The following is a 175,583-nucleotide window of genomic DNA, read 5'->3' on the forward strand; positions in this document are numbered from 1 at the left end:
GCAATTCAAAATGCATTTCAGATATGGCAGTCACAATGTGCTTTAACATTTACTCAAGTATATACGGCTTCCCAAGCGGATATTGTTGTAAAGTGGGCGACTAGAGATCATGGTGATAATTCTCCATTCGATGGCCAAGGAAATGTTTTAGCTCATGGATTCTTTCCTCCACCTGCTGGCGGTTTTTATTCTGGCCATCTTCATTTTGATGATGATGAGAATTGGTCTGTAAATGGTACAGGGATAGATTTGGAAACTGTCGCAATTCATGAAATAGGCCACGTATTAGGATTGGAGCATTCAACATGTCCTGATGCTATTATGTATCCATATTATATTGGAGTTCATAGGGGCTTATCTATGGACGATATAATAGCAATTAAGACATTGTATTCGGATATAAAGGTAACAGGACCTGTTGTCATATGTAATACCGAAGAATATAGTGTAGAGAATGTTCCTGATTACGCAGTAATTCATTGGAGTACAACAAACACAAATTTACAACTCGTAACGGGGCAAGGCAGTGAGATCGCAGAATTCCTGAAGCTAGGAAATGGAGAATGTGGAATTGTCGCGCAGATACAGATGGAGTCGTCAATAATTAGTGATACGCTGATGGTTTGGGCAGGTGTCCCTTCGTCCCCCCAAATACTGTATTGGCCAAGCAAGCTTAATCCTAATTCTATTTATAGTGTTAGTGCAACCCAATCTTGTGAACAGGAAGTTAATCAATACCAGTGGACATTGCAGGGTGGTACTATTATTGGCTCAAGTACGGGTTCTAGCGTTATGTTTAGGACTGGAGGAACTGGTACAGAAGTGCAGCTCTCTGTACGTGCAAAGAATGTTTGCGGGTGGGGAAGTGTATCGTCTAAGGCTGGTAGAGTCAAAGATGGCAATTCCGTAGTCACTGGCACAGGCGATGGGAGAACGATTAATATAACAATGCAAGATCCAGGTCGTTATGAGATTCAGCTATGGAACAAGACGCATTTGCTGCGTAAAGAAATTACTGAATTCCAACAATATACACTGAATATCAATGCGCTCCCCTCAGATATCTATTTTGTCAAAGTACTTAAAGATGGTGAAGTGGTACAACAATCAAAGTTTCTAAAATAATATAAATACGACATCTCATATTGTTTTAGTTGGTGAGCCAAACTGACAGCGCCGATATTTGTGTGGAATATCGGCGCTAAAAGTATTAAAAAGTTACTAGTTAAAAGCTTAGACGCAAGTTCCAGCATCACCAGCGGTCCTTAGTGGTGATGTCGTCAGCCCAGCGGTGGTCTTTGGGGAAGGCTTGGCCGTTCCAGGCCTTCACCTGTGTCCACGGCTCGGCCTCAGCCGTCCAGAAGTCGTGGTCGGCAGGCAGACCGAGCGGCATCAGCGAGAGCGACGTCATGTAGAGCGAGCCGTTGTTGGTGTACCAGTCGGCCGTCTCGGGCTGATGACCGCAGAAACCGATGGTGAGGAAACCACCCTCGTTATAGTTATTCTGGTGGTCGTACATGCGGTGCATCACCTGCGTCAGGGCAGCACGTACCTGTCCGTTGCTCAGTTCCTTAGGCAACTTCTGATACCACGCCATCAGCGCCAGCGGTTGCATGGCAGCCATGCGGTAGGGCGTAGAGCGGCCAATGACGGGGAAGGTGCCTTCGGGCGAGATGAAACGTTCCAGGATGATGCTGAACTTCTGAGCACGTTTCAGGGCGCGGTCGTAGTATTTCTGATACTCCAGACGCGTGTTGGCCTTGGCATCGATCATGTTCTGCAGCGTCTCCAGGTACATGGCATGGAACACGTAGCTGGAGTAGTAGTCGAAGGCAAACACAGGTCCGTCGGCATACCAGCCGTCGCCTACATACCATTCCTCCACCTTGCGGATGGTGGTCATCACGCGGTAGTCGTCGTATTCGCTCAGTCCGGCAGCCTTGGCAATAAAACTCTCAATGATGCTGGAGAAGAGAAACCAGTTGGTATAGGGCGGTTCTATCTTGCGCAACTTCTTGAACTCGCTGATGTAGCGGTCTTTGGTCACCTGGTCCAGTGGCACCCACAGCGCATCGTAGGCACGGATGAACGACTCGGCGATGTAGGCGGCATCCACCAGGTTCTGTCCCGACACGCCCCAGCACAGATAGTCGGGCGACTTGGGGTCCACGCTGTTTTTATACGAAGCCAGCGCCCACTTGCGCAACTGCTGGCGCTGTTGGCTCTCGCGAGTGCTGTCGTCGGGCAGTGCCAGCCAGGGGGCGATGCCTGCCATCAGACGGCCAAAGGTCTCCATATACACCACCTTGCGGTTGCGATTGTCGAACGATGGCGAGAACTCCGTCTGCATGTTCTTCTGCAATGTGCCTTCGGCCATGTTCTTCAGCACGGGCTCTGCCATTCTCTGGGCCTGAAGACACCAGTACTCGCGGTCGCTGACGGGAAGCCTCTTCTTCTCGCGTGCCGCCATAGGTATGACCAGCATGACGGCTGCTAACAGGATAAATAATTTCCTCATTTTATTTGATAGTTTTAGTCTTTATTGCGACAAAGGTACGAAAAAAATCGAAAAAATTTGCAATTGTTTTGTCATTTTAAATAAAAAGTGTATCTTTGCCCCAAACTAAAAACTACATCAACTATTACTCCATCTTAATGATGGTATTTATGAGAACACATAGCATACTACTTTTGCTACTCATGACCTTGGTCATGTCTGCACAAGAGACATACGACCCTCTGCTTTTTGGAGCAAAGGGAGATGGATTGACAGACGACGCTGTCGCACTACAGAAAACCATAGACCGATGCGCTGCCGATGGTGGCGGACGCGTGTTGCTGCGCCGCGGACATACGTTTATGGCTGGACCCGTGCAGCTCAAGTCAAACGTGGAACTATATCTCGAGGCTACCGCCATGCTGATAGCCAATCCCGATGAATCTATCTATCACCTGAGTGCCTTCGGCGAGAACCGGGGCGAGGGTATGCTGTGGCTCTGGGCCGAACATGCCGAGAATATCAGCATCTGCGGCAAGGGCACTATTCATGGCAACGGCATCCGCTTTATGGGTGCCGAACTGGCCGACAGCTACGAGTTGAAACCTCTGGCCAATCAGACTTTCGACCCGCGCCCACACGTGCTGACGCTGACCGACGTTAAGAATCTGACCATTCGCGATGTGACCATCAAGGAAGGCGCCTACTGGACGGTGCATCTTATCGGCTGCGACGGTGCCGTGATCGATGGCATCAACCTGCTGAACAACCTGAAGATTCGCAATGGCGACGGCATCGACCTGGACCACTCGCGCCATGTGCGCATCTCAAACTGCCACATCACCAGCGGCGACGACTGCATCTGCCTGAAAAACCGCAGGGAGTTTGACGCGTATGGCGCCTGCCACGACATCGTGGTGAGCAACTGTGTGATGGCCTCGCGCTCATGCGCGATAAAGATAGGTAGCGAGAATGTAGATTCCATCTACAACGTCTTGTTCACGAACTGCATCATCACGGGCTCTAACCGCGGACTGGGCATCCAGAACCGCGACGAGGGTACGGTGAGCGACGTCAGCTTCTCGAACATTCAGATGGACCTGCAACTGTGGAGCGACGTGTGGTGGGGCAAGGCTGAGCCTATCTACGTGACCAGCTATCCGCGTGCCAACGGCAACCACAAGGACCAGAACTGGCGCTTCCCTAAGGGCGAAACTGAAGGGCGCTGTGGTGCTGTGAGCCGCATCTACTTCAACAACATCACCGCCACCAGCCCCAACGTCTGCTTCGTGGGTGGTGACACAGAAGGGAAAGTGACCGACGTCTATTTCAACAACGTGCGCATCCACCGCACTGAAAAAGACGCATCACTCCTGATAGACAAGCGCCCCTGCAAGGGCGAAGGCTTCATCGCAGTAGATGAGGCAGAATGGGCAACAGACTGCCCCGTGATGACAGAGAATGCTTTTATTAACAAATAATTTTTTCACTAACCCTAAAAAACTAACTTTATGCAAAACGTACAAAAAACATTCAGCCGTGTGCTGATGCTTGCTTTGCTAATGATGGTCAGCACCGTCGCTTGGGCACAGCAGCGCATCACCGGTACTGTACAGGATGGTAAGGGCGAACCTCTTATCGGCGTAAGCGTTGTGGAAACAGGTACCACCAATGGTACGGTGACCGACGCTGATGGTAAGTTTGCGATCTCTGTGAAACAGGGCGCACGCTTGGACATAACCTACATCGGTTACACCAAGAAGACGGTTGCAGCACGCAACGGCATGACTGTTAAACTGGAGGAGGACAACAAGCTGTTGAACGAAGTGGTGGTTGTCGGTTATGGCACCATGCGCCGCAAGGACGTGACCTCGTCGATCACCACCGTGCAGGCCAAAGACCTGAACCAGGGTGTGTTCACCGATCCCGCACAGATGCTGCAGGGTAAGGTGGCAGGTCTGACCGTCACATCTAGCGGTGACCCCAATGGCACTCCTTCAATCACATTGCGCGGTGCCTCGTCACTGCGTGAGGGTGCTGCCATGCAGCCCTACTACGTCATCGACGGTATCCCCGGTGTTGACATCTCGATGGTAGCTCCCGATGATATTGAGAGTATCGACGTGCTGCGCGATGCTTCTGCAACAGCTATCTATGGTTCTAAGGCTGCCAATGGTGTGATCATCATCACCACGAAGAGCGGAAGAGAGGGTAAGACAAATATCACATACAATGCTTATGTAGCTTTGGATAAGGTACTGAAGACTCTTGATATGGCTTCTGCAACCGAACTGCGTAACAGCGGTCTGCTGACACCTGCACAGGATGGCGGTGGTGATACCGACTGGCAGGACGAGGTGCTGCGCACAGGTGTAAGCCATAATCATAACGTAAGTATCAGTGGTGGAAACCAGAAGACCAAGTATATGGCCTCTGTCAACTACATGAATCGTCAGGGTGTGGTTCTCGGCACAGGTATGAACCGTGTGAATGCTCGTACGTTGTTGACCAGTAGCCTGCTGAAGGATCGTTTGGAGATTTCTTTGGGCGTGAATGCTATGCAGGGTAAGTTCAAGGGTGTGCCTATGCGCGTTTCTACTGGTGGCGATGCTGGTATGAGTGTGCTTGATGCCATGAACTATTATTCTCCTACCAACCCCGTTCGCAATGCTGATGGCACATGGTATGAGAGCTATATTGGTTCTGCCAACTATAACCCCCTGTCAATGATCTATGAGGATAGCAATCAGAATGAATGGCGCCGTCTGCAATACATTGCCAAAGGTTCGCTGAAGATTATCGACGGATTGGTATGGCATGCAAACTATTCTTACGACAGTGGTCAGAACACCTATAGCTGGTATGAGTCTCATCAGACTCAGATGAACAAGGGCTTTGATGGTCGTGCCCATCGCGATACTTATCTGCGTCACAACCAGACCTTCGAGACCTATGGTAACTACGATGTAACCTTCAACGATATTCACAAGCTTGGCTTGATGGCTGGTTATTCTTGGGAAGAGCGTGAGGATGGTGATGGCTTTGGTGTTACCGTTAATAACTTCTATAACGATGAGACTAGTTTCTGGAACTTGCGCTATGCTAACAATATCAATGGTATCAACGATGTAACCGGTTCTTCGAAGTCGCAGATTCGTAACATCTCTTTCTATGGTCGTGTGAACTACTCGTTCAACAGCCGCTATATGTTGCAGGCTACAATCCGTCGTGACGGTTCTTCTGTATTCGGTGCTGACCATAAGTGGGGTACCTTCCCCTCAGTATCTGCAGCATGGAATATCACAGAGGAGAAGTTCATGAAGGATCAGAATATCTTCGACCAGTTGAAGCTTCGTCTGGGTTATGGTGTCAGCGGTAATGCTATGGGCTTTGGCGCTTATGACGCTATCACAACCTTTGGTCTGAATGGCAGATCGTTTGAGTACATCCTGCCTGATGGAACTTCTAAGACCATGTATGGCATCTCTGCACAGAACAACGGTAACCCCAAATTGAAGTGGGAGCGTACTGCTATGTTCAACGTAGGTATCGACTTCGCATTCCTGGGTGGCCGCATCAACGGTAGCATTGAATACTATAACAAGAAGACTTCTGACCTGATTTGGAACTACGCTGTTTCTACCAATATTTATCCTTTGGATTGGATTCGTGCTAACGTAGGTGACATTAGTAACAAGGGTATTGAGTTGAACTTGAATGCTACTCCTGTGAAGACGAAGGACTTCCAGTGGCAGACCACGATTAACCTGTCACACAACAAGAATACCGTTGACAAGCTGTCAAACGCTCTGTATTCTGTAGATTATGTTGACGAGGGTAACCCCAACATCGGTGGTATCTCTTCAAATGCTAATACACAGCGTATCATGGAGGGTGAGCCTCTCGGTACATTCTGGACCTATCAGCATGCAGGCTATGACGCCAACGGTAACTCTGTATTCTTTGTTCATGACATTACAAAGCATCAGGATGCTTCTGGCAACATACAGGCTGATACCTATCAGGATGCCAATGGTAACTGGGTAACCTCTAATCCTAAGTATGAGGATAAGACCAAGGTTGGCTGCGCTCAGCCAAAGTTGGTTTATGGTTGGAACAATACACTGAACTATAAGAACTGGAACCTCACAGCCTTCTTCCAGGGTGTGATTGGTAACAAGATCTTGAATGCTACAAAGGCACACTATAGCTTCCAGGGACACCTTGCTGGTGGTAAGAACGTTCTTTCTGAAGTTATTAATGATCCTGTTTGGAAGGCTGATGCTAATGCTCATATTCCCAGCGACAAGTATCTGGAGAATGGTAGCTATCTGCGTTTGTCAAGCCTCTCACTGGGCTACACTTTCAAGAACCTTGATGGTTGGGCACAGAGCGTACAGCTCTATGCTACCTGCAACAACCTGTTGACCATTACTGGTTACGATGGTATCGACCCCGAAGTCAACCTTGGTGGTCTGACTCCTGGTATCGATTATCGTGAGACCTTCTATCCTCACACTCGCTCATTCATGTTTGGTGCTAAGATTAACTTCTAAAAATTACGATTATGACTAAGAATAGCATAAAATATTTCCTCCTTGCTGGTTCCGTTTGCTGTGCAACAAGCTCGGTTTTGACCAGCTGTAGTGACTTGGATGTCACTCCTGAGGCTCAGTTTACAGCCTATCCCGACACTGAGGAGGCAGTTGAGGCTCAGATGGCCAGTGTGTACTACGAACTGCTTGGCACATTGGGTCGTCGATATATGGAAGCTCAAGCGCTGTCAAGCGATGAGTGGATTGGTATTTCCTTTGATGGTGACTATTCTGATGATGGTATCTATGCTCAGAATTCACTGCACAACTTCACCGCTACCAGCGCATGTTTTGACTGGTATAAAAATGTGACTGGTGCTATAGTAGATGCCAACAAGGTTATCTTGAGCATGGGTGGTGAAGAGAATAACGCCACTGCTTCGGCACGTTTCATGCGCGCTTACTTTACTTGGATTCTGGTAGATTGCTTTGGTGATTCTCCAATCCTGGACCGTGTTTTTGCTGAGGGCGAACAAGTGGATCGTGCTCCTCGCGCAGATGTGACTAAATGGATTGAGAGTGAGTTGAAGACAATCATTCCTTTGTTGCCGACAAATGTTGATCTGTCTACCTATGGCAAGCCCACGAAGTATGTTGCAGAGGCTCTATTGGCTAAGTTGTATATCAACTGGCCTGTCTATACTGCCGAGGATGTGACAAAGTATGACGCTGCTGCTTATAGCAACGAACACTTGGATGATGTAGTTGCTCTGGTTGACGATATCGTTGCAAGTGGTAAATTCAGTATCTCAGAAGGCTCGGATGGCTATCGTTCAAAGTTCTGGCCTAACAATGGCGCTCAGATTAAGGACTTTATCTATGCAATGCCTTACGATGCCATCACAGCTCAAGGTTTCCAGTACGCTCGTCCACGCATTTGGCGTCAGGGACGTAATGACGGTCAGGGCGGACCTGGTTACTTCGGTACCGATATCGGCAAATCTACTGGTGGTAACTTCTCTATTACACCTGAGTTCGCTGATCTGCTGATGGCTCTGCCTACTGACGATCGTCAGGAGAATATCCTTGCAGGCAAGATCTATATGTTTGATCCTACGACTTTCGCTAAGACCACTACACCTTATAAATATAATGGTGAGGAGGTTACGCTCGACAAGACTATCCGCCTAAAGTATACTGATGCTGAGAGCAACGCACACTATATTGAGTGGGCTGATGGTATTGCAGATCCTTCAATCTATCCTGTTGATTGCGCTACGCTGAATACTGGTAAGGATGTTAAGGGTTGGAGCCAGGGCTATAAGTCAGTCAAGTACTTCGTAGTTCGTGAGGACTTTATCAACGATCGTAACCAGTCTAATGACTTGCCAATCTTCCGTCTGGCTGATATGCTGTTGCTGAAGGCTGAGGCTATTACTCGTGGCGCTACTGCCACTAAAGGCGAAACTGCACAGAGCCTGCTGAACCAGATTCGTGATTACGTTCATGCTCCTCAATTTAATGGTACTCCTACTTTGGATGATATCTATGATGAGCGTGGTCGTGAGCTGTTCGATGAGAACTGGCGTCGTAACGACATGATTCGTTTCGGTCATTTCGAGGATGAATACGGTTTCCACCGTCATGGCTTCCCAACAGCTCGCTTCGACAAGGAATGTCGTATATTCCCCATTCCGCAGGCTACTCTTGATGTGAACACCAACTGGAAACAGAACGCTGGTTATTAATACCTGGTATTAAACGATAAGAAAAGTGCCGCTATTCGATGGGAATAGTGGCACTTTTCCTTGTGTAAAGTGGCACTTTTCTCTAAGAAAACGATAGGGTTACTTTTCTTGGAAGTGCAAAAACTAAGGCAATAGGTCTCTTTTTCGAAAAAAAAAAGTAACTTTGCCGTAACTTTTCTATTCGTCAGTCGTCTTAATATTATAGAGAGGATGAAAGATATCAGTTTTCGCACCCACGTGTTGCCGCTGAAGAACGAGCTCTTCCGCTTGGCACTTCGCATCACTCTCAACAGGGCTGATGCCGAAGATGTGGTGCAGGAAACCATGATAAAAGTCTGGAACCGACGCGACCGGTGGAACGAGATAGAGTCGATAGAGGCCTTCTGCCTGACGATATGCAGAAATGTGGCACTCGACCACCAAAAGCGGATGGAAAACCAGAACACCTCACTCGAAGACGGGAACCACGACGCACCCGACAACTCGTACGGCGCAAACCCTGAAGAACAAATGGTGCAGCGCAACAGAGTGGAACGCGTCAGACTGCTGATGGAACAGTTGCCCGAGAAACAACGCACCTGCATGCAGCTGCGAGACGTCGAGGGGAAAAGCTATAAAGAGATAGCCACCGTGATGGACATCAGCGAACAGCAGGTGAAGATCAACATCTTCCGCGCCCGTCAAACTATTAAACAGAAATTCATTCAAGAAGAACAATATGGACTATAAGTACATCGAACAGCTGCTGAACCGCTACTTTGAGGCCGAGACAACCTTGAAGGAGGAGCAGATTTTGAAAGCTTTCTTCGAGCAGGACGAGCAGGATCTGCCTGCCGAACTGCGACAATACAGAGAGCTTTTTGTTGCCTTGGAGCCAGAAGAGACTCTGGGCGACGACTTCGACGCACGCATGCTGCAGATGACAGAAGAGTGCGTACAGGTGAAGGCACGTAGCATCAGCCTCGCCGAGCGCATGCGTCCTTTCTTCCGAGCTGCCGCTGTGGTGGCTGTGGTCATCACCATTGCAAGTGCTCTCGACCAGTCGTTCAAAGAGGACAGCACATGGGTCGATGAGTCCGACTTTGCCCAGTATCACGTTTCTGCCAACGATCCGGCCATGGCCGACCTGAAGGTGGATTCGCTGGCCAACGACTCGCTGATGAAGCAGCCCACAGGCTATTTGGAGTAGTACATTTCTATGCTTTCTCTATATAAATAATCATTAAAATTAAAACAATCGGTGAAGCTGTGAAGTTTCACATATTTGAAAGAACAAAGCCATCCAGTCGGGAGCGACGGATGGCTTTTTCTGTAGATAATATGTATGAGACTGCTTATTTCTTCATGCGCAGGAAGAGCTGATACAAGGCGGGCATCAGGATGAAGAGCGAGAAGACAACAGCCAACAGTTCTTTGGTGGGCTGCCCGCCAAAGATGTCTATCAACTTGATATCGGGCGAGGGATAGGCCCTGAACAGCAGGTAAGCGGCCGTGTTGTTCACCCAGTGATAGATGATGCCAGGCAGCAGACTGCCCGTACGCTCGTACATCCAGCCAAGCAGCAGACCGATAAGCAGCGGATGGAGCAACTGGGCAGGGTTCAGATGGGCTGCAGCAAACAGCAGGGCAGAGAACGTGATCATGAGCCAGCGACGCTCGGGCTTCCAGGCGAGCAGCGTGCGGAGCACAGCACCACGGAACACGACTTCCTCTGCAACGGGGGCCAACAGACAAATCACGAAATAGCCACCGGTAGTACTCATCAGCCGGGCTGCCGCTATCTCGGTTTGCTCAATATACTTCTGTATGCTGTCGGGCCATTCCGGCATCAGCTCTTGCAGAAACATGGAAGGGATGATGGCTCCCAACGCTGCAAGGGCACACCAGAAAAGCACACCCACAGGGCGCGACTGCAGGTATTGGCGCGACACCTTGGTCCATCCTGTCCCCATAAACAAAGCTATGCCTATTATAGGGGACAAGGCCATAACTATCATCATACCCATCGTGGGCAATTCTTCTACTTCGTGGCCTATGTAGAGGCTGTAGCCAATAGAGGCAATGGATAAGACGATCAGCTGCAAAACTACATATACCAGGACATAGCCTACAGCCTTCACCCATCCTAAATTGTTTGTCGTCATCATGTGTTTAATATTTCTTTAGTTCGTAATGCGTCTTCCTGCATCTGACGTTTCAGAGCTTCTGCATTCTCGAAGTGCCGCTCATCGCGCAAGCGTTCGATAAAGTCAACCGTCAGCGGCTGACCATAGATGTCGTCAGAGAAGTCAAACAGATGGATCTCGGCCGTGCGTTGCTGTCCGTCGAAGGTAGGACGCATGCCAATATTCATCATGCCAGGATGCTGCGACCAGCATCTCACGGCATAGACACCATTGGCAGGCATCAGCTGCTGAGCATCATCGGTCTGCAAGTTGGCTGTAGGGAAGCCCAAATGGCGACCAATCTGCTCGCCATGAACCACCGTACCCTGAAGCGAGTAAGGACGTCCTAAGAACTTGTTGGCCTCGCTGATACGACCATCATGCAACAGCTGGCGGATGAGCGAAGAGCACACAGTCTGCCCATTGACGGTCAGCGGCTGAGCAGCCAGCACGTCCATCCCGAGTGTCTGACCATAGTGCAGATAGTCTTCGAAGCCCTCGCTGCGGTCATGTCCAAAGCGGTTGTCATAGCCCGTCAGCAGCAGTTTCACACGGAGTGCTTTGTTCAGCACCTCACTCATGAAGGCGAAAGCCGAGAAGGCAGCCATCTGCTTGTTGAATCGCAGCACCACCACCGTGTCGATACCAGTAGCCTTCAGCAGTTTCAGCTTCTCGTGTAGCGGCGTCAACAGCTCGGCCTTCCATTCACCATGCACCACTTGACGCGGATGACGCTCAAAAGTGACCACCATCGTGCGCAACCCCCTACGTGAAGCCTCATCTTTCAGCTGATTTATCAGATACTGGTGACCCTGATGTACACCATCAAAGAAGCCAACAGTAGCAGCATAAGCCCCATCGTTCAGCGACTGATCAGGATAAAAAATCGTTTTCATTATGATGCAAAGGTACGAATAAGCGAGTGAAAAACCAAATATATTTGAGTTTTTCCGAGCGGGAGTACCTTCGAGGCGACAGTCTCAAAGTGCTTAATAAGCGAGTGAAAAAGGTGATAACCTCCAATAATTTACGTCTTTTTACCCAAAATATTTGGATATTTCACAAATAACTCGTACCTTTGCACGCTGTAATTGGACTTGTAGCTCAGTTGGTTAGAGCAACAGACTCATAATCTGGAGGTCCCAGGTTCAAGCCCTGGCTGGTCCACACTGAAAATCAAGCACTTACAAAGATTTTGTAGGTGCTTTTTCTTTTCATAGTGAACATGAGGTGAACATAGAGCTTTTCCTATAAGTACAAAGCATAAATGCCCAAATGAATTACTGATAACAAGTAATCATTCGGCCATTCTTATGTGAATCTTGGAGAAGTGTACAAAAAGAGGCAAAAACACCTTGGAAAAGTGTAATCGCTTCATTTAAATCCCAACGTCGCACGTCGGTACTTGTATGAAAGCCAATAACTCCGCTTCAAGGAATCTGAAAGAAAAGAACGGTCAATCAGTTCTTTTGCTAACGGATGTTCTGCGGCAAAAAAATTCAGTTCTCGTTTTACCAATCGTTCCGACAAGCCAATGCGACGACCAAACTCTTCAAAATCCTTGCGTTCAACCGTCCTTGTGTCTGTCAACTTCATGCCTTCCTTGAATAGTCCTTTATCAAGGGCAAAGATACGAGGCATACTCAAATGCAGACCTGTATTGATGAGGTCGTATGCTGGAGCAAGATGATATTCTCCGTCACCACGGTTGATAAGCGAGAAGTTCTTCAAATGTGCATCATCATTGAGGGTAAGATAGTTGAACACAATGATACGGAAAAACTTCAGAATTTCTACAGGTGCAGCCTTAACATACTTGCGAATGATGTCTGCACATTCCTCATAACTCAGATTACTATACTTGAAATCACTTCCTCCATTGGTGTTTGTCAGTCCCGCAAGAGAGGCAAAATCTTCCTGGCTAAATTTCTGCCCATTAGGACCCACATCAAAACGTCGGCACAGGTAAGCTGCTTCACCGTCACGGAAGAAGCAGATAGAGTTGGCTGCCGTTTCGATTTGATAGACCTGAGAAGCCAACTGCATGGTCAGATGTTCATTGGCAGGACAATACTTGCGGTCAAGCAAGGCGTATGATGATGGTGCTGGCTTCAAAATATATTTTCCACGTTCATTCTCTGCAGGCTTGACTAGCTTATTGTCATCGTTGATTACCAAACTCGCTTTGGGTTGTACTCCAGAAAGTGAGATGCGCCCTACATTCTTCAGATAGGCTTCGTTATCAGCACTATCATTGTTTGGACTATCGAAGTCTAATATAGGGGAGACCTCTTTGCCATCAAACAGTAGTTTGCGTGCAGATGGAGAATAGGTCGTAAAGCCTTTCTGCAAGGTAGATGGGCAAACGCTAAGATCTATCATATCTAAATCGGTTTTATGGTTACTGCTCCAATTGTATCATACTGGGCTGTTGCCAACATAATGCCAAAATCATCGCTTTCATCGATGTGTAACAGCAGTGATTGCATCTGACGGTTGGCACCCTCAGAGAGCATATTAAAGAAATACGGGAAAAGATGGTCTGAGCGATAAGGCTTTGTACGTACAGGCATGGACAAACATACTGGTTCACCATGATAATTCTCATCATAGGTGAATACATATTCCCTGGCATCGATTTCCTGAAGTATCCCTGCTTCTGAATCATGAACGTAAACCTTACATTGTCTCATAGTCCAATTGCTTGATGTCAATATATATTTGAAGCCCTAACGTGTCGAGAATTGTCAGCAGGGTTGTCAACTGCGGATTACCCTCGCCTCGTTCAATTGCGACAACGGTATTTACAGCCACGTTTGCCAAATCAGCCAACGTCTGTTGGTTGATGCCGAGTTTCTTTCTTCTTTCTTTGATGGCATTACCTATTTCTTGCTGCGTCATAATCTCAAAATTGCGATTTAGCGAATACAGTGCTAAGCTTGCTTAAGCAATGCTGAGCGTGAGCAATTTATCCAATATATTGCGATTTCGGTACAAAGTTACCGATAAATCTTTAAATACAGAACGAAAATCGCAATAAAATAGTATTTTAGACTTCAATTTACTCAAAAATTTGCATAATTGGCATACAATCCCAATATAGTGCGATTTTTGATTAACCAAACTTTTTATGTTTTTTCGGTGATTTAAGGCGATTTTATTCGGTTGTTTGTAGGATACTCATTCGGTCATTTGAAACCTCCAGATTGTAGCCTGTTGCTTATGCTGTCCATTATCCCCCAAATTCTGCGTAAACGACATGGGGGTTTATCTCGACTGGCTTAAAATCTCGAAAATTTTATCTAAATTTGTATTATAGAGTCACATTGGCGATTCACCAATGTGACTCGGAAAGTGTTTCGTTTTGGCTGTCACCTATGTCTGAGTATCATAGAAAGAAAGTCAACTTGTTTTTGCGAACGTACAATTTGTACAAATGGTAATTACGGAAAGGGAGAGTCAAAATAGGCACTCCCTCCTTTCTGTTTAATATTTAACTTTCTTTCCATTGACGATATAGATACCTGGCTGAGGCTTTTTGCCATCAATAGTCAAACGGCGTCCGTCAAGTGTATAGACGTCGGTAAATTGTGAGTCCCCTCTTGTAGATACCGTTTGTATCTCGGTCTGGCGATCAACAACATCCTTATTCTGTGAAAGCACGTATGATGGTGTATCGTCAATGCCATTCACCTTCTTTATGCGATAGATGCGAGCATCTTTTGCTGGCACCGTAGCGATAAATTTTCCGTCACTGTTTAACGACACCATTGTTCCAGACCAGAGTTCTTTTATTTCTGCAACATTACTTCTATCAATTCCAATATGGTAGAAGACGTCAATGTTCCAATTGGCGGTGTTTGAATTAAAGAATGAACTTGATTTATAATTCAAACAGGCCACATAAACATACTGCGATGTTTCGTAAACAAAGATATTCTCTGCACCACTTTCACCAGCCCAGTGACCAAAAGCAGGATGAAAAGCACGACAAGTATGCACTGCATGCATCAAGTCCGTATTATTAGCTAAAAAGTTCTGCGCATAGTTTCTGCTTTGTGTTGTATTTGAGTTGCCATAGTTTGTGCCACTGAAATTGTCACCCATCAGGAAAATGCCAGTTACCAATCCAGATGTAAGACGTGCACGTGTCTCTGCTGGACTATAAGCACCATTCTTATCTACCATGACAAGCTGGTCTGGATCTTGCGCATAATAACATTGATCTAACCACCACCCAAAAGAAGTACCATTCAGACAGTACTGAGTATCGCTGATACTGCGAAACACATCACAAGAGATACGACGGCTGTGACCATACTGATGAGGAAAGAGAGGTGCTATACTAAGATCTACATAAAGACCTCCATCGCCCCATAAATCAAGAATCTTCTGCTTGAACCTGTTCATACCTTGATTATATGCCTCCATACCTGTATGCACATTTGTATCATACCAGGAATCGGCTTCAATAGCACCTTGAGAGAGGAAGTCAACCTTTACATAGCCAATGCCATAACTATAAAACTGTTGCAGGCGTTCTTCCATCTTTGCAATGACAGCAGGATGTGTAGGATCAAGACAATAAGCGCCATCAAGCGTCTTATAGTTACCATTTTGTTTGAGACAAACATCGCTGTGTTTGTAAGTACCATAGAAGTTACTATCCAAATCTCCTTCACTTATCCAATCAACCCACGGTCCATAATAAAGCCCTGGAATCATATTATGCTGACGACAATAGTCAAAGACAGCATTACGATCGCTATCAGAAAGGAAATCCCACCAAGAGTCAAGGTCAAATACGACTTGACCATTGGCATCATGAAATCCTCTTGGCATCAGCTCATTGGCAATATACTTGGCGGTGTTAAGTACACAATGGTCTTGATATTCATACTGTAGGTTTGTTTGCAACACTCCCCACGAATTCCATCCTACAGGTTTTGCGCCATTCCACTCCCACCGTGGTTCCACACGTGCACAGGCCCGGCCATAGGTCTCCATGCCAGTGCGCCAGTCATCAAACCATCCCACCATAAAACGGGCCGAGCTCACAGACTGACCGTGCACCATGCCATGTGCCATGCCCTGATCGTGGGTAAAAAAGCTTGTATAGCCAGAACGAAGTTCGAAATAGTCCACTTTATAGTTGTTACTTGCTGTCACCTTGGCACAATTCTTCCACTGATTATGATCTATTGCTCCCATGACAAGGCCCTTACGAGTGGTTCCATTGAAGAGAGCGATGACAGAGTTACTTTCGTGAGTAGTATTCATTGCACGCGATTGGTACTTTACATACTCATCATTATCCCATGGTATCCAAAGCATACGATTCTCACTATTATAGGAACCATTCATAAAAGTTGCTTCGCTACTGGAGCGCAAAGGTAACACATAGTTCGTTTTTATTTCTCGTCCACTTGTATTAGCCACGGTTAGCTGACAGACAAAGTAATCCACATCATTATAGAAGACGAAGTCCTGCACCAGTTGTGAGCCATCGCCACTATAGTTTGGCCAATTAAACGTATAAAGAATACTATATTTCGTTCCCGTACCAAAACTATCTGAGTAGCCATCTGTTCTTGTCAGCGTCCATGCTGCTGCATCTTTCGTTTCTGGCCAATATGCGCCAGAGTTGTCATCGGCAAAATAATAGCCCACAGAGCCATAAACGCCCGTAAAAAGTTGCCTATTATCATACGAAATAGACATCAATTTGGATGTTTCATCAAAGTTGAGGTTCCACCGTCCATGACTGATATTAAATGCGGCTAATCGAATCTGACATGTGACTAGCGTCAAAGTGATTAATAAAAGTTTATTCATTGGTAATTTAGTTAGCATGATTAAATATGGAGGGCATGTTCTAAAAGATTCTGAACATGCCCTCATACGAGAAAAAGAATGTAAGTTATTTAATGATCTTTGTCTTCTGATTATCCTTTTCCACGATGAAGACGCCACGACCAAGGCTATTCACATTTGCGCCCATATAACGACCATTGGCATCGTAAATGCGAGTTACCATTGAATCAGTTGACTTGGTGGTCTGAATTCCATCAGTAACACTTACCTCAGCTTTTGCGAAAGCACTCGTAGTCCAATCGTTCTTCAGTGTCTGTACTCCCACTTCGTACTCACCATCCGGAACACTCATTGTGTATGTCATGGCAGATGGATCTTCGCTACGAAGAGCTACACCAAGAGAATTATAGGTACGCAGAGCACCGGTCTCTAAGTCTGCGGGAATCAACTGACTAATCCAGCCTGTTTCCTTGTTCTTAACATAAAGATTATAGGCAAATCCTGTGTTCAAGTCATCACCAGTCCAGCTGATTGTCAGCTTTCCTCTTTCTTTCTGCTCGGCTTTGACATTTGTGGGAGCTTCAGGATTTTCAATGCCATCAGTAAACTGGCTTTCCCAAATACCAAAATCATACCAATAGTCGCCAATCACGTCAAGTGCACCATCTCCATTGACATCACCGAAGGTCAAATGAGATGTATTGGGATCACCGAAATCAGTATCAAGCGAGAAAGTGCCATCAGTGTTCTGTGTGTGGATGCGAGCACCCCAACCTTTATCCTCGACATCGGTCCATCCATGTGAAAATACGTCAACAAGCCCGTCGTGATTGATATCAACGAGTTTTGCATACGCAGCACTTGCTCCATAAAGGCCATTGCCCTGCTCCACGGAACTGCGGGTGAAGTTGAACTCACCATCGCCATCGTTTAAGTAAACATCGCCTACCTTGGGCATGCCTTCGCCATTCTGCGTGCCGAAGACCACGACATCGAGCCAGCCGTCGTTATTCATGTCTGCCACCTGAATCTCGTTTTCGTAAACGGGCAGGAAGCTCTTGCCCGAGAGATCGACTTCCTGAAAGGTGCCGTCCTGCAGATTCTGATAGATATAGAAAGAGAGGGCCTCGTCGTCGTTGCTCCAACCTGTAGAGATGATGTCGAGCCAGCCATCGCCGTTCAGGTCGCCAAAGGCTATGGCACCGTGGCTCATGGGCTTTGCCTTCATCGTAGGCACCATCTCGCTGCTCTCAATGTCGGCCTCGAACAGGTCAGCGGGCTTCTTGTTTTCGGCAAATGGTATGGGCTTGAAAACATTCATCTGGGTGAAGGTTCCGTCGCCATTGTTGTGGTAGAGTCCAACGAGGCGCTCGCCACACTGTTCATCTTCCTCCATCCACTTGTGATAGCATTGGATGAGCACATCCGTATAACCATCGTGATCGTAATCACCAAAAGCGATACTTGAGTTCGCACGATTACCTAAAGAGTTTGTATTCTCATTCCATCCTTTCGGGAAAGGACAAGGCTGCAATTCAAAAATACCTTCAGCGTTTTGCAACTGTAAAGCCACGAACTGTCCATCATCGCCTACCTTTTGACCACTATACTCCGAGAATTTCCATCCCCATTCGTCCTGGCCATAGACATAAGCATCCAGACGTCCGTCATTATTAGCATCAAAGAAGTGATAACCGCCCCATGTCGTGGGTAAGAGGCCATGGGCCTCTGTACTGGTGCGCGAGCCCTCACCCCAGTGATGCCATGAGCTTGCTACTTCGTGTGCATAATTGCCACCTCCCTGATTAAAGAAGATATTGGCCGTGCATGCCCATGTCAGCGAGAACCAAGAATTGGGGTTTTCTGGATCGCCTTGTACCGCCCACTTGGTGTGGCTATCTACGATTTTTGATTCGTTCTCATCAAGCACGTAGTCACCATTTCCATCCGTTTTAAAGGTCACGTCTCCAGAACCATCTTTATCATTGTCTGGGCGATACTGTCCGCCATAGACGACATCAAGTTTTCCATCACCATTAATATCGGCTAAGGTCACGATGCCACGATGTAATGGCATAAACTTTTCTTGATTTTTTTCTTGCTCTACCTGTTTGAACGACTGTGCCTGTGCAGATAGTGCCACTCCGAGCAAACTTGCAATAAATAATGTAGAGTGTCTCATAAAGATAAAATGTTTTTAGTTATTAAATATAATTGGATTCATTATTCGGCTACAAAATTAACAACAACCGACCATTTTCCTTTAACACATCTGTGGTGAAAGATGAAAGGAATGTGCCTATTTTCTTCATCTGCTGTTTAAATGAAACAAATGTGTTATTTTGCAGCATGTTTTGTCCACCATATCATTATTCCAGCGAGTCAGAAGTCATTCTTCTTTGTGGGAAAACCACGTTGAAAGTATGCGTAACCGCTGTTCTGCAGCCTCAGCATCCGCGTATTTGGCGCTCACCTTCTTTGCCATGAATAAAGGATGGTCTGGTCGGTGATGTGAGATACGTAGCAAATCAAAGAACCTATTTCCTTCGAAACAGCTTTCAGCAGCCATTTCCTCAAGGATTGCACGCTCTACATAATCTACAGAGTCAACGCCAGCAGGAATAACATACTGTGTTTTGTCCCAGCGAATACCTAACCCCAAGCCCCGTGCAGCAGTTCCTACGTTTTGATTGAACTGCGGATCATGGAAGTCTATGTAGGCTGGATAGCGTTGCAGCTCAAGTGTATCCACCCGATGTTGAATGGTGTCATACATGACGCTATTCAAGCCATATTTCAGCACAGCAAATGCAGTTGTAGGGAAGCCTGCGCGATTGATAGCCTCTGCATAACGTAGATAGACAGTAGAAGGACGGAGTAAAGCTAAAGATGTCAGAGAACGATGTTCCAGCACATCAGTTTCACTTCCCGAGAGGTTATTATAGAATTTTGTGATATAAAAAGAAGAATTATCATCAGTTGCCGGTCCGAAGGCATTCCCCACGAATTTACCATTTGACAATTCTGCTACTCCACGCAAGTCACCATAGAAATATCGTGAAATAGCCTGTCCATTATCGGTATGAAAGTGCACACGCCCCTGCATCCAGTCAGTAAACGCTTTGACTGGCAGAAGTGCTGTTGCCCCATCTTCCTTGTCATACCTGACACCATAGGTCAGCTTGTGCAACTGGCTATGAGCCGAGCGCAAACCACTATCAAAGACCTGTCTTGTGATGACATCCGACACATAAGCTCGGCGCTGACCATTATTTAGTTCATGACGAGTTGTTGACTGCCATGTTGTTGCGAAGCTGCTACTTACTGTCAAGTGGCGCTGGCATATCAGATTATAATAGGCAGCTGCTGCCTCCTCATATCTGTTATTATAAAGATATAAGTCGCCAAGAAGCATCGCTGTTGGCAAGAAGAATTCGGAGCTATTCCAACCATCAACACTTCCAAAATCCAATGCACGCGTATTTACGAAAGGTTCCAAATCGTCTATCAGCAAGAGAGACAGAGCATCAAGGTCTGTCTTAGCTTTATCAAGCCATATTCCACTTGACACATCAGTAAGAGGCTGGGTAAAATAATTCACTTCCCCCTGAATAAGGGCCAGTTGCCAATAGGTGTATGCACGTAGTGTTTTCACTTGCGCATATTCTGGCAAGAGAACTTTACTTTGCCCTTCTGTGATCGTGGTATCCATGTGAGCAAGGATATAGTTGCAGTTATTGATGATTGAGTAGAAATCGCGAGACAGGGCATACTGATTTGTTGTAGAGAACTGAAGTCTGTCTATGTCTTGAAGATCCGTATTTGCCACTTGTGCATCAACAGTCATCAAGTCTCCACGCAGTTCACCCATCAACACCACGCGGTCTGCTATATCCTGCAACTGCGCCAGAACACCCATCACCGAGTAAATAGAGTCATTAGCATGATCTATTTGATGATTGGTGTCATATACCACCTGAGGAGAGTCCATATCCATCATGTCCTGACAAGAAGTGAGTGTCATTCCCCAGCAGCCTGCAAGACATATCTGTAATAATCTGTATTTATTGATTTTCATTGTATGAAAAAGATTAAAGATTGAGTTTTATTCCAATATTATAACTTCTTGACTGGGGCATCAGACCCGCATCAACCCCCTGAAGGAGTGAGTGATTGCCATAGCTGAACTCAGGATCTGCGCCCAAGTAACGAGTCAAAGTAAACATATTGTTCAACGAACCCCAGAGTTGTAAGCCCTGTATGAACGATAGTTTGACAGGAACATCATAAGTCAAAGAAAACTGTTTCAGTTTTAAATAAGAAGCATCCTCTATCCAGCGATCGCTAAATCTATTGTTCTGCATCGGGTCACCAAATGTCACACGAGGTATATCTGTCGTCTGCCCATCTGCAGTCCAACGGCGACGCATAGCCTCACTTTGGTTATTAAGAGTTGCTCCACTCTCCAGTTGTTGACGCAGAGCATTATAAGCATCATTACCCAATGAATAAGAAAACAACACATCTACCGAGAGTCTTTTCCATTTCAAGGCAAAGTTAAAAGAGCCATAAATGTCTGGATTCGGATCACCGATAACCGTCATATCCTTTTCGTTGATAATGCCGTCTGGAGTTATATCACTGAAATGAACGTCACCTGCAGCGAAAGGAACAACTTTTCCTGTCTCATCAACAATTGCAAGATGAGCCTGTGAAGCAGCAGCCTGATCAACAAAGACGCCCTCCGTGCGGTAGCCATAGAACAGTCCTATAGGCTTTCCAACACTTGTCAGCAGATTCGCTCCCATCATCTTCGTCATATAGTCACCATCGGTCAGCTTCTTCACCTTGTTTTTATAATGTCCTAAACACAGTCCAGCCGTCAGTTGCCAGTCACGTTTATCAATAACGCGTCCACTTACAGCCATTTCAAAGCCGTCGTTCTGCAATTGACCATCATTTGTCCAATAGTCTTTCAGACCATACTCCTCTTGCAATTGCTTTGTAACCAGCAAGTCATACGTCGTAGCATGAAAATAATCCGCACGCAGAGACAGACGGTTATTCAAAAGACGCATATCCACGCCCAGAGTCATGGTGCCCGTTTGCTCCCACTTGAGTTTTTCATTTCCGATGCTTGCCAGTGCCAATCCTTTTGCCAATCCAGCATAGTTGATTGTCTCAAAATAAGTATGTGTAGCGCCTATCGGCAACTGATCGTTGCCTGTCAGCTCATATCCCAGATGCAACTTCAAGTAGTCAATGCCACTTATATGACGCATAAATCTTTCGTTGGTTACTTGCCATGCGGCATCTACAGAAGGGAACAGCCCCCATCTCACGCCACCAAGTTTCAAGCCTCCATCGGCATCACGTCCGAATCTGCTATTCGTCTCCATCGCTGCACACGCTGTGACCATATATCGATCTCTCAGACTGTATTCCACCTGCGCATACCAACTCATTGAGCGCCAGTCGTCATTTATTCCAAGCGTTGTTCGCAAGGCAGAATTGGTCACTGACAGCGAACGCAAGTTATCACTGCCCGTGTTATATCCCTGACCATAGTCGCCCTCAAAGGTGTTGTTCAAATAGCGGAAGCCTATCTTTGTGCTTAACAAAGAGAACCGAGAATGAAGGATGCTCCAGTCTGCATTCATGCCAAGAGTCATCGTCGAATGGCGTGTCATCAGGCTGGCCACGCTATTGACTGCATCGCCATACCAATCGCCCTGACTATTATACAAATGCACCTCAGGAAGGCCAAAATCTGGTGTAAAAGCGCTCTCTTTGATCTTGTCCCAAGAAAAAGCTGCTACTGCAGACAGGCTGAACCTCTCTCCAAACCTATACGTTGGGGCCAGCGTTGCCGTAAAACGGTAGTTCTTGCTTTTTCCTTCACCATTCTCTACGACGGCCAAGGGATTGCCCATGTTTAGTTCATCAACATCGCTTAGACGATGATAGAGTCTTCCTTGCGTGTCATACTGATATGCATTATATAACGGATTCTTCGTATAAGCCATATAGCGTGGTGAAGTAGCACTAAAGATGCCATCATCAACGAGATTGCGTGTGACCTGCGAGAATGCTATGTCTGCACGAGTTGTGAGTTGCTTCGTCAGATTAATATCACTGTTAAACCGCACATTCAAACGTTCAAAGTCCGTATGGCGTATGTTGCCGTCAGCCCGATTGTATCCTAAAGAGAAGGCATAAAGAGCAACTTCATCACCACCCCGCACAGCTATTCCATAGTTTTGGGTCGATGCCACCCGTGTAATCTCGTGATTCCAGTCCGTATGATTATGGTTAGCCTTGTAATATGAAGTCGTTGGATCATCGTCAAGAAAACGATAACGACTTCCCACTCCACTCCCCATAGATTTGTCCTTAGTCAACAATTCTGAGGCCAAGATACGATAGTCATCAGCATGAAGAAGCGGCAGTACCTTACCACGCTGTTTAATACCTGTTGAGAGGTTCACTTCAATTTCCGTAGCCATGTTATGACTTCGTTTGGTGTTGATCATCACCACACCGCCAGCAGCCTTTGCTCCCCATATCGCCGTACCATTCTTCAGCACCTGAATACTTTCAATATCATCAACAGAAAGGAGTGCCAATGGATTGTTGAAATAGCCCTCATGCAGAGAGCTCATATTCTCTTGCGACTGCCATATCTGTCCATCAACTACGAACAGTGGCTGCGAGGTCATGTTGATGCTATGCAAACCACGAATAAACATAGCACTACCAGCAGCATCCAGCCCACTATGAGCTGCCATGCGCACATCACCCAACAAGGCTCGCCCTGCAGCATCGTCGGCATTCAGCAGCACAGGGCGCATTTTAAGCACAGGCAGCAATCTGACACATATTTCACTACGTCCCAGCAACGGAACAATTTGCGTTTCAAAGCCTGGAGCCTCAACGCGCAACATGCCGTCCAGCTGATCTACCTTTAGTTCGAAGGTGCCATCATCCTCTGTCATTGTCATCGTCTTAGTTCCTACCAATACGACACGCGATCCAGCAAAGGTCTCGTTCGTTGCACTATTTAGCACCCTGCCACGAACCATCGTCTGCGCTACGCATGCAACAGTGATGATAGATATATTTGAAAATAATAAAAGTAAACGCTTCATAGTTTTCTTCATTATGTTTTTAATCTTCTACAGGTTCAAAGATGATACAATCTAAACGGAACGAGCGTGACAGCTCGCCAGAAGAAAATTCTTTTGCTGTGACATTGGTTGCCACCGTAAGCAGTGTTGTCACCGGCAACGAACTTTCATCATGATTCTCTCCCATCATCCAAAGACGGTCTGAAGTATTACTTACGGGTATCACCAAATCTTCAAATGCCAGCATCTTGGTCACAGACGATCCTTCGGTAAGAAGCGATTTCGCATTGTTGCGCTTAGACACCGAGCGTCCGTTTGCATCCTGATAGGTCACCGTGAAGGTCATGCGGGTAGAGTCGGCCTGTTCCGCAGCACCTTCAACGCTGACAGGCAAGAACACCGCATACACATTGTATGTGCCAGCCAGCACTTTAGGTATTTCAAAGATGACCGTTGGGTTGGTCGATGTAGAAATAGGCATCACCTCCACATAACTGTCATGACTGACACCTTCCACCAGCGATGCTGCCGTCACATAACGATTATATACCGATGTCAGCGTATTGTTATAGGTCCTACCATTTTGTTGTTCGGCCTCCACCATGATAGGTTTGTTCCAGGTCTCACGAGCATTGTATTTCAATACCGGGGTCGAAAGAACCGTCCCATTAGATGCATGAACAGCACTGGCACCAATCTTCAATCCACTTGGCACCGTGTCACGGTATATTAGATGTTCCACGATGGCCAGTTTTGTTCTGATGTCTTGCAACGAGTCTGCTACAGCAGCATCTGCATCATACACCTTAAACGAAGGGGCTATACGCTGGTAGGCCTCATCCCAAGCAGTATTTGTAGGCACCACCATTATATATGCAGAGTCTTCTTTCGCAATATGTCCGATTCCATATTGCGGATGCTCAAGCAGTCTGTTATAGTCAACCATCACCGAATCATATACAGGTCGCCCTTCCTCGTCAATATCTATCTCCACGCTTGCATCAGCATTGAAACGCACCTCGTCGTAGGCATGGATGAAGTCATACAGTTTGGAGTATTCTGGGTTTGACTTCAAGTGCTCATAGATATTGTTCACATAGCTCAATGGCGTCGCTAAACGGTGGACCAGTCCATTGCTTGCCTTCAGGTTGCCCTCTTCAATCGCTGTTCCTCCAAAGCTGTCAGCCGTATCAAACTCGAAAAGCTTACCATTCAGCATCTCCACCCCGACAGTGCTGGGCGTTGACGTAGGATAGATACGGCGGGCGATGTGATTAGCCACCATTTTCTGCACGTCATCATCATGCTCAATCTGCGCTGGAGCGAAGACAGTGAATGACTGACTTGATGCCAACAGGTTCCCATAACCAGCTTGTCGCACTTGCTCGGCAAAAGAGGGGGTCTGCTGTTCCAACAGTTGCATGACGGTCTGTCCGTTACCCATCGCTGGCAAATCTTCGTAGTGGTCACTCCATTCTGAGCAAGCCATAAAGGTTGCTGCAATGCCACAACATATCAGACAACGGTATTTATTTTTCATTCTCGTAGTCATATTATTCGTTATTAGTCTTTGTCTTCACTATCTATTAAACTTGTAGGAACATACTCTAGATAGTCAAAGTGGAATTCTCCGAGTTCGCTCTCTATATTCTTCACACGGAAATAATGAGGACCATAGTCCTGGAATGTGAACGTACCCACGATGAAACGCAGAGCACCGATATTCTGTCGCAACGTCTTCTGACCATTGGGAGCATACACCGAGTTGGGACCCTTCATATAGCCGCGGTTGCGCATCATCTTGTCGTTCTCTGCGCCCATATCGGTTGTCTCATCATCACTGACCCAGCCTATCTGAGGTTGCTCGCCCGTATAGTTGAAGGATACGGGAATACCTATGATGTCACCATCAACAAACAATTGTGCGATTCCGCCCCATGAGCGAGCTGTATAGCCCAAGCGTATCTCATAAGTACCAGGAGGCACAGGCAACATACGCACCGTCACATCATACCAGCCACGCACCGAAATCTCGTCAGCCTGGTAATTGGTCCAGTAGTCCGAAGCCCACATGATAAATTTCGAGGCATCATTGAATTTCAAATAATCTCCGCAATAGTCTGGACTCATCGTATAGCCGCCAAAGCCGTCCAGGTTTGTCAGTTTCCACCTTACGTTATTATTGGTGAGCTGAGGTGCTATAGAATAGGCATCAAAACGTATTCGCTTGTTCAGCACGTCGTGTTGCATGATGGCTTCGTCATAGACCAGCATATGAGTGAGCGAGTGAATAAAACCGTTCATACCGTCAATGTTTGAGTGACTTTCGTCAATACCTACAAAAAGACCACTCTTCTGCATGTTCAGGCGGTTGCCTGCCCTGATCTCCAACAGTCGGTTTTCCAACATCGTTTCATAGTATTCATATCGCTTATCCATATAGTAAGAAGAGGTACATGGACCGCTATAGACAAAAGAGTTGGTTGACATTTGACGGTTCAGCAGGTGATAGCTGATAAAACGGTTCAACGCATTACGACGACTGGTTGGATCATCAGCGTCCTCCTGGCCATAGTATTGCTGAGCATACTGCTTCAGTGCCTCTACATCACCAATACCTGCAGTCTGCATCACACTGTTGGGTTCGGCAAATAGCGTATAGCCTAATCTGCGTCGCGTCAGTGGTTTCATCGTATAGCCAAGCACATTTACGAACTCCGTCGTATAGGGATTTTCGTAACTCATGTCATAAGTCTCGCTGATGGAGTCGTTCAGATGTGTCAGTCGCAAGGCCTCAGCAAAAATGCTATATTCCGGCATTTGGTCGAGGATTGCCCCAAGGGTCTCGTCACTGGGTTCCAGTACGTGATCAATGACATGCACAACCCCATTGTGCACCTCATTGTCTGGCCTTGATATGTGGGCCTGCTTGTTCACGACAATCTGGTTTCTGCCTTCATCAGCAACCACATACGAGATGATCATATAGCGGTTATTCATGTTCGAAGTGCCCAGAGCGCCTTCGGTAAAGTCTTTGGTTTTATAGTCAATAGCCGTTGAACGAATGATATGATTATACACTATCTCACGCTTATCCTCATCCGTCAGCTGTGCTATCGAAATGCCATGCGCTGCAAAATAGGTCTGAAAGGCCTCATCTGTCGGAATAAAGGCCGTATAGTGTCCATAGGTTGACAGCAGTGCTTCCTCGCCAGCCTCTTTCACTATTTGTGTGAACACAGAAAACGAGTCTGGTCGATTCTCTATATAGCTGGCTACGGTCTCTCCAGTAAACGTGTAGTAGCTGTCACCAGAGAGCGTGTCACTATCGCAGGATGTCAGACCGAGTCCACCTCCGACTCCCATAAGCGGTGCCGCCATCACTGCCATCTTGATGATGGTTCTTTTTATCTGTTTGATCTGTCTCATCATGATTTCATTTTTTTACGATTATATCCCTTTGACTTAATGACGCTCAATATCACTTGAGGTGGCATAGAAAGGATTCTGTTTCAGCAACCTGTTCACTTTCAGCTCATCCTTATGAATCGGCAAATAGAGCGCATTCAGTGTATTCAAGCGCATGAACACCGTGGCCTGATCCTGACTTTCATATTTTCGCAACAGATAGGTAGAAACAATGTTCTGTAGGTCACCTGTGCGACGGATGCGACGCAAGATGTCATAATAGCGTTTGCCTTCAAACAGAAACTCACGCTGTCGTTCGTCAAATACCAAGTCGCGCATCTGCTCCTGTGTGCCGTAGGCTGAAGGCGACAGCGCCCCTGCGCCCTTTGACGGATTAGCCCGTTCATACGTACGGCTCACCATCTGTAGAGCAGCAGTCAGGTCTCCCTCGCCATTGCGTTCCACGAGTGCTTCTGCCCGCATCAACAACACGTCAGAAAGGCGATAGACAATCCAGTGCTGTGTGTTCTGATTCACCACATAGTCTGCGGCTGCCACCTGTGTACTTGCCGACTCTTTTCGCCATGCCACATATTTTTCAATCGGGACGAAGGCCGACGTGCCACTACCAAAAAAGGCATCCTTATAACGCAGGTCACTATTCTTGTCAAACAAGTGATTGTCTCCATCGTTAAAACCGAGAGCTGACAGACCGTTCACGCTGCTGCGTCCTCCTGTTGTGCCATACATCTCGTTGACCACATAGTTTGGCGTGTACTGGTCAAACTGTAATTCAAAGATACTCTCTGCCGAGTTTCCCGCACCAAAGACCTGCTGATTATAGCGTGCAGAACTCTCCAACTGCAACGGATTGGTTGGCGTCTGCAACACGCGGTCGCACATCTCAATACATTGATCATACTGTCCCAGCCACAGATACATATCAGCCATCAGCGTCCAAAGTGTCTTTTGGGTGACCCGTCCTTTCGTATCGCTTGTCGTCGAATAGACAGCTTTCGCATAGCCGTCGCTGATGGCCTCCAAACCGGCTAGCAACTGACGGAGTATCTCGTCGCCATCGGTCTGTTGCATCTGGAAAGGATGCGTATCATCACTATAGGCCTCGGTCACAAAGGGCACATCACGGAAGGTGCGCACCAGATAGAAATAACAGAGTGCGCGCAGCGTCTTAGCCTCAGCCTCAAAGGCCCTTAGCTCGCCCAGTTTGAAGTTAGGGTCTTGTCTTTGCACCGCCGGGGCCTGCTCCAGCACCATATTACAGTAGTTGATGATGCGATAGACAGGGCCCCACTGCGTATAACCATTGCTTGCGTCAATATTGGCATTGAGCATATACTGCAAGTCACTTCCCAGACTACGTCCCGCCAGCACATTATCCGAGCGCACCTCGCCCCATGCGATGAGGCGCTCCATCACATCGGGTTCCAACATGGCGCGGTAGCAGGCTGCCACGGCGCTCTCCACGTCACTCTTCGACTGCCAGAAGTCATCGCCGACCAACTCTGTCTGCGGTTTGATATCAAAGAAGTCAGAACACGACGTGAACAGCGAAGTGTGAAATGTGAGCAGCGCCACACCGAGCCATAAGCCTGTCGTGCGCTTAGCTGTCAGTATCTCATTACCCATGATTATTTTCGTCAGTTTCATATTCTAGTCTTTCATTATATTCCTAAAGTTAAACCAAACGTAAAGTACTTGGAGCGTGGCGTCTTCGACCAGTCGGCGCAGATGCCTTGTGAGTCATAGCCCACTTCGGGGTCAACACCAGAGTATTTCGACCAAGTCAGTATGTTGTTCAGTGTCAACGAGAGTGAAGCCTGGTTCAAGCCAATCTTCTTAATGGTCTTCTGGTCAAATGAATAATTCACCGTCAACTGTTTCCAGCGCAGGAATGAGCCATCTTCCACAAAGCGATCGCTACCCATCCAGTTACGTCCGTCCTGATAGATGGCACGCGGCATGTCGGTCTTGTCGCCATCCTTGCGCCATCGCCAGTTGACAGACACGCACTGGTTATCATTAGAATACATATTTTCGGCATACATGCGAGAATAGTTTATCACCTTGTTTCCATAACGGAAATTAAAGAAGCAGTTCAGCGACAGTCGTTTGTTGTAGCGCAACGAGAAGCCAAAACCGCCATTCAGTTTGGGGTTGCAGTTGCCTAAGTAAACCACGTCGAGTTCGTCTATTGTGCCATCGCTGTTGATGTCCTCATAGACTGCATCACCGCCACGGAACTTTCTTGCATTGGTGGTGCCGTAGGCATAATACAACGGCACAGGTTGACCACTGCTGAAGACCACCTTTCCCTCTTTGTCTCTGGCCACTGGAGCATTTGGACCACTGATGCCGGGCACTTCCTCCTCGCTCCACTTATCGTATTGATAGACACCATGCGACCGCAAGCCATAAATACTGCCAAACGAGTTATCAATCTGCACTCGACTCAGATAGTTGCCATTGGCATAACTGAACTCTCCGTTATAGGAATCCAGCACATTGGCATTCAGTTCCTTGATCGTATTCTTATAGTTCGACAGGTTTGCGTTGAAGTCGAATGTCCATTTTCCTATACTTATCAAGCTGTTTGTGTTGATATTCAGTTCCCAGCCATCGTTATCCATCGTACCGGCATTGATATAACTCAGCTGGTCAAAACCCGTATGCGACGGCACACGCTGATCGCGGAAAAGCATGTCTGTCGTGCGACGGTGATAGACGTTCAGGTCTGCCGTAAATCGATCCTCAAAGAGTCCAAGATTCAGGCCCACATTGATGCTCGTCGAACGCTCCCACTTCAGGTTTGTCAACTTCAGCGAGGCTGGTTTTATGGTTGGCATGCCATTATAATTGTTGCCACCAGTACTCCACGATCCATTGTAGCGTGCAAAGTGCAGGTATTCACGATCGGGCATATTACCCGTCACGCCCCATCCTGCACGGAGCGAGAACTCCGAGAGCCAATTCTCCATAGACTTCATGAACTTCTCGTCGGAAATGATCCACTTTCCCGACAATGAAGGAAAGGCACCCCAACGATTGTTTGAACCGAAACGCGACGAGCCATCCCATCGGATCGTAGCATCCACGATGTAGCGTCCCTGATAAGCGTAGTGCATACGTCCCAGGATTGCCATCGACCGCCATTGACCTTTATCTGAGTTCAGTTCTGACAGATTTCCGCCGGCAGCAGCATCCGTGATGTGTTCCGAAGGCACACCATAGGTTACGAAGCGCTGATTTTGCGATGCGCCGCTGGTCATCTGCCAGGAGCCATAGAGCATCAGGGAGTGGTTCTCGCCCAGATTGGGCATCCACGTCACGTTTTGGTCGGTCATGATGGAGAGCCCCTCGTTCTCCTGTTTCTCACTGCGGTTGACTTGTTCGTCTAACCAATGGCGAGCGACCAGCTCCTTAGGCAGGAACCGATTGATCTTATAGTTCTCTATATCGAAGGTCACATAGCCATTATACCGCAAGCGCTGCTTGTCGGTAGGTTCAATAAAGTCGTATTGGATGCGCAGTGTCGGGATGATACGCATATTCTTCTGCACGTTCTGTGCCAGATGCGCCACGGCAACGGGATTATAGAGATCCTTCTGCGACGAGTCGAGGTTTGATGAAGGAAGAATATGATAGAACGCGTCCGTATCGTGCCCGTCATAATCTTGTCGGTAGATGCCCACATTGGGTAGCTTTCGATAGGCCACGTCCAGCAATCCTATGTTCGATCCCGTAGCAGGGTAATACTGCTCATAGTTGCGATCATTGTTGGTGTAGGTCATGGAGAAATCGCTCGTGAACTTCAGTCGGTCGCTGACCTGATACTCCAGGTTCATACGCGTTGAGAAACGGTCCATCTGTTGTTCTATCACCGTACCGGTCTGATTGTAGTAGCCCAATGATGCGCGGAACTTGGCTTTCTGTCCGCCACCGCTGATTGAGAGAGAGTGATCATGAGTCCAGCCCATCTGTGTCACCTCCTTCACCCAGTTGGTATTGTTGTTGAACTGTTCATACTCAGAGAAGTTCTGGTCATAGTTGAATTCTGGGATATTGCTTTCGCGTTCATCCTGATTGCGGTTGAAGTAGGCCTGCTTCATCAGCATGGTGTAGTCATCGCCATTAAGCATCTTCATGCCTTCAGGTTGCCAGTTGCCACTCAAACGGTAGCTATAGGTCACACGTGTTGGTCCGGTGACACCCTTTTTCGTTCTGATAGAGATGATGCCATTGGCACCTCGCGCTCCCCAGATGGCACAAGCGGCACCATCTTTCAGCACCGTGATATCTTCGATATCTTCTGGTGAGATGTTCAGCAGCGTGGCAAACTGATCGTTCGAGGCGGTATTATAGTCGAACGAGGCATCTATCTGACTTTCAAACGGTATGTCGTTAAGCAGAATAAGCGGCTCTGAGTTTGAGTTGATAGAGGTGGTACCTCGCACACGTAGTGAGGAGCCACTGCCCAGGTCGCCTGAGTTTGCCACGATGTCAAGACCGGCTATTCGTCCTTGCAGGGCATCATCGACCGATGCCACCGACATGCCCTCAAACGTCTTCATCGAGATGGTTTGTTGGGCACCGCTCAGTTCGCGCACTGGCACGTTAAAACCATCAGCGCCAGTACGGCGACGGCCTTTCACATGCACTTCGGCAATCGTCTGGCTGTCGTCCTTCAGCACCACGTCAAAGCGGCGCCTATCCTTGATTGGCAGCGTCTGCGGCTTACAACCGATATAGGTGATCTTCAAGGTGTTGTCGGTGTTCTTCACCTGCAACGAGAAATGACCATTGAAGTCGGTCACGGTCGAACTGACGATACGTCCACCCTTATCTTGCTCTACCACTGTCGCACCAATACATTCTCCATCTGGAGCCGTGACCTGACCTGTTATCATGGTTTGAGCCAGCACGGATGCGCCACAAAACAATAATGAAATGATTAATAATACAAAACGTCTCATAGGATTATTCTGGGATTAAGGCATGGTCAATAAGATGAATCACAGATTGTGACGAGCTGACAATTTGTGTTGCCGAGCGATAGTCACTGTTGTTCACAATCATGTCGCGACTCTGCAGGTTATAGAGTCCACTGGTCTTTACCACATGGGCTTTGTTTCCCTGACTGTCGGTAAACGTCAGGTTCTGGCCGTTGCCGCTGATGACCATCTTCTGGAAGCGCCCACTGTTACTGCGTGCAGCCGTCTCGAAGGTCAGCGAAGAGAAGGGCTTGCTATCCACGAAGGTGGCGTTGTCCACGAAGTGATAACGCAGAAAGCGCATCAGCCTGACAGCCCATTCACGTTGAATCTTGTTGTCGGTCTGTGCCATAATCTCATCCCAGCTATGCAGGGAGGGGTCTGAGGCAAAGGCTGCCTCAATGGCATCATTGGTAGGAACCAACACCGTGTATTGGAAGTTGCCAAACATCGAGACCACATTGCCAAGACCACTTGACTGGCTCGTTCGGTTCAACGTGAAGATGCTCTTGATCTCCGCGTCTTTCTCGAAAAGACGAAACACCATGTCATTGCCGTTCAGCAATTCAAAAAAGCGAGAGAACTCGGCATGGGCCTGCATGTTCGTATAGACCGAATTGACAGGGTCTTGCAGCACCCGGTCGATGACAAGACAACGCCCGTTGTCCAAGTCATAGCGTCCCACCTGATGTGCTTCTGCCACCTGCTGTTCTGCGTCACCGCCACCCATGGCGGTCATCTGTTCGCCTGCACCATTAACACGAATGGTCGAGCCGCCCTTTGACTGATAGAAATGCTGTGTGCCGTCATCCACATAGCCACTCATGCGACCTTCGTCGTCTTTCATGCCAACGATGATATGGCGGTCGCAGATGTCATAGAGACGATTGCGCAACAGGCCCACTTCGTCGATGGTATATTGGAAGTCGCCCTTGGTCCCATCTTCGTTGACAGCATAGACGTCGGCCGTGACTGGCTGGTCTTTGGTCTCGTCATAACGGAAGGCCCATATCTGCCGCTGGCTCTTTCCTTTGGCCCACGACACGGGGTCGCGATAGTTCTGCAGTGCCTCATCCGTAGGCACCAGAAGATTGTACATGTTTTCCATAGAGCGCAGATACAGATAGAACTTCATCTCGTGGTCCTGCAGTGCCCAGTTCATGATACGCGTGTTCTGATTGGTCATCACTGGGGCATACACACTCTGATAGTCAATAGGCGGATACACCTTGTTGGTGACATAGACAATACCATTGCCTGCCACATAGGTAGCCACAATGTCACCCTTATCCACATGCATGGCAAACGAAGCCTCATCGTTCATGGTGGACCATTGCGAAGGCAGACTGGTCATGAACGACTTCTTCTGGTGGTTCTTGATGAAGAGGGCCACCAGCGGTGTCGGCACCTGTTCCCAGGTGCCATAGGCATCTTTCAGATAGGCCCCTTTTCCTCCGTTGAGGTAGTTCTGCATCGCTTCATCGGTAGGCACGAACATCACACCCATGTCCTGCATAGACTGATAGGTGTTCTGCGAGGGGTCTATATATAGGAGACCGTAATTGGTCATGTCGTTGCCCTCTGGGTCGGTTGGCTGCGACTCGGTGAAGTAGCGCTTCACAAAGACGCTGTCGCTGATCACAGGATGGGCCGCATCATGCCCGTCATACAGTTGGTGAACGGCTTCGGTTATCGCTCCATTGTAATAGGGTGCCGAGAAGCGCTCCATCAACTGCGAGAACAACCGTGTCTGACTGTTTCGGTTGATGACCTGACTCATCGGACTGCTGGGCGTCAGCACATCACTCACAACATGCACATAGCCGTTCTTACAGGTGATGTCTTTTTCCACCACTTGTGAACCGTTCACATAGACATCCGAGCCACGATAAGCCTGACCTAAAATCAGCGAGAGGTCTTCTTCGGGGATCTTATTTACTAAGGTGTGCTGCGGTGTGAAATGCACCATGTAGGTGTCTCCTTGATCTGCCAGACGGATACCTGTCTGCTGATATTTCTGCCAATAGGGTGCTGCCAGCTGACGGTCGTCACGACACATCTGTATGCTGTCCAGATAGCTATACTGAGTAGCCCGGCGCAGGGCTGTTCCCTCACCGCTCTGACTCTCTGTGTCGCCGGTGTTGGCCAGCATATAGGTCAGATAGGCCATATTAATGGTACTTGCGCCCAGCAGGCTGCGCTTCTGTGCGGCTGTCAGCTGTTCGTAGGACGTCACCCCCCATGGATTATCACCGGCAAAAAAGCGTGTCCATGCTTCATCACGTGCGGGGAAAACGGTTTTTGAGCCTGTCAGACTAAGTACCTGCTTATAGTCCAGGTCATCGATCAACCGCAGGTAGGTCGTGAAATCGCCTTGCTGCTGCAAGTAGTCATAGATGCTTGCACCCAGAAAGTCGGGTTCACGTCTCTCATACTCATAGTCATCTGAGCATGATGTCAGTCCGCCAGTCAAGGTCAATAGCCCGATAAAGGATATCGACCAGCGTAGCGGAACAAGGTGTTTTTGTTTCATAAGTAATTTTATAGATTGCTTTAATTTTGATGCAAAGGTAAATAATAATAAATATAAGCAAGCCATCAATCACACCAGAAAATGATACGTTTGTCGCAATTACCACCACATTGATACGTTTCTGCCATTTTGTGCATCCCCATGATATTGCATATTACAGGACTATATCGTACTTTTGCACCATATTAATAACTAAATTGCAAAATGATGATAACGAGATTATTTTTTTCTTTGCTTTTTGCTGCCTTGTTCTGCTCAAATGCAACGGCCGGCAACAAGCCTCTGAAACTGACCTACGATGCCCCCTCTGAGCAATGGATGGGGGCACTGCCCCTCGGCAATGGCCGACTGGGGGCCATGGTCTATGGTGGCATGAACCAGGAAACCATCGCCCTGAACGAGGTGACACTTTGGTCTGGACAGCCAGACCCCGATGCCAACAATCTGTGTGGTCCGGAGAAGCTCCGCGAGATGCGCGAGGCTTTCCTCAGTGGCGACTATCGCCGTGGCAACGACCTGGGCTGGCAGAACCTGTGCGGACATGGCAAGTCGTTTGGCACGCATCTGCCATTTGGCGACCTTGTCATCACTGAAGATACTGAAGACAAGACGGTGACCGACTACTCGCGCTGTCTGTCTCTCAACGATGCGGTGGCTACCGTCAACTATCAACGGGGCGATGTCCGCTTCACGCACGAGTATTTCACGTCTAATCCGGCTCAGACATTGGTGGTGCGCTATAGTGCCAGCAAGTCTCACGCCATCAACGTGGCTATTGGCATGAACATGCTGCGCTACAGCACCATCGATGCTTCTTGCTTATCACAGGAAGTGGGACGGCTCGACATCACAGGCGACGCGCGCTTCGACAAGAACGGTGAGGGCGGCGTGCGCTTTCGGGGCATTGTCAGGGTGCAGGCTGAAGGCGGCAGTGTCAAGGCTGAAGGCAACCGCCTCATCGTCAGTGGGGCCAACACGCTGACGCTTATCACAGATATTCGCACCGACTTCCAGAACACCAACTACCGCCAACAGTGCTTGCAGACCGTAACGGCTGCCTCACGGCAGTCATACCGCCAACTGAAGACGGCTCACGCGAACGACTTCCGTCGGCTGTTTGACCGCATGAGCCTGAGCCTCACCACTTCACAGATGGAAGAGGGAGCGGCTGGCGAGACCACACTTGCGCTTTTCAAGGCGGCACGAAAGGGACAGCCGAACCCGGCTTTCGATGCAATCTTCTTCCAGTATGGACGCTATATGCAGATCAGCTCTTCGCGTGAGAACTCGCCTCTGCCGTCTAATCTGCAGGGTATCTGGAACGACAACCTGGCCTGCAACATGCCCTGGACCTGCGACTACCACCTGGACATCAACATCCAACAGAACTATTGGAGCACGAACATTGCCAATCTGGCCGAATGCAACACGCCTCTCTTCACCTATCTGGGACTGCTGGCCAAATATGGCAGCGCGACGGCTCAGAAGATGTATGGCTGTCGGGGATGGGTGGCACACACAATTAATAATGTATGGGGCGACACGGCTCCTGGCAACTCATGCTCATGGGCCATGAACGTGACGGCGGGTGCATGGCTTGCCACCCATCTGTGGACACACTATGAATACACGCAAGACCGTGAATATCTTCGCGAGGTGGGCTACCCCCTGCTGAAAGAGACGGCCCAGTTCTTCATGGACTACATGATAGAGGATCCCAAGACTGGCTATCTGCTCAGCGGTCCCAGCATCTCGCCCGAGAATGGTTTCCGCGGCGATGATGGTCGCGGCTATTCGCTCTCGATGATGCCTACGCTGGATCGCGCCACCATCTATGAGATTTATCATGCCTGCATCGAGTCGAGCAAGATTCTCCATGTCGATGCCGATTTCCGTGCGCGCCTGGAGCGTGACATCAAGAAACTGCCGCCCTATCGGGTGCGCAAGAATGGCGAACTGGCAGAATGGCTGCTCGACGTGGGGCGCGACGATCCCTCGCATCGCCACGGTTCGCACCTGCACTCGCTCTATCCCTACGGACACATCACCCCTGAAGGCACACCTGAACTGGCACGTGGCTGCGAGACGTTCTTGAAAAATCAGACCTCGCATCCCAACTGGGAGGACACGGAGTGGACTCGCGGCAACAACATTTGTTTCTATGCGCGCCTGCACAACGGTGAGAAGGCTTATGAGAGTCTGATGGGACTCTACACGGGTTTTATGCGCGAAAACCTGATGACGGTATCGCCTGCCGGCATTGCCGGTGCCGAGAGCGACATCTTCTCGTTTGATGCCACCGAGGCTGCGGTTGCAGGCATGTGCGAAATGCTGTTGCAGAGTCATCACGGCATGCTCGACTTCCTGCCTGCCCTGCCTCCGACATGGTCTTCAGGCAGTGTGCATGGCATCTGTGCACGTGGCGGCATAGAGGCCGACATTGACTGGAAAGAGGGCAAGGTCACAAAGGCTATCCTTCGTTCTAAGAGCGACCAGACTGTCAAGGTGCGCATCAACGGTGTGACGACGACGGTTCGCCTGAAAGCGAACAGCCATACAAAACTGAAGATATAACAAGTAGATGCACATGAAAAAGCTCTATGTAACCTTCCTGTCGGCACTGTTTCTATGCGTGCCGACAATGGCCGAGACGGTTCTGCGCCCGCTACACGACGGATGGCGCTTCCGTCAGGGGAACAGCGATATCTGGCATCCGGCACAAGTGCCGGGCAACACGCATCTCGACCTGATGCGGGAGCGTATCATCGACGACCCGTTCTTTCGACAGAACGAGCGTTCGGTGCAGTGGGTCGATAAGGAAGACTGGATGTACGAGACGCACTTCCAGCCATCTGCCGAGGAACTGGCAGCCACCCATCAGACGCTGGTCTTCAAGGGGCTCGACACCTATGCCGATGTCTATCTGAACCATCAGCGCATCCTGGTGGCGGACAATATGCACCGCGAATGGCGGTGCAACGTAGAAGGCATCATGAAAGAGGGCGACAACCTGCTGGAGGTCTTCTTCCATAGTCCGGTGAAGGTCAACGTGCCCAAGTTTGATGCACTGCCTTATCGCCACAACACGGGTCCCGACCACTCGCAGATGGGGGGACTCTTCGACAAGACCATCTCGCCCTTTGCTCGCACGGCGGGCTTTGAATATGGCTGGGACTGGGGCCCCCGACTGGTCACCTTTGGCATCTGGCGCCCTGTGCTGCTCGAGACGTGGAGCGACATGCGCATCGCCGACGTGTGGTACATACAGAAAGACGTGAACAAGGCGCGCGCCCAACTGCGCACCGTCGTTGAGGTGGAGACCGACGAGCCCGTGACAGCTGCCACGCTCACCATCACTGCCGACGGCAAGCCCGCCACCACGAAGACCGTGGCCCTTGAAAAGGGACACAACACCATCACCCTTGACTACACGCTGAAGAATCCTCGCCTTTGGTGGACCAACGGCTTAGGTGAGCCTTATCTGACGACGATGAAACTAAGACTCACCCCCGCCCCCTCTCTGCTCAGAGAGGGAAGTGGTCACTCTCAAAGCAACAATCGCGATAAAAAGCTATCTACTCCCCTCTCTGAGCAGAGAGGGGCTGGGGGTGAGTCTTCCACCCTCCTTGGCATCCGCAGCCTGCGCCTCCACAACGATAAGGACCAGTACGGACATAACCTCTATTTTGAACTGAACGGCGAACCGCTCTATGCAAAGGGTAGCAACATGATACCCAACGACAACTTCCTCAGTCGTGTCACCGACAGCATCTACCGTCAGGTGGTGGCCGATGCGGCAGCCGTCAACATGAACATCATTCGTGTGTGGGGCGGCGGCATCTACGAGGACGACAGTTTTTACAGATACTGCGATGAAATGGGCATTTTAGTGTGGCAAGACTTCATGTTTGCCTGTCAGACCTACGAGGTTGACTCGGCCTTCTTAGCCAACATCAAGGAGGAGGCTATCTACAACGTGCGCCGTCTGCGCAACCATGCCTGCATGGCTGTCTATGCCGGCAACAACGAAGAACAGGATGTGTGGTTCGGCTGGGGTGGCAAAAAGCGCTATTTCGAAGAACTGGGACAGGCAGACCGTGTCTGGAAGATGCAACACAGCATCTTCTATGAGGTGCTGCCCGAGGTGGTGCGACAGTATGGTGGCGGCATTGCCTACCGACCTTCGTCGCCCTGGGCTTTTGAAGACACGCCGAGCGATGGCATCAACGGCGATGATCACTACTGGGGGGTGTGGCATGGTGGTGACCCCATCGAGGCCTACTTCGACCACCATGTGCGCTTTCAGTCGGAATATGGTTTCCAGTCATTCCCGGAATATGAGAGCGTGCTGCTCTACAACCCCGACCCTCGCGACCACAATATCTATAGCGAAGTGATGATGGCGCATCAGAATGCCGGCACCTATGCCAACCACCGCATCGAGGAGTATATGAGTCGCGATTATCGAGTGCCTACCGACTTCAAACGTTTTCTTTACGTGGGACAGGTTCTGCAGGCCGATGCTGTGAAGATGGGCATGGAGGCTTTCCGCCGCGACCGTCCCTTCTGCATGGGCAGCATCGTATGGCAGCTCAACGACTGCTGGCCGGTAGCTTCATGGAGCAGCCGTGACTACTACGGCCGTTGGAAAGCGCTGCACTACGTGACACGCAAGGCTTACGACGACATTCTCGTCAGTCCCCGCGTAAAAAGCGAAGACGCTAAAACACAAGAAAGCAAACAAGTCGCGGCCCTTCCAGGACAGGAAGACACAGGTGTAAAACAATCGCAAGATGTTGCCTTGTCCAAGAAGGTGTTAGAACTGAAACTCGTCAACGACCGCCGTACTTCTGCCCGTGGCACGCTTTGCATCCAGACCATGACCATCGACGGACGTGTGGCCTATGAAAAGAAACAGACCATCACCCTGCCCAAGAATACGGCCATCGACATCGTCACCCTGCCCGTCCAGGACATCCTTGGAGGCGAACAACCCGAAAACGTGTTCTTCTACATCACCTATCACACTGGCAACAAGACCTACTACAACATCGCATACCCTGTCCGCCAAAAAGAGATGCACTATCGCAAACCTCTGCTCACGACAAACGTCAGCGACGCTGCAGACGGCTTCAACGTCAGCGTCAGCACAGACATCTTCGCCCGTGCCGTGTTCCTTAAGACTAAAGGTATCAAGGATGTGTTTGCCGACAACTACTACGACCTGCTTCCTGGACAGACACGTACAATACATGTGCGCACATCAAAGTCGCGTACGCAGTTCCTGCGCGAACTTGAAATAATGACCTTAGGCGACGACTACGAACCATAAAGCTGCATAGACCTCTAAATAGAATAGCGTTAAAAAAAACGCCCGTTTCATCGGTGAAACGGGCGTTTTTTGCGATAAAAGCACCGGTTTAAATCGATGAAACCGACACTTTTTGACCACAATAGTGGCCGAATCGCCATGCAATACTTAAGGTTTTAAAGACATTCTAGACTCTAGAAAAGACATTTCTAGGGGCTAGAATGGAGTGATCTAGCCCCTAGAACCGACACATCTAGCCCCTAGAATGGAGTAATCTAGGGGCTAGACGCGATGCAAAAGTGGCACTTTAACAACACGAAAGTGTCACTATTGGGCATGAATAGCGGCACAATTGGGCATGAATAGCGACAATATTGGGCATGAATAGTAACGAAACAAGCGCACCATTCGGCAGATACAAAAGCACAAAACAGCAATTACCTTCCAGAGACGCAGAGGGAGTTGAAGGCTATCTACTCCCCTCCATACAGGGAGGGGCCGGGGGTGGGTCTCCCATTTCCTCCCCCTTGGGGAGGTCAGGAGGGGGTCAAAAATATGGCGGCACCTAACTTCATGGTATTGAAGCCGATGCCGCCGAAGAATTGGTTAAGGAAAATCAACAGAATGTAATCTCTACATACATGCTAAGACGATTGTGAACAGGGCAACGAGATATGCACCGTAGAGCAAAATCCACATGCTCTCCTTCTCAATGATCAATCGCATGCGTTGATAGCGCAAATTAGTCTTTTCCATGGTTATTCCGATTTTTAAAGGTCTATATCTCCGCTAAAGCAGTAATTGCCTTGCACAATATTAATATAATAATAGCCCGTGATGTAGGCGGGGATCACCACCTTGGTGCTGCCCTGAGCCACATAAATGGTGTACTCCAGTTCCTCGTCCTCATTGAGCAACTCAATCTGGCCTTCTGACAAAGGTGCACTGAAGTTCAGTGTGTGTCCATCGACGGTGACCACTGGGATGACTGGCTTGGCAGGAGCCTTGCGAATAGGCTTCTTAACTAATGTAGGATTAACGATCTGATGTGCGTACAGATTTAAAACATAGACTGAAGACACCTGGGCACTGGCAACAAGCAGCCCAGCGAACAACAGTGAACTTAAAACTGAAATAATCTTTTTCATTTCTTTACTCTATAGGTTTAAGTGATGCATGTGATTTTAGTCGATGCAAAGATACGAAAACATTCGAAAAAGAAATATCAAAAAAGAGCTTTTTTCTATAAGTCAAAAGAAGTCAAAACGGCCAATAAGTCAACACAGAAAACTGACAATCAGCGACTTACAAAAATAATAAGTCAAAAGAAGTCAAAGGGGTCTGGAAGCCCGAAAAAGCTCTCTTTTGAGTCCATGAGCGCCTTTTACGCCAAACAATTTCATGTTGGCGCGGGCCTTTGCCTTGGTGATGGTTTGGGAGATGGAGCCTGTGAGATGAACAATCGTGATGTCATCGAAACCCAGCAATACCAGGATGCAGACATGCAACTCAAGAGGCGACAGTTTCTTTTCTTCGACCAACAGGCGGTGCATGTCGGGCATCTCCTTGGCAAACTGCATCACCAAGGCACGCCAATGTGACTCGCGAGGCAAGAATGATTCCGTCTTGAAGGCTTGCTTCTGGCGGAAAATCTTGACGATTGTGCTTTCGCTGAAAGTATCCAGACTGTTTTTAGCCTTGGGCAGACCAATGAAATCTTCCAGTCGCTCGATGGTTTGGCGCAGTTCTTTCTCTTTCTTCTCCTTGTCGGCAATCAGTTTCTCGTAGTCACGATTGTTGAGCGTCAGCAACTCATCCTGCACGGTTTGATACTCCTTTCTGGCGTCTGAAAGCGACTTTGACAGGGCGTCTATCTCTTCTTGCTTTTTCTTCTTGTAGCTCAGATACAACTTGTAGGTCAGTGCAAAGCCCAAAACCACAGTAAACAGAATGCCAACGCTCCAAATGCGGGCATTGCGAGCATTGCGAGCCTCCTGCTCTGCCAGCTTCTGACTGCGGCTATAGTTATACATGGACGACATCTGATGGATGGCGTCTATCTGCATTTGTTTGTGTATAGTATCCAATGCTTGTTCATATAAGAAACCATAATGCATCACAGAGTCCATATTACTTTTCCTGCGATAAATGGCCATCAGACCTTTATAAACATCGGGCGAAAAGCATGAATTGATCGCCCGGCGAAAGTCTTTCTCAGCAGCATTTACTTGACCAACAGCCAATTTATAGGCTCCACGTATATAATAATAACTCTCACGTCCTGTCTCGATATTGCCTTGCGCATCAAACAACCCCGACTCGCGTTCGAAAATATCTATGACCCGTCGCGCCTCTGCCAGCTGTCCACGCTCAATATAAATGAACACCGATGCCACCAAGGCATCGGCAGCCTCACGGTCTTCGCCTAGTTGCTTTAATGAGTTGTAAGTTTCATTGATGATAGCTAACACGCTGTCTTTCTCACCAAGTTGGTAATAAGGTGTCATCAATTGCTGTTTAGCAATGATATATTCTTTCTCTGTATCGGTCTTTCGGATATAGTCGATATAATGACGGAGCGCCCATATCTCATCGCGGGGAAGGTTTTGTTTTCCATAAATCAGAGACATCTGCCCATAAACAGGAATAAGCACACTGTAGTCGCAATCGGCGCTCAGCGTATCGGCACTCTCAATGGCGTCGTAGAAGGCTTGCAGCGCCTGTGGTGCCTCGCCCATATCGCTATAAACGCGCCCCAACAGATAGTAAGCCAGCATGCGCTCGTTGCTGGTGCCATGGAAGCTGTAGTAGTCGGCCACCTCCTTGGCGATGGAGTCGGACGTGAAGAGCACGTCTGCCTTGTTTTGAGCCTTCAGCTTCACCAACTCATAGCACATCCTATCGCCTCTCTGCCAGCGCGGTACCTTGTCCTCGCAGGCCTTCAACATGGCCAACGCCGAATCGGGATGCTCGTCGGCCATCTGACTGATGGCCTCCAGCTCGTTCATGGTCTTTTGGTTGTGGCACCCGGCAACAGCCAGTAATGCCAAGGCTATATATGCCAGAAAAAAGGGCTTCTTTTTCTGAAAAACAATCTTCATAAATGGTTCTACTCGGTTTCTATGACTAAGATTCGGATTGCAAAGATACAACGAAAAGTCGGAAAAACAAAATAAAAGGCTCGTCACTGCCTCAAAAAGGCGTCAGAAATTGGCCGAAAACAGAAAACTTTCTTATGCTTTTCTGTTTTTGTGCAAATGCCGCAGCTCAGGCACTCGGAAAGAATATTTTGACACAATCGCCTGATATTGTTACTAAAAGAAAGACAAGAAAAAGAGAAAAAACGATGCAAAATGGCACGAAAAAGGACTGTTTGTGCATAAATAATGTAAAGAGATGGTTAAACATTGTAAAAATGACAATCATTGTTTTATTCCTATTTATTTTTTCAGTAATTTTGCATCCAAATGAATTTGCTACAAAACTTAAGGTTTAAGTGCAACGATTAGTCAACCATCTAAAAATAGAAATTTTCGTTATGTTTGTGCTTCTCGGCCATGTGCACGGATGGGCTGAGAATATAGACACATTGCGGTATAGACAACTGCCGGGCTACCCCTTTGTCTATGTCTCGGATGCCTATGTCAGCACACCGCCCGCCATCAGCGACTCGCTGTTCGACATGGTGGCGCGTGGTCTTCGATTCAAGGTGAACCGCACGGAACTGCTGGAAGACGATCCGTTCATTGCGCTCTACAACGACAGTCTGGTGCCTCTGCTCAAAGAGAAGAACCTGGTGTTGCGTCAGGTGTTTGTGAAGGGTGCCGCATCGCCAGAGGGTCCTTACTGGAACAACATCCGCTTGAGTCGCGAGCGCACCAGGCGGTTGATAGAGTTTCTGAAAAGCAACCTCGACCAGCCCATCGGCAACTGCACCACCGATGCGAAGTGCGTGACCGAGGACTATGCCTACCTGGTGAAGCTGATGGAGCTGGCCGGCGACGAGGAATACGAGCAGGTGAAAGCCATCTGGGACCGCAGCAAGGGCGATGAGCACCAGTGCAAGCGCGAGCTGATGGCACTGAACGACGGCAAGACCTGGAACCGACTGCTCGAGGTGTACTACCCCACCCTGCGCCAGAGCCGCGTGGTGTTGTGGTTCACGGTGAACCCCGACCGCATGCCCATGAGAGCCTGTCAGATAACGGCGGAGGCTGCCCTGCCCATGGTGACGCCACTGCCCGAACAGCTGAACCTGATGCCGGCATCTGCCAAGACCTATAGGCGCCGACACCTGATTGCTGCCAGAACAAACCTGCTGCACGATTTTGCCTACGTCCCGCAGTTTGGCTTCGCACCCAGCGGCAACATCCAACTGGAGTACTACCCCCTGACGGGACACTACACCTATAATGCTGGCTTTACGTTTTCCAACCATCGCCACTGGGAGAACCACAAGTTCATGCAGGTGCGCGACGTGCAGTTGGAGCTGCGCCGCTACTTCAAGGGCGGTGGCGCCTTTCTGGGCACCTACCTGGGCGCCTATGCACAAGGCACGGTCTATGGCATCGGCTTCAGCCAGACCAAAGGTTGGGAAGGCGAAGGCGGTGGTGCCGGACTGACACTGGGCCACACCTGCCGACTGAACAAGAAAGGCAGCCTGCGACTGGAGCTGAGCCTCAGCATGGGGGCCTTCATCACCCGCTACGACCCCTACGTATGGGGCAATCCCATCAACGGCACGATAGACGGACTCTACTACTACAACTATCGTGGCAGCACCAGCCAGTTTAAGAAGCGCAACCACAGATTCATGTGGTTTGGACCCACCAATGCCGGACTGCACCTGACCTACGACATTATCTACAGGAAGAAAAAGGAGGTGACAAGATGACGCGCGTACATTTATATAATATCATCATCTCAACGGTAATGATGGGCTTGAGCTCGTGCATCGAGCCTCCGCTGCACCTGCCCGGTCAGAACCTGGACTTCGTGATGCCACAGGTGGAGACGGAGATGGACGTGGTGTGGGACGTGGATGTGGATCTGGAGACCAACTGGTACTACGGATGGGACCTGAAAGACGACTCCATCTGGGGATATATCGGCTACGAGCGACCCTCGAGCTACGAGGTGCACCGCTACTATAAGGGCGACGACCCCAACGCCAAGCACACCAACGACGAGGCTTTCTCGATTCGCGGCAACAGGTTCCGCCGCTACTTCCAGTTTGGCTACTACGACATGCTGTTCTATAGCGACATCGACTCGAAAGACGGTACGCAGGTGCTGGTGATGCACGAGGAACTGGACTCGGTGATAGCCACCACCACAGGCACACGCGGCATCTCGCGAAGCATCCTGGACCGCAGCCGTGCCAACGACACCGATGGATCCAGCGCCATCGGACTGCTGAACCAGCCAGAAATCTTCTTCGGTGCCTATCCCGAGAACATCTATATCTCGCACGACCTGGCCGACTATGAGTACGACCCCGTGGAGAATGTGTATATCAAGCACCTGGAGACCAAACTGCGTCCGCTGGTGTATATCTATCTGGTGCAGTTCATCCTCTACAACAACGAGGATGGCAAGATCATGGGCATCAACGGCAATGCGGCACTCTCGTCGATGGCCAGCTCGACCAACGTGAACACGGGCCACACGGGCAACAAGCCTGCGGTGATCTATTTCAACACCCGCATGAAGAAGGGACTGACGGTGAAGGGACGCAAGAGCGACGTGATTGGCGGCAAGCTGACCACCTTTGGACTTTGTGACAACGAGCCCTACACACGGTCGGGCGCCAGATATGTGGGTTCGCGCGCTGCGCTGCGCAACTTCCTGTACTATGACCTGATATGGAAAGACGGACAGGTGAAGACCTACGAGTTTGACGTCACCGAGCAATGCCGCGCACAGGCACATGGCGGTATCCTGACGGTGTGGATAGACTGCGACAAACTGACGCCACCCGACCCTGTAAACAAAGGCACCGGCAGTCTGTTTATACCTACGGTAGAGGACTACAACGAGGTGTTCTGGGAAATTGAGATATAAGGAGCCTCCCCTAAAAGCCTCCCCTAACCCCTCCAAAAGGAGGGAAATATAGAAAGAACTAAGATTATTCACTTTTTTATTAATTAAAACCATTAAAATGAAAAAATTAGCATTCCTGGCAGTAGCCGCTGTTGCACTTGCAAGCTGCAGCAGCGATGATCTGGTTGACCGATCAGCTGCCGAAAACGAAGCCCCCATCGCTTTCAGCGTGGAGAAGAAGAACATGACTCGTGCTGCACAGAACCTGGAGGACCTTGGCCACTACAACTTCGGCGTGTGGGCTTACAAGTATGGCACAGGCCTGAGCACTCAACTGGTGATGGACAACTATCTGGTAGGTTACTCAGATGGTGCAGGTAAGGGTTACAGCAACGCAAACGCCACCACATGGGCAAGTACCATTGGCACAGACGCTGACCACAAGTCACCTTGGTTCTATGAGTATCTGGGTACTGCCGAATACACAAACACAGACAACACGAAGGGTTACCTTGCTACTCAGACTGACTACATGTCGGCCAATGCCAACCAGTACCTGCGCTACTGGGACCTGAAATACACCAACACCAACTTCTACGCATACGCTCCATATCGTGCTACAGGCGTTAGCTTCGATGAGAGCACTAAGAAAATCACTGTAGCAAACGGTGCTCAGAAGGCTGGCTACGATAATCCCTCACTGCAGGAGTTCATGTATGCTGGCACTCAGGCCACCAATGCAGACCTGAAGGACGTGAAGCTGAACTTCAAGCACCTGGGCGCACAAGTAAACCTGCGTTTCTACGAGGATGTTCGCGGCTACAGAGTGGAGATCATCGATGTGACCGACCCTAACACCGGCATTCAGGCAACTCCTGCAACCACAGATGGCACGACCTACACCAAGGCTGACTATTACACCACCTGTGGTGCAACCATCGACTTCAGCACTGTTGGCAATCCCACTGCCAACGTTGACCACAGCACCGCTTCAAAGACTCAGGACAACCTGAAGTTCGTGATTCCAGCCGGAACTGAAGACGGACTGACTTCATTCACCTCAAAGCTTAGCACAAACTACAATGTGATTCCCGAAGCAGTAGCAACCGGCAACACACAGAACTATGCTAAGTCTTCTACCATTTATTATCCCGTAGCTCAGCCCACTACCAGCGAGGTTGGTTTCACCTTCCACGTGTCATACAAGCTGATTGCTGAGGACAATGGCGAGGAGATCACTGTTCACAACGCCCGTGTCTATGTGCCTGCCAAGAATGGTTCAGACTTCATCGCTGCTTGGCAGCCTAACACCAAGTACACCTATACTTTCAAGATTACTAAGGATTCTAAGGGTACAACCAATCCTGATGATACCACTATTGATATCACCAACCCCGATGTACCTGCTACTCCTACCGTATATCCTATCGTATTCGACGGTGCTACTGTTGAGGATTACACAGCAAAATCTAATGATAGCAATTTCTAATCATAAGATAAACAAAACACTAAGCTGGTGGACTGGCGCACTCCTGTTGTGCGCCAGCCTCACCGCTTGTTCTTCTGACTCTACTTTTCTGGATGAGGATGCAGACGACGGACGCGTGCCCATGCAGTTCAGTCAGGCAGTGATGAGTGCTCCGGTGATGAAAGCACCGGCACGACGTGCGGCTGCCAGCAACTACCTGACACAGGGCTTCTTGGTGAGCAGCTGGAAAGGCTTTGCCACCGCCAAGCAATCGCTCATCATGGATCGGTATGAGGTGAAGTACAAGACCGACGCATGGGCCAACCTGTCGAAATGGGACTATGTTGGCTCTAAGACCGAAGGCTACTACAAAACACAGATTGAGCGCTATTGGGATGCCTCGGCTTTCCCCTACCGCTTCTATGCCATCAGCCCCTGTCCTGCTCAGGACGACATTGCCAACTTCACACTGGATGCCAGCACGTTGGAGATACCCGCCACCACCGCATACGTCTATCAGACCTGCAACAATGGTGTGCTGACTACAGGTGCCGAGCCTTACATGCCGGCACAGGTGGCTTGCAACGATGGCTCTAACACCAAAGACGTGGACCTGCTGAACGGCAGCACGTTTATCAGCAAAGACCGCACAGAGAATGGCGCTACCACCAAGTACGACCGCTACGTGGCGCTGCCTTTCCACCACCTGACGTCGAAGGTGCGCTTTGCCATCTACAACAACTACGGCAAGGAGACACCTGCCAACTTCTACTTATATAATATAAAGGTGAAAGTTGTTTCCGACAACTTCATCACCAAGGGCTACGGCTACACCGCCGACCTCGCCAACAGCGACATGCTGCACGGCACCTTCACCACCACAACGAAGGCCGCCAACGACAACGAAAGACTGCTGCTGCAGACCAACGACAACAAGCAGGGCGACCTAAACAAGGCCATCGACCGCGAGCACGCCTACTACTGCGAATGCAAGGACGGCATGCTGCAAATACCACAAACGGGAGTGAAGATGACCATCTCGTTTGACGTCTATGGCTTGGACTACAAGAGCGACTTCACCAGTGCCGATGGTCACATCGCCTACGACAAAGCGAGCAAGACCATTCACTACACCGACATCGACATCAAAGATGACAAGAAGAATATCGACGCCTTCGACTGGGAGGCGAACAACATATATACGTACGTTCTGAAAGTGAGCGAGTTCTATCCGCTGACCATCGACTTCAGCGCAGAGCTGACGCCCTGGACGAATGTCTATGGCAACATCGAGACCAACCTCGAGCAATAGATCAATCACAGAATTATAACAAGAAAAAAATAATAGCCAAAATGAAAAATCTCTTTTTCCCGCTGGTAGCCGCTACTGCACTGGTAGCCTCAGCATGTTCAAACAGTTTGGAGGACGATGCATCTGTCATCGACCCAAGTAACAAAACCGCTATCTCATTCGTAGGCGAAGACAACGCAGCCGTGACACGTGCTGGCTTTGCCGGCAACACGATGATTGCTATGCACATCCGCAGTAAGAAAGATGACAGCAATATTCGCGAAACACGCACTTGGGCCACAGCAGAAAAGGATGCAACCGGTAGTGTGGACTCTTACTCAAAAATTGAAGCGCCCAGCGACGAGAATATCCGCTACTGGGATGACGCTTATGGTCGCGCTGCCAATCTCTCTGTGTTTGCGGTAGCAGTCCCCGAGAACACGAACCCCAAGAACAACGGCAAGACGCTGGTGAACCTGCTTGATGGCAACAACACTTGGAGTGCAGGTGCTCTTTCTGAAGCTATCGAATGGACTGTTTCTGCAGACCAGAGCGTTGCTGATGTGATTGCCAATGAGGACCTGACCTATAGTAATAATATCAGTGCAACAGGTTTGGGGGGCGCTAAGGCTTATAACTACACAAGCAGTGAATATGATGTAGTAAAAGACGGTTGTCTGCAGTTCCGTCTGAAGGACACCAACATGCAGGACGGTCCTGGTAAGTTCGACCAGGGTAACCTGAAGTTCAACCACGCCCTGAGCCGCATCACCGTCAACCTGAAGAAAGGTGAGGGTTATACTTCTGCTCCTTTTATCTTTGCCTCAGGCACCAATGTTAAGATCCTGAATGTACCGACACAAGGTCAACTGGACATTGAGAATGGTTCATGGTCTGCCGTTACTTCTGGAGACATCGAGAAGATGGCCACGACAGAACTCGCAGCGAATGCCGTTTACACTCTGCAGGCTCAGATGTTGCCTGGCTACACTTTCAATGAGGGTAGCGACGTCAACGTGCTGGAATTTATTATTGATGACAACAAGTATTTCATCACTCAGGATATGATGCTCGATGCACTGAACATGGGACAGGGCACTTCCGAGACTTCGCTCACAATGGCTCAGGGCAAGAACTATGTGTTTACCATCACTGTGGGTAAAAGTAAGATTATCAATGTGACGGCAACTCTGGAGCCTTGGACTGATGTGACGGCTGCCAATAAGGACATGGACAACTCGCACATCGAACTGAGCCTCTTTAAAAACGATAATGGTACTCCTGCTGACAACTTCGACCTCTATCGCTTGAACGACGAGTCTGCACAGATTAACACTGGCACCAGCACAGCCAAGAACTGGATGGGCGACTATACAGACAAGGCTGGCCTCACTCAGAGTGGTGCTGTATGGACAACAGACTGGTTCTTCGAGAACAACAAGTCATTCTATCACTTCCGTACCGTCAACAAGGGGACTGAGATTAAGGGGACTGCTGATGATACTGTTGATGACTACTTCGAGGTGACCTCTGGTGCTCAGACAACTCACGATTATCACTGGGGTGCTCCCTTCCTCACCAGCACAACCAGTCCTATTCAGTATAGCACCACCGACGGTTATGCAGCCACGCTGAGCCCTGCTATCGGTGCTACCAACTCTACCATCAACATGACAGAGCTGCACATGATGAGTAACATCAACGTGGTGCTGCGTACGACGAAAACTTCAAATGCTGTTGCTCTTGAAGACAACGGAGGCCAGTGCGAAGTATCGCTCACCTATTTCTATGCTAACGGTCAGGTGAAGATGGGCAACGGCCTGGTAACGCCTACTGGCAACCTGACGGCAAGTGCTGCCTTCACCGCTCCAACTGCTGGTATTGACGAGTCTGATACTACCTATAAGAAGACTGGTGCCTTCACATTTGCTGTTGTTCCTCAAGCGCTGACACGTGCTACCGGCGACAACCTCTATGTTGGCATCACCATCAAGACACCAGACAACAACCAGTACTACGTGGTTAAGTCGCTGAGCGATATCATCGCAACAGCTAACGGCGGCAGCCAGAACCAGTCTAAAGACGATAAGGTTGCTTTCTGGTATCCAAACCACAGCTATACCTACACCTTCACACTGACGAAGGCAGGTATCAGCAATGTGACTTGCACCGTGGAAAAATGGGTTGACGTAACTGCTGATAACAAGGATATTTCTCTGGAGGACTAATTCTCTGTCATGGCAGGAAAGAAAATCATATATGCATGCATGACCTCGTTGGTACTGGCAGTCGCTGCCTGTACCAACGAGGATGTGGATACTTCACTCAACCGCTATGCCGACGGCGCTATTGACCTCAGCGTGGGCGTTGAAGCCACACCCGCAAGACATGCCATGACTCGTGCCGGAGGAACGACACCGTCGTACTATGCCATGAAGGCTGGTACGCAGGTGCGACTGAAGGTGGACGGCCGATGGAAGGGCAAGACCCCCGAAGCCATCAGCCAAAAGACCACCTGCACGACCATCGCTGCAGAGAGCGGCTCGGCCATCAACGCCCTGTCGTTCACAGAGGGCGAGATGCTCTATTGGGACGACTATGGAACGGGCGATCCTGACAATAAGACTAACACAGACCAAGGGCTGAATGTGCTGGGCGTAGCTGTTGATGGCAAAGATACCGCCCCCACCATTGCAAACGACAGCCAGTGGGAAAGCCTGCCCTGGGATGTGGTGACCGATGGCGAGGACGTGCTGAGCGGCGACATCATCGTGTCTAACAACCTCACTGCCTATCAATTTCAAGAGCGCGACGATGACGAGGCGAAGAAGATGATCTTCCAACATCCGCTGAGCAAGATCACCATCAACCTGACTGCTGCCGACGGCTTTACGAAAGGAACAGTCGGCAAAACCAGCTATAAGTTTGAGAAAGACCCCACGGTGACGCTGACCAATGCCACCACCCTGGCTGGCATCAGCGATGCTTCCAACGACTATGCGCTGACTAAAGGAACGGTGAGCATTACGAATGCCAGCGCTTTAAGCGACGGTTCGAAGGCAACGGTTATTGCTGGAACAACCAGCACCACGGATGCCGACGTCACTGTGATTAAGCAGGCCGTGGTCTATCCGGACACTCAGCTGGGCGCAGATAATGATGCCGTGATTGCCATCGTAAATGCCGACGACAACATCTACTATATCAGAGCGAAAGAGATACACGATGCCATCGACAACATTGGTGGACATACGGACTACAAGACGTTGGCTGGCTATAACTACATCATCAATATCACCATCAAGAAGACAGGCATCACGCTGACGGCTTCGGTAACGAAGTGGGTGGATGTCGATTCTGAAGAGGTGCATCCTGAAATCAACATGACCACCAAGGTGGGCAGCGACAGTCATGATGAACTTCCCGCTGGTTTCAACGGTTTCGACCTTTGGCTGAACGACCACGACATTGCCAAGGACTATACCAATGTGGCCACACCGACGGTGAACACAGCCGGCGAAGTGGTGTTCGCTCATACGCTGTATTGGGTTCACCACTACCAGCACCTGCATTTCCGTGGTATCTATCCCACAAACACTGTGGTCAAAGAGGATGCCACCGACCAACACCAGTATGTGGAGGTGGCCAATGGTGCCTACGATGCAACGACATTCCCCAGCAATTTCGTGATGGGCATGCCAGAGATTGCAGAGAACACACCATGCGGAAACCCCGACCATGCCAATGTCATGATGGACCAAGAAGGCATCTGCGCCCGCAAGGCTGCTATTAACCTGAACTTCCGTTATATGATGAGTCAGGTGGAGGTGATGCTGAAATCGAGCGATGTCAGCGACGACAACTATGTGGACCTGACCAATGCCGAGGTAGAACTGGTGAACATCGGCACCGAAGGACATATCCTGTTGAGCGACCGCTCTGCCGTGGTTACAAAGTATGCAGATGAGGAAAGCCTCTACAGCATCGACAGCAAACACTATCACGCCATCATCGTGCCACAACTGCTGGAGAACGCTGCAAAAGGAAAGGTGAAGTTCAAGATTACGGTCTATAGCGATGCCACAAAGACCAAGAAAGATGTCTATTATGCCGAGGTGGCTCCCATCAAGGTCAAGGTGGCTGGCTCTTCAGATGCAGCCGCTCCTACGGACGCCTGGAAGGCTGGCACCCACTATGTTTACGACCTGAAGATCACAAAGACAGAGGTGTCGGCAACGGCATCGCTGACGGACTGGCAGACCGTGGAAGCAGAAGAGAATGTATGGTTCTAATCATATAAGCTATTAATAAATGACTATCAAGAAATCAATCATACTCGCACTATCAGCACTGACCATGGCAGGATGCACCAACGACGATGATGCTTCGCAGACACAGGAGCGTTTGCCCCTGACGTTCGAGACCTCGTTATCGGGCAACCGCCAAGTGACACGTGCCGTGGGCAATCAGTTTGAAGCTACCGACGAGTTGCTGTGCTATGTGCGCCATATCATCGACGGCGAAACAGACCCTGTGCAGAGCAAGTTGGTGACCATCATCAACAACGAGCCCACCGAGAAATTGTATTGGGATGACTTCAGCGAATCGACTGCCGACGGGGCAAAGGACCTACGTACTCCCGGTCATGGCCTGCAGTCGTTCTATGGCTATTGCTATAATGGCGGCACCCCCTCAATACCACTTGACGAGACAAACGGTGTTCTTGACTGGACCACTGCCGCTGACCAAACCGCTGAGGGCACTGTGAAAGCCAACGACCTGTTATGGTCCGACCGTCAGAGTATGATTACCTATGACCATGTCAAAGATGCTCGTGGCACGTTGACGATTCCGTTTACACACGCCATGAGTAAGTTCACCATCGTCGTGATAGCCGACGAAGGCTTTCAGACCGACGCGCTGGATGCCACCACGGTAACACTGAACCGCATGAACCAGAAAGGTACCTTCACGGCGCCGACATCTTCTGTTGTCACCGAAGGAACGACAACAGTGAAGATGTATGCTCATGCAACATCAACAACGGCAGAGGGGAAACCACTTCGTACCTACGAAGCCATTGTAGTGCCAAAGGCTGACCTCAGCCAAGGACAAGCGTTGGCGACGATTCAAGATGCAGATGGTAATGACTACCAGATCAACATCAACCAAGATATGCTGGCAGGCTGGGCTACTGGCATTGATCATGACTTGAGCATGAGCGGTGTCAACTATAAACTCACCGTGACACTGAACAAGCAAGCCATCAGCCTGGTGGCAACGCTGGCCGACTGGACTGACGTAAGTGCTTCGGCTGTCGGTCAAATCAACTTCACGGCAGACGTGAAGAGCATTGACAAGACCAATGCCGCCAGCCTGAAGAGCGGCGACTCGTTCTCACTATGGCGTTCTATCGACAATACCGACTTTGGTTCGATTGCCACCACGGCAACCTACAACGATGGCAAGTTTGTCAACACGCCGGCTATCTACTGGGCCAACGGCTCTACCAACTACTACTTCCGCGCCTTGGCCCAGAAGACCAGCAGTAACACACTGGATGCCGTCGCCACCACCCATGCGAATCAAGGCACCGACTTGCTTTGGGCAACCACCGCAGCCCACCAAGGAACAGAGGCTGACGGCACCACCATCCATCAATATGACGAAGGCGATGCCATCAATCCCCGCACGGGTAGCGTGCCTCTGATTTTCAAGCATGCCATGAGCAATGTGGCAGTAACACTGACGACCAGCAGCGATGCTTCTGCCGTTGACCTGACAGATGCAAAGGTGACAATAACAAACTTGAAAGACGAGGGTACGGTCAACCTGACAACAGGGGTGGTCACTGCAGGTAGTCATCAGACAGACATTCTCGTGGATGGTGCAACCATCATGGTCCCTCAAGACATCACGGATGCTTCAAGACTGGTCATCACCCTACAGGATGGAACCACCTACTCGCTGCAGATGAACCGTTGTGAGGATGACGCACAACAGGTTGTCGGCAACTGGCAAGGCGGTCATCAGTACACCTATTCCATCACGCTGAAAAAAGAAGAAATCAAGTTCCGCGCTCTGATTCAAGACTGGAGCGAGATGACTGGCAGTGGACACGCCACTCTGGATTGGGACTGAGAAGTGAGAGGTGAGAAAGGAGAAGGGAGAAGGGAGAAGCGTGATTAGTCTTTCCAAGTGAGAAGTGAATAATTAATATAAGGTGAAGAATTGGTTTAAACTATATATATTCGTGGCTCTGCTGATGGGAGCTTGTACTGAGGCTGACATCGACATTGACGATAGCAGACAACAGCAGAAGGAACAGATGCCTGTACTTTTCTCTGTCGGCAGCACGGACGCTGATGTAACACGTGCGGCCGCTTCGGCTTCCTTTATGCCGAAGGATAGCCGCTTTGTGTGTTCGATGTTCTTCCATGCAGGTGCCAACGACGACAACGACACGGAGTTCTACTCTGAGACAAAAGAGCTGATGGAAGATGTCAACATGACAACGACATGGATGAAGATTAACAACACTGTCGGCAACGCCGTCTATTGGAACAGCGCCTACCAAGACGCTGTCAAGACAGACAGCTATGGCTTCGATGAGGCAGCCAAATGCTTCTATTGGCAGAACCGACTGAATCATGTCTTCCTGGCACTTACAGACAATCACCAACTGAACTCAGACAACGGACTGACGGGAACACTGAAGCTGTTTCCCGATGTGACAACACAATACAAAGGTCAGTATATGATGGCCTACGACCTTACCCGCGGCAACAAGACCGCCATGACACAGCAGCCCGATCCCATTCAGGCTGTAGAGACAGCACAGCCATCAGGTGCTACGCCCGAAGCCAACCGCGTAAAACTGTTCTTCAAACATCAGTTCTCACAGATACAAGTCAACCTGAAGAACTCACAAGACGCCTCTGTCACCATCGATCCCACACAGATTATGAGCGTAGAACTGCTGGGTGTGGCCGAGACGGGCTACGTAGCCTACTGCATAGAGCCAGACGGCACTGTCCCTGCCACGACATCTGCACCCATCGTGATTGACGATGCGAAATATGCTGCCACCAAAAAAGACAACCCCTTTGGTTCTTCTTTCAACATGTTCCAACGTTCAACGACAGCAGCCGGCTACCTGAAATCATTCGAAGCTATTGCATTTGGCACCCTGGAAGGCATCCGTATCACATGGAAAGAATCGTCAGACGACGATGCCATCCTGCACGTTGCCACCTTCAAAGGTCTGGATGCCAATCATAAGAATTTGGAGAGCGGCAAGAAATACATCTATAATATGGAGTTGCGTCGAAGCCTGATTGCACAAATCAATGCCGAGATTGCCGAGTGGGAAACAGACAAGAGCATCTATGATGCAGATGCTACCATCCAAAACAACGATTAAGAGACATATGAATATCAACCGCCTATATAGCCTGTCACACATGCTTCTCATGGCAAGTCTTGTCATCTCGCTGACAAGTTGCAGTGAGTGGTTAGACGACATCTTCTCTGACAGTTCAGCCGGGCAAGAGGAAGTGCTGTTTACCACCGCCATACCAAATACCACCACGACCCGTTCTGCGAAGTCCGACTACGAGACGGCCATGGGTGCCTATCAGCCCGTGAACGAAGCCTACGAGTTTACTATTGGCATGTATGCAGCAGATGGCACCCTCATTGGCACCAGCATCTATCAGCCTGTCGCCAACGATGCCATCGGAACACTGACCACGAAGAAAAGCGAAACGCCCTTATATTGGCCCAGCACGACGGAGGCTTATGGCTTTAAAGCAACGGCTGGCACGGAAACACTGTCAGACAACCAGTCGAAGAAGGAAGAATGGCTGGCGCAGGATCGTCTGGAGGGCTTTGGCTACATTCAGAAATGGGAGGGCGATGAAGACAGTGGCACCCCCATTGATCAACTGGATGCCCTTAACTATCACAGCGCCAAGGAGTGGCGAAAGCTCAACAGCGAAGTGAAATTAATGAAAGATGATGATGACTACAAGAAGATACCACTCTATCTGCAGCATCAGCGCTCACTGATCACCATCATCCTGAAAGCCGATGAAGGCGTGAGCAGAAAGGCGCTAAACTTCAACAATGCCGAAAATGACCTCAGCGCAAAGATCTTCTCTTACGATACCGATGTCTTAGAGATTACGCCACTGGCAGGAGAAGAGTTTATCGACTATGATGAAGACAAGAACGGGGCTGCCGAGGCACATGTCAGCACCACACGCTATGATGCTATTGTTGAGCCCCACGACTACAGCGAACAGCCGGCTACCGACCTGATCACCAAGATATCGCTTTCCGGTCAGCACTATTCGTTCTATGCCGGTAATGATTCCGATTTTGAGAACAATAAAGACAGCTATAAACTGGAGGCAGGCAAACACCTCATCATCACTGTAACGCTGAGCCGTAACAGTCGCAAGGTGATGATGACAGCTTATATCGAAGACTGGACCGAAGATGTCACCAACACCATCTGCGATGACTATGGTAATGCTGGCGACCCGATCATGATTGAGAACCGTCAGGAACTGATCGACTTCCTCAGCAGCGAGTCGCAGAACAAGCCTGGCAACATTGCCCTTGTCACCAACGATATCAATCTGGAAGACTGGTCAACAGCCTACGACCTGCGTTGCACACTGAACCTGGGCGGTTGCACATTGTTGAGCAACTACCGTTTCCTGAACGAGATGAACGATGCAGCGAGTCTGCTGAATGGAACGATCCAGATAGGTGCTGTCGTTGATGCTGCGATTGCCACGACCAACGGTGGAACCATTGAAGATGTCAAGGTGACTACGAAGAATGGTAGCGACGTCTATGCCACCGTGGCTGGTGCTGTGGTCCAAAACACAGGCACCATCTCCCGTTGCCGTTCATCCCTGAGGGTGACGGGCACCACCGCAGAGTATGTCGGTGGCATTGCAGCCACATCAACATCGACCGACCGACAGGTAGCCATCATCGACGCATGCATGGTGACCAACCGCGTGAGCGGTGGCTCTTATGGCGGTGGTATCGTAGGTCTGGCCAGCGGCAACATCACCAACAACACCTTTGAATATGGCATCACACTGTTGCAAGACAAGCAGACCCATAAGAATATCGTTGGTGCGAAGGATGCCGATCACAGCTTCACGGCCGCAAACAACGCATGGCCTACCACTGACGAAGACCTTGGCTTAGAGAACACCGCTGGCAACCGCTATGACGGCATCATCGACAGTGGCGACGAACTGAAGGAATCGACCAAATATGCCTATAACAGCGTAGGCAAGCGCTATCGTTTGGCACAGGACTTCACCGTGACAGAGACCACAGGTAATGTGACCTACGAACTGGATGGCAACAATAAGCAGATCTCCACAGAAGCCATGATTTTCAATGCCATCACCGGACAAGTACACGACCTGACCGTCTTCGTATCAAAGAGTCTGGCTACCGTGCCTGACAAAGACAATGCTCTCGATGCCATTGCCCCCTTAGCCTTTGAGCTTCACGGCGAGAGCGCAACCATCGAACACGTGAAGGTCAAGATGGCCGATGGCACCAAGATACAAGCCTCCAACCCTGCCGGCATGGTCGTATGGCTTTGGGGTGGAGCCACCATCAACAACTGTGAGACAAAGGTGAACCTCTTTGCCGATGTGGAAACCGACATCACACAGGGGCGTAAGTTTGCCGGCGGACTGGTGTCAACCGTGTCTCAGGGCACCATCACCCAGTGCATCCTGCACTCTGGCAGCACCTTCGCAGGTACCACCTCGACCATTATCTATTATGGTGGCATCGTCGGTGGCATCGAACTCAAGGAAGGCTCTAATGAAACGCCCGCGCTCACCCTCACCGACTGCACCAGCTTTGCGACGATGGCTAAGGACTCCCACCACGGTGGAATCCTCGGCAATGCCCTGCAGGCAACCGTGCTGGCCACCAAAGACTGTCAAGGCAACTGGTGGTCGTCCGACTGTAATGGCGTAGGCACCTACACAGGCTACAGCATCGAGGCTGCCATCGGCAAGCGCAATGCGTTGACTCCTACGGAGGAGAATGAAGAATGAAGAATGAAGAATTGAGAATGAAAGCAACCTACATATATATATTGATGGCTCTCGCCATGTTGTCGGCTTGTACGCAAGACGAAGACCTTGCCACCGTCGATGACAGCAACATCATCCACGTGGGTGGCGTCAGCACCGAGGGAATGATGACAACCGCAGTGGTGACACGTGCTGCCACATCTGTTCCGGCAGAACAAGAGGATTGGTTGGCAGCCATGCTGAAACAAGGCATGGACATAACCTATCTCACCCAGACAGCCCAGCAGAAAGCGCAACTGAAGTTGCTGACCGACGGCGAAGGAAACATCCTGAAGTCGGATGGCGGTTTCACCGTATATAGTCTGAATGCCTATAACACCGACCAGGAGCTGACAGCCATCCCCGCCAAATGGCTGAACAACGGCGTTCACACCTTCCAGGGTGTCTATGTCCCCGAGGGACTGAAGGACCAACAGGGCACCCAAACCCATGAAGACCTGTCGCACTACACCGCCGTGCCACCGATGGCCGACATCTCTGCCACTGTGGGTCGCATCACCATTCCGCTGCAGCACCGTCTGGCGCGTGTAGAGGCTTATGTGCTGATAGAACCCGGTATGGGTGCCACGCTGAAGGGCTATGACACCGAGAATATTCAGAACAACGAAAACGTAGAGAATACCAAATTGCGCTTCTGCAACGTGAAGACATTGGATTACGTCAACGCACAGGGGCAGCCCGTGTGGAAGACTGAACGCAAAGCCATCCCCCACTTCATGGGTGAAGAAGAGGTGATTCTCTATAAGAACAAATCAACCGGCGAACTGGTCTTCCCGACCGATGAAGGATGGGCCGAGGCCCATGCCGACTATACGGCTAACCGCACCGGCAGTAAGTACACCGCTACAAACTATGGCAAGTGTCCTTACTACGACCTCATCGTGCGCCCCACCTATACCATGCGTACCGAGGGCTCCAATGTCATGTATGATGAAGCAAACCCCACGGCGGCAGAGTCCAACAACATCGACTTTGAACTCACGTTGGACAACGACCTGGAATACGAGAAGTCCTTTTCCTTCGATCTGAATGCCAACGACGAGACGGTGGTCTATTTGCGAGTCAGTCCCGAGCGCATCGACTATAACAGCGCAGGCTCGCGCCTGTGGAAGGAAAGCAGCTATGATGACCACTACTATGGCGTGAACAACCAGAACGGCAACAATCTGTCGGTGGCTGGCTCCAGTTGGCAGCGAGCCTATACCAACAGCACGTTGAACACAGGCGTCACCGACGGTCACCTGTATGATGCCGACAGCGAAGATCCTGAAGCGCAGTATGTCTCTGACGAGAAATGGATAGAGATGTTCTTCCAAGCCTGCGAGGGCGGCCTGCACCATGGCGACTACTTCATTCTGAGCCACGACATTACCATCCCAGCCTCAGCCATCCCGACAGACTTTGTGTTTACCGGTCATCTCGACGGCATGGACCACACCATCACCATCGAAGGCGACTACCTGTTGACTGGCCTGAATGGCACCTACACCACCGCCCAGGAGACCGACAAGAACGCTGCCTGGGAGGCCAACGTCCATCTGGAAGGCCATACCTGGGTTCCCACCGCAGGCTGGCGCTCCGAAGTAGTCAACACCATCATTGCCGGTGGCCGTCTGTTGAAGCAGGATGCCGTCGTAACGGGCTATGTCAACAATTGTAAAGACCTGACGGGCACTGTGACCTACCATCCCGCCACCATTCCAACCTATTAAGCGATGAAGATCAACCATATCATATATCTACTGGCAGCATTTCTGGTGGCTGCCTGTGCCGATGACGATGAGCAACTGCTCACCGAGCAGCAACAGTCAATGATAGGCCATGCTGTCAACTTCAGCACATCGATGGCCGACCCCTTTGTCACGCGAACCACCTACCGACACGACGGCTCATTCAACGAGGGCGACCAGATGCGCATCTTCCGTCAGTATGCCGACGCCACTGGCTCATCCTTTCTTTCCGACGGCGAAATCTTCCGCACCTACTATCAGAAAGTGAACTATGCCGCAGGCACATCTGTTTCGCTCGATGCCGACTGGCTTCCCATGGCAGGCAAGCTGAAGTCCGATGCCCTCGGAAGCACTGCCGTCCAGAGTGCAGGCGACTCGCTGACTTGGGAAAACGGAAAGATTGTCCGTTTCCGTGCTTGGGGGCGCAGCAATCTGGCTGGTGCACTGAATGCCGGTACCAAGGGCAGTTACTATCCCGACTATACCATCTCTGACTGGGTCACCGTGTCGGGTCCCACCAAGAGCATCCCGCTCACCATGCGCCATGTCACCTGTCGCATCGGTCTGACTTGCAAAGCCGGCAATGAGTTTGGCAGTGCCACTATCTGCACAGACTGGCAGGACTATAAGCGTCAGGACAATGCCGACACACAGGCCCATGACGAGGCAGAAAGCAGCAAGACCGACGAACAGGCTCAAGCAGAGCTGGCTCAGGTCATGGCTGTCTATAACAAAATGTGCATGCCTGCCGGTGTTGACGACCAGACTTTCCTGTTGACCACCATGACTCAGGCACTCTACAACGGCACCACGACCGACTTCAAGAACTTAGAGAAATACACCGAGGCCGACGGTATCGTGAAGATTGGCACCAAGAGTGCCGAAGCGATTGCCGACGAGGTGCAGCACCCCGTGTTCAATGGCAACGACGGTCGCTTGTATATGATGTCCATCCCCATGGACATGAGCAGCACCAATGCCGGCCAGGAGCTGGTATTGCCTGCCTGCACCCGTTTCAAGGTGTGGCTCTACGATGTGAACGATGGCGACCGCCCGACCACAACGGGGCATACGGGCAGCGAGAGCAACTACCACATCTTTGCCCTCAGCGACATTAAGAATAGCAAGGGAGAAGCCATCTTTGCCAACGGTCTGACGCTAAAGGCAGGCTATAGCTACCTGTTCAGCGTAGGCTATCACTACGACAAGCTGACCATTACGCCTGCCGATGCCTTCTCGTGGGACGAGCAGGACCTGGGTACAGACCAAGCTGCTAACGAGGCTGTGGCGCAAGACAACCTCGACTTCAGCTGGTGGACCAGTGCCTATGTCAAGGCAGCCAAAGAGGCTCTTTCCGGTGGTGACTTCCTGCCTGAGTTCAGCATTGCCAACCAAACGCAGTTCATCACCTTTATCAGGCTCGTCAACGGTACTGCTGCCCGCAAGATGACGGGACTGACCCGCGGCGAGGTGCGTGGAACAGACGCCGACGGCTTCGACACCTACTGGTGGATCTCTGACAGCGAGACCGACGAGAACGGACAACCCAAGCAATACACCAAAGAGGAAGCCGAGGCAGAGGGCTATGTCTTCTACCCTCACTTCTATCCGACGGTTTCTACGCAGGTAGCGCATGTGATTGAAGACTATGTGAAGGGACCCATGGATTTCTATGACACAGACTTTGGCAACCGTTATAAGGTGAACCTGACACAAGACCTCGACTTCTTCGACTGGCTACTGCCCAGCATCGGTGAAGACAGTCAAAAGCCTTTCCGCGGCAACTTCCTCGGACATGGTCATACGCTCAGCAACTTATATATGCAGCATGGCTATCTCTTTGACCACGTGATGGATGGTGCCATCAGCAATCTGAAGATTGAGAGCACGCATGCCACCAGTCTGCTCAACAGTGCTGTGGCAAGTGGCACCACGGGCTGGGGCTGCTATATTGCAGGCATCTCGATGCTATGCCCCAGCATGGGCAACGCCATCGCCACCAGTCTGAGTGGTGCCAGCTCGGTGGTGGGCTGCATCCACGTGGGCAACGCCAGCGGAGCACTGGTAGGCTCGGCCAGCGACCTCACCATGCTGGGTTGCATGGAGGCTGCTGCCGGCATCCCGTCAGGCACTGGTGCTTTGTTGGGTAGCTATGGCGCTGGAGCCAAGTCAAACTTCTTTGCGCCTCAGTCGAAGAGCAACCTGACGTGGGGGACGTTCATGTGCAACTACTATGACACTGAGAAATCGCCCAATACCAATGCGGTGGGCAGCACGGCCGATGCCTACATGCCTCAGCAATACATACGCGGCGGCAAGTCGCACATCCTAAAGGCTAAGAACGACTACCTGCTTGGTTCTAGCGAAGACTACAGTAAGCTGAATGCCAACATGAAGCTGGAGATCTATGGATTGGCGCCATGGAAGGCGATGAACTATGCCATCGCAAAGTACAATGCGTCTAAGCTCGGCAAGGATTATCCCTGTCAGATGCAATACAAGGCATCGGAAGTTGGCTACGCTCACCTTTATCCTCTGCTGATAAATGGTGCACCTGCCATGGATGGCAGTGCGAATCCTTTGGTGCAGAACAACTGATGAAGTGAGAAGTGAGAGGTGAGAAGTGTAATTAGATTATGAGATATTGAAGGTTATGATGGAAATATATAAAAGACTTCGTTTCTTCATTTCTTCGTGTTCAGTCATGCTTTTGATGGCTGGCTGCACGGCTGAAGAGGGTGCGGAGGATGCGCTGCAGGGATCCCTGACGATTACAACGGCTGTTGAGAACTTCGAGGGCGAGACGATGACTCGCACTAACTTTGCGGGTGATGCCTTTGAAAATGGCGATAAGATCAAACTGAAGGTGATCTGCCCTTTCTCTGCACACACTGAGTTTGGCGAGACGACCTATGGCAATAGCTTCGATGCTTTCTGGTTGTTGAAATGGGACGCCGACAAGTGGAGCACTCTGACCGCCAAAGATGGCTACGACATCAATGGCGACTACAGTCCATCGGCTTCGCCCGACATCTACGCTCGCTATGAGGCGCAACAGACACCCTATGTCTATACAGCACAGACCTGGAGCGAGGAACAGATCTTTATTGCCGGTAGCGGCACGCGTGTAGAACAGTACAGCAACGTGTTTCATGCCAACCAGACGAAAGCTGCCGACTATAAGGCCTGCGACTTGATGTGGGCACAGACCATCCAGCAGACTGGTGCCTACAATGTGCACCTGAGCTTCAGGCATGTGATGGCTGCCCTGCTGGTCAACATCGATGCCGATGCCAGCCTCAACATCTCCGATGATGCGGTGCTCACCCTCGAAGACATGCCCGACATTGACCAATGCGAGGTGATCGTTGGCGACTACTATGCCGCCCAGAGCAAGGTGAACTCCAACAACTATGGCTATAAGAGCAAGCACACCTGCGAGGTGGCAGACAATGGCAAGGTGATTGGTGTGGCTGTGGTGGACGACAGTCAGGCTAAAGCCTATACCAAGTCGTTGGACAACATCGGGCAGACAACCACCTATACGGCCTATCATGCGGGCAGCAAGACCTACCGACTGATTGTTCCTCCCTGCACGCTGACCAACAAAGCCACCTTCTGGCTGCGCGACGGCGAGAAACGCTATAGCATGCAACTGAGCCAGACCACGTTCGAGGGTGGCAAGCTCTATCACGTAACAATGAAACTATGATGAAAGTATATCAGCTATTCTTCCTCGTTGCCATGATGGGCTTGGCGGCTTGCAGCAATGAGGACGACAACATCATGCCTGCCGATGCCATGGAGATGGTGGGCATCCAGGCAACGATAGACGGCGAACAGCCCAGCCGACGTGCTGCAAGCACTCCGACGACAACGGTGGGACGCACAGAGTTTGTGAGCGACGACCGCATCGTGTTCACCTGTATCAAGCGAACACAATCACCATTAGACGCCTTCACCTACAGCGACATCCGCTATTACTTCACCGACAAGAAGAACTGGAAGCGCACCGAGGGTAACCTGCCAGAGAAGATCTACTGGACCGACGGTTCCTCGCCACACACCTTCATAGGCTATAGTCTGCCCTCACAGGACTTCTACTGGGCGGATGGCGGCGACAACACCTATTCTGGTGAACTCGGCTATCAGCAGACAGAGATTGACTATACCGCCGGCAACGAGGAACTGAAGAAGGAAGACCTGCTGCTGACCCACAACACAAAGACGGTGGCAGAGACCGGCGGCCTGTCAACAAAGGTCACCTTCACACATGCCATGAGCAACGTGCGCGTGGTGGTCAACATCAAGAATTTTGCATCCAGCGCCAGTGCGGTTGACACCAAGGTGAGTGTCAGCGACATGGTGTTGCTCGACCAGCCCGCCAAGTTCAAATGGGGCATTCTCAGCAGTAAGGTGCAGGTGCTCGACTTCAACGATGCGCAGCAAACCACCAAGAATCTTAAGCTCTGGTGCCCCGTGACCGATGGCGAGGGAACAGGACAGAACAAGACCTTCACCTTCTACGGTCTGACCACGCCTCAGAACGAGACCTACCACAGCATCAACGGCAACGAGCGGCCATTGTCCTTCTCGTTTACGGTGACCTACCCCAACCCCATGAACCCCAGCGAGACACTGACGAAGACCTATACCGGCGCCTTCAGTCAACTGGTACACTTCAACCCAGGCATGTGTACGACCATCAACATCTCGCTCAACCACAAGGACGAACAGATCTTCACGGACGTGCAGTACTACGACTGGAACTTCGTGGCAACGCCCGACCTGGGCGAGCTTCGCAAGAAGTCAACGTTTCTCGACATCAACAGCAACGTCACCATCCATACCGATGCACAGGCCACCATCTATGATGCCACATGGCTCTATCAGGACGGCACACTGCTGAGGGACATCTATGGCAACGACGGAACCAAGGCCATGCCCTACCGCATCTCGACGGCATCACAGCTACTGTCGTTTGCCAAGGAAGTCAAGGCCGGCATGACGTTCCAAGACAAGTATATCCGTCTGGATGCCGACATCACCATGCAGTCCAGCTCTGCCAAGACCAACCTGGAGGACACCACCTCCACGCAGTCGGCAGTGAAATGGATAGGCATTGGCACCGCCGACCATCCCTTCGAAGGGACATTCCTGGGGGGCGACCGCTTCATCAACCGCCTGTATGATGCACCGCTGTTTGCCTGTCTGGGCAGTCGGGCACGCGTAGAACAACTTCAGATTACCACCATCGGTAGCATTGCGGGGGGCGGCGCACTGGCCGAGACCAACGAGGGCAGCATTGGCGGTTGCAAGGTCATCGACGATGTGGAGACCAACGGTGGTGCGCTGGTGGGCACCAACCATGGCGTCATCTATGCCTGCTATCACACAGGCGACACCAAGGGCACGGCAGGACTGGTCGATACAAACACGGGCAAGGTCGTTGGCTGCTATCAGGCTGGCGAGGTGACAGGTGGCACCGCCTTCAGCATGGTCAACACCAACCACGGCACCATCGCTTGTCCGATGCCCAGCTCGCTCTACGACATTCAGCAGCAGAGCTTCGCCGATCAGCTGAACAACAGCCTGGACGACTGGTATGCTGCGCATGCCGACCAGACGAAGTTCTACTATGTGCACACAGCAGCCAGCTGGCCCACCATTCAGAAGCAATAAGTTTGGTTACACATTATTAGCGTTTGTTAACTTGGGCAGTTCGCCAAAATAGCGTACCTTTGCACGCAGTTTCACCTCCGCCACAAAAAAAGCGGGTGACGAGGCAGTAAGTAATAAGGCAACCATTTGTATTATATTCAGGATAAAAACCATTAAACATGTACCAAACAAAATTTAGTGCGGCAGATCTTCATGCGGCATTTGTGAACGATAGGAACAGAGCCTACAAGGTGTTTTTCAACGAACAGATAGAAGTGACCGGCCAGATTTCCTATATTGGTCCCGACCGTTACGACCGTCCATCCATCGAGATGGGAGGCAACCACTACAATGGCTCACAGGTGGTCTTCATCTTCGCTTCTGGCTACGACAAGAACGTCAACGTGGAGAAAAGCCAGAACGTCACCATCTCAGGCGAATGTCGCGGCGCCCTTCAGAACGGTACCGTGGTGATCGAGAACTGCAAAATCTTGTAGTCTGCAAGACATATTCCATTGGAAAGATGTGATGAACATGCCCCACATGCTCATCACATCTTTTTTTGTTGGCACTCTAAACCGACAAAAGCAGTCCTTTCGACGAGCAACAGCGGCACTCTGACCATACAATAGTGGCACTTTGATCATGCTATAGTGGCACTCTTGAACTGTATCCAGCCCTTAGAAAGGGTGATTCCAGCCCCTGACAATGGTAAATCCAGCCCTTAGAACGTGCGATTCCAGCCCCCAGAAATGCCATTTCCAGCCCCTGGAATCCACATCAAAGCTTAACAATGGCATGCCGAAAGTCATGGTATTGCGGTCTGACAGCGGTGGTTTTGCCCCGTCATTTCGGCTATTTTCTTAACTTTTCTCAAAAGCTTTGGTAGTCTCGTGCAAAAGACTTAACTTTGTAGCATCTAAAACTAAATAGTAATGATTAAAAACCTTGACATGAGAAAATTATTCGTATTCTCTGCAATTTTTGCATCTACCTGCATGGTGTCCATTGCAGCAATGGCACAACGACTGACGTCTTTTGTTGATCCCTATATCGGCTCGGGCGGCCACGGCCACGTGTTCGTGGGTGCCAACGTGCCCTTTGGCATGGTACAACTGGGTCCCACCGAGAAATCGCGCGGCTGGGACTGGACGTCGGGCTATCACTATAGCGACTCTATCATCGTGGGCTTTGCCCACCTGCACCTCAGCGGCACGGGCTGTGGCGACCTGGGCGACCTGGCTTTGCTGCCTGTCAACAACGTGCAGCAGCGCGACATCCACTTCAAGCACAACCAGGAGACGGTGGCTCCAGGCTACTACCGCCTGAAGACCAGCGACGTAGATGTGGAGCTGACCAGCACCAAGCGTGTGGGCATGCACCGCTATACGTTCAGCGGCAAGAACGGTCTGCTGCGCATAGACCTGAACGAGGGCATCGGCGACGAGCTGACAGCTGCTGACCTGCGTCAGGTGGACGACTGCACGCTGGAGGGCTATCGCAAGTCGCGCGGCTGGGCTCCACGTCAGGAGGTGTACTTCACCATCACGTTCAATGCGCCCGTCCGTCTGTGGGAGCCTCGTCCCGGTGAAGGCATCGTGGACCTGAAAGACACCAGCCGTCCTGTGCTGGTCAAGGTGGCCCTGTCGCCCGTGAGCAGCGAGAAGGCACGTCAGAACATGATGGCCGAGCTGCCCGGTTGGGACTTCGACCAGGTGCGCCGCGATGCCGATGCTGCCTGGGAGCGCGAGCTGAGCCGCGTAAACATTGAGACCAGCAATGCTCAAGACAAGAAGATTTTCTATACGTCGATGTATCACCTCATGGTGGCTCCCTCGGAGTTCTGCGATGTCGATCGTCAGTATCGCGGCAGCGATGGTCGGGTGTATGATGGTGACTTCACCAACTACACCACCCTCTCGCTCTGGGACACCTATCGTGCCTTCCACCCCCTGATGACGCTCATCTATCCCGAGTTGCAGGCCGACTATGCCGAGACATTCATCAAGATCTTCGAGCAGCAAGGACGCCTGCCCATCTGGCACCTGTGGGGCTCAGAGACCGACTGCATGGTGGGCTCTTCGGCCGTGCCCGTGCTGGCAGACCTGGCGCTGAAGGGCTTCGTGCGCAATCCCGAGCAGGCCTTCAATGCCATGAAAGTCTCGCAGTTGCAAGACGTGCGCTCGCTGGGACTGCTGAAGCAATATGGCTATATCCCCTATGACAAGGAGCCTGCCAACGAGACCGTGGCCAAGGCTCTGGAGTACTGTCTGGACGAAGACGGACTGGCACGTCTGGCCAAGAAGCTGGGTCACGAGGACGACTACCGCTACTTCTTCGACCGCAGTCGCTCGTACAAGAAATATTTCGACCGCGACATTCAGTTCATGCGCGCGCTGGGCAGCAACGGACAGTTCCGCCCGGAGTTCGACCCCATCAAGGTGATTCATCGTGCCGACGACTATACCGAGGGCAATGCTTGGCAGTACACTTGGCTGGTGCCCCACGATGTGCATGGACTCATCAGCCTCTTCGGCGGCGAGAAGCAGTTCATCAAGAAGCTCGACGAGTTCTTCGTGACCGAAGGTGACATGGGGCCCGAGGCCTCGCCCGACATCAGCGGCTTCATTGGCCAGTATGCCCATGGCAACGAGCCCAGCCACCACATCATCTACCTCTACAACTACGCCGGTCAGCCCTGGAAGGCTGCCCCCAAACTGCGCTATGTGATGCGCAAGCTCTATCATGCAGAGCCCGACGGACTTTGCGGCAACGAGGACGTCGGTCAGATGTCGGCCTGGTACATCCTGTCGTCACTCGGCCTCTATCAGGTGGAGCCCAGCGGTGGCCGCTTCATCATGGGCACCCCGCTGTTTGCCAAGGCCCAAGTGAACGTGGGCAACGGCAAGACGCTGCAAATCACGGCACGCAACCTGAGCGACAAGAACATCTACGTACAGGGTGTGCGCCTCAACGGCAAGAAATACACCAAGACCTACGTGGACTTCGACGTGCTGCGCCAGGGTGGCACCCTCGAGTTCCTGATGGGTCCACGACCCTCGAAATGGGGCACAGCCGTTGCCGACCGCCCATGACCTGAATTGTTTTTGAATCCCAACTTAACACGCATTGAAGCATGAACCGACTACTTATCCTATCAGTTGCCTGCCTGTTGGCAGTCTCTGCAACAGCCCAACAGGCATTGGGCATGCGCCCCAACGTGAAATCGCCCGTTGTGAACAACGACGGCAGCGTGACATTCAACTTCTACGACCCCACGGCTCAGGAGGTGAGCGTGACAGGCGACTTCGAAGAGATTCACTGGAAGACACTGCCCATGACAAAGCAGGAGAACGGTGTGTGGACCGTCACCACTAAGACACTGAACCCCGAACTCTACTCCTACAGCTTCAGCGTAGATGGACAGCGCATCGTGGATCCTGCCAACAGCTATGTGAACCGCGACATCTCGACACTGAGCAACTTCCTGATTGTGACAAAGAGCGACAGCGACAAAGGACATCTCTACCAGGTGAACGACGTGCCTCACGGAACCTTGGCACGCGTGTGGTACGACAGTCCGACGCTGGGACAACAGCGCCGCATGACCATCTATCTGCCGGCTGCCTACGACGGCAAGAAGCGCTTCCCCGTGATGTATCTGCTACACGGACATGGGGGCGACGAGACGGCCTGGGGCGACCTGGGGCGCACCTCGCAGATCATGGACAACCTGATAGCCGAAGGTAAGTGCGTGCCCATGATTGTGGTGATGCCGAACGGCAACCCCACCTGCAATGCGGCACCCGGCTGGTGGCACGAGGGACTGTACACGCCCGATGGCAACGCCTTCAACGAGCGTGGCGCCAAGGCATCGATGGAAGAGAGTTTCATGGACATCGTGAACTTCGTGGACCGTCACTACAAGACCATCCGCAAGCGCTCGGCACGTGCCGTGACCGGTCTGTCGATGGGCGGCGGCCACACGTTCAACATAGCCCGTCTCTATCCCGAGACGTTCGACTACTACGGCTTGCAGTCGGCTGCCGCCCGCATGAACCACCATGGCGACAAGCTGGACAGCGAGATGGCTCGACTCTTTGCCTCGAAGCCCAAGCTCTACTGGATAGCCATCGGCAAGGAGGATTTCCTCTTCCAGATGAACAGCGACCTGCGCCGCTATCTGGATGCCCACAAGTATCCCTACGAATACTACGAGAACGATGGTGGACACATCTGGCGCAACTGGCGCATCTACCTGACGCTCTTTGCACAGAAGATTTTCAAATAAGACATGAAGAGGGGACTTCCGCAGTGGAAGTCCCCTCTTCATGTCTTGTTTTCGTTGTTCCCGACTATCGGTTCAGTCTGACAAACACAGGATAGTGGTCTGACGGCAATCTCTTGGTGTACTTGCTGAAGTCTATCTCCTGAGGAGCATGCGCCCCTTTCTGCTTCGTCTGCGATGCCTCGTTGGGCGTCCAGTAGGCGTTGGTCAGCACGCCATAGCGCTCGACGCTGAATGAGGGCGACACAAAGACATGGTCAATGCGACTGTCGGTCTTCAGCTCGGGGTCGAAGGCATTGAAAGTGCCGTTCTCGGCAAAGCGCCAGGCGGCATGTTCGTAGCTGTCCTTCAGGATGCCAGAGGAGGTGAAGATGGTGTAAATCTCGTTGGTCTGGTCCACGTTGAAGTCGCCCGTCAGGATGACTGGCTCACCCTTGGCAATGTCGCGGATGCGGCTCACCACCAGCTTGGCGCCCTCACGGCGTGCCACGATGCCCACATGATCCATGTGGAGGTTGAAGAAGAAGAAGGTCTTCTTGCTCACCTGATCCTTGAACTTGCCCCATGTGCAGATGCGCGTACAGGCAGCATCCCATCCCAGGCCGGGCTTCTCGGGGGTCTCAGACAACCAGAAGTCGCCATGATCCAACACCTTCAGTCGCTGCTTGTCGAAGAAGATGCACTCATGCTCGCCACCACTCTTTCCATCCTCGCGTCCCACACCGATATAGTCGTAGTCGGGCAGTTGAGCCAGCATATCGTCCAACTGTGAGCGCAGCACCTCCTGTGTGCCGAAGATGTCGGGATGCTCGAAATTCAGCTGACCACAAATCACCGGACAACGCTGCACCCAGCCATTGCCCTGACGGGCATCACCGTCGTTCTGGTTGCGAATGTTGTAGCTGCCCACATACAACTGCTGAGCCACTGCGCCAGTGACGGCCAGCAGGAATGTCACCAAGACCAGCAAACGGCCTATTGCAAACCCTCCTGAAAGGAGAAACTTGCCGGGAATCATCTTTTTTGTTTCCATTTTTACTTCCTATTATAATGATCTTTCAGATAATGTTTAATCTGCCTATTTCTGCTTGAGGTATTCGAAGCCGATACGACAACGCAGACAGTCCTTGCGGTCGCAATACTCCTTCTTGAGTTGAATGAGCGCCTGCGACTCGCCAGCGGTGGTCACCTCCAGACCGCACTCCTTCCACATGGTGATGATGTGGTTGCGCTCAGCACCCAACTGTTCCAGAATGTCAAAGGCACGGTCGCACAGCTCCTCCTTCTGACGGTGGCGGCCCACGGCAAAGAGCATGGGCACAGCCGTATTGATGATGAGCAGATTCATAGACGACACAGACACGTGCTTGGCGCTCTTCGTACTCTCTGACCCAAAGGTGTAGTGCGTCTCCCAGTAAGGTGTGACGTGCGTGGCCAGCAACTGTCGCAACTGTTCCACCGACTCACACTCGAGCAGGGCGCTCAGGCCTGCCCGTCGCTCGTAGTAGAGGTTGGCCAACTGCGAGATGCGCACATGAGGGAAGTTCTGCGGACGCAGGCGCAGGAAGCGCCATGCCGAAGGGTTCATCGGTGTCAGCGAGAACTTATGTGCCAGATAGGTGTATTCGTTTTTCAGCTTGTCGAAATAGCCCTCCTGCAGCGCCGTTTCGTGGTAGCGCGTAGGAATAGTATCAAGGCTCAGCAGTCCAGCTTGCCCCATGAAGATGGCTTCAATCTGGAAGAGGTCGTCGCGATGTTTTCCCACGGCATTCAACGGCACGTATTGTGCCCACTGCTCGAAAGCTTCGCCATTGATGCCGAAACCGAAGTTGCGTGCCAGCGTCGTGAAATAGGCGTCTTCCCACGACCCATTGCAGTGCTCCACACGCTGGGCGATGGCCTGTGTCTTCTGTTCTAATCGCTCGGTCTGTAAGGCAGCCATCCAGGAATGGACGGTGAGACGGCTCAAGTCGGGAATGATGCGATAACACGGGGGATACATGTCGGTGGCCAGCAGTTGGCGATAGCCGGTGACCACAGACTCGGGCACCGTGATGACCAGCTGTGGGAGCCAGAGCCCACTCTCGGTTTGCACCTCGCGGTCGGCTTCTGCCACCACGTGCAGCACCACATTGTTGTAGTGGGCATCATGATCGTGTCCGTGCAGATACCAATCGCTGGAACGCTGGTGTATCTCCACATTGCCGACCCACAGCGTGTCATCTATCTTCACCTTGGCATTGAAGAAGTCGGGGCCCGCATGATGGTTGTGCAACCCCACGTCAATCACCTCGACAAGACGTCCGTCGGTGGTTCGTAGCTCTTTCAGGGGCAACAGCTTGTGTTTCCAAGTGTAGTGCAACAGTCGTTCCATGGATGATTTTTAGTTTTTGTGGTGCAAAGGTATAAATAATTCTTAATTATGTCCTTAATTCGTAGATTTTTTTTATCTTTGCACCCGTATTAATACAAATTATTATATGAAGATTGCTTTGATAGGCTACGGCAAGATGGGTAAAATGATTGAAGAAATAGCCATCAGCCGAGGCCATGAAATTGTGAGTGTCATCGACATTCAAAATCAACAGGACTTTGACAGTGAGGCCTTCGCATCAGCGGATGTGGCCATCGAGTTTACGAACCCCACCGCAGCCTTTGGCAACTACCAAAAAGCATGGAGCAAAGGCGTAAAAGTGGTGAGCGGCTCAACAGGTTGGATGAAAGAGCACGGCGACGAGGTGAGAAGCGCCTGCGAGAACGGCAAGACGCTGTTCTGGGCCTCTAACTTCTCGATTGGCGTTGCCATCTTCTCGGCCGTCAACCGATATCTGGCTAAGATTATGAACCAGTTCCCACAGTACGACGTGGAACTGGAAGAGACGCACCATGTGCATAAGCTGGACCATCCCAGCGGAACAGCCATCACCCTGGGTGAGGAAATCGTTGAAGCCCTCGACCGCAAGGAGGCATGGGCTGAAGACACCACAGACCCTAAGTTGCTCAGAATAGACCATATCCGTCGCGGCGAGGTGCCTGGCATCCATACCATTCGTTACGACAGCGATGCCGACATGATCAGCATCACACACGATGCACACTCGCGTCGCGGTTTTGCGCTGGGAGCAGTGCTGGCTGCAGAATACACCAAAGAACACACGGGACTGCTGACCATCAGCGACATGTTTAAATTCTAACGCATGGAAAAAAGAGAAAAGAAAAAACTGAATATGAAGGTGCAGTGGACCAAGTTCGTGATTGTCATGATCTTGTGGTTACTGTTTCTCTATTGGCTGGAATCATGGCTGGGCCTCATCGTAGTGCCCTTCATCTATGATGCCTATATCTCAAAGAAAATCAACTGGCAGTGGTGGAAGGATGCCGAAGGCCCCACAAGGTTTGTCATGTCGTGGGTCGATGCCATCGTCTTTGCGCTGGTGGCCGTCTATTTCATCAACCAGTTCTTCTTTCAAAACTACGTCATCCCCTCTTCTTCACTGGAGAAGTCGCTGCTGACAGGCGACTACCTGTTTGTGTCGAAGGTGAGCTATGGTCCACGCATACCGGAAACGCCACTCACAGTGCCCCTGACGCAGCACACACTGCCCATCGGCAACATGAAGTCGTACGTGGAGTGGCCCCACTGGGACTACCGCCGCGTGAAGGGCCTCGGCAACGTGGAGCTGAACGACATCGTGGTGTTCAACTACCCCGCTGGCGACACCATCTGTGCATTCATGCAGACGGAATACTATCACTTGTGCTATGGCTACGGTCACGGCATCTATGAGCAACTGCACCCAGATGCCGTGAGCATCGACTCTCTGTCAAAGGCCGACCAGCTGAAACGCTTCGAGGAGATCTACTACCTGGGCAGCCAGTACATTCGCCAGAACCATGCTTCGTTTGGCGATATTGACACACGTCCCACCGACCGTCGCGAGAACTACGTCAAGCGCTGCGTGGGACTGCCCGGACAGACTCTGCAGATTGTAGATAAGGTGATCTATCTGGACGGCAAGCCCAACAAGGAGCCCGACAATGCGCAGTTCCAGTATGACGTACAATTCGTGGAGCACGCCAAACTGACCGACGAACTGCTGAAGGAACTACATATCACGATAGAAGACCTGAACCTGACATCGGCAGACCGTGGTTCGCTGAACAGCAACGGCTACGTGCAACTGCTCTATTCGCACGTTATCATGCCAATGACTAAGGCCACCTACGAGGAGCTGAAGAAGCGCAAAGACCTGGTGGTCAGCATCACGCCGGTGAGAGGCGGAGACACCTGGGACATCTACCCACAGAACGGCAACTACCACTGGACACGCGACAACTACGGACCGGTGTGGATTCCTAAGAAGGGGGAGACCATCGACCTGACGCTCGACAACATTGCCATCTACGAACGACCCATCAAGATCTACGAGAAGAACGACCTGCAGATTCGTGACGGCAAGATCTTCATCAACGGCGAGGAGACCAAGCGCTACACCTTTAAGATGGACTACTACTGGATGATGGGCGACAACCGTCATAACTCAGCAGACTCGCGCTACTGGGGCTTTGTGCCCGAGGATCATATTGTGGGCAAGCCCATCTTCATCTGGTGGTCGAAAGATCCTGACCGAGGACTCATCTCGGGCATACGCTGGAACCGACTGTTCCGAATGGTTGATAATATCAAATAAAAATATAGTGTGAGTAGAAGGAATCTGGTTCGTTTCCTATTGGCGCTTGCAGTTGCCTTTGTCCTGATGCTGGTCTTCAGGACCACTGGCGTTACGATGTGCACCATAGAAGGAGACGGACTGGAACCTACGCTCATGAATGGCGACCATGTGTTGGTGAACCGCTGGAGCTACGGTCTTCGCATTGGAGGAACAGACAAGCTGTTCAGCTATGGTAGATTAGGCCGACAGGACGTGAAGCGAGGTGACCTGATTGCCTTTGAAGACCCATCGGACTCTATCAACAGGCGAATGCTCATCTGCCGCTGTAAGGCTTTGCCCGGCGACACCGTCAGCACAGAAGAGGGAATGGTGGTGGTGCCAAGTCTGAAAGACTGTGCAGACCGCGACTACTACTGGGTGGAGTCGCTGCATAGCGGAAACGCGAAAGATGCCCCCACACAGGGATTCATTGCCGAGGAATACATCATCGGACGCGTCTGCATGGTTGTCTATAGTCGCGACACCGAAGAGCCTGTGCACAGAGGATGGCGCTATTACAGAATGTTTATTCCACTATGAGAAAGGCACTTTTGGCTACAACTTATTTCGGACCGGTACAATGGTATCAGAAGCTGAACCGCTACGACGAGGTTGAAATCGAACAGCATGAGTCGTTTCAGAAGCAGACCTACCGCAACCGCTGCATGATTGCCACGACTCAGGGGGTCCAGGCATTGTCCTTTCCTGTGGAACACGACGCCGACGACCGCATCTCCAACATGCGACTGAGCGACCACGGCAACTGGCGACATGTGCACTGGCAGGCTATTGCATCGGCCTATGGCGACTCGCCATTCTTTGAATACTATGAAGATGACATCAGACCGTTTTTCTTTGAGAGAAACTGGGAACGCCTGATAGACTATAACGAAGCCATCGCACAGACCATGTGCGAACTGCTAGACATCCATCCCGCAGTACGTCGCACGGAGCAATATGCGGCCAACAGCGACGCGGATGATTTCCGCGAGGTGATACGCCCCAAACGACCACTGCCAGATGCTGACTTTAAGGCAAAGCCCTACTATCAGGTCTTTCGGGAGAAACATGGTTTCCTGCCGAACCTGAGCATCTTGGACCTGCTGTTCAATATGGGACCGGAGTCGATATTCTACTTGTAACAATAAAAACATCAAACTATATGAAAACGAGCCTACTAACTTCCTTTCTGACACTTCTTTGTGTCTCTGCATCGTGGGCACAGCCCCGACAGGAAATCAATCTGCAAGACAACTGGCAATTCTCGCACGACGGCACGACATGGGAAACCGTCAGCGTGCCGCACGACTGGGCTATCAGCGGACCCTTTGACAAGAAATGGGACCTGCAGGTGGTAGCCATTGAACAGAATGGCGAGAAAGAGGCTACAGAGAAAAGCGGACGCAGCGGGGCGTTGCCTTGGATTGGCGAGGGCCACTACCGCCGTACGTTTACGATTCCAAAAGATTTCAAGGGACATGCCGAACTGCTGTTCGACGGCGCAATGGCCGAACCGAAGATGACCGTCAACGGGCAGCAGGCTGGCTATTGGCCCTATGGCTATAACGCGTTTCGTGTGGATATCACGAAACTGATTACACCGGGCGAAAACCAACTGGCGGTGGACCTTCAGAACATGGAGGAGAGCTCGCGCTGGTATCCCGGTGCCGGCATCTATCGGCCGGTGACCCTGATTCTCACGCCGCAACAGGCGCGCATTGATGACTGGGGCATCACCACCAAGACAGAGTTGCACGCCATGAAAACGAAAAACGGGCACGACGTGACGAAGTTTACGGTCGAGGTGCCTGTGGCTGACGGTCAACTGCCTGTCACGATGGAGCTCATTGCGCCCAACGGAGAAGACCATACATTTGTGAGTCCTGCACCTATGCGCAAGGGTACATCAACGGCAGTGGGCACCTTCATGATTCCCAACGCCAAGCTGTGGACTCCCGAGACGCCCGACCTCTATACACTACGCATCACGCTCTTCGATGGTAAGGGCAAGCCCAACGTGTATGATGACTTCGGCAAGGTCATCGACCAGAAAACCATGAAGGTGGGACTGCGCACAGTCAAAGTGTCGAAAGAGGGCGGCTTCCAGCTGAATGGCGTGACACGCAAGCTGAAAGGTGTCTGTCTGCACCACGACCTGGGACCACTCGGTGCTGCGGTCAACAAGGCGGCGCTGATACGTCAAATTAAGATGATGAAGGAGATGGGCTGCGACGCCATCCGTACAGCCCACAACATGCCGAGTCAGATGCAGATGAACGTGTGCGACTCGCTGGGTATGATGGTGATGGCCGAGAGCTTCGACATGTGGATTTATCCTAAGTGTAAGAACGGCTATGCCCGTTTCTTTAAGGAGTGGGCCGACCGCGACATTGAGAATCTGGTGCGTGCCAACCGCAACCACCCCAGCATCGTGATGTGGAGCATTGGCAACGAGATACCCGAGCAGTGGTCGAAGGAAGGCACGGAGATAGCTGCTCATCTGCAGAACCTGTGTCACCGCTTAGACGCCACACGTCCTGTCACACAAGGCATGGATCGTGCAGAATCAGCGCTTGGTAGCGGTTTCGCTCAGGTCATGGATGTACCTGGCTTCAACTATCGTGTGCATAAGTACAATAACAACATCAAACTGCTGCCACAGGGCTTTTTGTTGGGTTCCGAAACAGCATCAACAGTTTCGTCGCGCGGCGTGTATAAGTTTCCTGTGGTGCCTCAGGCTGCCGACAGCCGAGAGGGAAAGGCGTTCCATCAGGACGGGCAATGCTCTTCGTACGACGTTGAATGGTGCTCATGGAGTAACTTGCCCGACGACGACTGGGTGTGGCAGGACGATAAAGACTGGGTCATCGGTGAGTTCGTATGGACGGGTTTCGACTACCTGGGTGAACCAACGCCCTATGATGAGTACTGGCCCAGCCGCAGCAGCTACTTCGGCATCTGCGACTTAGCAGGACTGCCCAAAGACCGTTATTTCCTGTATCGCTCGCACTGGCGCAACGATGCGCACACCATCCATTTGTTGCCACACTGGACATGGGGCAAGGAGCGCATCGGACAGACGACGCCCGTCTATTGCTATACCGACTACAACGAAGCAGAGCTCTTTGTGAACGGCAAGAGTCAGGGACGCATCAAAAAGAATACAAAGGAGCGCCTGGACCGCTATCGCCTGCGCTGGAACAACGTGAAATACGAGCCTGGCAAAGTGAAAGTGGTGGTCTATGACGAACAGGGAAATGTGGCTGGAGAACAGACCGTCAAGACAGCCGGTAAGCCCGCTATGCTGCAAGCTGACGTATGGACACAGAACGGCAATAACACGCTGAAAGCCAACGCCAACGACCTGGCATATATCACCCTGACACTCACCGACAAAGATGGCAACCTGATTCCCGACGCCACTGACCAACTGACCTTCGAGGTGGCAGGTGCTGGTACATTTAAGGCCGTCTGCAATGGTGATGCCACCTCGCTGGAATCGTTCACCGCTCCAACCATGAAACTCTTTGCCGGTCAACTGGTTGTAGTCGTACAAGCAGGCAAAACAAAAGGTCAGATTGCACTTACGGTCAAAGACCAGCAGCGCAAGCTGACCAAGAGAATCGTCATCCCCGTTATCTAATAAAAAACCCCTCCTGCTCGGGAGGGGTCAGGGCTGAGTTTTATAATTTCTCTCCATAACAAAGGTCACCGCAGTCACCGAAGCCTGGAACGATGTATTTCTGCTCGTTCATGCCTGGGTCGATGGCGGCGCACCAGAGTGAGGTGTCCTCGGGCAGGTTGCTCTTCAGCATCTCAACACCTTCGGGCGTGCCAATCACACAGGCAATATGCACACTGGCGGGCTTGCCGGTCTTCAGCAAGGCCTGATAGGCAGCCACCATCGAACCTCCGGTGGCCAACATGGGGTCAACGATGATGAGCGTCTTGCCCTTGACCGATGGCGAAGCCAGATACTCGGTATGTACGCCCACCTCGGTATGCTCACGGTTGGTGTACATACGATAGGCAGAAACAAACGCATTTGATGCGTGGTCGAACACCTTGAGGAAGCCTTCGTGGAAGGGCAGTCCGGCACGCAGAACGGTGGCCAGAACGACCTCGTCTTTGATCAGGGGAATATCGATAGTTCCTAAAGGTGTGGTAACCGTTTTTGATTTATAGGTTAACGATTTAGAAATCTCGTAAGCCATCATTTCGCCAATGCGCTCAATATTATTGCGAAACAGCAAACGATTCTTCTGATAGCTCTTGTCGCGAATTTCAGCCATGAAATGATTCATGACAGAATTCTGTTCACTGAAATTAATGATGTTCATAGTGTAAGCTTTAAAATTGAGAGCAAAGGTACAAAACCCATTTTAATTTTGTAAACTCTGCGTGCCAAAAAAGCAACGAAACACTTTATTTTTTGATACTTTAACCAAAAAAAGGTTTGTGCGCGCACAAATTAATAGCAATTCCCAAGTAGCAATTCTGATTTTATTAGTAACTTTGCACCCGTAACAAGAATCACACATAGTAATTTTTAAATATTCAAAAAGTAAAATGGCAAAGTTAGATTTAACGCAGTATGGCATCACCGGTTCTACCGTGATTGCTCACAATCCTTCGTATGAGACTCTGTTTGCAGAGGAGACTAAGGCTGAGTTGACTGGCTATGACAAGGGTCAGAACACTGAGCTGAACGCTGTTAACGTGATGACTGGTATCTATACCGGCCGTTCACCTAAGGACAAGTACATTGTTTGCGACGCACAGAGCAAAGACAAGGTATGGTGGACTTCTGAGGAGTACAAGAACGACAACCACCCCATGAGCGAGGACGTATGGGCAAAGGTTAAGGAGATTGCCGTTAAGGAGCTCTGCAACAAGAATCTGTATGTAGTTGACGCATTCTGCGGTGCTAACGAGGGTACTCGTCTGGCCGTTCGCTTCATCGTTGAAGTTGCTTGGCAGGCACACTTCGTTACAAACATGTTCATTCAGCCTACCGCTGAGGAGCTGGAGAACTTTGAGCCTAACTTCGTAATCTATAACGCTTCTAAGGCAAAGGTTGAGAACTACAAGGAGCTGGGTCTGAACTCAGAGACTTGCGTTGCCTTCAACACAACAAGCCGCGAGCAGGTCATCATCAACACATGGTACGGTGGTGAGATGAAGAAGGGTATGTTCTCTATGCAGAACTACTACCTCCCCCTGCAGGGTATCGCTTCTATGCACTGCTCTGCCAACACCGACATGGAGGGTAAGAACACCGCTATCTTCTTCGGTCTGTCTGGTACAGGTAAGACCACTCTGTCAACCGATCCTAAGCGTCTGCTGATTGGTGACGACGAGCACGGATGGGACGACGAGGGCGTCTTCAACCTCGAGGGCGGTTGCTACGCTAAGGTTATCAACCTGAGCAAGGAGAACGAGCCCGACATCTACGGTGCTATCAAGCGTAACGCTCTGCTGGAGAACGTAACCGTTGACGCAGAGGGTAAGATCGACTTCGCTGACAAGAGCGTAACCGAGAACACTCGTGTAAGCTATCCTATCGACCACATCGAGAAGATCGCTCAGAAGGTTAATGGTAAGAGTGCAGGTCCTGACGCTAAGAACGTGATCTTCCTGTCAGCTGACGCATTCGGCGTACTGCCCCCAGTATCTATCCTGACTCCTGAGCAGACCAAGTACTACTTCCTGTCTGGTTTCACAGCTAAGCTGGCTGGTACAGAGCGTGGCATCACCGAGCCTACTCCTACATTCTCTGCTTGCTTCGGTCAGGCATTCCTCGAGCTGCACCCCACAAAGTACGCTGAGGAGCTGGTTAAGAAGATGGAGAAGAGCGGTGCTAAGGCATACCTCGTCAACACTGGTTGGAACGGTACCGGCAAGCGTATCTCTATCCCCGACACACGTGGTATCATCGACGCTATTCTGGATGGCAGCATCCTGAAGGCTCCCACCAAGAAGATTCCTTTCTTCGATTTCGAGGTTCCAACAGAGTTGCCTAACGTAAATTCTGGTATCCTTGATCCCCGCGACACTTATGCTTCTGCATCTGAGTGGGAGGAGAAGGCTAAGGATCTGGCTGCACGCTTCATCAAGAACTTCAAGAAGTATGAAGGCAATGAGGCTGGTAAGGCACTTGTTGCTGCTGGTCCAAAGCTCTAAAATTGGAGCGAAACTGCGCCTCAAAGGCGTAAGTTTTGGGCTGAAAATTGAAAGATTTGTTAAATCCTTCACAATAGAAGAGGTAAGGCTTTGCTTTACCTCTTTTTTTTGTATCTTTGCACAACCAAAACCTTTAAAACCCTTATCATGAAGAAGAGTTGCAGTTTCATCCTGCCACTGATGAACATTTTCCCCTCTCGCCGACTGTGCCTCGCAGGTACTGCTCTAATTTTATTACTCTCGGCTTGCAACAACCCCACTACCCCCTTTGCTGCTGACACCACGGTTGATTCCATATGGGCCGATTCTGCTTATCAAAGAGCAAAAAAAGCTGAATTCTACTATAACAACAATCTACGAGACTCCTTGTTCGTACAAGTAAAAGAAGACATGGAGTTCGACAAAGAACATAAACAATGGGATTGGTACTACTATTCATGGATGCTACTGGTCAACAAATGCACCTTTGGTGGTGATGTCAAACGCGCACTGGAAGAGGCAAACCTCATGCATACTGATGCAACAAAACGCAACAATGCGTATGGATTGGCTTTGGCCAAATACACAACAGCATTAGTCTATGCCTGCCAGGAGAACTACGAAGAAGCAACCATTGGATTTAAAGAGGCTTTAAGACGCTATCCTAAGGATTGTGATCCATCTGTGCTCTTTGTCATTTACTACTACTACAGCAGCACGCTGGAGGAAAAGAATGATCAGGAAAGCAATGAGGAAGTGCTTTCTCTCTGGAAAGCTGCACTCGATAAAACTTTCCAAGAAAGCGATAAGTACGATGATACCAAAGCATTATGGCTCTATCAGTATTACAAAGCACTTTTTGGATACCACTTTTCACAAAAGGATCTTGTTCAGGCTACAGCAGACCTCGACTCAATGCAATACTATGTAGAACATAGCGGCAACACTGTTTATGGCGTGACATACCTCACTGGTTCGCGTTCAAAACTAGCATTAGCATCGAAAGACTACGCTAAGGCCATTAGCTATAATAATAAAGAATATATAGAAAGCAAGAAACTGGGCCCCACCATCTATATTAAGGCAGTAGAACGGCGTGCTGAGATTCTGGAAGCCATGGGTAAATATCGTGAGGCTCTGATGTTGAGGAACGAATTCGAACGTCTTAAAGACTCACTGAACCAGGTTGACAGCCAACACGAACTGAACGAGATGACAAAACGCTATGAACTTGACGAACTACGTTCGCAACAAGAGAAGGAAAAAGGAGAACTCAAGCAGCGGCAGATGAACTTCATCGTGGCTTTTGCCATTATCCTCCTCATCATTTTATTTATAGTCAGCATCATCCGACATCGCTCAAGACTACGCCTTGCTCAAGAACACCAGAAATTAATAGATGCCTATAAACAACTGACCATCGCCAACGAGAGGGCCGAAGAGTCGTCAAAGATGAAGACCATGTTCATCAAACAGATGTCGCACGAGATTCGAACACCACTGAATATTCTATCCGGCTTTACTCAGGTCTTAACGGCACCCGATGTGGAACTAGACAACGAGACGCGTGCAGAAGTGAATGAACGTATTACAAAAAACACCGCCCGCATCACCGAACTGGTTAATAAGATGCTGGAACTCAGTGACGCCAGCAGCACATCGGTCATCGAAAAGAAGGACAACATATCTGTTGAACAAATAATCATTAGCGCCATTGAGGCGGTAGGAATGTCATCGTATAAGATGATTGACTTTCAATCAGAGATTACACCCAAGGCAAGCAATGTTACATTGCTTACGAACTACGACCAGTCTGTGCGGGCACTATCGCTGATTCTTGATAACGCGCGCAAATTTCTACAAAAACCTACAGGCGAAGCCAATGGTCAGTCTATGGGCAAGATACGCTTGATGGTGCGACTTGAAAAAGACAAAAACATAGTATTCTCCGTTGAAGACTCTGGCATCGGCGTGCCACCCTCAGAAGCAGAACATATCTTTGAAGAATTCGTTCAGTTGGATTCGTTTTACGAAGGTATGGGAATCGGCCTCACAGTGGCACGAAGTATAACACGACGATTGGGAGGCGACATCGTTCTTGACACCACCTTCAGGAGGGGTGCACGATTCATTATGACACTCCCTTTGAGTTAAAAAGTATTGTTTTCCGGCCCCAAAGTCTTTATTTATTTAAAATCGTGTTATAAATGCGTTAAGAAATGTGTATTTATGATACAACTGAAAGAAATTCTTTGTAACTTTGCACTCGTAGTCGAGATGACTATACACGTTATTCATTAGGTTAGTAGTTAATAGATTTAAGGTAAAGATTATGTTATTAGATTTTCCGACGGCCTTGTAAGTTTAACCAATTGGCGACTTACATCCGTTGAAAGGAGCGCGGGGTGAGTGATTCATACCGCGCTCTTTTTATGTTTATTTTGAAAGAAGATAGCGCATAAAAACCTAAAACAACTTAAAATAGGACAAAGAATGATATTTTTTCATTAATAATAAGGTGAAAAAGTTCGCTAATTGAGGAATTGTTTTTACCTTTGCACCTAAATTGTTTAAACAATAAAAAATGAAAAGAGTTTTTAGGAACCTTGGCGTACTGCTGATGGCATCCATCATGCTAACCTCATGCTTGGGCGACGGTGATACGGAAGAAACAACCCTATATAGCGATGTGGCCATCACATCCTTCACATTGGGGACGCTGAATAGAGACACCCATACCACCTCGTCAACGACAGGCAATGATACAATCATCAGGACCACGTTGACTGGCTCTGACTATAAAATGACCATCGACCAGTTGGGACATCAGATATTCAATCAGACTCCTCTACCCCAAGGCACAGATATCAAGCATGTCATTTGCACAGTGACCTCAAAGAACAACGGATGGCTGACACTGAAATCTATGACAAGCGATTCCTTGTCATGGTATAGTTCTTCGGACTCTATCGACTTCTCTCAGCCACGCACATTCCGTGTCTTTGCCGTTGACAACTCGGGCTATCGTGACTACACCGTAAAACTGAATGTCAATACTACCGAAGGGTCGGAATTCGGGTGGACGAAAGAAAAGGATGATGCTGCCCTCGCTGGCTGGACAGCTAAGAAATTGGTTCCTTTCGCTGACACCATAAGACTAGTTGACGAGGGCGTGGTGATGAGAGCTGGTAAGGGCTATCGTATCAACGGTCAGGGCTATGTGGAATCATCAGAAGACTTAGAGAGCTGGTCTTTGGCTGATGGTGTCGTTTACAGCAATCCCAACCTCAAGCAACTGTTGGGAGCTAGCAGCAAAGAACTCTATGCACTGGGCAATGACGGTCTTTTGAAAGTCTCTGCCGATGCTTACGGAAAAGACTGGGCCAACGAGACACTTGACGACAAAGCCTCACTGCTGCCTGCCGACAATATCGCTATAACTAGCTGGCCCTACGCATCGGCCAACAACACCGACTATGTACTCATGGTTGGCAACGCTTCGTTTGCCGACGGCCAGACATCTGTATGGCGCAAGCTGAGCTGCTACGACGCAGAAGCCGACAACAAGTGGGTATTCATGGGGCTAGACGATAGCAACCGCTACACACTGCCCGCCCAAGATCATCTGTCGCTGACCTGCTACAACGGTCATGTACTGGCCCTTGGCGATGCCAAGACCATCTACGAGAGTCGAGATCAAGGCATCACATGGCGTGAAGTGTCCGGCTATCAGCTGCCCACCTCTGTTCAAGGCACACAATTTAGCATGACCACCGACTCGCAAGGACGCCTTTGGATACTCACCAACAGTGGTCAACTGTGGAAAGGCAGTAAGAAGTAGAACCAAAGAAGACAGGGCTTTTGACAATGCGATTCCTTATCCTCACAACATGCCTGCTGCTAAGCGTTCTTGAAACAAGAGCACAGGATGAGCCTGAATACCGCATGGAAATTGGTGCCGGAGCAGGTTTCCAGAGCTATGTGGGCGATTTGGACGCTAACCTGCTGAGAGGACAAAGTCCGTTGGCTGGATTGGTCGCAAAATACAAGCCGAACCCTCGCACTGCATGGGCCGCCAACCTTCGCTTTGGCAAATTGGAAGGCTCGTCAGCACATATTGAGACCACCTACCCTTTGTTGGAAGGTCAAGCATGGAAGTTTAACACGAAAACAGTGGACCTTGATGTCTCTTTCGAATACAACTTCTGGCCCTACGGCACAGGACAAGAATACCACGGTGCACGTCCCTTTACGCCATTTATTGCACTGGGTATGGGTCTCACCTTTGCCAATGCCGACGTTTCTGGACTTGAGGCTTTCAAGCGTTCCTCAGCTGGTTTCCAGATGCCTTTTGGCATAGGCATCAAATATAAGGTTGCCAATCGTCTGAACCTTTCAGCAGAATGGCTGATGCACTTCACAGGCACCGACAAGCTCGACGGACTGGCAGACCCTTACGGCATCAAGAGCAGCGGACTTTTCAAAAACACCGATTGCTACAGCACCTTGCAGTTATCACTTACCTACGACCTATGGACGAAGTGTAAGACCTGCATGAATGACGACGATTAATAATGAAACAATAATAAGCATTATGGAATATGCATTAGATATGACGCGCATCCCCCAGCACATTGCCATCATCATGGACGGCAATGGTCGGTGGGCCATGGAACGTGGCAAGGAGCGCACCTATGGTCATCAGGCCGGAGTGGAAACCGTGCGCCGCATCACCAAGGAATGCGTACGATTGGGCGTGAAATACCTCACGCTATACACCTTCTCTACAGAAAACTGGAATCGCCCAACCGATGAGGTAGCCGCCCTCATGGGACTGGTACTAACCTCTCTTGAGGACGAAATCTTCATGAAGAACAACGTACGTTTCCGCGTGATAGGCGACCGTAGCCGTATTTCTGCCGAAGTCAACAAGAAACTCGATGAGACAGAACAACATACTGCTCATAATAGCGCCATGACCATGGTCGTAGCACTCAGCTACTCATCAAAACTTGAGATTGCAAAAGCGACTCAGAGCATAGCACAGCAGGTTAAGGACGGTTTGCTTCATGTTGACGATATCAACGAGACAACTATCTCTCAAAACCTATGGACCAACTTCATGCCCGATCCAGACCTGCTGATTCGTACTGGCGGCGAGCTGCGCATATCCAACTATCTATTGTGGCAGATAGCCTATTCCGAGCTGTATTTCTGCGATACCTATTGGCCAGCCTTTATGGAACAAGACCTACAGAAGGCTATCTGTAGCTATCAGCAGCGTCAGCGTCGTTTTGGCAAGACCGAAGCACAGGTTGAGGATGAGAAGAATGAAAAGTGAACAGAAAAAGATGAATAACAAGATAATATATAATATGGTGAAGACTGGTATGAAGAAGACGAGACTCATAATCTGCACAACTGTTCTCCTTCTGCAGGCATCACTATTCTCTTTAAGCGCACAGAACACCATTGTCAATCCCGACATCTCTTATGCGGGAACACCACGCCAGTGCACCATCGGGGGCATCAGGACTGAAGGTGTGGAAGGCTACGAGGATTATGTGCTCATCAACTTATCAGGTCTCTCCGTTGGTCAACAAATCGAAGTACCAGGTGCTGAGATTACTGAAGGCGTGAAACGCTACTGGAAGCACGGACTGTTCTCAAAGGTGTCTATCACCGCCGACTCTATCGTTGACTCACGTGTCTATCTCTGCATCCATTTGGCTTTACGCCCTCGCATCTCTGCCATTAACTATACTGGCGTAAAAAAGAGCGAGCGCGAAGACCTTGAGTCGAAACTTGGCATGGCAAAAGGCATGAGTTTAACCAAGAACCTTATTGACCGTGCAAAGATTCTAGCCAAGAAGTATTTCGACGACAAAGGTTATAAGAATGCAGAGATTGAGATATCACAACATGACGACGTGACTGGCAAGAATCAGGTTGTACTGGATGTAAACATCGACAAGAAAGATAAGATGAAGATACGTCACCTTATCTTAGATGGTAACAAGCAACTCTCTGACAGTAAGATTAAAGGTAGCTTGTTCAGAAAAGGTGCCTTTGGCAAGATTCATGAAGCAGGCAAATTGTCGTCTTTCCTGAAATCAAAGAAGTTCACCCCCGAACGCTACCAAGAGGCCAAAGAGAAACTCATTGAACGCTATAACGAGCTGGGCTTCCGCGATGCTACCATCGAGGAGGACTCTATCTGGAACAACGACGAGAAACACCTTAACATCTACCTAAAGATCGACGAAGGACAGAAATACTACCTCCGTAACATCTCATGGGTTGGTAACACCGTGGTAAACACCGACTACCTTGATGCTGTTCTTGGCATGAAGAAGGGTGACGTGTACAACCAGAAACTGATGGACAAGCGCCTGAAAACCGATGATGACGCCGTTGGCAACTACTATTACAATAATGGTTACGTATTCTCCAGCGTTGACCCAACGGAAATCAATATCGTTGAAGACTCTATCGATATTGAAATACGTATCCACGAGGATCGTCAGGCACATCTGAGCCATGTGCGCATCTTTGGTAACGACCGCCTCTACGAAGAAGTCGTACGTCGTGAGTTGCGCACCAAGCCCGGTGACTTATTTAACAAAGAGGCTTTGACACGTTCCTACCGCGATATTGCCTCTATGGGTTACTTTGACGCCGAGGCTATCGACCCGAAGGTGGAACCCAACTACGAAGACGGCACAGTAGATATCAACTGGAATCTGGAGCAGAAGTCTAACGACCAGCTGGAGCTCTCACTGGGTTGGGGACAGACAGGTATCATCGGCCGCGTAGGTATTAAGTTCAACAACTTCTCGCTGCGCAACCTTTTGGGAAAGAACAAACTGCACCGCGGCATCCTGCCTGCAGGCGACGGCGAACAGATCGGCCTCAGCTTCCAGACCAACGGTCGCTACTATAGTTCACTGAGCGGTAACTACTCTACAGGTTGGTTTGGCGGCAAGCGTCCTAACGCCTTTAACATTGGTGCCTACTACTCTAAGCAGAGCGACGTGTCGAGCAACTACTATAACCAGTCGTGGATGAACAGCTATATGTACTCATCTTATGGTTACGGCATGTATAATGGTGGCTACTACAACAACTACGAGAGTTTCCTTGACGACGACAAATACGTGAAACTGTTCGGACTGTCTGTAGGATGGGGTAAGCGTCTGCGCTGGCCCGATGACTACTTCCAGTTCTCGGCCACCCTGGCCTATCAGCGCTATATGCTGAAAGACTGGCGTTATTTCCTCATTTCTAATGGTAACTCAAACAACCTCAACCTGTCTTTGGCACTCACACGAACATCGACAGACAACCCCCTGTTCCCACGTCATGGTTCAGAGTTCTCGCTTAGCGTAACTCTCACCCCACCCTGGTCACTCTTTGACGGCAAGGACTACAAGAACCTGGCTCTGGCATCAACTTACGAGCATGACCAGGAACGCTACCAGGCCGAACAGCAGGAGAAATACCGTTGGGTTGAGTATCATAAGTGGAAGTTCAAGAGCCGCACGTTTACTGCCCTCACCGGTGGTCAGAAGTGCTTCGTGCTGATGACCCGCGTAGAGTTCGGTTTGCTGGGAGCCTACAACCAGCACAAGAAGTCACCTTTCGAGACTTTCTATGTGGGTGGCGACGGTATGAGTGGATACAGCACCAGCTATGCTGAGGAGACTATCGGCCTTCGCGGTTACGAGAATGGTTCTCTCTCTTATTCTGCCAACGTAAAAGCTGGAACAACTGGTGGATATGGTTACTATGATGCCTATGCCTACGACCGCTTCACTCTGGAACTTCGCTATCCCTTCATGCTAGGCAACACGACCATCTATGGTCTCACCTTCCTCGAGGGTGGTAATGCCTGGGCCAACACCCGCAGTTTCAATCCCTTCGACATGAAGCGTTCTGCCGGTATCGGCGTACGCATCTACTTGCCTATGGTTGGTTTGATGGGTATCGACTGGGCCTATGGTTTCGACAAGGTGTACAATGGCTCTGGATGGAACAAGGGCGGCAGCCAGTTCCACTTCATCTTAGGACAAGAATTTTAAGTGAAGAGAAACGTGAAGAGTAACGAATCTGCTTCTGCACTCTTACACAACGCTCTTCTTAACTATAAAAAGAAAGGAAAGATATGGAAAAGAAATTAATGGTAAGACGAATCATGACATTAGTCATGCTAATGGTTCTTCACGCTTCATTCTTCGCTCTTCACTCAATGGCACAGAAGTTTGCCTTGGTAGATATGGACTATATCTTCAAGAACATCCCCGCCTATGAGCGAGCCAACGAGCAACTCTCACAGGTGTCAAAGAAATGGCAAGCCGAAGTTGACGCTCTGACAACCGAAGCACAGACCATGTACAAGAACTACCAGAACGAGGTGGTATTTCTCTCAAAAGAACAAAAGAAGGCAAAGCAGGATGCCATCATGGAAAAAGAGAAGCAGGCTGCCGACTTAAAGAAGAAATATTTCGGTCCCGAGGGCGAGTTGTTTAAAAAACGCACCGCACTCATGACCCCCATACAAGACGAGGTCTATAACGCCATCAAGGACGTGGCCGACTTCCGTGGCTACCAGTTAGTTCTTGACCGTGCCAGCGACACAGGCATCATCTTCGGTTCGCCAAAGATAGACATCAGCGAAGAGGTGCTCAAGAAGTTGGGTTACTCTTATTAATATATGTTGTTTTTGCAATACCGATAGGTTAGCATATCAGCAACTACAGGAAACGACACTATTAAAAATAACAAAATCATAACAACAATGAAAAAGATTATTCTTTGCGCTATTTGCGCCATTTGCAGCTTCACTGCTGCATCAGCACAGAGTGCTCCTAAGTTCGGCCACGTAAACACCCAGGAGATTATCCAGGCCATGCCCGAGTTTACTGCAGCCCGCACTGAGATCGAGAAACTCACACAGCAGTACGAGGCCGACCTCAAGTCTATGCAGGAAGAACTGCAGAAGAAGGCAGAAGCCTTCGAGAAGGAAGAGGCTACTCTGCCCGAGAACATCAAGACCCGTCGCAACCAAGAGTTGCAGGACCTCTACCAGCGCATACAGCAGACCTACCAGGACAACCAGCAGGCTCTTGGCAAGGCTCAGCAGGAGAAGATGCAGGGCATCCAGACCAAGGTGCTCGATGCCATCAAGGCCGTTGGTCAGGAGGGTGGCTATGTTTACATCATGGACACCACAGCCGGCATTCCCTTCATCAGCACCACACTTTCAACCGATGTAACTGCTTCTGTCAAAGCTAAGCTGGGTCTGAAATAATGAAGAAATACCTATTATTAATCATGATGATGGTGTCGCTGCCTCTTCTGGCTCAGGAGAGTAGCGACACCACCATCGTTACCCCGCGTCATCCCGTCATCTGTATTGGCTATCTGAGCTACGACGACGCTCTTACGACCATGCCCGAGTACGAAGGTGTGCAACAGCAGATGAAGGACCTTCGTGCGGCTTACGAAGCCGAGATGAAACGCGTAGAGAAAGAGTTCAACACTAAGTATGAGGCATTCCTCGACGGACAGAAGGACTTCCCACGCACCATTCTCTTGAAGCGACAGACCGAACTGCAGGAACTTCTGGAGCGCAATATCCAGTTCAAGAAGCAAGGACGCGAAGATATTCAAAAGGCCGAACGCGATGCGATGGCACCACTAAAGCTCAAACTGAAAGAGGCTATTGCCAAGGTGGCACAAGAACAAGGACTGGCCCTCGTGGTGAATACCGACTCAAATGCCTGTCCTTTCATCGAACCCCAGATGGCCGTTGACATCACCCTCGACGTCAAGGAACTACTGAATCAAACCAAATGAAGCTTCCCTCCACAGCCGGTCCCATCGGCATCTTCGATAGCGGATATGGCGGACTGACCATCCTGCATGGCATTCGTCAACTGCTGCCCGACTACGACTACCTGTATCTCGGCGATAATGCCCGTGCACCCTATGGTCCACGTTCTTTCGACGTGGTCTATGAGTTCACCAGACAGGCTGTGTTGCGACTTTTCGAGATGGGCTGCCACTTGGTCGTCCTGGGGTGCAACACCGCCTCAGCGAAGGCGCTACGCACCATCCAGCAGGTCGATCTGCCACAGTGGGATTCCAACCGTCGTGTGCTGGGCGTCATCCGTCCCACAGCCGAAGTCATTGGTTCGCTCACCCATAGCCGTCATGTAGGCGTGCTGGCCACCGAAGGCACCATCAAGAGCGAGAGCTATAACTTAGAAATCCACAAGCTGCATCCAGACATCACCGTCTCGGGTGTGGCTTGTCCTTTTTGGGTACCACTGGTAGAGTATAACGAGGCCGACAGTCCCGGTGCCGACTATTTCGTCAAGAAGCGCATCGACCAAATCATGCGCCTCGACCCAGAGATAGACACCATCATCCTCGGCTGCACGCACTACCCGTTGCTGATGCCCAAGATACTGAAGTATCTGCCCTCAGGCGTCCGCGTCGTTCCACAAGGTGAGTATGTGGCCGACAGCCTGAAGCACTATCTGCAGCGCCATGCCGACCTAGACAGCCTCTGTTCGAAAGGCGCCACAGTCCACTATCTCACCACCGAGAATCCCCAGAAGTTCAAGGAGCAAGCGCAAATCTTCCTCCACGAACCCGTAGAGGTGGAAAACATCACCCTTGGCTGAGAATTCTTTATCGGATAACAACTAACCAATAATAACGACACATTTAATGAAGAAAAATCTATGGATGCTTACCGCCATCCTGACAACCTGCGGTAGTTTGTTTTTTACTTCGTGTTCAGACGATAACACCACAACCGTTCCCGATGTCATAGAACAGCAACTGCAACAGATGACCCTTCGCGAGAAGATTGGTCAGATGTTCATGACCCGCATCGAGTCGCTCGACACCACCATCCACACCCATGACTATGCGCCCATAAAGACACAAGAGGTCAATCAGACTATGACCAACGTCAATGCCGATTATCCCGTTGGTGGCATCATCCTCTATGCTCACAACATCAACGACGAGACACAGCTGACACATTTCGTTTCACAGATACGCAGCTTTAAGGGAGCACCTATGCTCTGCATCGACGAGGAAGGCGGTCGCGTGGCACGCATCGGTAACAACCCCAACTTCAACGTTGACAAGATACAGCCCATGGGCACCATCGGAGCCACAGGCGACCCACAGCAGGCTTACAACGCTGCCAACTACATTGGTACTTATCTGTACCGCTATGGCTTCGACGTTGACTTTGCACCCGTTGCCGACGTCAACACCAACCCCGACAATATCGTCATTGGTGCCCGTGCTTTCAGCGACGACCCCGAAGTGGCCGCCACAATGGTTGTCAGTTATCTGCAGGGACTGAAAGACGCAGGCATCACCGGATGTATCAAGCACTTCCCCGGTCATGGCGACACCAAAGCCGACACGCACTATGGCTACGCCCAGTCACTGAAGACCTGGGACGAGATTAGCAACTGCGAGATGATACCCTTCCGTGCAGGTATCAACTGGGGCTGTCAGCTCATCATGACTGCTCATATCTCACTGCCCAACGTATCAGGAGCCGACATGCCCTCTACCCTTTCCAGCTACATTCTGCAAGACAAGCTTCGTAAGGAGATGGGCTATAAGAACGTCATCGTTGCCGACGCCATGGAGATGGGAGCCATCACTCAACAGTACAACAACGTAGAAGCCACGCTGCTGGGCATACAGGCAGGCCTTGACATCATCCTCAACCCCTACAACCTTGTAGAGGCCTTCGATGCCGTTGTCGATGCCGTCAACAAGGGCACCATCAGCGAAGCGCGCATCGACGAGAGCGTGCGACGCATCCTGAAGCTGAAGCAGAGCCTGCGTCAGCCCACCAGCAAGAAATAAGCATTCGTACATCGGCTCAGTAGAAATTTAGTAGGCTCAATTGCAATTGCGTAGGTTTCGCGATGCTCCCAGAGTCTTGAATTGGCATTTCCAGAGTCTGAAGAGGGCCGTTTTTAAAGTCTAAAAGCACGTATTCTAAAGTCTAGAAGAGGCATTTCTGAAGTCTAAAACCGAAGCTTTCATTTCTGGTCTAGCCCCTGGATGCTCTACATCCAGCCCTTAGAACAACCGCATCCAGGGGCTAAAACGACCCGTTCCAGGGGCTGGATGCGCCACATCTAGGGGCTGGGCGGACATCAAAAGTAAAGCTATGACAACGCAAAAGCGAAACTATAACAAGACGAAAACAGCACTATGACAGTGCGAAACCGTTCCTATTCCGACCAAGAACAACGCCACCACGACCCTCCCTCTGGAGGGCTGGGCTGGGGTTCCTTTTGGAGGATCGACGAAAGGCAGGCCCTACGATTAATGTTCCTTGATATAATCCGTAGGACTCTTTCCAGTAAACTTCTTGAACTTCTTTGAGAAATAGTTAGGGTCAGAGAATCCGCTGCGATAAGCCGTCTCCGACACTTTATAGCCTTCGTCCATCAATCGGCAGGCATACTGTATGCGCTTGTGGTTGATATACTCACTGATAGACATATTGAAAAGACTCTTCATCTTAACATGAAGCAGCGTGCGACTGACGTTCATCTCGGAGGTGATATCAGCCACACAAAGGTCACCGTTGCAGATATTCTGATCTATATAGGCATTGATGCGCACAATAAACTCCTGGTCCAGCTTGTTCAGATGCGGCACTTCCTTCTCCTCTTCAACGGGCGTCTTGAGCAAAGCATCCTGACGAGCCTTCAAGAGCTGAATCATATTGTTCACCTGAAGGTCGAGTGCCTGCGGATCGAAAGGCTTTGGAATATAAGCCTCAGCACCACTCTGATAGCCCTCAATAAAGTCCTGCTGCTGATTCTTAGCCGTCAGCAGGATGACGGGAATGTGCGAGGTGGCCACATCGCTCTTCAACCGATGGCACATCTCTATACCATCCATGCGTGGCATCATCACATCGCTGATAATCAGCATCACGTCGTTTGACTGTGCCATCTTCAAGCCCTCATCGCCATCACGCGCTGTGAAAACGCGGAAATGAGGCGAGAGATAGTCGGCCAAGAACAGCCGCAACTCATCGTTGTCCTCCACAATGAGGATGGCATTCTTCTTTTCCTCACCATCTTCGGTCTGTTCTGTGGCAGGAAAGAACGACGTGGTAACCTTAGCAATATGATAGTCGTCGATAGATGCGAGCGTCTTAGCATCGCCAACCAGACTCTTCTCGTCGAAAGCACGTCTGTCCACATTCACCCATACCTGAAAGTCGGAGCCCCTGTTTACCTCGCTTTCCAAACCAATGAAACCCTTATGAATCTCCACCAGGCGCTTCACCAGCGAAAGTCCGATACCCCATCCCGTTGTACCAACAGAGACACCGCGAGGCGTCTGATAGAACCGATTGAAGATGTTCTGCTGCTCTTCCTTCACAATGCCTATACCATTGTCTATCACCTCAAAGAACAGGTAGTTAAAGATATCGCCCTCGCGATTCTTTATCGCAGCATTAACGATCACCTCGCCACCGTTCTTCGTATATTTAAAGGCATTAGTCAGGAGGTTGTTTAAGATACGCTCTACATAGAACGGCGAGAACCACACCTCCTCGCCATTATCCTCACAGCGCACATAGAAGGCGATGCTCTTCTCGCGTGCCACATCCTGGAAGGCAGCTGTCACACGGTGGATGAACGCCAGCGGGTCACCTTTCTGCAAATAAAAGGGGAAGTTGTCGCTTTCCACCTTGTTAAAGGTCACCAGCTCGTTGATAAGTTCCTCCATCTTCCCCGTGTTATGAATGGCCATATCCAGATGCTTGCGTTCATCCTCAGGAATGTTTTCACGGTGAATGCTTTTCAAGGGGGCGACAATCAGCGAAAGCGGGGTCTTCAGTTCGTGAGACACCGTCGTAAAGAAGCTCGACTTCGCCTTGTCCAATTCCTCTATCTTCTCTTTCTCCATCAGCGCCATCCTTGTCTGGTTGCGCGCCTCCATACGGTGTGTGTACTGCCGTTGTATGTAGCCCACGATGAGTACCAGTATGATGAGATAAAAGACGTAAGCCCATTTAGAGCGATAGAAGGGTGGCTTCACAACAATCTGTAGCACCGTCTCCGGACACTGATCCCAGTTCTCACTGCTATTGTTTGCCCTGAGATGCAGCACATAAGTGCCAGGAGCCAGATTATAAGCCGTAAAACGATGCTCGTTGCCAGCCTCCTGCCACGTCTCATGAATACCCTCCACCCATATCTGATAGTTGATGCTACTGTTATTGGCAGGGATGATAACACCATAGTCAATGGCAAAAGAGCGACTTTGCTCATAGGAAAGCGTTACTTTACTCGTCGCATTCAGTTCCTTTACCAACGGCGAATCGTTCATGCCCGCATCCACCAGCTTTCCGTTGATGGTCAACTGCTTGAGGAACACCTTATAAGCCACCTTACCGCCGTCCAGTTTCTTCGGATTGAAACAGACCAGTCCATCGACTGTTCCAAAGTAAAGGGTACCATTAGAACAGCAAAGAGAAGAAGAGAAATTAAACTGATTCGTGGGTAATCCGTTCTCTGTTGTAAACCGCGTCAGCGCCCGTGTCCTGGAATCATAGCGGAACAGGCCACGGCTGGTGCTAATCCATATGTTCCCATAGCTATCGCCAATGATGCTGCAAACGGTGCATTGCTGTAGCGTTGGTTCGCCTTCAATCTGATAGAACTTACCCGTTTTCGGATGGAACGTCTGCAGTCCGTTGTTGTTTGTGCCCAACCAAACGACACCGTCTTTAGCCACATAGATACTCGTCACGTAGTTGTCTTTCAACCCTTCCTTAGATGAAGATGCTTTCCATGCCTTCACCTTGCCCGTCTTGCCATCAATACGAAAGAATCCATTGGAGGTTGTTCCCGCCCAGATATTATTCGCATCATCGGCTGTCAGCGTATAGACAAAATGGTTATCCAGAAAGTCATGTCCTATCTTCAAGAACGAGTCCGACTTGTCATCATACCTGCGTAGTCCCTGTGTCGTAGCCACCCACAGTTGTCCGTCTCGCTGCTTGGCAAAGCTGAACACGCTGTTTGACGTAAATCCAGGAACCAGCTCATAACGTTTCTTCGCTTTGCTGTTCAGATTATACCTGAACAAGCTATTGCGGAAGGTACCTATCCACATGTCGCCCGTATGCTCGTCGTAATAAAGGCTATGGATGTTCGTGCCTATCTCAGGAATGGCTGTAAAGGGATGTAGCACCCTCTTCTGCATGTCCAAGATGTTCAGTCCGCCATCTTCCGTAGCAATCCAAATCATACTCTGTCCCACCTCGGCCATCATGCGTGCCACCTTACCACGCAGGTTGTATGGTTCCTTGCCAGGCACAATCCATTGGAAGGTGCTATTGTTTTGCAGCAACAGGTCAACGCCACCGAAATAGGTACCTATCCAAGCGTTATTATCACGATCGAAGATGATGTCGTAGATGGCATTGTCAGAAAGCAAATCCTTGTTCGACAAGTCCTGTCGGATGATGTCTATCTGTCCGTCCTGTCGGATAATGGTGATGCCTTGCTCCGTTCCCAACCATATATTGTGCGAGGCATCCTCACGTATCACCCGGACCGTGCCGTCCGACAGCACCTGCGGCTCATATATCTTCATCTGCCGGCTCTTGAGGTCGATGACCTCCACACCTTTTCCATTACGTCCTATCCACAAGCGATTACTCGTGTCGAAGAACAAAGGACATATACCATCAGCTCCCGTCAGGAAGTCGTAGTATTCCGATGGCAGATGCTCTATGCGCTTCATGTCTTTATCATAATAGTAGATGGAATTGTTGGTGGCCACGAATACCCGTCCTCTTCTGTCGGCAGCCACAGCAAGATTGAAGCCCTCACCTATCGATGGTATCGCATTGAAACGGTCGTTCTCCTCATCATAGACATATACATCGGCTCCGGCTGCAATGATACGCCCGGATGTTGTCTCCGTGATACAAGGCACCTGTCGGTCTGGGTAGTCGTAGTTCACGAAGTCGTTCGTCGTATTGCGATATCGACTGATACCCTCTTCCGTACCTATCCACAGACGGTGCTTACTGTCAATAAAAAGATCCTTGATGAAATTATGGCGCAGAGAATGAGGGTTGCCATCATCGTGGAAATAGGTTCGCATGCCGTAGCCGTCGTAACGTGCCAGACCATTACGTGTGCCAAACCAAATATAGCCATTGCCATCCTGAGCAATAGCCTCAACCTGCTGGTGCGGCAGGCCTTTCTGACTGGAGATGTGCTGGAAACGAATACCGTCAGCCCGTATGACCATTGCCAGAAGGAGCAATGGGCATAACAGGAGTAACCGGAGTTCGTTTCTTCTCGTCATCATTTCATCATCACTTTATGTGTGCTCGTAGAACCATCAGCATGCTGCTGACGCACAATGACAGGTGCTCCCCTCTTACGAAGAAGAGGGAAGCTATTGTCATTCGTTTGTTTTATTAATCGTCCTTGAAGGTCGTAGATACCGACCTTGTTGGTCTTGTTGCTTACCTTCGTATCTTGAACGGCTGATGCGTCATGAGGTTGCAGATAGAAGTCCATCCACGACCACGACTCGTCGCGCTTGGCATCAGGCAGCATCTCGTAGTTCAATGTCGCATTGTCGGTACTGCGATTCTGCAACATTACATTCACACGCATGTGTGTGCCATTGGGACGTGTTTCCTTAGAGAATCCTAAACGTTCCCAGGGAATGGCCGCCTCAACAATATAATAACGGTTGGTGCCGCCACGCTTGTAATTCACGCCAAGCGTATCTGCACTCATGGCATTCCATTGCCACGAACTGGTGCCATTGCCTTTAGCCACTCGCATCTTCCCATTGGCCATAAATTGGAAGCGGAATGTTCCTTCTGAAATAATTTGGTCAGAAGAACTATTCTTGGTATCAATGAACAACGTGACACCATCGCCATTAGAGCCACTTGAAACCTGATCGGTGTCTGACACGCGCGAAGTGAAATAGAGCGAATCCTCATCATAGGCAAAGTCGCCTGTGAAACGCATGCCGTTCTGCATACCAAGTATCATCTGTGTAGCCGTAGCACCATAATAGCCCTCGTTGCGCGTTTGCACACCATCAATCATCGTTTTGGCAAACGGGGCCTGCAACATTCTTACGGCATAGCCTTTCTCCATATAGACACCGCCACCCACCAAGTTTCCTACAGCCACGACGACACCTGTATCAATCACGCTGACGGAGTTCCACATATAGTCCTCGTTGGCACTGGTCTTGAAAGGATTGCTCATAGCCTTGAAACTCTGCGCCTTTTCATCACCCACATAGACCATCATTTCGTATTTCCCGTTGTAATGAGTCTGGTGCGACAAGACCGTCTCGCCCCAAGGCAACTTTCGGATATAGGGAGCACCACCCTTGACCTGTGCGGCCACATAATCGCGGTTGATGGCCTGCCAACGGTTTATCGAAGGATAAGGCACAAAGCGCTTCCAGTTGTCCTTGACAGCACAGACAGCTATTGTTGGAATGAAGTCGCCAACGCCCGGCCATCCTGGATTCTCAAAACAGAGAGCAATACTGTCGTTATCCAGAATGACAGCCGACGGCATTCCGTCGCGACTACCAGAATGGTAGGCCACAGTCTTTGGTGCCGTCCATGTAGCCCCCTTATCATAAGAGCGACAGATGGCTATGCGCTGGTCATCATTACTGGTATAGGGAGTCTCGTCTGCAAAGTAAAGATGCACCTCTCCATCGGGCATTTCCAGGAAAGCCGGCTCCCAACAACCGTCCCTGAAGTCATAGTTTCCGTCAAACACTGCGATATCGTCGCTCCAAGTCTTTCCGTTGTCGATGCTTCGCTTCAGGTGAATACCAAATAGGCGATCGGCAGAATAAGGAGCCGAAGGTCGAGGGTTATAGGCAACAAGGATGGTGCCGTCGCTCAACTGAATCAGATCGGGCGCACACTCAGGGATGTTCCCGTTCATCACTATCTTAGTAGGAGCGGTCCACGTATTGCCCTTGTTGCTGCTAAAGGCTATATCAATGCCTTTGTTCTCACAAACAGCCATCAGCCTACCGTCCTGCAGCTCTATCATTCGCGGATAGCCGCCACTGGAAAAAATCTGTTTCTTGGTAGCCGTATCCCAGAAGATACGAGAACCTGTATAGGGAGCCTTACTACCTGCATACACACCTTGCAGACAGAAAAGTATCACGAGAAAAAATGAGAATATCTGTTTCATTGTTCAAAGGATTTCAAAAGTAATAATAGATGTTGCTTTCACACGACTGTTCTCTGGCGCTGTTGTTACAAGGGTATAGATGCCCTCCTGTGTTAAGTCGATGGTAGCGCCAGATGGTATCTCTCTCCCATTAATATAAAACTTCTCATTGTCTTTTATATTGTGTAAGAGGGTGACATTTCTCTTGTCCGTCCCCTCAGGAAGCGCAAACTGATAAGTCAGTGCATCCTGATTGAAAGCATTACGAACCAACACGCCGTCAACACCATTCAGTGAGATAGAAGTAAACTCCGGATAGATAAGTGTATAGAGTTTATAATCGCGCACAGAGCCAAAGTCTGATTCCACCTTGATGCTATGCGTCTTGGTCAAGTCATAATAGGTCTTGGCTGCCCAAAGCACATCGTCAACATAGATTTTCGATGAGTCTGACTCTATATCGAAACTCAGTCGCTGCTTTTCGGCTTTCAGCGCCACCTCTCGATTGTTATACACCTGCTTGGAAGGAAGGCGAAGCACCCAGTCGCTACTCTCTTCCAGCAACTCTGCATAATAGACATTGGGGGTGATGCTGGAGTAAACCCTGTCGATGGTTGTCACATCATCCTTCACCACGACGTCAAAAGCTATTGTGTCACTGCTCAGACTGCCACCCATATAGGTATCGTAAGTGGAAGCTACCACCACCACATGAAACTCTCCAGGCACACTATACGAATAGGAGAAATGTCCTTTGTTCATTGCAAAACCGGTATCTCCTGCCTTACGATTGACATAGCTGTGTCCCTCATCACCAGGCCACACCACAACTTGGTCGGCTACGCCCGTAAAGGAAATCTGTGCACTTTGATTGATTTCCAGTTCCGTCTCACTGATTGTGGCACTGGCAACGGGTGTGCGAGCACTCTCGTTTTCGTCAGAGCATGCCACCAAAAGGAGACCCATCATTATAATAGCAAATATTTTCTTCATGTTCGCTTATGTTTCTATTTATTAATAGCCATAATTCTGTTTCACCACACCATTCGACACATCGACCTCCGTCTGAGGGATAGGCATCAGCTCATGCACACCTTCACGGAAGTAAGCACCACGACGAGTAGCACGATACTGAGCAAAGTTGTGAAGAGTCTTGGCTGCAATTCCCTGACGAACCAGGTCGAAATAACGGTCCCATTCGAAGGCAAACTCCATGCGACGCTCGCTCCATATCTGATCGCGAATGTAACCATAGCCACCAGCCACATAAAGTTTCGTAGAACTATTAAGCGTGTTAACTTGTGCCTTACACTTGTTCAGGTTGGCAAGCGCCTCCTCACGATGACCACTCTCATTCAGTGCCTCGGCATACATCAGCACTACATCGGCATAGCGCAAGATGCGACGGTTTTTGCCATTGTCGCCAGCATACTTTGGCTTATCCTTCTTGGGCGTGTACCATTTCAGTGACACATAGTTACCCTCACCACCTTGCCATATCTCTCCATCGAAGGTCTGTCCTTGGTGATGGATGGTGAAATCCTTTCTGACGTCAGTGTCAAAGATATTACTCAGCAACTGATCGGTGGCATACATCTTCACCTGACCAACATTGAAAAACTCCAATCCCTGTCCTTCGTTGGTGTCACCACTTGTACCATCAGCACTTTCCTTGAAGTTTACCTCCCATATAGAGCCTTTGCTGAACTCGCCGTCGTTATAGAACTGGTAAAGATACGATAGTTTGTCACCATTATGAAGAGCATTACCGTAGTAATCCTTATACTCCAAAGAATAGACATTGTTCATGGTAGGCAAGGTCGTAGTAGGACTCTCATACTCACTCGTGTTCTGTGTTCCGTTCTGTATCAGCGAAACAGGCTTGAACCAGAGACGCTCACGCAGGGTTTCCCAGTCTTCCTTACCATCGTATTTCAACATCTGTGCAAAGGTCATTGTGGCATTATCAACCATGTACTGTCCCAGTTCCACCATTTCATTCCATTTCTCGGAAGGCACGCCTGGCTTCGCCTCATACATCAGCACTTTCATCAGCAGGGCGATGGCAGCACCACGAGTCACTTTACCCAGATCAGAAGAACTGGTATAGACATTCGGTAACATGATAGCAGCTTCACGCAAGTCTTTCTCTACATAAGCATAGCACTCCTCCAAGGTAGAGCGAGGCACAACCAGTGAGTCTACACTTTCCTGCTCAGGACGAATGGGCACACCGCCAAAGGTCTTAATCAGATTAAAATAATAGTATGCACGCAAGAACTTCGCCTGACCATAGATCCAGCGCACCTGATTATAGGTAGACAACTGGTCGTTGGTGATGCGTACTCTGTGGATGTTATAGATTACTTGGTTGGCACGATGAATACCTTTATAGTTCACGCGCCAGCGCTGCAGAATCCATGTGTTCGATGTATTGAAACGGAAGTTCACCAACTGTCCCATCTGTGATGACAGTCCTTCATCAGTACCAAACACATTGTCGCCCATTGCCTCTCCGAAACGCCATTCCTGGTCGTTGTATTCATCCGACTGCAACTCATCATAGACAGCATCAAGAGCACTTTGCATCTTATATTGCGTATTGTAATAGTTCTCATCGGTAGCATTGCCCAGCACATCCTTATCCAGGAAGTCATCACAGGCTGTCAGCGAGAAAGCTATCGCAAAAACAGATATTTTATAAAAAAGTTTGTTCATAGTTGTTCAAATCAATTATTATAAACCCAGTTTGACTCCAAAAGTGAACGAACGGGCCTGAGGATAGTTACCTTGGTCAACACCCATGCTGAGGTTGTTGGTTTCCGTACCTGATACCTTACCTACTTCAGGGTCGAAGCCGTCATAGCCGGTAATAGTAAACAGGTTGTAGGCTGTCAATGACAAAGACAGAGAGTTGATCTTCAAGCGTGACAGCACACTCTGAGGTACGGTATAAGTAAGCTGTACCTGCTTCACACGCAAGTAATCGCCATCCTTAATAAAGAAATCACTGGCACGGAAGTTACGTGGTGTGTCATTGTTCGACAGGTCAGGAACGTTTGTATTTGTATTCAAGGGGAAGTATGTACGAGCCTGTCCCTCGAGTTGTCCTGACCAGTGACGTGAACGGATATCGGCATATACATTGCCCTCTGCAGCATTATAGAGATAGTAGTCTGTGACATTGAAAATCTTATTGCCAGTCTGACCCTGCATGAAGATACTCAGGTCGAGGTTCTTATAGCCCACAGACACGGGAATACCAAACACGAAATCAGGTAAAGGAGAACCCAAGAACGTACGGTCCTCGGCCGTGATACGATTGTCACCATTGAGGTCTTTGAAACGGAAGTCGCCAGGCATTGTCGTCTGTTCAAAGTCGTTCTTGCCCACCTCATACTGAGCACTCTCTTTCACCTCTTCGAAAGTCTGGAAGATACCATCGGTTACGTAGCCATAAAAGCTACCGATTGGTTGTCCGACAGCCGTCTTGGTGACATAGTCCACGATGCTACCCTCTGAAAGGTAAGACCCCCAAATAGGCTCATTTCCTGTTCCAAGACTGGTCACCTTGTTCTTTATCCATGAGAGATTAAAGCCAATCTCATAGTGCCAGTCGCGCGCAATATGGTCACGCCATTTGACATCGAACTCCCATCCATAGTTCTTGACTGCACCGGCATTCGTCATAGGACTGCTGTCCAGTCCGGCAGAACTAACAGTAGGCACTCGCAAGAGCATATCGGTAGTCTTACGGTTAAAGTATTCCGCAGTCAACATCAGACGATTGCTCCACAACGAGATGTCGATACCAATGTTCCAACTCTCATTCTTCTCCCACTTAATGCCGTCATTACCAAGTACTGTAGCTGTGGCACCTTCATAGACAGTGGCATTTCCCAAACCGTAGGGATAGTTATATCCTGAAGTAAGATAGGTATAGCGAGACAGTTCATCAATACGGTTGTTACCCAAGAGACCCCAACCTACACGGAACTTGGCATTAGACAGCCAGCTCTTGAAAGACTCCATGAACTTCTCATTGGAGAACTTCCATCCCAAAGAGACCGATGGGAACACGCCCCAACGATTACTCTTTGAGAACATGGAAGAACCGTCGGCACGCACATTGGCTTGGAAAAGATACGTATCATTAAGGCTGTAGTTAACTCGTCCGATATAACCAATAGAGGTCCATTCACGATCCAAGCCATAGGCCTTATCACCAGTATAGGCACCCGACAGATAACGGAACGCCTCTTCGTTACTGGGAGTGCCAGAACGATAGCCTTCCTGCCAACTGTACTTATAGCCTTCAGCTGTCTGACCTGCCAGAACTGTGATACTATGGTGCTTATCCTGCCACATGAAAGTAAGCAGGTTATTGATTTCCCATTTATTAGTATTGCCTTGTTTCTTGTAAACAGTTGACAGAGAAGTAGGCATTACAAAATCCTCATCAAGTCCGAAGACCTCTGAATAATCATCATCAACGCGACGTATGGTATAGTATGACGCTTTAAACTGATAATCGAAATACTTCAGGAACTTAGCATCCAATGAAAGATTCAAGTCCAGACGGTCATTATGCATCTGGTTGTTATATTGATCCAGCTTAGCAATAGGGTTTGCACTATACCAGTAGCCCACATTATTATACAGATATTCCATTGGCGACTCGTAAAGCGCTTGCTTCAAAATACCAGAAGAGCCTTCTGGCACTCCATTACGACGCTCATTGGTATAAGCCATATTACCCTGCATGGTGAGCCATGAGGCCAACTTAGTAGTGATGTTCAGACGACTATTGAAACGATTGTAGTCTGACGTCTTCACAATACCATTCTCTTTATAGTAGCTGCTGCTGGCCAGGAACTGTGTCTTCTCAGAACCACCGCTCACACTGACACCATGCTGCATCTTAAAGCCCGTACGCGTCACGGCATCCCACCAGTTGCCTGCTGAGTTATGGTGCAGCGTATCGAGGATAGCATATTTCGCAGGATCGTAGCTATAAGAGCCATCCGCGTTCTTCGTCATGAACAACTGTCCATCGGCAGAATAGGTTGAAGAGCCATTGACGTAGTCCATCATCAGCGCATAGTTGTCGGCGTCCATCACATCAATTGTCTTCCAGGGGTTCGACACACCCATATAACCATCATAGACAATGGATACCTTACCCTCCTTACCGCGTTTCGTGGTAATGGCCACAACGCCGTTAGCGGCACGCGAGCCGTAAACGGCACTTGAGGCAGCATCCTTAAACACTTCCACGTTTTCGATATCATTGGGGTTCAGATAGTCAATATTATCTACAATGAAGCCATCGACCACATACAGAGGGTCGGCATCGTTGATAGTTCCTGTTCCACGAATCTTGATGGTGGTACCACCGCCAGGTGCACCAGAGTTCTGTACGATGTTCACACCAGCAGCACGTCCCTGCAAAGCCTGCAGCGTTGAAGATACTGGCGTGTTATTGATGTCCTTACCAGCAATAGAACTGATAGAACCGGTTATGTCACTTTTCTTCTGCACACCATAGCCGATAACCACCAATTCATCGAGTGTATTGGTATCAGAATGCAGTGTGACATTCATTTTCTGCTTTCCATTAACAGCCACTGACTGCGTCTTATAGCCTACATAAGAGAAGACCAAAGTACTACCGGCAGATACTGAGATTGAGAAATTTCCGTCAAAATCGGTGACGGTTCCGTTCGTCGTACCCTTTTCCTTGACCGTTACACCAATCAAGGGCTCACGGGTGTCGTCGACCACCGTTCCCGTGACGTTCATTTTCTGTGCGAAGCCGAAGCTCGCACAGAAAACAAACAGGGAAACAAGTAAGCAACGTGTGAATGCTTGTTTCAACATACTAACCTAAACAATATTTATTTTATAGAACGATATGCTTTTTGTTACCAATGATATAGATGCCCTTCTTCAGACCCTTTGCGGCCTCTTTTGCATCAATATCACGACGCAGCTGTGTACCATTGATGTCGTACACATTGACCATCTTGTTCTGAGCCTTGTCACTTGCAATGCTCTCAATAGCGTCGATAACGCTACCGAAGTCGGGTTCCATATAGCCTTTGTCGCTCTGACCGTCCCAGTTCAGCTTGGTATATTCGTCAGCATAGAGGCGGTTGTTGGCACCACATACATAAAGAATAGTACCATTCAAGTTGCGCAGAGTGTTCACATTGTCACCAGTCGTTGTGATAGTAGGAACAACAACAGGCTCGTCAGCAAGGTCATCTAGACGATATAGTCCGCTACCCAAGCCCTGATCCACATTGTTTGCTTCGTTCATCCAGTAGAGAGAACCACCTGCTACGATAGGCTCTTTCACCCAGTTGCAGAGAGTACCAGGGAACTTTGTCTCAGTCTGGCGAGTAATGGTCTCACCATCGAATATCAGCATCTCACCACCATGCTGTGCAGGCTCTGCGTTAGCATCGAAACCATCAGCACCACAGAATACGTACTTATCCTGGAAGATACAACCTGGATCGGGAAAAGAGTTGTGGTCCTGCGAGGGATTCAACGTGAAGTAGTCGAATACCTGATAGTCACCCTTCTCCAAGTTAGAGCCTACAAGCTCAAAGCCAGTTGAAGAGCTCCATCCACGGAACCAGATGCGGTCTTTGTAAACCTCCCAGCCTTCGCCAAAGACGCCAGGACCAACTCCCAGACCATTGTTGGGATCAACGGCAGGATTGGCATCATAAACCTGATAGGTGCCAGCCTCTGTACCATCAGAAGCCCACAATTCGTTTCCGCTCTCCATGGTCCATGCCTTGAAGAAGAGCTTACCATTCTTATAGTTCTCCATACAGTCAATGGCAGAATCACGAGTGTAACCATCGCCCTTATCTGTGTTAGGCTCAGTATTGATGTCCTTCACCAGATAAGTACCTGCCTCAGTACCGTCAGTCACCCACAGCTCTGTGCCATAGTGACCATCGATATCGTCGGCCTTGAAGAACACACGGCGACCTACGCGTACAAATGCAGAGTGCTGGTTGGTATTCTCCTTACCAGGGTTGTCCACCTTCACCTGCTTCAGGAACTTAGTTCCTTCTGCCGTTCCGTCGGTGATCCACAACCAGTATTGTGCCCCATTGTCGGGATCATATTCTGCACTCTCATCACTGATGGCTGCAAAGACAGCCTGTGTCTCGTTGATCTGATAGATAGCCTGAGGATTGCCGTCGCCCATCTCGTAGGTCTGAGCAATCAGTTTTGTACCAGCTTCAGTACCATCTGATACCCACAACTGACGTCCCTCATTATCTGTATAGGCCGAGAACAGCACCTTCTCACCTAAGCGGCATAGCCATGCAGGCGAAGAAGAACCGCTACCAGGCAGAATGTCTGCCACCATCTTCGTGCCAGCCTTTGTGCCATCGGTCATCCACAGTTCCGTACCGTGTTCTTCATCGGTAGCAGCGAAATAAGCTTTGTAGCCGTTAGCCTCACTACCTGCAATAATAAGGTTCTTCTCCTTCACGGTTCTACGTTCGGGGTTGATGTCGGTGGTCACTCCATTAGGAAGCAGGTCAATCACATTGTCCGACTGAGCCATTGCACTACCCATGGTCAGTGCCAAGACTGTTGAGAGTAAAAGTTTCTTTTTCATAAAAGTAATAAATTGATTAAAGTAAGTAAAGTATAAATGATTGGTAAAATTTTCGATGGCAAAGGTCTACAAAAACACAAACAGATAAGGGTAAGAATGTGCTTTTTACAAGGTACAGATGTTCAGAAGTGCCGTTTTTAGACAAAAATACCTGTTCCCAGCACAAGAACAGGTATTTTTTTATATGATTTATGTAGAAGGATTATCGCATAATCTTTCTTACTGCTCCATTGGCATAGCGCACAATGGCGATATTGCCAAGGGTGTAGAGAATGGTGTAGGTGCCTTTTGGCGCAGACGAGACTGGCGTGGTGATGGCGCTGGGCGCATCACGCTTCATAAAGCTGAAACTGGCCAGCCCGTCGGTCACCGCCATGTTGTAGATGGGCTTCGACATCAGTTTCTGGCCACCAATACAAGGATTGATGGTCACCGAGGCCGGTGCGCTGCTGTTGGTCAGCGAGTCGTTCTCGTTGTAAGGATAGCCCCAATTTTCAATAGACCAGAGCGACATGTATTGTGGTGGTGCAGGCACCGTGTTATTGGCAGCGATGATATAAAGGTTCTTCTTGTAGTAAGGCTTATTAGGCTCGGTGAAACGTTTCCAGTTCTCATCGTAGTTCACATGGAAGATGATGATGCCACTGCCCGGCAAAGGTTCGTCCCATGCCACTGGCTGACGGTTCTCCACCACGTAGAACTCATCACGATGGGCATCGTTGCGAATGATGTAGGCCTCAGGATTGGTGGCCAGAGGTTTCATTCCCGTAATGCTCACGGGTCCCGTTAGTTCTGTAGGTGTGATCCACCCCACCATCATACGCTCGAACGCTGAGTAGCCACAAGGTCGGAATCCACCCTCGTTGTAGTTGCCCGAATCCATCAGGTCCCACTGTCCCACAAAAGATGCCGATGCCGTACTAGAATAGATGTCAGGCAGTCCCAGACAGTGGCTGAATTCATGGCAGATAGTACCAAAGACGCCATAGGTCTTCGAGCTGCTCAGTTCCTGCACGCAGCAGTAGCTGTCCACCTTTCGTTGCCCATTGCCCGTTCCCACGACGATGGGCTGGCAGTTTTCACGATCGCTGAGCCAACCCTGGTGTGGCCATATCGTGTTTGCGTCACCCCCCGCGTTCATGCCTTTGCCAGCATAGACGATGAGCAGTTGGTTCACCTCGCCATCATGATTCCAGTCGTATGGCGTCCAGTCTATCTGTCGTTGTTCTAGAATATTCACCACATCCTGCACCAAGTATTTCGAGTTTTCATCATCTTTCTCCGTACTACGGTATTTGATACGCGATTCACTGAGCGTGATATACTGCAGGTCAAACTGCAAGTTCAGCTGTCCATAGCTCTGGTCGCGGAAATAGTCGTGTACCGATCCGTAGAAAGGAGCCTCGTTGAAGTTCTCTTCATTGAATATGCGGTTCCACATCCTGACGGTTCTCGTCTCGGTCGTCTGTGCAGTCTCTGCATCGTCTTCCTTACTGAAAGACTGATCTGCGAAGGCCACCAGCACCACTAACTGCCGACGATTACCCAGGTATTGTTCTGCCGTGGCAGCATCTGTAGCTGCACGATGGAGCACCTTTTCATTCTTCACATGTTGTCCAGAGCGACACATACGGCGCTGCATGGGCTGGTAGTCTTCGGCCATCAGCGTGACCGAAGCGAGTGCTATCAACAGGAATAGTAGTCTTTTTCGTTGTTTCATAATGAGCGGTTTGTCTCTTTTCTATTTTGAGGCCAGCGCGCGTCGGCTTTGCAGCAGCACGCTGAGCAGTATCAATACGATACCGATGTAGAACGAGAAGTTAATCTCGCGACCTTCGCCAAAGATAAAGAAGGCCAATGCGATTGTATAACAAGGTTCCAGATTGTAGGTCAGGTTCACCGTGAAGGCCGACAGGCGCTTCAGTGCCTGAATCTGCAACAGATACATACCCACCGTGCAGAACAGCGCATGACAGAGCATGAACCACAGGTTATGACCTTCGGGCAGCACCACCACCGGCTGCTGACTGGGGAAAAACAGCAGATAGACCGGTATGATGGCCGATACCAGCACCAGCCCGCCCGACATCTGATACATCAGCACCGTACGGCTACGCACACCCACGCTCACCTTCTTATTGCAGATGGCATAGAGCGCACATACTGCCGACGAGACCACGCCAATGCTGATGCCATAGCGATAGCGGGCATCGAGCGAGAAGATGCACAGCACGCCAGCCACGGTGATGAGCGAGAACAGCAGCTCGGTCCACGACAGTCGGCGACGATAGATCATTGGTTCAAAAAGCGCGGTAAAGAAACCTATCAGCGAGAAACAGATTACACCGATAGACACGTTCGAGGCCTTGATGCTGCCATAGAACAACATCCAGTGCAGTCCCAACAAGGCACCACAACCACACAGTTGCAGAAACTTGCGCCAGCCCACACGAGGCAGACCAGTGAAGACGAGCAATATCAGACTGGTGAAAAGCATGCGATACCAGACGATGTCCACCTCGTTCAGCGTGATCAGTCGCCCAAACAGCCCCGTAAAACCGGCCAGCAGCACGCTCAGGTGCAACTGCACAAATCCTTGTCGCGTCTCATTCATAGTGCAAAGTTACGCTTTTTTATCAGAAAAAGAATGCTTTGTTCACAGAAAAGCTACACTTTGCGCCAGGAAAAGTGCCTATCAGTCTTTCTTTGGGATGCGCTTTGAGAGTCCGATGGCACCTGTAGGACACACCAGTCGGCAGAGGTGACAGCCCACGCACTTTGTACCTACGATATGCGGCTGGCGCGTGGACCTGTCGAACGTGATTGCCTGATGGCCGCCATCGCTGCACGACAGCTGACAGCGACCGCAACCGATGCAGCGCTCGCGGTCTATCTTGGGAAACACCACCGTGTCGCGGTCCATGTCGGAAGGCTTCACCACACTGCCCAGCAACTCGCCCACACAGTCGGCCAGTCGTGTCACGCCGCGGCGCACCATCTCGTGCTGCATGCCCAGCACCAGGTCGTCGATGATGCGGTAGCCATATTCCATCACTGCTGTACATACCTGCACGTTGGTGCATCCCAGCTGTATATATTCCAACGCGTCGCGCCAGGTCTCGATGCCACCAATGCCACTATACTCCACACCCTTGATGATGGGGTTCGAAGCCATGTCGGCAATAAATCGCAGGGCAATGGGCTTCACGGCCCGTCCTGAATAGCCCGAGATGGCATACTTATCGCTGACCTTCACCTCCCGACTGAGCGTGATGCTCTTGATGGTGTTGATGGCCGAGATAGCATTAGCCCCGGCAAAGTAGGCGCCCATGGCGGGCTCGTTGATATTAGTGATGTTGGGTGTCATCTTCGGGATGACGGGAATCTTCACTGTTCGCTTCACATAAGCCGTATAGAAAGTCACCAGCTCGGTATTCTGCCCCACGTCGCTGCCCATGCCCGCCAGTCGCATCTGCGGACACGAGAAGTTCAGTTCCACGGCATCTACGCCAGCCTCCTCGGCCATGTGTGCCAGTTCTATCCATTCCTCTTCGGTCTGTCCCATAATCGAGGCCACAATCATCTTCGTGGGGAATTGCTGCTTCAGGCGGTGCAGGATGTCGAAGTCCATGTCCACGGGGTTCTCGCTGAGCTGCTCCATGTTACGGAAGCCCGCAAAAGGTTTGCCCACGGCATCGAAGCGAGGCGACACCTCCCTAATCTCCTGCATACAGATGGTCTTATAGAACACGCCCGCCCACCCTGCTTCCAGGGCGCGCGCAACCATCTCGTAGTTGGTACACACGGCCGACGAGGCCAGGAAGAAGGGGTTCTCGCAGTGGAAACCGCAGAAGTCTATCTCGAGCGACGGCAGTGCTGCTTTTGCCGGCTGTGGCACGGCAGCCAACAGCTCTCGGATGCGTATCGGACGGTCGTAGTGGATACAGGCCTGTTCGGCGCGCTCCAGGTCGGCCTCGCTGCATGCTGCCACCCATTGGCCGGCAATATCGGCATTGTCAAAACGTATGGCACGGATGGCCCTGGCGGGGTCGCCCGTACCGCAAGCCTGCGTACACGGTGCGTCCTGACAGAACAGACAGCGTGCGGCTTCTTCCCGGATGTTCATTTGTCGTTTCATGATTCACTTAGGTTTTTAGTTAATGTTGCAAAGATAATGTTTTTCTCTGTATCGCCAACGTTTTTCGTAAAAAAAAGTTATCTTTGCATCACAATTTACTTAAGGAATGAAGCAACCTGTACTGCACAATTATCATATGGGCGAAGGTGTCACTGCCTTCAGCACCACACGCCAAGGGGGCTATAGCGAGGGGCGCTATGGCGAGTTCAACATCAATCGCTACTGCGGCGACAGCGAGGAGGCCATCAGGCAGAACCGCGAGGCACTGTGCCAACTGCTGAACATCGACGATGCCCACCTGCTGATGCCTCATCAGGTGCACCTCACAGAGATTGCCGTGGTGGGTGATGATCTAAGTATTGATTTAGAGGGCTACGATGCTTTGATGACCAACGTGGCGGGGGTGTGCATCGGTGTGAGCACGGCCGACTGTATTCCCGTGCTGCTCTACGACCCTCGTCAGCGGGCTGTCTGCGCCATTCATGCTGGTTGGCGTGGCACGGTGAAGCGAATCACCGAGAAGGCTGTGGCACGTATGACGGCCGTCTATGGCACACGTCCCGAAGATATCGTGGCACAGATAGGTCCGGGCATCCATCAAGACAGCTTTGAGGTGGGCGACGAAGTTTATGATGCCTTTGCTCACGAGGGATTCAACATGCCCGCCATCAGCAGAAAATACCCAGTAAAAGATTCTTCATCTAAAAAAGATTCTTCATTCTTCACTCCTCATTCTTCATTTTATAAGTGGCACATCGACCTGCCGCAGTGCAACCGTCTGCAACTCGTAGCTGCCGGCGTACTGCCACAGCAAATAGCCGTTTCGCCTATCTGTACCTTCGAACAGAGCGACACCTTTTTCTCTGCCCGCAGGCTGGGCATTCATTCTGGCCGCATCTTCACGGCCATCATGCTGTAGGTCTCAGCCCAAGAAGAACAGGCTGACGCCGATCACCGAGATGAAGGCACCCAGCACGGCACGCCACGTGATGCGCTCGTGGAACAACCAGCGCGAGGGCAACAGAATGATGATGGGGGTGGTGGCCATCAGCGTAGAGGCAATGCCGGCAGCGGTATATTGCACCGCCATCAGCGAAAAGCCGACACCGATAAAGGGACCAAAAAGCGTGGTGGCCATCGCAATGGCAATGCCCTTGCGGTCGCGCACCGACTCACGGAAATGCTTGGTTTCACCGCGCAAGAACAGCAGCACGCTGAAACCTATGATGCCCGCAATGCAACGATAGAAGTTGGCACTGAAAGGCACCAACCACTCGGGCATGCCGGGATCCATCTGATAATGATCCATACCTATCTTGCTCAACACCAGTCCGATGCCCTGACACATGGCGGCGCCAATGGCAAAGAGCACGCCGTTCAGGGGCAGCTTCAGCGAGAAGCGGTGATGCTCGCCGCGACCCAGCACCGAAGTGCCGATACCCACCAGCGTAATCAGCATGGCAACGATGCTCATCATCGTCATCTTCTGACCCAGCGTGATCCACGCCATCAGGGCTGCCGACACGGGCGCCAGCGTCATAAACAGCTGACCAAAGCGCGAACCGATGATGATGTAGCACTGAAACAGACAGAAGTCGCCTATCACATAGCCCACCAGACCAGACAACAGCATCCAGCCGGCAGCCTCGGCACTGGCACCCGCAGGCACGATACTGCCCGTCGTGGCATAGAACAGCACTAACGAAAACAGCAGCGCCAATGCCATGCGCATCACGTTCAGTGTCAGGTTGCCCAGTCGTTTCGAACCAAACTCACTCAGTAGTGCTGTAGCCGTCCACGAGAATGCTACACCAATAGAAATCAATTCGCCTATATAAGCCATTGTTATCCCTTGATTGTTTTTGTTTATGGGTTACAAAGAAATGCTGCACTTCCTGTGCGGCACCTTTTTTTTCGTGCGCAAAAGTACGAATAATTTCTGAATAAATACTATATAAACAGGAAAAAGTTGTATCTTTGCAACTAAACTAAAAACTTCTATCACCATGGATATCAACTACATGATTAGCAAGGCCAAGGTTTACTTCAACCTGATGCCCGACAAAGACGACGAACAAGGTATCATCGATCAGATCAGCAGCGGCGTGTCGTTTCGCGGCGCCAACCTGTGGGTGCTCATCTTTGCCATCTTCATAGCTTCACTGGGACTCAACGTCAACTCCACGGCTGTCATCATCGGCGCCATGCTCATATCGCCACTCATGGGACCTATCATCGGCATGGGACTGGCCGTGGGCATCAACGATCTGGAATTGCTCAAGCGGGCTGCCAAGAACTTCAGCGTGGCAACGGGCATCAGCGTGCTCACCGCCACCATCTATTTCATCATCACACCGCTGGGCGATGCCCAGTCTGAGCTGTTGGCACGCACCTCACCCACGCTCTACGATGTGCTCATCGCCTTCTGCGGCGGTGCGGCTGGCATCATCGCGCTCTGCACGCGCGGCAAGGGCAACGTCATCCCGGGCGTTGCCATCGCCACGGCACTGATGCCGCCATTGTGTACGGCGGGCTACGGACTGGCCACAGGCCACTTCCTCTATTTCCTGGGCGCCTTCTACCTGTTCTTCATCAACACCGTGTTCATTGCGCTGGCCACCTATTGCGGCGTACGCCTGATGCACTTCCAGCGCCACGAGTTTGCCTCGGCCGACCTGGCCATCAAGGCGCGGCGCCTCATCATGGGCATCGTCGTGGTGACGATGCTGCCTGCCACGGTAGTCACCGTGTTCATCGTGCGTCGCAGCATCTTCGAGAACAACGTGCGTAAGTTTGTCAAGACCGAGCTGACGCAGCCAGGCACACAGATCATCTCGTCTGATGTTGAGAAAGACAGCATGCAACTGCGCATCGTGGCGGTGGGTCGCGAGATTACAGATGTCATGCAGGCCAGTGCTGAGCGCCACATGGAGCTCTACGGCATGAAGGGCTATCAGCTGCGCATCATTCAGGGCGTACAGACCGACAGCATCCTGACGCTGAACAACCGGCTGTCAAGTATCAACACCACGCGTGAGGCCGACCGTCAGCAACTGCTGGAGCTATCGGCCAAGAACACCACGCTGACCAACCGGTTAGAGGGTTACACGCGCTATGAGAGCATGTCGGCGGCACTGCGCCCCGAACTGAAAGTGCTGTTCCCACAGGTGTCCGCCATCGGCTTGGCGCCCATGGCTGAGTCGGTAGCCGACAGCGCCCGTCAGGCGCACTTCGTCATGGCGCTGGTCACCACACCCGCCAGCCATCGCCTGTCTGTCAGCGAGCGCCAGATGCTGCACGACTGGCTGCAGGCGCGCATCATTGCCGACAGTATCCTGGTGGTAGAGAAGTGAATGTTCGCCATTCAGACTCCGCGCATCAAAAAAGAGTAGATGCTGTACCAAGGAACAAGTGCCTGCCCCACCTTAGTTTATTTGCTTTAATACAACTGCTTTACCATAGGTATTGCTGACGGTGCGCAAGAATTCAACAAATTGAGGATAGAGCGACTTGTCGTAAGTCCCTGACCTCATCCAACCTTTTCCACATTTCGTTTTGACCCTCTTAAAAAATAGTTTTTGACTGACATTACAGCATTTAGAGCCTGGTAAAACCGCCTATCATTATTCCGTGCTACATTCTTTTTCTCTGTCACCGCGATTCTGGCTAATCATCCGCTAGAAACTTTAAAGGAATATTTACAACTTCAAATGGGAATCTTTCTTTGTCGGGAATCCACTTAATATCATTCACTAAGATTTCTTTTAATTTCGTCACTAACTTCTTTACATTATCACAATTATTATGGTCATTGTTTCTTACGACGACCTTTATTGTATTACCATGACTATCTATTTGGCAGTTTACTGTCAACGAAACCGTTTTCTCTATCATCCTGGTTATTCCGTTTAATTCCGATGATAAATAAGAGAATAAGCTATCACGCCCATTTGGAAAAGGAAAACCTCTTTCGCTAGATAAATCTTTCTTCATAGATATCTTTGGCGTACTATTTTTATGCATTCGATCAATCTTGTTTTTCAATGACGGAGGCAAATTATATAAAACCCCATCATATAAAATATGATAAGGATCCATGCAAGCAGACATTAAGACAAATCCTTGCGAATACAAGTATAATTTGCATCTCACATCTAACGTCTTCGCATGGGACTCTTTTAGACTATAGAATTCTTTAACGATGTCTGAAATTACAGCACTATCAGAAATATGGTATTCCTCATAAGAAATTTCATTTTCAAAATCTCTACATGTCACGTTCGCTGGAGTTTCTAAATGCCAAGGAGCATGTTTAACCACTATACTATCTATTTTAAAAGTATTTACACTGTAGATATGAAGTATAATTACGTTCATCAATAAAAAAAAAGTAAAATATCTTTTATTCATTTTGTTCTCATAGGATAAATTATAATTTCAAGTTCTTTCTCAACAGGAGTGTTAGATGTACTATTTTTCATTAAGTCTCACCAAGGCTACTTTTCTCATCTTTAACCGATTCATATCTAAGCCTATTTCGTTTCCAAAAGATTTATTATCAAAAGAATATTTATAATCTGAAGGTATTCCATAGATTTTTATTAATGCATCAGAAGCTAATTCCATACTATCAAGACAATTGTAATAACCAGACCTGCATCGCAATAAATACAAAACCTCTGGCAAGTTTTCCAAATTGTAATCTTCCATGTCACAAAGACAATTCAAATCACCGATACATAATCCTTCATCCTTCCACTCTACATACATACGAGCTTCACAAGTCTGATTCTTAGGCATCTGTCTTGTAATGGAACATAAAAACGAGCTAATGCTATCAAATTCCTCGGCAGAACACTCCAACGTTTCATACACGCCAAGGTTTTCCGCAATTTTTGCCATAGATTTACATGTTGTCTTTACATTCGTTTCGTAAACGTAAGGATAGTACGATACAAATATAGTATCATTGTCCTTCGTTTCCTTCTCGCATATAGCTGAGCAAGAGGTAAGACATATAATAGTATATACAAACAAAAAACTCTCTTTATATTTCATCGTCATTACTGTTATAATGGTTTTATTGATATGGAATTACGGGTATCAAGTACCTTTTGTTCTTAATGACACTTTATGTATAACTGCAATAAAAACGACAGCAATATAATACGATAAATATACAAGAACTAGCCCAAATACAGAGTCAACATTGAAAAGACCAATCCATGTATTATCACACAAAGAATCTGCAATCATCAATAGTGATGGAATAATCGTATACGTCAAACATAACCATAGATTATCTATTATACTCGACAATATCTTCATCTTATAAATAATTAGAACCATGCATATACTTAAAGGTCCCCATATGAACACCTGACAAAAGGCAAAAAGATATAGGCCAAACACTAATCCATCAGAGTCAAAATTATTGAGACTCGTACCTAAAACAAAAACTGCTGCAAGCAGACAATCAACTACATATGATATTAGAAGATTTCTACATTGACGTCTTTTTACACATTTCTTCATAATAATCTTTTATTGCTTTTTTCTGTTCATCTGATGTCCATGGTTTTGCCTTTGAATCAAAACCAGTTTTTACACCTGGGATTTTTTCTCGTATTTCTTCTATAATCTCTTCTGAAACACCAGATTTTAAAAGAATCGTTGAGCTACTCGAATTACAATTTCCTTGAATATCATTTGTTGGCAATATATCATACCTAATTCCATTCTCATTACCATAGGAATTAATGGTATTAACCACAGAATTATCGAATTCTTCACTTGTCATACCTTCTGGAATAGGAACTTCGATCTTTGCCTTGCAATTAACCTTGTCTTTACCTTTATAAATATCTATATCTTGTTGATAGTGACATTCCGATAAACGATTAAAACTTAAAAAAGGATTGCTTTTCTCTGGTCCATAAGCAGCATACCTAACTATTTTCCCAGAAGAATTTTCAACTGTAATGAACGTGTGTGTCGGGAGTCCTCCAAGTTTCATAAGTTTATTACTTGTAGGTAATGTCGTAGCATAGAGGTAAACTTTCTTCCCATCTGGATCGATGTATATAACCGGATTATTCGCACAATACGCATACGGACTGATGTGATAGTACTTCTCGCAGAGGGGATCCATCGTTGTGAAACGACCGAGAAGAGGGTCGTACCAACGGGCGCCATAGTCATACCAGTTCAGCCCGTGCATCATATCAAACTCCTTGCCTATAAACAGGCGGTGGTGAGTGCCTGTCTTGCCTTTGCGTATCACACCACCATAAGGATAGTAATCTGTCACGAATGGTGAGGAAGTATCCGACCTCACAGCCATGCGCACATTTCCTTGATAGTCCTTCAGGTCGAAATAGTAGGACGAAGCACTCGTGCTGCCCGACAAAGACACCTCACCACAGTCCAACGTCAGATACCACTGACTGCTGTCCGAAGAAAGGTACTTCCGAATATGGACATAGTTCTCAGACGATGTCTGTGCTGTCAACACTGACACCATCAACAGATGCAACAACAGAAGGAAAAGTCGTTTATTCATGCGATTCTAGTCTATAATGGTAAGGCGTAAAAAAGTCGAAAATAGTCATTGGGCAGGGTTTCGCATCTTGTTTCTGGTTAAGATTAATAATAATTTGTCTGACTGCAAAGATACATCATTTTCCTAAACCATGATACTTTTCTCTATATTTTTTTACAGAAAAGAGCCAATGTGCCAAGAGACTCCAGACACGACACTACAACCACAATAGCCGCACGTCGATATTATTCACAGGTTCAAATAGAAAACATAGTAACTGTGATTTACCTTTACCATTTTAGTCTTTCAAACTTTTCTCTATTTTCATCATTGGGCATATATTTCCGAGTATTAGCATCAACGCAGACAGAATTAATTATTCCTTTACTTAAATCACTCAACTCACAGACAAACTGAGGATGATCAAGAAAGTCGGTAATAATCAGTTTTCCGTCTTCAATGACCAAATGCCGGACGTTCTTATTAAAGAAGACATCGTCAGGATAAGTTTGATAAATATAGCCTTCGTTAATAAAATGATTCTTTCCATCAAACAAAGACATCCTTAACCTATAGTCGTACGACGTGAGTACATGTTCTAATACGACTTTTACGCCATATCCTTTCAAAGTCTTTTTTTTGAATAACCGCTCATTTTTATAATTATTATTTCTTAATTCTTGATGAAGATTAAGGAAGGATTCAATAGGTATATCATGGCTAATAGAGGCTAGTTTGTAACCTCTTTCTAATAAAGAAAGATAATATTCAAAACGTTCCACTTCTGTTGACATATTTAAATACTTTTCGATTTCCTCATTACTGACATGAATATTTACTGATAACGATGAAACGGACTTCTCCTTCACAAGACTCTCATCTTTTGTAATATTACAAAAAAGCATATTATATGGGCCATCTGTTGGAAGATGCAACTTTCTAATACGTAAAGAAAGATAATTCGAAACAAACCACGTGTTATAGTTGAATTTATTATCAAATTCATCACCAAATCCTGAACCAAATCCAGAATTTCCTGCCCATAATATTATATATCTGTAATTCATTATTGCTATGGTCTTTTATGTTTCTCTGGATCTAATTGATCCCTATACTTATTAGCACGTTCTTTTTCGTAATCCAGAATACGGGTTCGTGACCCTTCACCAGCAGGCTCATGATGGGTTATTTCTGATTTATAAGTGCCATCACCTGATTCCTTATTCCATTTCTTAACTTGAGTTTCAGCTCGAACTGACTTCCCATTTTTTATCTGTCCACCACTAATTCCTGTTTTAATTACCTTATTAGTTTTTGTATTTATAATGTCATATGCATGCTGGGCCTTTGTACTTGCTTTTGAATTTCCATGTACTGCAAAGGTACTATTTATTCTGATAAATCGTATCATTTTGGGGCATAATGTGCATGAAGACCCCACTCCGACCCTCCTCCGAAAGGGAAATTCCACCCCGACCCTCCCAAGGGAGGGAGACATTCTGCTCTTTCATATTTGGCTTCTGAAGCCTTACTCCACAGTATATATTTACATGGCCGTAGGCGGTTTTCTTGTTTTTTTCGATGATGTTGTTGTAGCCGACAGGCTGTTTGATGGTTGTGCTACAGAAAAGGGAAGCTTGCTTGCCTTTGATGGAGTACAAACAACGAACAGATGAGCTTGCAGCTCATCGACAACAATATCAGCGGGTTTCTTACGGTTTTTGTTCTCCCAACAAGGAATTCTTTAAAAAGCCACAGAGCCTTAGAAAAAGTGGCGGTTTGACGCATGAAAAGTGGCGGTTTGACGACGCAATACTTTTGGTTTGGCATTGCAATAGTTAAGGTTTTACTCCGCATCTAGCCCCTGGAAAGGTCAATTCTATGGGCTGGACGCGGTCTGTATAGCCCCTGGACGCGGTCTGTTCAGGGGCTGAAAACAGGCGTTCCAGGGGCTGGAACAGAAACAAGTGTTTTGGTTTTAGACTTTAGAACCGACCGTTCTATACCTTAGAACTGCCACTCTTGGCCTCCAAAAGGGAGACTATCGGCTGGCCATTCGGCCGAAGTAACAGTCAGTATCTCAGCAGCTGTCGGTCGAACTCCTTGGCGCCACCAGTTTCGCCAAAGAGGCGCTTCAGCAACTTGACACGCATGTTGGTGATGGACTGTGGCGACGCCATGAGCAGACACGCCATCTCGGAAGGCTGGAAATGATGGTATATCAGCAGGCAAAGCGCCTGTTCGCGCACGCCAAGCGGCTTCAGCAGCGAGAGCAGGTCGGGGTTCAACGAGAAGCAGACTTGCTGCAGGGTGCTGATGTCCTCGTCGGCAGCCGGCTGTCCCAGCATGGCCGACTTATGCAGGCGCGCCGTGACCTCCTTCAGCTGGCGCGAGTTGTCGCGCAGTTGGCGCTTCTTCTGCCGCTGCATCTGCACCAGTTCGCGGTGCGTCAGCAGGTAGTACCACGCCATGAGTGCCAATGCCAGGACCACGACGACGAGGGCCGAAAGCAACCAGATGACGGTGCGATACTGATGGCGCTCGCGTTGCTGCTCGTCGTATTGCTTCTGCATGTCGAGGATGGCAGCAGCCTCGTTGTGTTCATAGCGGTCGCGGTAGAGCCGGTTCAGCCGCTGACTGAGGTGCGAGGCCATGCGATGGGCGGCAGGATCCTGCTCTGCCAGCGTGTTGTAGTAGTCTATCAGTTTGGCATAGGCATCCATGCTGATGGCATAGTCGGGCGATTGGAGAACCTGCGACCAGTAGTCGCTGGCCTGCACAGAGTGGCCCTCACGCGCGGCAACATCGCCCAGCAACTTGATGGTCTTGTCGAGATAGGTGATCTGACTTGAGGCATAGAGGCACTCTTTAGCCCGCGTGAGGTTGTTCTGGTGCAGATAGTAGCTGCCCATGTTGGTAAGCATGGTGGCGCGGATGGGTCCATCGACGCTGTCGAGCAGTGGCCGGCAGCGCTCTATGTAGGCCTGCAGCGAGTCGGGCTGGTTCATGGCATCGTAGGTGGTGGCGATGTTGTTCAGCTGTCGGGCCATCCACGACTTGTTGCCCGACTGCCGGGCAGCCTGCAGCGAGCGGTGGTAGTAGTCGAGGGTCAGGGGGTGGTTGTTGGCATTGTCGTTGATGTCGCCCAAGACGGCAAAGAGCTCGTAGTTGAGCGACGGGTCTTCCAGTCGGTCAGCCAGCTCCTCGACCTGCTTCAGCAGTCGGAAGGCCTCGCCATAGCGCTGCTGACCATAGAGCACGATGGCATGCTGCAGACAGGCTCGGGCGCTGCGCTTCTGGTCGCCCTGCTGCTCGTAGTAGTGCTGACTGAGGGCGATGACCGAGTCGGACGAGAACGTCAGTCCGATGCGATGGATGGCCTCGGTGAACACCAAGGCATAGAGTGCCTTGTCGGGCTCAGTGCCGAAGCTGTCGATGTCGAGCCCGTTGAGCAGGCGGATGGCCGAGTCGGGCTGTTGCAGGCAGACGGCTTCGGCCTGCAACAACCGCGGGTTGCGGCTCTGCTCCGGAGAGCAGGCCGCAACGGCTATTGTAATGATAAAAAAGAATAAACTAACTACCCTCATTTCAACTTAAACATGATAGGTATGGTGAACTTGACGCGCACGGGTTCGCCTTTCTGGCGACCAGCCTTCCACTTTGGCATGGCTTTGACCACACGAACAGCCTCCTCGTCGAGCGAGGGGAACACCGAGCGGAACACGGTGACGTTGCTCAGACTACCATCTTTCTCGATGATGAACTTCACCAGCACGCGACCCTCTACCTTCTGCTTCTCGGCATCCTTGGGATACTTCATGTTGTCTCTCATAAAGGTCATCATGCCCTCCATGCCGCCAGGGAACTCTGGCATCTGCTCTACCACGGTAAAGGGATCCTCTTGTTGCGCCTTCTGCGAAACGACGGTTTTCTGTGCCAACAGCGTTGTGACACCGCACAGGGTCATCAGCGCTACAATCATTAATTTTTTCATAATAAATTGTTTTTTTAAATGGTTAAACGATGATAAGTTGTCCGGACTTTCGATTGCAAAAGTAGTAAAAGCCCGCGTTGGCTCCAAAAAATCGATTACATCATTTTACACCACCTGCTTTTTTCTGATTTTCCAACCGATGACAGCGATGAGAATGCTCATCAGCGGACTTATCAGATTGAAGAAACAATAGGGCAGATAGGTGAGCGTGGGCACACCGAGGACGGTGGACTGCGTCATGCCGCAGGTGTTCCAGGGTATCAGAACGGAGGTGACGGTGGCCGAGTCTTCGCAAGAGCGACTCAGCAGACACGACTCGTAGCCCTGCTCGCGGTAGGCCTGCTTGAAGATGTCGGCATTGAGCACGATAGAGATGAACTGGTCGCCAGTGGTGATGTTGAGAAAGATGCCCGTTCCAACGGTAGAGCCGACCAGCGCGGCCCTGCTGCGCACCCAGCGCACAATGACGCGCGTGAGACTGGCAATCATGCCGCTGGCCACCATCGCTGCACCAAAACACATGGCACAGAGGATGAGCCAGATGGTGTTGAGCATGCCGGCCATGCCACCGGTAGAGACGAGCTCATTGAGCGAGGCATTGCCCGTATCGACAGCTGTGGCGCCATAGTAGGTGATGGCCAGACCACGCACCAGTCCGCCGCCTATCTCAGTGAGGATGTGGGGCTGGAGCAGGAGTGCCACCACGCCAGCCATCACCGACGACAGGAAGAGCACGATGAGCGACGGCACACGGCGGGCGATGAGCACACCGGTGAACAAGGGCACCAGCAGCGTCCACAGCGAGATGGAGAACGTGCGTTCAAGGCCTTCGGTGTAGGCGCCTACCTCCAACTGGGCACCCTCGCCAAAGCCGAGACCAGCCACCAAGAAGATGACGATGGTGATGAGAAAGGTGGGCACGGTGGTGAGCATCATGTAGCGGATGTGCGTAAAGAGGTCGGTGCCGGTGCTGGAAGAGGCCAGGATGGTGGTGTCGCTGAGGGGCGACATCTTGTCGCCAAAGTAGGCGCCAGAGATGATGGCACCCGCCGTCCACGGCTCGGAGACGCCCAGGGCATGGCCAATGCCAAGCAGTGCCACACCGATGGTGGCAATGGTGGTCCACGAACTGCCCGACAGGAGCGACACCAAGGCACAGATGACACAGGTGGAGACGAGGAAGAACTGGGGCGACATGACCTGCACACCGTAGTAGATGAGCGTGGGAACGATGCCGCTGATCATCCACGAGCCCGACAGCATGCCGACGCACAGCAGGATGAGTAACGTGATAGACACCTCGCCCAGGGTCTGCTTGATCTGCTGCTCGAAGCGATGCCAGGGCACACGATAGATGCCCATGGAGATGCACACACAGACGGCCATGCCCATCAACAGGGCCACCTGACTGCCCCCACTGAGCGAGTCGCTGCCAAACAGGGTGATGACTACCGATAGAAACGCGATGAGAACAGCCACGGGAATGATGGCTACCAAGGGATGGGGTATCTTTATATGTTCTTCCACCTGACGATGATGATTGATGATTTCAGGGCACAAATATACAAATAATTGCTGGTTTTATTTCTCGTTGCAAGGCATTTTTATTACTTTTGCACCGAAATTACAAGTTAATCATCATAAAAGCGAAACAGATGAAAGAGATTTATTTAGCCGGTGGCTGCTTCTGGGGCACCGAGCATTACTTCAAACAGATAGAAGGTGTGACGAATACGGAGGTGGGCTTTGCCAACGGACAGACAGAGAACCCTACCTATAAGGAGGTATATACGGACCAGACGGGCTATGCCGAAACGGTGCATGTGGTCTATGACGAACAGGTGGTGGGACTGGAGTTCCTGCTGAACATGTTCTTCAAGGCTATCGACCCCACGAGCCTCAACAAACAGGGACACGACGAGGGTACTCGCTATCGCACGGGGGTGTACTACACCTCGGAAGACCAGCTGCCCGTCATCGAGAAGGTGTTTGCCGAACAGCAGGTGCTGCTCTCTGAGCCTATCGCCGTGGAGAAGGTGCCTCTGAAGAACTTCTACACTGCCGAGGAGTATCATCAGGACTATCTGGACAAGAACCCCGATGGCTACTGCCATCTGCCAACCGCGCTGTTTGAGTTTGCGAGGAAGGCAAAGCCTCTCCCCCAACCCCTCTCCAAGTAGAGAGGGGAGTAAATAGACAATAACCCCCTCCCGACCTCCCCAAGGGGGAGGAGAGTAAAAAGAAAAGGAGTGCATAGCGACCTATCTCGTTATGCACTCCTTTTCTTTCCTGACTTTGGGAATTGCCAGCTTTTTTCTGATACCTTGGCATTTGTATATTGATTTTCAGTCATTTGCAAATTTTAGTTGGGTGATTTGGGTGACGCATTCCCGAAGTCAGGAAGAAAAGTCGAGCGCAAAACATATGATTAATGACGTTCTCATCAATGCCGTCATGCCGCAAGACGAACGAATAGTAAAGCTCAACCACATTGCCATTCAGCAAATGCAGGTACTTGAAGGAAATTGTGACAGGAAACCGTTGAAGTAATGAGATATTAAAAACTGCTTCCATACCGCAAAGGTACAGAAGCAGTATTCTAAAGAAAAAAAAGACGAATTTAATTTGCTCTATTATATTCGATGGTAGCACCCATATCTAAAGATTGTGTTGTAAGACGCCTCAAATGCGGTTATTATTTTTTGACGGGCTTTAGGTTGTTGAAGATAAGATGTTTAGGCGCCATCTTTGTTTCATAGGTTCCCCACATACTCTCGTCGGTACCTATTTTCCATTGAATGTCGCGTTCGTATCTGCCGTCCAGGTCGTAGAGCTTAGAGGTGTAGCCTCTGAGGGTGGGATGCGACTCCTTGGACTTTCTCAAGATGTTTTTGCCATTGTTTCCCGATGCATATTGATAGGCACTTCGTAGTTTGCCGTCAGAGAAAAAATTGCAAGAGAGATAGAGCTTCTTAGTCTTGTAGTAATAAGAATTGATGGTGTTCACTACGCCATTGGAATACCAGGTAAATCTATTGATAAAGGTGGGTTTGCCCGACGCATAGACAATTTCCCAAGAGCGTTGGCCTTTCTCATCGACCGCGAATTCCAATTCCGTTTGTTTATTATCCCCAAAGACGCAACGATAAGTATTGTTCTTCTTGTCGTGAATAATACGTGGTTTATAGATGCGAGAATCGCGCTCCTCTTCCGGATTGAAATACAATATCTCGGGATAGTCTGGATACTCACACGGATAGGTGTATTCCTGATAGAAGTTGCTATAGGAGAAATCCTGGGCAAGTGTAAGCGCATCGGAGGGGTTATTGCAGGCATAGACCTTTTCGCGCTGACTATTGGTGAGTTCGAGGCCTTCAAGCCAGTTGCCTTCCCGCGTTGACCCATTGGCAAAAAAAGTCGTACCATCGGTGAAGAATGGACCTGCGAGTTTTGTGGTGAGATTTCCCTCAAACCGGTCTCCATTGGGATATTTATACAGTCCTCGCACAGGAGTCGTCTTTACACTGGTCGTCCCCTTGGCTTCATCTGTTGCTATATCGTGTTTAGCTGTTCCTTCAAAATATCGCCCATCCTCATAGGTCAATTGAACGAAAAAACAATGTTCGTAGTATTTGATAGCGTTCCAATAATTCTCTTCCGAGAGCGTGCCGTTGTCTTTGACAAAGAGCACGGTCTTAGAGCCTCCTTCGTTCTCCTGAGTATACACAATATTTCCGTTAGTCTTTCGGACAGAAATTATATTTGGTCCTGATTTCATTCCCGTCTTCTGCCCCTCTAAAGGAAGAAACTGAACTTTATTTTCGTCAAACATCGACGGTCGAGCGATTCCTCTGAACACAACGCCATCGGGTTGATTTACCGTGATCTTTTTAACATCGCCCATTAGCACCTTAACCATGTCTATGGGGGTGTCACTAACCTTTATGCCAGGAACCTCGACAGACATGACACCAGATTTGCCATCGATATAGGCCATCGGTATAGCACCTGACAACTTCAATATTGCAGGACTATCGCCATGGAAGCATTCAGCATACTTGGCATCTATACAGCTAATCCTCAGTTCGCCCGCCTTTTTATTCTTGTAGTTCATAGAAAAGTCGTCCATATTATGCACATAGAATGTACCATAGACCTTATTGGTGCGGTCTGTGAGATAGCTGAATTTTACGCCATTGACCACCAGGCGACCAGCCTGATAGGATACCTTACCCTCCAACAGAGGTTTAGGTACTAACGAAGAAATGTCGTAAAATTTTGCAACAGTACCTTCTTCCAAGACCCCTTTGGTTATAATGCCCTCAAGGGTGTAGTGATAGTCGTGAAATTCGATGAACTTTGGTTTCTTTGAATTGTTCACTGCAACCTGCTCTTGGTCCTTGAGCCATCTCTCCACCTCGAGTTTGAGGTCGGCAAATCTAACTTGAGACAGTACTGGCAGAGAGAGTCCAAACATCAAGATTGTCAGAAATAAATTTTTCATATTTTTGAAAGCGATTTTATTAATATAATTGACAATGTGGCAGTATAAGTTTGACATTACCTCTCAAACAGGTTTTGTATCCCTACCTGAAGGGACGTAGTAGCTTTTATTTTGCAAAGGTACATATTTTTTTCAAAACCAGTACCCCCAGACTTCATTTTGTTCCTGAAGACGGCGGGAGAATACTGTTTTGTAGTTTCTGACGAGTGCTAGGCTAGAAAAAATGAAGGACAGGCACTTGCTTCACGAAGATGTCTGATAGATGATATTTGATGGAAGGATTTTCTCCTGCTATTATTATAAAACTGTAAAGAACTTAGGTGGTTCAGAAATAATGTGTAAAATTGCAGAAGATATGGCAAACAAAGGAATAAAGTCATTGAACATACTGCACAAGAATTCCTCCGATGGATTAACGAACTGAGTACACGTTTCCGCAGAAGTTAGGTAAAGGCTTCTGTAAAGGTGAATCAGGTGATGCTAAGGTTCTATTGGGAACTGGACAGTTTACAATGGAGCTGCCTTATAATCAACAAAAACTGACCAAAGCCCTCTTCCTTACGGACGAGCAGCGTGCCATGAAGCCTTTACTCGACCTGAAGAAGTATTTTGGGTGACGCATTCCCGAAGTCAGGAGTGCATAGCGACTTATCTCGTTATGCACTCCTTTTCTTTTTAGTATGTTCGTAAAAAAAGTTTGTTCGTTTGTTATTATGTCTTTAAAAAAAAGTTTGTTCGTCTGTTATTATGTCTTTAAAAAAAGTTATTATGTCTTTACCCCCGTTATTATGTCTTTCTCCTCTGTTAGTGTGTCTTGACCTCGATGAATGAGTAGCGCTCGTAGCGAGTGCCATCGGTGGCGGTGAGCACGGCACGCAGGTCGTGGCAACCGATGCCCGAGGGGACTACCTGATAGACATAAGGGGCACGACGGCGCGTTGGCAGTTGGATGCCATCGATATAGAGATCGACATGGTCGATGGTCTTGGTGCGCAGATGGGCACGGACAACAACTTTCAGAGTTTCGCCAGCCGACAGACGGAGCGCCGATGGCTTGATGTATAGCGAGGCCTCTTTCCTCATGGCAGGGAAGGGGCTTCGGGCATTTTCTGCCTCAGGGGTCTGCATGTACTGTCGGAGCCAGGTGAGGGCGGGACGCTCCTGACCATCACGTATCAGACCTGAGTTGCCGTTGTGGGTCCAGGTGCGACCGTAGATATAGCCCCAGAGGGTGATGCCGGCACAGTAGTCTTGCTGCCACATGTAGGGAATCTGCTGCTGGTACTGGGCCAACTGCAGGGAGTCGCTCTCGGTGGCAATGTCATACTCGGTGCAGTACATCGGCATGCGGAGGGCATCGTGGATGTCGGTCATGGCCTGACGAAAGGCATCGAAGGGCATGTCGGTGAGCTCGTGCGACTGACAGCCATAGGCATCGACTGGCGCCCCGGCATCGCGCAGGGTGCGCACCAACTGGATGAACTCGTCTTTCTGCCAGCGGAAGGTGTTGTAGTCGTTATAGATAAGGATGGCGTTGGGCCAACGCTCATGGGCCATCTCGAAGGCACGGATGATCCAATCGACGCCCGTCTGGCCCTCGCCACCCAGGGCGGCACGATAAGGGGCGGGCTGATGGCCAGCCACTGCCTCGTTGACCACATCGATCATGGGCAGGTCGGGATAGCGCTCGTGGATGGCGTCCATCCAGGCTTCGATGGCGTGGCGCTGCTCATCGACAGAGAGCGAGTCCATCCACCGAGGATACTGGGCGCCCCAGAGCAGACAGTGGAACTTGAAGGGAATGCCGTGGGCCCGGCAATACTGATAGGCGCGATCGGTGCCCTGCCAGTCGAACAGGCCGAGGGCTGCCCCCTGCACAGAGCCCCACTTGGATTCGTTCTCGGCGGTGAGCTGATTCCACAAGGAGGCATATTCAAGGCCGTCGGGGTTCACGCGTCCGCTGGTGGTAATGTTGCCCAGGAACTTGTCGGGATTGGCGCTGAGCGGGCCAGAAACAGCCTTTTCGTTGGTTTCACTGGCCGTTTGTGCCATGATGGTTTGAGCACAGACGGCGAAAAGAGTTGTAAAGAGTAGCTTTTTAAGTAGTTTCATAGTGGTTTACGATTTGAATAGTGGCTCTATAGATTTAGTACCTTATCGACACTGCCGGCGGAGAGCAACCGACGGCGGGCCTCATCGTAGGACAGGTGCAGGGAGTCTTGAATCATGCGAGTGCCGCGGTCAATGAGTTTTTCGTTGGTGAGCTGCATCTTCACCATGCGGTTGCCCTCGACGCGCCCAAGGCGCACCATGAGCGAGGTGGAGATCATGTTGAGCACCATCTTCTGGGCGGTGCCGCTCTTCATGCGGCTGGAGCCGGTGACGAACTCGGGCCCCACGATGGTCTCGACGGGATAGGCGGAGACGGCAGCCAGCGGACTGCCGGGATTGCTGGTGATGCAGCCCGTGAGCAGACCGCAAGCACGAGCTTGACGGATGGCACCGATGACATAGGGCGTGGTGCCTGAGGCGGCAATGCCGATCACGGTATCATCGGGCGTGGGCTGATAGGACAAGAGGTCGCTCCATCCTTGTTCGGCCACATCCTCGGCACCCTCGACGGCATGACGCAGGGCGTGGTCGCCACCGGCAATAAGACCGATGACCATAGTGTCGGGCACGCCAAACGTAGGGGGCAGTTCGCTGGCATCGAGCACGCCAAGGCGTCCACTGGTGCCTGCACCGACATAGAAGAGTCTGCCACCACGACGCATGCGCTCCTCGATGGCCACCACGAGGGCCTCAACCTGTGGCAATGCTTTTCTGACCGCCTCGGCCACCGTCAGGTCTTCTTCGTTGATATGCGCCAAGAGCTCGCCCACGGACATCTGTTCCAGGTGGTCGAAGTGTGAAGGCTGTTCGGTAATCTTTTCCTGCTGCTTCATGGATATGACATTTTTCGGCTTGTCTGCTGCCTATATTGTTTTAGTCTTGCAAAACTAAATAAAAATCCCGGATACTTCATCATTATCACTTCTTCTTTCTAATAATTTAACACAGAAGGAGGATCAGACAAAAAGAGCGTAGCACGACTGGTGCTACGCTCTTGGTATAATGAAGGGGGTCGTCTTACAAACCTAATCTTGCGCGAACCAGACTGGAGGCGTCGGGCTGCTGCATACCGGTGAAGTCGGTGAACATCTGCATCAGGTCGCCAGTGTTGCCACGGCTCAGCACCTTACTGCAAAAGTCGAGCCCTGTCTCACGCTTCAACGCGCCACGCTGGGCAAAGACATCGGCAATGTTGACGGCCAGCACCTCGGTCCACAGATAACTGTAGTAGCCGGCGGCATAGCCCCCACCCCACACATGATTGAAGTAGCTGGTAGAATAGCGAGGAGGAATCTGTGTGTCGAGCAAGCCTACCTGACGAAGGGCTTCGGTCTCGAAGGCCATGGCTTTGTCGGCCGTGGGTACATCCTTTGAGGCGAGCATATGCCAGGCAAGATCCACACAGGTGGCGGCCAGGTTCTCGCCCAGTGCGTAGGCGGGCTGGAAGTTGATGCTCTTCAGCATGCGTTCCTTCAGTTCGGCAGGCATGGCTTCGTGGGTCTGGTAGTGGCGGGCATAGTGGTCGAAGACCTCGGGGATAGAGGCAAACGACTCGTTGAACTGCGAGGGCATCTCGACAAAGTCGCGAGCCACGCTGGTGCCGCTCAACATGTGATACTGACAGTCAGAGAGGATGCCATGGAGGGCGTGGCCGAACTCATGGAACATAGTGGTCACCTCGTCCCAGGTCAGCAGTGAGGGCTGACCCTCGGGAGCCTTGGCACTGTTGCAGACGTTGAAGATGATGGGCAGCTGGTTGCGCTGACGGCTCTGCTTCTGGAAGCCATCCATCCAGGCGCCGCCACGCTTGGTGGGACGACGGAAATAGTCGCAATAGAAGAGTGCCTTAGGATTGCCGTCCTTGTCGATAACCTCGAAGACGCGCATGTCGGAATGATAGGTGGGGATGTCGGTGAGCTCCTTGAGGGTGAGACCATAAACAAGGTTGGCAGCATAGAAGACGCCATTGATGAGCACGCTGTCAACATTGAAATAGGGCTTCACCTCGTCTTCGGAGATATTGAGCATCTCTTTCTTCATCTTGGCAGAATAGTAGAAACGGTCGTAGGGCTGCAACTGGAAGTCGGCACCCTGTGTCTTGCGGGCATACGCCTCGATAGCCTTGGTCTCGGCCTGAGCTACCGGTGTGTATTGGGCAATGAGATTCTTGAGGAAAGCATAGACATTGTCGGGGGTCTTTGCCATCGTGCGCTCCAAAGAGTAAGAGGCATAGTTGGGATAGCCCATAATCTCGGCCTGCTCGGCACGCAACTTGGCAATCTCTACGGCAATGGGGAAGGTGTTGTACTGGCCCGTGCCATTGCTGCGATTGACAGATGCCTCATAGACCTTCTTGCGCAACTCGCGGTTGTCGAGGCTGGCCAGAGGAGCCTGCTGGGTGGTGTTGACGATGACGATGGCATAGGGTGCCTTGCCGCCACGGCTCTCGGCATCCTTGGCACACTGAGCGATGTCGGCTTCGCTGAGACCGGCCAGGTCTTCTTTCTTATCGACCCACACCACAGCGTTGTTGGTAGCCTCCTGCAGGAGGTCGCCCCACTGCTGCTGCAGCTCGGAGATGCGCAGGTTGATCTCTTTCATACGGGCCATCTTCTCGTCAGACAACAGGGCTCCACTCAGCACAAAGCCTTTGTATATCTCCTCCAACAGCTTCTGGTCTTCGCCTTGCAGACTGTCGTGCTCGCGGTCATAGACGGCCTTGATGCGCTCGAAAAGTGGCTTGTTGAACGTAATCTCGTTGTCCAGGTCGGTCAGCATGGGCTGTACTTTCTTTTCAGTCTCGCTGATTTCGGGGGTCTTGTCGGCCTCTGTCAGAGCAAAGAACACACGGCTTACGCGGTCGAGCGTGCGTCCGCTTTCCTCAAGAGCGAGGATGGTGTTTTCGAAAGTGGCAGAGTCCTGGTTGTCGATAATCTGCTTGATCTCCTCACGCTTTTGAGCAATAGCCGTCTCAAAAGCAGGCAGATAGTCGGAAGGTTGAATCTTGCTGAAGTCGGGCGCACCATAAGGGAGCGTGCTTTCCTGCAACAGCGGGTTCTCGTGTTTGGCGTTAGAGCAGCTGCTCAGCTGCACCATCGCACTTGACAGCATAGCTGCCGAAATACCGAAGGTCATCAGTTTCTTATTCATGTTTGTTTGTGATAATGGTAGTCTTTGATAGTCTTTGTCACTATTTCGCTGCAAAGGTACGACGATTTACTGAAAAAAAGGAAAAAAGATACCATTTTTATTCACAAATTGAAAACTTCTCAAATTGAAGTTACCATAATAATAATGAGTAGAGGCTACCCTTCGTGCGCTTTACACGACGGGTAGCCTCTATGCTGCGCTGTTGGAAATAACATCCCAACGGATTTACTCCTCGCTCTGCGTGACATCCTCTATCTGCTGGAGAACCTCCTGATAGTGCTTTGTCATTCTCCTGTCGTAAGCAAAACCAAAACCGAAACCTAAGACAACAGAGAAAATAAAGCAGAATACAGTATAGGCTACTGAGGGGTAATGGGCTATGAGATATTCGTTGTAGAAAAACAGGACGAACCACAGGAACAGAAGGGGATAGGAGATGATGTTAAAGATGCGCTCGTACTTTTTCACCTTCAGCACCTTCTTGCGTACCTCCAGCAACGACTGCTCGTACAGATGACTATCGCCTATCAGTCGGAATATCCTGCGGCGATGCCAGGCGTCGTAAAGCAGGCCGACGGTGATGTAGAGCCACATCCACACTGGCTGGTGCATATAATTACAGAATATAAGATAGAACAATGGGATAAAGATGATGTCCAGAATGAAAAGCAAACGATAGTTTCTGACGACAGTAGAAACATTCTTCTTCACCGACTGACGAATCAAAGCGTCGTTCACAATCTCCTGCTGGGCCAGTTTCTGCTTCAGCAGACCCATCTGCTGTCGCATATTCTCAAGTTCAAAATTGTCATTCATAGCGGGTAAGCGTTTTTTAATCGTTAGACATTTGCTTCAGTTGTTCGCGAATGCGATGCAGGCGCACGCTGACGTTCTTGGCCGTGATGCCTACAATCTGACCTATCTCCTCGTAGGGCAGGTTCTCGAGCCACAGCAGTACGATGGCACGATCGAAGGGCTGCAGGCGCGAGATGCGCTTGTGGAGCATATCTACCTGGCGGGTATCCTCGTCGCTGTCCTTGAAAAGATTGATGTCCATCGTAATGTGTACCTCCATCTGCCTGCGTTTCTTCTTTCTGTTTTGCGAGATACAGGTATTCAAGGCGACGCGATAGATCCACGTATTGATGTCGGATCGCTGCTCGAACCCCTTGAAACCTTTCCATAGGTTTACCAGCACCTCTTGAAAGAGGTCTTCCACTTCGTCGGCATCCTGCGAGAACATGTAGCACACGGTATATATCGTGCTGCGATGTTTCTTTACGGTTTGCGCAAACTGTTTTTCTAGATCATTCATTTCTTTGTTTTTTCTGTATTGCTTTACCCTTTAGACGCAGCAAAGTTACAAAAACTACGTGATATCCCTTTTATTTTGCACAAATTTCTCAATAAACCAAATAAGTTGTACTTTGGCACAAATATGTTGTTCTTTTGCACCACGGATGATGGATAGCGCAACCAGTGTCTGCAGCTCAACAAGGTGGCACGCGCCATCTGCGAGGGCAAATAAAAAGCGCTGCAGTTTTTACGCTGCGACGCTATTTTATAATAAATAATGTCTATGACTTAGTCTGCTCAAAAGCCTTGACTAAAAACAGTCCCAGCACAATAGAGATAGTAATATTCTTGTTCATTGATATAGGTTTTTGCTATTGAAATAATATCGCTGAGTGCAGAGATAAGGTTGGGTACAAAGATATGAAACTTCTTCTGATTATCAATGCTGTTAGCCAGAAAAACATAGATGATGAAAGCTGAAGTAGTATTATGGTTCCCATAAATGACGGTCCATATCGACATGACCGTTGGGTTTGAAGTGCACACCTTCTTGTTCCAAGAGCAGGCGCTGACGACTCCAACCAGGAGCGGTACGCCCTTCTCTGTTGACCACGCGATGGCAGGGTAATTGTTCGGCGCCAGGGGTATAGCGAAGTGTGCGCCCCACCATGCGCGAGTGACTGGGCCACCCAGCCCAAGCGGCAATAATGCCATAGGTGGTCACCTGCCCCGAAGGAATCTGACTGACGATATTCAGCACGTCATCACGAAACTGGCGTGCCTCTTCAGGCGTCATTTTGTCTGGATAGTCTTTCATTTCTTTGTTTTTACTGTATTGCTTTACTCTTTAGACGCAGCAAAGATACAAAAACTACGTGATATCCCTTTTATTTTTCAATAAAAAGAGAGCAATCGTAAAAGAAAAAAAAGTACTTTTGTACCTAAAATTATGGATAGGAAGACATTTGAAAGCCGGAAACCTTTCGCGGGAGAGAAGAAAGCCTCAATGCAACGCCGCTGTGTGGACAACGACTACACCGAACGGCGCATGTATATGATTACGATGGTGACGGAAGAACGCAAGCCGCTGTTTGGCAAAGTGGTGGGGCAAAGCGAGGCCGCAGCGCCCGCGCCAGAGGCTCCACACATCGAACTGTCGGCACTTGGTGCTGAGATAGAGAAGATATGGCTCACCATCGGCCACTTTCATCCCGAGGTAAGTGTGAATGCCCTGCAGATGATGCCCGACCATCTGCATGCCGTGCTCTTTGTGAAAGAAAAAATGGAGAAGCCTTTAGGCAAGGTGCTACTGGGCGTGAAGCAGGCCTGCAACCGCGCGTTCCGCGAGATGATGCCGGAGGAATTTGTCGCTGTGGCACAGCGACACGCAGAACAGAGCAGAGACAATGGTCTACTCTTTGCAAAGGGCTTCAACGACCAGATACTGCTGCGCGAGGGCCAGCTGGAGCGCTGGCTTCACTACCTAAAGGACAACCCTCGCCGCCTGCTGATGAAGCACGAGCACCCCGATCTGTTCCGCGTACAGCGAGGACTTACCTTTGCCGGTCTTCAGTTTTCAGCCATTGGCAACCGCTTTCTTCTGGAGCGCCCTCTGAAACTGCAGGTACAATGCTCCAGAAGCATCACAGACGGCGACCTGCTGGCCAAAACAGCCGCCTGTCTGCAAGCAGCCCGTCAAGGAGCCGTGCTTGTATCGCCTGCCATTTCCAAGGGCGAGAAAGCCATCATGCGAGCAGCCTTCGATGAAGGCTTGCCCCTCATCTATCTGCAAGAGAACGGCTTCACAGACCTGGCAAAGCCGGGCGGCAAGCGCATGGAGGCGTGCGCCGGCGGTCAGCTACTCATCCTCGCCCCTTGGGAGCACCACAACGAAAAGCTCACCATCAAGCGCTCCCAATGCCTGCAGCTCAACGAAATGGCCCGCGCCATCTGCGCGGGCCAATAAAGCATAGAGCCTGCCCCCTAAGTAGAGTCTGTCGCTGTGCCACAGCGACAAGCAGAAGAGAGCCGCAAAAGAGATCAAGGGCAGGTAAGCGCCCTATTGATTAATCACCCATACCAGCGGTATATTTAACACTATTTCGCTTTCAACGACCAGCCAGTCTGACTGAAAACCGGGGACGTTTGCTGCGCTGTACTTATATTCGTATTCGAAACCTTCCGGCAATGAGCTTGCCCCATAATGATAATCAATCTGCAGTTCGTACTTTTCGTTATTACTAGCCATGGTAAGTCCCGTCATCTCGTGTTTGGGCAAAGTGCCAAAGTAACCCATATTCGCCAAAACAGAGATGTAGGTTCTATCATGATCCATCAGATAGTCAAACGACATGAAAGGCAACAAGGCTGTCAGCAAATGGTCATTATAATGAAAAACGGTCTCGAAGTATTTCTCACCATCCTGCGTGGCAAGCATGTCTTTCAGGTCGTCACCCTGCCAGTTCAGTCGCTGTACGTACTTCGTTCTCATCACGTTGCCGTCTAATGTACCATAGACCTCATAGCCTGTCAATTTATTGTCAGTATAAGAGTATGCAATACTGTCCCTTAGCCTGTCGTTACGGATATCGAGAGGCATGCTGCCAGAGACTATCTTACCGTCTTTGGTATAGAAAATACAATAGGGCGTAAATCTGGCCACTGGCCCCATTCTCATGAGTCGTCGGTAAAGATTCATGTGGAGGACGATTCTTCCTCGATCATAATGAAACGAAATAGTATCGGATTTTCCAGAGACTGTTGTTCCCCATGTTTTTCTGTACTCTTTCACCCGATGTTGGGCATCATAGTCAAAATGGAAAAGGCTTTCACCGTCTGGAATATCGGGGATGCTATCAATACGCATCGCTACCTTTCCAGGCACGTCGGGCCGAGCTGTTGTATCATCACTATTGCAGCCCGTCAGGACAATGATTATCAAGGATAAATACAAAAATATCTTTTTCATGAATACAAGTATCATTTGTAGTATACAAAAGCACCGCAGAAAATTCCGCGGCGCTTTTATATAATATAAATAATGTCTATTGACTTAGTCAGCCATCTTGGCCTTGATCATCTCGCGGTTCAGGCGAGCGATGTTGGCGATGGTCTCGTTCTTCGGACAAACGGCCTCGCAGGCACGAGTGTTCGTACAGTTACCAAAGCCGAGCTCATCCATCTTGGCAATCATGTTCTTCACACGACGGGCAGCCTCAACGCGACCCTGGGGAAGCAGAGCCAGCTGGCTGACCTTAGATGAAACGAACAACATGGCAGAGCCGTTCTTACAAGCTGCTACGCAAGCACCACAACCGATGCAAGATGCGCAGTCCATAGCCTCGTCGGCATCTTCCTTAGGAATCAGGATGGCGTTGGCGTCCTGAGCCTGACCGGTGCGGATGGTGGTGTAGCCACCTGCCTGGATGATCTTGTCGAAGGCATTACGGTCAACCATACAGTCCTTAATGACAGGGAAGGCAGCTGAGCGCCAAGGCTCAACGGTGATTACGTCACCATCGTTGAAGCGACGCATGTAGAGCTGACAAGTGGTAGCACCGCGTTCGGTCAAACCGTGAGGTGTACCGTTGATGTAGAGCGAGCACATACCGCAGATACCCTCGCGGCAGTCGTGATCGAATACGAAAGGCTCCTTGCCTTCGTTGATGAGTTCTTCGTTCAGAATGTCGAGCATCTCGAGAAACGAGGTGTCATCGGGAATATCATGCATCTCGTGAGTATCGAAGTGACCCGCATCTTTGGGACCATTCTGACGCCAAAATTTAATGGTGAAACTTATATTCTTAGCCATAGTCTTTAATTCTTATAATTACGGGTTTGTACTTTAATTGCCTCATACTTCAGAGGCTCCTTAGAGAGCTCGGGCTCAACACCCTTGCCTTTATACTCCCAGCAGCCCACGTAGAAGTAGTTCTCATCGTCGCGCTTTGCCTCACCTTCCTCGGTCTGGTACTCCTCACGGAAGTGACCACCACAAGACTCGTTACGAGAGAGCGCGTCGAAAGCCACGAGCTGACCCATGGTGAAGAAGTCACGCAGATGGATAGCCTTGTCGAGCTCTACGTTGAGACCTTCCTTGGTGCCAGGTACGAAGAGGTTGGTGTCGAACTCCTTCTCGAGCTCGTGCATCTTCTTCAAGCCTTCCTTCAGACCCTCAGCGGTGCGACCCATACCTACATACTCCCACATGATGTGACCCAGCTCCTTGTGCAGAGAGTCAACAGAGCGCTTACCCTTGATGTTGAGCAGACGAGTCAGCTCAGCGTCAACAGCCTTCTCTGCCTCATCGAATTCAGGACGATCGGTAGAGATCTTGCCCCAGATAGACTGGTCGGCCAGGTAGTTCTGGATGGTGTAAGGCAGTACGAAGTAACCATCGGCCAGACCCTGCATCAGTGCAGAAGCACCCAGACGGTTAGCACCGTGGTCAGAGAAGTTACACTCACCGATAGCGAACAGGCCAGGGATAGTGGTCTGCAGCTCGTAGTCAACCCAGATGCCGCCCATGGTGTAGTGGATAGCAGGATAGATCATCATTGGCTTGTAGTACTTCACGCCATTGATCTCGTTGGCCAGGTCGCCAGGGAATACGTCTGTAATCTCCTCGTACATCTCGAACAGGTTACCATAGCGCTGCATGATGACGTCGAGACCCAGACGGTTGATAGACTCAGAGAAGTCGAGGTAAACAGCCAGACCTGTGTTGTTAACACCGAAGCCCTTGTCGCAACGCTCCTTAGCGGCACGTGAAGCCACATCACGAGGAACGAGGTTACCGAAGGCGGGATAGCGGCGCTCCAGATAGTAGTCGCGGTCTTCCTCGGCAATATCCCAAGGATTGATCTCGCCCTTCTGCAACTTCTTAGCATCCTCAATCTTCTTTGGCACCCAGATACGACCATCGTTACGCAGTGACTCAGACATCAGCGTCAGCTTAGACTGCTTGTCACCATGAACGGGGATACAGGTGGGGTGAATCTGAACGTATGAGGGGTTAGCAAACATTGCGCCCTTACGATAGCACTGGACGGCAGCGGTACAGTTACAACCCATAGCGTTGGTAGAGAGGAAGTAGGTGTTTCCGTAACCACCAGTGGCGATAACTACTGCATTAGCAGAGAAGCGCTCCAGCTTACCGGTTACGAGGTTCTTGGCGATGATACCACGAGCACGGCCGTCAACGATGACCACGTCTTCCATCTCATAACGAGTGTAGAGCTTTACCTTACCAGCATTTATCTGACAGCTCAGTGAAGAGTAAGCACCCAGCAGCAACTGCTGGCCGGTCTGACCCTTGGCGTAGAATGTACGGCTTACCTGAGCACCACCGAACGAACGGTTGGCCAGCATGCCACCATACTCACGAGCGAAGGGAACACCCTGAGCAACGCACTGGTCGATGATGTTGTTTGAAACCTCAGCCAGACGATAAACGTTGGCCTCGCGAGCGCGATAGTCACCGCCCTTCACGGTATCGTAGAACAGACGATAGACAGAGTCACCATCATTCTGATAGCACTTTGCAGCATTGATACCACCCTGTGCGGCGATAGAGTGAGCACGACGTGGAGAGTCCTGGATACACAGGTTGATCACGTTGAAGCCCATCTCACCGAGAGAAGCAGCTGCAGAAGCACCAGCCAAACCGGTACCTACTACGATCACATCGAGCTTCAGCTTGTTCTTGGGGTTAACCAGGCGCTGATGAGCTTTATATTCTTTCCATTTCTCAGGCACTGGACCTGCAGGAATCTTTGAATCTAATACTTTTGCCATAACTATATTGCGTTTTCAAAAAACCATTAAACTAATTTACTGACAGCATGCAGCTACCGTATCACAGCATGCAGCATCGGGACAGCAGTTGAGCGAAGGAGCGCAACCGAAGGCGAAGCCCAGCACCACAACAGTGAAGCCCAGCATCAGCAGAGTGACATAGATGAGACCGATGCACTGCATGCGCTTCTGCCAGATCTTACCACTGAGGCCCAGTGTCTGCATGGCTGACCAGAAGCCGTGAGCCAGGTGGAACCAGATAGCAGCAAACCAAACCAGATAGAGCACTACCAATGGCCAGTGTGAGAAAGTGTCGATGATGAAAGCGAAGCCATCAGCGGGGCTGTGACCGTTGGTGAAACCAGCAATCTCGGCAAACATCATGTTGTACCAGAAGTTCTGCAGGTGAACCAGCAGACCAATCAAGATGATCAGTCCCAGAACGAGCATGTTCTTAGAGGCCCACTCTACCTTACCCGATTTAACGGTAGTAGAAACCTCATAACGGCTGTTACCGCGAGCCTTACGGTTCTGAGCCGTGAGGATAAACGCGAAAACAATGTGAATGACAGCGAGGGCAGCCAGACCCATAGTAGCTACAAGAGCATACCAGTTGGCACCCAGCAATTCGCAAATAGTGTCGTAAGCCTCACCAGAGAAGAGCGCTACGATGTTCATTGCACAGTGGAATGTCAAGAACAGGATGAGCGCAATGCCAGTAATAGACATTACAACCTTTCTACCAATTGATGAATTTAATAACCACATAAAAGATTGAAAATTAATTAATTAATATTGATTTTAGATTTATTGTCAGCAAGACACAGACCTTCACAGGCTAACAAAGATACTCATAATAGAGTACGTATATACGCAATGTGGGTACAAAATTAACTAAAAATAATGAATCTGCAAATCTTTGCTGCAGAAAATTGGGTTATTTATACAAAATAAAAGAATCGGAATTGCAAGGCAAAAGTGCCACAATTCCGATTCTTTTTCTTCGTTTTTTTCCGTCGATATTAATATTCCACGGTCTTGGTATAGGTCTTGCCACCAACAGAGAACGTCAGCTTGACAGACGGCTTATATACGCCGTTCAACCTACTAGTAAGGCTTACCGACACTTGCTGGTTTTTATACAGGTAGCCATTACCGCCACTAAGAGCTACCGGAAGCTCGTTTCCATCTTTATCCACCAGTACAACCGACGTGATATTGATGGTAGAATGATAGTTGTTGGTGATGACGATTGGACACTGAGACGTGACATAACCATCCGTCTTCTCGTATTCGCCCGAACCGCGCTTGACGTTTACCTTATCGGTGGCATCATAGACCTTTACTTCACAATAATCAAAGTAATTAGTGTAGGTGATGCCATCCTTCGTAAAGTCGGGTATGCCTGCATTAATATGAACACTGCCCCTCGCAAGTGCAGTTACAAGCCCCTGCTCACTGACAGAAGCCACCTTCGCATTACTACTGCTCCACTGAATATTTGCGTCATTAAAGGCTTTTGCCTCCAGTGAGACAGAACCGCCGAGCTCCAGTTCCAGGCTCTCTTGCTCCACATAGACATACTTATGCTGTTTGACAGGGAAGGCTATACGCACCTCGTCGTTATAGAGTATAATAGAGTCTATACGTTCGAAGTCGGCACCTCTGAAGACTGGAATCCTCACAAGGTTATAATACAGGTCGTAGCCATCCTTTATCGTCTGATCTACCGAGAACCATGAGCCATTTTTCGTTGTTTTGCTCACGTGATAGCCTGGTGTCAGCGTTTTCACCGGCAGATTAAACTCGCCACCATTCTTTCCGCAGGAGATCACCTTGCGATGGTCACTGAAGTTGATGGTGATATGAGGATTGGTGCGCTGCTTTACAGCCACCTTAGCCATCTCTTCGCCAGCAACGAGGAAACGCAGCGTATCAGCATTCGCTTCATTATTAAAGTTCTCTTTGAACGAGAGGGTTATCTTCTCGGTGGTCTCGTCTATAGGAGTCATGACGCAGTCCACCCACGACGGGCTCTTGATCTGGTACTTCACGTTGCTGACAATGTTGAATTCTTTCGTCTGTTGCTTATAGCTCACCTCCACCTTCTTTACGCTAGGCACCAGCTTCACCTGGAAGTTCTGTTCCACCTTGAAAGAAGTCTTCACCGAGTTCTCATCAATGGTGTTGCCATTGGGCAGATACAGCGTAACGGTGGCCGAGCGCTTAGCCAACGCCGTATTGGTCTGAGCCGTGAAGAATACCTGATTATCCTTCACCACAGCGCTCAGCCAGCGGGCCGTCATCTGGGTCTCGTTATCGATAATCTGACAATGTATGTCCTCCAATTCGCGCGTCAGCGTCAACACGTCGCTGGTCTGGTCATAGTCCAGTTCGCGGTCTTTGATGGTCAGGTTGTCGAAGATATTATCGTGATGCTGCGTCACCCTGAACGACTTCTGGGGTGTGCTCTCGGTGATGGTCGAGCTGCTGACATAGAGCGTCACCATGGCCGAGCGGTCGTGCTTGGTCGTGAGCTTCGACGGTTTCAGCTCTATCTTATTGCCACTGAGAATGACATTCAGCCAGGTAGGCGTCTGCTGAGTGTCTTCGTCCACCAGTTTATACCTCACGCTGGTCAGGTCAACCTTCGTTGTTATCGCATGACTTGACGTATTCCATTCAAGCCCCAGGTTGGCCACTTTCAGACTGTCCAACAGGTTGTTGCCTTTTTGCGTAAACGTGAATCCCGTATGAACGGTCTTGGCATCGATGGTATTGCCATTGGGCAGATAGAGCGTCACACTGGCCGAGCGCTGATACTTAGAGTAGTTGGTCTGCGCCACAAACTCCACATGCTTGCCGTTCACCGTGGCCTGTAGCCAACCAGGTGTCTGGTGGGTGTCGTTGTCCACCAGTTGACAGCGGATGCCTGTCAGTTCGCGAGACAGTTTCAGCGTGTCGTACTTCTCGTCCCAGTTCACGGCTCGATTATTGAACTGCACATCGTCAAAGATGTTGTAATGTTCCTGATTCACCACAAACGACACCTGTTCGGTGTTCTCGTCGATGGTATTACCATTATTGGGCACAAACAGGGTCACCGTGGCCGAGCGGTTATCGACCGAGGTCAACTGCTGTGGTTTAAGAATCAGTTCCTGATGTTCGGCATCGAGTGTCACCTGCAACCATGTTGGTGCACGCTTGGTGTCGTTGTCCACCAGTTTGGTGTGCAACAGCGAGAGGTCCACCGTCTGTTTCAGAGCCCGAACGGTCTCGTTCCAGCTCATGGTCTGGTTCTCGAACCGATGACCATTGAAGATATTGTTGCCCGACTGCTTGAAGGCAAAGCTCGTCTTCACCGTCTTTTCGTCGATGGTGTTGCCATTAGGCAGATAGAGTGTCACCGTAGCGGTGCGGTCGGCCTTCGACATATTCTCTTTTACCGTAAAGAAGACCTGTTTCCCTTTCACCGTGGCCTGCAACCAGGTGGGCGTCTGCTTCGTGTCAACATCTGTCAACTGACAACTGATTCCCGTCAACTCTCGCGTCAGTTTCAGCGTGTCGGCCTTTTCATCCCAACTGACCACACGATCTTTATACATCACACCATCAAAGATGTTATCGTGATTCTGCGTCAGGTAGAAGCTCGTCTGTACGGTCTGCTCCGTCAACGTATTGTCTTTACCCTTCATATACAATGTCACTTTCACCGTGCGATTAGTGTTGGAGGTCAGCGCCACCGACTTGAACAGCACCTTGTTGCCCTCAACCGTAGCCTGTAGCCAGGTGGGTGCTTTCTTGGTCAGCGTGTCCACCACCTGACACAGGATGTTCTGCAACTCATGCGATAGTTTCAGTGTATCGGCAGTTTGGTTCCAGACGATGGTGCGGTCATCATATCGCACCCCGTCAAAAATCCTGTTATGTCCCTGTTCTACGACAAAAGGCAGCGTAATGGTGGTCGTGTCGATAGTTTCACCATGATTAGGATAGAAGAGCATCACCGTAGCCGTACGGTCTTTTTTCAGGTTATAAATCGTCGTCGTCACGGCCACCGAGTCGCCGGCAACGGTTGCCGTACACCATGAGGCTCGCTCCTTGGTGGCGTCGTCTATCACCTGAGCACGCACTCCCGTCAGTTGTCGGTCGGTATGAATCACATAGCGTCCGCCGGCTGCCAGCGACTTCACGGGTTTGATAGTCAGGCTGTCGAGCACAGGGTTATGAGTCTGTCTGACCAGTATCGAAGCCTTCGACAACAACGAGTCGCTGACATACTGGTCGCTGTTGGGCACCAGTCTCACCAGTGCCGCACGGTCATCCTTTGAAGCATACTGTGAAACTGCTATTGTAAGATTCTTGCCGTCGATCATGGCTTTCACCCAGTCCACCTTCTGACCGTCCAAATCATAGATTTCTGTTTTTGTGTTCTTCAGCGTGTTCTTGAATGTCAACGTGGTGTCGCCCTGCTCAAAGCCCATGACCACCTCGTCAACATCCAGTCCGTCGAACATAGAGTTTTTCTTTTGGGTGACATAGAACACCACCGGTTGCTCCTCGTCATTAATCTCCTCGCTCTTCACGTGCAGCGTCACGCAAGCCGTACGATCGCTAACCGTGATATTCTCCATCAGGGTCAGCGCTATTGCCTTCTGATTGATTTTCACATCGAGCCAGTTGGCTGGATATTTGGTCTTGGTGTCAATGACGGTTGCCATCACATCGGTCAGTACGTTGTCAACATTGATAGTCTTCTGCACGCCCGCAGAAGAGAATGTCTGGTTCTCTATATGGAGGCCCTCAAGCGGTGATGGAAAGTCCTCGTGTTCCACACACGACAAAAAGAGTCCCAAAACAACCAACAACGGGAACAATATTTTTTTCATTTCCTCAAAAAGAATTTTAATGTTTTAAAGTGTCAAAAATGATTATTCAATGGGCAAAATTACGGAAAAAGAACGAATTACACAATATTTAAATGACTTTTTATTGAAAAAAAAGCGGATTTGATTGATTTTTTTATCTCATTCATTTTAAACGCATTATCTTTGCACAATGTACTACTAAGTTATAAAAATAATGGTTCTAATGAGAAAAATTCTACTTTATATGGCCGCCATATTGTTGTGGACAACAACGGAGGCACAGACACTGAACGTACAACTGGGCGAGGTTGTCTATCAGATTCCTGCCAGTCAGGCTGGCGATATGGTCTATGAAAACGGACAGACTGTGACCATCATGGGCAAGACCCTTGCACTCAGTGACATCAGCCAGATGTACATAGACAACAGTGTGGTGACCGATAATAGCGTCAGCATCGACTATCAGGGCGAGACCGCCCGTGTGACAGTGGCAGGAAATATTGCTAAACACCTGACTATCAGCACAAACAAGGCGCACGTATCCCTCATACAAAGCGCCACGTTGACCGACGAGATTACCTATACATTGAGTGGCACTTCGACCAACGGCTCATTCTATATGGATGGCGAACTGAAGGCCAGCGTCGTGCTGAACGGTGTCACACTGACCAACCCCGACAGCGCTGCCATCAACATCCGCAACGGCAAGCGCATCAGCATCGAACTGGCCGAGGGCACCACTTCGACACTGGTCGATGGCGTGGGTGGCAGCCAGAAGGCCTGTTTTGCTGTGAAGGGTCACACGGAATTCAAAGGTGCTGGCACCCTGAATATTACTGGTCGCACGGCACACGCCTTTTGGGGCAAGGAGTATGTGCAACTGAAGAAGAGCACTGGCACCATCAACATCCTGGGGGCTGTGGGCGACGGCTTCAATGTGAACCAGTACTTCCAGATGAATGGGGGCACGGTGAACATCAATAACGTGAGCGATGACGGTCTGCAACTGAGCTATAAGACCGACGACGATGATCAGATCATTCCGCTGACAGACGATGAAGACAACACTGGCGAGGTGATCATCAATGCCGGCACACTGAAAATCAGTACCACAGCAGCTGGCGCCAAGTGCATCAAGAGTGAAAACAAGGTGACCGTGCACGATGGCACACTGACACTGAAAGGCAGTGGCGGCATAGACACCAGCGACAGCAGCGACCCGTCTTACACGGCTGGCGTCAAGGCTGAGGACTTCACACAGAACGGTGGTACTGTCGAGATGACCATCAGCGGCGCTGCCGGACGTGGCGTCTCTGCCGACCATATCACCACCAATGGTGGCCTACTGACCATCAACAACAGCGGTGCACCGCAGACGGTGTCCAGCGATGTGAAGTCGGCCAAGGGCCTTAAAGGCGAATACATCGCCCTGAACGCAGGCATCATCACCATCGCCATGACGGGCAATGCCGGTAAAGGCATCGCAGCAGGCAACGGCACCAAGAGCACCAGTGGCGGAGGAGGCTGGTTTGCACCTGCAAGAGCACCGATGATGGCACCTGCAAGAGCACCGATGATGGCACCTGGTGGCAGACCTGGCGGTGGCGGTATGGGCGGTGGCACCACCTACACCAACGTGACTGGAGCCTACACACAAGGAACTGCCGACGGCAACGGCCCCACCCTGACCGTCAGCACCACGGGCAGCGCCTACAGCAGTTCTTCTGCCAAGGCCATTAAGGCTATCTGTGCGGCTGTGATCTACGGCGGCGAGACCACCGTCACCACCAAGACGAATGGTGCCGAAGGACTGGAATCGAAGACCGGCATCACCATCAACGGCGGCAAGCACTATCTGCAATGCTACGACGACTGCATCAACACGTCGGGAAAGATTGTCTTCAATGGTGGCATCACCGTATGCTACTCTAACGGCAACGATGCCGTCGATTCGAATGCGGGCACCACGGGCGCCATCACCATCGGCAATGGCACCTGCTTTGCCTATACGTCGGCAGGCGGCCCAGAGGAAGGCTTTGACTGCGACAACAACTCGTACATCCAGATCACGGGTAACGGCACCTGCATCGGCGCCGGCGGTGCACAGGGTGGCGGCTCCAGCAGCTCGACCATCTCTAACGCAGCCCAGGGCTACACATTCCTCACCAACACCATCAGTTACACCAGCGGTCGCTACTATACCTTGGCAGACAGCAACGACCAGAACCTGGCAACCTTTAGCTTTGCTGCCAACGTCTCCAGTTCGCTGTCGCTGATTACAGCCAAGGGCATGACCTCCAAGGGCAGCTACAACATCAAATACAGCACCACTGCGCCTACCGATGCTGCAACCGTCTTCCACGGACTGTATCTGGGTAGCAGTGCTAAGGGCACAAACAGCGTGACCAGCTTCACGGCCAAGTAAAACAGGATAACATCGTACGAATTGACAAGATGAGGGGTAATACTGCATCAAAGCAGTGTTGCCCCTCTACATTTTTTAAGCATTATTATACATACTAATTGCAGAAGATTTTGTAATTTTGCAAACGAAATATTTCAAGTTACAATGATATTAAATTACGACGTAGTGGTTATCGGCGGCGGACATGCTGGCTGTGAAGCTGCCTGTGCCTCGGCCAATATGGGCGCCAAGACGCTGCTGGTAACGATGGACATGAACAAGATTGCACAGATGTCGTGCAATCCCGCGGTTGGTGGCATCGCTAAGGGACAGATAGTACGAGAGATTGACGCCCTTGGCGGACAGATGGGAATAGTGACCGACCGCTCTACCATTCAATTTCGCATGCTAAACATAGGCAAAGGCCCCGCCGTATGGAGCCCTCGCGCACAATGTGACCGTGGCAAGTTTATCTGGAACTGGCGCACGGTCATCGACCATACGCCCAATCTGGACGTATGGCAGGACCAGGTCTGCGAGCTGATGGCAGAAAAGGGACAGGTCACAGGTGTGAGAACCATCTGGGGAACGGAGATACATGCACGCGCCGTCGTGGTGACTGCAGGCACGTTTCTCAACGGTCTGATGCACATAGGACGTAAGATGGTGGCTGGCGGACGCATCGCCGAACCTGCTGTCAGCGATTTCACCGAGAGCATCACCAAGCACGGCATCCGCTCTGCACGCATGAAAACAGGAACACCTGTCAGGATTGACAAGCGCAGCGTGCATTTCGACGAGCTGGAAGCACAGCCTGGCGACACCAGCTACTACCAGTTCTCGTATATGGGCGAGGCACGCACACTGCAACAGCTGCCTTGCTGGACGGTGAACACGAATGCCAAGGTGCACGAGATTCTGCGCTCTGGACTGAACGACTCCCCTCTCTACAACGGACAAATACAGTCTATCGGACCTCGCTACTGTCCTTCGATAGAAACAAAACTGGTCACCTTCCCTGACCGCGAACAGCACCCGCTGTTTCTGGAACCAGAAGGCGAAGACACCAACGAGATGTATTTGAATGGCTTTTCGTCATCGCTCCCAATGGACGTTCAAATCGAGGCTTTAAGACAGATTCCTGCCTTCCGCGATGTGAAAGTGTATCGCCCAGGCTATGCCATAGAATACGATTTCTTCGACCCTACACAACTAAAACACACGTTGGAATCGAAAAAACTGGATGGACTGTTCTTTGCCGGACAGGTGAACGGAACCACAGGCTATGAGGAAGCTGCCGGACAGGGACTCGTGGCTGGTGTCAATGCAGCGATGAAATGCGATGGACACAACGAATTTGTGATGCACCGCGACGAATCATACATCGGCGTGCTCGTCGATGACCTCGTGACAAAGGGTGTCGATGAACCCTATCGCATGTTTACTTCGCGTGCCGAATATCGCATCTTGCTGCGCCAAGACGATGCCGACGCCCGACTCACCGAACGCTCGTATGCCATGGGACTGGCCAAAAAAGACCGCCTCGACCGATGGGTGGAAAAGAAACTGTTCATCGAAAGAATCGAAGCTTTCTGCAAATCATTCCCCATAAAGGCAAAAGAAATCAACCCCGCATTGGAGAAACTGGGAACCACCCCACTGCAGTTTGGCGTCAAGCTGGAAGATTTGGTGGCTCGCCCACAACTGAACTTCCACAATCTGGCAGAAATCATCCCAGAACTTCACGAATTGATCGAAAGCGCACCCAACCGAAAAGAAGAGATTGCCGAGGCTGCCGAAATACGTATCAAATACAAAGGGTACATCGAACGCGAGAAACTCGTGGCCGACAAAATGCACCGCTTGGAAAATATAAAAATCAAGGGGCACTTCGACTACAACTCCATCCAATCGCTCTCCACCGAATGCCGACAGAAGTTGACCGCCATAGACCCCGACACACTGGCTCAGGCGAGCCGCATTCCAGGCGTCTCACCGAGCGACATCAACGTACTGTTGGTGTTGATGGGACGATAAGTTTCACGTGAAACAAAAGCGTTAAAACATTAATATAACTAACTGAGTATGAACACCAAATTACTGTTGGACAATCTGCGTTGCATACCGGATTTTCCGAAGAAAGGAATTAATTTCCGCGATGTCACCACGCTCTACAAGAACGGCGAGTGCATGAAAGAGATGGTAGAGGACCTCTACGAAATCTACAAAGACAAAGGTATCACGAAGATAGTTGGTATCGAAAGCCGTGGATTCATTCTGGCATCTGCCCTGGCCTATAAGTTGGGGGCTGGCGTTGTACTGGCGAGAAAACCGGGCAAATTGCCCTCTACCACCATCAAGGAATCGTTCTCAAAAGAGTATGGCGTTGATACCGTCGAGATGCACATCGACTCTATCGATGAAAACGACGTTGTTTTAATCCACGACGACCTTTTGGCAACGGGTGGAACAGCGAAAGCAACCTACAAGCTGGTGAAACATTTCAATCCGAAAAAGATTTTCATGAACTTCATTATTGAAATCAAAGATGAAGGTCTTCACGGACGCGATGAATTCGACGGACTTTGTGATGTGACCACTTTGCTGACCATTTAAGCACACATCAATCCCCCAAAGCGCCCTCCCCGACCCTTCAAACGGGAGGGACTTTTTATAAATAAAGAAAGGACAGAAGGGAAATATCGTTTCACGTGAAACAATAGAGCATGACAAAGGAAGAGAACGAGGCACGTTTAGCCTATCTGAAAGGAATCGTATCAAGACTGCCCGAGAAGCCTGGCAGCTATCAATACTACGACAGTGAGGGGACGATTATATACGTTGGCAAGGCAAAGAACCTGAAGTCGCGCGTCTCTTCCTATTTCCATACGGAAGTGGATCGCTTCAAAACAAAAGTGCTGGTGTCTAAGATCCACGACATAAGCTACACGGTGGTCAACACCGAAGAGGACGCATTGCTGCTTGAAAATTCGCTCATCAAGAAGTATAACCCGCGCTATAACGTGTTGTTGAAGGATGGCAAGACCTACCCCAGCATCTGTGTAACGAACGAACCCTTTCCGCGCATCTTTAAGACGCGTACCATCAACAAGAAGTGGGGCACCTATTTCGGTCCTTATTCGCACATAGGTTCGATGAATGCCGTGTTGGAACTGATCAACAAGCTATACCATCCGCGCACCTGTCGTCAGCCGATGACGAAAGAAGGAATTGCCGCCGGTAAATACCAGGTTTGTCTGGAGTATCACATCAAGAACTGCGGAGGGCCATGTATAGCCAAACAAACCTATGAAAACTACCAGCAAAACATCATGCAGGCACGTGAAATACTGAAGGGTAACACCCGCGAAGTGCTGCGTCAGATGCGTGAAAAGATGCAGTTATTGGCAGAAGAACTGCGCTTTGAAGAAGCAGAAGAAATCAAGAAAAAGTACCTGTTGATAGACTCGTTTGTAAGCAAGAGCGAGGTGGTGAGCCACACCATCGACAATGTGGATGTCTTTTCGATCACCAACGACGAGAAGATTGCATACATCAACTATATCCACGTGTCTAACGGCGCTATCAATCAGTCGTTCACATTCGAATTCAAGAAGCGCCTGAACGAGACCAACGAGGAGTTGTTGCAACTTGGAATCATCGAGATGCGCGAGCGATTTAATAGTTCTTCACGTGAGATTGTGGTGCCTTTCGACCCCGAAATGGAGCTAGACGGCGTCACCTTCACCATTCCACAGCGCGGTGATAAAAAGACGTTGCTGGACCTCTCGGAAATGAATGGCAAACAGTATAAGTTTGACCGCCTGAAACAGGCAGAGAAACTGAATCCAGAACAGAAACAGGTGCGCCTAATGAAGGAACTGCAAGAGAAGTTGGCACTGCCCAAGATGCCCTATCAGATAGAGTGTTTCGACAACTCCAACATCTCGGGAACGGACGCCGTGGCTGCGTGCGTGGTGTTCAAATCCATGAAACCCAGCAAGCGAGACTACAAGAAATACAACATTAAAACGGTGGTGGGCCCCGACGATTATGCGTCGATGAAAGAGGTGGTCTATCGCCGTTATAAACGGCTTGTAGAGGAAGAAGAGCCCCTACCCGACCTTATTGTGGCTGACGGCGGAAAAGGTCAGATGGAAGTGATACGTGAAGTGATTCAGGACGAACTGAAACTGGACATCCCTATCGCTGGTTTGGCAAAAGACAATCGCCACCGCACCAATGAGCTACTTTACGGTTTTCCGCCACGCGTGATTGGCTTGAAGACCAACTCAGAACTCTTCCATGTGCTGACTCAACTGCAAGACGAAGTGCACAGATTTGCCATCACGTTCCACCGCGACAAGCGCAGCAAACATGCGCTGCACTCGGAATTGGATGATATCCAGGGCATTGGACCCAAGACGCGTGATGCACTGATTGATCGACTAAAGAGTGTAAAGCGTATTAAAGAGGCTGATATTCAACAACTTACAGATGTCATTGGCGCTTCAAAAGCACAAATCATCTACCATCACTTCCATCAAGAGTAGTTTTACTTCCATCAAGAGTAGTTTTACTTCCGTCAAAGTACGGCTTTGACGCTCAACAAGTGGCACTTTTAGCTCGTCAGAGTGCCACTATGACCAACCAAAAGTGCCACTCTTGGTCTGAATCCAGGGGCTGGATTGAATCATTCCAGGGGCTGAATTACACCGCTCCAGGGGCTAGACTGAACCATTCCAGGGGCTGGATTGAAAGTAAAAGGGTAAGTATTGCTACAAGAAAGCGGAAGTATGATGGTTCAAAACACCCGATATTGCAGCACGATTCGGACACTTTTGCAAAAGAACAGGATTGTAAGGGGAAGGTACTACCGCTCGACAAAAAAAAGAATAAATTCTTTGCTTTTGTTCTCGCTTATTCGTACCTTTGGCTGCGCCGAAGGTACTCACGTTCGGAAAATTGCAAATAAATTTGCATTTTCGCTCACTTAATCGTACCTTTGCAGCATGAGAATTGTAATTCAACGTGTTAGCCACGCCTCAGTGACAATCAACGGGACTGTGAAATCAAGTATCGGTAAGGGATATTTGATTCTGTTGGGCGTCTGCGAAGAAGACACCGAAGAGGATGTTGACTGGCTGGTGCACAAGGTGGTGGGCCTACGCGTTTTCGACGATGAGAACGGGGTGATGAACCGTTCTGTCATGGAGGTAGGCGGCGAAGCACTCGTGGTGAGCCAATTTACGCTGTTTGCAAGCTACAAGAAGGGCAATCGCCCCTCGTGGTTGAGAGCAGCAAGGCACGAGGTCAGCGTGCCGCTCTACGAGCTTTTCTGCAAGAAACTGAGCAACGAGATGGGCAAAGCCTGCGGCACGGGTGAATTTGGCGCCGACATGAAGGTGGAACTGCTGAACGATGGCCCTGTCACTATCTGTATGGATACGAAGAACAAGGAGTGAAGACCTCACCCCGGCCCTCTCCCAAGGAGAGGGAGATAAATATTTATTTATATATGACGATAGAAGAGGCACAGGAGACTGTGGACAAATGGATTAAAACGTATGGCGTGAGGTATTTTGGCGAACTCACCAACATGACGGTGCTGACCGAAGAGGTGGGCGAACTGGCACGCATCATGAGTCGTCGCTATGGCGAACAGTCGTGGAAGGCGTCTGATCCGCGAGCTACCGACAATGGCCGAGAGGCACTGGGCGAAGAGATGGCCGACGTGCTGTGGGTACTGCTGTGCCTGGCCAACCAGACGGGCGTTGACCTGACTGAGGAACTACAGAAGTCTATCGATAAAAAGACAAAAAGAGACGCATCAAGACATATAAATAACCCTAAATTAAAGCATAACGACTATGGAAGAAATGAACAAGATTGAGCAAGTGCTGAACCAGTATAACCTCGACATCACCGACGAGGAAGTACGCGAGGCCGTGAAGACAATCATCGCCGAAAAGGTGCCTCAGAACGATACGCCTGAAGTGAAGAAATTCCTGATGGGAAGCGTGGAACTGACCACACTGAAGACCACCGACAGCGAGACTTCTGTGATGGCTTTCACCGAAAAGGTGAACCAGTTTGACGAGCAGTACCCCGACCTGCCCCACGTGGCTACCATCTGTGTTTATCCTAAGTTTGCCAAGACCGTCAGCGAGACACTCGAGGTAGAGGGCGTCGAGGTGGCATGCGTTTCGGGCAGCTTCCCCAGCAGTCAGTCACTCATCGAGGTGAAGACAGTTGAGACTTCGCTGGCCATCAAGGATGGAGCCACCGAGATAGACATCGTGATGAACGTGGGTGCCTTCCTTGAGGGCGACTACGACACGGTTGTCGATGAGATTCAGCAACAAAAGGAGGCCTGCGGCGAACAAGCCATGAAGGTGATTCTGGAGACAGGTTGTCTGAAGACTGCCAAGAACATCAAGATAGCCTCACTACTGTCGATGTATGGCGGTGGCGACTATATCAAGACTTCTACCGGCAAGCTGGAGCCTGCTGCCACGCCCGAGGCTGCCTATGTGATGTGTCAGGCCATCAAGGAGTACTACGATAAGACTGGCGTACAGATTGGTTTTAAGCCTGCTGGCGGCCTTAACAGCGTGATGGATGCACTGATCTACTACACCATCGTGAAAGAGGTTCTCGGCGAGAAATGGCTCACCAACAAGTGGTTCCGCATGGGCACCAGTCGTCTGGCAAACTTGCTGCTCAGCGAGGTTGTTGGCGAAGATGTGAAATTCTTCTAAGCGCTTTTCAAGCGCTTAAACTGAGAGTTGCGCTTAAACTGAGAACTGAGAGTTGAGAACTGAGAGGTATGATTAGACCTGCTGGTTCTAATTATAATGAGAGGTGAGTAGTACTAATAATACTTCTCACCTCTCACTTTTCACTTATAAGAACCTCTCAGTTCTCAACTCTCAGTTCTCAGTTAAAAGCACCTCTCAGTTAAAGCTCATTTTCTTCTTTGAATGACGTAGTCGAGATAGGCGGTGAGTGCAGTAGCTATCATAGGGTCTTTGACGCACGTGTCAACATACTGCTGCGCCTTGCGATGATAGTCTTCCATGCATCTCTCGGCATATTCTATGCCACCCTGCTGCTTGGTGAACTCCACCAAAACAGCGATTTCATCGCGATTGATAGTGCCCGCCTTCACCTTCTTGGCAAGCGTCATCATCGAGTCGAAAGGCGAATGCTGCAAAGCATAGATAACAGGTAGTGTCAGCTTGCCCTCAGCCATATCGTTGCCGGTGGGCTTTCCTATCTCTTTTGAATCGTAATAATCGAAGATGTCATCGCGAATCTGGAACATGATGCCCAGGTCATGACCAAACTGGCGGGCCTTCTCTACCTCAGCATCGGTGGCTCCGGCAGACAGCGCACCTATCGACGAGCAGGCAGCAAAGAGCACAGCGGTCTTCTGTTCAATCACACGATAATAGACCTCCTCTGAGATTTCCTCGTTCTTGATGTTCTGCAACTGCAAAATCTCACCAGATGCCAGCACCCTACCCAACTCTGCCAGCGTCTCGATGATGCGCTGGTTGTTGGTGTAAGACACCTTCAGCAGTGCGGTGGAAAGGATGAAATCGCCCACCAAGACAGCCGCCTTATTATTATAGGTGGCATTCACAGAGGCCTGTCCTCGACGCTCCTCACTCTCATCCACAACATCATCGTGAACCAACGAAGCAGTGTGCAGCAGCTCTAATCCGATGGCTGAGTTCAGCGTCACACTCGACACACTGCCATAGTTCTTAGCCAACAGCATGAGCAACATGGGGCGCATGCGCTTACCACCACGCTGTTTGATGTGAGAAAGCACCTCGGAAAGTAACGAGTCCTCGTGGCTCAGAGATTGTTCGAAGAGCGTGATAAACTCGTTCAGTTCTGATTCGATTGGTCGTTTGATGAGTGATAGATAGTCCATTATCAATAATTTTGAGACAAAATTAGTGAAAATATCGGAGTAATACCAATTTTTTTAGTAATTTTACCGAAAATTCTAAAATATACATGGAGAAACTGTTTCTTTTAGACGCCTACGCCCTTATCTACAGGTCGTACTACGCATTCATCAAGAATCCACGAATCAACTCGAAGGGGCTGAACACATCGGCTATCATAGGCTTTGTGAACACGCTCCAGGAAGTTATAGAGAAAGAGCAACCCAAATACCTGGGTGTGGCTTTCGACCCCCATGGACTGACCTTCCGCAGCGAGGCTTTCCCCGCCTATAAGGCACAACGCGAGGCCACACCCGAAGACATACGCAAGGCGGTGCCTATCATCAAAGACCTGCTAAAGGCCTACCGCATACCGGTGCTGCAGGTTGATGGTTTCGAGGCAGACGACGTGATCGGCACCTTGGCAAAAAAGGCCGATTCTATCGAAAACATCGAAACCTACATGCTGACACCTGATAAGGACTACGGACAGCTGGTGAGCGAGCGCACCAAGATATTCCGTCCGCGTCATGGTGGAGGCTACGAGGTGATGGGGCCAAAGGAGGTCTGCGAGAAATATGCCATCGAAAAGACCACACAGGTCATCGACCTGCTGGCACTGATGGGCGACTCTGCCGACAACTTCCCTGGTTGTCCGGGCGTGGGCGAGAAGACAGCAGCAAAGATCATTGCCGACTTTGGCAGTGTGGAACAGTTGCTGGCCAGAACCGACGAACTGAAAGGGGCATTGAAGAAAAAAGTGGAAGAACACGTGGACGACATCAAGATGAGCTACTTCCTGGCCACCATCCGCACCGACGTCCCCATCGAACTGAATCTCGACGAACTGCAACTGCAGCAACCCGACGAGGAAAAACTCAGCGAACTGTTCACCGAACTGGAGTTTAAAGCACTGACACAACGAGTTCTTAAAAAAGTTGAAAAGAAGCCAAAATCTAATAATTCGCAGCTTTCTCTCTTTGAAGAATTTGCCACCGACGATGCGGAAACGCCAAAATTTTCGAGTTTTGAGACCATTAAAACGGTGACTCATAATTACGAACTCGTTGAAAATGAGGAAGATTTAAAAAATCTATGTGATTTATTTAGGACAAAACAAATTCTTTGTCTAGACACAGAGACCACTTCGACCTCGGCCATCGACGCCGAATTAGTGGGTTTGAGCTTCGCCGTGACCGAACATGAGGCGTTTTATGTGCCCATTCCACCAAAACGTGAAGAAGCGTTGCGAATTGTTAATATATTCAAACCGCTCTATGAAGACACCTCCATTTTGAAAATAGGACAGAACCTGAAGTACGATTTAGAGGTGTTGCGCAACTATGACATTCATCTCGACGGACCGATGTGGGACACGATGATTGCTCACTACCTCATCCAACCGGAGTTGCATCATAACATGGACTACATGGCAGAGACACTGTTGAACTATCAAACTGTGCACATCGAAGAGCTGATAGGGCCAAAAGGGAAAAACCAACGCTCCATGCGCGAGCTGACTCCTCAGCAAATCTATGAGTATGCCTGCGAGGATGCCGACATCACACTGCAACTGAAAAACAAACTGGAGGTGGAACTGAAACAGCACCACTGCGAGGAACTGTTCTACGAGATAGAGATGCCACTGATGCCGGTACTGGCAGAGATGGAGATGAATGGCGTGTGTCTGGACACAAAATCCCTGCAAGAGACTGCCAAAGCACTGAACGAACGCATGAACACCATAGAGGCACGCATCTACGAACTGGCAGGACAACAGTTTAATATCGCTTCACCTAAACAGGTGGGCGAGATTCTGTTCGATAAACTAAAGATTGTAGAGAAGGCAAAGAAGACCAAGACGGGGCAATACGTGACCAGCGAAGAGGTGCTGCAACAGCTAAAGAATAAACACGAGATTGTGGCTGACATCTTGGAACACAGAGGGTTGAAAAAACTGATAGGCACCTATATCGAGGCTCTGCCAAAACTGATAAACCCACGTACAGGCCACATCCACACATCGTTCAACCAGACGGTGACCGCCACCGGACGCCTCTCTTCGTCGGATCCCAACCTGCAAAACATACCTATCAGAGGCGAAGATGGTAAGGAGATCAGAAAAGCCTTCATACCCGAACCCGGCTGCTTGTTCTTCTCTGCAGACTATAGCCAGATTGAGCTGCGCGTGATGGCACACCTGTCAAAAGACAAACACATGATTGAGGTGTTCCGGAAAGGAAAAGACCTCCATGCGGCCACAGCTGCCAACATTTATAAAAAGCCTATCGAAGAAGTAAGCCGCGACGAGCGAACAAAATCTAAACGTGCTAACTTCGGCATCATCTACGGCATCACCGTGTTTGGACTGGCAGAGCGACTGGACATCCCCCGTGAGGAAGCTAAGATGCTGATTGACGGCTACTTCGACACCTTCCCACAGGTGCATGATTATATGGAGAAATCAAAAGAGGTAGCCCGCGAGAAAGGGTACGTCACTACCCTCTTTGGCAGAAGACGTTATCTGCCCGACATCAACTCACAGAATGCCGTCGTGCGAGGCTTTGCCGAGCGCAATGCCATCAATGCCCCTATCCAGGGAACAGCCGCCGACATCATCAAAGTGGCAATGATTCACATTTTCCAGCGCTTCAAGACAGAAGGCATCAAGAGTAAGATGATACTGCAAGTACACGATGAACTGAACTTCAGCGTGTTTCCTGAAGAGAAAGAGCAAGTGGAACGCATCGTGTTGGAAGAGATGCAGAATGCCATGAGTCTCGATGTGCCACTGGTGGCCGACTCCGGCTTTGGAAAGAACTGGCTGGAAGCACACTAAGAGCATAAAAAAAGGCGCGATCATCAACTGAGGGCGCCTACTAATGAAAAAATAGTAATAATAAAGTATTAAACAGCTGGGATGTTAGCTAAACCTCCCAGAGAACCATGTTGTACGATAGACAACATGTTATTGTTTATGTTATCAATCAGCTCGTTGAGCTGTTGGCACAAAGACGGATTGATACGTTCGGTACGACCATAAATGGTCATTTGACGTTCGGCCTTCTCCAGATGACCATGGTTCCATTCCTCTACAATGCGCCACTCGCCATTCTCGCGGTCGTAGCATTTTCTGCTCCACGTCTTGTGTGGACGTCCATTGTCATCGAGCATCGCGCAAAACTTAAAATTACGCAACAGACCACATACTTCGCCAACAATATGACGTTGGTTGGCAACGAAAGAGAGCTTCGTTGATGACGGTTCATCCTTATCGCTGTTATCCTCAACCTGTTCGAAGTTGACTTTTCCATCGATAAGACCATTGAGGAAATTGACTGTGAGCTTCAGTTTCTTATCGTCGCTCCGATAGAAAAAGGTCCATAAGCCGTTCTTCAAACCATCAACAAAACTACCGCGAACCACACTTCGATGAATGTCGCCTGGACAACGATCAGAGTTCAAGCGAAATTCGAAAGGACCATCTAAGATTCGGGTCTCGTCAGAATCTAAATAATAAGAGTACGATGACTTCCCACCATAATAGGGGCCATCGTATAAGTAGTGCGTTCTTTTATTGGGGCTAAAAAACCGTTTTAGCCTCAATCTCAAATGATTGAACTGATTCATATCCTGTACTAAACTTTGGGTTATGGTTGCTTATACAATCTTTTCAGGGTGCAAAGTTAATACATTTATGCAACTTCTATGCAATAATTCCGTTAGCTTTAATTCTTATTGTAGCACTTTAACAATTATTCGTACCATGACAAAAAAGAATGAATTCTTTGTTTTTGTTCTCGCTTATTCGGCCACCTTTGACTTTCGTCTTAGGTACTGGCGCTCGACAAAAAAAGAATAAAATTCTTTGTTTTTGTTCTCGCTTATTCGTACCTTTGGCTGCGCCGAAGGTACTCTCGTTCGGAAAATTGCAAATAAATTTGCATTTTCGCTCACTTAATCGTACCTTTGCATCCAGAAATAAACGTTTATAGAAAAAAATGGCTTTAAAATGTGGTATTGTGGGACTGCCTAACGTGGGCAAGTCCACACTTTTTAACTGTCTGTCGAGCGCCAAGGCTCAGGCAGCAAATTTCCCTTTCTGTACGATAGAACCCAACGTAGGCGTTATTACCGTACCCGATGAACGACTGAACAAACTGGCAGAACTGGTACACCCAGGACGCATTGTGCCTGCCACCTGCGAGATTGTGGATATCGCCGGACTGGTGAAAGGTGCCTCCAAGGGTGAAGGTCTGGGCAACAAGTTCCTGGGCAACATCCGCGAGACCGATGCCATCATCCACGTGCTGCGCTGTTTTGAAGATGAGAACATCACACACGTTGACGGCTCCATTGATCCGATCCGCGACAAAGAGATTATTGACACCGAACTGCAACTGAAAGATCTGGAGACCATCGACTCGCGACTGGCTAAGACCGAGAAGGCTGCCGCTGCCGGGAATAAGGATGCCAAGGTCGAGGTGACGGTGCTGAGAGCTTATAAAGAGGTGCTGGAGCAGGGAAAGAATGCCCGCATTGTGGAGTTCGACAGCAAAGAGGAACAAGAGTGCGCCCGCAACCTGTTCCTGCTCACGTCAAAGCCCGTGCTCTATGTGTGCAACGTGGGCGAGGCTGATGCCAAGAGCGGCAACGACTACACCAAGAAGATAGAAGCTTTGGCCAAAGAAGAAGGTGCCGAGGCCATGGTGATTGCTGCCAAAACCGAAGAAGACATTGCCGAACTGGAGAGCTACGAGGACAAGCAGATGTTCCTGGAGGAGCTGGGCTTGGAGGAGAGCGGCGTGAACCGACTGATCAAGAAGGCTTATGCCCTGCTGAACCTGGAGACCTTTATCACCGCCGGCGAGATGGAGGTGAAGGCCTGGACCTACAAGAAGGGCTGGAAGGCACCACAGTGTGCCGGTGTCATCCACACCGATTTTGAGAAGGGCTTTATCCGCGCCGAGGTTATCAAGTATGAAGACTACCTGAAATATGGCTCAGAGGCTGCTGTACGCGAGGCTGGCAAGATGGGCGTTGAAGGCAAGGAATACGTGGTACAGGACGGCGATATCATGCACTTCAGATTTAACGTGTAACCACGATTAAGTAGTTTTTTATTTGAAGGAAGAAGTATGATGCGTGATCTTTTATACATTCTCTGGAACCCATCACTCGAAGCTTTCCACTTTGGACCTTTAGCCATTCGCTGGTACTCACTCTGCTGGCTGATTGGTCTGTTGCTGGCCTACTTCATGGTGAGATGGCTATACAAGAACCAGAAGATTGCCGAGGAGAAGTTCGAACCACTGTTCGTCTATTGCTTCCTGGGCATCCTGATCGGTGCCCGACTGGGGCACTGCATCTTCTACCAGCCCGACTACTATCTGACGTCGGTCAAGGGTTTTGTTGAGATGCTTCTGCCCATCCACTTCATGTATGATGGCAGTTGGAAGCTGACAGGCTACGAAGGACTGGCATCACATGGCGGCACGCTGGGATTGATGATTGCCCTTTGGTTGTATGTGAAGCACCACAAGGTGCCCCTGTGGCAGGTGCTCGACAACATCGCCATTGCTACAGGCATCACCGCCTGCTTCATTCGCTTGGGCAACCTGATGAACAGCGAGATTATTGGTAAGGTGACCGATATGCCATGGGCTTTCGTTTTCGAGCGTGTAGATGCCCTACCCCGCCACCCCGGACAGCTCTATGAGGCCATTGCCTATGCCCTACTCTTCCTGTTGATGGTCGTTTTGTATAAGAAGATGCCGCAACGTGTAGGCACAGGTTTCTATTTCGGCCTCTGTCTGACCTACATCTTCACCTTCCGCTTCTTCATAGAATACACCAAAGAGGTGCAGGAAGCCTTTGAGAACTCACTCCCCATCGACATGGGACAGATTCTCTCTATCCCCTTCATCATCATTGGCACGTATTGCATGGTGAAAAGCATTACTAAGTGAGAAGTGAGAGGTGCTTTTAACTGAGAACTGAGAGTTGAGAACTGAGAGGTATTACTAAGTGAGAAGTGAAAAGTGAGAGGTGAGAAGTATTATTAGTACTACTCACCTCTCATTATAATCAGAACCAGCAGGTCTAATCATACCTCTCAGTTCTCAACTCTCAGTTCTCAGTTAAAAGCAGTTCTCAGTTAAAAACTTAATCTCATTTTCCTGAGACTATCTTTTTGATTTCATTGAGCTTGTTGAGCGCCTCGAGCGGCGTCAGGTTGTTGACGTCGAGCCCCAGAATTTCGTCGCGCACCTGACAAAGCACGGGGTCGTCGAGCTGGAAGAAAGACAGTTGCATGCCCTCCCTGCTCTGAGCAATCTCGGCCGTAGGCTTGCCAGCGGCGCCCACCTGTGCGTTCTCGCTCTCCAGCTGTTTCAGTATGACGTTGGCGCGCTTCACGATGCTGCGTGGCATACCGGCAATCTCGGCCACATGAATACCGAAAGAGTGTTCACTGCCGCCACGTTCCAGCTTGCGCAGGAAGATGACCTTGCCATCCACCTCTTTCACACTGACATTATAGTTCTTGATGCGCGAAAAAGTCTTCTCCATCTCGTTCAGCTCGTGATAGTGGGTGGCAAAGAGCGTGCGTGCCTGTGACTTGGGATGTTCGTGCAGATACTCCACAATGGCCCAAGCAATAGAGATGCCGTCGTAGGTTGAGGTGCCACGACCCAACTCGTCGAACAAGACCAGCGAACGCGGCGTGGCATTGTTCAGGATGTTAGAGGCCTCTGTCATCTCGACCATAAAGGTTGATTCGCCCAGTGATATATTGTCGCTAGCACCCACACGGGTGAATATTTTGTCCACCAGACCGATTTTCGCGGCCTCTGCGGGCACAAAACAACCCACTTGGGCCAACAATACTATCAACGCCGTTTGACGCAACAGCGCCGATTTACCGGCCATATTTGGGCCCGTGATGATGACAATCTGCTGTCGTTCCTGGTCCAGGAGTATGTCGTTGGGCACATACTGTTCCTCTACAGGCAGCTGTGTTTCAATCACGGGATGGCGCCCCTGACGGATGTCTATCACGTCGCCATCGTCCACCACCGGACGGATGTAGCGATGCTCTTGCGCCGTCTTGGCAAAGCTGAGCAGACAGTCGATACGTGCCAAGATGGTGGCATTGGTCTGCACCTCTTGGATATAAGCCTGTACGGCCACAATCAGTTCGTTGAAGATGCGAGCCTCGAGCGAGAGAATCTTTTCTTCGGCACCCAGAATCTTCTCTTCGTATTCTTTCAGTTCCTGGGTGATATAGCGCTCGGCCTGAGCCAGCGTCTGCTTGCGCACCCACTCTTGTGGCACACGGTCTTTATACGTATTCCTGACCTCGAGATAATAGCCGAACACATTGTTATAACCTATCTTCAGCGACTGGATGCCTGTCTGTTCAGCCTCGCGGTTCTGTATCTGCAGCAAGTAGTCCTTGCCACTATAGGCAATGTGGCGCAGCTCGTCGAGCTCCTGGTTGACGCCATTGCGCACCACCCCACCCTTCTGCACCAGCTGTGGCGGGTCGCTGACAATCTCGCGCTCTATGCGGTCGCGAATATCGCGGCACTCGTTCATACGTTCACCCAACTGACGAATCACTTGGTTGTCGGCCTGCAGACAAGCCTGCTTGATAGGCTCCACAGCCTGTAGCGCACGCTTCAGCTGCACCATCTCACGAGGAGTCACTCGTCCTACGGCCACCTTCGAGATGATACGCTCCAGGTCGCCCACCTGTTGCAACTGTTCGTCGATCAGCTCGCGGAAGTACGGCTCGCGGAAGAAGTAATCCACGATGTCCAGTCGGCCCTCGATGGCTGCCTTCTCTTTCAGAGGGAACACCAGCCAACGGCGCAACATGCGTCCACCCATCGGCGACACAGTGCGGTCTATCACGTCGAGCAGCGAGCGTCCGCCCTCCTGCATGGTCTGTATGAGCTCCAGCGAACGGATGGTGAACTTGTCCAGTCGTACGTATTTATCCTCTTCGATGCGCGATATCTGCGTGATATGACCTATCTGCGTGTGCTGTGTCTGCTCCAGGTATTGCAGAATGGCACCAGCAGCCACCACGCCGCTGTGCAGATGATCCACGCCAAAACCCTTGAGCGACTTCACCTTGAAATGCTTCAAGAGCTTCTGCATGGCAAACTGCTCGGTAAAGACCCACTCGTCCATCTCGAACGTCACATAGCGCACACCAAAGTAGCGCTCGAAGTCCTGACGTCGGTCGCGGTTGTAGAGCACCTCCTTAGGTTGTATGCTGGCCATCAGCTTCTCTACATAGTCGTAGGTGCCCTCTCCCGTCAGGTATTCGCCCGTAGAGATATCGAGGAAAGCCACGCCACAGGCCGACTTGCCGAAATGCACCGCACACAGGAAGTTGTTCTCCTTGTAGTTCAGCACATTGTCGCTCATAGCCACACCAGGAGTCACCAGCTCGGTGATGCCACGCTTTACCAGTTTCTTGGTGAGCTTAGGATCTTCCAGCTGGTCGCAGATAGCCACGCGCTTGCCGGCACGAATCAGCTTAGGAAGATACGTATCGAGTGCATGATGAGGAAAGCCAGCCATCTCGTCGCCCTTGCCACTATTGCCATTATTGCGCCTGGTCAGTGTGATGCCCAATATCTGTGAGGCCTCCACAGCATCGTCGCAATAAGTCTCGTAGAAGTCGCCACACCTAAAGAGCAGCAGCGCCTCGGGGTGCTGTGCTTTCAGGTCGAAGAACTGTTTCATCATCGGGGTCAGTTCCCCGTCTTTCTTTGCCATTCTTTTACTTTTATTATCGCAAAGCTATGCTTTTAGAATAGTAAAGTGCCACTATTCCACCTGTAAAGCTATGCTTTTCTCGTTGCAAAGTTACGTTTTTTTTCTGTAATAACAAAAAAAGCGAGGCAAAACCCATAGGTTCTTGCCTCGCCGATATAGGTATTATCAACGAATTACTTCACGAAGCACTTCTTGCCGTTGATGATGTACAGACCCTTCTGTACGCTCTTCACGCGCTGACCAGCGAGGTTGTAGATTACCTTCTTAGCACCTTCGTTCTTAATGTTGTTGATACCAGAGGTAGCACCATTGATGCTAACGATGTAGGAGTCTTTCAACTCAGGAGTAGTAACATTATTCTTTACATACTTCTGGAGTGAACCCTGAATAACTACCTCATCACCATCCTTGAGGGCTGTAATGTCGTCTTCACCGAAGTTCTTATTGTTAAAGAACTTACAACGGTAAACTGTCAGAGTGTTAGAACCATTCTTCTCAGCAGCAATAGTGAAAGTGGTATTTCCATAGAGAGAATTATCTTCAGTTTTACGATCGAAGGTAGGATCACCACCCACGACGAAGCCCTTCACCTGATAAGCTGCAGTCGTTGCATTATCATCAAGAGCATTGATGAGCTCCAATGCCTGTGCAACACCAATGAGCTCTACTTTTTGCTCTGTATCACCATTGACAGATACAACATATCCACTTGTAATCTCAGGGATAATCTCAACAGGATTAACGTCGGTCTTCTCATACTTCATCAGATTACCGAACAACACAACAGTATCTCCCTTCTTAAACAGACCTGTAGCAGCGTCCTTATTGCCAAGACCTTTCAAGTTGTAAGCCTTCAGAACATCTGTACCTTCAGCTGTATCAGCAATGGTAAAGGTTGCACTGCTATAGTTGATCTCAACTTCAGAAGTAGCAATACCCTTCACATAGTAAGTGAAATCAGTTGACTTACCCGTTTCAAGACCATTGATAATCTCCAAAGCACGAGCTACGGTGATAGCTGTCTCAGCTGTCTGACCCTCTGTGGGAACTTCAGGAATTATAGCATCGTCGTTGACAGCAATTGACTTAATACGCCAGTGACCAGCACCTTCAGGACGTGTGAACACAACCTCTGAAGCATCACCAGTCCAGTAACCGCCAGCTACATTATAAGTACCTACGTTTACAACATCTTCACTTTCAGGCTTGTTGATACCATCATAAACAATGACAATCTTCTTGATAGTGCCTTCCTTAGCGGCAATCGTCATAGTTCCATTAGCATACAAGCGAATACCAGTACCAACATTATAGTATTTACCGTTATTACCAGCACCACCAAAGGTCACGGTAAAGTCGCTACCATCGAATGGATCAGTATAGGCTACACCATTCTCAAGTCCTAATTCAGAAAACACGATTTTTCCCGCATTAGCATTCATGCCAACCATAGCCAACATGGCTACCAAAAACAAGCGTAATGTTTTAATCATAATTTTTCGTATCGTTTAAAGTTAATATTAAATGAATTTGTATGCAAAAGTAACTTTTTTATTTTAAAACAGCAAGGAATTCAAGCATTTATTTTTATTAAATAATGTGATTTGAAGTCATTTATTTGGAGAAAAGAATTATTCTCAGTAACTTTGCACACTTGAAAACATTAGGAAATAAAAGCAAAACAAAGATATGGAGTACAATTTCAGAGACATTGAGAAAAAATGGCAAAAGCGCTGGGTGGACAATGGCACCTATCGCGTAGTGGAAGATGAGAAAAAGAAGAAATTCTACGTTCTGAACATGTTCCCCTACCCCAGCGGCGCCGGTCTGCACGTCGGTCACCCTCTGGGCTACATCGCCAGCGACATCTATGCACGCTACAAGCGCCTGAAGGGATTCAACGTGCTGAACCCCATGGGATATGATGCCTATGGACTGCCCGCAGAGCAGTATGCCATCCAGACAGGTCAGCACCCCGCCATCACCACCGAACAGAATATCAACCGCTACCGCGAGCAGTTGGATAAGATTGGTTTCTCATTCGACTGGAGTCGCGAGGTACGCACCTGTGACCCAGGCTATTACCACTGGACACAGTGGGCTTTCCAGCGCATGTTCCGCTCCTACTACAGCAACTCCAGCAAGAAGGCTCAGCCCATCATCAAGCTCGTTGAGCATTTCGAACTGATGGGTACCAAGGACTGCAGCGCACAAGGCAGCGAAGAACTCCACTTCACGGCTGCCGAATGGGCAGGCTTCTCAGAAAAGAAGAAGCAGGAGGTACTGATGAACTACCGCATCGCCTATCTGGCCGAGACGATGGTGAACTGGTGTCCCGCACTGGGTACCGTGCTGGCCAACGACGAGGTTATCAACGGTGTCTCTGAACGTGGCGGCTATCCCGTAGAACAGAAAAAGATGCGCCAGTGGTGTCTGCGCGTTTCTGCCTATGCACAGCGTCTGCTCGACGGACTGGACACTATCGACTGGACCGACTCGCTGAAAGAGGCTCAGCGCAACTGGATTGGCCGTAGCGAAGGTACTGAGGTTGAATTCAACGTGGCCGACAGTGACAAGCACTTCACCATCTTCACCACCCGTGCCGACACCATGTTTGGCGTGACCTTCATGGTACTGGCTCCTGAGAGCGACCTGGTAGCTGAACTGACCACTGCCGAGCAGAAAGCGGCTGTCGATGAGTATCTGGCCTACGTGAAGAAGCGCACCGAGCGCGAACGCCAGATGGACCACAGCGTAACGGGTGTCTTCTCTGGTTCTTACGCCATCAACCCCTTCACAGGCGACAAAATTCCTGTGTGGATCTCTGAATACGTACTGGCCGGCTACGGCACAGGCGCCATCATGGCTGTGCCTGCCCACGACTCTCGTGACTATGCCTTTGCCAAGCACTTCAACCTGCCCATCATCCCCGTTATCGAGGGTGCCGACGTCAGCGAGGAGAGCTTCGATGCTAAGGACGGCATCATGTGCAACTCGGCCAGCGACCGATTCTCGCTCAACGGTCTCACCGTCAAAGAGGCCATCGCTGCCACCAAGAAATATGTCACCGAGCAGGGCTTGGGTCGCGTGAAGGTCAACTACCGTCTGCGCGATGCCATCTTCTCGCGTCAGCGCTATTGGGGCGAGCCATTCCCTGTTTACTATAAAGATGACATGCCCTACATGATTCCCAAGGAGTGTCTGCCCCTGGAACTGCCCGAGATTGACGAGTATAAACCCACCGAGACCGGTGAACCCCCATTGGGCCGCGCCCGCCAGTGGGCCTGGAACACAGAGACCAACAGTGTGGTCAATGTTTCCGACATTGACAATAAAACAGTCTTCCCCCTCGAGCTGAACACCATGCCCGGCTTTGCCGGCTCCAGCGCCTACTACCTGCGCTACATGGATCCCCACAACGACAAGGCGCTGACCGACAAGGAGAAAAACGAATACTGGCGCAATGTAGATCTCTATGTGGGAGGTAGCGAGCACGCCACTGGTCACCTCATCTACTCACGCTTCTGGGATAAGTTTCTCTACGACTCAGGCTACACCTGCGAGGACGAGCCTTTCAAGAAGTTGGTGAACCAGGGTATGATTCAGGGACGCTCTAACTTCGTCTATCGTATTGAGGACGAGGGTCAGGACAAGGGTAAGTTCGTGAGCCTGAACCTGCGTAAGAACTTCAAGGAGACCACACCTATCCACGTGGATGTGAACATCGTCAGCGCCGACGTGCTCGACATCGAGGCCTTCAAGGCTTGGCGCCCAGAGTACAACAATGCCGAGTTCATCCTCGAGGATGGCAAATATATCTGCGGCTGGGCAATAGAGAAGATGTCGAAGTCGATGTACAACGTGGTGAACCCCGACATGATTGTAGAGAAGTATGGTGCCGACACGCTACGTCTCTACGAGATGTTCCTCGGTCCTGTAGAGCAGTCGAAGCCTTGGGACACCAATGGTATCGACGGCTGCCACCGCTTCCTGAAGAAGTTCTGGAACCTCTTCCAGAATGGTTTCGAGGGCGAGGCCACTGCCGACAACCTGAAGTCGGTTCATAAGCTCATCAAGAAAGTCAGTCAGGACATCGAGCAATTCTCTTATAACACCGCCATCTCTGCCTTCATGATCTGCACCAACGAGCTGTCGCAGCAGAAATGCAAGAACAAGGAACTGCTCAAGACGCTCGTCATCCTCATTGCGCCTTTCGCACCCCACATGGCCGAAGAGCTTTGGGAGATGTTGGGCGAGCAGGGTAGCGTGTGCGATGCACAGTGGCCCGAATGGAACGAGCAGTACTTGGTGGAGAGCAGCGTGAAGATGGGTGTTGCCTTCAACGGCAAAACACGCTTCGAGATTCAGCTGGCTGCCGATGCCGACAATGCCTCCATCGAGGCAATGGTACGCAACGACGAGCGCACCGCCAAGTATGTGGAAGACAAGCAGATCGTAAAGGTTATCATCGTCCCTAAGCGTATGGTGAACATTGTTATCAAATAAATGACTATCAATCATAGAATCATTATGAAAGAGGTCCAGGATTATGTTGTCATAACCCTTGGCCTCTTTTTGTATGCCTTTGGTTTCACCTTCTTTCTCATGCCCTATGAGATTGTGACTGGAGGCGTATCGGGTATTGCTGCCATCATCGAATATGCCAGTGGTTTCCCAAACCAATACACTTATTTTCTCATCAACCTGGCACTGCTGGTAGTGGCGTTGAAGATCTTGGGATTGAAGTTTCTCATGAAGACCATCTATGCCATCATCGTTCTCACCTTCTTGTTGGGACTGATGAAAGAGCTGGTACCACGCGATGAGACAGGCGAGATGGTGAAGATACTGGGCGAGGGGCAGAACTTCATGTCGCTCATCATCGGCTGTATGATGACAGGTTCAGCGCTAGGCATCGTCTTTCTGAACAACGGCTCTACGGGTGGTTCCGACATCATTGCTGCCTCAGTCAACAAGTACTATAACATGTCGTTGGGCACCGTACTGTTCATTCTCGACTTCATGATTGTGGGCTCCTGTCTGTTCATCCCGCAGTTTGGCGACATACTCAACCGCACCCACATGATTGTCTTCGGCTTCTGTACGATGATGATCGAGAACTTCATGCTCGACTATATCTACAACCGTCGCCGCTCGTCGGTGCAGTTTCTCATCTTCTCGGAAAAATGGCAGGAGATAGCCAACGCTATCGGCACACGCATGGACCATGGCGTCACCATCCTCGACGGTCACGGCTGGTATTCGGGCAAGGAACGCAAGGTGCTGTGTATCCTGGCAAAGAAGAACGAGAGCACCGACATGTTCCGTCTGATCAAGATGATAGACCCCCATGCCTTTGTTTCGCAGAGTGCCGTCATCGGCGTCTTCGGCGAAGGTTTCGATGCCATCAAAGTGAAGACACCTGGCAGCACCTCCATTGATCCTACGGCGCCCAAAACCCCAAAACTGAAAGAATAAAATCAATATGAAGATCGTATTTGCCACCAACAACGAGCATAAGCTCAGCGAGATACGTCAGATTATAGACAATAGGGTAGAGATACTCTCACTGAAGGATATAGGCTGCGATGTGGATATTCCAGAGACTGGCGCCACACTCGAAGCCAACGCCCTGCAAAAGGCGCGCTATGTCTATGACCACTACCACATGAGCTGTTTTGCCGACGACACCGGTCTTGAGGTCGAGGCACTCGACGGTGCACCTGGTGTCTTCAGTGCCCGCTATGCCAACACCAAGAATCCTGAAGCAGAAAGTCACGACAGCGAGGCCAACATGACCCAGCTGCTCAAAGATTTAGCAGAAAATAACAATCGCAAGGCACGATTTCGCACCGTCATTGCGTTAATACTAAAAAAGGATGTCTGTCCCTGTGGCTGCACCAGCATTAAACAGGAATATCAGTTCGAGGGCATCGTCGATGGCGAGATCACCCGTGAGCGGAGTGGGGCAGAGGGCTTTGGCTACGATCCCATTTTCCGTCCCGAAGGCTACGACAAGACCTTTGCCGAACTTGGCATGGAGATCAAAAACACCATCAGCCATCGTGCCCGCGCCACCCAGAAGCTGGCAGACTTTCTGCAAAAGGTATAAGATGAGAAGAATCGTTGTTCTATTACTACTCGCCGTGTGCACACTCGTGTCACTACAGGCACAGGTAGGCTCGTGGCAGGCATATATGGCGTATCACGAACCCCAACAGATTGCGAAAGGTGGCAACAACCTCTATGTGCTGGCGTCCAACAGCTTGTATCACTACAACCTCAACGACCAAAGCATCACCACCTATGACAAGGTGACAGGACTCAGCGATACCTATATCACACATATTGCCTGGAACAACGACGCTCACAAGCTCATCATCATCTATCAGAACTCTAATATTGACCTTCTGGATGCCAATGGTAATATCACCAATATTGCGGCACTCTACAAGAAGTCTATGACCGACGATAAGACCATCGACAGCCTGACCATCGATGGCATCTACGCCTATCTCTATGCCCGCTTTGCCATTATCAAGGTCAACATGCAGCGTGGCGAGATCAGCGACACCTATCGTCCCAACCATCCGCAGTATCCCACCTCATTGCCCGTTCTTAAGACAGACGACTACGACACCTACCTGCCCGTGGTCAAGACCCTCCAACCTGGTGGTCCTAAGTACAACTACTTCTACAACATGCAGTTCATAGGCAATCGACTTTACACCGTGGGTGGCTATTACCTCTCCGGGGCCATGGATCTCCATCGACCAGGGACTGCACAGATATTACAAAACGATGAATGGCAAATTTTAGAAGATAATCTTCAGACTATCACGGGCTATTCATATTTAGACAACAACTGTTTTGCTGTTGACCCCTTTAATGAAAACCATATCTTTGTGGGTGGACGATGTGGATTATATGAGTTTCTGGATGGAAAACTATCAAAGTACTATAACAAAGACAATAGTCCGCTGAAGGGAGCTGTTGACCGAGGAAAACAATTAGGTAATTCCTATATACTCATCAACGGACTCAAGTTTGATAAAAATGGAAGTCTCTGGATACTTAATAGTCAAGCCGACCACGTTAATCTATTAGAACTGACAAAAGAAGGAGAGTGGGTTGATCATTATCAGCAGGAACTGACAAATGAGAACAATATAGGATTAACTGGTCTGTCAAATATGATGATAGATAGTCGCGGCTACCTATGGTTTGTCAATTCTAACTGGGAAAAACCTACTGTATTCTGTTATGACATCTGGCTTGACGGACTTAAATCCTATTATTCTTATTCCGTTAATGGTGAGAACTATTTCACCAATCAGGATGGTGTCAGCTACAACGTGTCTTATATCAATGCCATCAGCGAAGACCGCGACCATAACATTTGGTTGGGCACCGCCAAGGGACTCTTCATGATTGCCAGCGACGAAGTAGGGCAATCGAAAGTCACTTTCCAGCAAATCAAAGTGCCACGTAACGACGGCAGCAACTTTGCCGACTACCTGATGAATGGTGTCAACATCAGCTGTATGGCCATTGACGGCAGCAACCGCAAATGGATTGGTACCAATGGCAATGGTGTCTATCTGATCAGTGCCGACAATATGGAGCAGATACAACACTTCACCACCGAGAATAGCCCTTTGCTCAGCAATAATATCGAGTCGATAGCCATCGACCCCAACAGCGGCAAGGTGTACTTTGGAACCTTCAATGGCCTCTGTTCCTATGTCAGCGATGCCACCGAGCCAGCCGAAGAGATGGAGAAAGACGATGTCTATGCCTATCCCAACCCCGTAGAGCCCGGCTACACGGGTCTTATAACGGTTGTAGGCCTGTCTTTCGATGCCGACGTAAAGATACTCAGCCCCAGCGGCAAACTCGTCTCACAGGGCCGCTCTAACGGTGGCACCTACACCTGGGACGGCTGCGACCTTCATGGCAACCGTGTGGCCAGTGGCGTCTATATGGTGGCTGTGGCCACCAGCGACGGAAAGAGTGGGGTAGTGAGTAAGATAGCTATCGTCAGATAATCAAATAGTTATGCGCCTTTTAGTTTGTTTGTTCCTATCTTGCATAAGTACTTTCTGTTTTTCTCAATCCATAGAAACACTCAGAGAAACAGGTGCACCATTGATCATCATCACCACCACTGATAGTGTGATGCCACAGGCCGATGTGGCACTGCCACCAAATAGCAACTGGCCAAAAACTATTACTAACAACAACTACGTCACTGGCAGCATGATCATGCTGTCAAATAGCGACACTCTCTATGCCTCAGGCCCCTACGTAAAAGATTTATCTGGCATGAAAATAAAAAGAAGAGGCAACAGCACGGGCTTATATCTTGAACAACATCCCTACAAACTGAAACTGACCAAGAAAAAAGATTTACTCTTCAGGAATAATCCGGCAGATGACCATAAAGAATGGCTCCTTCTATCTCTATATACATGGAATACGATGATGACCGAAAAAGAGAGCAACATTATCAATATGACAGGAACCACCATTAGTCAGTGCTTAGAAAAGGAATGGACACCCGAATATATCTTTGTACATCTCATTCTCAACGGACAGTATCAGGGCATGTATTATCTCATGGAAGCGGTGGCAAGAGGTGAAAACAGAATTAACATCAGCAAAGAAGGATTCATCATCGAAGATGACACATTCTTCTGGAACGAGAACATATATACACACACTGATCAGCAACCAGACAACACCGCATGGACCTTTAAATATCCTGACGACAAAGATATTAGCAGCAATGAAATAGATTTCATTAATACCACCATCACCACCTTCGAACAGGCACTTCACAGACAGGAGGATATTTCAACACTCATAGACATAGAATCATGGGCTAAATGGATACTTATCCACGATATCCTTGGCACAGACGATGTCTTGGGTTGCAATAAGTTCTACTCTATCTATAACCAAACAGACAATACCATCATCAAAACTGGACCTATATGGGACTACGACTCTTCTTTCAGAACCAAGATAGGGTGGAGCAACCTGCATCATTACGGCTACTATCAAAAACTTTTCCAGCGCACTGATTTTGTAAATGCCTATCTGCGACTGTGGAATAACATTAAACCATCCCTATATCACAACTATATCAGCCGGATGGAAAAGCTTAGGCAGCGCTTTGAATACATCTTCGATGAGTCAGTGAAACAACATCAAAAAGTATATCCGAATGAAGGCCGAAAGTTCTCATCACAGTATGATGAAATCAACTCGCTCGTGGCTCAACGAATCAATATCTTAACTCAACAAATAAATAACCTGACAAACAGCATTTACGATATTCCACAAAGCCAACAACCTACGTCAATCTACAACCTGAATGGACAACGCGTGCGTAAACCAACCCCAGGTATCTATATACGTAATGGACATAAATATATAGTGAAATAACTATATTGTCAATTCCTTATTATCTCATCAAAGTCGCGCTCTTCGCGGATGATGCGCTTGCGGTTCTCATCATACCGAGGCGACACAACATCACGCTCCGCTCTGTAATAAGGTGTTTTAACGCCCGCTAAGCGCAGCAGGGTGTGTCCGATAGCGTCTGTCATGTAGCGCTTGTCTTGAGCGGCCTGAATGGCCTTAAAATCGTCCTGATGGTGCTCACAATACTTAGGAGTGGCATAAATCCAGAAAGGAATAGAGAATTGCGACTTGATGTCGATAGGATTCCACGTCAAATTTCGTCCAAACACCTGACAGTCGTCATACACACGCTCGCCATGATCTGCCACAAACACGATGAGGGCATCCTTGTCCTTAAACTCATCGATGATGCGTTTGATGACATAGTCGTTATACAGAATGGCATTATCATAGTCGGCCAGTATCTGTAGGTCGGCTTCTTTCAAATCAGGACGGTCATAATCGGTCGCTGTAAAGCGCTGCCAACTCTCGGGATATCGCTCGTGGAAGTCGGCATGCAGTCCCATGAAATGGAATATCCACAGGTTATGCTGCGAGACTTTCTGCTTCAGTCGGCGATAGTCGTTCACCAGCCCGAGGTCGTAAGGATGAATCTCGTCGTTACGATAGTCAAATTGCGTGCTGCTCAGCAAGCGGTCGTTGATAAAAAGGTCCTCAACAAACGAGCTGTAGGATGCCCCACAGTCCATCACAAACTGATTACTGAGAAACGCCACCTGATAACCGGCATTGCGCATCAGCGTGGTGAAAAACGGATACTCATACCACTGTTGTCTGTCGCCCACGCAATACATCGAAAACATGCTCTGGAACGACTCGCATGTGGCGTTCCAACTGCTGATGGCATCACTAAACACTGCCAGTCTGCCAGTCGCCATCAGACTGTCTTGACTGGGTGTGGTAGGCAACTCATAACCATAAAGGTGAGAGTGGTATTTATTATAACTCTCGCCCAATATCAGCACGACATGTGGCGGTGCATCATCACCAAGGGTGGCCTCGCCCTTACCGGCATTCTCATGCAGCACCTCTATCACCTGTTTCATCTGCATGTTCTCTACCACAGCATCCAACAGTCGGTAGATAGGTACATAGAAGCCCGTTCGCGTGTCGTCATCGCCTATTTTCTCTTCTATGTCGATATCCTTCAGTCCCTCGATAATATTATAGTAGAGAATCTTCTTGTTCATGGTGCACGACCAGCCCGATATCAGTAGCAGCAACAGCAGACTGCCGCCTAAGGTTGCGCGTCGGGTCTGCATAAAACGACGGAAAACATGCTTCAGCTTTTCGCGCCAATCACGCTTAATGCCCACACATATATGTGCCGACAACAGCGCCACAATCAGCATCAGTGGCGACCACAACAGACTACGATCTGCATAACTGCCTATCGCCTCGGTGGTCTCGTTCACATTCGACTGCAGAGCCATCTGCAACAGAATGGGTACTATCGGTGAGTTGGTGCGATAGTAGAGCGCCATGTCAACCATGGCCGTCAGGTATAGAATAGGGTAGAGACACCCTTTCAACCCCCATTGCATCCATTTTGGCAGAGCACACAGCAGGGCACTCAGCACATACACGTCGAACAACAATTCAAAGAAGGACCAGAACCGGCTGCAACCGCCCCAGGGTTCAAACAGAATACACACAGCACCCAGCATATACATGAAGAGGAAGAACACCATTTCTTCCTCTACAGGTCTAAGTATATAGCCTAAAAACTTTTTTATAGCCTTCTTATTAACCATTCTTTAGCTCAACGCCAGCATCCTTTCAATGGGCTTCACAGCCTCTTTGGCTATCTCGGGTTCAATCTCTATCTGTGGCCACTCATACTTCAGGGTGTTGTAGATCTTGAGCAGCGTGTTCATCTTCATGTACTGACACTCGTTGCACGAACACTCCAGTCCACTCTCAGTGATCTCTGGTGGTACGGGGATGAACTCCTTGTCAGGACAGGTACGCTGCAGTTCATGCAGAATTCCGGCTTCTGTAGCCACGATAAACTGCTTGGCCTCACTGCTGCCCACATACTTCAGCATGTCGGCCGTAGAACCTTTAATATCGGCCATAGCCAGCACCGGACCCTTACATTCCAGATGTGCCATCACAACGGCATCGGGATATTGTGCCTTCAACTTCACAATGGCTGCTGCCGAGAAACGCTCGTGCACGTGACAACCGCCATTCCACAACAGCATCTTTCTGCCCGTCACCTCGTTGATATAGTTACCCAGGTTATAGTCGGGTCCAAAGATGATCTTAGCGTCCTTAGGCAACTGGTCCACCACCTTCTTGGCATTACCGCTGGTCACCACCACGTCGGTCAGAGCCTTCACGGCAGCCGTGGTGTTCACATAGCTCACCACCTGATAGCCCGGATGTTCCTCCTTGTATTTCTTCAGGTCGTCAGCCTTGCAGCTGTCAGCCAACGAGCATCCGGCATTCAGATCCGGACACAGCACCGTCTTCTCGGGCGACAGAAGTTTGCAGGTCTCAGCCATGAAGTGCACGCCACACATCACCATCATCTTGGCATCGGTCTCTGCGGCCTTGCGTGCCAGTGCCAGCGAATCGCCAACAAAGTCGGCTATGTCTTGTATGTCGCCAATGGTGTAATAGTGTGCCAGTATCACGGCATTTTTTTCCTTGCACAGACGGCGAATCTCTTGTTTCAAATCCGTTCCCTCAGCAACAGCTTCATCTATGAAGCCTTGTTCTGTCCACTCCTTTTTCAACATCTTATAATTATATTCTTTTTTTTCTTTCTTTTATTTAAAAATAGAAATGATAGGTATAATGTGCCGTTGATAAGTTGGTAATTATTTGCCACTTTCCTTGCTCATTTCGTTTTCCCCACGGAATAAACAGTTATACACACCTGCTGTTTGTTGTTTCTATTTGAGAATGAACAATATAGATGTATTATCCACAATTCCGTAATTCGGTGCAAAATTAATAAGTTTAT

At 49.7% G+C, this 175,583-nt stretch carries 116 protein-coding genes, 1 tRNA gene and 1 pseudogene (1 of these 118 cut by a window edge); 61 read left to right on the top strand and 57 right to left on the bottom strand.

Annotation, left to right across the window (positions count from 1 at the left end; all coding sequences use genetic code 11):
- Positions 1-1,125: the 3' portion of a matrixin family metalloprotease gene (locus L6472_RS12990; RefSeq protein ID WP_237805784.1), read on the top strand. The gene continues 210 nt to the left of window position 1, outside the view; only the last 1,125 of its 1,335 coding nucleotides appear in the window; its start codon lies beyond the left edge, outside the window; its stop codon occupies positions 1,123-1,125.
- 127 nt (positions 1,126-1,252) lie between these two features.
- On the opposite strand, the gene L6472_RS12995 is transcribed toward L6472_RS12990, so the two are convergent.
- On the bottom strand, positions 1,253-2,485 hold the full coding sequence (locus L6472_RS12995; protein WP_370640917.1) for a DUF2264 domain-containing protein: 1,233 nt from the start codon (positions 2,483-2,485) through the stop codon (positions 1,253-1,255).
- A gap of 182 nt (positions 2,486-2,667) precedes the next feature.
- On the opposite strand from L6472_RS12995, the gene L6472_RS13000 reads away from it, so the two are divergent.
- From L6472_RS13000 to L6472_RS13020, 5 genes are all read left to right on the top strand, one after another.
- Positions 2,668-3,978, top strand: coding sequence for a glycoside hydrolase family 28 protein (locus L6472_RS13000; RefSeq protein WP_237805788.1), 1,311 nt, complete (start codon positions 2,668-2,670; stop codon positions 3,976-3,978).
- 30 nt (positions 3,979-4,008) lie between these two features.
- Positions 4,009-7,053 (top strand): TonB-dependent receptor, encoded by a 3,045-nt coding sequence (locus L6472_RS13005; RefSeq protein ID WP_237805790.1) that lies wholly within the window; start codon positions 4,009-4,011, stop codon positions 7,051-7,053.
- Positions 7,054-7,064: 11 nt separating this feature from the next.
- Entirely contained in the window at positions 7,065-8,780 is a 1,716-nt protein-coding gene (locus tag L6472_RS13010; RefSeq protein WP_237805792.1) for a RagB/SusD family nutrient uptake outer membrane protein, read from the top strand.
- Between the two features lie 210 nt (positions 8,781-8,990).
- Positions 8,991-9,509, top strand: a complete 519-nt coding sequence (locus tag L6472_RS13015; protein WP_237805794.1) for an RNA polymerase sigma factor — start codon at positions 8,991-8,993, stop codon at positions 9,507-9,509.
- A complete protein-coding gene (locus L6472_RS13020; protein WP_237805796.1) occupies positions 9,499-9,969 on the top strand; it encodes a pyruvate ferredoxin oxidoreductase in 471 nt (156 codons plus the stop codon). Before L6472_RS13015 ends, L6472_RS13020 begins: the two co-directional genes overlap by 11 nt.
- 145 nt (positions 9,970-10,114) lie before the next feature.
- Here the strand turns inward: L6472_RS13020 and L6472_RS13025 are convergent, their stop codons facing one another.
- Both L6472_RS13025 and L6472_RS13030 read right to left on the bottom strand, forming a co-directional pair.
- Complete coding sequence (locus tag L6472_RS13025) at positions 10,115-10,927, bottom strand: CPBP family intramembrane glutamic endopeptidase (RefSeq protein WP_237805797.1); 813 nt, start codon at positions 10,925-10,927, stop codon at positions 10,115-10,117.
- The gene (locus L6472_RS13030) at positions 10,924-11,841 is read right to left on the bottom strand and encodes a bifunctional riboflavin kinase/FAD synthetase (RefSeq protein ID WP_237805799.1); all 918 of its coding nucleotides are present in this window, start codon (positions 11,839-11,841) and stop codon (positions 10,924-10,926) included. The genes L6472_RS13025 and L6472_RS13030 overlap by 4 nt, the downstream gene beginning before the upstream one ends.
- A gap of 197 nt (positions 11,842-12,038) precedes the next feature.
- On the opposite strand from L6472_RS13030, the gene L6472_RS13035 reads away from it, so the two are divergent.
- Positions 12,039-12,112 (top strand) — tRNA-Ile (locus L6472_RS13035).
- Positions 12,113-12,319: 207 nt separating this feature from the next.
- On the opposite strand, the gene L6472_RS13040 is transcribed toward L6472_RS13035, so the two are convergent.
- From L6472_RS13040 to L6472_RS13095, 12 genes are all read right to left on the bottom strand, one after another.
- Positions 12,320-13,327 carry a type II toxin-antitoxin system HipA family toxin gene (locus L6472_RS13040; protein ID WP_237805801.1) on the bottom strand — a complete coding sequence of 336 codons (1,008 nt, stop codon included), beginning with the start codon at positions 13,325-13,327 and terminating at the stop codon, positions 12,320-12,322.
- A gap of 2 nt (positions 13,328-13,329) precedes the next feature.
- A complete protein-coding gene (locus tag L6472_RS13045) occupies positions 13,330-13,638 on the bottom strand; it encodes a HipA N-terminal domain-containing protein (protein ID WP_237805804.1) in 309 nt (102 codons plus the stop codon).
- Positions 13,625-13,846, bottom strand: a complete 222-nt coding sequence (locus tag L6472_RS13050; protein ID WP_237805806.1) for a helix-turn-helix transcriptional regulator — start codon at positions 13,844-13,846, stop codon at positions 13,625-13,627. The genes L6472_RS13045 and L6472_RS13050 overlap by 14 nt, the downstream gene beginning before the upstream one ends.
- Before the next feature lie 585 nt (positions 13,847-14,431).
- Entirely contained in the window at positions 14,432-16,666 is a 2,235-nt protein-coding gene (locus tag L6472_RS13055; protein ID WP_237805808.1) for an alpha-galactosidase, read from the bottom strand.
- Between the two features lie 199 nt (positions 16,667-16,865).
- Entirely contained in the window at positions 16,866-18,941 is a 2,076-nt protein-coding gene (locus tag L6472_RS13060; RefSeq protein ID WP_237805810.1) for a VCBS repeat-containing protein, read from the bottom strand.
- 207 nt (positions 18,942-19,148) lie between these two features.
- Positions 19,149-20,837, bottom strand: a complete 1,689-nt coding sequence (locus L6472_RS13065; RefSeq protein ID WP_237805812.1) for a RagB/SusD family nutrient uptake outer membrane protein — start codon at positions 20,835-20,837, stop codon at positions 19,149-19,151.
- A gap of 13 nt (positions 20,838-20,850) precedes the next feature.
- Positions 20,851-23,907, bottom strand: coding sequence for a SusC/RagA family TonB-linked outer membrane protein (locus tag L6472_RS13070; protein ID WP_237805814.1), 3,057 nt, complete (start codon positions 23,905-23,907; stop codon positions 20,851-20,853).
- A gap of 19 nt (positions 23,908-23,926) precedes the next feature.
- Positions 23,927-25,426 carry a fasciclin domain-containing protein gene (locus tag L6472_RS13075; protein WP_237805816.1) on the bottom strand — a complete coding sequence of 500 codons (1,500 nt, stop codon included), beginning with the start codon at positions 25,424-25,426 and terminating at the stop codon, positions 23,927-23,929.
- 23 nt (positions 25,427-25,449) lie between these two features.
- On the bottom strand, positions 25,450-27,318 hold the full coding sequence (locus tag L6472_RS13080) for a fasciclin domain-containing protein (RefSeq protein WP_237805818.1): 1,869 nt from the start codon (positions 27,316-27,318) through the stop codon (positions 25,450-25,452).
- Positions 27,319-27,351: 33 nt separating this feature from the next.
- Positions 27,352-28,962, bottom strand: coding sequence for a RagB/SusD family nutrient uptake outer membrane protein (locus L6472_RS13085; RefSeq protein WP_237805820.1), 1,611 nt, complete (start codon positions 28,960-28,962; stop codon positions 27,352-27,354).
- A 14-nt stretch (positions 28,963-28,976) separates the two neighbouring features.
- Positions 28,977-32,285 (bottom strand): TonB-dependent receptor, encoded by a 3,309-nt coding sequence (locus L6472_RS13090; protein ID WP_237805822.1) that lies wholly within the window; start codon positions 32,283-32,285, stop codon positions 28,977-28,979.
- A gap of 4 nt (positions 32,286-32,289) precedes the next feature.
- Positions 32,290-34,836, bottom strand: a complete 2,547-nt coding sequence (locus L6472_RS13095) for a fasciclin domain-containing protein (protein WP_237805824.1) — start codon at positions 34,834-34,836, stop codon at positions 32,290-32,292.
- A gap of 204 nt (positions 34,837-35,040) precedes the next feature.
- Here L6472_RS13095 and L6472_RS13100 point away from each other — a divergent pair, with 204 nt between their 5' ends.
- Complete coding sequence (locus L6472_RS13100; RefSeq protein WP_237805826.1) at positions 35,041-37,410, top strand: glycoside hydrolase N-terminal domain-containing protein; 2,370 nt, start codon at positions 35,041-35,043, stop codon at positions 37,408-37,410.
- A gap of 13 nt (positions 37,411-37,423) precedes the next feature.
- Positions 37,424-40,168 carry a glycoside hydrolase family 2 protein gene (locus L6472_RS13105; protein ID WP_237805828.1) on the top strand — a complete coding sequence of 915 codons (2,745 nt, stop codon included), beginning with the start codon at positions 37,424-37,426 and terminating at the stop codon, positions 40,166-40,168.
- Between the two features lie 612 nt (positions 40,169-40,780).
- Here the strand turns inward: L6472_RS13105 and L6472_RS13595 are convergent.
- From L6472_RS13595 to L6472_RS13115, 3 genes are all read right to left on the bottom strand, one after another.
- Positions 40,781-40,903 carry a hypothetical protein gene (locus L6472_RS13595; RefSeq protein ID WP_255777051.1) on the bottom strand — a complete coding sequence of 41 codons (123 nt, stop codon included), beginning with the start codon at positions 40,901-40,903 and terminating at the stop codon, positions 40,781-40,783.
- Positions 40,904-40,917: 14 nt separating this feature from the next.
- On the bottom strand, positions 40,918-41,295 hold the full coding sequence (locus tag L6472_RS13110; RefSeq protein ID WP_237805830.1) for a hypothetical protein: 378 nt from the start codon (positions 41,293-41,295) through the stop codon (positions 40,918-40,920).
- Between the two features lie 183 nt (positions 41,296-41,478).
- Positions 41,479-43,248 carry a lipopolysaccharide assembly protein LapB gene (locus L6472_RS13115; protein WP_237805832.1) on the bottom strand — a complete coding sequence of 590 codons (1,770 nt, stop codon included), beginning with the start codon at positions 43,246-43,248 and terminating at the stop codon, positions 41,479-41,481.
- A 437-nt stretch (positions 43,249-43,685) separates the two neighbouring features.
- On the opposite strand from L6472_RS13115, the gene L6472_RS13120 reads away from it, so the two are divergent.
- From L6472_RS13120 to L6472_RS13195, 16 genes are all read left to right on the top strand, one after another.
- Positions 43,686-45,041 carry a DUF3575 domain-containing protein gene (locus L6472_RS13120; RefSeq protein WP_237805834.1) on the top strand — a complete coding sequence of 452 codons (1,356 nt, stop codon included), beginning with the start codon at positions 43,686-43,688 and terminating at the stop codon, positions 45,039-45,041.
- The gene (locus tag L6472_RS13125) at positions 45,038-46,210 is read left to right on the top strand and encodes a hypothetical protein (RefSeq protein WP_237805836.1); all 1,173 of its coding nucleotides are present in this window, start codon (positions 45,038-45,040) and stop codon (positions 46,208-46,210) included. Before L6472_RS13120 ends, L6472_RS13125 begins: the two co-directional genes overlap by 4 nt.
- 97 nt (positions 46,211-46,307) lie before the next feature.
- Positions 46,308-47,678: a fimbrillin family protein gene (locus L6472_RS13130; protein WP_237805838.1), complete on the top strand. Its 1,371-nt coding sequence runs from the start codon at positions 46,308-46,310 to the stop codon at positions 47,676-47,678.
- The gene (locus tag L6472_RS13135; protein ID WP_237805840.1) at positions 47,662-48,969 is read left to right on the top strand and encodes a fimbrillin family protein; all 1,308 of its coding nucleotides are present in this window, start codon (positions 47,662-47,664) and stop codon (positions 48,967-48,969) included. Before L6472_RS13130 ends, L6472_RS13135 begins: the two co-directional genes overlap by 17 nt.
- A gap of 41 nt (positions 48,970-49,010) precedes the next feature.
- The gene (locus tag L6472_RS13140; RefSeq protein WP_237805842.1) at positions 49,011-51,176 is read left to right on the top strand and encodes a fimbrillin family protein; all 2,166 of its coding nucleotides are present in this window, start codon (positions 49,011-49,013) and stop codon (positions 51,174-51,176) included.
- Positions 51,177-51,185: 9 nt separating this feature from the next.
- Complete coding sequence (locus tag L6472_RS13145) at positions 51,186-53,240, top strand: fimbrillin family protein (protein WP_237805844.1); 2,055 nt, start codon at positions 51,186-51,188, stop codon at positions 53,238-53,240.
- Between the two features lie 19 nt (positions 53,241-53,259).
- Entirely contained in the window at positions 53,260-55,089 is a 1,830-nt protein-coding gene (locus tag L6472_RS13150; protein ID WP_237805846.1) for a fimbrillin family protein, read from the top strand.
- A gap of 82 nt (positions 55,090-55,171) precedes the next feature.
- Positions 55,172-56,371, top strand: coding sequence for a fimbrillin family protein (locus L6472_RS13155; RefSeq protein WP_237805848.1), 1,200 nt, complete (start codon positions 55,172-55,174; stop codon positions 56,369-56,371).
- A gap of 7 nt (positions 56,372-56,378) precedes the next feature.
- Entirely contained in the window at positions 56,379-59,054 is a 2,676-nt protein-coding gene (locus L6472_RS13160; protein WP_237805850.1) for a fimbrillin family protein, read from the top strand.
- Positions 59,051-60,805 carry a hypothetical protein gene (locus L6472_RS13165; RefSeq protein ID WP_237805852.1) on the top strand — a complete coding sequence of 585 codons (1,755 nt, stop codon included), beginning with the start codon at positions 59,051-59,053 and terminating at the stop codon, positions 60,803-60,805. Before L6472_RS13160 ends, L6472_RS13165 begins: the two co-directional genes overlap by 4 nt.
- Before the next feature lie 3 nt (positions 60,806-60,808).
- Positions 60,809-63,421, top strand: coding sequence for a hypothetical protein (locus L6472_RS13170; RefSeq protein WP_237805854.1), 2,613 nt, complete (start codon positions 60,809-60,811; stop codon positions 63,419-63,421).
- Between the two features lie 55 nt (positions 63,422-63,476).
- Entirely contained in the window at positions 63,477-64,535 is a 1,059-nt protein-coding gene (locus tag L6472_RS13175) for a fimbrillin family protein (protein WP_237805856.1), read from the top strand.
- The gene (locus L6472_RS13180) at positions 64,532-66,505 is read left to right on the top strand and encodes a fimbrillin family protein (protein WP_237805858.1); all 1,974 of its coding nucleotides are present in this window, start codon (positions 64,532-64,534) and stop codon (positions 66,503-66,505) included. The genes L6472_RS13175 and L6472_RS13180 overlap by 4 nt, the downstream gene beginning before the upstream one ends.
- Before the next feature lie 158 nt (positions 66,506-66,663).
- Positions 66,664-66,981, top strand: a complete 318-nt coding sequence (locus L6472_RS13185) for an OB-fold putative lipoprotein (RefSeq protein ID WP_237805860.1) — start codon at positions 66,664-66,666, stop codon at positions 66,979-66,981.
- Positions 66,982-67,437: 456 nt separating this feature from the next.
- Entirely contained in the window at positions 67,438-69,579 is a 2,142-nt protein-coding gene (locus L6472_RS13190; RefSeq protein WP_237805863.1) for a GH92 family glycosyl hydrolase, read from the top strand.
- Positions 69,580-69,620: 41 nt separating this feature from the next.
- Positions 69,621-70,775, top strand: a complete 1,155-nt coding sequence (locus tag L6472_RS13195; protein WP_237805865.1) for an esterase — start codon at positions 69,621-69,623, stop codon at positions 70,773-70,775.
- A gap of 64 nt (positions 70,776-70,839) precedes the next feature.
- Here L6472_RS13195 and L6472_RS13200 read toward each other — a convergent pair whose 3' ends face one another.
- Together L6472_RS13200 and L6472_RS13205 are read right to left on the bottom strand one after the other, a co-directional pair.
- Positions 70,840-71,805 (bottom strand): endonuclease/exonuclease/phosphatase family protein, encoded by a 966-nt coding sequence (locus L6472_RS13200; protein WP_237805867.1) that lies wholly within the window; start codon positions 71,803-71,805, stop codon positions 70,840-70,842.
- 45 nt (positions 71,806-71,850) lie between these two features.
- Positions 71,851-73,146, bottom strand: coding sequence for a DUF2851 family protein (locus tag L6472_RS13205; protein WP_237805869.1), 1,296 nt, complete (start codon positions 73,144-73,146; stop codon positions 71,851-71,853).
- Positions 73,147-73,252: 106 nt separating this feature from the next.
- Here L6472_RS13205 and dapB point away from each other — a divergent pair, with 106 nt between their 5' ends.
- From dapB to L6472_RS13230, 5 genes are read left to right on the top strand one after another with little or no spacing between them, the layout of a single operon-like run.
- On the top strand, positions 73,253-73,966 hold the full coding sequence (gene dapB, locus L6472_RS13210) for a 4-hydroxy-tetrahydrodipicolinate reductase (RefSeq protein WP_237805871.1): 714 nt from the start codon (positions 73,253-73,255) through the stop codon (positions 73,964-73,966).
- A gap of 3 nt (positions 73,967-73,969) precedes the next feature.
- Complete coding sequence (gene lepB / locus L6472_RS13215; RefSeq protein ID WP_237805873.1) at positions 73,970-75,463, top strand: signal peptidase I; 1,494 nt, start codon at positions 73,970-73,972, stop codon at positions 75,461-75,463.
- A gap of 9 nt (positions 75,464-75,472) precedes the next feature.
- Positions 75,473-76,024 carry a signal peptidase I gene (gene lepB / locus L6472_RS13220; protein WP_237805875.1) on the top strand — a complete coding sequence of 184 codons (552 nt, stop codon included), beginning with the start codon at positions 75,473-75,475 and terminating at the stop codon, positions 76,022-76,024.
- A complete protein-coding gene (locus L6472_RS13225) occupies positions 76,021-76,626 on the top strand; it encodes a WbqC family protein (protein WP_237805877.1) in 606 nt (201 codons plus the stop codon). Before lepB (L6472_RS13220) ends, L6472_RS13225 begins: the two co-directional genes overlap by 4 nt.
- A gap of 20 nt (positions 76,627-76,646) precedes the next feature.
- The gene (locus tag L6472_RS13230; RefSeq protein WP_237805879.1) at positions 76,647-79,127 is read left to right on the top strand and encodes a glycoside hydrolase family 2 TIM barrel-domain containing protein; all 2,481 of its coding nucleotides are present in this window, start codon (positions 76,647-76,649) and stop codon (positions 79,125-79,127) included.
- A 40-nt stretch (positions 79,128-79,167) separates the two neighbouring features.
- Here L6472_RS13230 and upp read toward each other — a convergent pair whose 3' ends face one another.
- Entirely contained in the window at positions 79,168-79,824 is a 657-nt protein-coding gene (upp, locus tag L6472_RS13235; RefSeq protein WP_237805881.1) for a uracil phosphoribosyltransferase, read from the bottom strand.
- Positions 79,825-80,053: 229 nt separating this feature from the next.
- Here upp and pckA point away from each other — a divergent pair, with 229 nt between their 5' ends.
- The 11 genes from pckA to L6472_RS13290 all read left to right on the top strand — a co-directional run bounded on the left by pckA (position 80,054) and on the right by L6472_RS13290 (position 93,553).
- Positions 80,054-81,667, top strand: a complete 1,614-nt coding sequence (gene pckA, locus L6472_RS13240) for a phosphoenolpyruvate carboxykinase (ATP) (RefSeq protein ID WP_237805883.1) — start codon at positions 80,054-80,056, stop codon at positions 81,665-81,667.
- 147 nt (positions 81,668-81,814) lie between these two features.
- Positions 81,815-83,800 carry a HAMP domain-containing sensor histidine kinase gene (locus tag L6472_RS13245; protein ID WP_237805885.1) on the top strand — a complete coding sequence of 662 codons (1,986 nt, stop codon included), beginning with the start codon at positions 81,815-81,817 and terminating at the stop codon, positions 83,798-83,800.
- A 430-nt stretch (positions 83,801-84,230) separates the two neighbouring features.
- Entirely contained in the window at positions 84,231-85,487 is a 1,257-nt protein-coding gene (locus tag L6472_RS13250; RefSeq protein WP_237805887.1) for a DUF6242 domain-containing protein, read from the top strand.
- 26 nt (positions 85,488-85,513) lie between these two features.
- A complete protein-coding gene (locus tag L6472_RS13255; protein ID WP_237805889.1) occupies positions 85,514-86,218 on the top strand; it encodes a DUF6089 family protein in 705 nt (234 codons plus the stop codon).
- 22 nt (positions 86,219-86,240) lie between these two features.
- Complete coding sequence (locus L6472_RS13260) at positions 86,241-86,987, top strand: isoprenyl transferase (protein ID WP_237805891.1); 747 nt, start codon at positions 86,241-86,243, stop codon at positions 86,985-86,987.
- Positions 86,988-87,036: 49 nt separating this feature from the next.
- Positions 87,037-89,727 (top strand): outer membrane protein assembly factor, encoded by a 2,691-nt coding sequence (locus L6472_RS13265; protein WP_237808037.1) that lies wholly within the window; start codon positions 87,037-87,039, stop codon positions 89,725-89,727.
- A 113-nt stretch (positions 89,728-89,840) separates the two neighbouring features.
- Positions 89,841-90,356 (top strand): OmpH family outer membrane protein, encoded by a 516-nt coding sequence (locus tag L6472_RS13270; RefSeq protein WP_370640918.1) that lies wholly within the window; start codon positions 89,841-89,843, stop codon positions 90,354-90,356.
- An 87-nt stretch (positions 90,357-90,443) separates the two neighbouring features.
- Positions 90,444-90,956, top strand: coding sequence for an OmpH family outer membrane protein (locus L6472_RS13275; RefSeq protein ID WP_237805895.1), 513 nt, complete (start codon positions 90,444-90,446; stop codon positions 90,954-90,956).
- Positions 90,956-91,504, top strand: coding sequence for an OmpH family outer membrane protein (locus L6472_RS13280; protein ID WP_237805903.1), 549 nt, complete (start codon positions 90,956-90,958; stop codon positions 91,502-91,504). The genes L6472_RS13275 and L6472_RS13280 overlap by 1 nt, the downstream gene beginning before the upstream one ends.
- Entirely contained in the window at positions 91,501-92,337 is an 837-nt protein-coding gene (murI, locus tag L6472_RS13285) for a glutamate racemase (protein ID WP_237805904.1), read from the top strand. Before L6472_RS13280 ends, murI begins: the two co-directional genes overlap by 4 nt.
- Positions 92,338-92,383: 46 nt before the next feature.
- Complete coding sequence (locus L6472_RS13290; protein WP_237805906.1) at positions 92,384-93,553, top strand: glycoside hydrolase family 3 protein; 1,170 nt, start codon at positions 92,384-92,386, stop codon at positions 93,551-93,553.
- 468 nt (positions 93,554-94,021) lie between these two features.
- On the opposite strand, the gene L6472_RS13295 is transcribed toward L6472_RS13290, so the two are convergent.
- The 9 genes from L6472_RS13295 to preA form a co-directional block, all read right to left on the bottom strand.
- The gene (locus tag L6472_RS13295; protein WP_237805908.1) at positions 94,022-98,047 is read right to left on the bottom strand and encodes a hybrid sensor histidine kinase/response regulator transcription factor; all 4,026 of its coding nucleotides are present in this window, start codon (positions 98,045-98,047) and stop codon (positions 94,022-94,024) included.
- A complete protein-coding gene (locus L6472_RS13300) occupies positions 98,044-99,933 on the bottom strand; it encodes an exo-alpha-sialidase (protein WP_237805910.1) in 1,890 nt (629 codons plus the stop codon). The genes L6472_RS13295 and L6472_RS13300 overlap by 4 nt, the downstream gene beginning before the upstream one ends.
- 3 nt (positions 99,934-99,936) lie before the next feature.
- Complete coding sequence (locus L6472_RS13305) at positions 99,937-100,905, bottom strand: hypothetical protein (RefSeq protein ID WP_237805912.1); 969 nt, start codon at positions 100,903-100,905, stop codon at positions 99,937-99,939.
- 21 nt (positions 100,906-100,926) lie between these two features.
- Positions 100,927-102,630 (bottom strand): RagB/SusD family nutrient uptake outer membrane protein, encoded by a 1,704-nt coding sequence (locus L6472_RS13310; protein ID WP_237805914.1) that lies wholly within the window; start codon positions 102,628-102,630, stop codon positions 100,927-100,929.
- Positions 102,631-102,648: 18 nt separating this feature from the next.
- The gene (locus L6472_RS13315) at positions 102,649-105,714 is read right to left on the bottom strand and encodes a TonB-dependent receptor (RefSeq protein WP_237805916.1); all 3,066 of its coding nucleotides are present in this window, start codon (positions 105,712-105,714) and stop codon (positions 102,649-102,651) included.
- Positions 105,715-105,814: 100 nt separating this feature from the next.
- A complete protein-coding gene (locus L6472_RS13320; protein ID WP_237805918.1) occupies positions 105,815-107,563 on the bottom strand; it encodes an ELWxxDGT repeat protein in 1,749 nt (582 codons plus the stop codon).
- Positions 107,564-107,765: 202 nt separating this feature from the next.
- A complete protein-coding gene (locus L6472_RS13325; RefSeq protein WP_237805920.1) occupies positions 107,766-109,283 on the bottom strand; it encodes a M6 family metalloprotease domain-containing protein in 1,518 nt (505 codons plus the stop codon).
- A gap of 21 nt (positions 109,284-109,304) precedes the next feature.
- Positions 109,305-110,177, bottom strand: a complete 873-nt coding sequence (locus tag L6472_RS13330) for a DMT family transporter (RefSeq protein WP_237805922.1) — start codon at positions 110,175-110,177, stop codon at positions 109,305-109,307.
- 81 nt (positions 110,178-110,258) lie between these two features.
- Complete coding sequence (gene preA, locus L6472_RS13335; protein ID WP_237805924.1) at positions 110,259-111,701, bottom strand: NAD-dependent dihydropyrimidine dehydrogenase subunit PreA; 1,443 nt, start codon at positions 111,699-111,701, stop codon at positions 110,259-110,261.
- A gap of 106 nt (positions 111,702-111,807) precedes the next feature.
- Between preA and pgeF the strand changes: the two genes are divergently transcribed.
- Complete coding sequence (pgeF, locus tag L6472_RS13340) at positions 111,808-112,620, top strand: peptidoglycan editing factor PgeF (RefSeq protein WP_237805926.1); 813 nt, start codon at positions 111,808-111,810, stop codon at positions 112,618-112,620.
- 3 nt (positions 112,621-112,623) lie between these two features.
- On the opposite strand, the gene L6472_RS13345 is transcribed toward pgeF, so the two are convergent.
- On the bottom strand, positions 112,624-113,544 hold the full coding sequence (locus L6472_RS13345; RefSeq protein WP_237805928.1) for a DMT family transporter: 921 nt from the start codon (positions 113,542-113,544) through the stop codon (positions 112,624-112,626).
- Between the two features lie 163 nt (positions 113,545-113,707).
- On the opposite strand from L6472_RS13345, the gene L6472_RS13350 reads away from it, so the two are divergent.
- On the top strand, positions 113,708-115,054 hold the full coding sequence (locus L6472_RS13350) for a DUF389 domain-containing protein (protein WP_237805929.1): 1,347 nt from the start codon (positions 113,708-113,710) through the stop codon (positions 115,052-115,054).
- 313 nt (positions 115,055-115,367) lie between these two features.
- Here the strand turns inward: L6472_RS13350 and L6472_RS13355 are convergent, their stop codons facing one another.
- The 8 genes from L6472_RS13355 to L6472_RS13390 form a co-directional block, all read right to left on the bottom strand.
- Positions 115,368-116,111 (bottom strand): hypothetical protein, encoded by a 744-nt coding sequence (locus L6472_RS13355; protein ID WP_237805931.1) that lies wholly within the window; start codon positions 116,109-116,111, stop codon positions 115,368-115,370.
- A gap of 60 nt (positions 116,112-116,171) precedes the next feature.
- Positions 116,172-116,603 carry a hypothetical protein gene (locus L6472_RS13360; protein ID WP_155808722.1) on the bottom strand — a complete coding sequence of 144 codons (432 nt, stop codon included), beginning with the start codon at positions 116,601-116,603 and terminating at the stop codon, positions 116,172-116,174.
- Positions 116,604-117,204: 601 nt separating this feature from the next.
- Positions 117,205-118,263 (bottom strand): RHS repeat-associated core domain-containing protein, encoded by a 1,059-nt coding sequence (locus tag L6472_RS13365; RefSeq protein WP_237805933.1) that lies wholly within the window; start codon positions 118,261-118,263, stop codon positions 117,205-117,207.
- A 269-nt stretch (positions 118,264-118,532) separates the two neighbouring features.
- Positions 118,533-119,309 (bottom strand): hypothetical protein, encoded by a 777-nt coding sequence (locus L6472_RS13370; protein WP_237805935.1) that lies wholly within the window; start codon positions 119,307-119,309, stop codon positions 118,533-118,535.
- Between the two features lie 5 nt (positions 119,310-119,314).
- Positions 119,315-119,653 carry a hypothetical protein gene (locus tag L6472_RS13375; RefSeq protein ID WP_237805937.1) on the bottom strand — a complete coding sequence of 113 codons (339 nt, stop codon included), beginning with the start codon at positions 119,651-119,653 and terminating at the stop codon, positions 119,315-119,317.
- Positions 119,654-120,314: 661 nt separating this feature from the next.
- Entirely contained in the window at positions 120,315-121,829 is a 1,515-nt protein-coding gene (locus tag L6472_RS13380; RefSeq protein WP_237805939.1) for a hypothetical protein, read from the bottom strand.
- The gene (locus L6472_RS13385) at positions 121,826-122,236 is read right to left on the bottom strand and encodes an energy transducer TonB (RefSeq protein WP_237805941.1); all 411 of its coding nucleotides are present in this window, start codon (positions 122,234-122,236) and stop codon (positions 121,826-121,828) included. Before L6472_RS13385 ends, L6472_RS13380 begins: the two co-directional genes overlap by 4 nt.
- 105 nt (positions 122,237-122,341) lie before the next feature.
- Positions 122,342-123,763, bottom strand: coding sequence for a Na+/H+ antiporter NhaC family protein (locus L6472_RS13390; protein ID WP_237805943.1), 1,422 nt, complete (start codon positions 123,761-123,763; stop codon positions 122,342-122,344).
- 125 nt (positions 123,764-123,888) lie between these two features.
- On the opposite strand from L6472_RS13390, the pseudogene msrA reads away from it, so the two are divergent.
- A pseudogene (gene msrA, locus L6472_RS13395) lies at positions 123,889-124,416 on the top strand (peptide-methionine (S)-S-oxide reductase MsrA); the annotation flags it as partial.
- A gap of 244 nt (positions 124,417-124,660) precedes the next feature.
- A complete protein-coding gene (locus L6472_RS13400; RefSeq protein ID WP_370640858.1) occupies positions 124,661-124,786 on the top strand; it encodes a hypothetical protein in 126 nt (41 codons plus the stop codon).
- 145 nt (positions 124,787-124,931) lie between these two features.
- On the opposite strand, the gene L6472_RS13405 is transcribed toward L6472_RS13400, so the two are convergent.
- The 7 genes from L6472_RS13405 to L6472_RS13435 form a co-directional block, all read right to left on the bottom strand.
- Positions 124,932-126,740, bottom strand: coding sequence for a hypothetical protein (locus tag L6472_RS13405; protein WP_237805947.1), 1,809 nt, complete (start codon positions 126,738-126,740; stop codon positions 124,932-124,934).
- 804 nt (positions 126,741-127,544) lie between these two features.
- Complete coding sequence (locus L6472_RS13410) at positions 127,545-128,852, bottom strand: endo-1,4-beta-xylanase (protein WP_237805950.1); 1,308 nt, start codon at positions 128,850-128,852, stop codon at positions 127,545-127,547.
- Between the two features lie 26 nt (positions 128,853-128,878).
- Entirely contained in the window at positions 128,879-129,685 is an 807-nt protein-coding gene (gene murQ, locus L6472_RS13415) for an N-acetylmuramic acid 6-phosphate etherase (RefSeq protein WP_237805952.1), read from the bottom strand.
- A gap of 184 nt (positions 129,686-129,869) precedes the next feature.
- Positions 129,870-131,963: a M3 family metallopeptidase gene (locus tag L6472_RS13420; protein ID WP_237808038.1), complete on the bottom strand. Its 2,094-nt coding sequence runs from the start codon at positions 131,961-131,963 to the stop codon at positions 129,870-129,872.
- Positions 131,964-132,227: 264 nt separating this feature from the next.
- Positions 132,228-132,818, bottom strand: coding sequence for a hypothetical protein (locus L6472_RS13425; protein WP_237805954.1), 591 nt, complete (start codon positions 132,816-132,818; stop codon positions 132,228-132,230).
- Between the two features lie 16 nt (positions 132,819-132,834).
- Positions 132,835-133,317, bottom strand: a complete 483-nt coding sequence (locus L6472_RS13430) for an RNA polymerase sigma factor (protein ID WP_237805956.1) — start codon at positions 133,315-133,317, stop codon at positions 132,835-132,837.
- Positions 133,318-133,785: 468 nt separating this feature from the next.
- Entirely contained in the window at positions 133,786-134,115 is a 330-nt protein-coding gene (locus tag L6472_RS13435) for an MGMT family protein (protein WP_237805958.1), read from the bottom strand.
- Positions 134,116-134,247: 132 nt separating this feature from the next.
- Here L6472_RS13435 and L6472_RS13440 point away from each other — a divergent pair, with 132 nt between their 5' ends.
- The gene (locus L6472_RS13440; RefSeq protein WP_237805960.1) at positions 134,248-135,264 is read left to right on the top strand and encodes a hypothetical protein; all 1,017 of its coding nucleotides are present in this window, start codon (positions 134,248-134,250) and stop codon (positions 135,262-135,264) included.
- Positions 135,265-135,357: 93 nt separating this feature from the next.
- Here the strand turns inward: L6472_RS13440 and L6472_RS13445 are convergent, their stop codons facing one another.
- The 5 genes from L6472_RS13445 to L6472_RS13465 all read right to left on the bottom strand — a co-directional run bounded on the left by L6472_RS13445 (position 135,358) and on the right by L6472_RS13465 (position 143,983).
- The gene (locus tag L6472_RS13445; RefSeq protein ID WP_237805962.1) at positions 135,358-136,266 is read right to left on the bottom strand and encodes a hypothetical protein; all 909 of its coding nucleotides are present in this window, start codon (positions 136,264-136,266) and stop codon (positions 135,358-135,360) included.
- A gap of 84 nt (positions 136,267-136,350) precedes the next feature.
- Positions 136,351-137,109: a succinate dehydrogenase/fumarate reductase iron-sulfur subunit gene (locus tag L6472_RS13450; protein ID WP_027450874.1), complete on the bottom strand. Its 759-nt coding sequence runs from the start codon at positions 137,107-137,109 to the stop codon at positions 136,351-136,353.
- A gap of 5 nt (positions 137,110-137,114) precedes the next feature.
- Positions 137,115-139,094, bottom strand: coding sequence for a fumarate reductase/succinate dehydrogenase flavoprotein subunit (locus L6472_RS13455; protein ID WP_237805964.1), 1,980 nt, complete (start codon positions 139,092-139,094; stop codon positions 137,115-137,117).
- A gap of 36 nt (positions 139,095-139,130) precedes the next feature.
- Entirely contained in the window at positions 139,131-139,862 is a 732-nt protein-coding gene (locus L6472_RS13460; RefSeq protein ID WP_237805966.1) for a succinate dehydrogenase/fumarate reductase cytochrome b subunit, read from the bottom strand.
- Between the two features lie 254 nt (positions 139,863-140,116).
- A complete protein-coding gene (locus L6472_RS13465) occupies positions 140,117-143,983 on the bottom strand; it encodes an Ig-like domain-containing protein (RefSeq protein ID WP_237805968.1) in 3,867 nt (1,288 codons plus the stop codon).
- Positions 143,984-144,185: 202 nt separating this feature from the next.
- On the opposite strand from L6472_RS13465, the gene L6472_RS13470 reads away from it, so the two are divergent.
- From L6472_RS13470 to deoC, 7 genes are all read left to right on the top strand, one after another.
- Entirely contained in the window at positions 144,186-146,387 is a 2,202-nt protein-coding gene (locus L6472_RS13470) for a carbohydrate-binding domain-containing protein (RefSeq protein ID WP_237805970.1), read from the top strand.
- Positions 146,388-146,531: 144 nt separating this feature from the next.
- Complete coding sequence (mnmG, locus tag L6472_RS13475; RefSeq protein ID WP_237805972.1) at positions 146,532-148,403, top strand: tRNA uridine-5-carboxymethylaminomethyl(34) synthesis enzyme MnmG; 1,872 nt, start codon at positions 146,532-146,534, stop codon at positions 148,401-148,403.
- Positions 148,404-148,451: 48 nt separating this feature from the next.
- Complete coding sequence (locus L6472_RS13480) at positions 148,452-148,982, top strand: adenine phosphoribosyltransferase (RefSeq protein ID WP_237805974.1); 531 nt, start codon at positions 148,452-148,454, stop codon at positions 148,980-148,982.
- A 110-nt stretch (positions 148,983-149,092) separates the two neighbouring features.
- The gene (uvrC, locus tag L6472_RS13485; protein WP_237805976.1) at positions 149,093-150,919 is read left to right on the top strand and encodes an excinuclease ABC subunit UvrC; all 1,827 of its coding nucleotides are present in this window, start codon (positions 149,093-149,095) and stop codon (positions 150,917-150,919) included.
- Between the two features lie 459 nt (positions 150,920-151,378).
- Positions 151,379-151,831: a D-aminoacyl-tRNA deacylase gene (gene dtd / locus L6472_RS13490; protein ID WP_237805979.1), complete on the top strand. Its 453-nt coding sequence runs from the start codon at positions 151,379-151,381 to the stop codon at positions 151,829-151,831.
- 53 nt (positions 151,832-151,884) lie between these two features.
- Positions 151,885-152,259, top strand: a complete 375-nt coding sequence (locus L6472_RS13495) for a nucleotide pyrophosphohydrolase (RefSeq protein ID WP_237805981.1) — start codon at positions 151,885-151,887, stop codon at positions 152,257-152,259.
- Positions 152,237-153,127 (top strand): deoxyribose-phosphate aldolase, encoded by an 891-nt coding sequence (gene deoC, locus L6472_RS13500; protein WP_237805983.1) that lies wholly within the window; start codon positions 152,237-152,239, stop codon positions 153,125-153,127. The genes L6472_RS13495 and deoC overlap by 23 nt, the downstream gene beginning before the upstream one ends.
- Positions 153,128-153,333: 206 nt before the next feature.
- Here the strand turns inward: deoC and L6472_RS13505 are convergent, their stop codons facing one another.
- Positions 153,334-154,311, bottom strand: a complete 978-nt coding sequence (locus tag L6472_RS13505) for a polyprenyl synthetase family protein (RefSeq protein WP_237805986.1) — start codon at positions 154,309-154,311, stop codon at positions 153,334-153,336.
- Positions 154,312-154,397: 86 nt separating this feature from the next.
- On the opposite strand from L6472_RS13505, the gene polA reads away from it, so the two are divergent.
- Positions 154,398-157,166 (top strand): DNA polymerase I, encoded by a 2,769-nt coding sequence (polA, locus tag L6472_RS13510; protein ID WP_237805988.1) that lies wholly within the window; start codon positions 154,398-154,400, stop codon positions 157,164-157,166.
- Positions 157,167-157,234: 68 nt separating this feature from the next.
- On the opposite strand, the gene L6472_RS13515 is transcribed toward polA, so the two are convergent.
- Positions 157,235-157,792, bottom strand: a complete 558-nt coding sequence (locus L6472_RS13515) for a hypothetical protein (RefSeq protein ID WP_237805990.1) — start codon at positions 157,790-157,792, stop codon at positions 157,235-157,237.
- A gap of 536 nt (positions 157,793-158,328) precedes the next feature.
- On the opposite strand from L6472_RS13515, the gene ychF reads away from it, so the two are divergent.
- Both ychF and lgt read left to right on the top strand, forming a co-directional pair.
- Entirely contained in the window at positions 158,329-159,429 is a 1,101-nt protein-coding gene (gene ychF, locus L6472_RS13520; RefSeq protein ID WP_237805992.1) for a redox-regulated ATPase YchF, read from the top strand.
- Between the two features lie 36 nt (positions 159,430-159,465).
- The gene (gene lgt, locus L6472_RS13525) at positions 159,466-160,296 is read left to right on the top strand and encodes a prolipoprotein diacylglyceryl transferase (protein WP_237805995.1); all 831 of its coding nucleotides are present in this window, start codon (positions 159,466-159,468) and stop codon (positions 160,294-160,296) included.
- Positions 160,297-160,498: 202 nt separating this feature from the next.
- Here lgt and mutS read toward each other — a convergent pair whose 3' ends face one another.
- Together mutS and L6472_RS13535 are read right to left on the bottom strand one after the other, a co-directional pair.
- A complete protein-coding gene (gene mutS / locus L6472_RS13530; protein ID WP_237805997.1) occupies positions 160,499-163,120 on the bottom strand; it encodes a DNA mismatch repair protein MutS in 2,622 nt (873 codons plus the stop codon).
- A gap of 173 nt (positions 163,121-163,293) precedes the next feature.
- A complete protein-coding gene (locus L6472_RS13535; protein WP_237805999.1) occupies positions 163,294-164,613 on the bottom strand; it encodes a hypothetical protein in 1,320 nt (439 codons plus the stop codon).
- Positions 164,614-164,809: 196 nt separating this feature from the next.
- On the opposite strand from L6472_RS13535, the gene leuS reads away from it, so the two are divergent.
- From leuS to L6472_RS13560, 5 genes are all read left to right on the top strand, one after another.
- The gene (gene leuS, locus L6472_RS13540) at positions 164,810-167,626 is read left to right on the top strand and encodes a leucine--tRNA ligase (RefSeq protein WP_237806001.1); all 2,817 of its coding nucleotides are present in this window, start codon (positions 164,810-164,812) and stop codon (positions 167,624-167,626) included.
- A complete protein-coding gene (locus tag L6472_RS13545; RefSeq protein ID WP_237806003.1) occupies positions 167,627-168,598 on the top strand; it encodes a YitT family protein in 972 nt (323 codons plus the stop codon).
- A gap of 7 nt (positions 168,599-168,605) precedes the next feature.
- Positions 168,606-169,232, top strand: a complete 627-nt coding sequence (locus L6472_RS13550) for a non-canonical purine NTP diphosphatase (protein WP_237806005.1) — start codon at positions 168,606-168,608, stop codon at positions 169,230-169,232.
- A 1-nt stretch (position 169,233) separates the two neighbouring features.
- Positions 169,234-171,168, top strand: a complete 1,935-nt coding sequence (locus L6472_RS13555; RefSeq protein ID WP_237806007.1) for a two-component regulator propeller domain-containing protein — start codon at positions 169,234-169,236, stop codon at positions 171,166-171,168.
- A gap of 100 nt (positions 171,169-171,268) precedes the next feature.
- The gene (locus L6472_RS13560) at positions 171,269-172,570 is read left to right on the top strand and encodes a CotH kinase family protein (RefSeq protein ID WP_237806009.1); all 1,302 of its coding nucleotides are present in this window, start codon (positions 171,269-171,271) and stop codon (positions 172,568-172,570) included.
- An 8-nt stretch (positions 172,571-172,578) separates the two neighbouring features.
- Here L6472_RS13560 and L6472_RS13565 read toward each other — a convergent pair whose 3' ends face one another.
- Positions 172,579-174,363 carry a phosphoethanolamine transferase gene (locus L6472_RS13565; protein WP_237806011.1) on the bottom strand — a complete coding sequence of 595 codons (1,785 nt, stop codon included), beginning with the start codon at positions 174,361-174,363 and terminating at the stop codon, positions 172,579-172,581.
- A gap of 3 nt (positions 174,364-174,366) precedes the next feature.
- Positions 174,367-175,356, bottom strand: coding sequence for a quinolinate synthase NadA (gene nadA / locus L6472_RS13570; RefSeq protein WP_237806014.1), 990 nt, complete (start codon positions 175,354-175,356; stop codon positions 174,367-174,369).
- Between the last annotated feature and the right edge of the window lie 227 nt (positions 175,357-175,583).

Source organism: Prevotella sp. E13-17, assembly GCF_022024035.1.
Lineage (GTDB): Bacteria > Bacteroidota > Bacteroidia > Bacteroidales > Bacteroidaceae > Prevotella.

What these genes read in the sequence shown, in the direction of transcription:
- preA (WP_237805924.1), bottom strand. Translation starts at nt 111,701, where the DNA reads ATGAAACGACAAATGAACATCCGGGAAGAAGCCGCACGCTGTCTGTTC.
- L6472_RS13030 (WP_237805799.1), bottom strand. Translation starts at nt 11,841, where the DNA reads ATGAAAACGATTTTTTATCCTGATCAGTCGCTGAACGATGGGGCTTAT.
- L6472_RS13060 (WP_237805810.1), bottom strand. Translation starts at nt 18,941, where the DNA reads ATGAGACACTCTACATTATTTATTGCAAGTTTGCTCGGAGTGGCACTA.
- L6472_RS13300 (WP_237805910.1), bottom strand. Translation starts at nt 99,933, where the DNA reads ATGAAACAGATATTCTCATTTTTTCTCGTGATACTTTTCTGTCTGCAA.
- L6472_RS13205 (WP_237805869.1), bottom strand. Translation starts at nt 73,146, where the DNA reads ATGGAACGACTGTTGCACTACACTTGGAAACACAAGCTGTTGCCCCTG.
- L6472_RS13005 (WP_237805790.1), top strand. Translation starts at nt 4,009, where the DNA reads ATGCAAAACGTACAAAAAACATTCAGCCGTGTGCTGATGCTTGCTTTG.
- murI (WP_237805904.1), top strand. Translation starts at nt 91,501, where the DNA reads ATGAAGCTTCCCTCCACAGCCGGTCCCATCGGCATCTTCGATAGCGGA.
- L6472_RS13360 (WP_155808722.1), bottom strand. Translation starts at nt 116,603, where the DNA reads ATGGCAAAAATTGCGGAAAACCTTGGCGTGTATGAAACGTTGGAGTGT.
- L6472_RS13355 (WP_237805931.1), bottom strand. Translation starts at nt 116,111, where the DNA reads ATGAATAAAAGATATTTTACTTTTTTTTTATTGATGAACGTAATTATA.
- L6472_RS13270 (WP_370640918.1), top strand. Translation starts at nt 89,841, where the DNA reads ATGACATTAGTCATGCTAATGGTTCTTCACGCTTCATTCTTCGCTCTT.
- L6472_RS13230 (WP_237805879.1), top strand. Translation starts at nt 76,647, where the DNA reads ATGAAAACGAGCCTACTAACTTCCTTTCTGACACTTCTTTGTGTCTCT.
- L6472_RS13020 (WP_237805796.1), top strand. Translation starts at nt 9,499, where the DNA reads ATGGACTATAAGTACATCGAACAGCTGCTGAACCGCTACTTTGAGGCC.
- L6472_RS13090 (WP_237805822.1), bottom strand. Translation starts at nt 32,285, where the DNA reads ATGAGACGTTTTGTATTATTAATCATTTCATTATTGTTTTGTGGCGCA.
- L6472_RS13170 (WP_237805854.1), top strand. Translation starts at nt 60,809, where the DNA reads ATGAAGATCAACCATATCATATATCTACTGGCAGCATTTCTGGTGGCT.
- L6472_RS13200 (WP_237805867.1), bottom strand. Translation starts at nt 71,805, where the DNA reads ATGGAAACAAAAAAGATGATTCCCGGCAAGTTTCTCCTTTCAGGAGGG.
- L6472_RS13075 (WP_237805816.1), bottom strand. Translation starts at nt 25,426, where the DNA reads ATGAAAAATAAATACCGTTGTCTGATATGTTGTGGCATTGCAGCAACC.
- L6472_RS13070 (WP_237805814.1), bottom strand. Translation starts at nt 23,907, where the DNA reads ATGAAGCGTTTACTTTTATTATTTTCAAATATATCTATCATCACTGTT.
- L6472_RS13535 (WP_237805999.1), bottom strand. Translation starts at nt 164,613, where the DNA reads ATGATTAAAACATTACGCTTGTTTTTGGTAGCCATGTTGGCTATGGTT.
- L6472_RS13365 (WP_237805933.1), bottom strand. Translation starts at nt 118,263, where the DNA reads ATGAATAAACGACTTTTCCTTCTGTTGTTGCATCTGTTGATGGTGTCA.
- L6472_RS13185 (WP_237805860.1), top strand. Translation starts at nt 66,664, where the DNA reads ATGTACCAAACAAAATTTAGTGCGGCAGATCTTCATGCGGCATTTGTG.
- L6472_RS13225 (WP_237805877.1), top strand. Translation starts at nt 76,021, where the DNA reads ATGAGAAAGGCACTTTTGGCTACAACTTATTTCGGACCGGTACAATGG.
- mnmG (WP_237805972.1), top strand. Translation starts at nt 146,532, where the DNA reads ATGATATTAAATTACGACGTAGTGGTTATCGGCGGCGGACATGCTGGC.
- L6472_RS13545 (WP_237806003.1), top strand. Translation starts at nt 167,627, where the DNA reads ATGACTATCAATCATAGAATCATTATGAAAGAGGTCCAGGATTATGTT.
- L6472_RS13465 (WP_237805968.1), bottom strand. Translation starts at nt 143,983, where the DNA reads ATGAAAAAAATATTGTTCCCGTTGTTGGTTGTTTTGGGACTCTTTTTG.
- L6472_RS13065 (WP_237805812.1), bottom strand. Translation starts at nt 20,837, where the DNA reads ATGAAAATCAATAAATACAGATTATTACAGATATGTCTTGCAGGCTGC.
- L6472_RS13455 (WP_237805964.1), bottom strand. Translation starts at nt 139,094, where the DNA reads ATGGCAAAAGTATTAGATTCAAAGATTCCTGCAGGTCCAGTGCCTGAG.
- upp (WP_237805881.1), bottom strand. Translation starts at nt 79,824, where the DNA reads ATGAACATCATTAATTTCAGTGAACAGAATTCTGTCATGAATCATTTC.
- L6472_RS13050 (WP_237805806.1), bottom strand. Translation starts at nt 13,846, where the DNA reads ATGACGCAGCAAGAAATAGGTAATGCCATCAAAGAAAGAAGAAAGAAA.
- L6472_RS13250 (WP_237805887.1), top strand. Translation starts at nt 84,231, where the DNA reads ATGAAAAGAGTTTTTAGGAACCTTGGCGTACTGCTGATGGCATCCATC.
- L6472_RS13295 (WP_237805908.1), bottom strand. Translation starts at nt 98,047, where the DNA reads ATGATGACGAGAAGAAACGAACTCCGGTTACTCCTGTTATGCCCATTG.
- L6472_RS13430 (WP_237805956.1), bottom strand. Translation starts at nt 133,317, where the DNA reads ATGAATGATCTAGAAAAACAGTTTGCGCAAACCGTAAAGAAACATCGC.
- L6472_RS13015 (WP_237805794.1), top strand. Translation starts at nt 8,991, where the DNA reads ATGAAAGATATCAGTTTTCGCACCCACGTGTTGCCGCTGAAGAACGAG.
- L6472_RS13195 (WP_237805865.1), top strand. Translation starts at nt 69,621, where the DNA reads ATGAACCGACTACTTATCCTATCAGTTGCCTGCCTGTTGGCAGTCTCT.
- L6472_RS13280 (WP_237805903.1), top strand. Translation starts at nt 90,956, where the DNA reads ATGAAGAAATACCTATTATTAATCATGATGATGGTGTCGCTGCCTCTT.
- L6472_RS13260 (WP_237805891.1), top strand. Translation starts at nt 86,241, where the DNA reads ATGGAATATGCATTAGATATGACGCGCATCCCCCAGCACATTGCCATC.
- L6472_RS13440 (WP_237805960.1), top strand. Translation starts at nt 134,248, where the DNA reads ATGGATAGGAAGACATTTGAAAGCCGGAAACCTTTCGCGGGAGAGAAG.
- L6472_RS13375 (WP_237805937.1), bottom strand. Translation starts at nt 119,653, where the DNA reads ATGATACGATTTATCAGAATAAATAGTACCTTTGCAGTACATGGAAAT.
- L6472_RS13100 (WP_237805826.1), top strand. Translation starts at nt 35,041, where the DNA reads ATGATGATAACGAGATTATTTTTTTCTTTGCTTTTTGCTGCCTTGTTC.
- murQ (WP_237805952.1), bottom strand. Translation starts at nt 129,685, where the DNA reads ATGAAGCAGCAGGAAAAGATTACCGAACAGCCTTCACACTTCGACCAC.
- L6472_RS13290 (WP_237805906.1), top strand. Translation starts at nt 92,384, where the DNA reads ATGAAGAAAAATCTATGGATGCTTACCGCCATCCTGACAACCTGCGGT.
- L6472_RS13495 (WP_237805981.1), top strand. Translation starts at nt 151,885, where the DNA reads ATGACGATAGAAGAGGCACAGGAGACTGTGGACAAATGGATTAAAACG.
- L6472_RS13115 (WP_237805832.1), bottom strand. Translation starts at nt 43,248, where the DNA reads ATGAAGATTGTTTTTCAGAAAAAGAAGCCCTTTTTTCTGGCATATATA.
- dapB (WP_237805871.1), top strand. Translation starts at nt 73,253, where the DNA reads ATGAAGATTGCTTTGATAGGCTACGGCAAGATGGGTAAAATGATTGAA.
- L6472_RS13275 (WP_237805895.1), top strand. Translation starts at nt 90,444, where the DNA reads ATGAAAAAGATTATTCTTTGCGCTATTTGCGCCATTTGCAGCTTCACT.
- L6472_RS13330 (WP_237805922.1), bottom strand. Translation starts at nt 110,177, where the DNA reads ATGAATGAGACGCGACAAGGATTTGTGCAGTTGCACCTGAGCGTGCTG.
- L6472_RS13130 (WP_237805838.1), top strand. Translation starts at nt 46,308, where the DNA reads ATGAAAAAATTAGCATTCCTGGCAGTAGCCGCTGTTGCACTTGCAAGC.
- lepB (WP_237805873.1), top strand. Translation starts at nt 73,970, where the DNA reads ATGGAAAAAAGAGAAAAGAAAAAACTGAATATGAAGGTGCAGTGGACC.
- L6472_RS13190 (WP_237805863.1), top strand. Translation starts at nt 67,438, where the DNA reads ATGAGAAAATTATTCGTATTCTCTGCAATTTTTGCATCTACCTGCATG.
- L6472_RS13145 (WP_237805844.1), top strand. Translation starts at nt 51,186, where the DNA reads ATGGCAGGAAAGAAAATCATATATGCATGCATGACCTCGTTGGTACTG.
- L6472_RS13125 (WP_237805836.1), top strand. Translation starts at nt 45,038, where the DNA reads ATGACGCGCGTACATTTATATAATATCATCATCTCAACGGTAATGATG.
- L6472_RS13000 (WP_237805788.1), top strand. Translation starts at nt 2,668, where the DNA reads ATGAGAACACATAGCATACTACTTTTGCTACTCATGACCTTGGTCATG.
- L6472_RS13405 (WP_237805947.1), bottom strand. Translation starts at nt 126,740, where the DNA reads ATGAAAAATTTATTTCTGACAATCTTGATGTTTGGACTCTCTCTGCCA.
- pckA (WP_237805883.1), top strand. Translation starts at nt 80,054, where the DNA reads ATGGCAAAGTTAGATTTAACGCAGTATGGCATCACCGGTTCTACCGTG.
- L6472_RS13350 (WP_237805929.1), top strand. Translation starts at nt 113,708, where the DNA reads ATGGATATCAACTACATGATTAGCAAGGCCAAGGTTTACTTCAACCTG.
- L6472_RS13315 (WP_237805916.1), bottom strand. Translation starts at nt 105,714, where the DNA reads ATGAACGTCACGGGAACGGTGGTCGACGACACCCGTGAGCCCTTGATT.
- L6472_RS12995 (WP_370640917.1), bottom strand. Translation starts at nt 2,485, where the DNA reads ATGCTGGTCATACCTATGGCGGCACGCGAGAAGAAGAGGCTTCCCGTC.
- L6472_RS13025 (WP_237805797.1), bottom strand. Translation starts at nt 10,927, where the DNA reads ATGATGACGACAAACAATTTAGGATGGGTGAAGGCTGTAGGCTATGTC.
- nadA (WP_237806014.1), bottom strand. Translation starts at nt 175,356, where the DNA reads ATGTTGAAAAAGGAGTGGACAGAACAAGGCTTCATAGATGAAGCTGTT.
- L6472_RS13325 (WP_237805920.1), bottom strand. Translation starts at nt 109,283, where the DNA reads ATGAAACAACGAAAAAGACTACTATTCCTGTTGATAGCACTCGCTTCG.
- L6472_RS13150 (WP_237805846.1), top strand. Translation starts at nt 53,260, where the DNA reads ATGACTATCAAGAAATCAATCATACTCGCACTATCAGCACTGACCATG.
- L6472_RS13135 (WP_237805840.1), top strand. Translation starts at nt 47,662, where the DNA reads ATGATAGCAATTTCTAATCATAAGATAAACAAAACACTAAGCTGGTGG.
- L6472_RS13420 (WP_237808038.1), bottom strand. Translation starts at nt 131,963, where the DNA reads ATGCTGTCAAGTGCGATGGTGCAGCTGAGCAGCTGCTCTAACGCCAAA.
- L6472_RS13435 (WP_237805958.1), bottom strand. Translation starts at nt 134,115, where the DNA reads ATGAAAGACTATCCAGACAAAATGACGCCTGAAGAGGCACGCCAGTTT.
- L6472_RS13385 (WP_237805941.1), bottom strand. Translation starts at nt 122,236, where the DNA reads ATGAAAAAATTAATGATTGTAGCGCTGATGACCCTGTGCGGTGTCACA.
- L6472_RS13305 (WP_237805912.1), bottom strand. Translation starts at nt 100,905, where the DNA reads ATGAAGAAAATATTTGCTATTATAATGATGGGTCTCCTTTTGGTGGCA.
- L6472_RS13105 (WP_237805828.1), top strand. Translation starts at nt 37,424, where the DNA reads ATGAAAAAGCTCTATGTAACCTTCCTGTCGGCACTGTTTCTATGCGTG.
- polA (WP_237805988.1), top strand. Translation starts at nt 154,398, where the DNA reads ATGGAGAAACTGTTTCTTTTAGACGCCTACGCCCTTATCTACAGGTCG.
- L6472_RS13345 (WP_237805928.1), bottom strand. Translation starts at nt 113,544, where the DNA reads ATGGCTTATATAGGCGAATTGATTTCTATTGGTGTAGCATTCTCGTGG.
- dtd (WP_237805979.1), top strand. Translation starts at nt 151,379, where the DNA reads ATGAGAATTGTAATTCAACGTGTTAGCCACGCCTCAGTGACAATCAAC.
- uvrC (WP_237805976.1), top strand. Translation starts at nt 149,093, where the DNA reads ATGACAAAGGAAGAGAACGAGGCACGTTTAGCCTATCTGAAAGGAATC.
- leuS (WP_237806001.1), top strand. Translation starts at nt 164,810, where the DNA reads ATGGAGTACAATTTCAGAGACATTGAGAAAAAATGGCAAAAGCGCTGG.
- L6472_RS13165 (WP_237805852.1), top strand. Translation starts at nt 59,051, where the DNA reads ATGAAGAATGAAGAATTGAGAATGAAAGCAACCTACATATATATATTG.
- L6472_RS13085 (WP_237805820.1), bottom strand. Translation starts at nt 28,962, where the DNA reads ATGAAACTGACGAAAATAATCATGGGTAATGAGATACTGACAGCTAAG.
- ychF (WP_237805992.1), top strand. Translation starts at nt 158,329, where the DNA reads ATGGCTTTAAAATGTGGTATTGTGGGACTGCCTAACGTGGGCAAGTCC.
- L6472_RS13480 (WP_237805974.1), top strand. Translation starts at nt 148,452, where the DNA reads ATGAACACCAAATTACTGTTGGACAATCTGCGTTGCATACCGGATTTT.
- L6472_RS13040 (WP_237805801.1), bottom strand. Translation starts at nt 13,327, where the DNA reads ATGATAGATCTTAGCGTTTGCCCATCTACCTTGCAGAAAGGCTTTACG.
- L6472_RS13505 (WP_237805986.1), bottom strand. Translation starts at nt 154,311, where the DNA reads ATGGACTATCTATCACTCATCAAACGACCAATCGAATCAGAACTGAAC.
- L6472_RS13265 (WP_237808037.1), top strand. Translation starts at nt 87,037, where the DNA reads ATGAAGAAGACGAGACTCATAATCTGCACAACTGTTCTCCTTCTGCAG.
- L6472_RS13095 (WP_237805824.1), bottom strand. Translation starts at nt 34,836, where the DNA reads ATGAAACAAAAACACCTTGTTCCGCTACGCTGGTCGATATCCTTTATC.
- L6472_RS13595 (WP_255777051.1), bottom strand. Translation starts at nt 40,903, where the DNA reads ATGGAAAAGACTAATTTGCGCTATCAACGCATGCGATTGATCATTGAG.
- L6472_RS13550 (WP_237806005.1), top strand. Translation starts at nt 168,606, where the DNA reads ATGAAGATCGTATTTGCCACCAACAACGAGCATAAGCTCAGCGAGATA.
- deoC (WP_237805983.1), top strand. Translation starts at nt 152,237, where the DNA reads ATGGAAGAAATGAACAAGATTGAGCAAGTGCTGAACCAGTATAACCTC.
- L6472_RS13310 (WP_237805914.1), bottom strand. Translation starts at nt 102,630, where the DNA reads ATGAACAAACTTTTTTATAAAATATCTGTTTTTGCGATAGCTTTCTCG.
- L6472_RS13555 (WP_237806007.1), top strand. Translation starts at nt 169,234, where the DNA reads ATGAGAAGAATCGTTGTTCTATTACTACTCGCCGTGTGCACACTCGTG.
- L6472_RS13450 (WP_027450874.1), bottom strand. Translation starts at nt 137,109, where the DNA reads ATGGCTAAGAATATAAGTTTCACCATTAAATTTTGGCGTCAGAATGGT.
- L6472_RS13445 (WP_237805962.1), bottom strand. Translation starts at nt 136,266, where the DNA reads ATGAAAAAGATATTTTTGTATTTATCCTTGATAATCATTGTCCTGACG.
- L6472_RS13470 (WP_237805970.1), top strand. Translation starts at nt 144,186, where the DNA reads ATGAGAAAAATTCTACTTTATATGGCCGCCATATTGTTGTGGACAACA.
- L6472_RS13080 (WP_237805818.1), bottom strand. Translation starts at nt 27,318, where the DNA reads ATGATGAGACAGATCAAACAGATAAAAAGAACCATCATCAAGATGGCA.
- L6472_RS13410 (WP_237805950.1), bottom strand. Translation starts at nt 128,852, where the DNA reads ATGAAACTACTTAAAAAGCTACTCTTTACAACTCTTTTCGCCGTCTGT.
- L6472_RS13180 (WP_237805858.1), top strand. Translation starts at nt 64,532, where the DNA reads ATGATGAAAGTATATCAGCTATTCTTCCTCGTTGCCATGATGGGCTTG.
- L6472_RS13380 (WP_237805939.1), bottom strand. Translation starts at nt 121,829, where the DNA reads ATGAGGGTAGTTAGTTTATTCTTTTTTATCATTACAATAGCCGTTGCG.
- pgeF (WP_237805926.1), top strand. Translation starts at nt 111,808, where the DNA reads ATGAAGCAACCTGTACTGCACAATTATCATATGGGCGAAGGTGTCACT.
- L6472_RS13245 (WP_237805885.1), top strand. Translation starts at nt 81,815, where the DNA reads ATGAAGAAGAGTTGCAGTTTCATCCTGCCACTGATGAACATTTTCCCC.
- L6472_RS13320 (WP_237805918.1), bottom strand. Translation starts at nt 107,563, where the DNA reads ATGAAAAAGAAACTTTTACTCTCAACAGTCTTGGCACTGACCATGGGT.
- mutS (WP_237805997.1), bottom strand. Translation starts at nt 163,120, where the DNA reads ATGGCAAAGAAAGACGGGGAACTGACCCCGATGATGAAACAGTTCTTC.
- L6472_RS13565 (WP_237806011.1), bottom strand. Translation starts at nt 174,363, where the DNA reads ATGGTTAATAAGAAGGCTATAAAAAAGTTTTTAGGCTATATACTTAGA.
- lgt (WP_237805995.1), top strand. Translation starts at nt 159,466, where the DNA reads ATGATGCGTGATCTTTTATACATTCTCTGGAACCCATCACTCGAAGCT.
- L6472_RS13120 (WP_237805834.1), top strand. Translation starts at nt 43,686, where the DNA reads ATGTTTGTGCTTCTCGGCCATGTGCACGGATGGGCTGAGAATATAGAC.
- L6472_RS13460 (WP_237805966.1), bottom strand. Translation starts at nt 139,862, where the DNA reads ATGTGGTTATTAAATTCATCAATTGGTAGAAAGGTTGTAATGTCTATT.
- L6472_RS13110 (WP_237805830.1), bottom strand. Translation starts at nt 41,295, where the DNA reads ATGAAAAAGATTATTTCAGTTTTAAGTTCACTGTTGTTCGCTGGGCTG.
- L6472_RS13045 (WP_237805804.1), bottom strand. Translation starts at nt 13,638, where the DNA reads ATGAGACAATGTAAGGTTTACGTTCATGATTCAGAAGCAGGGATACTT.
- L6472_RS13255 (WP_237805889.1), top strand. Translation starts at nt 85,514, where the DNA reads ATGCGATTCCTTATCCTCACAACATGCCTGCTGCTAAGCGTTCTTGAA.
- L6472_RS13425 (WP_237805954.1), bottom strand. Translation starts at nt 132,818, where the DNA reads ATGAATGACAATTTTGAACTTGAGAATATGCGACAGCAGATGGGTCTG.
- L6472_RS13055 (WP_237805808.1), bottom strand. Translation starts at nt 16,666, where the DNA reads ATGTCTATTTCGTATGATAATAGGCAACTTTTTACGGGCGTTTATGGC.
- L6472_RS13140 (WP_237805842.1), top strand. Translation starts at nt 49,011, where the DNA reads ATGAAAAATCTCTTTTTCCCGCTGGTAGCCGCTACTGCACTGGTAGCC.
- L6472_RS13160 (WP_237805850.1), top strand. Translation starts at nt 56,379, where the DNA reads ATGAATATCAACCGCCTATATAGCCTGTCACACATGCTTCTCATGGCA.
- L6472_RS13370 (WP_237805935.1), bottom strand. Translation starts at nt 119,309, where the DNA reads ATGAATTACAGATATATAATATTATGGGCAGGAAATTCTGGATTTGGT.
- L6472_RS13400 (WP_370640858.1), top strand. Translation starts at nt 124,661, where the DNA reads ATGATTAATGACGTTCTCATCAATGCCGTCATGCCGCAAGACGAACGA.
- L6472_RS13010 (WP_237805792.1), top strand. Translation starts at nt 7,065, where the DNA reads ATGACTAAGAATAGCATAAAATATTTCCTCCTTGCTGGTTCCGTTTGC.
- L6472_RS13175 (WP_237805856.1), top strand. Translation starts at nt 63,477, where the DNA reads ATGATGGAAATATATAAAAGACTTCGTTTCTTCATTTCTTCGTGTTCA.